The following is a 171713-nucleotide window of genomic DNA, read 5'->3' as shown; positions in this document are numbered from 1 at the left end:
TAGCCCTTCGGGGCGAAGCTCTTGATCGAAGCCCCGGTAAACGGCGGCCGTAACTATAACGGTCCTAAGGTAGCGAAATTCCTTGTCGGGTAAGTTCCGACCTGCACGAATGGCGTAACGATGGCCCCACTGTCTCCATCCGGGACTCAGTGAAATTGAAATCGCAGTGAAGATGCTGTGTACCCGCGGCAAGACGGAAAGACCCCGTGAACCTTTACTACAGCTTCGCACTGGACCTCGAGCATGCTTGTGCAGGATAGGTGGGAGGCTTTGAAGCGAGCGCGCTAGCTCTCGTGGAGCCATCCTTGAGATACCACCCTTGCATGTTTGGGGTTCTAACCTGGGCCCGTCATCCGGGTCGGGGACCGTGCGTGGTAGGTAGTTTGACTGGGGCGGTCTCCTCCCAAAGAGTAACGGAGGAGCGCGAAGGTACCCTCAGCGCGGTCGGAAATCGCGCAGTGCGTGTAAAGGCAGAAGGGTGCTTGACTGCGAGACCTACAAGTCGAGCAGGGGCGAAAGCCGGCCTTAGTGATCCGGTGGTTCTGTATGGAAGGACCATCGCTCAACGGATAAAAGGTACTCCGGGGATAACAGGCTGATTCCTCCCAAGAGTCCACATCGACGGAGGAGTTTGGCACCTCGATGTCGGCTCATCACATCCTGGGGCTGTAGCAGGTCCCAAGGGTACGGCTGTTCGCCGTTTAAAGTGGTACGCGAGCTGGGTTTAGAACGTCGTGAGACAGTTCGGTCCCTATCTGCCGTGGGCGTCGGAGACTTGAGAGGCTCTACTCCTAGTACGAGAGGACCGGAGTGGACATACCGCTGGTGTTCCGGTTGTCACGCCAGTGGCACAGCCGGGTAGCTACGTATGGAAGGGATAACCGCTGAAAGCATCTAAGCGGGAAGCCCGCCTCAAGATCAGGTCTCCCTGGACCCTCGAGGTCCCTAAAGGGCCGTCCAAGACGAGGACGTTGATAGGCGGGGTGTGGAAGTGCAGCAATGCATTAAGCTAACCCGTACTAATGGCCCGTGAGGCTTGGCCATATAACACCCAAGCGGATTGAGCACCGACATGCCGTAAGCGCGTGACGGCAACTTCCCAAACACCAGTGGCTCCACCAGGCCACAACGTTTTTGCCTGGCGACCATAGCGAGCGGGAACCACCCGAACCCATTCCGAACTCGGCAGTGAAACCGCTCAGCGCCGATGGTAGTGCGACCACGCTGTCGTGCGAGAGTAGGTCATCGCCAGGCTCCTACACCAAAACCCCCGACGTCCCATAGGACGCCGGGGGTTTTTTTTGTCCAACGGTTCGGTATAAGAGGGACCACATTCGACCGTAGAGGCGAGACGCCAAGGCCTTGGAACACCTGGATCAGAACACCGAGACCCGCCTCCTGCGGGCGCTGAGCGACGGACGGTTCGCCTCCGGCACAGTGCTCGGGCAGCATCTCGGTATCGGCCGTGCCGGGGTGGCGCGCGCGGTGTCCCGTCTGCGCCAGGCTGGGGTGCGCATCGACGCCGTACGGGGCCGGGGTTACCGCATCCCCGGCGGCTACGCGGCCCTCGATCCTGCGGCTGTGCGGCGCGCCTGGGAGGCCGTTGGCGCCCCGCCCCCGTCGCGCCTTGAATGCCTCTACCGTCCACCCTCCACCAATGCCGACGCGTTCCGGACGGCGGCGCGCGGCACCGGCGTGGTCTTCGCCGAGGGTCAGGCCGCCGGACGCGGGCGGCTCGGGCGCGCCTGGGCCTCCCCGCTGGGCAATATCTACTTCTCGGTCGTCCATGACTTCGACGCTGTGCCCGAGCCACCCGCCCCCCTGGCGTTGGGGGTCGCCGTGGCTCTCGCCCACGGATTGCGTGGCGTCGGCGTGCCGGCCCGGGTCAAGTGGCCCAACGACCTATTGGTCGCCGGCTGCAAGATCGGCGGCATCCTGACGGAGCTGCGCGGTGACCCGCTCGGCCCGTGCCGCGTGGTGATGGGGGTGGGCCTCAACCGGCAAATGCCCGAGGTCACCGATCCCCGGGGCCTGCCGCCCGGCGCCCTGAGCGAACCGCAGGGGCCGGAGCTCGACCGCTCGTGGTTGGCCGGCGCGGCCGCCGGCTGGGTGGCGCTCGCCGCTCGCAGGTTCGAGGCCCACGGTCTGGCCCCGCTGATCGCTGACTGGCCGGCCCTGGACGCGCTGCACGGCCAGACCGTGGAACTCGAGGCGGCCGGGCGTACCACCCGCGGGATCGCCCGGGGTATCGACGAGCACGGCCGACTGCGCGTCGAGACGGACCAGGGACCGGTCGCGCTCGCCAGCGGCGAGGCCCACCTGCAGCGGAGCGCGCCATGAGGCTCCTGCTCGATCTCGGCAACAGCGCGATCAAGTGGGCTGTTGTCCCGCCGGGGGGCGCGGCCTGGCAGACCGGCCGCCTGGCCTACGCCGACGGCGCCGGACCCGAGGACACGGCAGCGGCTCTGGGCGGGCGGATCCCAAGCACCGTGGCGCCGGCGCGCATCTGCGTGGCGAGCGTCCTCGCCCCGGCCTGGCAGCGGCGCTTCGATACGGCGCTGGAGCGCGCCTGGGGGGGGCCGGTTCAACACCTGGTCGCCAGCGCCGCGGCGGCTGGGGTCACCAACGGCTACGACCAGCCCGAGCAGCTCGGTGTTGACCGATGGGCCGCGCTCATCGGTGCCCGAGCTGTAGCGCCGGAGGGCGCCTGCATCGTTGATGTTGGCACGGCCATCACCGTCGACGGACTGGACGCCGACGGCCGGCACCTCGGCGGTGCCATCTTTCCCGGCGCGCGCCTGCTGCACCAGGCCTTGGCACGCGGCACCGCGCGACTCCCCGACAGCCCAATCGGCGCCGCCGCCCTGCCGGCGCGCTCCACCGAGGAAGGCATCGCCGCAGGCGTCGCCGTCGGCGCCGGAGCAGCGGTGACCGCCCTGGCCGATGCGATCCTCGCCGCCTGCCCCCCGGGCGCGCAGCGCCTGATCACGGGGGGCGGTGGCGGCGAGCTAGCCGCGGGGCTGAGCCCGGCCTGGTGCCACCGTCCCTACTTGGTCCTGGAAGGACTGCTGCACTGGAGTCGACACGAGGCCCGGCGTTGACCCGTTTGCGGCCCTGGCTGGCATCGATCCTCTTGGTCGTGACGCTGCCGGTCCCGGTGGCCGCCCTGGAGCTCGTACCCCGGGGCGAGGGCGACGAGGGCTGTTACGCCACACCGTGGATCGCCGATCGACAGCGGGTGGCGAACCTGGTGGCGAGCCTGCGCCAGCGTGGCCACATTGCCGGGAGCGAAGAGGGAGTTCATGAGGAACTGGTGGCCTACCGGGTGGCCGCACCGGAGCGCCTACGGCTCGACCGCGCTCGGGAGCGCATCGACGCCGCCGAGGCGGCGGGCTTCCGGGCCGCACTGGCGCAGGGCGTGGACGGCCGGCCCACCGTCTCCTACGGCATCCACCGGCAGCGGGCCGACGCCGACTACCACGCCGTGGCCCTGGCCCAGGCCGGTATCGACACCACCGTCGAGCCCGTCTACCGCACGCGCCCCACCGCCCGCGCGGTGATCCGGGCCCCCGCCTCACGGGTGTCTGTCGTCCAGTTCGGCGAGCTATGGCGCCCGGTCCATTGCGATGCGCTTCAATGGTGATTACGATGCAGCGAGTCGGGCTGGCGTAGCTCAGTCGGTAGAGCGGCTGCCTTGTAAGCAGCGGGTCGCAGGTTCGAATCCTGTCGCCAGCTCCAGCGTTGACAGAGCCCGAATCGATCTGCATAATTTCGCATCCTGTATCCGGAGGGGTACCCAAGCGGCCAACGGGGGCAGACTGTAAATCTGCTGGCACAGCCTTCGGAGGTTCGAATCCTCCCCCCTCCACCAGACAAGCAGCGCCGCGCCGGCGGGCGGGGCAGTGGAATACGAACGAACAGGTTTGGGTTCTGCGGGTGTAGTTCAGTGGTAGAACCTCAGCCTTCCAAGCTGATGACGTGGGTTCGATTCCCATCACCCGCTCCAGGCAGCTGGCCGCCGCAAGCGGCACAACCGTTTAGCGGGCCCATATAGCTCAGCAGGTAGAGCACTTCCTTGGTAAGGAAGAGGTCACCGGTTCGAGTCCGGTTATGGGCTCCATTTTCATGGCGCAACGCGCAAACCGCCCTGTCAAAAAATCAGCGAACACGGGGAGAAGCCGTCCATGTCCAAGGAAAAGTTCGAGCGCAAGAAGCCGCACATCAACGTCGGCACCATCGGTCACGTCGACCATGGCAAGACGACGCTGACTGCGGCCCTGACCAAGGTGCTCGCCGAGGCCCACGGCGGCGACGCCCGTGCGTTCGATCAGATCGACAACGCGCCGGAGGAGCGCGCCCGCGGCATCACGATTGCCACGGCGCACGTGGAGTACGAGTCGGAGTCCCGTCACTACGCCCACGTTGACTGCCCGGGTCACGCCGACTACGTCAAGAACATGATCACCGGCGCGGCGCAGATGGACGGCTCGATCCTGGTGGTCTCCGCCGCCGACGGCCCGATGCCGCAGACCCGCGAGCACATCCTGCTCGCCCGTCAGGTCGGCGTCCCGGCGATCGTGGTCTTCCTGAACAAGGCCGACATGGTCGACGACGCCGAGCTGCTCGAGCTCGTCGAGATGGAGGTCCGGGAGCTGCTCAGCGACTACGACTTCGACGGCGACAACATCCCGGTGGTCACCGGCTCGGCGCTCAAGGCGCTCGAGGGCGACGACTCGGAGATGGGGCGTCCGGCGATCATCAAGCTCGTCGAGGCGATGGACGCGCACATCCCGCAGCCGGAGCGTCCGGTGGATGGCGACTTCCTCATGCCCATTGAGGACGTCTTCTCCATCTCCGGCCGCGGCACGGTGGTGACCGGTCGTGTCGAGCGCGGTGTCATCAAGGTCGGTGAAGAGGTCGAGATCGTCGGCATCACCGACACGCGCAAGACGACCTGCACCGGCGTCGAGATGTTCCGCAAGCTGCTCGACCAGGGTGAGGCCGGTGATAACATCGGCGCGCTGCTGCGTGGCATCAAGCGCGACGACGTCGAGCGCGGCCAGGTGCTGTGCAAGCCGAAGTCGATCACGCCGCACACGCACTTCGAGGCCGAGGTCTACGTCCTGAGCAAGGACGAGGGTGGCCGGCACACGCCGTTCTTCAACGGCTACCGTCCGCAGTTCTACTTCCGGACGACGGACGTCACGGGTACGGTGACGCTGCCGGAGGGCACCGAGATGGTGATGCCGGGCGACAACGTCAAGATGACGGTTCAGCTGATCGCCCCGATCGCCATGGAGGACGGCCTGCGCTTCGCGATTCGCGAGGGTGGCCGCACCGTCGGCGCCGGCGTCGTCTCCAAGATCCTCGACTGATCTTGCCAAGCCGGGGGTGTGGATGATATAACTCCGCACCCTCAGGTCATCAAACACTAGGCCAGTAGCTCAATTGGCAGAGCAGCGGTCTCCAAAACCGCAGGTTGGGGGTTCGAGTCCCTCCTGGCCTGCCAACTTCACGACGCGGTCCGGCGGGCATGGCTCGCCGGACCGCTTCGGTAGCAGGGTCCATGAAGTCAAAGGCAGAGACTGCGAAATCCCCGCTTGACGTCGTTAAGTGGGTCGTAGCCATCGCCCTCGCGCTCGGGGCCGTGGCCGGGTTCTACGTCTTCGGTGACGAGCCGCTCCTCTACCGCGTTGCCGGTCTGTTGGCCGTTGTCGGCGTCGCCGTCGCCGTCCTCGCTACCACTGCACAGGGGCGCAGCGTCTGGTCGTTCGCCCAGGGCGCCAAGCAGGAGGTGCGCAAGGTCGTCTGGCCCACCCGGCAGGAGACCCTGCAAACGACGCTGATTGTTGCCGCGGTGGTGATTATTGTGGCCATCTTCCTCTGGCTGATGGACCTGCTGCTGCTTTGGCTGGTCGGCATGATCACCGGCCACGGAGGCTGACGCATGGCACTGCGCTGGTACGTAATCCACGCCTATTCGGGCTTCGAGAAGCAGGTTCAGCGTTCCCTTCAGGAGCGCATCCGGCGCGCTGGCATGGAAGACAAGTTCGGCGAGATCCTCGTGCCCACCGAGGAGGTCGTCGAGATGCGCGAGGGGCAGAAGCGCAAGAGCGAGCGCAAGTTCTTCCCCGGCTACGTCCTCGTGCAGATGGAGCTCGACGACGATACCTGGCACCTGGTCAAAGAGGTCCCGCGGGTGATGGGGTTCATCGGTGGTCGTCCGGACCGCCCGGCTCCCATCTCGGATCGCGAGGCCGAGCAGATCCTCAGCCGGGTCCGCGAGGGCGCCGAGAAGCCGCGGCCCAAGGTCCTGTTTGAGGTCGGTGAGATCGTGCGGGTCACCGACGGCCCGTTTACCGACTTCAACGGCGCGGTGGAAGAGGTCAACTACGAGAAGAGCCGTCTGCGCGTGGCAGTGCTCATCTTCGGCCGCTCCACGCCCGTCGAGCTCGAGTTCAGCCAGGTCGAAAAAACGTAACCGCGGCGCGCCGTCCGGCGCGTCTCACCCCACGGGGAGCCCTCATCCGGCGTTCGCACCCGTGACAGGAGCACGTAAGCATGGCGAAGAAGATCGAAGCCTACATCAAGCTGCAGGTCCCCGCCGGGCAGGCCAACCCGAGCCCGCCGGTGGGTCCCGCCCTCGGTCAGCACGGCCTGAACATCATGGAGTTCTGTAAGGCGTTCAACGCCCAGACCCAGGAGATGGAAGGGGGGCTGCCGATCCCGGTGGTGATCACGGTCTACTCCGACCGCAGCTTCACCTTTGTGACCAAGACCCCGCCGGCCCCGGTCCTTCTGCTCAAGGCTATCGGCGCCAAGGGCGGCTCCGGCACGCCGAACACCAAGAAGGTCGGCACCGTCCAGCGCGACCAGCTCGAGGAAATCGCCCGGACCAAGTGGCCGGACTTGAACGCCTCCGATATGGACGCGGCGGTGCGCTCCATCGCCGGTACCGCGCGGAGCATGGGCATCGACGTGGAGGGGGTCTAAGCCATGGCCAAGCTGACCAAGCGGCAGAAGCAGATTCGCGAGCGCGTGGACGGCAACCACGCCTACCCGGTGGATGAGGCCCTGGCCCTGGTGAAGGAGCTGGCCACGGCGCGTTTCCCGGAGAGCATCGACGTGGCGGTCAACCTCGGCGTCGACCCGCGGAAGTCGGATCAGATCGTCCGCGGCTCCACCGTCCTGCCCAACGGCACCGGCAAGTCCATGCGCGTCGCCGTGTTCGCCCAGGGCGAGAACGCCGACGCCGCACAGGCCGAGGGTGCCGATGCCGTCGGCATGGACGACCTGGCCGAGCGCATGCAGGGCGGCGAGCTGGACTACGACGTGGTCATCGCCTCCCCCGACGCCATGGGTGTGGTCGGCAAGCTCGGCCCGGTCCTCGGCCCGCGTGGCCTGATGCCGAACCCGAAGACGGGTACCGTCTCCGCCGACGTGGCCGGTGCCGTGCGCAACGCCAAGGCCGGTCAGGTGCGCTACCGCACCGACCGTGGCGGCGTCATCCACTCCGCCATTGGCCGCGCCAACTTCGACGAGCAGGCGCTGCGCGAGAACCTCGACGCGCTGCTCGCCGACCTGAACAAGCTCAAGCCGAGCACCTCCAAGGGGGTCTACATCAAGGGCATCACCGTGTCCTCGACGATGGGCGCGGGTGTCCGCGTCGACAGGGCCACCCTCGGGGTGTAAAGCGGAATCTCGGCGGGCCGCGTAGCGGCCCGCCGGACCTGGCCGGCACGGACGCCGGCCCGGCTGTCTGATAGCGACAGCCGTCCGAGACCGCCGGTGCCCCTCGGGGCTTAAAGGGGACACCCGCCTGCGTAGACGGTGGCGCAAGCGAGGAGCCTGCACTTCGCCACCGTGAAGCCGACTCGAGAGAGTCGATTCGCGTACCCCGCAACCCGGGGTTCGCACCATCGGCTCCCGGGAGGCGACTTCCGAGGAGATCAACCTTCCCAGGAGACAGACGATGGGACTGAGTCTGGAGCAGAAAAAGGCGATGGTGCAGGAGGTGGCTGCGGTGGCCCAAGAGGCCCTGACCGCGGTCTCCGCCGAGTACCGGGGCCTGACTGCCGGGGAGATGGACCAGCTGCGCGCCCAGGCGCGTGAGCAGGGCGTCTACCTCCGTGTGGTCAAGAATACCCTGGCCCGGCGGGCAGTTGCCGGCACCGAGTTCGAATGCATGACCGAAGGCTTCTACGGGCCGCTCCTGCTGGCGTTCTCGCAGGACGACCCGGGTGCGGCGGCGCGCCTGGTGCGCGACTTCCGCAAGAAGAACGAGAGCTTGGTCGTGCGCAACGTGGCGTTCGGCGGCACGCTTTACGGCCCCGAGCACCTCGACCGGTTGGCCAGCCTGCCGACCCGCGACGAGGCCCTGTCGAAGCTCATGGCGACCATGCGTGCCCCGGTCCAGAAGCTCGCCACCACCACCAACGAGGTGCCGGGCAAGCTGGTTCGGACCCTGGCTGCCGTGCGCGACGCCAAAGAGGCCGCCTGACCTCGCCATACGCCACCGGACCCGCGCGGGTCCACTCGCTGATTATTGAATAGGAGAGACACAGATGGCCGCTTCGAAAGACGAGATCCTTGAGTCCATTGCCAACATGAGCGTCATGGAGGTCGTGGAGCTCATCGAGGCGATGGAAGAGAAGTTCGGTGTCACCGCGGCTGCCGCCGTGGCTGCGGCGCCGGCTGCCGGCGGCGGCGGCGGCGACGAGGGCGGCGCCGCCGAGGAGCAGACCGAGTTCGACGTGATCCTCAGCTCCCACGGCGACAACAAGGTCGGCGTCATCAAGGCCGTGCGCGGCGTGACCGGCCTGGGCCTGAAGGAGGCGAAGGAGGTCGTCGAGGGCTGCCCGGCGCCGATCAAGGAAGGCGCCTCGAAGGAAGAGGCCGACGACATCAAGGCCAAGCTGGAAGAGGCGGGGGCGAGCGTCGAGCTCAAGTGAGCTGGACCGAGCAACCGTCCAAGCGGATGTAAGCGCGGGCTGGCGGCCAAGAGGCCGCCGGCCTTCGCCTGTTGATACTGCACCACCGAATGACGCGGAGACCGCGCGGGTCGCCTGACAAGGCAACGTTACGCCCGGTGCGGTCCCTTTGGCAACGCTGTCCGCGGGAATCCGCGGTCTGGTTCGAGAAGCTGCTCAAGCGCTGAGGAAGCCCGATGGCCTATTCGTTCACCGAGAAGAAGCGCATCCGCAAGGACTTCGGGAAGCTCCCGAACATCCTCGATGTCCCCTACCTGCTGGCGACCCAGGTCGACTCGTACCGGCAATTCCTGCAGGACGAGGTCAGCGAAGACGCGCGCGACACCGAGGTAGGCCTCGAGGGCGCGTTCCGGTCGGTCTTCCCGATCCAGAGCCACTCCGGGAATGCCGAGCTGCAGTACGTCTCGTACCGCATCGGTGATCCGCCGTTCGAGGTCAAGGAGTGCCAGAGCCGGGGCCTGACCTACGCCGCGCCGCTGCGCATGCTGGTGCGCCTGGCGCTGTACGACAAGGAAGGCGGCGGCGTGAAGGACATCAAGGAGCAGGAGGTCTACATGGGGGAGATGCCCCTGATGACCTCCACCGGGACCTTCGTGGTCAACGGTACCGAGCGCGTGATCGTCAACCAGCTGCACCGCTCGCCGGGTGTCTTCTTCGACCACGACAAGGGCAAGAGCCACTCCTCCGGCAAGCTGCTCTTCTCGGCGCGGGTGATCCCGTACCGCGGCTCCTGGCTCGACTTCGAGTTCGATCCCAAGGACACCATCTACGTGCGCATCGACCGGCGCCGCAAGCTGCCGGCGACGATCCTGCTGCGCGCCCTCGGTTATACCCCCGAGGAGATCCTCTACGCCTTCTTCGACACCGACCGCTTCCACCTAGGCAGCGGCAACAAGGTCGTGCTCGACCTGGTGCCCGAGCGCCTGCGCGGCGAGACCGCCAGCTTCGACATCGTCGCCGGCGGCGAGACCATCGTCGAGGCCGGGCGCCGGGTCACCGCGCGCCACGTCAAGCAGCTGCAGAAGTCGGGCGTCGAGCAGCTCGAGGTGCCCGAGGACTACCTCACCGGCAAGATCATCGCCCACGACGTGATCGACCCGGCTACCGGCGAGATCCTGGCCGAGGCCAACACCACGCTGACACCGGAGATCACCCAGTCGCTGTTCGACGCCGGCATCCGCGAGATCGAAACCCTGTTCGTCAACGATCTCGACCGCGGCCCGTACATGTCCACCACCCTGGCCGCCGACGCCACGCGCAGCCAGATGGAGGCGCTGGTCGAAATCTACCGCATGATGCGTCCCGGCGAGCCGCCGACCAAGGACGCCGCGGAGAACCTCTTCCACACCCTGTTCTTCACCAGCGACCGCTACGACCTGTCGCCGGTGGGGCGGATGAAGTTCAACCTGCGGGTTGGCCGCGACGAGGTGCGGGGTCCGGGCATCCTCTATGACGGCAAGTACTTCGCCGGCCTGGGCAACGCCGACAAAGAGGCGGACGATCTCATCGAGCAGTACGGTGAGAGCTCCGACATCCTCGACGTGCTCCGCGAGCTCATCGACATCCGCAACGGCAACGGCCAGGTGGACGACATCGACCACCTCGGCAACCGTCGCGTGCGTTCGGTGGGCGAGATGGCCGAGAACGTCTTCCGCGTCGGCCTGGTCCGGGTCGAGCGCGCGGTCAAGGAGCGCCTGTCGCTGGCCGAGAGCGAGGGGCTGATGCCCCAGGAGCTGATCAACGCCAAGCCGGTGGCCGCAGCCATCAAGGAGTTCTTCGGCTCCTCGCAGCTGTCGCAGTTCATGGACCAGAACAACCCGCTCTCCGAGGTCACCCACAAGCGGCGGATCTCGGCGCTGGGTCCGGGCGGCCTGACCCGCGAGCGGGCCGGCTTCGAGGTCCGCGACGTGCACCCGACCCACTACGGCCGGGTCTGCCCGATCGAGACGCCGGAGGGGCCGAATATCGGCCTGATCAACTCCCTGGCCGTCTACGCCCGGGCCAACCGCTACGGCTTTCTGGAGACCGCCTACCGCAAGGTGGTCGACGGCCAGGTCACCGACCAGGTCGAGTACCTGTCGGCGATCGAGGAGTCGCGTTATGTCATCGCTCAGGCCAACGCCCGGGTCGATGAGAGCGGCTACCTGGCCGACGACCTGATCTCCTGCCGGCACCAGAACGAGTTCACTATGGCGACGGCGGACCGCGTCCAGTACATGGACGTCTCGCCGCGGCAGATCGTCTCGGTGGCCGCCTCGCTGGTGCCGTTCCTCGAGCACGACGACGCCAACCGCGCCCTGATGGGGGCGAACATGCAGCGCCAGGCGGTGCCGACGCTGCGCGCCGACAAGCCCCTGGTGGGCACCGGCATGGAGCGCACCGTGGCCCGCGACTCCGGCGTCATCGTCACCGCCGAGCGTGGCGGCGTGGTCGAGCAAGTCGACTCGGGCCGGATCGTCGTGCGGGTGGATGATGAAGAGACCACCCCGGGCGAGCCGGGCGTCGACATCTACAGCCTGACCAAGTACACCCGCTCCAACCAGAACACCTGCTTCAGCCAGAAGCCGCTGGTGCATGTCGGGGACCGCGTGGCCCGGGGCGACGCCCTGGCCGACGGGCCGTCGACGGACATGGGCGAGCTGGCCCTGGGCCAGAACATGCTGGTCGCTTTCATGCCGTGGAACGGCTACAACTTCGAGGACTCGATCCTCATCTCCGAGAAGCTGGTCAAGGAGGATCGCTACACCTCCGTCCACATCGAGGAGCTGACCTGCGTCGCCCGGGACACCAAGCTCGGCAGCGAGGAGATCACCTCGGACATCCCCAACGTCTCCGAGTCGGCGCTCTCCCGCCTCGACGAGTCGGGCATCGTCTACATCGGTGCCGAGGTCAAGGCCGGTGACATCCTCGTCGGCAAGGTCACGCCCAAGGGCGAGACCCAGCTCACGCCGGAGGAGAAGCTGCTGCGGGCGATCTTCGGCGAGAAGGCGTCCGACGTGAAGGACACCTCGCTGCGGGTGCCCACCGGCATGGACGGTACCGTCATCGACGTCCAGGTCTTCACCCGCGACGGCGTCGAGAAGGACGAGCGGGCCCGCGCCATCGAGCGCGAGGAGATCGCCCGGGTGCGCAAGGACCTGGACGACGAGGCACGCATCTTCGAGGACGACGCCTACGCCCGCCTCGAGAAGCTGCTCGTCGGCAAGGTCGCCGAGGGTGGTCCCAAGGGGCTCGGCAGCGGTGCCGAGGTCACCGAGGCGTACCTGCAGGACCTGCCGCGGGAGCGCTGGTTCGAGATCCGCATGCGCGACGAGGCGGTCAACCAGCAGCTCGAGGCGGTGCGCCACCAGCTCGAGACCCAGCGGGACCGCTTCGAGCGGCGCTTCCAGGAGAAGAAGGAGAAGATCACCGCCGGTGACGACCTCTCCCCGGGCGTGCTCAAGACCGTCAAGGTCCACCTGGCCGTCAAGCGCCGCCTGCAGCCGGGCGACAAGTTCGCCGGCCGCCACGGCAACAAGGGCGTGATCTCCATGATCGTCCCCGAGGAGGACATGCCCTACATGGACGACGGCACTCCGGTGGAGGTGGTTCTCTCGCCGCTCGGCGTGCCGTCGCGGATGAACGTCGGCCAGGTGCTCGAGACGCACCTCGGCTGGGCGGCGCGTGGGCTGGGCCACCAGATCGGGCAGATGCTTGAGCAGCAGGCCGACGCCGAAGCCCTGCGCGGCTATCTCTCCGAGATCTACGACGCCTCGGGGCGCAAGGAGGAGCTCGAGACCCTCAGCGAGGAGGAACTCCAGGAGCTCTGCCACAATCTCAAAGGTGGGGTGCCTGCGGCGACGCCGGTCTTCGACGGCGCCAACGAGGGCGAGATCAAGCGCTGGCTGAAACTCGCCGGGCTGCCCGAGTCGGGGCAGACCACGCTCTACGACGGGCGGACCGGCGACGCCTTCGACCGGCCGATCACGGTGGGCTATATGTACATGCTCAAGCTCAACCACCTGGTCGACGACAAGGTCCACGCCCGCGCCACCGGCCCGTACTCGCTGGTGACCCAGCAGCCGCTGGGCGGCAAGGCGCAGTTCGGTGGTCAGCGCTTCGGCGAGATGGAGGTCTGGGCGCTGGAGGCGTACGGTGCGGCGTACACGCTGCAGGAGATGCTCACCGTCAAGTCCGACGACGTCAGCGGCCGGACCAAGATGTACAAGAACATCGTCGACGGGGACCACCGCATGGAGGCCGGTATGCCGGAGTCGTTCAACGTCCTGGTCAAGGAGATCCGTTCCCTGGGCATCAACATCGAACTGGAGAGGGACGACTGACAGCGGCGCTCAGCGGCGGGTGCGCGGCGGCCGCGGTGACCTTTGGGGGCCGTGGCCGGGCGCCGCCTGAGCGCTGGCGTACAGGTTCAGATGCCCGGGGCCGATGCCCCGGGGTCCGAGCCGCCGGGCTAGCGGCGGCGACTTGAGATCAACGCGCGAGCGGGCAGCAGACATGAGAGATCTTCTCAACCTTTTCAAGCAGCCGGGTGCTCAGCTGGAGGACTTCGATGCGATTCGGATCGGGCTGGCATCGCCCGAGATGATCCGCTCCTGGTCCTACGGCGAGGTCAAGAAGCCGGAGACCATCAACTACCGCACCTTCAAGCCGGAGCGTGACGGGCTCTTCTGCGCCAAGATCTTCGGCCCGGTGAAGGACTACGAGTGCCTGTGCGGCAAGTACAAGCGCCTCAAGCACCGCGGCGTGGTCTGTGAGAAGTGCGGCGTCGAGGTGACCGTCGCCAAGGTACGGCGCGAGCGCATGGGCCATATCGACCTGGCCAGCCCCGTGGCGCACATCTGGTTCCTCAAGAGCCTGCCGTCGCGCATCGGCCTGCTGCTGGACATGACCCTACGCGACGTCGAGCGGGTGCTCTACTTCGAGGCGTACATCGTCATCGAGCCCGGCATGACGCCGCTCGAGCAGGGGCAGCTGCTCACCGACGAGCAGTACCTGGAGGCGGTCGAGGAGCACGGCGACGAGTTCGACGCCCGCATGGGCGCCGAGGCGGTGCTCGAGATCCTCAAGGGCATGGACCTGGAGGCCGAGGCTCGGCGTCTGCGCGACGACATCGAGGCCACCGGCTCTGAGTCCAAGATCAAGCGCCTGTCCAAGCGGCTCAAGCTCCTCGAGGCCTTCCTTGAGTCGGGGAACAAGCCCGAGTGGCTGATCATGACCGTCCTGCCCGTGCTGCCGCCGGACCTGCGGCCGCTGGTGCCCCTCGACGGCGGCCGGTTCGCCACGTCGGACCTCAACGACCTCTACCGGCGGGTGATCAACCGCAACAACCGCCTCAAGCGGCTGCTCGAACTGGCCGCGCCGGACATCATCGTGCGCAACGAGAAGCGCATGCTCCAGGAGTCCGTCGACGCCCTGCTCGACAACGGTCGCCGCGGCCGGGCGATCACGGGCACCAACAAGCGCCCGCTCAAGTCCCTGGCCGACATGATCAAGGGCAAGCAGGGTCGCTTCCGCCAGAACCTGCTGGGCAAGCGTGTCGACTACTCCGGCCGCTCGGTCATCGTCGTCGGCCCTACCCTGCGCCTGCACCAGTGTGGTCTGCCCAAGCGCATGGCCCTGGAGCTGTTCAAGCCGTTCATCTTCTCCAAGCTGCAGCGCCGCGGCCTGGCCACCACCATCAAGGCGGCCAAGAAGATGGTCGAGCGCGAGACCGGCGAGGTCTGGGACATCCTCGACGAGGTCATCCGCGAGCACCCGGTGCTGCTCAACCGCGCGCCGACGCTCCACCGCCTGGGTATCCAGGCCTTCGAGCCGGTGCTCATCGAGGGCAAGGCCATCCAGCTCCACCCGCTGGTGTGCACCGCCTACAACGCCGACTTCGACGGCGACCAGATGGCGGTCCACGTGCCGCTGTCGCTCGAGGCGCAGCTCGAGTCCCGGGCGATGATGATGTCCACCAACAACATCCTCTCGCCGGCCTCGGGCGAGCCGATCATCGTCCCCTCCCAGGACGTGGTGCTCGGCATCTATTACATGACCCGCGAGCGCGTAAACGCCCGCGGCGAAGGCATGCGCCTGGCCGGCGTCGAAGAGGTTCACCGCGCCTACCAGACCGGCGCCGCGGAACTCGGCGCGCGGGTCGAGGTGCGCATCCGCGAGCGGGTCTTCGACGACAGCGGTGAGATGGTCGAGCGCGTTCAGCGCCGGCAGACCACCATCGGCCGGGCCCTGCTGTTCGACATCGTGCCGGACGGTCTGCCCTTCGAGGCCGTCGACCGTGAGCTCGACAAGAAAGGCGTCTCGGGGCTGGTGAACGCCTGCTACCGCCGCGTCGGCCTGAAGGGCACGGTGGTCTTCGCTGACCAGCTGATGTACACCGGCTTCTTCTATTCCACCAAGGCCGGCGTCTCCATCGGTGTCGACGACATGGAGGTGCCCACCGACAAGGAAGAGGCCCTGCGCTCGGCCGAGGAAGAGGTCCGCGAGATCGAGGACCAGTACGCCTCGGGCCTGGTCACCAGCGGCGAGCGTTACAACAAGGTCGTCGACATCTGGGCGCACACCAACGACCAGGTGGCTGGCGCCATGATGGAGAAGATGGGCAAGGAGACGGTCGTCGATGCCGAGGGCAACGAGACCGAGCAGAAGTCGCTCAACTCCATCTTCATCATGGCCGACTCCGGCGCCCGTGGTTCGGCGGCGCAGATCCGTCAGCTCGCCGGCATGCGCGGCCTGATGGCCAAGCCGGACGGCTCGATCATCGAGACGCCGATCACCGCCAACTTCCGCGAGGGCCTCAACGTCCTGCAGTACTTCATCTCCACCCACGGCGCCCGTAAGGGTCTGGCCGACACGGCGCTAAAGACCGCCAACTCCGGCTACCTGACCCGCCGCTTGGTGGACGTCTCCCAGGACCTGGTGGTCACCGAGGAAGACTGCGGCACCACCGATGGGTTGGTGCAGACCCCGATCATTGAGGGCGGCGACGTGGTCGAGACCCTCGCTGAGCGGGTGCTGGGCCGCGTGGTGGCCGAGGACGTGGCCGTACCGGGGAGCACCGACATCGCCGTCGAGGCCGGGACGCTGCTCGACGAGGACTGGGTCGAGCGCCTCGAGCGCATGGGCGTCGACGAGATCAAGGTCCGCTCCGCGGTCACCTGTGAGACCCGTCACGGCGTCTGCGCCAAGTGCTACGGCCGCGACCTGGCCCGTGGCCACGGCGTGAACATCGGCGAGGCCGTCGGCGTCATCGCCGCGCAGTCCATCGGCGAGCCGGGTACGCAGCTGACCATGCGGACCTTCCACATTGGCGGCGCCGCCTCGCGGGCGGCCGCGGTCTCCCAGGTGGAGGTGCGCAACACCGGTAAGGCGCGACTGCACAACATCAAGACCGTGCAGCACCACTCCGGCAGCTACGTGGCCGTGTCGCGCTCCGGCGAGCTCACCGTCATGGACGAGTACGGCCGCGAGCGGGAGCGCTACAAGATCCCCTACGGCGCCGTGCTCAGCGTCGGCGACGAGGACCCGGTGGAGGCCGGGCAGGTGGTGGCCAACTGGGACCCCCATACCCACCCGATCGTCACCGAGGTGGACGGCTACGTGCGCTTCCACGACTTCGTCGAGGGCGTCACGGTCCAGCGCGAGGTCGACGAGGTCACCGGCCTGTCGAGCCTGGTGGTCACCGACCCGAAGAGCCGGGGCACCGGCGAGCACAAGCGTCAGGTCACCAACGCCAACGGCAAGGTCACCGAGGAGCGGGTCGCCTACAAGGACCTGCGGCCGATGATCAAGCTGGTCGACGGTGACGGCAACGACCTGAACATCGCCGGTACGCAGATCCCGGCCCACTACTACCTGCCGGCCGGGGCCATCGTCTCGCTCGAGGACAACGCCGAGGTGCGCGTGGGTGACGCCCTGGCGCGTATCCCGCAAGAGGCGTCCAAGACGCGTGACATCACCGGTGGTCTGCCGCGGGTGGCCGACCTGTTCGAGGCGCGTAAGCCGAAGGAGCCGGCGATCCTCGCCGAGGCCTCCGGCACCGTCGGCTTCGGCAAGGAGACCAAGGGCAAGCAGCGGCTGATCATCACCAAGGCCGACGGCGAGACCCACGAGGAGCTCATCCCGAAGTGGCGGAACGTCACCGTCTTTGAGGGCGAGCACGTGGAGAAGGGCGAGACCATCGCCGATGGCGAGCCCAACCCCCACGACATCCTGCGGCTGCTCGGCGTGACCAAGCTCGCCGAGTACATCGTCCAGGAGATCCAGGACGTCTTCCGCCTCCAGGGTGTGGGCATCAACGACAAGCACATCGAGGTGATCGTCCGGCAGATGCTGCGCAAGACCATCGTCTCCGATCCGGGCGACTCGCTGCACCTCAAGGGCGAGCAGGTGGATCGGGCGAAGCTGCTCGAAGAGAACGAGCAACTCCAGGCGCAGGACAAGCAGCCGGCGCAGTGGGAGCCGTCGCTGCTGGGCATCACCAAGGCGTCGCTGTCCACCGAGTCGTTCATCTCGGCAGCCTCCTTCCAGGAGACCACCCGGGTGCTGACCGAGGCGGCGACTCGCGGTATCCGCGACGACCTGCGTGGCCTCAAGGAGAACGTCATCGTCGGCCGGCTCATCCCGGCGGGCACCGGCTTCGCCTACCACGCAGCCCGTCGCCAGGAGGCACCCGCGCCGGCGGCGACGCCGGAGCAGCAGGCCGAGGAGGTCTTCGCCTCCCTCGGCCAAGGCGAGGGCGAGGGCCCCAGCCCGTCCGATGAGGCGAGCGGGCCCGAGGTCGAGTAGCCGCGAAATCAAGTAACGCAAGCCGTGCGCCCCGGGGTGGTCCCGGGGCGTGTCATTGACAAGGGCGCGGGATCACCCTAGAATGCCGCGTCTTCGACAGGCCGGCCATCCGGCCTGTCGTTTTTGGGTCGGTACGGAGCGCAAAACCCTATGGCGACAGTGAACCAGTTGGTGCGCAAAGGTCGCACCAAGCGCACCGCGAAGAGCAGTGTGCCGGCGCTGGAGGCGTGCCCTCAGAAGCGCGGCGTATGCACTCGCGTCTACACCACCACGCCGAAGAAGCCGAACTCCGCTCTGCGTAAGGTGGCGCGTGTGCGTCTGACCAACAGTTACGAGGTGGCCTCCTACATCGGTGGTGAGGGACACAACCTCCAGGAGCACTCGGTCGTCCTCATTCGTGGCGGGCGTGTCAAGGACCTGCCTGGTGTGCGCTACCACGTCGTCCGCGGTGCTGCGGATACGGCGGGTGTCGACAAGCGCCGGCAGGGTCGTTCCAAGTACGGCGCCAAGCGCCCGAAGAAGAAGTAACGGGACTCAGTCATGCCTAGGAGACGAGAAGTACCCAAGCGCAAGGTCCTACCCGATCCCAAGTACGGGAGTGAGGTCCTGACCAAGTTCGTCAACATGGTCATGAGCGACGGCAAGCGCTCGGTGGCCGAGCGGATCCTGTACGGCGCCCTGGAGCGCATCGGGTCCAAGCACGACGATCCGATCGAGGTCATGGAGACCGCGCTCGAGAACGTCAAGCCGCGGGTCGAGGTCAAGTCCCGGCGCGTGGGCGGCGCCACCTACCAGGTTCCGGTCGAGGTCCGCCCGGAGCGGCGCCAGACCCTCGCCATGCGCTGGCTGCTCGAGGCGGCCCGCAAGCGCGGCGAGAAGACCATGGCCGCGCGCATGGCCAACGAGATGCTAGAGGCGGCGGAGAGTCGCGGGACGGCGGTCAAGAAGCGTGAAGACACGCACCGCATGGCCGAGGCCAACAAGGCCTTCTCGCACTACCGCTGGTAAACGCAGAAACACGCTTCAAGACGGGGTATTCCACCGTGGCACGCAAGACACCCATCGAGCGCTATCGGAACATCGGCATCGCCGCACATATCGATGCCGGCAAGACCACCACCACCGAGCGCATCCTGTTTTACACCGGTGTCTCGCACAAGATGGGTGAGACCCATGATGGTGCGGCGACCATGGACTGGATGTCCCAGGAGCAGGAGCGTGGCATCACCATCACGTCCGCCGCGACCACGTGCTTCTGGCGCGGTATGGACCAGCAGTACCCCGAGACCCGGATCAACATCATCGACACGCCGGGTCACGTGGACTTCACCATCGAGGTGGAGCGTTCGCTGCGGGTGCTCGACGGCGCGGTGGCCGTGTTCTGTGCCGTCGGTGGCGTCGAGCCCCAATCCGAGACGGTCTGGCGGCAGGCGAACAAGTACGGCGTGCCGCGGATCGCGTTCGTCAACAAGATGGACCGGGCGGGCGCGGACTTCTCCCGTGTGGTCGGCCAGATCCGCGATCGGCTTGGCTCCCAGGCGGTGCCGATCCAGCTGCCCATCGGCGCCGAAGACAACTTCCAGGGCGTCATCGACCTGCTGCGCATGTCCGCCATCTACTGGGACCGCGACGAGCAGGGCATGACCTACTCCGAGACGGAGATCCCGGAGGAGCTCAAGGCCGACGCCGAGGCCGCCCGCGAGGAGATGGTCGAGGCTGCCGCCGAGGCGGACGAAGAGCTCATGGACAAGTACCTCAACGAGGGTGAGCTCTCCCACGACGACATCAAGCGCGGTCTGCGTCAGCGCACCCTGAACACCGAGATCGTGCTGTGCATGTGCGGCTCGGCGTTCAAGAACAAGGGCGTGCAGACGCTGCTCGATGCCGTCATCGAGTTCCTGCCGGCGCCCAACGAGGTCCCGGCCATCGAGGGTCTGCTCGACGACGAAGAGACCGTGGTCACCCGCGAGTCCACCGACGATCAGCCCTTCGCGGCGCTGGCGTTCAAGATCGCCAACGACCCGTACGTCGGCAACCTGACGTTCTTCCGCGTCTACTCCGGCGTGCTCAGCTCCGGCGACGCCGTGTTCAACCCGGTCAAGGGGAAGAAGGAGCGCATCGGCCGTCTGTTGCAGATGCACTCCAACCAGCGTGAGGAGATCAAAGAGGTCCGCGCCGGCGACATCGCCGCAGCCGTTGGCCTCAAGGATGTCACCACCGGCGACACCCTGTGCGACCCGAGCAACAAGGTCACCCTCGAGCGCATGGAGTTCCCCGAGCCGGTGATCGCGGTCGCCGTCGAGCCGAAGACGCGCAGTGACCAGGAGAAGATGGGTCAGGCCCTCGGGCGGTTGGCGCAGGAGGACCCGTCCTTCCGCGTGCGCACCGACGAGGAGTCCGGGCAGACCATCATCTCCGGCATGGGCGAGCTGCACCTGGACATCATCGTCGATCGCCTCAAGCGGGAGTTCAAGGTCGAGGCCAACGTGGGTGCGCCCCAGGTGGCCTACCGGGAGACCATCCGCAAGCAGATCGAGCAGGAAGGCAAGTTCGTGCGTCAGTCCGGCGGCCGCGGGCAGTACGGCCACGTACATATCCGCATGAAGCCGCAGGAGCGGGGCGAAGGCTACAGCTTCGAGAGCAAGATCGTCGGCGGTGTCGTGCCCAAGGAGTACATCCCGTCGGTGGACCACGGCTGCCGCGAGGTCATGGAGGAGGGCGTCCTCGCCGGTTACCCGGTGGTCGACGTGGGCGTCGAGCTCTACGACGGCTCCTACCACGACGTCGACTCCTCGGAGATGGCGTTCAAGATCGCCGGCTCCATGGCCTTCCGTGAGGGCTTCATGAAGGCCGATCCGGTGCTCCTGGAGCCGGTCATGAAGGTCGAAGTGGTCACGCCCGAGGAGTACATGGGCGACGTGGTTGGCGACCTGAACCGTCGGCGTGGCACTGTGCAGAAGATGGAAGACATCCCCAACGGCAAGCAGATCCGTGCTCAGGTGCCGCTGAAGGAGATGTTCGGGTACGCGACGGACCTGCGCTCCAACACCCAGGGGCGAGCCTCCTACGTGATGGAGTTCGAGGAGTATCACGAGGCGCCGGCGAGCATCGCCGATGAAGTGATCAAGAAGGCGTCGTAAACGTACGTCGCCGTTCAGTTTCAGACGAGAGACCGTACAAGATAAACGAGGTGTGGCGTGTCCAAGGAAAAGTTTGAGCGTAAGAAGCCGCACATCAACGTCGGCACCATCGGTCACGTGGACCATGGCAAGACGACGCTGACTGCGGCCCTGACCAAGGTCCTGGCCGAGGCCCACGGCGGCGACGCCCGTGCGTTCGATCAGATCGACAACGCGCCGGAGGAGCGCGCCCGCGGCATCACGATTGCCACGGCGCACGTGGAGTACGAGTCGGAGTCCCGTCACTACGCCCACGTCGACTGCCCGGGTCACGCCGACTACGTCAAGAACATGATCACCGGCGCGGCGCAGATGGACGGCTCGATCCTGGTGGTCTCCGCCGCCGACGGCCCGATGCCGCAGACCCGCGAGCACATCCTGCTCGCCCGTCAGGTCGGCGTGCCGGCGATCGTGGTCTTCCTGAACAAGGCCGACATGGTCGACGACGCCGAGCTGCTCGAGCTCGTCGAGATGGAGGTCCGGGAGCTGCTCAGCGACTACGACTTCGACGGCGACAACATCCCGGTGGTCACCGGCTCGGCGCTCAAGGCGCTCGAGGGCGACGACTCGGAGATGGGGCGTCCGGCGATCATCAAGCTCGTCGAGGCGATGGACGCGCACATCCCGCAGCCGGAGCGTCCGGTGGACGGCGACTTCCTCATGCCCATTGAGGACGTCTTCTCCATCTCCGGCCGCGGCACGGTGGTGACCGGTCGTGTCGAGCGCGGTGTCATCAAGGTCGGCGAAGAGGTCGAGATCGTCGGCATCACCGACACGCGCAAGACGACCTGCACCGGCGTCGAGATGTTCCGCAAGCTGCTCGACCAGGGTGAGGCCGGTGATAACATCGGCGCGCTGCTGCGTGGCATCAAGCGCGACGACGTCGAGCGCGGCCAGGTGCTGTGCAAGCCGAAGTCGATCACGCCGCACACGCACTTCGAGGCCGAGGTCTACGTCCTGAGCAAGGACGAGGGTGGCCGGCACACGCCGTTCTTCAACGGCTACCGTCCGCAGTTCTACTTCCGGACGACGGACGTCACGGGTACGGTGACGCTGCCGGAGGGCACCGAGATGGTGATGCCGGGCGACAACGTCAAGATGACGGTTCAGCTGATCGCCCCGATCGCCATGGAGGACGGCCTGCGCTTCGCGATTCGCGAGGGTGGCCGCACCGTCGGCGCCGGCGTCGTCTCCAAGATCATCGAGTAAACAGCCATGGCGACCGCAGCGGCAACACAAAACCAGCGTATCCGGATCCGGCTGAAGGCGTTCGATCATCGACTGATCGATCAGTCCGCCCGGGAAATCGTGGATACCGCGAAGCGGACCGGGGCCCACGTCTGTGGCCCCATCCCGCTTCCGGTGAAGAAAGAGCGGTTCACCGTGCTGACCTCCCCGCACGTCAACAAGGACGCACGGGACCAGTACGAGATCCGCACCCACAAGCGGCTGATGGACATCATCGACCCGACGGACAAGACGGTCGACGCGCTGATGAAGCTCGACCTGGCCGCCGGTGTCGACGTCCAGATCAAGCTCTACTGACACGTCGAGCCGCCGTATCGACATCGACCGGCGGTGACCGGCGCTCCGGCCGGCAAACGGCAGGCCGCCCCACGGGGCTGCGCGCCGTGCGCCCGCCGGAGTCTATTCGTTCCCGGTGAGCCAGATCCGGGCAGAGAGATTTTGAGGAGACGCGGACGATGGCAATTGGAATCGTCGGTCGCAAGCGCGGCATGACGCGTGTTTTTACCGAAGAAGGGGGCTCGATCCCGGTGACCGTCGTCGAGGCGGACCCGAATCGCGTCACCCAGGTGAAGACCGAGGAGAGTGACGGCTACCGCGCCGTGCAGGTGACCGCCGGCCGGCGCAAGCCGCAGCGCGTGCGCAAGCCTGAGGCCGGGCACTTCGCCCGGGCCGGGGTCGAGGCCGGCCGCGGCGTGTGGGAGTTCCGTCTGGACAAGGGCCAGCGGGCCAGTGACGAGGAGATGCCGGAGACCGGCGGCTCCATCGACGTGGGCGGCTTCGAGGCCGGCCAGAAGGTCGACGTCACCGGCACCACCAAGGGCCGGGGCTTTGCCGGTACGGTGCGCCGGCACAACTTCCGGGCGCAGCGCAACACCCACGGCAACTCGAAGTCCCACCGGGTCCCGGGCTCCATCGGTCAGTGCCAGAGCCCCGGGCGCGTTTTCAAGGGCAAGAAGATGGCCGGGCAGATGGGCAATCGACGCGCCACCATCCAGAACCTGGAGGTCGTGCGTGTGGATAGCGAGCGCAACCTGCTGCTCATCCGGGGCGCAGTCCCTGGGGCCGTCGGCAGCGACCTGATCGTCCGTCCGGCGAGCAAGGCGTAAGAGGTGACAGGGGGAGCCATGGAGCTCAAGCTCAGTAACGAAAAGGGCGAAGCGGCAGGCCAGCTCGAGGTCTCGGACCAGGCCTTCGACGCGCCGTTCCGCGAATCGCTCGTCCACCAGGTGGTCACTGCCCACCTCGCCGGGGCGCGTGCCGGGACCAAGGCACAGAAGACCCGCAGCGAGGTGGCCGGCGGCGGCAAGAAGCCCTGGCGTCAAAAGGGCACGGGCAACGCCCGGGCCGGCACCATCCGCAGCCCGCTGTGGCGCGGTGGTGGCCAGACCTTCGCGGCCAAGCCGCGGGACTTCTCCCAGAAGGTCAACCGCAAGATGTATCGCGGCGCCTTGCGCTCGATCCTGTCCGAGCTGGCCCGCCAGGACCGCCTGGTGGTCGTCAAGCAGTTGACGGTCGACGCGCCCAAGACCCGCGAGCTCAAGGCGCGCCTGGAGGGGCTCGGCGTGCGCGAGGGCCTGATCGTGGTTGACGAGATCGACGCCAACCTCGAGCTGGCGGCCCGCAACCTGCCGCGTCTGGGCGTGGTCGACGCCGCCGGCGTCGATCCGGCGAGCCTGGTCGGCGCCGAGCGGGTGGTGATCACCGAGTCCGCCATCCGCCGTGTCGAGGAGTGGCTGTCATGAACCAGGAACGACTCTACACCGTGCTTCGTGGCCCGCACATCTCCGAGAAGAGCACGGTCATTGCCGACGGTGCTGGCCAGGTGGTCTTCCAGGTGGCGCCCGACGCCAACAAGAAGGAGATCAAGGCCGCCGTCGAAAAGCTGTTCGATGTGCAGGTCACCGGCGTGCGGACCGTTAACGCCAAAGGCAAGCGCAAGCGCTTCGGCATGATTCGCGGCCGGCGCCGGGATTGGAAGAAGGCATACGTCACCCTGGCCGAGGGGCAGGACATCGACTTCCTCGGCGGGGAGTAAGGAGAGCCAGTCATGGCACTAGTCAAGAGCAAGCCGACGTCTCCGGGCCGGCGTTTCGTCGTCAAGACGAAGGACGCCCGGCTGCACCAGGGTGGCCCCTACGAGCCGCTGGTGGTGCAGAAGAGCAAGACCGGCGGGCGCAACAGCAACGGTCGGATCACCACCCGTCATCGCGGGGGGGGCCACAAGCAGCGTTACCGCCAGATCGACTTCAAGCGGAACAAGACCGGTGTCCCGGGCAAGGTCGAGCGACTCGAATACGACCCGAATCGTTCGGCGAATATCGCTCTGGTCCTTTATCAAGACGGCGAGAGAAGGTATATTATCGCGCCTCGTGGCGTTGAACCCGGCTCGCCGATCCAGAGCGGGCGCGACGCCGCCATCAAGCCGGGCAACGCCCTGCCGCTGCGTAACATCCCGGTCGGTACGCAGGTGCACTGCGTCGAGCTCAAGCCCGGCAAGGGTGCGCAGCTCGCTCGCTCCGCCGGAGCCGGTGTGCAGGTCGTCGCCCGCGAGAGTGGCATGGCGACGCTGCGCCTTCGCTCCGGCGAGATGCGCCGTGTGCCCGCCGACTGCATGGCGACCGTAGGCGAAGTCGGCAACGCCGAGCACAGTCTGCGCAACCTCGGCAAGGCCGGGGCCAAGCGCCACCTGGGCGTGCGACCGACGGTCCGTGGTGTCGCCATGAACCCGGTTGATCACCCGCACGGCGGCGGCGAGGGCCGCACCGCAGGCGGGCGTCACCCGGTCTCGCCGTGGGGTATGCCCACCAAGGGGCATAAGACCCGCAAGAACAAGCGTACCGATAAGTACATCGTGCGCCGACGGAAGCGTTGAGGGGTAAAGAATCGTGCCACGCTCGACCAAAAAAGGGCCGTTCATCGACCACCACCTGCTGAAAAAGGTGGAAGAGGCGAATGCCAACAACAGCAAGCGGCCGATCAAGACCTGGTCGCGCCGCTCGGTGGTGATGCCGGACATGGTCGGGCTCACCATCGCGATCCACAACGGGCGCCAGCATGTTCCCGTGCTGATCAACGAGAACATGGTTGGTCACAAGCTGGGCGAGTTTGCGGTGACGCGAAGCTTCCGCGGCCACGCCGCGGACAAGAAGTCGAAGAGATAACGGGAGCACGCCATGGAGACTCAAGCAAAACTGCGTTTCTCGCGTGTCTCGCCGCAGAAGGCCCGGCTTGTCGCCGATCAGATTCGCGGTCTGCCGGTGGACGACGCGCTGCGGACGCTCGAGTACAGCCCGCGCAAGGCCGCGGAGATCGTCCGCAAGGTGCTCGAGTCGGCGGTTGCCAACGCCGAGCATAACGATGGTGCCGATGTCGACGAACTGCGCGTCGCGCGCATCTTCGTCGACGAGGGCCCGACGATGAAGCGAATTCAGCCGCGCGCCAAGGGGCGCGCCAACCGAATCCTCAAGCGGACCAGCCACATTACCGTGGCGGTCGCCGAGGACTGAAGCGGATCAAGCGAGAGAGGCCGGCATGGGAAATAAGACCCATCCCACAGGGTTTAGGCTGGGCGTCACTGAAGACTGGCGTTCCATGTGGTACGCCGATAGCTCGAACTTCGGCAAGTACCTCAACACCGACCTGGAGGTGCGGGAGTTCATTCGTGAGCGCCTGAAGAACGCCTCCGTGAGTCGCATCCAGATCGAGCGCCCGGCGAAGAACGCCCTGGTCACGATCCACACCGCCCGCCCGGGCATCGTGATCGGCAAGAAGGGTGAAGACATCGATCGGCTTCGCGGTGAGGTGGCGGCCCGGATGGGGGTGCCGGTACACATCAACATCGAGGAGATCCGCAAGCCGGAGGCCGACAGCAAGCTCGTGGCGGAAAGCATTGCCGGGCAGCTGGAGCGGCGTGTGATGTTCCGGCGGGCCCTGAAGCGGGCCGTCGGCAACGCCCAGCGCGTCGGTGCCCAGGGGATCAAGGTGCAGGTCTCGGGCCGGCTTAACGGCTCGGAGATCGCCCGGACCGAGTGGTATCGCGAGGGCCGCGTGCCGCTGCACACCCTGCGTGCGGACATCGACTACGGCTTCGCCGAGGCGAAGACCACGTACGGTGTGATCGGTGTGAAGGTCTGGATCTTCAAGGGCGAGATCATCGACACCGAAAACGAAGGGGCCCCCGCCGAGCGCGTCAAGCGCGCCGCGGCTGCCCAGGGCTGAGCGGACGGGAGCGCGTAAGCGATGTTACAGCCGAAACGGACCAAGTACCGCAAGAAGCAAAAGGGCCGCTGCTCGGGCCTCGCGACCCGCGGTGATCGCGTGAGCTTCGGCGAGTTCGGCCTCAAGGCAACCACCCGCGGGCCGATCACCTCGCGGCAGATCGAGGCGGCGCGGCGTGCCATCAACCGCTACATCCGCCGGGGCGGCAAGATCTGGATCCGGGTCTTCCCGGATAAGCCGGTCACCGAGAAGCCGCTCGAGGTCCGGATGGGTAAGGGCAAGGGCAACGTGGACCACTGGTGTGAGCCGATCGCGCCCGGGCGCGTCCTCTACGAGCTGGAAGGTGTGTCCGAGGAAGTCGCCCGCGAGGCCTTCCGGCGCGCGGCGGCCAAGCTGCCGGTGAAGACCACCTTCGTGAACCGGACGGTGATGTGATGAAGGCGAGCGAGCTGCGCGAAAAGAAGACCGAAGAACTCGAGAACGAGCTGCTCGAGCGCCGCAAGGAACAGTTCAATCTGCGGATGCAGAAGGCCAGCGGTCAGCTGGCCCGGACCGATCAGCTCGGCAAGGTGCGCCGCGATGTCGCGCGCATCAAGACCGTGCTCAACGAGCGTAAGCGTGCGGAGCGGCAGGCATGAGCGAAGAGAAGAACACCCGCACCGTCAACGGGCGCGTGGTCAGCAGCAAGATGGACAAGACCCTCACCGTGCTGGTCGAGCGCCGCGTGAAGCACCCGCTGTACGGCAAGTTCATCCGGCGGTCGACCAAGCTCCACGCCCACGACGAGGGTAACGAAGGGCGCGAGGGCGACTGGGTCTCCATCCAGGAGTGCCGTCCGCTGTCGAAGAACAAGACCTGGCGGCTGGTGAAGGTGCTGGAGCGGGCCGCGAGCTAAGCACGCGGAAGTGCCCCGCAAGGGGGCGAGCAAGAACAAGAGCGGGTGAAGCGTCATGATCCAGATGGAAAGCCTCCTCAAAGCGGCCGACAACAGCGGCGCCCGGCAGGTGCAGTGCATCAAGGTGCTGGGCGGCTCCAAGCGCCGCTATGCGGGGATTGGTGATATCGTCAAGGTCAGCGTCAAGGACGCGATCCCGCGGGGGCGCGTCAAGAAGGGCGAGGTCTACAACGCTGTAGTCGTCCGCAGCAAGCGGGGCGTGCGCCGGGCCGACGGGTCGCAGATCCGTTTCGACGGGAACGCGGCGGTGCTGCTGAACAACAACCTGCAGCCGATCGGCACGCGTGTCTTTGGCCCCGTGACCCGTGAGCTGCGCAACGAGCGCTTCATGCGGATCATTTCCCTGGCGCCCGAAGTACTGTAGGCGAGGTCATCATGCGCAAGATTCGTACGGGCGACGAGGTTATCGTCATCGCCGGAAAGGACAAGGGGCGTCGTGGCCGGGTCTCCCGGGTCATCCCCGAGAAGGACCGTGTGATCGTGGACAACGTGAACATGGTCAAGCGGCATACGCGCGGGAACCCGATGCAGGGCACCACCGGCGGGATTATCGAGAAAGAGGCACCGATCCACATCTCGAATGTGGCGATCTACAACCCCGAGACGGAGAAAGCCGACCGCGTCGGCGTCCGCCAGGAGGGGGATCGTAAGGTGCGTTATTTCAAGTCGAACCAGCAGCTGATTGACGCCTGAGGGGGCTGGAATGGCGACGTTGCGAAAGGTTTATCGGGAAGAGGTCACCCCGGCCCTCAAAGAGCGCTTCGGGTACCAGAACGTCATGCAGGTGCCCCAGCTGCAGAAGATCGTCATCAACATGGGTCTGGGTGAGGCCACCAAGGACAAGAAGATCCTGGAGGCCGCGCAGGAGGATCTGGCCAAGATCGCCGGGCAGAAGCCAGTGGTGACCCGCGCTCGCAAGTCGGTGGCCGGGTTCAAGATCCGTGAGGGCTGGCCAATCGGCTGCAAGGTGACGCTGCGCCGCGATCGGATGTACGAGTTCCTCGAGCGCTTCATCCACGTGGCCTCCCCGCGGGTCCGCGACTTCCGTGGGTTCTCGCCGCGGTCGTTCGACGGGCGGGGCAACTACAACCTCGGTATCCGGGAGCAACTGATCTTCCCGGAGATCGACTACGACGAAATCGATCGGGTGCGCGGCATGGACATCACCGTGTCCACCACCGCTCGCACCGACGCGGAAGGGAAGGCCCTGCTCGAAGGGTTCGGCTTTCCCTTCCGGACCTGACGTCCAGAGGAGCAGCGCAGATGGCCAAGAACTCCATGGTTGAGCGCGACCGAAAGCGCCGCAAGCTGGCCCAGAAGTACTCCGCCAAGCGCGAGCGGCTCAAGGCGATTATCGAAAGCCCTGAGTCGAGCGTCGAGGAGCGCTTCGAAGCGCAGCTCAAGCTACAGCAGATCCCGCGCAACGCCAGCCCCGTGCGCCAGCGCAACCGCTGCGCCAAGTCGGGCCGGCCGCGGGGGTACTATCGCAAGTTCGGGCTGGCCCGTAATGAGCTGCGTCGGGCGGCCATGAACGGCGAGATCCCGGGCCTGACCCTCTCGAGCTGGTAAGGGGATAGACGATGAGCATGACCGATCCCATTGCCGACATGCTGACCCGGGTACGGAACGCGCACCACGCCGAGAAGGCGGACGTGCGTATGCCGTCCTCGAAGCTCAAGCGGGCGATTGCCGCCGTCCTCCAGGAGGAGGGCTACATCGAGGGTTACCGCGAGGTCGGGGAAGAGAAGAAGCCGGTCCTGGAGGTCACGCTCCGGTACCACGAGGGTCAGCCGGCAATCCGCGAAATCCAGCGTTACAGCCGGCCGGGTCTGCGGGTTTACCGCGGTCGTGACGAGCTGCCGCGCGTGCGCAACGGGCTGGGCACCGCCATCATCTCCACGTCCAAGGGCGTGATGAGCGATGGCCAGGCCCGCGCGCAGGGGCACGGTGGCGAGGTACTCTGCTGGGTCTTCTAGACAGGACGGGCAATCATGTCGAGAGTCGCAAAGGCACCCGTGGAGGTCCCCTCCGGCGTTGAGGTGACGCTCCAGGGCAACGACATTCAGGTCAAGGGCCCCAAGGGCCAGATGGCGTGGAGCTGCCACCGCCTGGTTTCGCTGAACCAGGAAGAAGGCACGCTCACCTTCGAGCCCCGGCAGCAGAGCACCCGTGCGGTGGCGCTGACCGGTACCACGCGGGCCTTGGTGCAGAACATGGTCACCGGCGTCAGCGAGGGCTTCGAGCGCCGCCTCGAGCTCAAGGGCGTCGGCTACCGCGCGCAGGTCCAGGGCAGCACCCTGAACCTGACGCTCGGTTTCTCGCACCCGGTGCACTACGAGATCCCGGAGGGCGTCACGATCGAGTGCCCCTCGCAGACGGAGGTCGTGGTCAAGGGCGCCGACAAGCAGCAGGTTGGCCAGGTGGCCGCCCAGATTCGCGGGTACCGTCCGCCGGAGCCCTACAAGGGCAAGGGCGTGCGCTACGCCGACGAGCGGGTGGTCCTCAAAGAAGCCAAGAAGAAGTAGGCGGTGGGGACGAAGATGGACAAGAAGACAGCACGCATGCGGCGCGCGCGCAAGAGCCGCGGGCGCATCCGCGACGTCGGTGCCTACCGGCTCTCGGTCCACCGCACGCCGCGCCACATCTACGCACAGGTGCAGCAGCCGGACGGCGCCACCACGCTGGCCGCGGCCTCGACGGTGGAGCCCGCCCTGCGTCAGCGCAGCGAGGGGACCGGCAACGTCAGCGCCGCCCAAGAGGTCGGCCGGCTGATCGCCGAGCGCGCCAAGGCGGCCGGTATCGAGCAGGTGGCATTCGACCGTGGCGGCTACCAGTATCACGGCCGTGTGCAGGCGTTGGCCGAGGCCGCGCGCGAAGCCGGACTGAAGTTCTAGGTTAGGGGCTAAGAAGCTATGGCGAACGGTGAACAAACCGGCGCGGACGGGCTCCGCGAGAAGCTGATCACGATCAACCGCGTGGCCAAGGTGGTCCAGGGTGGCCGCCAGTTCGGCTTCACCGCGCTGACCGTGGTCGGCGACGGCGAGGGGCGAGTCGGGTTCGGTTACGGCAAGGCCCGCGAGGTACCCGCAGCGATCCAGAAGGCGATGGAGCGGGCGCGCGGCGGGATGCGCACCGTGCCGCTGGATGGCCCGACTCTGCGCTACCCGGTGACCCATTTCCACGGGTCGAGCAAGGTCTTCATGAAGCCGGCCTCGCCGGGTACCGGCATCATCGCCGGCGGCGCCATGCGCGCGGTCTTCGAGGTGCTCGGCGTGCAGGACGTGCTGGCCAAGTCGGTGGGCTCGCGCAACCCGATCAACGTGGTGCGCGCGACGGTCGACGGGCTGGCCTCGATGGACTCCCCGGAGGCCGTTGCGGCCCGGCGGGGCAAGAGTGTCGAAGAGATTACGGGCTGATCATGGCTAATCAGAAGAAGCTCCAGGTAACGCTGCGGCGCAGCGTCCACGGCCGGCTGCAGAAGCACCGTCAGTGTGTGCGCGGGCTGGGCCTGCGCCGGATGCACCAGACCGTCCTGGTCGACGACACCCCGGAGAATCGCGGGATGATCCGGAAGGTGTCTTATATGCTGGAAGTTCAGGAGGCGTAAATGCGGCTCAATCAACTGTCGCCGAGCGCGGGTAGCCGGCCGGACGCCAAGCGCGCCGGGCGCGGTGCGGGCAGCGGCCTGGGCAAGACCGCCGGGCGCGGCCACAAGGGGCAGCACAGCCGTTCCGGCGGCTTCCATAAGGTCGGCTTCGAAGGCGGCCAGATGCCGTTGCAGCGCCGGGTGCCGAAGTACGGCTTCAGCTCCCAGAAGGGGCTGCGCACCGCGGAGGTCCGCCTCCATGAGATCGCCCGCGTCGACGGCGACACGGTGGACTTGGCGGCCCTTCACAAGGCTGGTGTTGTGCGCAAGAACATGCGCTACGTGAAGGTCATTGCCTCGGGGACCATCGATCGCGCCGTGAGCGTGCGCGGGGTCAAGGTGACCCAGGGCGCCCGCAAGGCGATCGAGGCGGCCGGCGGCCAAGTCGTCGAGGAGGGTTAAGTTGGGACGTCCAGGTGGTGCTGCAGGAGCCCTCGGTGGGATGGGACGTCTCACCGAGGTTCGCCAGCGTCTGCTCTTCGTACTGCTCGCGCTGATCATCTATCGGATCGGTACCCACATCACCATCCCGGGTATCGACCCCGCTGCGCTCGAGCAGATGGTCGACCAGCAACGCGGCACCATCCTGGAGATGTTCAACATGTTCGCCGGCGGGGCGCTGGAGCGGCTGTCCATCTTCGCCCTCGGCGTCATGCCCTACATCTCGGCGGCGATCATCATGCAGCTGCTTACGGCGGTGGTGCCGTCGCTCGAGCGGCTCAAGAAGGAGGGCGAGGCCGGCCGGCGCAAGATCACGCAGTACACGCGTTACGGCACCCTCGGCCTGGCCACCTTCCAGGGTATCGGCATCAGCATCGCGTTGCAGGGGCAGGGCGTGGCCGCCATGCCCGGGCCGGCGTTCGTGTTCATCTCCACGGTGACGCTGGCCACCGGCGTGATCTTCCTGATGTGGCTCGGTGAGCAGATCACCGAGCGAGGCATCGGCAACGGCATCTCGATCATTATCTTCGCCGGCATCGTCGCCGGGCTGCCGGGCGCCCTCGGCGGCACGCTGGAGCTGCAGCGTACCGGTGAGCTGGGCACCGCGACGATCCTGCTGCTGCTCATGATGGCCGCGGCGGTCACCGCCTTCATCGTCTTCGTCGAGCGGGGACAGCGGCGGATCACCGTGCAGTACGCCAAGCGCCAGCAGGGGCGCAAGATGTATGCGGCGCAGCAGAGCCACCTGCCGCTGAAGCTCAACATGGCCGGCGTGATCCCGCCGATCTTCGCCTCCAGCATCATCCTCTTCCCGGCGACGGTCGGGCAGTGGTTCGGCGATGCCGAGGGGCTGGGCTTCATCGGCGACATCGCCGCGACGCTGTCGCCGGGCCAGCCGGTCTACGTGGCCCTGTATGCCGCGGCGATCATCTTCTTCTGCTTCTTCTACACGGCGCTGGTGTTCAACTCGCGGGACACCGCCGACAACCTGAAGAAGTCCGGGGCGTTCATCCCGGGGATCCGTCCCGGTGAGCAGACGTCCCGCTACATCGATCAGGTGCAGAGCCGGCTGACGTTCGTCGGCGCGCTGTACATCACGGCCGTCTGTCTGATGCCGGAGTTCCTGATCCTGTACTGGAACGTGCCGTTCTACTTCGGCGGCACCTCGCTGTTGATCAGCGTCATTGTGGTCATGGACTTCATGGCGCAGCTGCAGTCGCACTTGGTCTCGCACCAGTACGAGCCGCTGATGAAGAAGGCCAATCTCAAGGGGCACACCCGGCCTGGCGGCGGGATGCTGCGCTGAATCGATAAAACTGGCTGCGGGGTGGCACCCAGGCGCGTGGACTGGTATCCTTTCGCGCCTTTGGGTCGCCCGTGAGCGGCCGCGCTCGGATTATTGGAGAGACGACGATGAAAGTCAGGGCATCGGTCAAGCGGGTTTGCCGCAACTGCAAAATCGTGAAGCGGCGCGGGACCGTGCGGGTGATCTGCACGGAGGCCCGGCACAAACAGCGCCAGGGCTGATCTCGGGCCGGATAGCACCGGCGGATCGACCCGGCACCCAACAAGCGCGAATCACGGGAGAGTTGGCCCCATGGCCCGAATCGCAGGAATCAACATACCGACACACAAGCATGCGTGGGTCGCGCTGACCTCGATCTACGGGATCGGCCGCACGCGTGCACTGAGCATCTGCAACGCGGCCGGCGTGCCGCACGACCGACGCGTCCGCGACCTCAACGACGCCGAGGTCGAGGCGCTGCGGCAGGAAGTTGGCAACTACGTCATCGAGGGCGACCTGCGTCGCTCGGTCGCGATGGACATCAAGCGCCTGATGGACCTCGGCTGCTACCGAGGCATGCGGCATCGCCGCGGCCTGCCGGTACGCGGGCAACAGACGCAGACCAACGCGCGTACGCGCAAGGGTCCGCGTCGGGGCCCCGCCAGCCGCTGATCGGGTAGGCAACATTCAACGCGTGGGCCGGATCGGCACCGCGTTCGGAGCGAACACGGGAACAGAGACCTATGGCGAAGGCATCCAGCCGCGGTGGCGGCAAGAAGAAAGTCAAGCGCACAGTCAGTGATGGTGTCGCGCACATCAACGCGACCTTCAACAACACGCTGATCACCATCACCGACCGGCAGGGCAACGCGTTGTCCTGGGCGAGCGCCGGCGGCAGCGGCTTCAAGGGGTCGCGCAAGAGCACGCCCTTCGCTGCCCAGGTGGCGTCGGAGACCGCCGCGCGCGCTGCGCAGGATTACGGTCTCAAGAACGTCGAGGTGCGCGTCAAGGGCCCCGGCCCCGGGCGTGAGTCCGCCGTGCGTGCGCTCAACGCGGTCGGGTACCGGATCACCAACATTTCCGACGTCTCGCCCATCCCGCACAACGGTTGCCGGCCGCCCAAGAAGCGGCGGGTCTGAGGAGGAAGCGCTCGCCATGGCGAAGTATATTGGTCCCAAGTGCAAACTGGCGCGCCGCGAGAAAACCGACCTGTTCCTGAAGAGCGGCGTCCGGTCGATCGACACCAAGTGCAAGCTCGAGCAGCCCCCGGGGCAGCACGGGCAGCGCCGCGGCGGCCGCATGTCCGACTACGGCCTGCAGCTGCGCGAGAAGCAGAAGGTGCGCCGCATGTACGGCATCATGGAGCGGCAGTTCCGTAATTACTACAAGGAAGCCGCCCGCCGTAAGGCCGCCACCGGCACCGCGCTGCTGCAGCTGCTCGAGAGCCGCCTGGATAACGTCTGCTACCGGATGGGCTTTGGCAGCACCCGCGCCGAGGCACGGCAGCTGGTCAATCACCGCGGCGTCCTGGTCAACGGCCGGGTGGTGAACATCCCGTCGTACCAGGTGCAGCCGGGCGACACCGTCTCCGTCAAGGAGAAGGCCAAGAGCCAGCTGCGCATCCAGGCCGCCCTGGAGCTGGCGCAGCAGAACGGCTGGGCCTCCTGGGTCGATGTCGACGCCACCAAGATGGAAGGCGTCTTCAAGCAGGCCCCGGACCGCGCCGATCTGTCGCAAGAAATCAACGAATCGCTGATCGTCGAGCTGTACTCGAAGTAACAGCCGCAACTGCAAGGTGTCGTCCATGAAGGGGTACCTGAAGGACTTTCTCAAGCCGCGCTCGGTCGAGATCGAGCCGCTCTCGGACAACCGCGCCAAGGTGGTCCTGGAGCCGCTGGAGCGGGGCTTTGGCCACACGCTGGGCAACGCCCTGCGGCGGCTGCTGCTCTCGTCCATGCCCGGGACTGCGGTCACCGAGGTGGAGATCGAGGGCGTACAGCACGAGTACACGGCGGTGGAGGGCATCCACGAGGACACTGTGGACATCCTCCTCAACCTCAAGGACCTCGCCGTGCGCCTCAACGAGCGTGACTCGGTGACGCTCAGCGTCGAGAAGCAGGGGCCGGGTTCGGTGACGGCGGCGGACATCGCCACCGATCACGACGTGGAGATCCAGAATCCGGATCTGCACATCGCCACGATCACCCACGAGCAGCCGTTCAAGGCGTCGCTGAAGATCGAGCGCGGCCGCGGCTACCTGCCGGTCACCGCGCGCGAGGAGGAAGACACCCGCACCATCGGTCACCTGGCCCTGGATGCGAGCTTCAGCCCGGTCCGCCGCGTCTCCTACGCGGTCGAGAGCGCCCGTGTCGAGCAGCGCACTGACCTGGACAAGCTCGTCCTGGACGTCGAGACCAACGGCGTGGTGACGCCCGAGGAGGCGGTGAAATTCGCGGCCAGCCTGCTGCGTGACCAGCTGTCGGTGTTCGTCGACCTCGAGGGTGGGCTGCTGGAGGGCGGCGACGAGCAGGAAGAGCCGGAGATCGACCCGGTGCTGCTGCGTCCCATCGACGACCTCGAGCTCACGGTCCGTTCGGCCAACTGCCTCAAGGCTGAGAGCATCCACTTCGTGGGTGATCTGGTTCAGCGCACTGAGGTCGAGCTGCTCAAGACGCCGAACCTCGGCAAGAAGTCGCTCAACGAGATCAAGGACACCCTGGCCGAGCACGGGCTGTCGCTGGGCATGCAACTCGATAACTGGCCGCCGCCGTCCCTCGGGGACCGCGCCCGTATCGCCGGCTAAACTGTCAAAGGATCCACGTCATGCGCCATCGTAAAGCCGGACGTCACCTCAATCGTGACAACGCACACCGCAAGGCGATGTTCAAGAACCTCGCCGCTGCGCTCTTCCGTGAGGAAGAGATCCGCACGACCGTGCCCAAGGCGAAGGAGCTGCGCCGCGTGGCGGAGCCGCTGATCACCCTCGCCAAGGAGGACACCACGGCCAACCGCCGCCTGGCGTTCGCACGCCTGCGCGATAAGGAGATGGTGACCAAGCTCTTCGAGGAGCTCGGTCCGCACTTCAAGGAGCGCCCCGGCGGCTACATGCGCATCCTGCGCTGTGGCTTCCGCAAGGGCGACGGCGCCCCCATGGCCCTCGTCCAGCTCGTCGACCGGGAGGAGGCGATCGCCGCCCGGCGCGAGACGGAAGAGGACGCCGAGGAAACGGCCGAGGCGTAACGCCTTGCGCACCGGGGTGAACCAGCGCGCTCACCCCGGTGCCGTCTTCCTCTATACCGACTACACCCGCCTAGGCCCGTACGTCGGGCACCTCCACGCGCGGCTGCTCCAGGCCGTCGATCCTGCCCCCACCGTCATCGATCTGATGCACGACGCCCCGGCGTTCCGGGCCGACTGCGCCGCGTACCTGCTCGCCGCCAACCTGCCGTACCTGCCCGCTGATGCCGTCGTGCTCGCCGTGGTGGACCCGGGGGTGGGCACGGAGCGGCCGGGGCTGATACTACGCGCCCAAGAGCGGTGGCTGATCGGGCCGGACAACGGCCTGCTCGCCGTCGCGGCCCAGGACGGGGCCGACGTCGAGGCCTACCGCCTGCCCCCGGCGCCGCCGGGCATCCCGGCGACCTTCCACGGCCGCGACGTGTTCGCCGACGCCGCTGCGCAGGTCGCGGCCACCGGGCGGCCGCCGTCCGGCGCCGAGCGGGTCGACCACTGGGTGGGGCAGAAGTGGCTGCGGGACTGGGATGCGCTGATCTACACCGACGGCTTCGGTAACCTGATCAGTGGACGGCGGGGGGCGAGCGCGCCGAGTCACGCGGATGTGCTCATCGGTGGCGAAGCCCTGGGGCAGGCCGAGAAATTCGCCGACGTCCCCGAGGGTACCGCCTTCTGGTACGTGAACGCCCTGGGGCTGGTCGAGGTGGCGGTCAACAGCGGGTCGGCGGCCGCGCGGCTGGGCGCGGCGCCCGGGACGCCGTTGCGTTGGCGGCCGCGTGGCGAGCCTCTGCTACAATCGGCGCCCCGGCCCGGGTCGTGAATCGGGCCCCGGCGGGCATCACAACGGACGAGGAGAGAGCCATGAAAGCACCCGTGCGAGTCGCTGTCACCGGGGCGGCCGGCCAGATCGGCTACAGCCTGCTGTTCCGCATCGCCGCCGGCGAGATGCTGGGCAAGGATCAACCGGTGACCCTGCAACTGCTCGAGATCCCGCAGGCCCAGGAGGCGCTGCAGGGAACGGTGATGGAGCTTGAGGACTGCGCCTTCCCGCTGGTCGACGGCATCATCGCCACGGACAGCGCCGAAGAGGCCTTCCGAGACGCCGACTACGTTCTGCTCGTCGGCGCCAAGCCCCGTGGCCCGGGCATGGAGCGCAAGGACCTGCTCGAGGCCAATGCGGCGATCTTCTCGGCCCAGGGCCAGGCGCTCAACGCCGTGGCCAAGCGCGACGTCAAGGTCCTGGCGGTGGGCAACCCGGCCAACACCAACGCCCTGATCACCCAGCGCAACGCGCCGGATCTGGACCCGCGGAACTTCACCGCCATGACCCGGCTCGACCACAACCGCGCCCTGGCGCAGCTCTCCAACAAGGTCGGCTGCCACTCCACCGAGATCCGCGGCCTGGCCGTGTGGGGCAACCACTCCGCCACCCAGTACCCGGACATCAGCCACTGCACCATCCAGGGCCGCCCGGCCGCCGACCAGGTCGAGCACGCCTGGGTGAAGGACACCTTCATCCCCACCGTGCAGCAGCGCGGCGCGGCCATCATCAAGGCCCGCGGCGCCTCCAGCGCGGCGTCGGCGGCCAGTGCCGCCATCGACCACATGCGCGACTGGGCCCTGGGCACCCCCGAGGGCGAGTGGACCAGCATGGCCGTGCCGTCGGACGGCAGCTACGGCATCGAGGCGGGGCTGATCTACTCCTTCCCGGTGACCTGCCGGGGCGGTGACTACAAGATCGTGTCGGGGCTGTCGGTGGACGACTTCAGCCGCGCACGCATGGACCAAACCGCCGCCGAGCTCGCCGAAGAGCGTGACGCGGTGGCGCATCTGCTGCCCTGAGCGGCAGCGGCGGACAACGCCCGGGGAGGGCCCGCATGGAACAGAACCAGGAGTCCTGGCAGGTCGCCGTGATGCCCGGCGATGGCATCGGCCCGGAGGTCATGGCCGCCACCCGCCACGCCCTGGAGGCCCTCCCCGGGCCCGCCCTGGTGCTGACCGAGCTGGGCTGGCCCGCCCACGCCTGGCACCGCGACCACGGCGAGATGATGCCCGCCGACTGGCGCGGGCAGCTCGCCGGCTACGACGCACTGCTCCTCGGCGCCCTGGGTGACCCCGGGCCCAGCCACGACGCCCAGCGCTACTGCCTTCCCGACGGCGTCTCGCTGGCGCCGCTGCTGCAGCTGCGCAAGGGGCTCGACCTGTGGGCCTGCGAGCGCCCGGCGGTGCCCTTGGCCGGCGCCCCCATGCCCCTGTCGGACCCGCGGGCGCTGCACACCGACCTGCTCGTCATCCGCGAGAACAGCGAGGGCGAGTACGTCGACCAGGGCGGCCGCCTGGCCGCCGGCACCCCGCGCGAGACCGCCACCCAGCTGGAGGTCTTCACCCGCGCCGGTACCGAGCGGATCATCCGCCACGCCTTCGAGCGCGCCGCGCGGCGGGCCGAGGAGCGCCGCCAGGGGCTGCGCGCCCCGCGCTACGCCGCCGCAGACGGCGCTGCCGACGCCGCGGTGTGCGTGGTCACCAAGCGCAACGCCGTGCAGTACGCCGGTGAGCTGTGGAGCGAGGTGTTCGCCGAGGTGGCCGCCGAGTACCCCGGCATCGCCACCCACCACGAGCTCATCGACGCGTGCTGCATGAAGTTCGTCAGCCAGCCGTGGCAGTTCGACGTGGTGGTGGCCAGCAACCTCCACGGCGACATTCTCACTGATTTGGCCGCGGTGCTCGCCGGCGGCATGGGCGTCGCCCCCTCGGCCAACCTCAACCCCGCCGACCGCAGCGTACCGCCGCTGTTCGAACCCACCCACGGCAGCGCCCCGGATATCGCCGGCGCCGATCGCGCCCACCCAGCAGCCATGCTGCTCACCGCCGCCGCCATGCTCGAGTGGATGGGCGAGGTGGACCCGGTGGCCGCCCGCTCGGCGGTGCAGCTCCAGCGCGCCGTGGCCGAGGACATCGCCGAGCACGGTATGGGCGGGCGCGGCTGCGCCGAGGTCGGCCGCGCCGTGGCGCAACGCATCCGGACGGCCGGCGCGCCGTCCGCGTAGACGGAGGCAGAACCCATGCGACTGCACTTCTACGGTGCCACCCGCCAGGTCACCGGCTCCTGCATGCTCCTCGAGGCCGGCGGGCGTCGGGTGCTCATCGACTGCGGCCTGATCCAGGGCGGTGGCAAGCAGGAGGCCCGCAACCGCGAGCCGTTCCCCTTCGACCCGACCACCCTCGACGCCGTGGTGCTCACCCACGCCCATCTGGATCACAGCGGCCGCCTGCCGCTGCTGGTGCGTTCCGGCTACGACGGCCCCATCCACACCCACACCGCCGGTGCCGCCCTGGTCGACATCCTGCTGCGCGATGCCGCCTTCCTCGCCGAGCGTGACGCGGCCATCGAGAACAAGAAGCGCCGCCGCCGTCACGACGAGCCCGTCGAGCCCACCTACACCGTCGCCGACGCCGAGCAGACCATCGAGGCCCTGGTCGGCCACGCCTACGACGAACCGTGGCAGCCGGTCCCCGGCGTCACCGTGCGCCTGCGCGACGCCGGCCACATCCTCGGCTCGGCCATCGTCGAGATGTGGATCGAGGCCGACGGCGAGCGCCGCAAGGTGGTCTTCTCCGGCGACCTGGGCCACGCCGGGGCGCCGATCCTGCGCAACCCCACCGAGGTGGGCGAGGCCGATCTGCTGGTCATGGAGAGCACCTACGGCGACCGCGACCACCGCTCCTGGGAGGAGACCTGGGAGGAACTCGGCGAGATCATCCGTAACGCCCGGGCCTCCCACGGCAACATCCTGGTGCCCGCCTTCGCCGTCGGCCGTACCCAGGAGCTGCTCTACATCCTTGCCCGCCACTACGAGGCCTGGGAGCTCGGCGACTGGAGCGTGTTCCTCGACAGCCCCATGGCCATCGAGGCGACCAAGGTCTACGCCCGCTTCCCCGAGCTCTACGACGCCGAGACCGCCGCCTTCTACGCCGAGCCGGACCACCACCGCTTCCAGCTGCCCAACCTGCGCCTCACCCCCCAGGCCGAAGACTCCATGGCCATCAACCGCGTGCAGTCCGGGGCGCTGATCATCGCCGGCTCGGGGATGTGCAACGGTGGGCGCATCCGCCACCATTTCAAGCACAACCTGTGGCGGCGCAACTGCAACGTCATCATGGTCGGCTTCCAGGCCCAGGGCACCCCGGGGCGCGCCCTGGTCGACGGCGCCAGCGAACTCAACCTGTGGGGCGAGTCGGTGCGGGTCGGCGCCAAGGTGCACACCGTCGGCGGGCTCTCCGCCCACGCCGGGCGCTCGGAGCTTATCGCCTGGGCCGAGCACTTCGCCACGGCCCCCCGGGTGGCCCTGGTCCACGGCGAGGCCGGGGCCATGGACAGCCTCGCCGAGGCGCTGCGCGGGCGCGGTCTCGAGGTCGAGACCCCGGAGGAGGGCGCGAGTATCGACCTGCGCCAGCTGCCCGCCCGCAGCGCAGAGCCGCCCGAAGCAAGCTAGTTTAGTCCAGAGAGGGCCGCCGCGCGGCGGCCCAGCAGTCAACGGCCAAGGCAACCGGCCGAGCGGAGGACCTGCACCATGAGCGACGCGCACAAGACCGGAGCCATCTCCCCCCTGCTCAAGCAGTCCAGCGACGTCGTCGCCGAACGCGGCGAAGGCGCCTACATCATCGGCACCGACGGGCGCCGCTATCTGGACTTCACCTCGGGCATCGGCGTCACCGCCACCGGGCACTGCCACCCCAAGGTGGTCGAGGCCGCCCAGCGCCAGGCCGCCACCCTGGTCCACGGCCAGTACGCCATCGTTCGCCATCCGCCCATGCTCCGCCTCGCCGAGCGCCTCGGTGAGATCATGCCCGGAGCCATCGACCGCATCTTCTTCTCCAACGCCGGCACCGAGGCGTGCGAGGGCGCCCTGCGCCTGGCCCGCCAGGCCACCGGCCGGCCCAACATCATCGTCTTCCAGGGGGGCTTCCATGGCCGTACCATGGGCTCGCTGTCGATGACCTCCTCCAGCGTCGGCCTGCGCGCCGGCGTGCAGCCGATGATGGGCGGCACGGTGTTCGCGCCGTTCCCCAATGCCCGGCGGTACGGCTGGGAGGACGAAGAGACCGCCGAGTTCTGCCTGCGCGAGCTCGACCACATCCTCGCCACGCAGTCGATGCCGGCCGAGTCGGCGGCGTTCTTCGTCGAGCCGATCCAGGGCGAGGCCGGCTACATCCCCGCCGGGCGGACCTTCATGCAGGGCCTGTGCGAGCGGGCCGACCGCCACGGCATGCTGCTCATCGCCGACGAGGTGCAGAGCGGCTACGGGCGCAGCGGCGCCTTCTGGGCGCACAGCCACTTCGACGTGCAGCCGGACATGGTGGTCACCGCCAAGGGGCTGGCCAGCGGCTTCCCGCTCTCGGCGGTGGCAGCGCCGCAGGCGATCATGGAGCGCGGTTGGCCCGCCTCCCAGGGGGGCACCTACGGCGGCAACGCGGTCGCCTGTGCCGCCGCGCTGGCGTCGCTGGAGGTCATCGAAGAGGAAGGCCTGGTGGAGAACGCCCGCGAGCAGGGCGCACACCTGCGCAGCCGGCTCGACGCCCTGTGTGCCGAGGAGCCGGCCATCGCCCACGTCCAGGGCATGGGCCTGATGCACGGCACCGAGTTGGTGGACGAGCAGGGCCGCCCGGACGGCGATCGCGCCGCGCGGGTGCTCAAGGCCATGGAAGAGCGCGATGTGCTGATGATTCGCTGCGGGCCGCAGGGACAGATCGTGCGCTGGCTGCCGCCGCTGATCATCCGCCGCGAGGAGGTCGATCGCGCGGTGGATGCCTTTGCCGAGGCGTTGCGCGCCACGGCCTGAGCCGGCGGCCCGGCGCTACCGGAACCGATTCTTGGAGGTGAGCGGAGTCATGGATCTTTCTTCGATCCGCAACGCGTACCGACGCTACGCGCGGTACTACGACGGCTTCTTCGGGCGCATCTTCGCCCCGGGGCGCAAGTTCACGATGCAGTATCTCAACGCCGAGCCCGACCGGCGCATCCTCGAGGTGGGGGTGGGTACCGGGATCGCGCTGCCGGAGTACCGGCGGGATGTCTCCATCGTCGGGGTGGATGTCAGTCCGGACATGCTCGACATCGCCCACCGTCGGGTGGCGGAGCAGGGGCTGGATCACGTGGAGTCGCTCCACGAGATGGATGCCGAGGCGCTGGATTTCCCGGACGATTCGTTCGATGTGGTGGTAGCGATGTACGTCGCCTCGGTGGTCCCCAATCCGGATCGTCTGGTGGATGAGTGCCGCCGGGTCTGCCGGCCGGGGGGCGAGATCTTCATCATCAACCACTTCGCCTCGCGGCATCCGGTGCTTCGCGGGTTTGAGAAGACGATCCGGCCCCTGTCGAAGTTGCTCGGTTTCCGGACGGATATGGAGTTGGATGATTTGCCGGAGCGTCCGGGGTTTGAGTGCCTGGGGGTGCATCCGGCGTATTTCTTTGGGTATTGGAAGTTGGTCCATTACCGCAATGGTTCGTCAGCGGAGTCGGCGCCGGTGGAGGAGCCGGAGGAGGAGCTGGCGACGGCCAGCTAGCCGGCTGGCCGCGATCCGGGGCAGGGTCGCGTGGTTGTTCCCCGACCGCGGCCTGAGATCGCGCCCCGCCTTCGGCGGGGTCCCCTGCGCGCCTCGCTCCGGCGAGGCCGCTCGCAATGCGCGGCTTCGCCGCGCTGACGCTCGCTGATCCCTCGCCGGACCTGCGGTGCTCAGCGCGCTCTAAAGGCCGCCACCGCGGCTCCGACACCCGACCCTATCCACCAGCGGGGAACGCCAGCCCACGCGGTTGTGACGAGGACTTCGAGCCCGCTTGCACGCGACGGCTGTTGCGGCCACGCTGAGCACCATGACGAGAGACCGCGTTGAGGCCATCCAGCAGACTGTCGAGCCCGTCCTCAAGGCCTTCCCGGACGTGCAGGCCGCCTTTCTGTTCGGATCCCACGTCACGGGGCGCGCGCGCGCCGACAGTGATGTCGATCTAGGTCTCGTCGGGCCGCCCGAGCGCCTTGCAGCGCAGCGTCTCGACCTGCTGGCGGAGCTGACCCGAGCCGGGCTGGAGCGCATCGATCTGGTGCTCCTGGATAGCGCGGATCCGGCCCTCCAGTTCGAAGCCATCCGCCACAATTGCCTGATCTATGCGCGGCCCGATTTTCAGCGCGGTACCTACTTCTCCCGCGTGGTCCGGGAGTACTGGGACTGGGAACCTTATCTGCAGGTCCAGCGGGCCGCCTTGAAACGGAGGCTTCAGCGTGGTGCCAGCATCACCTAGGCGACCTGCGAGCCCTCCAGGCGGTTTTTGCCGAGTTTCTCTGACCCACGATTGCTCGCCTGCGGGCGGATCAGGGGGGCGGGTGGCCGTTCCCCGACGGCGGCCTTTAGAGCGCGCTGAGCACCGCAGGTCCGGCGAGGGTTCAGCGCGAACCTTTGCCGGTTCGCGCTGATCAGCGAGCGTCAGCGCGGCGAAGCCGCCCCAACACCTCCCCCATCCGCACCGGCCGCCCCGCCACCAAACCATCCGCCCAACGGACCACCCCCGCCGGCAACACCACCACCACCGTCGACCCCAGATTGAAACGCCCCAACTCCTCACCACGGCCCAGGAACACCCCCTCACCAGGGCCGAAATCCCGACTCAGCCCCGGCGCCTCCCCCACCGGACCGCCCCAGACCGTCTCAATACTCCCCACATTCACCGCACCCACCGGGACCACCGCCACCAGCCCCACCACCGTCTCCCACAACGTCACATGCCGCTCATTGCGCAAGAACAACCCACGGATCGCCCGCACCGCCGACGGCGCCACCGTCAGCAAACGGCCCGGCACATGCCGCTCCGCCTGCAGACGCCCCGCCACCGGCGCATGGAACCGGTGATAATCCCGCGGCGACAGATAGATCGTCACAAACGCCCCATCGCGGAACGGGGCCGGATCCAGCCCATGGAGCAACCCCCTCAGCGAATACTCGATCCCCTTGGCCTGGATCAGCCGCTCACCGTGCAGATGGCCCACCGCGCTCACCGTCCCGTCGCAGGGACTGATCAGCGCCTGCGGATCCTCCGGCAGGGGCCGCGCCCCCGGGCGCAGCGCCCGGGTGAACAGAGCATAAAAGGTGGGGTAGGCGGTCGGGTCGGAATGCTCCGCCTCGCTCAGATCCAGGCCGTAGCGCCGGACCAGGAAACGGTTCAGACGGTTCTTCAGCCAAGGCCGCGGCGAGCGGGCCACATGCCAGGTCAGCCGCGAGAGCAGGCGGGTGGGCAGCAGCCAATGGACGGCGGCGCGCAGCCGGTCCGCGGTACTGGCTGCGGATTCGGTATTCATTCGCGCACCCGCTCCCGGACCCGCTCGAGCAGGTTGCGCAGGAAGCCGCCGCGCTCGCGCTCCATCAGCCGGAACAGATCGCGGGCGATCAGCTCCGGGTGGTGGGGCGGCATCAGCAGGGCGATCATCTTGCCGTGGGGGTTGATCACCAGCAGCGCCCCCTCCGGCTGGATGTGGAAACCGTCCTCCACATTGCCGCCATTGGGCTCCACGTAGCGCACCCCGACGCTGCCGGCCAGCTCGCGCACCCGCTCCACCGGCCCGCTGGCTCCCTGGAAAGCGGCCGGGTAGCGGCCCACGTAGTCCGCCAGCTCCTCGGGGCCGTCGTCGGGACTGACGCTGACCAGCGCCACCTGCAGCCGAGTGCTCATGCGCGTCTGCCCCAGCTGTTCGCGGGCGCTGTGCAGCAGCGCCAGGTTCTCCCAGGTGGTGGGACACTCGGTGTGGCCGAAGGTCAGCACCGTCCACTTGCCGTGGAGCTCGGTGGGCGTAAAGCGTTTGCCGTCCTGATCCTGGAGCGCAAAATCGGCAATGGGCCGGCCATCCTCCAGGTAGGTCCCCTGGATATCCGGTATCCCCGGATCCGGGCGCAGGGCCGTGACGGCGAGGCCGACCCCGATCACCGCCGCCAGCACCGAAGCGATGGCCAGCAGGGCCCCGAACAGGGGGCGGGTGGTTCGTTGCGGACGGTTGGCCGGCATGGGCGCTCCAGAGTCCAACGTAACAATCCGGCCCAGCGTACTGCGGTACGTGCATCGATCGCTGGGCAGTGGCACCGTAACCGGCCATCATAACCGAAGCGAAATCGCCAAGGGAGGAGCACACACCGTGGAGCCCATCGACCACGCCCCCGAAGACCTCGAGACCCTGCGCGACATCGTCCGCTACGCCGCCAGCCGCTTCAACGAGGCCGGCCTGGTCTACGGCCACGGCACCGACAACGCCATCGACGAGGCCGCCGCTCTGGCCCTGCACGCCCTGCACCTGCCGGCGGATCTGCCCGACCTCTACTGGGGCGCGCGGCTGACCCGGAGTGAGCGCGAGGCGGTCATGGCCCGGGTGCGCCGGCGCATCGAAGAGCGCCTGCCGTTGCCCTACATCACCCACGAGACCTTCTTCGCCGGGCTGCCGTTCTACATCGACCAGCGCGTGCTGGTCCCCCGCTCGCCGGTGGCCGAGCTCATCGAGCGCGGCTTCCAGCCCTGGGTGGACCCCGACGCCGTGGAGCGGGTCCTGGAGATCGGCACCGGCTCCGGGTGCATCGCCGTCGCCTGCGCCTACGCCTTCCCGGGAGCCGCCGTCGACGCCACCGACATCGACGACGACGCCCTCGAGGTGGCCGCGGTCAACGTCCACCGCCACGACCTGGAGGAGCGCATCGCCCTGATCCGCGCCGACGTCTACGAGGGGCTGCCGCAGCGGCGCTACCAGATCATCGTCACCAACCCGCCCTACGTGGATGCCGCGGCCATGGCCGCGCTGCCCCCGGAGTATCGCCACGAGCCGCGCCACGCCCTGGCGGCCGGCGAGGACGGCCTGGATGTGGTGCGCCGCATCCTGCGCGGCGCCCCCGAGCGGCTCACCGACGACGGCCTGTTGGTGGTCGAGGTGGGCGACTCCGAGGACGCCGTGGCGGAGGCCTTCGGCCACCTGCCGCTGACCTGGGTGGAGCTCGAGCGCGGCGGCTTCGGCGTCTTCCTCATCACCGCCGAGCAGCTGCGCGAGGCGCAGGCCGCGGGTGCGCTATAGTCGAAGACGGATGACATCGGCAAAGGAGCCCGGCACGGGCGGAGGCGAAGGGATGGACGGCAGACGGGCGTTTCAATGGCTGATCCCGGCGGTGCTATTGGCGCTGAGCGTGGCTAGCTGCGCCACCAACCCGGTCACCGGCGAGCGGGAACTGCGGCTGATCTCCGAGGGCGAGGAGGTCGCCATGGGCGAGCAGCACTACGAGCCCACCCTGCAGAGCATGGGCGGACGCTACAACGCCGACCCGGACCTGGTCGCCTACGTCGATGAGGTCGGCCAGCGGGTGGCCGCCGAGAGCCACCGCCCGGGGCTGCCCTACGAGTTCGTGGTGCTCAACGACGGCACCCCCAACGCCTGGGCCCTGCCCGGCGGTAAGATCGCCATCAACCGTGGCCTGCTCACCGAGATGGAGAATGAGGCCGAGCTGGCCGCGGTGCTTGGCCACGAGATCGTCCACTCCGCCGCCCGCCACGGCGCCCAGCGCGTCGAGCGCGGGATGATGATGCAGGCCGGGGTGGCCACCGTCGGCCTGGCCACCCAGGACCACCAGCTCTCCGGACTGCTGGTGGCCGGGGCCAGCGTCGGTGTGGGCTTGATCAGTCAGCGCTACTCGCGGCAGGCGGAGCTAGAGGCGGACGACTACGGCACCCGCTACATGGCCCAGGCCGGCTACGACCCCGAGGCCGCCGTCACCCTGCAGGAGAAGTTCGTGCGCCTGGCCGGGGGCGGGGAGTCGAGCTGGCTCGAGGGGCTGTTCGCCAGCCACCCGCCGTCCCGGGAGCGCGTGCGCGCCAACCGCGAGACCGCCCAGACCCTGCGCGAGGAGCTCGGCGGCGAAGACTGGACCCTGGGCGAGGAACGCTACGCCCGGCACATGCGGGTCCTGGAGGAGAACCGGGAGGCCTACGCCCAGCTGGATGAGGCGCAGCAGGCGCTACGCGCCAAGGAGCCCGAGCGGGCCCTGGAGCTGGCCGACGCGGCCATCGACGCCTATCCCGAGGAGGCCGCCTTCCACGCCGTCCGCGGCCAGGCCCTGGCCCGCATGGGCGAGGAGGCATCGGCCATCGCCGCCCTGGATGCCGCCATTGAGCGCAACGACGGCTACTTCAGCTACCACCTCGACCGCGGCCTGCTGCACCGGGCCCGCGGCGACGACGAGCGCGCCCGCACGGACCTGGAGCGCTCGGCCAGCCTGCTGCCCACCGCGCCCGCCCACCTGGCCCTGGGCCAGCTGGCCGAGGCCGACGGCGCCCGGGCGGACGCCATCGGCCACTACGAGAAGGCGGCCAGTGCGGAAGGCTTCTTCGGGGAGCGGGCGCGGGAGGCGCTCAGCCGTCTGCAGGACGGCTGAGCGCCTCCCACGCCGGGGGACGGGTTCAGATCTCGAACTCGTCGATGCCGCCGCGGACGTCGTTGAGCAGGAAGAGGATGTTCTCCTTGATCTCGTCCTGGGCGTCGCGGTACGCGGCCATCGACTTGGCATCGTCGTCGCTGGCGGCCTGGGCCGGGTCCGCGGTGGGCCAGTGGCGGTGCTCCACCCCGTCGGGCAGCGCCGGGCAGGCCTCCCGCGCCTCCTCGGTGAGGGTGACCACCATGTCCACCTGCTCGAGCAGCGCCGGATCCAGCGCCTTCGGCGCCTTCGACGAGATATCGGTCCAGTCCTCGCTCATCACCTTGGCCGCCCGCGCGTCGAGCTCCTGCGCCGGGGCGATCCCCGCCGAGCAGGGCTCGATGAGGTGGCCGGCGAGGTTCTCGGCGAAGCCCTCGGCCATCTGCGAGCGGCAGGCGTTGCCGTTGGACAGGAAGAGTACACGGGTCTTGTTGCTCATTGCCTTGATCCAGCCGGTTGCAAACGTGTGTCGCGCAGTCTACCCGGCCAGCGGTGCCCGGGTCAGCCTCGGATCCCCGGCTATCGATGACAGATATGCACACCATAAGGCCCTCTGCCCGTCGTCAGCCGCCGCTGAACTCCCCAACGCAAGGTTGCTCCTGATATGCTCCGGACCCTATGAAACTGTATTCCGCGAAGAGCACGTTCCAGCACGATGAAGCGCCCGCCGTGGGGGTCCTGGTCGCCAACCTGGGCACCCCGGATGAGCCGACGGAACCGGCCCTGCGCCGCTATCTGCGCCAGTTCCTCTCGGATCCGCGGGTCATCGAGATCCCCCGCTGGCGCTGGTGGCCGATCCTCTACGGGATCGTGCTGCGTACCCGGCCCAAGAAGTCCGCGGCCGCGTACAGTGAGGTCTGGGAGCAGGACGGCTCGCCGCTGCTGAGCATCGGCCAGCGCCAGGCGGCGGGCATCCGTCAGCGCCTGCAGGCGCTGAACGACCGCGGCCCCTTCGCCGTGGAGCTGGGCATGCGCTACGGCAACCCCTCCATCCCGGCGGCCCTGCGCCGGCTGCGCGAGTCCGGGGCGCGGCGGATCCTGGTCCTGCCGCTCTACCCGCAGTACTCCGCCTCCACCACCGGCTCCACCTTCGACGCCGTGGCGCGCGAGCTGATGGGCTGGCGCTGGGTGCCGGAGCTGCGCATGGTGGGTCAATACCACGACGAGCCGGTCTACATCCAGGCGCTGGCCCGCTCCATCCGCGAGCACTGGGAGCACGAAGGCCGTGGCGAGCGGCTGCTCTTCTCCTACCACGGCGTACCGGAGCGCTACCTGCTCGATGGCGACCCGTACCACTGCCAGTGCCTGAAGACCTCGCGCCTGGTGGCCGAGGAGCTGGGCCTGGAGCCCGGCACCTGGGACGTCACCTTCCAGTCGCGCTTCGGTAACGAGGAGTGGCTCAAGCCGTACACCGACGAGACGGTCACCCGCCTGGCCCAGGAAGGCGTCAAGCACCTGGACGTGGTCTGCCCCGGTTTCTCGGCGGACTGCCTGGAGACCCTCGAGGAGATCGCCGGCGAGAATCGCGAGTACTTCGAGGAGAGCGGTGGTGAGCGCCTGCGCTACATCCCGGCGCTCAACGACCGCCCCGACCACCTGGAGGCGCTGACCGCGCTGGTCCTCCAGCACGGCCAGGGGTGGCGTGAGGTGGACGGCGGTCGCGACCCGGAGGCCGAGCAGCGCCGCCGCGCCGAGACCGCCGAGCGCGCCCGGGCGCAGGGCGCCGAGCGCTAGCCCCATGGCCCCGCGGGCGGCGCCAGACCGCGGTCTCCGCCCCGGCCCGGCGGTATGGCTCGGGCGCTTCCTGCGGGCAGCGGCGGTCCTGCTGCTGCTGTGGCTGATCCTCGCCGAGGGCGCCTTCGGCGGTGTCCTCGGCGCGGCTACGGTGCTCGCCGCCGCCGGGGTGGGCGTCTACTTCGCCGGCCGCCGCATCCACCCCTGGTACCCCCTGCCGGCGCTGCGCTTCGCCGGCTTCTTCCTGGTCCGCTCGCTGATCGGTGCCGTGGACGTCGGCTACCGCGCCGTCCACCCGCGCATGCCCATCCACTGCCACTGGCTGCGTTACGCCGTCAGCCTGCCCGGCGGTGAGCCCCGGGTCGCCCTGGTGGCGGCGGTGAGCCTGCTGCCCGGCACCTTGGCCGCGGATCTGCGCGGCGATATCCTCGTCGTCCACGCCATCACCCCGCAGGCCGAGGACGAGGTGGCGGCGCTGGAGCGCCGCGTCGCCGCGGTCTACGGTCTCAGTGGGACCGCCTCCGGTGCCGCCGCATGAGGTAAGCGCCGTGCAGATGCTCGACCTGGGCCTCGCCGTCTTCCTGCTGCTCAATCTCCTCGCCGGGCTGTGGCGCGTTCACCGCGGCCCCACGGCCGCCGATCGTATGCTCGCCGCGCTGCTGTTCGGCACCACCACCGTGGCCGTGCTGCTGCTTCTCGCCGAGGCCATGGCGCTGCCGGCGCTGCGTGACGTGGCGCTGCTCTTTGTGGTCCTGGCCGCGGTGATCGCCGTGGCCTTCACCCGGGTCCCCCGGCGCTTCCGGGCCGGGGAGGATTGATGGACGTGCTCGATGCCCTCAGCGCCGCGCTGCTGGTGCTCGGCGGGGTCTTCTTCCTCACCGGCACCGTGGGGCTGCTGCGTTTCCCCGGGGCCTTCGCCCGGCTCCACGCCCTGACCAAGGCCGATAACCTGGGCCTGGGCTGCGTGGTGCTGGCCCTGATGCTGCAGGCCGAGTCGCTGTGGGTGGCGGCCAAGCTGCTGCTGATCTGGCTGCTGGCGCTGGTCGCCGCCACCGTCTCGGCGCACCTGATCGCCCGCTTCTCGCTGCGCGCCCAGGGCGGGGTGCGGAGGACGCCGCCGTGATCGACTGGGCCTTCGACCTGCTGCTCGCCGGTGGCCTGCTCGGGCTGGCCTGGCAGATCGTCGCCACCCGCATGCTGTTCCGCAGCGTGGTGCTGTTCATCGTCTTCGGCCTGCTCATGGCGGTGACCTGGGCACGCCTGGCGGCGCCGGACCTGGCCCTGGCCGAGGCGGCCATCGGCGCCGGGATCACCGGCGCACTGCTGCTCTCCGCCTACCGCGCCCTGCTGCCGCCGGATAGCCGCGACGACGGCAGCGACTCGCCCCCGCCGCCGGTGCCGCCGTGGGCGGCGGTGACCGTGGCCGTCCTGGCCGGGGCGCTGATCGCCGGCATCGGCTGGGCGGTGGTGGGCCTCGAGCCGCCGGAGCAGACCGCCGGCCGCCTCGCCCTGGCGCGCCTGGAGGAGAGCGGGGTGGATAACCCGGTCACCGCCGTGCTGCTGAACTTCCGCAGCATCGACACCCTGGCCGAGGTGGTGGTGCTCTTCGTCGCCTTCCTCGCCGCCCGGGTGGTGGCCCAGGACCTGGTCCACGCCGGCCCCGGCGACTGGCTGCGCGCCAGTTACCGCGAGCCGCTGCTCGTCCAGCCGCTCATCGCCTTCGTCGGGCCGATGACGGTGCTCGCCGCCGGCTACCTGCTCTGGGCCGGCGCGGATCAGCCCGGTGGTGCCTTCCAGGCCGGTGCCGTGCTCGCCGCCCTCGGGGTGCTGCTGCGCCTGACCGGACGGCTGCGTCCCACGGAGGAGACCAGCTTCGCTGAACGCCTGGCCCTGGTCGGCGGGCTGGTCCTGTTCACCGCCATCGGCCTGGCCGGTGCCGGGGTGGCCTCGGCGGTGCTCGACTATCCCGAGGCGTGGACCTACGAGCTCATCCTGATCATCGAGACGGCGCTGATGCTCGCCATCGCCCTGCCGCTGGTCCTGCTGTTCAGCGGCTCCGGCGGGCTGCGCGGGGAGGTGCGGTGACCCAGGCCGCCTTCTACTGCCTGATCGCCGGTGCCCTGGCGGGGATCGGCATCTACGGGCTGATCACCCGGCGCCACCTGTTGCGCCGCATCCTGGCGGTGAACGTCCTCGGCAACTCCGTCTTCCTGCTGCTGGTGGCCCTGGCCCGGCGCGATCCCGACTACGTCGATCCGGTGCCCCACGCCATGGTGCTCACCGGTATCGTCATCGCCGTCAGCGCCACCGCCTTCGCCCTGGTGCTGGCGCGCCGCTACTACGCCGAGACCGGCCTCAACCACCTGCCCGAGGACGAGGACTAGACCGTGGCCGGGGTGTCGCTGCCGCTGGCTTTCTTCCTGCCGCTGCTCACCGCGCTGGTGGTCTTCCTGGTGCGCGCCCGGCGGGCGCCGTGGCTGCCCCTGCTCGGCGCCCTGGCCACCGTGGCGACGGTGGCCGACGTGGTTCGTCAGGTGGCCGAGCACGGCCCGCAGAGCCACCACCTGGGTGGTTGGGAGCCGCCGCTGGGCGTGGAGCTCTACGCCGACGGCCTCTCGGCCCTGATGCTCGGCATGACCGCCGTGGTGGGGCTGGCGGTGACCCTCTACGCCGGCCCCTACCTGCGCGGCAAGGGCTACAACACCGAGCTGTTCTGGCCGCTGTGGCTGGTGCAGTGGGCCACCCTCAACGGCACCTTCCTCTCGGCGGACCTGTTCAACCTCTACGTCATGCTGGAGCTGCTCACCCTCACGGCGGCTCCGCTGGCGGCCATGGCCGGCGACCGGCCCTCGCTGGGCGCGGCCATGCGCTACCTGCTGCTGGCCCTGCTCGGTTCCCTGGCCTACCTGCTGGGGGTGGCGCTGCTCTACGGCGGCACCGGCACCCTGCACCTGCGCGAGGTCGGCGAGCTGGTCGGCGCCGATGGCTACACCGCCGTGGCGGCGGCGCTGATCACCGCCGGACTGTTCGCCAAGGCGGCGGTCTTTCCGCTGCACATCTGGCTGATGCCGGCGCACAGTAACGCCCCGGCGCCGGCCAGCGCGGCGCTCTCGGCGCTGGTTGCCAAGGCCGGCATCTACCTGGTGCTGCGCCTGTGGCTGTGGGTCTTCCCGGTGCTGCTGAGCACCTACATGGGTTGGCTGATCGGCGCCCTGGGGGCGCTGGCGGTGCTCTACGGCTCGCTGCAGGCCCTGCGCCAGCCCCGGCTCAAGCAGGTCATCGCCTACTCGACCATCGCCCAGCTCGGCTACCTGCTGCTGCTCCTGCCGCTGGTGGTGGTCCCCGCCGCCGCGGTGCAGGCCTGGCAGGGGGTGGCCTACCACGCCCTGGCCCACGGCTTCGCCAAGTCCGCCGCCTTCCTGGCCGCCGGCAACATGCTCTACAGCCTCGGTCACGACCGGCTCGAGGGGCTGCGCGGGCTCACGCCGTACCTGTCGATCACCGTGCTGACCCTGGGGCTGGCCTTCGCCAGCCTCATGGCCTTGCCGCCCAGCGGCGGCTTCCTGGCCAAGTGGCTGCTGCTCAGCGGCGCCATCAGCGGCGGGCAGTGGCTGTGGGCGGTGGTGATCATCCTCGGTAGCGTGCTCGCCGCCGCCTACGCCTTCCGCGTGCTGGCGCTGGCCCACGCCGCGCCGCCGGCCGGGTACACCGAGGTGCGCCCGGCGCAGCGGGTGCCGCGGATCATGGAGTGGGTGCCGCTGCTGCTGGTGCTGGTGGTCTACGCCCTGGGGATCAGCGCCATGCCGGCGCTGGGGCTGCTCGAGCAGGGCGCACCGGAGGGGCTGGAATGATCGATACACTCCACGCGCTGCTGCCGCTGTGGGCGCTGCTGGCCTCGCTGCTCACCGCGGTGATCATCTTCGCCCTGCGCGACGAGCGCCGCCGCCAGCGCACCTTCTGGAACCTCTTCGGTGCCAGCGTCAAGCTGATCCTGGTGGCCCTGCTGGTCCACGGCTTCGTCCAGGGGCAGAGCTACGTGGTGGCCTGGGAGATCCTCCCCGGCGTGACCTTCCGCCTGGCGGCGGATCCGCTGGCGTTGCTCTTCGCCATGCTCTCGGCGGTGCTGTGGCTGGTGACCACCGTCTACGCCGTCGCCTACCTGGAGAACTCGGCGCAGCGGGCGCGCTTCTTCGGCTTCTTCTCGCTGTGCGTGGCCGCCACCTTCGGCATCGCCCTGGCCGGCAACCTGTTCACCTTCCTGCTCTTCTACGAGGCGCTGACCCTGGCCACCTACCCGCTGGTGGTCCACCGCGGTCACCCGGCGGCGCTGAGCGCCGGGCGCACCTACCTGGCCTACACCCTCGGCGGCGGCATGGCGCTGCTCGCCGGCACCGTGGCGCTCTACGCCGCGGTGGGCGATCAGCCCTTCACCCCGGGCGGGGTGGCGGCGGTGGCCGAGTGGGCAGGGCAGGCGCCGGGGGCCGCCACCGCGGTGCTGGGGCTGCTGCTCGCCGGGGTGGCGGTCAAGGCGGCGCTCTTCCCGCTGCAGGCGTGGCTGCCCATCGCCATGGTGGCGCCGGCGCCGGTCAGTGCGCTGCTCCACGCCGTGGCCGTGGTCAAGGCCGGCGCCTTCGGCGTGGTGCGCATCGTCCAGGACGTCTTCGGCCACACCGTGGCCACCGATCTCCACGTCACCCCGGTGCTGGCCGTGCTGGCGGCGGTGACCATCCTCTACGGCTCGGTGCGCGCCCTGGCCCAGGTGGAGATCAAGCGTCGCCTGGCCTTCTCCACGGTCAGTCAGGTCTCGTTCATCACCCTGGGCGTGGCCATGGGCGGGCCGCTGGCGCTCATTGGCGGGCTGGTGCACCTGGTCCACCAGGGGCTGATGAAGATCACCCTGTTCTTCTGCGCCGGCAACTACGCCGAGACCCTGGACATCCACCGCATCGGGTCGCTCAACGGCGTCGGCCGGCGCATGCCGCTGACCTCCATCGCCTTTACCATCGGCGCCCTGGGGATGATCGGCTTCCCGCCCATCGCCGGGTTCATCAGCAAGTGGCACCTGGGGCTGGGTGCGCTGGCCCAGGAGCTCTACTGGGTGCTGGCGGTGCTGGTGGCCAGCACCCTGCTCAACGCCGCCTACTTCCTGCCGGTGCTCCGGCGCATCTGGCTGCTGCCGGAACCGGCCGGCGGCCCCGGCGGGGTGGGGACGAGCAGTAGCGCCGAGACCCACCGCTGGCTGCTCTATCCGGCGCTGTTCACCGCCGCGGCGGCGCTGCTCGCCGGCGTCCTGGCGGCGGCGGAGTTCTCGCCGCTGAGCTGGGCTGTGCGCATCGTCGAACAGGAGTACCTGCCGTGAGCATCGATCCGGCCGTCGGCCTGCTCGTGCCCGTGCTGATGCCGCTGCTGGCGGTGGCGCTGCTCGGTGGCCGTGCCCGTGCCCTGGGGGCCGGGCTGCTGGTGGTCGCGCCGCTGACGGCGCTGGCCGCCCTGGCCCTGGGCGGCGAGGTGCTGCACCTGCCGTGGCTGCTGCTCGATACCCGCCTGGCGGCGGATCCCATCGGCCAGGCGGTGCTGCTGTTCGCCGCCCCGGTGGCGGCGGCGGCCCTGCTCTTCGCGGTGGCCGGACAGCGGCACACCGGAGCCACGCCGGGGCTGCTCACCGCCCTGGCGGCCACCGTCGCCGCGCTGATGGGGGTGCTGCTCGCCGCCGATCTGGCCACCTTCTACTTCGCCTACGCCGCCATGACCCTGGCCGCCTACCCGCTGGTGGTCCACTTCCGCACCCCGGAGGCCTTCCGCGCCGGGCGGGTCTACCTGGGCATGGCGGTGCTGGCCGAGGCCGCGGTCCTGGCCGCCGTGCTGCTGATTGCCGCCGAGGGCGGCAACGCCGCGCTCACCGAGGTGCCGGCGCTGGTCGCCGAGCACGCATACCGCGGCGTGCTGGTGGCGCTGATCGGGGTGGGCTTTGCGGTGAAGGCCGGCGTCGTGCCCCTGCACGCCTGGCTGGCGCTGGCCCACCCGGCGGCGCCGGTCCCGGCCAGTGCGCTGCTCTCGGCCCTGCTGGTCAAGGCCGCCCTGGTGGCCTGGTGGCGCCTGCTGCCCATCGGCGAGGTGGCCCTGCCGGCGGCCGGCGGGCTGCTGGTGGCGGCGGGGCTGGCCAGCAGCCTCTACGCCAGCGTGGTGGGCGTGACCCAGCGCCGGGCCAAGACGGTGCTGGCCTACTCCACGGTGAGCCAGATGGGGCTGATGACCGCCTTCACCGGCACCGCACTGCTCCAGCCGGCGCTGGCCGGGGTGGCCCTCACCGGCGTGGCGCTGTTCGCCCTGCACCACGGCCTGGCCAAGGGGGCGCTGTTCCTCGGTTGTGGGCTCCACGGCCGCCACCGCGGCGCGTACCTGCTGCTGCCGGCGCTGGCCCTGGTGGGGGTGCCGGCCACCAGCGGCGCCCTGGCCAAGGCCGCCGGCAAGCAGCTCAGCACCGAGGCCGTGGGGGCGCCGGCGGAGCCGCTGCTGCTGCTCGCCTCGGCGCTGACCGCGGTGCTCATGGTCCGTTTCCTGCTGCTGGCCTGGCGCGGCGACGGGGCGCGGGATCCGCTGGCCCAGCGCGGGGCGGTGCTCGCCCTGGTGGCGCTGTCGCTGAGCCTGCCGTGGCTGCTGGCCGCCGGGGTGGCCCCGGACTGGGTGGGCTACGCCTGGCGGCCGGCGGTGCTGCTCGACGCGCTCCTGCCGGCGCTCGCCGGCGGGGCAGTGGCGGCGGTGCTCTTCGGCCTGGCCGGCGCCGAGCGCCTGCCGCGGATCCCGGAGGGCGACTGGATCAAGCCGGCCCTGCTTGCCGGCGTGCGCCTGGGCCGCACCAGCCGCCGCGCCTGGCGCCGGCTGCCGGCGCGCCCGCCGGCGCCTTCGCTGGCGGTGGTCGCCCGCCTCGGCGCAGCGGTGGAGGGGCGGCTCATCGCCCTGGCCATGGCCGGGGCGCTGTTCCTGCTGCTGGTGCTGGGCATCGCCCTGCTGGGCGTGCTGGCGGGGGGCTAGAAGCGCAGCCCCACGCCGGCGTTGAGCATGAACGCCCGCGGCACGGAGTCCACCGTCTCCGTGCTCATGGCCGCATCCAGGCTCAGGACGCGGAAGAGCGTCACACCGCCGGTCAGGTAGCCGAGCTCCGAGCCGGTCAGGTTCTGCCGATAGCCCAGTCGCCATCCGGGCAGGGCGGCGTGGGGCGAACGGTAAGCGGCGCCCACGGTCAACCACTGGTAGGCGTCTTCGGAGCCGGCGGCAAAGGGCCCGTCGGCGGGGTTGAGATCCAGCGAGCCGCCCAGCAGCCAGCGTCCGTCGTCGGTGTGGACCGCTCCTTCGACGCTGAGCTGGCGCTCCATGCGGTAGGACTCATCCCGGTCGATTTCGCCGCGCTCGGCGGCGGCGTCGAAGGTGTCGTCGTCCTCCACCGCCGGGTAGTCGAAGGTGGGCTCGATCAGGTTGGCCACGCTGGCCCCGGCCCGGTACCGGTCGCTGACCCACATCACCCCCAGATCCACCCCGAGATCCGAGTCGGTCTCGGCGTTCTCGCGGAATTCGTCGCTGAGCTGGCTGCCCGGGTCGTCATCGAAGCCCACCGCCATCCGCGAGAGCTCCACCTGGTGGTGCTTGAGCTGCGCCCCCGCGAAGAGCAATCCCTGCCGGTTCTCGTAGACGGCGGAGCCGTAGCCGAGGGTGAACGTCCGGGTGACGGCGCTGCGGACGTAACCGCCGAAGCCGTCGAGGGTGTCCAAAGCGTCCCCGGCGTCATCCTGGTCGTCGATACTCAGGTCGAGGTCTTCCCCCCGGAGCACCGAGATGTGCCCGCGCAGGCTGTAGTCCAGATCGATGAGCAGCGAGCCGCGCAGGGCGTCCTGGGTGGTCTCGAAGGGGAAGGGCACGAACTGCCCGGTGACCCCGGCGGTCAGGTAGCCGTCCTCACCGATGCGGTCGAGGATTTCATTCACATTGGCCTGGAATGACTCAATCTCGTCCTCGGCGTTGTCGGGATCGACGTCCCCCGACTCCACCTCCTCGAGCAGCCGCTCCAGGTCTTCGAGCTCCTCCCCGAGCGCCTCGAAGTCGTCGCTGAAGTCGGCGACATCGCCCAGCTCGTAGGAGAGGCCGAGGGCGAAGACGCCCATGCGCACGCCCCGGTCGCTGGCGGCGATGGGGCCGGCGGGGTTCTGCTTGCTGCCCTGGGTGTCGGCAAAGCGAGTGGCATCGCCAAAGCCCAGCGCCGAGCCGGCAGGGTGGTGGTTGGCGGCCGCGGTCAGCGGCAGCAGGGTGGCGAGGGCCGCAGCGGTCAAGGGGGTCCAGCGCATGGTCGGTACCTGTGTCGATCAGGGGTCTACCGACTTTAGCGGCAGGAGTCGCGGGGCCTTGAGTGGGGCTTCAGCCGACGTTGACGGCGCGGACCGGAAAACGGGTGGGCTGTTCCACCGCCGCCTGCACCTCGCCGTCGGCGGGGAAGGCCACCAGGTGCTCGGTGTCCATGGTCAGGCCCACGTCGTCGCCCACGTCGTAGTCGCTGTGGCTCGGCGCCAGGGCAAGGAGCTCGACGCCGTCCGGGGTGCGTAGGGTGTAGAGGGTCTCGGCGCCCTTGAACGCCTTCTTGACGACCCGGCCGTAGAGCCCCGAGGGGGCCTCGCCCATGCGCACGTCGTCCGGGCGCAGGAGCACGTCCACCCGGGTCCCGGCCGGCCACGGAAAGCCGTGGCTGCCGCGCAGGGTACCCAGACTGGTCTGGATGCGCTCGCCGTCGATCAGGGTGCCGGAGATCATGCTGCCTTGGCCGATGAACTCCGCAGCGAAGCGGTCCGCCGGCTCATGGTAGAGGTTGAAGGGGGTGTCCCACTGCACGATGCGGCCGTCGCGCATCAGGCCGATCTCATCCGCCATGGCGAAGGCCTCGTGCTGGTCGTGGGTGACCAGGATGGCGGTGATCTGCTGATCGCGGAAGATGTCGTGGAACTCGCGGCTGAGCCGCTCGCGCAGCTCCACATCCAGGTTGGAGAAGGGCTCATCGAGCAGCACCAGCTGCGGCTGCGGGGCCACCGCCCGGGCCAGGGAGACCCGCTGCTGCTGCCCGCCGGAGAGCTCGTGGGGAAACCGCTCCCCGTAGCCCTGCAGGTCCACCAGCTCCAGCAGCTCGTCGGCGCGCCGACGCCGATCGCGGCGGCTGAGCTTACGCAGGCCGAAGGTGATGTTGTCGTAGATGTTCAGGTGCGGGAAGAGGGCGTAGTCCTGGAAGACCATCCCCATGCGCCGTTTCTCGGGTGGCATCACGTAGCCCGGCACCGAGAGGGGCTCGCCGCGCACGCGGATCTCGCCGTTGCACAGCGGCTCGAAGCCGGCGATGGCCCGCAGCGTGGTGGTCTTGCCGCAGCCACTGGGGCCGAGCAGGCAGGCGATCTGCCCGGGCATGACGCGCAGGCTAAGCTGATAGACCGCGGTGGTGCCGCCGTAGCAGCAGTGGACGTTACTGAGCTCGAGCAGGGGTGATGCCGTGTAGTCCACCATGAGCGCTCCCGCGCGATGTGGCAATGTTGAAGCCAGCATGCACGATTTGCGAATAATTCTCAATGCGCAGTCGGCCCGAACGCGCGTGGGCCCTCGTCGCAGCCTGCCCCGGGCCGCCGCGCAGTCACCCCCGCAGGCGGGAGCGCGCCCAGCGCAGCTGGCGGCGCATCAGCCGCGCAAAGCGCCACGCCCGCGCCTGGGCCAGCAGATGGGCCGCGGCCACCGGCACGAAGAGGGCGGCCAGAACCCACTCGGGCACCCCCAACCAGGTGCCCACCACCCCGATACTCCCCAGCGCCAACGAGGCCAGGACCAGCACCGTGACGGTCTGGCCCGGCGTGAAGCCGGCGCGGTAGAAGATGTGGTGCAGGTGCTCACGGTCCGGGTGGAACGGGTGGCGGCCGCGGAGGATGCGCCGCCCCATCAGGGTCAGGGTGTCGAGCACCGGCAGGGCGAGGATCCAGGCGATGGCCACCGGCGGCAGCAGGGCGTGGTCGCCCTGGGCGGCCTCTACGGCGAACCAGGCCAGGGCAAAGCCGAGCATCATGCTCCCTGAATCCCCCAGGAAGCAGGCCGCCTTGCGCCGCCAGGGGTTGCGCATGTTGAAGATCAGGAAGGCGCAGACGGAGGCGAGGAACAGCCCGGCCAGCACCAGCCAGCTGGCGCCGCCGTTGACCGCACCGGCCAGCACCAGCCAGCCCAGGGCGGCGGCCACGGTGCCGGCGGCCAGGCCGTCGACGCCGTCGAACATGTTCACGGCGTTGATCAGGCCGACCACACAGAAGACCGTAAAGGGCACGGCCAGGGCGCCCAACTCCAATGCCACGTGGGGACCGAGCAGCTGCCCGAGGTCCTCCACCACCAGGCCGGACCACACGGTCATGAGCAGTGCGGCGACCACCTGGGCGCCGAACTTGATCCAGGCGTCGATATCGATCAGATCATCGACCACCCCCACGATGAGCAGCACCGCCATGCCGGCGAACAGGCCCTGGTAATCGCGCAGCCCGAAGTCCGCCGGCAGGCTCGCGGCGACGAACCCGAGCAGGATGCAGACCCCGCCAATCAATGGCACCACGCGCCCGTGGCGCTTGCGCCCACAGGGCCGGTCCACCAGCCCGGCCTTCAGGGCCGGCCGGCGCAGGACCAGCAACAACACGGCGGTCAGCGCAAAGGCGAAGAGGATCTGTAGGACGACTTGCGTCACGACGCGGCGCTCCGTTGCCAGCGCGGGGGATTAGGACAGAAGGTCGGAACTTTAACACAGGGCTCAGGCGTCAGTGCCCTCGAACTGCATCTGGTAAAGCCCCGCGTAACGCCCGTTCTGGGCCAGCAGCTCCTTGTGGGTGCCGCGTTCCACCACCTGTCCGTCTTCCAGGAAGAGGATCTGATCGGCGTTCTCCACCGTCGAGAGCCGGTGGGCGATGACGAAGGCCGTGCGCCCCTGCATCAGTCGTTCGAAAGCGGCGTGGATGTAACGCTCCGACTCGGTATCCAGCGAGGCGGTGGCCTCGTCGAGCAGGAGGATCGGGGCGTCCTTGAGCACCGCGCGGGCGATGGCGATGCGCTGGCGCTGGCCGCCGGAAAGCAGCGTGCCGTCCTCGCCCACCTCGGTGTCGAAGCCGTTGGGCAGGGCCTCGATGAAATCCCGGGCGTAGGCGATCTCCGCGGCGCGCTCGATCTCCGCCCGGGAGACCTCGCCCTGGGCCCCGTAGGCGATGTTCTCCGCCACCGTGGTGTTGAAGAGCATGATGTCCTGGCTGACCGGCGCAAACTGGCGCCGCAAGTCCGCCAGCGGGTATTCCTCCACCGGGACACCGTCGAGGAGGATTGTCCCCTCGGTGGCGTCGTAGAAGCGCGGCAGGAGGCTGATCAAGGTGCTCTTCCCGCTCCCGGACGGCCCGGTCAGGGCGATCATGGCCCCCGGCTCGGCCGTCAAGTCGATGCCGCGGAGCACCGGGTGCTCACCGTCGTAGGAGAAGTGGACGTTGCGCAGCTCGACCCGCCCGGCGGCGCGCTGGAGGGCGCGCGTCCCCGTGTCGATCTCTTCCGGGGCGTCGACGGTGGTGAAGATGCTGCTCGCGGCGGTCAGGCCTTTCTGCATCTGGGCGTTGAGCTTGACCAGGTTCTTCGTCGGCTTGCTGAGCAGGGTCAGCGCACCGACAAAAGAGGCGAGCGTCCCGACGGTCAGCGTCTCAACGACGGCATCGACGGTGGCGATGCTGATGGTCACGGCCAGGGCGATACCGACGACCAGGCGGATCAAGGGGACGCTGGCGTACTTGGTCAGCGAGAACTTCATGAACTGCCGACGGTTGCGTTCGGCGACCTTCTCGAATCGCTGCTGGGCCTGCTCGGCCTGGCCGAAGAGCTTGATCTCCTGATGCGCGTGGACGGTGTCCTCGGCCACGTTGCCGACCCCGCCGACAGCCTGGTGCACGCGGCTGCTGATCTTGCGAAAGCGCTTGTTGATGTAGGCCATGATCCCGGCGATGACGGGCAGGACCGCGCCTACGATCAGCACCAGCCAAGGGGAGAGGTAGATCATGTAGCCGAAGATCAGGATCACCGTGACTGCATCCTTGAAGATCGTCAGTACGGCGTTGGTCGTCGTCTTCGCGGTTTGCTCCGCCTCGTAGGTCAGCCGCGAGATCATCTGCCCGGAGGAGATGTGGTCGTAGACGTGCCGGGGCATGTTCAGCAGCCGGTCGTGGACGTCGAGCCGGAGCCGCTTGACCACCTGGCGACTGATCCAGGTCACCCAGTAGTGGGACAGGAAGTAGGCGACCCCCTGCACGGCCAGCAGCCCCAAGAGCAGCCAGGCAAAACTGCGTATGGTCGCGACATCCCGCTCCACCAGGCCGTCGTCCAGCAGGGGCTTGATGGTGGCGATCACACCCAGCTGGGTGCCGGCGAAGACCAGCATCGCGGCAATGGCCAACAGCCCCGCGGGCCAGTGGGGCAGCGCGTAGTGGACAAAGAGCCGCCGAAACGCCCACCAAGAGGGCGTTGGCTCGGCCTTTTTCTTCTTCGCCCCCTTCCCGGCAGGGCTTGTGCGGGAGGGGTCGGCTTCAGCGGCGGTGCTCACGGGGCGCCTCGCAGTGTCACTGGCGGAATGGGGGGCAGCAGCGCCCCATGGTAAGACAGTTCGCCGCGTTGGCGACAAACTCGCCTCTTCGTCAGCGCCTAGAAACGGGCGTGGAGGCCCACGCCCCAGTCGTCGTCCTCGAACCGGTGCGGGGTCAGGTGGACGTGGTCGCTCTCGAAAGGATCCAGGGCCACGGTGAGTCGCCCGATGCCGTAGCCGACCAATGAACCCGTAACGATATCCGAGGTCCAGTGCCCGTCATCGTGCACGCGGGAGAGCGAGACTGCGGTGGCCAGCCCGTAGGCGCCCCACTGGACCGGCGCGTGCGGATAGCGGGAGGCCAGTACGGTCATCACCGCCCAGGTCCCCGAGGCGTGCCCCGAGAAATACGACTGCCCGCCGCGGTTGCCGAAGTTGAAGGCGTCGTCGGGGCTGTTGCGTGGCCGTTCGCGCCCGACATTCCGCGTGGTATCGGTGATGACCTGCGTGATCAGCAGGGACTGGAAAGAGAGGTGCAGGGTCTCGCGGAAGTAGCGATCCCGGGCCAGGAAGCTGTAGGCGTAGCCGCCGACGAAACCGGCCAGGGCGACTTTCGGGCGCCCGACCTCGTAGAGGATATCGGTGAGTTCGTCGCTATCGCGCCCGCGCAGGTCGTCCTGCATGGTGTCGCGGATCTGCTGATCGAGGGCGAAGGCGGCGGCGATGGAGCCCACCGCGATGGCGTTGCGCCGCAGCCCCTCCGGATCCGTGCGCACCAGCTCGCCGGCGGCGCGGGCCGGGATGCGCAGGAAGTTGCCCCAGTACGTGTACTCGCCGGGGGCGGATTCCGCCTGGCCCGGGGTGTCGCCGGATGCCGCGTGTGTAGGGGCGGGAGCGCCGCTCAACCCGACGAGCACAGCGATGCCGAGCGATCCTGCGAGAAGGCGTCGGTAGGTGTGCTGCATCCTGGATATCCCGGGGTGGCGTCAGTGGACAAAACGTGCGGGATTGTAGCGATTTCCCGCAGGTGGCGCGAGAGAAGCGGAACCCATAGAATCGCACGCATGAACCAGTCGACAGTCAGTGCAGTCGCGCCCCCCGAGGTTCTTCCCCCCGTCCCGCTTGCGCTGCAGGAGCAGATCGAAGGGTTGGCCGGGCAGGCCCGGAAGCCGGTGCTTGAGCTGGAGCAGGATGGCCGGAAGCTGGTCGTCAAGTTCCCGGACGACAAGGGGCGGAGCTGGATCAAGTCCCAGGCCATGCGCATGAGCGCCTCGACGATGGCCGGTGAACGGCTGCCGCTGGAGCCGTTTCAAATGGCCGCGCCTGGACCGCGGGTCCTGTTCGAGGCCGGCCGGCTCGACGCGCTGCGCCGTGCCGGGGCGCCCGTGCCGCGGCTGGTGGGGGTGAAGGCCAACCGGTATCTGGTGATGGAGGCCGCGGGCACACCGCTCGAGCGGCAGCTGCGGCGGGCGACCGAGCCGCGGGCCGCCTGCGGCGATCAGGTGGTGGCGGCCGCCGAGCTGCTTGGTTCGCTCCACGCCCAGGGGCACTGGCACGGCGCCCCCCGCATCCGAAACGTGCTGGTCGATGAGGCCGGGGCCATCCACCTGATCGACTTCGAAGAAGACCTCCGGGCCGTGCCTGCGGAGGTATGTGCCGCCAACGACATCGTCAAGTTTCTCTCCTCACTGGTGATCCTGCGGGGCAAGAAGCACCCGCCCCAGGTGTCGCTGGCCGAAGAGGCATTGGTGGCCTATCTGCAGACCGCCGGTGGCGCGCAAGCGCGCGGATGCCTGGAGCGCTACCAGTCGCGATCCCGGCGCATACAGGGAGTGATGGCTGGGGTGGCCCGCTGGGTGGGCGGGGACGCCCGGCGCATCGCGGCCCTCGGGCAGGCCCTCCGGGGTGGGCTGGAGCGGACCGCCGACTAGCGGGCGGGGTCGCGGAGCAGGGCCTCCACCACGTCGATTGCCCCGAAAGTCCGCTGCACGTCCTTGCCCAGGCGCCGCCGCACCGGGCCCAGCCAGCGCTTGATGCGGGCTGCCCGCCGCTGGTAGGCGGCCAGCGGGCCCAACGGGCCGTCGCCCATCAGGGCAAGATAGGCGCGGGCGGCCCGCTCGGTCAGTTCCGGGCGGTGGGGGCCGTCGTCCCGCGGCACCACCAGCGAGGAGAGGAACTGCAGCAGATCGTAGGCGTGGCGCGCCTCCGGCTCGAGGATGGAGAGATCCTCCTCGAAGTCGATGAAGGCCACGCTCCCGTCGTCCCGGACCATGATGTTGCGTAACTGCGGTGCTCCGTGCCAGCCGCCGGTGCAGTGGAGCTGGGCCAGGGCCCGTGCCGCAGCCAGCACCCGGGCATCGACCTCGGCAGGCGGCAGGTTGAGGTCCCGTGTCCAATTCTCCAGGCGCTGTCCGGCGTGCTCCATGATCAGATAGCCGTCGCCGAGGCCCACCAACCGCGGCACGGGAGCCCCGGCTTCAGCCAGCGCGTGCAGGCGCTGTGCCTCGAAGGCGGTACGCTCCGCCGGGGGCTTGAGACGAAACGGCGCAACGGGCAACGGGTGGCGCACCATCGGGGCGGCGGTGGTGCGCATCAACCAGGCGTGCAGCCAGCCGCGCCCCTTCTGATCGGGGAATTTGACGACGACCTGACGCCCCTGATGGCTTAGCAGGAAGACGTTCTTGCGCGCCTGGTCGCGGGCCACCAGGACCTCGCGGTGGAGGGCCTCCGGCACGGAGGGCGTCGGGGTGGCAGCAGCCGGGTCGCGGGGGGTGTCCATCACAGCGGGTTCTATTCCTGAGCAGGGTGTCGGCGTAGGATACGCGCCAGCCCCAGACAATTGCATCGATCATGAAACGCATACGTAAACTTTGGCACGCCACCGTGGACCTGCTTGAGGGGGCATTCCTCAACGGCTGGCAGGCGTTTTTCCAGACGGTGGGCTACTACCGGCTGATCCCGATCGAGCCGGGCGTCCTCTACCGCACCACCGAGATGCCGCCCCAGCGCCTGGTGGCGCTGTGCCGGGCGCAGGGCGTGCGTACCGTGATCGACCTGCGCCGCAAGGCCCATCGGGCCGAGGCCGAGGCGGCAGCGCTCGAGCCGGCCGGGATCCGCCACGTGCATCTCCCCTCGGCGCAGGTGCCCGATGCATCCACGGTGGCGGCGTTCCTCGAGCTGATGGACGACCCCGCCAACGGGCCCGTGGTGATCCACTGCGTCCACGGTGTCGGCCGCACGGGCGCATTGATGGCGGTCTACCTCATGGAGTACCGCGGCCTGGACAACGAATCGGCCCGGCGGGCGGCCAAGCGCATCGGTGGTTTCCAGAGTTTCGGGCGCGGACGGCCGAAAGGCGAGTTCGTGCTGCACTACGCACCCCGCCCGAGGAGCGCGTAACCCGGCGCCTGGGGGGGGGCGCTAGCGGGTCTCGAGGACGCGTTCCCGCCATCGCCGGGCGGTCGCCGCCAGTCGATCACCCGCGCGGGCGCCGCGGCCACGGGCGGTCCGCTCCTCGACCCGCCGGGCCACGGCCAGGGCGTGACTGCGCGTCGGCCGGCCGGTGACGGCCCCGTAGGCCTGCCAGAAGGCGAGAAAGGCCTCCGGGTCGGGTGGCGGCTGGTCCTGCTTGGCGCACTCGGCGCTCCAGCGTGAGAAGAGCTGCCCCAGGCGCTGGCGTGCGAGCCACTCGGGGATCCATCCGACCTGATAGAGCGAGTCGAGATCCAGCAGCCCCAGCGCCTCCGGGATCGGGTCGGGAATGAAGACATTGGCCGGGCTCGGGTCCACGTATTGCATCCCGTGGGTGTGCAGCCGTCCCCAGGTGGTGCCCAGGGCAGCGAGCAGGGACGGCTCCAGGGGGCGGCCATCGCGCAGCCACTGCCGGGCGGTGGTGTGCGCCACCTCCGCGGTGACCAGCACCGACTCGCGTCCGTGCTCGGCGATGAGCAGCGGGTGGGGCGTCTCGATCCCGAGGCCGTCGAGTCGCTGCCAAAGGGCGAGGTTGCGCACCGGGTTGCGCACAAGCCGCTTGAGCCGCTCCTTGGGTTGGGTGGCGCAGTAGTGCTTGAGGTAAACCACCCGCCCGTCTTCGCGCGGATACCGGTAGACGCGGGACTTGCGTCGGGCGACGAGCTCGGCGCCGTCGGGGGCGGTGCCGGCCATCAGCAGCCGCTCCGCTGCGGTGCGAAGCTCCTCCGCGGGGGTCTCCTCCAGGGTGTGGCAACGCATGCTGGCTCCGCTTCGTCCGCGCCGACGGCCCAGTCTAGCGGTTGTTCCCGGCCGGATCACGCGGCTCGGGCGGCCTTCGCTCAACATGCAGGAGAGTGGTACGGTACCGTCGCTTGATCACGAAGCGGCCCATCGAAGCCCCGTCATGTCCGATATCACGGCCCTGAACCTCCCGGCCCGCCTGCGCCGTTCCCGGCGGGCCCTGGCCAGCAGCGCACTGCGCCCGATCTGCCGGGCCTCCACCCGCCTCGCTGCTCGACGCCTGGGGCTGCGCAAGCCGGACGCCAGTCTCCTTCCCGCCAAGAAGCGCAGTATTCGGGTGCCGCTGGCGAGCATCGCACACTACTACGCGGATGTGCCGAGCTACATCCTCGGTGGCTACCAGCTCATTGCCGGACCCTGGGACCGTCTGGTCTATCCGCTGGCGACGGACCCCACCTGGCGCGAGGCTTGCCGGCACAGCCGGACCATCTACCAGATCTTCGAGCAGGGGCTGCCCATCGAGCAGACCGACGAGTACCGCAAGCTCTATCGAAAGATGGTTCAGGGGAAGTCGGTTCGCAAAGGGATCAAGCGGGAGCAGGAGCTCCAGGCTTACTTCCAGCGGATGTTCGATGCCTACGAGAACATGCGCGCCAATGGCTTCCTCGGCCAGCAGGAGCTCGGCGGAGAGCCGAAGGACGACGTCCGCGTGGCCATCGATCGCCACGGACGGCTGGTGCGTCTGGGCAACGGCCGCCACCGTTTCGCCATGGCGCAGATCCTGGCGGTGCCCACGGTGGTCGTGCACGTCCGCCATGTGCACAGCCGCTGGGTGGAGGGGTGCATGCGCGCGTACCAGGAGCCGGATCCGGGCGAGGCGGTGCGACGGGGGCTGGCGGCCTACACCCTGGGCGTGGCGGGCGATGCCGCCTAACTCGAAAAGCCGAGCGTGATAAAGTACGGGCCTTCGTTCCACGTTGCTAGGTTCGACGTCCGTGCAGTACCTCCAAGCCCGTATTCAGTCCGAAACCCACCAGGACCCGGCTATTGCCCATGCGCAGGGCGAAGACGGTGCCCTGTGGCTGACCGACAGCCGCGTGCTGACCCCGGCAGAGCTGGCGGAGTGGCTGCCGCGCTGGGAGGCCGAGTTGCCCGTACGCGGCGAGTTGTTGGCTTCTCGGCGGCGCCACGATGTCTATCGTCTGGATACGGAGGAGTTTGGTCCGCTGGTGCTCAAGTACACCAACCCCGGCAAGACCAAGCGACGTTCGGCGGTGGCGGCCTGGCTAACCGGGCGACGCCTTGACCGGGCGCTGCCGGGTGTCGTTGCTCAGCCGCTCGGCGCAGTGGATCGCTACCAAGGGGATGCTGTCGTCGCCGCCTGCCTCATCTGCCGCTACGTCGACGCCCAGCCGCTGCCGGAACCGGACGAGGGTGCGGAGCTGGGCGAGCTGGCGGATCGGGTGGGGCGCTTCCAGGCCCGGCTCCACGCCAGCGGCGTCTATCTACAGGATTGCCGAATGGGGAATATGCTGGCCGTTGCCAGCGTTGCGGAAGGGGGGGAGGAGGGCGCCGAGACAGAGGGGCTGACCATCGTCGACCTGGAGGCGCTGGCCGAGGGGCGGCCGAGCTGCTTCAACGCCGCCCGTCTGCTCCTCAAGCTGCGACTTTCGCACGAGGACTTCGCCCGCGTCTGGGCAGCCTACGTGGAGAAGCGGGGTGCGGACCTGGGTCATGCGGAGCGGTTCGTGCTGTGGTGGATTTATTTGCCGTTGCGTCGGGTGCGCCATAAGGGGCTGCGGTTTTATCGTGGCTGCCTGCGGCCAATGTTCGGGCTCTCGAGGCATGGCACGGGATCTAGAACCAGCGCCTAGCGCGCTATGCACGATCCATCGTCCAAATCAAAATCGTATTCGCATAATACCCGGTGTTCTCGTGCTCGTACCGTCTCTAGCCTGTTTGGCGATACCAGGCTGTTAAGAGCAAATCGTCTTTTGAATCGTTTCCCGGTGAAAGGCTAGGGTCTTCTCGTCCCAGTCAATCCGAGCAACTGGAACGCCGAGTTGTTCAACCGCTTTTGTAAAAGCATTTGTCGCAATAATTCGTTCCTCGCTCATCTTGACGATTTCGTGATAACTTTTTTCTGCGTGGCAGCGCGCCACTTTGCCGCCTCTCCTAGAGCGAAATAGTGCCCGTTCGGCTGTTTTTTCAGGCGGAACAATTAGTTCAATAATTGCGCGTCGCTGCAGCAGCTTGTGCACCCAGGTGCGATTTTCCTGGATCGCTCCGTATAGATCATGCATAAACCAGTAGAAGAAGCCTTCGTCTACGATGGTACAGCTGTCTTTCTTCTCAAGCGCCTCGTCTAAACAAATTTTCTTGATCGCCTCCTTAATGTAAAGCGGGTGAAAATTCTGGTTCGCTATACGCTGTGCGTGTCTGTTTAAAAGCCGCGCCCGCTCCTCGCTAATTTCCTTGATCGGGGCGCCTCGAACAGGCTCCTTTTTAAATTTCCAATGTCGTTCTCTGAGTGTTTGGGCCATAAACGTAGATTTTCCGCAGCCGGTTGGTCCTAGAATGTCAACAATCCGCCTCCCAGGCAGATGCCGGCTCCGGAATACTCGAGGGACGCGGTCTGTCTCTATTCCAAGAGTCTTTATGTACACTTATGCCTTTAATCCTTTGGTGGGCTGTTCTGGTGTATAAAATGAGCCCCTTTATTGTTTTCTTTATTTTTTTCGTAGCTCCGGCAGCCAGCGCGCAGTGTGAGCGAACGCCAACAATGTCGCAATAAATACTAATGTAAAACGTCCTTGTGCGGCGCTGATCCAAGTGGTGAATAGCTGTGTTGTCAACCAAGCTGCCGTAGCGCTGAAGGCAAACAGGGCGACATGAGGATCAAGTCGATGAATCATTCGGGCCCTAATGCTGCTTCCTAGGATATAGACGAAGCCGCCGAAATAAAGGGCGGCGCCGATCAGACCAAAAGCAACCGTTACATCAAGATACCAGTTGTGAAAATCAGTACGTCCGTACTCGCGTACCCATTTATGACTAGTGCCTCCTCCCCATCCGACCAATGGTCGTTCCGCGATCGCATCAGCAGCCAAGCTTACCAGGTTGAGGCGCTGGACTACGCTCCCGGCTCGAATGGCGTCATGCTCCTGTGCCGCTTCGAAAGGCTCGTGGAGATAGTCCGGATTTTGTGCTAACGCTTTTCCTGCCTCCATCGTATTGTGCAGTCGCTCACTACTAGTGCCGATGGTGATCCAGAGCGCGATTCCGATAGCAATGATGGTTGCGCCCCCTGTGGCCGTTAATGCCCAGCGGGTCCCCCGGTTAATGATGCCGAGGTGGCGGAGCCCCTTACTGACCATTGCCGCAGCAAGCAACCCATAAGCCACAAATGCTGCGATTTGGGCACCACGCGTCTCGATGGTCAAGGTAAGCGACAAGAATCCAACGGCCATTGTCAGGGAAGCGATGAAAAGGCCAGCACGCCACCACACATGGGTGCATCGTACGACAAAGCCAGTGCCGATTGTAATAAGAGCCAGGCTGAGAACTAGATAAATAAATGGGGTGCGGTTGGTGCTCCCTTCGTACAGCTCTCGACGCGCGTTGCTCCAGTCCCAGTTGCGGAACATTTCAATAAACGCGTCCCAATGAGTCGACGTAATAAGCCAAGCTATTGCACCGAGTAACGTCGCCGACAGAAACCACACTAGACGTTGTTCGTCCCCACGGAGCCATATCGCCGCGAAAGCGACCAGGAGCGGAGAGGTGCGGATCATTTGTGAGGTCTTGGGTGGCGAGTCCACCATATCGATGCCCAACTCCACCACAGCCACCCAGTGGCGTATCGTAGCGAAGAGCACGAAGGCGACGCCGACCCAAAACAGAGCGCTGCGCTTCATGCTTGGCCACAGGTCCACGGCGGCTATCAAGAAAGCAACCACCACCAATGCCAGGCCAAGACGGTATAAATCGCCGATCCACAGCCCTGTGAAGGCTATGAGGAGCAAGGCAAGGAAGCCAATGCGATCAGCGATCGCGAGTCGGACATTTGCCCAAGGCTCAAAGGGGGGAAGGATAGATCGCCAGTACGCTTTGTGTGTGTTAAACAAACCGATGCCCTTTTGCGACTATGTTCTTAACTGGTAGTAAGGCCCGGTGAAGCCAGTAGACGGCGTCGAACCGGTTTAATTCCGCTACTAAAATGTAGTCATAGAGCCCGGCAGCTGCGGCATCACGTGCGCGTTTTAGGCCCTTTTTGTTGCCAAGTCGACGCAGAAGTCGCTTCTGCTGGCGATCGTGAAGTGCTTGCGCATACGAAGCAGCAGTGGTCGCCACTGGGTGAGGTTGGCGCAGGTTATCCGGGTTCGCGGTCACCTGGTTAACCGCGTCACGGTGATAGCGCATTTTGACAGAAGGGGACCACGCGCCGCCGGTTCCGACGAGCATGCAGCGGAGCCAGGTGTCAACGTCGCCACCCTGGCGAGCCGTTTTTTCTGGGAAGCCTCCAGCGGCTAAAAGCGTGCTCCGGCGAGCTGCGGTCGCAGAGGTTTGAAAGCAGCCACCACGGTTCAAGTAGCTATCGATGAAATTATTTAAGCTTATCCAGCGTTGGTCACCGCTGCGGTTCAGCCGCGTAAAGCGGTGGTCGTGTTGCGTTTCTGGATCGATGATCCTATAACCGGTCCCGATTATGTCAGCTTCTGGGAATCGTCGCCTTAAGGCGTCCAGTTCGGTTAAATAGCCTTTCTCCCAGGTGTCGTCCGCGTCCAAAAACGCGATCCATTCTGATCTTGCATTCGCGATCGCCAGGTTACGAGCGGCGTATCCACCCGGGCCAGGTTGGTCACGGCTAAAAATCCGGATTGGTAAGTTATGCTGATAATCCTCGAGTACAGTGAGACTTGAGTCGGTAGAAGCGTCGTTGACCGCGATGACTTCCAAGTCCTGGCGCTGTTGCTGGAGGATCGAGTCGAGGCAACGCGCCAAATGAGGAGCCTTGTTATAGACCGGAACGACGACGGTGTAACTAATATCCCGGTGGTGTCTAATCATCTACGGCCTCAGAGGGACACGTTGCAAAACGTAATAAGCGTGGGGGTTTCGCCTAGCAAGCCGATCAACAACGTGGCGCCATTCTCGCCAAGCCTCGACAGCCGTAACCCCTCGTCCCCGCGCATAGGCGTGAACAAAACGCTTGATGAGCTCGCGTTCCGGGGTGTCCCCAAGCAACTGGGGTGATCGAAGCAAATGCCAGTGTGCCATTTTGAGTAATCGACGCGCGCGCACAGTGTCTGGTAACCATGGAAGTTTGTAAATGTTATCGATATCGAGAGCGGTGAGGGCGCCACCGGTGTCGTAGAGAAAGTTGCCCCGTATGGGGTCCATATGAAGGTAGTTGTGGCGTAAAAGAAGGCCCCACAGGAACCCCATCTCTTCTGCAAGGTGCATATGGTAAGTATCAGGGAGGCCCTTGCGCCCCCACTCTCTAAGTGTTGCTCCTGGCGCGCACTCCATGATGTAAGCGCCATATCTACGGGAATCTAGATGGACCTGTATTGCGGCGACGGGTCGCGGTACACGAATGCCTTTCGCGCGCAGGGCCAGAGCCGTTTGTAATAGTGATTTGGGGGGGCGCAGGAGTGCTTTCAGCCGATCCTTGATGGTGTGCGCGTAATAGAATTTGATAATAAGGGGCGGTTTCTCGGCACACGACCAGCGATAGACCAGGGCTTTGCTGGACTTAATAAGTTCAAGAGTAGAGTGGTCGCGGATGGGGTGGACGTTTGCCTCGAGCGCCGAGGCGATGTCCCGGACCGTTCGCTCGTAACCGGGGAGGATAATGGTCGACGGGGTATGCTTAGGCAACGGTGAACCTGAGGGCACATAGGTGGTAAGGGTATCAGGACCGGACAGCCAGGGAAACGCCATGCCGTGCACCTGCAGCTCTAGAGCAAGTCGCGGCGAGCCATACTCGGTTCGCGGGACGCGAACGGTGCCTTGGTCCGGTTGTCACGCCCGCCCCAGCCGACCCAGGCGTAATAGCCTGTTCGCGAGACCCTAAGCACAACGGCTGGGTTGACACGCTACCGCCAGGGCGCTCAGGCCGCATCGCGGCCCGCCTGGCGATGCTGGTCTGATTGTGACCGCCTATCAAATCACGGGACCGGGGTGGGGGCAAGCCGTACGCCGTCCTGGCCGCCCCGGATTTGTGCCGAAGTGTCTTCAAAAGGGGAGTGGGTTTCGTTGACGTACCATTCGCAGGGGGGCGTATGCTCTGGGCATATGCCGATGACCCGGAGGTGTCGTGGAAGAAAAGCGCACGGTCCGGATCTTCCGTAACGGGCGGAATCAGGCCGTCAGGATCCCTCGCGGCTTCGAGCTGGATAGTGATGAGGCTGTGCTTCGCCGCGAAGGAGATTGCCTGATCCTGGAGCCTGTCCGCCGAAAAGGTTTGATCGCCACCCTGGACGGCCTCGAGGACCTCGATGAGTCTTTCCCGGATGTGGATGCCGAGCTGCCTCCCAACGACCCGGTCGAGCTCTAAGGATGGTGCCGAGCTACCTGCTCGATACCAACATGGTCTCGGCGCTGATTACGCGACCGCGCGGTGCCGTGGCCAACCGGGTTCGGGGCGTTGGTGAGGTGCAGTCTGTACCAGCCTCATTGTGGCCGGAGAGCTGCGCTACGGTGCCGCTAAGGAAGGCGCGGCGAGGCTAAGCCAGCAGATGGGAGCGGTTCTGCGCGCCCTTACGATCCTTTCCCTGGAAAGGCCGATCGAAGCCGAGTATGCAGCGATACGGTGCGACGTGGAGCGTGCCGGCACGCCTACTGGCGCCAATGATCTATGGATCGCAGCGCATGCTCGCGCGCAGGATTTAGTGGTGGTTACCGCCAATAAACCGGAGTTCGACCGGGTTCCTGGGCTGGTCGTTGAGGACTGGTCGATCCCGTAAGGTGGCTCGTTGGCGCCTCCCTGTTCGCGTCCGGCCGGGTTGCCCCCGTGCCCAAGGGGATCTGACCATGCCTTGGAGGACTACCTGCGCGGCTTGGGCGAGAGCGAGTCCGTCGCCACCACATCGCGCAGCGCTTTGCCCCGCTTTAGGGGTATCGGCGGCCCGATTGGCTGGAATAGTCCCGCCCATTCGTCACCACCGCCTCGCCTCGGGAAAACCTTTAAAAACAGTCACCTAAACACACAGCCAAGCGCTCTGCGGCAAGCAGGTGTGACAAGAGGCAAGGCTCCTAATGCCACCGTCTGGGAGCCGCTACTGAGAATGTTCAGCGTCTTCCTCTGCACTGCCGGAACAGCAGACGACGCTCAAGCACCCCAAGACCCGGCGCGAGATCCCCTTATCCCCCACGCCCGCCGAGGAACTCCGGCAGCATGTCGTGGCCAAGGAGCCCGAAGACCATGTCTTTACCCGCGCCGATGGGCGGCCGATCAAGGTGCTTACTGGCCAACGCCTGGGGGGTATCGGCAAAGTTGCCAGATTCGGTTATGTACGACAAAATGTACATGTGGAGTCTATTGTACAGGAGCCGCCCATGGACGCGATCAGCTACACAGCAGCACGCCGCCAGCTCGCGAGTACCATGGACAAAGTCTGCGAGGACCACGCACCGATTATCATCACCCGGAACAAGGCGCAGTCCGTGGTCATGATCTCCCTTGAGGACTACGAGGCGCTGCAAGAGACTGCTTACCTGCTCCGCTCCCCGAAGAATGCTCGGCGTCTGCTGGAGTCCGTCGCCGATTTGGAACGGGGTGGTGGCCAGGAGAGGGACCTTATGGAATGAGGCTGATCTTCTCCGAGAACGCCTGGGAAGACTACCTCTATTGGCAAAAGAACGATAAGGCGACCCTGCGGCGGATCAACAAGCTGATCCGGGAGACCCAGCGCGCGCCCTTTGAGGGCCTCGGCAAGCCCGAGCCACTCAAGCACGGCCTTGCCGGCTACTGGTCTCGCCGGATCGATGAGGAGTACCGGATGGTGTACAAAGTCGGGGACGACGGGCTCTTGATCGCGCAGCTCCGCTATCACTATTGATGTCCAAGCCCGCTCCGGCTCGTTGCGGCCTGCGGTGCCCATCCGGCGCCGACAGGGGCCGGCCCTCTTGGCGTCGAGCCGCCATTATGCGCCCGTAGTGGCGAGCAGACGGTTCATCGAACCCGAGAACGCGCTGCGCAAAGGCCGTGTGGATAAAGGTCTCAAAGCGTGCGCGAAGGTCTTCGCGACGCTGTCCCTCGGGCATGGCGTGAAGGCCGTACTCGATCTCGGCGATGGTGATCGTGCTTACGTATAATGATTTGCCATCGGTGCTATTCAGCCACTCGATCACTGCCGATTCTGGATGCGGGCGCATCACCTCGGAGACGACATTGGTGTCGAGCACGATCGTCATTCTGGCGTAATCGGATCGTGTGGGTCATGGCGCGGGAGTTCAAGCTCAACGCCGTGCGTGGGGCCGAACGTGGTCCGGGCGAGATCGCCCAAGCGCTCCGGACCCGAGACGGCCGACTGCAGGATGCGCCGCACCTCCTCCTCCATGGATACGCCGTGCCGATCGGCCCGGGCGCGCAGTCGCCGGAGTGTCTCCTCATCCAGGCGGCGGACGCTGATGCTGCTCATGGGCTGGTTCCCCGTGGCCTCCTGACTGCTAGCACATGATAGCAGATCGGACGGGCATCAACTCATAACGTTCGGCCGCCTCAAGTTCGCTCGATAAGGGCCGGCCGATGTCCCATTACGCCTTCAGGTGCTCGCCGAACGCCCAGCTCCCGAAGAGTGCGCCGCACGCCCTCCTTGACGGAGACCTGCGGCCGGTAGCCGGTATCGCGCGCCAGGTCGGAGATATCCGAGTGGGTCTCGGGCACGCCGCCGGGCTGCCGATCCCGGTCATGATGGCCTCCTCGTCGGGATAGCGCTGTCTGAACAGCTTGTGCTCATTGTCGTCGAGTTCCCGGTAATGGTGACCCAGGCGTTCCTTGAGCTGCTCCTGGCGGATGGGCAGCACGCGGGCATTTTCGTCGACGCGTGCTGCCTCCTGCCCGGCGAAGAAGCCGATGGCCTCGCGGGGGTAGTCGACGATGAGGTTCTTGAAGTCCTGGTCGTGGTCGGGTGTCGGCTGACTCATCGAGCGTCTGATTGTGCTGTGGGTATCGAGCGGGCGATGCGACTAAACCAGCCGGATCGGTCCCGGATACTGTGCGACTTGATGGTCACGGGTCAGCAACGTGTAGCCCTCGACCTGGGCCTGGGCAACGAGCATCCGATCAAACGGGTCTTTGTGCACGTCCGGGAGGTTGCCCACGGCGAGCGTGTGAGGGCCGCGGATGGCCAGCTCCTCATAGCCATGTTCCATGAGCTCGCGCCTGAGCACCGACGGTTCCACTCGGAAGTCGTCACGGCCCAGTCCGCGCTTGATGGTGATCTCCCATAGGCTTGCAGCGCTGTAGGCGAGCTGATGCTCCGGATCCAGGAGGAGTTCCCTGGCTTCCTGGGAGAGCCGGGGGGAATCTGCGGCGGCCCAAAGCAGGATGTGGGTATCAAGGAGCAGGTGCATCGGAATCCGTTCCATGGAGGGCGGGGTCGTCTCCGTGGAAGGCGTCGATGATGGCTTGATCGCCCATCCGATCGAAGTCGTCCGGCACCTCGATCTGCCCCTTCAGGAAGCCGATGCGCTGACGGGTTCCAGGCTGTGGTGCCTCCACACGGGACAGGCGAGCGACCGGTTGGCCGGCTCGGGCGATGATGACCGACTCGCCCTGACTAACCCGGTCCAGGATACGGGACAAGTGTGTCTTGGCCTCGTGGATGTTGATGGTCTCAATCATGTGGGCAAGCGCATGGTGACGCGGCGGGCTTAGTCTAGAAGACTAGACTAAGCAGCACTCGCCTCAGGGCGCAACCTCGAAGGTCGCGGTGTCCATTCGGTTGTTGCGGGCGGAGACGGTCGATGAGGCCTTCACCGACGACTCGCTCCCTGGTTGAAAGGGCGTATGGCGCAGCCCTTTCCCCTCTGACGTGGGCTAAAACGCCCGCCCATCATCATCCCCACCGTCAGTAGGGCGGTCCACGTGCGCGCCGCGAGTTGTTCGGCTTGGTGTAGAGATCGACCCCGATCTCCTTGGCCGCGTAGGCGTAGGGATCGTAGGCGGTAGCCGTCCTGCGGGCAGATACTAAGGCGCCCCGGCAGCTTAACGTCGGCTCCGACAACACCGCCGCCTCAAAACCGCGCTGCCACCAACCCCATGTACTCATAAAGCGCCCGCTCGGTCATGCGCAGCGCCTTCGCCGAGGGCACCCAATAGCTCGACTCGTCGCGGGCTTCGACGCCGGTCTTGTGGCGGGTTGGTGCCGGGATGGGTTCCAGCCCGGCGGCCTCAAAGTGCCGCAAAGTGCCGCACGGCGCGTGGCATGTCCCTATGTGTCAGCCTCGTGCCCGACAGTGCCAAGCGTTTTTCTTGTATAACGTAGAGGCGCTGAGCGGAGGATGACCCGATGACCGATCAGAGCGAGGAAGTCCAGCCGGAGCCGACCCTCGAGCGGCGAACCCGGCGGCGGTTCAGCAGCGCCGAGAAGCAGCGGCTTCTCGAGGAGCATGACGCCCTCCCGAAGGGGGAGAAGACCGCCTGGCTCCGGCAGCAGGGGCTCTATGCGAGCCAGCTGGCCAACTGGCGCAAGACCCTGACGGAGCAAGGGACACAGGGCCTGGAGCCCAGCTCCGGTGGCCGCAAGGCCAAGGATGATCGTGACCGGCGCATCGAGCAACTCGAGAAGGAGAAGGCGCGGCTCGAAAAGCGTGCCAAGGTCGCTGAAGACCTTGTCGAGCTGCAAAAAAAACTAGCTACCCTGTCCGAGGACCTCAACGGGAGCTCGCAATGAGCTGCCTGGTGGAGCGCCCCACGCATGTCCCCCGCAGCCGGGCCTGTGACGCCCTCGGGCTCTCCCGCACGGGGACCTATCCCCGTCGACGGCGGTCACGGGCCCAGGCGGCCACAGAGGGACGCAAGCAACCGCGCCAGCTCTCGGAGGCGGAGGCCGAGCACGTCCTCGAGACGGTGAACAGCACCGCGTACGCGGACGAAACGGTACGGGTCATCCATGCCCGGGAGCTGAATCAGGGGCGACCGATGCCCTCGGTATCCACGATCTACCGGATCTTGCGGCGGCGGGAGCAGACCCAGGAGCGGCGCAACCAGCGACCGCCACAGCGGCATGTGAAGCCGCAGATCGTGGTCCGTGGCCCCAACGAGGGCTGGTCCTGGGATATCAGTAAGTTGCCCACGGTCCGGAAGGGGGTCTACCTCAACCTCTACGAGGTCCTGGACCTGTTCTCCCGCTACCCGGTGGCGTGGATGATCTCGCGCAAGGAGAACGCCGCCCTAGCGCAGCACCTCTTCCGCGAGGCCCTGGAGCGCTATGCCATCCGGCCCGGCGAGCTCACCGTCCACCAGGACCGCGGAGCCCCGATGATCCCGACTTCCACAGCAGAGCCCCGGCACACCCCCAGTCAGTGGAAGATAACGTGCTGATCCTCCTGTCTTCCCGCGGCGCGTAGCGCGGACCCCTTGTTGTGACACGCCACGATCGCTATGCCCCTTGAAAATAGAACAAGGGGGTTATACGGTCGTGGCATGTATGTACGCGTCGTCCGATCCGGTCCCCGCCGCTACGTCCGCCTCGTCGAGGGCTACCGCGACGACAACGGACGGGTGAAGCAACGCACCGTCGCGAACCTCGGGCGGGCCGACCAACTCAGCGATGACGAGGTGGACGGCCTCATCGAGGGCCTGCAACGCGCTGTTGGGCGGTCTGAGCCCCGGAGAGCGGAACCGGAGTTTCAGCGTGCTCGCGCCTTCGGAGACCTTTGGACGCTCCATCAGCTCTGGCAGGAACTCGGCCTGGATGACGCCCTTCGCAAGGCGCTGCGCTCGTCGCGGCGCGAGTTCGACGCGGAGGCGCTGATCCGCGCCATGGTCTTCAACCGGCTGGCTGCACCGCGGAGCAAGCGCGGCGTGCTCGACTGGCTTCAGGAGGATGTCAGCCTCCCGGGTGTGGATTCTGAGCAACTGCACCACGAGCAGCTGCTGCGCGCCATGGACGCGCTGATGAACCACCCCGAGCGGGTCGAGCAGGCCATTGCCGGGCAGCTCAAGCCCCTGCTCGATCAGGAGCTCAGCGTCGTGTTCTGGGACATCACCACGGTGCGCATCCACGGTGTGGAGGAGGTCGCGGACGATCTGCGCCAGCGCGGCAAGAGCAAGGACACAGGCGGCGTTGCCCGCCAATTCGCCCTCGGGGTCGTGCAGACCTCCGATGGCCTGCCGATCGCCCACGAGGTCTTCGAGGGCAATGTCGCGGAGACGCGCACCCTGGCACCCATGCTCCAGCGCCTGCTCAGCCGCTACCCGATCAGGCGTGTGGCCGTGGTCGCGGATCGGGGGCTGCTCAGCCTCGACAATGTCGACACGCTGGAGGCGCTCAGCGCGCAGCACGACCTGGCTATCGATTACATCCTGGCGGTGCCCGGACGCCGGTATGCGGAGTTCACCGGCTTGATGAGCGAGCTGCAGCCGCAGCTCGAGAAGCAGGCGGCAGAGCATGAGGGCGAAGCCGTCACCGAGACCACTTGGCAGGGGCGCCGGCTGATTGTGGCGCACAACCCGCAACGGGCTGCCGAACAGCAGGCCTCGCGCCGGCACAAGATCCACCGGCTAGAGCAGATCGGCGAGGCCCTGGCCCAGCGACTCGACAACCAGGATGCGGGAAAGCCCGGCCGCGGGCGGCGCTCGACTGATCGCAGCGCCCATCGGCGCTTCCATCAGCACGTCCTGCGCAGCAGCCTCTCGAGCATCGTCAAGGCCGACCTCGGCGCCGAGCAATTCCGCTATGACATCGACGAAGAGGCGTGGGCGGCCGCCGAGCGGCTCGACGGCAAGCTGCTGCTGGTCACGAGCCTCCACGAGTACTCGCCGAGCGAGATCGCCGACCGCTATCGGGCCCTTGCGGACATTGAGCGCGGCTTCCGCGTGCTCAAGAGCGACATCCAAATCGCGCCGGTCTACCACCGGCTGCCGGAGCGCGTCCGTGCCCACGCGCTCATCTGCTTCCTGGCCCTGGTTCTGCATCGCATCCTGCGCCGGCGTCTCAAGGCGGCTGGTAGCGGTTACTCACCGGAGAACGCGTTACGGGCGCTGCGCCGTATACAGCGCCACAAAGTTCACCTCGCCGGGCAGGACTACGAGCGGGTGACCAAGCCGACACCGGAGCAACTCCAGCTCTTCGACGAGCTAGGTGTAGAGGTGCCTCAGCACCCGGCTTGAAGGCCTGTTGTGACATTTTCGGGGGTCGCGCCGTCGGCGACTCAACAACTTAGGCGCATAGCTGTGGAACTCGGGGATGATCGCCCAGAGCTATCGGGAGTTCCTCGACAGCCACGGCGTCCGGCGCAGCTATTCCCGGCCGAGGGTGAGCAACGACAACCCCTTCAGTGAGGCGCATTTCAAGACGATCAAGTACAGCCCGGGGTATCCCGGCCGGTTCCAGGGCATCGACCACGCTCGCGAGTGGATGAGCGCGTTCATGGAAAGCTACAAGCACCGCCCGCATGAGGGTCTCGCCTACTACACCCCGGCCGAGGTCTTCGAGGGCCGCGTCGAGGCCGTCCGCGCACAGCGCCAGGCCGCCCTCGACGCCTACTTCGCCGAGCACCCTCACCGGTATCCCAAGGGACGTCCGATCGCGCGCACGCCTCCACAGGAGGTCGCCATTAACCCCGAGGACGGCGTGGCCCAGAGCGCCGAAGCCTTCCTGACGGCCAGCGCAGAGGAGCTATCGACCCCGAGGACGAAGAGCGACATTCATCAAGAAAACGTGCACTCACTGTCGGATCGGGGTTGAAACATTCCGACGCCCTGGGAAGGGTTGGCGAGTGCAGTGCTGTGGTTGTGGGCGTGGCTGCAACACACTCCCCAACCGTAGCCGACTCACTCATCGGAACCGGTCTGTTACGAGGTGTTCCGCAATGGTCACGGTGGCTACGGTAATCTATCAGAAGCGCGAGTTGTGAGCTCGACGTGTGTTTACTCCTTTTCTGTGTGATCTGGTGTTCAACGTGCGAGCCGTGGATCAATCCTCTGTGAAAAACGATATGCTGCTTCCGCCAAAGGCAGGGGAAGAAGGCTTCGAGCAAAGGGATACCAAACCGCCAAATGCTGCCATAAGGGTAAACCCAGCATGCGGCAGCCACGCCAACCAATTTGCCCCTGGACAAAACACTCACGGGGAGGCTGGCGCCGAATATTGTCTTGGGAAAATCGGTAGTAGACGACGGGGTCGGGAAGGTTTTCAAATCTTAGCCCGTTGTGCAAAGCACGGAACCAGAGCTCGTAGTCTTGGCCTCTGGGTAAGCTTGGGTTGTAGTTGCCTACCTCTAAAATTCTTCTCCGGCGAAAAGTAACGCTAGGGTGAATGACTGGGCAGGCCCAGATTGTTTTAGAAATCTTGTCATGCTTTGTTGGCATGACCCTGGTTTTTCCAATATTTCCATCGTAATCAATTTCTACAGCGCCTCCTCCGAGAATGTCAATGCCTGGGTTTTTAATCAGGTGTTGGTTTTGGCGTTCCAGTCGGTCCGTGAAGGCAATATCGTCAGCGTCAATTCTTGCAACCCATTCACAGCGCGCATGCTTGAGGCCTTCGGCTAAAGCAGCGCCCAGCCCCTCGTTTTTTTCTTTCAGGACTCGGCGAAGTGGAAGTTGTTTCTGTTTTTCTTCGATGACCTCTCTCTGCGCTTGTGTCAGGGCGCCTGATTCAACTAATATGACCTCGTCAGGCGGCAAGGTCTGGTGCTCAAGGCTTTCGAGGCTCTTATGTAAAAGTTCTGGGGAGTCGCCGGAATAAGTGGCGAGTAATATAGAAACGTCTGTTTGCATAGGGCGTAGAAGTCCATGGCGCGCAGATTGAAATCGCCAATCAATTTGCTAAATGGGGGCGCATCATTTTAGCAATGTTTTCGTGCTCGCGCAGGCATGCGATAAAATCTCAACCGGGTAGCGACGTACACATCAGGTACGGGATGTCAAGCGTATTCCTCTGTCAGGTTTTCGGGGCAAGTGCTTCTCACATCGACGCAGTAAAGGCGCCGGAGGCCTTCGTGGACCGAGTCGAAGAAAATCGCTTGACCATCGGGCGCAAAGCGAGGGTGCAGATCGCACCGCTGAGGTCCAGCGTACCGGAAGCCGTGGAAAAAGCTGCCAACGTGCTCGACGCGACCGGTTTCGAGGTCCAAGAGGCGTAGGTGCTGTAGACGGCCCTTATCCGGGTAGGTGTCGGTGACAACCCAACGACCGTGCACGGAGGGGTGGCCATCGCCGTGCTCGTCTAGTTTACGCTCCGCAAGAGGTTGCAGGTGGCCGGATCGGTCCAACCAGTAGTAACCGTCTTTCCCGTCCTGGCCCCGCAAGTACCCGATGAGCCAGTCCGTGTCGTACCAGGCAAGGTGGCTTACCATGCCAGTATCTAAGAGCTGGTCTAGCGAGCCGGTTGTAAGATCCAAAAGCCACAGGCTGTCGTGCCGCCGCCCCTGTTCGAAGACGCGATAGAGAAACACGCAGTGCTTGCCCGTAGGGTCCAGCATTGGATGGTTGACCTTACGCTGATCGCCCTTACGGCCGGACTTATCCGAAAGCGTAGCTAATGAGACAGCAAGGCTTGGGGCGCTGCCGTCGACGGGGACAACCCACAGGCCGTCCTCGTGATCCGAGGGCATTGGTGGCGCCGCACCAACCGCGCGAGCGAAGTAGCCGTAATCGGGCCGCAGCTGCGCGAGCCGCTCGAAGTTGATGGAAACCGCAAGCCCCGATTGGGCGGAAGCGTCGTAGACGGCGTGGGAGAGGTCACGGAGCCAGCTTCCCTCACTGTCACGCAGCCGCGCGACATAGCGTTGCTCGTTGCTGTCAAAGTCGTTGTAGAGAAAGGTGTGCGTATCGAGCCACTGCAGCCGCGCCCCTTGCTGCCAGTTGAACGCGCGGGTTGGCCAGCGGCCTAAGGGGGTTCCGTTCGGGTCCGCCAGCACGATGTCGATAGAGGAGGCACACTCGGGGGGACGGGCGGTATCAGCGTTGGTCTCGTGCCAAAGCAGGCGATGGTCATCCGGTGACGCCGGACTATGATCGTAATAGCCGAAGAAGGAAGCGGTATCAGGACTTCCCAGAGAGCGGATGGGGTAGTGGCACGAGCGCCGGAAGTTAGGTCGGTTCAGCAGGTACGACCACCGCTGCCAAGCAGCCTTCGCGACAGACTTCGTCCTCGGAGCACCAGTGAGGAGACGGGCGACACGACGCTCTAACGTGTTGAACTTCGTCATGAGCAGCGCCCTTGCTGAATCAGGTCCTCGTAGAGAGCCATGTATTGCTTTGCCATCGCCCTCGCGGAAAAGTGTCGCTCTGCAGCCTGCCGAGCCGCGTACCGTCGTGCGGGAAGGTTACAATCCGAGGCGGCGGCATGCAGGGCTTCTGCCCAAGCCTTCGTGCTGTGCTCCGGGACCAAGCGCACCGCTTCTCCGGCATGCTCCGCGAGCTCTCGATGGGCCGGTATGTCGCTCAATAGTGCTGGAAGGCCGCAAGAGAGCGCCTCCAGGGCGGCATTGGGCAGACCCTCGCTGCGGGATGTGCTCACGAACCAGGACGCTTGATGGTAGTAGGGCAGGGGATCGTCGACGGCGCCATTCAAGCTCACTCCTGGGTGATTGGCCTCGGACGCGAGTTGGTTGCTGAGCGGCCCATCCCCAAGCATGGAGAGGCCGGGGGTCGATGGCCCGGGAACATCTCGTGGGAACGCGTGCCCGAAGGCGTCTATCATTAGATTCGGCTCTTTGCGCGGGATGAGTGATCCCACCCAAAGAAAGTCCGTGCGCTCGGTCGGCAAGTCGTCGCTAGGTCGAAAGTAGTCAGTATCTACTCCGTTCCGAATGGCTTCAGCTGATATGCCGTATTGTCGGGAGTATGTACGGGCAAGCTCCGAGGAGCACGCGACAGGCTGCTGTACCCGGCGCAGAGCACGCAAGTGCCAGAAGGCAAGCACTCGGCCAAGGAGAGTCCCGAAGCGGGACGGGTAATCGTGAAACGGGTCATTACGCAAGGTGGCTAGGTGCCGCCACTGCCCTGTGAGACGAGAGACCCAGCTATCCGGGCGTGCGCCGCTCGTATGGACGATCTTGGGATCAATCCTTTTAAGAATCCGATCAAGATCCCGCGCGCCGCGTCCGACGGCTGATAGCCGACCGAGATCGAGCGAGTGAACCTCTACATCAGAGGGAAGCTCGGAGCGCACGGAGCGATTGCCGCGCTCAGGTGATAAAACAACGAGACGAGGCATGAAGCGGTCACGGTCGAGGTTCTTTAGCAAGTGAAGTAACTGGGTAGTCGGGCCGGATGGTGGAAGGCTAGATACTACGTATGCGATCGTTTTCATGTCTTGGTTGAGTCAGCCTGGAAAATTTAGCATCTACCACATGAAAGCGCAGTGCTAGTCTTGGATCGTTAGGTTATGTTGTATCCAGAACCGAGGGTAACTCGTCTGAGGCACCGGATTACCCAGCGCCCGAAAATATGATAGTTTATGCGACGAATCTAAATATCATGATCATGGTGCCGAAGGTGTATCAGTGGCTGGAGCTTCGGTGATTGTATGCATTCCTTTCAAGTATTGATAGAGTCCACCAGAGGAAGAAAAGATCAAATGAGATGCGGCCAAACAGCATGTGGTTTTTGTATTGTAAAACAAAGAAAGATAATGCAAATAGAAAGAGCAATATGCTTTTACCAGTATAAACAAACCAAGCAATGACAAAGAAAGCCAATGCTGTGCCCGTTATTCCGTATACGTGCAGAAAACGGACGAAGCCTGCGTCGCTAGAGAAAGTTTTGTCGGGTCCGTACTCTTGGGCGTTTCCAAAAAGCCACTGTCCTGGTCTATCTAGCGGAGGCGTGCTGTAACTTCCTAATAATGATTGCTGCGAGGCCCTTGGGTCTCCATGTAAAACCTGTGAATCGTAAAAACCAAGTCCAGCAAAAACGCGAAGTAGACCCTGTTGAAGCCTCTGGAAGAGCAGGTTGTCAGGGTCTATAAAATATGCGAAGCATGTAAATGCCATGACGACCAAAAGTCCAACAGCCCATTTGGTGAAGGGTACAAGCCGCAGGCCTCCTGAGTACGTCCAATATAGAAATCCAATGGTAAAAGGGGCAAGGCCCGCCAAAGCGCTTAAAGGATAAAGAGGTAAAGTCAACAGGGCTGCCAGTGCGTATCTCGGGTTGTCTAATCGGCTCGACAGATAAAAATAATAAAGAGAAATGAAGCCAAGAATCTGCCCGCCTGCACTAGTACCTGGCGAAAGACCGCGACCACGCTCTATATTAAAAGCGCCGGTGGCTAAAAAGCTTGCAGCCCACCACTCATTGAATGATGGTATGACGACCTGAAGAAAAAGTATTAACGGATGCAGGGAAAGGACGGCTGCAAGTGTCTTGTGCGCAGCGTTTATGGATATATCAGGATTGTTTCGCAAAAGCGCCCACGTTATAATAAAAACCGAAGCATACGAAAGCAAAACCCGTGGTTGCTTTAGCAGTATATGAGAATCTACGGTTGGCTCTTGTGCGATTGATATAATGTATGTGTAAGCTGAAAAAGCCAATAGAAGAGCAAAGCCAGACAGAAAATGAAGTGGTAACCTCTGGCTGTGATACAGAAAAAAAAGAGACAGAAAGGCTAAAGGTATGGTTAGGTCATAAAGATCAACGCGTAAACGGAAAACCAATAAAAAAAACAGTAGGAACAACCCACCTAGAAAAAAAAGGCTCCCGTTCCCGGATGTTTTGCCGCGGTGGGTTGGCGGTTGGTAAGCTGGACTTCTTAAGCGTGTCATGCAGTAAAAAAATAAACTGGAGGGAGGCTCAATATTCAAAACCGCAACGCTTACCCTGAGTGGGATAGATGTTGCGGGAATTAATGATTAGGAGGCGCAGTACTCGTGGTTTGCGTGACTTAGAGGATAAGGAGACAAAAAATGTTCAGGGTGAGCCAGGATTTTTAGCGTTCCGGCGCGGTTTTGGATGCGGCACCGAATAGGTCGAGATATTCGCGCGCGATCTTTGGCGCGGCAAACTCCTGAGCGCGCTCTTGGCGCTCCGTTGGAGTCGCTCTTGGGTCCGTCAACGCCTCAGCGATGGAGTGGGCTAACGCGTCCGGGTCGTCTGGATCGGCAAGATGGCCCAGCTCGCCGTCTCGCAGTATTGAACGGTTGGCCCCGGGGCAATCGGTGGCGACCACCGGCACCCCTGTCCCTAAGGCTTCAAGCAGCACGTTGGGGAAGCCCTCCCAGCGGGACGACAAAACGAAAAGGGATGCGTGTTGAACGATATCGGTCGGGCGTGCAACGAACCCCACGAGATGCACACGGTGAGCGATGCCCAGCTTCTCGCTTTGTGCCTCCAGGGAGGGACGTAGCTCTCCTTCCCCTAGAATGACAAGGTGTACGGAAGTGTCGCTCAGCCGAGCGAAGGCCGTGAGAAGCGTGTCGAAGCCTTTTTGATAAGTCAGACTGCCGACCGCACAAATGAACCGGGGGTTTGGCCGGGGCAAAAAGTCAAGCGCCGCCGTCGTGCGCTCGATCGCTTGAAAGTCCAGGGCGGGGTTGCCGATGGTGGCGATGCTGTCGCGCACTGGGACGTTGGCGTCAAGGATGTTCGAATGAAGCTCCGGCGAAAGCGCGATGACGTGATCGGCTTGGGGGTACGTTAAGCGCATGAGGGCGCGTCTGACGCTCTCCTCCTTGCGTACGACGTTGGCTTCGCGGACGAGGAGTCGGCATGGTCGCCCGGCCAACCGCCACGCGAGGATTGTGACGACGTTGCAGTAGGTGAGTGTCGAGCACAGAGCCTGAGGTCGCACGGTCTGGAGGTAGCGAGTGAGCGCTGGTAGGGCATACCGCATGCGGCTGGCCCCCAGGTTGACGATCTCCACCTCAGGCCGTACTTCGGACCAGAACTCCCCGCCATCGCGGATGACCACCAAGTGGATCGGGTGCGCAGTCATATCGACGAGCGTGTTTGCCAATGTGACAAAGACGCGCTGCGCGCCGCCGCCAATCACGCTGGGGACGAAAAAGGCGATTGGGGGAATCTGCGATTCGCTTTTCATGGTGGAGGCCAACTGGTGCTCCCTAGTTCTGGAAAAGTAGGTGGTGACGCTGATCAGACCCAATGGAGTCAAACGCCCCCCGTGAGATAACGCTATACGCTGTTGATCGTCGCGTTGCGCGCTGCAGTTCACCTAAGAGGTCCGGCGATGAGTGGGCTCAGCGGCGCGATGGGTGGCCATCCGTACCAGGAGTAGCCGTTAGGGCACGCTCAGCCCGTGCCGTCCACGTGTATGTTTCTTCCAACTCCCGGCGCGCCCTCTTCCCCAGGTGCTTGCGTAAATCCGGATCGTCACGAAGGCTTTCAAGCGCGGTCGCCCAGTCATCAACCTGGTCGGGGGAGCAAAGCAGGGCGTTCCGTCCGTGTACCGCGACCTCGCGCAAGACCGGCACATCGGAACAAAGAATCGCGCGCCCGGCGGCCATGTACTCAAAAGCTTTTAAAGGCGAGGTCCAACGCCCGATGTCGGTGTTGCCCCCTTGGGTACTTACGTGCTTCTGGTTCGGCAGCAGTAAGACATCCATCGCGAGGAGGTAGCGAGGCACTTCGCTGGGGGGCTGGCGCCCATGGCACCGAAGGTTAGACGGTCGGTGTTCACTTCCGAGCCAAGCGGATAGGTCCTCTGCGGTGCCGCCAATGACGTGGAAGTCCGCCCAAGGGCATTGGCGCGCCAGGGGCAGGACGACCTCCATGCCTTTTCCGGGGTATAGGTTGCCGGCATAGCCCACCTGTAACCGCTTCTCATCGGAAGCGAGCGGTATAGGTTCCATCGAGTCATCCAAGGGATCCGCGCCGTCGGGGGCAACAGTGATCCGGCCCTTCAGTTCGGGCCAGTGGTGCTCGTAGTGCTCTTTTAACGCATGAGTGATAACAGCCAGGCCCCGGAAGTGCCGGCTGCGGATCAAGCGCCGGAAGAGTGCCCGTTGAAGACGCCCCGAGTCGTTGATCGGGAAGTGCGATTCATACAGTACGGGCAGGCCCAGCTGAGCCGCAAAGAAGCAGGCTGCGGTGTTGCGGCCGTACGCGAGCTCCGCGCCCCACCGTTTCGCCGCTCGGGCGGCACGCAAGCCATACCAATACCCTCGGCCCTTGATCGAAGGCCAGTGCTCGCGGTGTATCGTGAAGTTGTCTTCGACGCCATAGAAAACGTGAGGGCAGGTAGCGGCCTGCGCGCGCAGAGTGTCCAGCCTATCCGGCGCAATGAGCCGTACGTCATGGCCGAGCCGTGCGATGGCCTGGCACATCTTCATGACGTGGATGCTGTTTGCTGAGTCGGAGGGGATGGTGGAGCTGGAGAGGTAGGCGATGCGCATCTCAAAATGCCCTGAACCCAGACATCTTAGCGGTTAAATTGTCAACGCCCAGGCTCTCGCCGGCGGGATTGAGGCAGACCCGGCCAACGCCGTCATCGGGGATGTAGAAGTCCCGGTCGGTGTTGTGCATCGTCACGAGACTGGCCTGGTGGCCGTTCCGGACGAGGTAGTTGGCTAGGCCAACAGTGACGCACTCGGCTCCACCGCCGGTGAGGGAGCCGATGAAGAATAGAACCTTCATTGAACTCGTTCCCGGATGTGCTGGCCAAGCTCCGTTTCGAGTTTTTCTATCTCTTCTGAGGAGAGCGTTTGTCGATACTTTGAAATGTTTAAAGTTGACATCTCGGTCGAGTATGAACTTGGAACATCTGCTTCAATCCCAGAAAAAACGCACAAGCTTGATTTGGCGTCATGATGATCTAAAACAAAATCTTCAAAGCGCACAATGTGCAAATCCGGGTGCTCGATCTCAATTCGCTGTTGCATGGCACGATACCATTTGACGAACTCATCGACGTTACGCGCACGCTTAAAAGTTTTCAACTCGGCAAACTGATCGCGTGGGTCTCTTGTTACCAGGACGACCTTTCTGTGTGAGAAAAAGTCGGTAGACGCCACCGGGTTCCAGCCAGAGCCGGACTGGTTGAGAAGGGTGAAACTGGCCGAGGTGCCTGAAGGCATCACGAAGAGGCGGTCGTGCATACGCTGCGTAAGTTGAACGAACTCCTTTTCAGGGACCGGGAGCCAGGTGTTCTCAGGGGGTGACCTGTATCTGAGAAATCGGGCCAACACCCAATTGACGGTGCGCCTCAGCCGCGTCTCTTCCGCTTTTCTCCATTCTAGCTGTAACGGGAATTCAGCGGCAGTGGCATCGTGCACAAGCTGCCTAACCTCCTCTAGGAAGCGCGGCAGGAGTACGCCATATCCCTTTCCATATCGAGTCCGAGTCCCTGTGCGTGTCAGTTGTTCCGTAACGGAGAGAAAAGCCCTGACGGCATGGTCTGCTATAGCGTGATGGAACGATTCACCTATTGCAGAGCGCAGACACATCAGGCCATAAGGTATCTGCGGGAGGAGGTATTCGTGCCCGGCGAGTGGATCGTACCCGTCCCCTCGGTTGGCTAGATAGTCATAGACCGCGCCTGATCCAGAGTACGTTGTACCAAGGACGATGATTTTGGGAGTGCTGGGTGATTCTGAAGTCATAGAAAGTTGTTCAAATAATCGGCGATCATACGATTCGCATGCGCAGAGTGGTGCGATCTTATGTACAGCTCGTCAATATTCGGATAGTCGGCAAAGATATTAGCTTCATCCAAGAAGGTTATGCCCGGGAAGTGGTCCGCGGCCTTAGACAGTACCGAGGCCCAGGGCAGTTCGTGTGACGGTCGTTCCTTCAGGTACTCAAGGCTTCGGTTGTGGTGCTGGAGCAGAAAAATCGGCCGGAACCCATGTTTGTCGGCCAAGGCCTGATAGTAACCCATCATCCCAAAAAATAAACACTCGTGGCTCCGCCAGAAGCTAATCTCGTACTCAAAGGTCTTGTAAGGGGCGGGTAAAGAAGTGACCCCAAAGCGAGCGCCGATCTTTTTTGGTAATTGGTGCGTGTAGTAGTTAACTCGACTCCTTCGCCAAAAGCTATAGTGCTCGTCGTTCCCGCGAAAGAAGTCAGCATATTTTTCCAGCCTCAAGAGATCGTGCTTGTCGTTGAGCGGGTAATCAACGGTCTGCAGTGATCCATCCTGTTCGGAAAGCCGGAACCGTGGCTTGATCGCGAAGAGGTTACCGGGCTCTAGGTAGTGTCGGTACACGGACACACAGCGCGCCATGGTGATGGAGGTGACGGCAAGGACGACCGTGTCGGCCGGATCGTTACGGTAGTCTCGCCGCAGCCGGAGGAGGGCTTGGTCAAGCCCGTAGTTGCCAACGCCGTAGTTGGAGACACGGGTGCCCCTCCGGTCGCCTAGGAACCAAGGGAAGGTCTCATGATCATGAACGTCCCGGCACATGCAGTAGCCGTCGCCGTAGCAGCTGACATCTGGTTTTTCGGTCGGGTGGCGACAACTGCGGGAGCCCGTCTCGTCCGTGGAGAAGACGGCCAGTCCGGGGGCGTCTTTCTTGGTGCCGGCCGATCGATCAGATTGATCGACCTTCGTGACATTGGGCTGATTACACCAGCCCAGTTCTTGATCCCAGGACTGGAAGCGATCAAGGGCAGCCCTTCCAACCTCAGGAAACTCCCGCACCTGTGCGGGGACTAGCAGCTTGCGGATCTGGGCGGTACGCGCAGAAGGACTAGAGTGCGTGTTCTTGCGGTATGCAGTCCCAGAAAAGTAGGTCTTTTTATCGGCTGACTTCAGCGGTGTTCGCCAGTCTCCATAGAGTGCTTCCAGAAAGTCATCTGTAGGGCTAGGTGCGGGGAAGGTGTGCCCACGAAAGGTCACAGGCTCATGTTGTTCAAAGAAGCGGGCGGGCACTTCAGTCATCAACCGGATGCGTCCGTTGCCATCTTCGGCTAGGTACCGGCCGAGGATCTCGTACTCGGTTCCCCAGCCGGAGGCGACGATTTTAAAATTCTCATGCGACGAATCGGATGAGGTGATGGTGAATCCGGCCTCGAGGAGTGCTTTAAGAAGTGCGCCCTCTTTCGGTTGCGCTTCCTCGGTAAGCACCGTCACCTCAACGTCCCAATCCCATGGAATGAAGTCGCCATCTCGATAAGCGCCGAGGAGCGTTCCCCCGCTGAGAAACCAACGATCAAGGTGCTCACTGAGGACCTCACGGAGCGCAATGAGTCCCTCCATCTGCAAAGAGAGCTCGTCGGGAGAGCGGGTACGCAATTTGTTCTCGGTGTCGGCTTGACTCATCGCGTGTCCTTTGATTGTTGGTTGAGCACGTTATCCCGCACTCCAGAACCCGGTCGCTGCGGCGAGATCGGCCTCGCAGTCCACTTCCGCCCAGCCGTTGTCGATGAAGGCGGCGCGCGCTTCCCAGCCCATGTCGATGAGGTGCTGGATGAAGCTGGTCATGTACATGTTGTCGTAATCCTTGCCGTCGTAGGTGGCGTGCCGGTCCATGGCGCGCCAGACTTCGGGCAGCCGTCGCACATGGTCGGCGCGGACCTTGATGAGGCCGGTGTACTGGCCCTGGATGTCCGCGTAGCCCTCCGGCTTCTTGCCCAACTCCACGACCCGGTCGCCATCGGTGAGCTTCAGGGTCTCGGCGTCGGCCAGCGGGTCGTCCATGCGCGCCGCCCAGTAGCGCCGCCACTCGCGGTCCACCGCCAGTCCGATCGGGGCGTCCACCGCTTGCAGCGCCGCCAGGACCCGAGGCTCGTAGACGATGTCGCCGTAGCTAATAATCAGGTCGCTCTCCCCAGTCATCACCGACTCGGCAGCAAAGAGCGTGCCGACCATGTTGGTTTCGGCATAACGCTCGTTAATGTGGCGGGTGAACCCGGGTCGCTCCAGCTGATCGGCGCGGTAGCCAGCGACCACGTGGATGTCATCGACCCCGGCGGCGCGCAGCACATCAAGTTGGTGGTCGAGCAGGGATTTGCCCGCCAACTCAACGAGGCACTTCGGCTTGTCGTCGGTCAGGGGCCGCAGGCGGGTACCTTGTCCAGCGGCCAGGATGATCGCTTTCATGAGGTCTCTCCGTGGGAAAGGTCCAAAGGTAGGCCTTCCAGGTGGTTTCGAATTAGCTTTCGGTTAGACTCAGCGACGGGCGCGTCGCGCTCCGGGTGCCACATGATCCCGAGCCACGGCCACTCCCGGTGGCGCAGCGCTTCCACTGCGCCGTCCTCGGACCAGGCCATGGCCTCAAGGTCGTCACCGAGGTCGGCGTCGAGCATGCCCTGGTCGTGGTAGCTGTTCACCACTCGGCGGTCTGCCCCTGCCAGCGGGCCGCTGACCCGGTGGCGCACCGCGACATGCCTGGCGACCGCCCGCAGGGCGCCACCCTGGTAGTGGTTCATCATCTGCATGCCGCGACAGATCCCAACTACGGGCAGCCTAAAAGCGGCCGCGTGATCAAGCAGGGCCATCTCTAAGTGATCGCGCTCGGGGGCCTCGCCAATGTTGTTCCCGCCGCTAAGGACCACGGCCTCGGGCTCAACGGCCTCAAAGTAGGCAGCACGATCGGTGATGTGGCTGGCCATGGGAACCGGCAGAAACCCCAAATCCCAGAGCAGCGTCGCCAAACGCACGTCGAGGGTGTCGCGCACCTCGTCACGCCCGGGCACGGCATCGCAGCGCTGGCTGACGGCAACCCTGCGCCTCATCGGACCACCCGCAGGATGCCGTTGGCCGGGGCAAGCTCGACAACTCGCGCTTGGGCCAATTCACGGTAGCGTTGCTCGCCAATGCCGATGGCGGCCGGTAGACCGAATTCCGCAGCGCGGATGGCCATGTGCGAGTTGGCGCCGCCGTAGAGGGTCACCAGCCCGGTGATCCCCTGGCCGAAGAGCCAATCGTAGCCGGGATCGGCCTGAGGGATGAGGACGATCCGCCCGGACACGTCTAGGTCCGCATCGGCCGGTTGATCGCCGAGGTCCAGGCAGTCCGCCGTGATGCAGCCGGAGCCGATGAAGTTGGGTCGGTCGGCACCAATGACGAAGGCATCCAGGTCCGCCTGGCCGGTGATCAGCGGCGGTAGCTCGCAGGCCCCTGCCACCCGCCGGGCCTCGGCCTCCTCATCGGCGCGCATCCTCAGATGACGGGCGATCGCCTCATCAGAACGCGCCGCGGAGCGCAGGGCGAGTAGCTCGTCCAGCGGCAGGTGCGCGACCTGGGCGCGCTCCAGACCGTACTGTGCTCCCGCCTCAGCCAGTGCCTCCAGCGCCGCGGACAGGTTGCGGCTGAAGATGAACTTGGCGTATTCCCGCCCCTCGATGGCCTGACGCAGGAAGGTCTCGACCCGCTCCGGGTCGGCCGGCAGGCCGAGCTCGGCCAGTGCCGAGAAGAAGGCTGCGCGCTCGGCTTGCCAGGGCCCAGGGTTTTCTTCCTCCATGGCAGCCTCCCGGGCGTGCTCCACCAGCGGCCGGAGGAAGCGCTCTGGATCGGCGTCGTAACGGGGCGAGGTGATGTCATAGGTGCCCGGGCGCAGGTGGCCGTAACGAGCGATAAAGGCGTGCTCGCTCATCTCCCCGGTGGCGGTGGCCCGTGCGTCCGCCGTGAGCCGGTGGCTCACCGTTCGGACCGTGGAGAGAAAGCTCTCCCGGGCGGTTGCGCTGATCATCCCGCACGCCTCGGCTTCGCGCAGCAGTGTTACGGCGACGAAACCGCTGCGAGCCAGATGGGAGAACGGCAGTGTCCCAAGCCGCCGGCAGTCGTCCAGTAGGATCCGTGCGCGCTCCAGTGGTGCCAGCCGGGTATCGCCCTCGATCGCCTGGAAGCGTTGGCGCAGGGTCTCGATCTGCGCCAGATCGTCCTCGCAGCGGTGGAAGGCGCCGGCGGTGATCCGGCGTAGCCCCTCGCGCAGGGCGCGGACCTCGTCGGTACTGAAGCCGCCGTCCTCCTGCAGGCGCCGCTCCCAGCCCTCGAAGCCGGGGGCCAGGCAGGTGGGCACCACCTCGAACTCCACCTTGTCGTGGAGCTCCGGGCGCTGGCGCAGCCACTCCAGGTAGAAGCTCAGCAGCCGGCCGGCCAAATCGTCGGGGAGTTCCGCCGGCAGGAACGAGGCAAAGCTGGCACGCACATCCACATACGGGTGGCCAGCGAACTCCACAAGCAGTGGAGCCGGGCGCACGTCGCGGTAACCGTACTCGGCGCGCTGGATGGCCCAGGTCTCGTCCATGATCAGGTGACGGTAGAGACTGGCGGCCAGGGCGCCCGGAGCGGTGCCGATGATCTCCGCCGGATTCCAGTCGGGCATCACGCCATAGAGCGGCGCCGGATCCCCGGGCAGGTGGGGTGGGGCCGGGGTTAGCGTCTCCCATCGGGCGTGGGCGGCAGCCATGGCGGCGTCGAAGGCACTATCGTCCAGGTCGCTACCCTTGCGATCTACCGCGATGGGTCGGACCTGGAGGATGTGCACCGAGCCGGCGGGGTCGAGCGCGAATTCCACGTCCAGGGCGTCGTAACCGAGGAGGGCCTCGATCTCGTGCAGTGCGGCCACCAGCGGCCCCAGCCGTGGCTCCGGCAGCGTTTCGGGTTCCGCGCCACGGCGCAGCAGCAGCGTGCGGTGGTCACCGCTAGCCCCGCTGGTGATGGCTTCGGTGTCGCCGGCGGTCTCGTAGTTGACCACATACCACGGTGCCCCGTGCTCCAGGGTACGGGTAAAGGCGACGCCGCTCATGGCCACGTCGGTGACCATGGGCTGGATGAGCACCTGGTCGTCGTCATCCGCCGTCCCATAGGAAGCAATGACTTGCTCGACGGCCTCTTCAAGGCCATTCCGAGGATCGACGTTGAGCAGGCTGTCGTAGCCGCCAGCGTTCGAATGGTGGAAGGAGTCCTCGCTACGGGCGCTGGAGCGGACAACCAGCCGCTCTCCGGTGAAGCGCTGGCGCACCTGGTCCATCACCGCCGCGCGATCGGCTTGCCACTCGGCGACGGTGCATACGACTTGGTCCTGAATGACCGCGTGGCGGACCATGCCGCGCAGCCGGCCCAATGTCTCGGCCTTGGTACCGAGAATGAAGTGGGCGATGTCCCGTGGTTCGTTGAACTCGGCCCAGTCTCCAGCGACATCGACGCCGGCGACCGAAAGGCCGGCCGCACGCAGGTATTCGATGTATTCGGAGAGGTGGCGCTGGCGCAGGCTCTCGGGGCCGTCCGCGCGCAGGCGCTCCAGCCACTCCAGGGCGCGCGGGGAGAAGCGCACCAGGCCAATGAACTCGCCGTCGGCCCAGTCCACCGGCAGGTCGGCGCCGAGGCGCTCGATGCGCTCGCCGTTGACCATCACCTTCTCGCAGCGGGCCAGGTCCGCAGCCTCGCGCCCGGCGTAGCGGTGGTCCCAGGCGCTGTCCCAGGCCACTGCCACATCGGCCTCGCAGCGCGCCAGCGCCGTGGGCACTGTCTGACGGAAGAGGATGTCGCTGTAGCAGACCAGCAGGGGGGAGTTCGTACCAAAAGGCGCCGCCAGGAGTGAAGCGCCACTCCCCGTGTGCTCCCAATCCCGGTTTTCCACCACCGCCAAATCGGGATAACGCTCTCGAATTGCGTCTGCTTGGTACCCAGCGACGAAGGTAGTGCACTCGAGCGAGCAGCCGGACGCGTCCAGCAGCCACTGCAGGACCGAAGTGCCGGAGCGCGGCTCGCGCAGAGCGGCTGGAAGGTCCCCACGGTGGGGGGCGCCGGCGCCGAGGATTATAAGCGTACTATAGTCAGTTAGCTGTGGAACCATCGGGGCCGCTCGCAAAAAACGATCGGAAAAACAGAGGCAACATCGTGCATTATCTGTTAGTGATTCTTCAAATGTTTTTGTCGGCTTTTCTCAAGCGAGACAATACCTGTTGAGCTGCACTATTAGCGATGGCCTCAATATCTTGTGTGCCATCAATCTTAATAACGGTAGTCCGTGTGTTATTTTTAAGATAACGAGTTAACGTGTTGATATTTTTCTTATACGCATTTGCAAGATCGATAAATGTTGATTCGTCTAACGCTGAGTGCTTGTCCCCAGGGCGTTCTCTTTGTAGAACCCGGCTGCGCATTAAATCTGGCGGGAGGTCAATTACCAATATAGCATCGGGAAAAAAGTCGGCATGCAATAATCGATGGATGCCTCCCCGCCAACCACGACCATCAACAGGTGGAAGAAAAAGCGGCAAAATTGACGTTCTGGGCGTGTCTTCTAGAACTATTCTCCCGCTGTGCGTCCTGCGCGACAATGCGCGCAATGCAAAGTTATAAGCATGCCTAAAACGATAAACACGCCTGGATATTGAATAAAACCAAAAAACTATAGCTACATAGAGAGTAACTGGTTTGGTGATCCGCGTTGCGGAGCTACGTAAAAGGCGGTAGACATTAACGTTGGCCGCTCTTGTGCATGTAAGCGAATCAACAGTTTTTCCTTTGTAAGGGCTCGAGCTATCGACAAAATAGCCATTCTGCTCAAACTTTTTCTTTAAAAGATCAATTAACATGGTTTTTCCGCTGCCAGAAAAACCGACTACATCAACAGTTACAGGTTTTTGTTCAATTTTAGGCCACCCATAAGTCAAACCGAAAGTATGCTTTTTAATAGAGTAATTCCTTATAAACAGAACTGTAAGCTTTGTGCATTGCTGCCAAGCTAAAGTGCTCTTCCACAAGTTTGCGGTTTAGTTGGCCCAACTCCTGTAGCCCATTATTTTTTTGTTGCTTCAGCTCGTTCAGTTCGCGTATTTTTTGTTTCCAGAGAGAGAGGTCGCATTCAGCAACAATGGGTCCGTCTCCCTTAGAGCTTAGCTCTAAATGAGGGGGGATACGTGATAGCACTACGGGCAATCCAATAGCCATAGCTTCAAGCACCGCAACAGGCAAGCCTTCGTAAAAAGAAGAAGAGGCAAATATATCGTTCTGTGACAATGCGAGGAGTGCTTCGTCGCGCTCAAGCACACCTACGTGCCTCACGTTCTTTGTGTCGAGAGACTCGATTTTGTTTTTGTCTTCATCGGAAAGCGGGCCAATTACACTAAGATGCATTTCTTTTGGCAGTTCGCTAGCTAACTTCAGTAGGTGTGGCAGGTTTTTCTGCCCATTGTTCTTCGCGATTGTCGCCACTTTTATACGATAATCGTTCGGCTTTGATGTGCCTTCCCTGCGGTTGAGAGTAGAGTCAATGCGATCTATATCAACCCCGTTCGGTATGAATGTTGTTTTTTGTTTAAAAAGATGTCGATAAGGATATGCTTCATAAGCCGCGCGCCCGCAGAATACGGATTTGCTACTATGCAGGATGGATAGATTTGTGAGGCATTTCTTCCGAGCACTAAATTTGTTATAGGAGTTATGGATTGTATACACTAAAGGGATATTGTGGTGTCTTTTTTTAATAAAATGTGCGATTTTTTTTGTCGCTTTTGGGTCATGATTATGAATTATGATATTGGATGAAGGGGTGTGTGCATCGATTATATTTTCAAGTGCTTCAAAGAGTTTTTTATCGTTTCCTTTGCATTCAAATATCCGGAATTTCTCGTTGCTCTTAAACCGCTTTTCTTCTTTGCATGTATTAATAGCAATGTAGTAGTGCTGTTCTCTCGGGAAGTGTGATTTTCTATAGATGTAATGTTCATTAAGGGGTGAGCTTGTATACGCTGCGCTGTGTGAACAATAGACAATAACATTGCTGCACATTTTATTGGGCCACCTAAGTAATAGATCTTGCAAACCGCTAACAATCGAATAACATGAGGTCTAAAAAGGGTTGTTAGTAGTATCATTAACGGGACTGCGTCATTCCTTGGAGTCTGGACTCCCACCGCCAAGCGTCCCTCACAATGGTTTCTAGTGATTCGTAACGGGGTCGCCAGCCAAGGGTCTCCCGTAGAGCCGATCCGTCGGCCACGAGCTGCGATGGATCACCCGGGCGCCGGGGGCCAACATCCACTGGCAAAGGATGTCCAGTTACCGCGCGTGCTACTTCGATAACCTCTCGTACAGAATAACCCCGACCATACCCACAATTGAAAGTGCGTGATTCGCCTCCCGCCTCTAGGTGCGCCAGTGCTATCACGTGGGCCTCCACCAAATCCTCCACATGGATGTAGTCGCGGATACAGGTGCCGTCCGGAGTTGGGTAGTCGTCGCCATACAGGGTGAAACCGGCCGAACGCCCCGAGACCACCTGCAGCAGTCGCGGGATCAGGTGCGTCTCTGGCTCATGGCACTCCCCCAGCCGCCCCTTGGGATCAGCGCCCGCAGCATTGAAGTAGCGCAGGCTCACAAAGCGCAGTGACGTCCCCACGGAAACATCGGCCAGCATGCGCTCACACACCATCTTGCTTACCCCGTAGGGATTGATGGGCGCCGGCGCCACTGACTCCGGGATCGGCGACTCGGACGGCGCCCCGTACACCGCTGCCGATGAGGAGAAGATCAATCGCGTCGTCCCCAGCTCCAGGCAGGCGCGCAGCAGATTGAGAGTACCGCCGACATTGTTCTCGTGGTATTCCAGCGGCCGTTCCTCCGACTCCCCCACTAGACTGCTGGCTGCGAAATGCACCACCGCCGAGAAGCGGTAGCGCTGAAACAGGGTCGACAACGCGTCCCGGTCCTGCAGATCGCCAACCTCCAGGCACTCCTCCGGGACCGCCCAGCGATGGCCGGTGGAGAGATTGTCCAGGGCCACCACCTCGTACCCATCCGCCAGCAGGCGGCGCACCATGTGGCTGCCGATATACCCGGCACCACCGGTCACCAGAATCGTCATTCAGTCCTCCATAGTTACAATATGTGTCAAAATTGGGACTGATCGCATCTCAGCCCACGGTATTCACGACGCGGCCAAGCTGACCACCCCAGCGCGTGAGTGGGTCCGCTGAGGGGCGCAACGGCTTGCTGAAGGCATCGTTCTGCGGTCGTGGTGGCTGTGAGACGGGCATCTGGCAATAGGAAGCTACCGCCGGGGCTCATCCAGCGGCCGCTTCGACTCCATTGAACGTACGTGATGGGATGGCCTCCTCCCGCCCCTCTCTCCGACCATTAGAGTAACGGAGAGGGCCCACGACGGATGGTGATGGAGGAAGTCATGCCGCAGCAGATTGTCGCCGTTGACTTGGCAAAGAACGTCTTCGAGGTTGCCGTCGCGGACGGGCTGGGGACGAAGCCGCAGCACCGTCGCCTGAGCCGTGGGCAGTTCGAGCGTTTCATCGGGGAGCAGCCGCCAAGTGTCTTCGTCCTCGAGGGCTGCGGTATGGCGCACCACTGGGGCCGGAGACTCGGTGCTCAGGGACACGAGGTCCGGCTACTCCCTGCTCAGTACGTTGCCAGCTATCGGCGGCGAAACAAGACGGACCGCGCGGATACGCTTGCACTGCTTGAGGCGCACCGCGCCCCGGACATTCACGCAATCCGGGTCAAGAGCGCGGAGCAGCAAGCCGTGCAGCAACTCCACCGCGTCCGCGAGCAGTTGATCCGAAATCGCACGGCGTGGATCAACCAGGCACGGGGGCTGCTGCGCGAGCACGGGGTGACCCTACCCCAAGGCGCCCACGCGGCACGGCGTCGAACCCCCGGGGTGCTTGAGGATGCAGAGCAACCCGTGCCGGACAAGATCCGCCAGATACTGCACAACCTTATTGAAAACATTCAGCGCATGGATGACCAAGTCGCCGACATCGACGCGCAGCTGCAGGCCACTCAGCGCGAGGATCAGGATGCGGCCCGCATCAGTCAACTTCCGGGTATCGGGGCGATCACGAGCACCGCGCTGGTCAGCGCGGTCGGCGACCTGCGCCAGTTCATTAGTGCCCGGCAGTTCCCGGGTTGGCTCGGGCTCACTCCGAAGGAATACAGCAGCGGTTCGCGCAGGTGCCTGGGTGGAATCACCCGCAGCGGCGACCCGTACGTACGGAAACAGCTGATTCATGGGGCTCGATCAGCGCTGTACCGAATGCGCCGACGAGCCGCACAGCAAGCGGAACTCACGCCATTGGAGGCGTGGGCGATGAACACCGAGGCGCGGATCGGTCGCAACAAGGCGACGATTGCGCTGGCCAACAAGCTGGCCCGGCGCGCTTACGCCCTGTGTCGGGATCAAGGCACGTATGCGCCGTTCGATCACCCGGCACCGGCTCACGCCGCCTGACGGAGGGCGGTCGGCCAGCATTGCCGAGCAACCCCGCCGATGGCGGTTGCGGGCGATGAGCCCGAATCATGGCAAAACAGGTCGGACCGGCACCGGTGAAAGCCGATACCGGACAAGCGCCCGAGCAGAGGCCGTGTAAGTGATGGGCAGCCGGTGCGCGGATTCCATGAGGGCCAGGAGCGCAGTGACGCTCCACGAGAAAGCCGGATATACGACTGCAACCGCACCGTGTTTGCCAGATCCCTGGGGCGGCTCATCGACCCTTGCGGGAGGAGGCCATATACGTCCGGTGAACCCCGTGTATCGGGCGTGACGCCCGCCGGTTAGCTTGGCCCCGTGTTTTGATCCGCGAGCACGGAGGTGGCGATGGCCGGCGGGACTCAACAGCGCAAGCGTGCCTTCTGGCGCGAGGTGGTTCAGGGCTGGGCGGCGTCTGGTCTGAGCAAGGCGGAGTACGCCCGCCAGAATGGTCTTACCCAGCGAACGTGGACACGGTGTTAGCTATTAAGCCGGGCCTCGTAGTCGTCCGGGGATAGGTACCCGAGCGTGCTATGAAGACGCCGGCGATTGTAGTAGCCCTCAATGTATTCGAAGACGGCCTCACGCATCGATGGTCTTGCCCACCAACCGTGGACACCTCAATAGCTACCATTCGACGAGGTGATCCATGACGAGGCAAGCTACTCAGATGAGCAAGTCCAAGACGAAATCCAAGCGCACACGCTACAGCCAGGCCTATCGAGACGAGGCGCTGGCGTTGGCCGAGCGCGTCGGGGTCAGTGAGGCGGCGCAGCAACTCGGGCTCCAGCCGGCGCAGATCTACCAGTGGCGCACCAAGGCCCGGAACGAAGCGGACCGCTCGCAGCGAGAGCGGGAGTTGGCCGAGGAGAATGCCCGGCTCAAACGTCAGCTCTCGGAAGCGAATGAGGAGCTGTCGATCACAAAAAAGGCCGCGGCGTACTTCGCGAAAAACCAAAAGTGAAGTACGCGTTCATCGATCAGCAGCGTCACGAGCACCGAGTCCAGGCGATGTGCCGCGTCCTTGGCGTCGCTCGCAGCGGCTTCTACGCATGGTGCCGGAACAAGGCGGCCCGCGCCGCACGGGAAGAACGCCAGCAGGCCTTTGATGGACAGGTGCAAGAGGCCTTCGAAGACTCCAGGCAACGCTCTGGGGCGCCTCGACTGACGCGAGAGCTGGACGGGCAAGGCGTGTCGGTCAATCGCAAAACCGTGGCCCGGAGCATGCGCCGTCAGGGCCTCCGGGCACGCACGTCACGCCGGTTTAAGGTGACGACGAACTCGGCTCACAGCCTGCCGGTCGCCCCCAATCACTTGGCCCAGTGCTTTGAAGCGGGGCAGCGGAACCAGAAGTGGACTGGCGACATCACGTATTTTGCGACCGGCGAAGGGTGGCTCTATCTCGCGGTCGTCCTGGATCTTTGTGGCCGCAAAGTGATCGGTTGGGCCATGCGCGATCAGATGAGCGCTGAACTGGCCTGTGAGGCGCTTCTGATGGCCCTGGAACGGCGAGGCTACCCCACGGGGGTCATCGTCCATACGGATCGCGGCAGCCAGTACTGCTCCCGTGCGTACCGCAGGCTCATCAGCGACTACGGGCTGATCAGCAGCATGAGCGCGAAGGGCAGCTGCTACGACAATGCCTGCAACGAGAGCTTTTTCCGTTCCCTGAAAGTCGAGGCCCTGCATGGCGAGAAATTCCCCACGCGGGCATCGATGCGTGAGGCCGTCTTCGAATACATTGAGGGCTACTACAATCGCCGGCGTCTTCATAGCACGCTCGGGTACCTATCCCCGGACGACTACGAGGCCCGGCTTAATAGCTAACACCGTGTCCACGTTCGCTGGGTAAGACCAGGACAGTGGCAGCGCCTCGGAGAGGGCACCCCGCAGGGCGGGGTGGTCTCGCCGCTGCTGGCCAATGTCTTCCTCCATGAGGTACTGGACGAGTGGTTCGAGACGCAGGCCAAGCCGCGGCTCCGCGGTCCGGCCCAGCTGGTCCGGTATGCCGACGACGCCGTGTTGCTCTTCAAGCTCCGGGATGACGCCGAGCGGGTCCTCAAGGTGCTCCCGAGGCGGTTCGAGAAGTATGGGCTGGAGCTGCATCCGGAGAAGACCCGGTTGATCGGCTTCCAGCGCCCACCTCGGAACGTCAAGCGCCCCTGGCCTAAGCCGGAGACCTTCGACCTGCTCGGTTTCACCCTCTACTGGGGGCGATCCCGGCGCGGCAAGTGGGTCGTCAAGGCCAAGACGGCCAAGGACCGCTTGAGCCGGAGCCTGCGCAACATCCACCGCTGGTGCCGGCAGAACCGCCACCGGCCCGTGGAAGAGCAGTGGGAAGTGCTCTGCCGTAAAATGAAGGGGCACTATGCGTACTACGGCGTCACGGGCAACTACGACGCTTTGGATGCGTTCTCCCAGGGTGTCCGGCGACGCTGGCGCTTTTGGCTAGCCCGGCGCTCTCAGAAAGGCCAGATGCCGTGGTGGCGCTTCTCTCACCTCCTTCACCGGCTCCCTCTGCCACAGCCGCGGATCATGAAGCCTTATGCACGCCCTGCCATCTAGCGAAACCATCACTCGCGGAGCCGCTTGCTGGAAATCGGCACGAGCGGTTCTCATCGGGGGGCCGGCTGGGCGACCAGCCGGTCTACCCAACATGAAGAGAGCGAGAGGGACAATTCATGTCCTTTATCATCAACAACCTGCCGAGTCCCGAGGCCCAGCCTCAGCTTCACCCAAGAGGTGCAGCTGAGGTGCCAGGCAGGCGCTTTATATCTTGTTGATACAAAGGGACATATTGGTTTCAGGCTGTTCCAACGATGAATAATCCGGGTGGGCATCCTTCTGCTCCTGCTGTCGTGGCCCTGAAATCTACGTTAACCCATGCAAGGGTTGTATGGCTCCAGGTTGACAGACAGGGGGTCAGATGGGTGAGCTTGTCGCAGGCCAAGTTGCTGTTCACCGGACAAATTCGAATATTGATTTTCGGTCAGGCCTCGGCACCGTTCGTCAGCTACTAGCTCAAACCGGCTACTGCCTGGGTAGAACCTTGCTCAACTGGTGAACCGCGCGTTCTGGGCGCACTGAATGATCCGAAACCAGTTGTCAACCGTGATATGCGTACGCCCTAAGGTGTAAAACGGCGGATTTTATCCGTCTGTAGATGGGAATGGCTACCCGCGTTAAAAGAGGGAGGGGGGGCTTAGCTTTCGGGTTCAAGCACCTATTCGCTGCCTCAACATCACTATTAACGTATTCGGCCACATTTTGTTCGCATAAACCGTCAACAACATCGTGATTCGTCAAGTCGACGCTCATTGCAGACTGTAATGCCACGAGGTAGAAATTTTTTTGGGCTTTTTTTTTGTTTCTGTCGGATGAAACACATCCATCAAATACTTTTTTTTCGTATAATACTTTTTGTACATTCATTATTGGCGCAAGTTTGCTAATTCGTAGCCAAAGATCGGCATCTTGCGCATACGTGAACTCAGGTCTATAGCCCCCTGCTCTGTGGTATAAGTCAGCTCTTATCAAAGCAGAACCATGGGAGCCGGGTTTTGGTCTTTGGTAGGCAAAAGGGTTTCGAGTTTGCTTTTTGGTAGGTTTGCGTGTTTTTTTTGTGTCTTGTTTTAAACTCCTAACGTTAATCCAGGACCCTACTACCGAGCACCCTTCTCTTTCGGCCAAGTCATATTGCATTGCCAACCGATCCGGATAAGAAAAATCTCCTGCACCGTGCAAGGCAAAGAAATCACCTTGTCCATAACGCTCGATTGCCTGAATCAGTGAAACCGTGAATCCTTCGTTTTTTTTTCTCCAAACAAGCATTTCGAGGTTGTTACCTGCAGCTTTCTCTTTTGCTGACTCTAGCATCTCACCTGTGCCGTCCACTGAACCGTCATCTACCGCAATGATTCGATAGTTGGCGAAATTTTGAAAAATTATTGAACACATAGACTCAAAAACATGATCGCACCTATTATGCCAAATAGTAAAAACGTCTACGTGACTATGTGGACTAGGCCTAAACATTAAGCTCTCTTCCTGTTGTTGTTAAGATTTCAAAGTACATTAGTGTTTTCACGGCTATTCGCATTAAGTCGATTCAGGACAAAAATATTTTTTATGAATTTCGACATCTCTTTGGTACATGGCTTCAAACAGGCGACATTCACTTTCGCCAAAAAAAGACAAATAATGCGGGGGATATGTTAACCGGCTTAGATCTTCAATTGTTGCTTTGGTACAATCGATAACTTCTGAAGCGTAATTTGTTTTCTTTTGAATGCCAGAATGAAGGTTAGTCGCACCGCCTAACGAAATGTCAAAACCTTCGTTTTTGAGGTATGCTTCTATGTCTTCTATGTCTTCTAATGTTCCAATTTTATTAAAAAAATCTTCACCGTAATAATCAACCCAAAAATATTGTGGCAAAAAATGGAAGTTCAGCCGGTACTTTGGGACTTTTGATAAAAAAGACAGAAAATCTAAAAAAGTAATGCTACCCGTTTCTTTTTCTGCCTCTGCAGCAACCTCTTCACTATATTTAGGGTTTTTCTGATGTTTTTTTACAAGTTTATCATAAAAGCCGCTTACAAGCCTTTTTTTGGGGTCTCTTAAAACGATTAGTTTCTGGGTGGCATCTTCCATAATTTCATTAAAAGAACTTACCCTAGGAGACATGCTAGGTTGTTTTCTTAAAAAACTAGAAGGCGTTTCATGCATTGGGTCAAAACCTGATGACGGAGCATGATTGACCAGAAAAATTGATGTTAGCCATGTGTTAGCGTTTTTCGGTATAGGAAGAAGTGCGACATTTTTTTGAGAAGATTTTAGCCACCGATCATATTGAGGGTTGTGGCGACGTAAAATTTTGTGCTTTAAGCTGTGACTCAGAGGGCGTTTTATTACCATTAAAAACTCCTTAACAACAGGTTTTAAATAGTCGGTTCTGAATAACCGGTTCCCCGAGCGGATTTGTGACGCGGCACCCGCCTGGGAGAGCACGCTCGTCACTACTCGGGTGCTGGTGTTCCCATCGCAACATCCTCCTTCACTCCGGGTATGAGTGTTGTGTTTTAAAGTTGATTCTACGACTGTTATCTATTCAGGCTTGATGGGGCCTCTAAAAACTACTAAATGCCAGCAAGCAGGCGCCGCAACTCACTCTGTTCCACAAGAAGCGCCAACTTGCTGAGAGCAGGTTTCTAGAGGCCCCTGGTGGCGGGCAAGATCAATCCGCGAAAGGACCTTTTTTCATCATGCAGATACGATACTTCCTTCTTGCGTCACGAACCTGACTTCAGCTTCCATCTGATGCCCTGATTCAGCATAAACTGCTTCACGCACCTCACGGATAAGACGAAGCATGTCGGCCGCTCGGGCCGAGCCCTCGTTAACAAAAAAATTGGCATGTTGTGTCGAGACCACCGCATCGCCGATGCGATAACCCTTGAAGCCCATCCGTTCAATCACTGCACCTGGCGGACCGAACTCGGCATACATGGCCGGGTTGCTTTTGAAGACCGATCCACAGTTGGGTTTCTTGCGTGGAAATTTACAGTTGCGGTCATGCAAAAGTGCTGACATTTGTCGCCGTACGACACGTTTCTCTTCTATCTGTAAAAAGCGCAGACGTGCTTTAGAAATCACCAAATCTTGTTCCTGGAAAACTGAACGACGATAGGCAAAGCCACATTCCTTCTGGCTCAACGTCAGTGCCACTCCGTCTTTGTTAACTGCTGTTACTGCCAGCACAGCAGTGCCGATGTTATTGCCCTGACTACCACCGTTCATGCAGATCAAGCCACCCAGTGTTCCAGGTATCCCGCAGATGTGCTCGGCACCGGTCAGACCTGCTTGCATAACTCGGCGCGCGAAACACGGCACCCAGATACCAGCATCAGCGACAAGTTCATCACCATCAACTTGAACGTTGGCCAGCCTCGATCCAATCCGGATGCATATAGCTCGCAAACCTTCGTCAGCAAAGAGCAGGTTTGAAGTCTCACCGATCACTACATTTGCCAACCCCTCGCGAGAAATGAAGGCACGTAGCGCACTGAGCTCCTCCAGCGAGCCAGGTTCAACGACAAGGTCAGCTATTCCACCGATTTTCCAACGACTGAACTGCGCCAAACTGACATTCCTATGCACCCCGCCAGGACAGAGACGCGAGAGGCTCGAGATCAATTCTTCCACCAGCACTCCACACCCAATGCTGCTAGTTTTTCAGCAAAACGGTCATAACCCCGGAGAAGTTGCCACGCATCGTGGATCACGGTCTCGCCTTCTGCCGTCAGGCCGCACAGTACTTGTGCGGCACCTGCACGTAAGTCAAGTGCCCGTACTTCAGCCCCGTGCAGCCCGCCGCCATTACCATAGATCAGCAACATATCGCCATGTAATTGGTGGCAAAGACCCATACGAGCCAGTTCTTCCGCATAGGCATAGCGCCCTGGAAAACGTAAATCGATGATGCGCGACTCACCCTTAGCATGGGCTGCCCATGCCGCAAGGATCGGTTGCACATCAGAATTGATCCCGGGGTGCGGTCCGGTGCTGATTTCCAGCGGGTAGCATGGGCCTCCCCGCACAATGACCGATCCGGCACCTTGATAGATCTTCGCGCCCGCGGATTTCAAATGAGCAAGTACTACTTCCATGTCTGAAATCGGAAAACCCTCAATCTCCACATCGCCGCCAGAAATCGCAGCCCCAACCAGCCAAGTTATAGCCTCCATATTGTCTGCGATAACCGTATGCTCTGCACCGCCGAGGCCCTCTACACCCGTCACTTCGATGTGCTCCTGGCCAAAAACGCGAATGTGTGCGCCCATTTTGCGCAGTAGTTCGATCAGGTCGAGGATCTCTGGTCGGATATGTGGATTCCAGATGCGAGTGACACCACGGGCCAAGGTGCCACACAGAATTGCGTTCTCGGTCGCTCCTGTTGAGCGAATACGTAAGTGGATATCCATGCCTGTTAAGCCTTGAGGGGCCTCGGCGCAAAGTGTATCGTCTTCTTCCCAGACAGTAGCCCCCAGACTCTCGAGTACACTAACATGCAGGTCGTACTTCCGCTCACCCAGCTTACAACCCCCTGGCAAGGGAACCGCGCCAGCCCCGGTACGTGCGACTAATGCACCCAGGATCAACAGCGTGTTTCGAATCGATCGGCCTGTCCATTCTAACCGTGATGTTGAAGGCGTTAATTGGCTCAAGATGATGCAGTCTTGTTTTCGTAATGCCGCACGTTTGCCCAAGCGCTCCAGCATCTCGACGTGAATCTTCGCATCTAGCAGGCTGGCGGGGAAATTATTAAGAATCACTGGTTCATCAGTGAGCAAGCTGGCAGCTAAATGACGCAAGGCGGCGTTCTTGGCTCCCGATAGCCGCACCGTACCACTCAAACGTGCAGGTAGAATTTTGAGATAACCGCCGTTGTTCTCTTTTGGAACACTCGCCGTAAAGGGATCCACATTCAAAACATAAGTCCTCTTGGGCCCGGATAATTCACGACAGGCGGCAAATAGGTTGGCGTAGCGTCGGCTCTGGCTCGTGTAGTCTCCAACTCCATGATTATCCAAGGTATCCGGCGCTACGCCAATCTATCTCCCTGCCTGTCGTGAATTATCCGGGTTGCGGTGTCCTCATTCGGGGCTGTCTAGAAGCAGACCTTTGTATCGGTTTTTGGGGCGTGCCAGTGAGGTGTCGGTGGTCGTGCCACCAGCCGTGGACGCTTCATTGACTAATGTGCTCGGCTCTGACTGATGAGTGTTGGAGGGCGTTTAGGACAACCCGCTCGCCATCTCCTTGAACCGCTCACTCTGCCCCTGCAGCTCCTCAAATTGCCCGGCCGCCGTGATCTGCCCTTTCTGCAGCAGCACCACCTGGTCGCACTCGCGCACGGTGGAGAGGCGGTGGGCGATGAGGATCACCGTTTTCTGGTGGTGCAGGGCCTCGATGGCCTCCATGACCGCCTGCTCGGTGACGGTATCCAGGGCGCTGGTGGCCTCGTCGAAGACGAGGATATCCGGCTCGTGGTAGAGAGCGCGGGCGATGCCGATGCGCTGGCGCTGACCGCCGGACAGGCGCACACCGCGCTCGCCGACCACCGTGGCGTACTGCTGCGGCAGCTCGTCCATGATGAACGCGTGGACCTGTGCCATGCGCGCGCAGCGGGCCACCTGCTCGTGGTCAATCTGCTCGGGTGGTACGCCCAGGGCGATGTTCTCCGCCACCGAGGAGTCCGTGAGGAAGATATCCTGCGGCACGTAGCCCAGCGCCTGCTGGTAGGCGCGCAGGTTGGCGTCGGTCACCGGCTCGCCGTCCACGGTGATCGCCCCGGCGGTGGGGCGGAGCAGGCCGAGGAGCACATCCACCAGCGTGGTCTTGCCGGCGCCGGTGCTGCCCACCAGCCCCACCGAGGTGCCCACCGGGATGTCCAGGTCAATCCCCTGCAGCGCCGGCTGCGCGGCGTTGGGGTAGGTGTAGGTGACGTCCTCCAGCCGGATCGCCTGCTGCGGGCGCAGCGGCTGCGGGGCGCGCTTGCGGATCTCGGCGAGCTGCTGGCGGTGGAGCAGATCGTTGTAGAGGTTCTCCACCGCGGGGGCGGCGAAGCGCAGCTTGCTCACGCCCTGATAGACCTTCTGCGCCGCGGGCAGCATGCGTTGGCCGGCGAAGGCGTAGAGGCCGAGGATCGGCAGCACTTCGCCGAGCGCCCCGCTGGTCGCCCCGCCGTGGGTGGCCATCAGCACCAGGGTCAGGGCGATCATGCCGCCAATGGCCACCGCCTGGATGAGGAACTGCGGCACCTGCGAGAGCACGTTGCTGGTCGCCTGGTGCTTGGCAAAGCGCGCCGAGGGGCCGCGGAAGCGCTGCAGGTAGCTGTGCTCGCGGCCGAGCAGCTTGATGTCCTTGATCCCGCCGAGGGCCTCGCCGGCGGCCTCGAAGCGCTCTTTGTTGGCGCGCACCCGGTCGCGCCCGATGCGATCGAGGAAGCCGCGGATGGTGACATAGATCAGCGCGTAGGTGCCGCCGAGGGCCCCCGCCACGGCCAGGGCCAGCACCGGATCGATAACCACCAGCAGGGTGATCAGCGCCAGCACCACGATCAGGTGCGAGACGGCCTCCAGCGCCGGCTTGATCGCCTGGCCGACCACCTGCTGCGCCTCGGAGAGGATGGTCTTCGACATGTCCCCGCTGTGGTGGTCGAGGAAGTAGGCGTAGGGCTGGCGCAGGTAGGTCTCGAGCAGGCGCTGCGCGAAGCTGTGCACGCGCATCAGCGCCCAGCGGTTCATGGCGTAGATGGTCAGCGCGCGAAACAGCGCCGAGAAGACGATCAGCGCGAAGGCGGCCGCGCCGAGGGCCATCAGGAAGGTGTCCACCGACTCGAAGCCCAGGCCGTCGTAGAGGCTGGCGAGGACGGCGTTGGTCTCCACCACCTCGGGGTTGCCGAGGACGCTGAGAAACGGCATCACCGAGGCGACGCCGATGGTCTCGAGCAGCGCCATGAGGATGACCATGACCAGGACCAGGGCGCCGCGGCGCTTCTCCTGGGGGCTGAGTAGGTAGAGGATCTTCTGGAGCAAAGCGGTCTCGTTGGGCGGTTCGTGTGGGTGGGTGTGCGGGTTCGTCAGGACTGGCCCGGGTTGCGCGTGGGGGCGTCGTCCGCGGCCGGTGTCTTGTCGGCGGCCTCCACCTCGGCGCGCAGCTGCTCGATCTCCTGCATCAGCCGTTCGTGCTCGGCGCGCTTGCGCTGCAGGTGGCGGTAGGCCAGCTGCGCCTTCTCGCTCACCCCGGCGGGGGTGAGCCTGTACAGGTAGCGGCGCTTGTTCGGGGAGTGGGAGAAGTTCTGCGCCTTCACCCAGCCGCGCTCGATCACCGAGCGTACGGCGTAGTTCGTCTTGCCGACGGACAGCCCGAGCTCGCCGGCGATCTGCCGCTGGCTGAGATGCGGGTTGTCATCGAGCAGGCGCAGCACCTGCAGGTGGAGTTCTTCGGTGTCCATTCGGGGGCGCTTGATCAGGGCCGCGGCGCGGCCGGGGTAGGGCGTTCGAGCACGCTACCGCCGGGACGGTGACGCCTGGGCAGGCCCGTCCGGCAGGGGTGTTCAGGTTGTGAGCGGTAATGTAACCACAGGTGTTACGTGGGGGCAACCAACAGGCGGTAGAGCGGTCCAGCGGGGGAGTTTGGGTGCGCGGGGTGGCTGAGGCAATAACGGTAACGGAAGAGACAGCCGGGCGGCCTGAGTCAGTCCCATAAGGTGCTGTCTATGCGGCCCGTTGCGGCGCCGTGATGAATATTCCCGAGCGAGTCGCTTATGGGCTCTGAACGTCAATCGTCGAAGAGGTCGTCGACCCGATTGGCCGTGATGATGCGACGAAGCCACCGCTCGAGCTCCTCGGGGGTTCCTTGCTCCACGCGCTGGCGGTGGGCCTCCTTGGTTGCTTGGCCGAACTTCAGCTCGATCTGCTGGAGCAACGCTCGGGTCTCGGCCTCTTGCAGGCCTTCTTGCCGGCCCTCTTGCCAGCCCTGTTGTCTTCCGCGCTGGATCCACTCCTCGGCGACGGTCATGGTCAGCTCCTCCGCTTGCTCAATCGGCCGTGTCTGCTCCAGAGCATAGCGCACATCGGCCTCGGCGATGGAGCCGTAGGTCCGGGCGATATAGACCAGCAGCGGCTTCTCGAGCGGGTGGCCGGGCGGCAGGTCCCGGAGCAGGTGCACCAGGTCCTCGCGGCTGAGCTCCTGTACGCAGGACCAGGCCAGGGCGCGTAGCACGGCCCGCACGGCCGGGTCCTGGGAGTAGGAGGCGTCCGGTTCATCCGGCCGGAGGTGGCGGACCTGGTAGCCGAAGTGGCGCTGGAGCTCGAGGAGCTCCTCGTCGGCATCGATGCACTCGATCAGCGACAGCTTCTCGCGCAGGACGACGGCGGCCCGCTCCGGGGCCTCCAACAGCGCCTTGACCAGCGCATCGTGGGGGTTCGCTGGGTGATCTGCGGTTTCCATACCGAGCATCGCCTATCGCTAGGGTTAGCTGGCGCCAGCCATGCTCAAGGACTGCGTCACGAGGGCTGCGCCGGGCGCTCCGCCAGCTCTGCCTCTGCCTCCTCGACCTCGGCGCGCAACTGCTCAATCTCGGCCATCAGGCGCTCGTGCTCGGCGCGCTTGCGCTGCAGGTGCTCATAGGCGAGGCGGGTCCTCTCCTGGAGGCCGCTCGGGGTGAGCTTGTAGGCGTAGCCCATCTTGTGCCCCGAGCGGCGGAAGTTCTCGAGCTTGACCCAGCCGCGCTCGATCACGGAGCGCGGGGCGGTGTCTGCTCCATTCCTTCACTTTAACAGTTCCGGGGAACCCTGGCCGCGCGGGGCCGTGACGGTCGGGTAGCGTTATCCGATCAGATCGGGCGAGGGAGACAACTGCCGGGCGTAGGCCGAAAAGCCTTGGGCATCGTGAGACGGATTGGGCTATATTATGACTATCTAGATGGTCATGAGGGCATAAGAGTGTCCTCGTCGCGGCGCTAACCCGAGAGCCGCGTACTGCGGACACGCATGGCCTCGGCCAGGAGAGGCTGCGGTAATCGGTCACCCTTGGTCCAGCAATGCTGCCATGCTGCGCGCGGCAGCGCTTGCCGGCGCACGGGAACGCCCGCGGTACGGAGGTCGACCAGATCCACAGGGCGCCCGAGGCATTGGCCCAGGTCATGGATCAATGCGCGACGTTTCTCGGCGGGAAGGGGGCCCGCACACAGCACGCCCACGTCGAGGTCACTCTCGGGGGTGGCGGTCCCGTTGACCATGGACCCGAACGCCAGTCCCACGAGGATATCCTCGTCCTCGGCGAGCCGCTGGCTGACCGAATGCAACTGCGGATGCTGCGGGGTCTGCTCCATTCCTTCACTTTAAGGTGTGCTACGTGGACCTGGAGCGCCGGCAGCTGCGGGTTCGCGAGGCCCGGGTCGATGGGCGGCAGACGACCCTCAAGTACCGCAAGACCCGGCGGGATATCCCCTTGTCGCCGGGGTTGGCGGCGGAGCTGGATCGGCACATTCGGGGTCGGCAGGACGATGACTACGTCTTTACGCGCTCGGACGGGCGGCCGCTTCACCCGAGTTGGGTGGCCGAGCAGGTCTGGAAGCCCACCCTCAAGGCCCTCGGTCTGGCCCCCCCGGCGGGGCTACCAGACCCGCCATACGGCCGCCGTGCTCCACCTGGCTGCCGGCGAGAATCCGTTATTCGTCTCCCGGCTGCTTGGCCACTCCTCGACGAAGATGCTCTTCGAGCGTTACGCCCCCTTCGTGGCGAATGCCCTGGGCGACGACGGTTCCGCGTTCGAGGCGATGATGGCGAGCCAATAGTGCGGCGTCAGCTCACCTGCTCGCCGGAGTCGGCCTGAGCGATGCGTATGCCCTGCTCCCGTGCGATGGCGGCGACGGCTTTCAGGGGCTGTGCCGGATCCTGAACGACCAGGTCCACGGGCCGGTCGAGGGCCTCCTCCAGGGCAGGTCGAAGATCGCGAGCTACGGCGGCCCGCCGTGTGGCATCTGCGCCCTCGAGCTCCAGGTAGAGGTCCACATCGCCGCCCCGCGCCTCCTCATTAAGGCAGGAGCCGAAGACGCGTAGGCGCCATATGAGGTCGGCCGGCAGGTGGCTGTGGCAAACAGAGCGGATCGTGGCCTGCTCGGCGGGCGTTAGTCGCACCACGTTACTCCATGCTTTTCCTGAGCGTACTGGGTACACCGCCGTGCAACGCTCAGCAAGGGGGGTGTAAGCTGCCAAGCGGCGTTCAGGTTTGCCGCCTTCTCACTATGAGCGTCTGGGTACTCGTGGGCGAACTGATTGCGGACCTCCTGGATCTGTCGCCACTACGCGGCGTCCAGGATGCCACGGCGTTCCATCAACGCGATCCGCTCGCGGGTGGTCAGCTCTTGCCCGGGGGTCTCGTCCTCATCCGCCCTCGCCAAGCTGCGGAAAGTTGTGCGCCCGAGCATGTCCTGGAGGTCAGCGAAGCGCGTACGGAATGCGTCTAGGCCCATCGCCACCTCCACGGGCAGCATGTCCGGATCGAACTGCTCGGGGTCAAGCGGGAAGTGCGGGCGTAGCACCTCGATGGCCTGCTCGAGGCGGTATGCAAGGCGTTGGGTAGCCCGCAGCTGATGGGCTAAAGCCGTGGTGTTGTTGGCCATTCCAGCCTCATCTGATTGTGCAGCTTGCGGCCCGCGATCCCATCGACGATTCGCGGTCGGGGCGCTCCGGCACGCTACCGCCAGGGCGGTGACGCCTGGGCAGGCCCGTCCGGCAGGTGTGTTCAGGTTGTGAGCACAGGATTCCACCACAGGGGGAGGCCGCGGGCAAGGCCGCTACGGTGCCGGGCCGCTCGGCGGGGCCGGGGGCTAGTCGGCCTCGTCCACCGCCTCGTCGCCGGCCGGCTCGGCGGCCTCCACCTCCGCGCACAGCGCCTCGATCCGGCTCAGGACGCCCAGTCCTCCACTTTGAAGCCTCCGACGACTCATTTCCTGCCGGAAATTGAGTCGCGGAATCCGATCACTCACGCAGTTGCCGTGGCCGTGGGCCACAGGCTGGAGAGCGTCACCGGGCTTCGCGGTGTGGCAGCGGGCTTCGGCCGCTGCGCACCCGCCTGACTCTCGCGAGTCGGGCGGTGAATGCTGACAATGCCTCTTGCGGCGATGTTGTAGGCCGCATTGAGATCGGCGTTATAGCGCTTGCCGCTCGGGAAAGTGCAAAGACGGGCATTGGCTTGATCCCGCAGCACCTTGCCGGAGCCATCGAACGCCTGCGAAGAAGTCCCGCGCGGGTAGACCGTCCGTGTTCGCAGCCCGGCCTCAGTCGCCTTGGCCTCGATACGATCGACGAGCAGCCGGTGGAACCAGCGGTGGAAGCGCTGGCGCAGGGGGCTGCGCCGCCGACCGGCTCGGGGTCGCCAGCCCTTGAGGTGCTCAACGATGATGGCCTGGGCGCCATGCGCCAATGCCTCGTTGACGATCCGGCGGCTGATCTGGTGAGCGGCATTGTCGAACAACCCACGCAACCGGCGGTGATCCCGGGCGCAGAAGCCCGGTGGCAGCCGGCAGCCGTGGCGCGTGTGCTGTCGGGCCGCCTTCTGGATGCGGGCGATCAGCCGTGCCTCACGGTCTTTGTCGCAACGCCCGAGAAAGCCTCGGGCGTGCACAGTGCCGGTGGCATCGACAACCGCCCAGGTAGCGGCGGTGTTGATCCCGACATCGACCGACAGCACACGATCGACATCGGCATTGCGTGGCAGGGTGATGGGGCGCTCAACGGGCACGGACAGCGTGTAGCGCCCGCGCTTGGCCACAAGCTGAGGGGCACGCTGCTTGCCCGTGCCGAGATAGCGATGCGCACCGGTCAGCCGAAAGTGCATCCACACCCAGTCGCCTCGGTGAAAGACCTTGATCGCTGCCTCGGTGTAGCGTTCATTGAAGCGGATGCATTGGCCCTGATAGAGCGCTGGGAATGTATTCGTGGCACAAACAAGCCGTGGCGGTTGTGCATGTTGGTGCCTGCGATCACCGCAGCGCCAGGTGTCGAATCGGGTATGGAAGGAGCGCACCTGTCCGGCGGCATCCATGATCGCAACGCGGCGCAGGTAGCTCGGGAACTTGTAATAGCGGCGCGCGAAATAGGGGTAGCGTACCTGCGGGCGCTTGCTGGTGGGATGGATCAACCGCTCGACCTCCTTGACGATGGCGTTGCCCTCGAAGCGACCAAGTGCAGGCCAATGCGTCATCATCATCGTCATGAGATCACGCACAAGATTGCGATACACCGCCAGTGTCGCATCGAGGGCTTCACGCTGCTCGGGTCGATGAACCTTGACGCCGAGCTTGTCGGAGCGGATGAGTTTCACGGCGAAATTGTTTCAGATCAGGAATTAAAGTGCAATCGAACACAACGCTGAGAACCCGCATTTGTTGATGTGATCGGCAATTGGGGCTGCAGCACTCACTGAGTGCAACGGCGAGGCCGATCACGCGCATCTGAGCATCTCGCGCAGTGGTTCTGGAAGCCCTATTTCTGGTCGCGCGCCTATGCGGTCACAACGACCGGCGGGGCCAACCTCTACACCGTGAAGCACTAGGTCCTCAGCCAAGAAAGCCCGCCTTGACCGACGACTCATTCCCTGACGGGAATTGAGTCGCGGAATGCGGCGGGCACTTGTTCAAGAGGGTGAACTGTTCCGCGTAGTGGTGGCATATGACGGGGCTATCGGGATAAACCACGATGATTTCCTGTTTCAGCCTTTCCAGGCTCTGCAGGACCTGCGCTTTCCGGGTGCTTCTTTCTGCGCCCTTGAGCTGTTCCGCGAAGGTCACGAACGACATGCAGAGCAGATCTTCCCTGGGCAGGGCGTTGACCCGCTCAGCCACGGCGGGAGGGCGGTTCTTGATCAGGTAGATCAAGATGTTCGTGTCCAGGAGGTAAGTCACAGCGACTCCCGGTCCTGGGGTGGTTGCGGCTGGTCCCGCTCCTCTTCCAAGGCCGCAATGAACTCGTCGTCAAACCCCTCCAGGGCCGCCAGCAGTGAATCGCCGCGCCTCTCGGGCAACGGATGCAACACCAGATCGCCGCGTTCATTGCGCTCGATCAAAACGCGGTCGCTATCCAGGCGGTATGCGGCGGGGATACGCACCGCCTGGCTGTTTCCGTTCTGGAATACGCGGGTAATGTGTTCGCTCATGGTTCCCCCCTGGCCGGATACGCTCGGGCGGCCTAGTACACACGCTCATGTACATCCAAAGAATGGCGGGGGGTCCGGTTGATGTCCAGTACCCGATTCGCACAGGCCCTGGACCAGGGCGCCGATCTCAGCGAGCCGAGCCAGACCCAACTCAACGATATTGCGCGCCTTCTCAACCAGCGGCCGCGCAAGGCACTGGACTGGCGAGCCGCTGGCTGACCGAGTGCAACTGCGGATGCTGCGGGGTCTGCTCCATTCCTTCACTTTAACAGTTCCCGGCAGCCCTGACCGCGCGGCACCGCGACCGCCTGTTTGGGGGCCATCCGCCGCCACCGCGCTCATATGCGATCCGCGAAGCAAGTGCTCCCGTCAGCCAGTGGTGGACGTAGACCGCCCGTTCGGGCGTACGATTGATCATCGTCTCCAGGGAAGGAGAGGTGAAGGTCATGGCGAGTTTCTGTGTCCGCCCCAATGGGGTGCTGCAGTACGATCTGTGTCTGTACGGAAGGCGCTTCCGCGAGACCTCCGGGCTGCGCGATACGCCCGAGAATCGCCGGCGGATCCGGCGTGATCTGCGGCGGATCAACGCCGAGATCGAGATGGGGACGTTCGATTATGCGGCCTGGTTCCCCAACAGCCGCAAGCTGGCCGAGGCGCAGCGCTGGCTGCGCGAGCAGGGCTCGCGAGCGCCGGATCAGCGCTTCGGCCCCTACGCGTGGCAGTGGTATCAGCTCCACCTCGGGGACTGGAAGGAGAGCTACGCGCGGCGGGTGTGCGGTGTTCTGGAGGGCTATCTGATTCCGCACTTCGGCGAGTGGCCGTTGGATCAGATCACCGAGCGCGCGGTCCGCGCCTTTCGGCACGAACTCCTGGAGCTCACCAACGCCCGCGGCGAGCGTCGGCTGAGCAACGCCCGTATCAACTTCATCCTCACGCCCCTCGCCGGCGTGATGCGCTTCGCCGAAAGCGAACTCGGGATCGAGCACCCCATGCGCCAAATCCGGCCCCTGCGCGACGATCGCGACGATCCCATGCCGCTGACCGCGGAGCAGGTCCACGCCTTCCTCGCCGCCGTCGATCCGGATTACTACCTCTACTTTAAGCTGCGTTTCTATACCGGGTTGCGCAGCTGCGAGGTCGACGGCCTGAAGGTGTGCTACGTGGACCTGGAGCGCCGGCAGCTGCGGGTTCGCGAGGCCCGGGTCGATGGGCGGCAGACGACCCTCAAGCACCGCAAGACCCGGCGGGATATCCCCTTGTCGCCGGGGTTGGCGGCGGAGCTGGATCGGCACATTCGGGGTCGGCAGGGTGACGACTACGTCTTTACGCGCTCGGACGGGCGGCCGCTTCACCCGAGCTGGGTGGCCGAGCAGGTCTGGAAGCCTACCCTCAAGGCCCTCGGTCTGGCCCCGCGACGGGTCTACCAGACCCGCCATACGGCCGCCGTGCTCCACCTGGCTGCCGGCGAGAATCCGTTATTCGTCTCCCGGCTGCTTGGCCACTCCTCGACGAAGATGCTCTTCGAGCGCTACGCCCCCTTCGTGGCGAATGCCCTGGGCGACGACGGTTCCGCGTTCGAGGCGATGATGGCGAGCCAATAGTGCGGCAATCCTGCCTCGGCGCGCAGCACCTGCAGGCGGAGTGCTGCGGGGTTCATGGGGGTTCGCTTGTTCAGGCGACAAGGGAGCGATAGCTGCGCTCGATCTGGATCCAGAACGCGAGGAGCTTCTCCACATCTTGCAGGAAGCGGTTCAGGACCGCGGCCCGGATCTCGGGCTGATCCGGGTACTCGTGGGCGATCGCGTTCCGGGTCTCGCGCAGTTCGCGCCATGTTTCGGCAGAGGGGATGACGCCGATGCGCTCAAGCTGCTGGAGCTTCTGCGCGAAGGGGGTTTCCGGCGGCAGCGGCTCCTCGGCGAGCTCCAGGATGCCGGGTAAGGCTTGCTGGCCGATGGTGTCCTGGAGCTTGGTGAAGCGGTAGGCCATCTGGTCCAGTAAGCGCAGTCTGCCTCGGTCGAGGTGCGCGACGTATGGGGCGTCGTAGCGGTGATCGCCGTGCTCCGCCAGGTCCTCGTGCAAGATCTCGGCGTGCCAGGTGCAGGCATCGACCGCTTCCTGAAGTTTGGCCCGGTTGCCGCTGCTCATAGCTCGACGCCTTCCTGCCTGGCCACCTGGTCGATCGGCCTCGCGCTGTGCAAGGGGCTCTGAACGACCACGTCGATCTTCTCATCCTCCAGGGCTGGATCGGCATGGAGTGCCTGGAGGAAGGACAGCCGCGCCGCGACGAGGCGCTCAGGATCCGCCTCGGAGGTCTCGACGTGGAGGTCGAAATCGCCGCCTCGGGCCTGATCGTCGAGGCGGGAGCCGAACAGCTTGACCCGCGCGCCAGGGCCAAAGGCCCGTCGTGCTGCTTGCTGAATGACCTCCCGCTGGCGTTGCGTAAGGCGCATAAGCGATCTTCTCAGGTGGCCAGGGAGCGATCGCTGCGCTCGATCTGAGTCCAGAGCGACCACGTCGAGGTCACTCTCGGGGGTGGCGGTCCCGTTGACCGTGGACCCGAACGCTCGCTCCACGAGGATACCCTCGTCATCCGTTGGTAAGCTAGAGATGCTATCACTGCTTGCCTCCATGCCAGACGTCGGCCGTGACGATGACTTCCAGCGCGCCGATGATCAGGAGGGCGCGCCGCGTGTTTTTGATTGACACCAACGTCATCAGCGAGGCCAGAAAAGGCGGGCGCGCCAACTCCGGTGTACGGCAGTTTTTTGAGCGCTCAGCGGCCGACGGTCATGGCCTGTTTCTGTCCGTCGTCACGGTTAGTGAGCTGCGGCGGGGCGTCCGCGGGGGCGGCGGTATGCCAACAACGGTTCGGTTCAGGCGCTGACGGTGGATGGGGGTACGGTCTCGGCCAATCCATCCCCGGTGCGGCCCGGGTGGCCATGAGCGGCACGCCGGTGGAGAACCGCCTGGGGTGATGGGGGGCCCCAAGCACCGTGGTCGGTCCGCACACGCCCGGCCATCGCGGGTGCCGGCGAGTGGGTCGGCCCGTTGACGGCCGCCGCCGTTTCCGGTTCCCGTACCGGATCACCTTGGGGCAGGATCAGCGAGCGAGCCGAGCATGGATTACCACCACCTCGACACCCTGCGCCGTCACCACCCGGCCTGGCGGCTGCTCGCTGCCGATAGCGCGCCGCTGGTGCTCGGCTTCCTGCATCGTGCCTTCGTCGAGCCCAATTGCCGGGCGCGCGCCCAGGGGGAGCTGACCAACGCCCTGGAGGACTACCTGCACGGCCTGCGCGAGGAGTTGGGCGAGGCGGTCTATCCACGCTCGGCGGCGGAGTATCTCAATGACTGGGCGGCGGACGAACGGGGCTGGCTGCGCAAGTTCTACCCGCCGAATACCGACGAGCCGCACTTCGATCTGACCCCGGCGACGGAGACGGCGCTCGGCTGGCTCGACGAGCTCCAGGAGCGGCAGTTCGTGGGGGCGGAGTCGCGGCTGATGACGGTCTTCGATCTGCTCCGTCAGGTGGTCCAGGGGGCGGAGACCGACCCCGAGGCGCGGATCGAGGCCCTGGAGCGCCGGCGTGCCGAGATCGACGCCGAGATTGCCGCCATCCGCGATGGGCAGCTGGCGCTGCTGGACGAGACGCAGATCAAGGAGCGCTTCTACCAGGTGGAGCGCACGGCCCGCGGGCTGCTCTCCGACTTCCGGCAGGTGGAGCAGAACTTCCGTGAACTCGACCGCCAGGTGCGCGAGCGCATCACCACCTGGGGCGGCAGCAAGGGGGCGCTGCTCGGTGAGGTCTTCGGGGAGGCCGACGCCATCGCCGACTCGGACCAGGGCAAGAGCTTCCGGGCCTTCTGGGGGTTTCTCATGTCGCCGGCGCGTCAGGAGGAGCTCACCGATCTGCTCGAGCGCGTCCTGGAACTCGAACCGGTCCAGACCCTGGGGCCGGACCGCCGGCTGGCGCGCATCCACCACGACTGGTTGGATGCCGGCGAGGAGACCCAGCGCACCGTCTCGCGGCTGTCGGCGCAGCTGCGCAAGTTCCTCGATGACCAGGCCTGGCTGGAGAACCGCCGCATCATGGACCTGATCCAGGGGGTGGAGCAGCACGCCCTGGCCGTGCGCGATCACCCGCCTGGAGGATCGGATCGCCCAGCTCGACCGGACCTACGGCGAGCAGCAGGGCCAGCGCGACGAGCTCAAGCAGGCCATCGCCGACAATGGCGGGGATCGCCTGGAGCGGCTCAAGGCGGAGATCGCCCGCAAGAGCGAGGAGAAGGAGCGGCGCAGCGCCAGTGCCCGCACCTACAACGAGCTGGCCCGCGCCCTGGGGCTGCCGCTGGCTGAGTCGGCGGAGGTCTTCCGCGCCAACCAGCAGGCAGCGGCCGGCGAGCGCGAGGCCGCCGAAGAGGCGCTGACCCGGCTCCAGAACCAGCAAACCGAGGCGCAGGTGAGCATGCGCGACCTGCGTGCCGAGCACGCCGGCCTGGAAGAGGAGCTGGAGTCGCTGCGTCAGCGCCGCTCCAACATCCCGGCGCGCATGCTGGAGCTGCGCCAGCGCCTGTGCCAGGAGCTGAGCCTCGATGAGGAGGCCGTCCCCTTCGCCGGTGAGCTCCTCCAGGTCCATGAGCAGGAGACGGACTGGGAGGGGGCCATCGAGCGGCTGCTCCACAACTTCGGCCTCTCGCTCCTGGTCCCGGAGGCGCACTACCGCGCCGTGGCCGGCTGGGTGGATCGCAGCCACCTGCGTGGCCGGCTGGTCTACTACCGGGTGCGCGAGCCGCGCAGCAGTGAGCCGCCCGCGCTGCACCCCGAGTCCCTGGTGCGTAAGATCGCCATCCGTCCCGACTCGGCGTTCTACGCCTGGCTGGAGCAGGAGCTGGGTCGGCGCTTCGACTACGCCTGCACCCGGGATCTGGAGACCTTCCGGCGCGAGGATCGCGCCATCACCCCGGCCGGGCAGATCAAGGCGGGCGGGGATCGCCACGAGAAGGACGACCGCCACCGCATCGACGACCGCTCCCGCTTCGTCCTCGGCTGGTCCAACGAGGCGAAGATCGCCGCCCTCCAGGAGGACGACCTGCCCCGCTTCGAGGCCCGGTTCAAGGAGCTGCTCAACGAGAACACCATCCGCGAGATCGCCAACTTCAACGCCCAGCTCAACAAAGAGCGCGCGCAGATCCGCGAGCGCATCGCAACCATCAACGCCTCGCTGTTCGATATCGACTACAACTCGGGGCGCTACATCGAGCTGGTCGCCGACACCACCACCGACCCCGAGGTCCGCGACTTCCGCGAGCAGCTCCGGGCCTGCACCGAGGATACGGTGACCGGCTCCGAGGACGCCCAGTACAACGAGCGCAAGTTCCTCCAGGTCAGGGCGATCATCGAGCGCTTCGTCGCCAGTGTCGGCTTCGTCCACGGCGAAGGCGGGTGCTTCTCGCTGCTGCGCCATCTGAGCATCGAGGCGTACCACGCCGAAAAGGCCATCCGGCGCGCGGCAACCAGCGGATGAGCTGGACGACCCCCGCCGATCTGCGCCAGCAGGTGCAGAAGCGCTGGGATCGGGGCGAACTGCTCGCTGCGCGGGTGACCGGTGCCGCGCTCTTCCCGCTGAGCCTGCGGCTCCGCCGTCCGGGCTCCCGCGAACTGGCCGAGGACTTCGAGGGCGTTCGGCAGTGGGTGCAGCGCCTCGCCGCCGCCGACCGGGCGCAGCGCGGTTACGGTTTCGAGATCCAGTGGCGCACCGTCCGTCACCGCGTCCACGGCCGCAATGAGCTACCGGCCGGCGCCGTTGTACCGACCGAGGCCGACGCCCTGCGCCTGATCGGCCGCCGCCAGGAGGCAGAGCGTTTCGACGCCCTCTGCCGACAGGGCCTGGCGGCGTTCCCGGAGCTGGCCGACTGGCTGGCCCGCCGGCCGCTGACCGTGCTGGAGCACGCCGAGGCGTGGGATCGGATCCTCGCGGTGCTGCGCTACTTCCGGGACCATCCGCGCCCCGGCGTCTACCTCCGCCAGCTCGATATCCCGGGAGTGGATACGAAGTTCATCGAGGCCCGGCGCAAGCTGCTCATGGAGCTGCTCGATGCAGTCCTGCCGGCCGAGGCCATCCAGGCCGAGGCCACCGGCGCCCGGCGTTTCGCCGAACGCTACGGGTTGTGCCAGGAGCCGCCGCTGGTGCGCTTTCGGGTGCTCGATCCGGCGTGCGCCATCGCCGGGCTCACCGATTTGACCATCCCCGCCGAGCAGTTCCAGGCACTGGCGCCGGCGGTGGAGACGGTCTTCATCACCGAGAACAAGACCAACGGCCTCGCCTTCCCGGCGCACCCCCGCGCGCTGGTGGTGTTCGGTCTCGGCTACGGCCTCGAGCGCCTGGCCGAGGTGCCCTGGCTGCACCGCGTGCGTGTCGCCTACTGGGGGGATATCGACACCCACGGCTTCGCCATCCTCAACCGGCTGCGTCGGGCGCTGCCGCAGGCCGAGTCGCTCCTCATGGACCGGGCCACGCTGGAAGCGCACCGCCCCCTGTGGACCGCGGAGCCGAGCGAGCACCGCTTCCTCGGCGATCTGGCGCGTCTGACCGAAGCCGAGGCTGCGCTGTTCGAGGATCTGCGCCAGGATCGCATCGGCGAGCGCGTCCGCCTTGAGCAGGAGCGCATCGGTTTTCGCTGGGTCGTGGAGCGTACGCAGGGGCTGTGATGGCCGGAGGCCGGGTCAGCGCAGCCCTTCGAGCATCTGCACCTGCATCAGCTCCCCCAGTCGGTTGAGGCGTTCCACCGGGATCCCTTCCAGCTGAACGTCCAGATCTTGGAGGACCTGGATCAGTTGTCCATCCAGGCTGTTCTGTAGCACCAGGGTCATGCCCTGGTCGCCCAGGTGCATCTGTACGCCGTCGGTGGTGGTGAAGCGGAACGACTCGGCCAGTTGCCGGGCGGCCTGGTGGGCGCCGGCCCGGTCGCCGAGTGGCACGGCCACGGGATCGATCTGGGCGTGGCCCAGCGTTTCGCCGTTGACCGCCACCGCCTGCTCGAAGCCGAAGCGCACGAGGACACCGTCGGCGCTGGTCCAGCCGCCGCGCCACTGGGCCAGCTCGGCGGACGGCACTTGGGCCAGGTCGTCCCAGGGGGAGGCCGGCGTCTCCTCGGCGGCGGCGTGGCCGATGGCACCGATCAGCAGTGCCAGGCCCGCAGCCCAGGGGGCCCGGTGGGGGAGGGCGGTCGGCGCGGCCATGATCACCAGTCCCCCGGTCGGCGCAGGTTGCGCGTAAAGTCGCTCAGCCCCTGGTGCTCGCGGGCGTGCTCGAACGGCGGGCGGGTCTGTACGGCCCAGGCCCGGTCGGGGTTGAAGGTGAGCTGCGCCAGGTCGTGGCGGTCGCGGATGACCAGCAGCGGGCCGCGGCGCAGCTGCTTGAAGGTCTCGGCGTTGTAGGCCCGCAGCCCCATGGCCGGGTCGCCGACGAGGACCTGGCCGTCGCGGATGCCCTTGATCACCACGAAGTGCAGGTAGCCGCCGGTGTCGATCAGCACGATGCTCGGGATGCGCAGCGCCGCTACCTGCTCGAGGGTGAGGTTGAAGCCGTCGGCGCGGTAGCCCAGCTCGGCCAGGTAGCGCTGCATGTCGAGCATGGAGAAGCCATCGGTGCGCACCCGCTGCTGATCCGCGGCAGCGAACATGCCGGCGAAGACCTCGGGCTCGCCCACCGAGTGGTCGTAGTGGTAGCTGAGCAGGGTGGCCACCGCCGCCGAGCCGCAGCTGTAGTCCAGGGCCTGGCGTTCGACGCCCCGGAAGCGGACCGACTGCAGGCTCTCGACGACCACGTGGTGTCCGCCGCCGAGGTGCGGGATGGGTAGCCCGGCGGCCTGGGCCGGTGCCGGGGTGGCCAGGGCCAGGCAGGCCAGGGCGCCGAGCGTGGCCAGTGGCGTGGCGTGGCGGTTCATGGGGTTACCGTCACGTTGATGTTGGTGGCTTCCTGGATGATCACGTGGTGGCCCGAGTTCTGGATGACCGTGGTCAGCCCGTGATTGTCGCGCAGGGCGCCATCGTGGATGACGTTCATGCCGCTGGGGCTCGACTCCACGACGTTGCCGAGGACCGTGCCCTGTTCCGAGATGGTGCTGGTCTGGTAGCGGAAGGTGTCCGCCAGACCGCGTTGCTCGTCCAGCGCCTCGGCCGCCACCGGGGCACCGAGTTGCTGTTCGAAGAGCTGCTGTCCGTGGTGAAGCGCTTCAGCGGCCGCGAGTCCGGGCAGAGTCGCGAGGGCGGCGCCCAAGGCCAGGATCGGTGTGCGACCCGTGGTCCAATCAAACAGCCGTTGCCGGATGCCATTCATGAGGATGCTCCCGATGCGGTCCGCCCGGCGCTGCCGGGCGGGCCTGTCCTTGCCGATACTTCCCTGCCGGAGGGCCGGGGCGGCCGTGGCCGCCCCCAGTTCCGGGTGGTTACCGCTGACCGACTACTGGGCCGGGTTGATGCGCACGTTGCCCTGCATGGTCACGTTCTGCTGGATCAGGCTGCCGACGCCACCGTTCTGCGAGACCTGGGTGATGCCCGCGTTGCCGGAGATCGAGCCTTCCGCCATGCGGTTATTGACGTGCAGCCAGGCGTCGTCGTCGCCGCCGATGCGCAGGGTGTTGCCACTCACTGTGCCTTCAAGCTCGGAGCTGGCGACCGTCATCTCCATGTCGAGGTAGTGATTGAAGGCGTCGCTGATCTCGTTCTGCGAGTCCTTCATCGTGTTGTGGGAGTCCATGGTGTTGTAGGAATCAGCGATGCTGTTGTCGGAGTTGTCGCTCTCGTCGGTGTTGTACGAGTCGGCGGTGCTGTTATCCGAGTGGTCGCTGTTGTCCTTGTTGAACGAGTCGTTGTTGCTGCTATCCGAGTTGTGGGAATCCGCAACGCTGGTGCTGCGATCGGAGTTGTCGTTCTGGGAGTCCGTCAGGCTCCGGTCGGAGTTGTCGCTGCGGTCCGAGTTGTCGTTGTGGGAGTCCGCCACGTTGGTGCTGCGATCGGAGTTGTCGTCCTTGTTGTAGCTCATCTCCGAGCTGTAGTTCTTCTCGCTGTTGTGCGAGTCGGCCACGCTCGAGCTGCGATCGGAGTTGTCGCTGCGGTCCGAGTTGTCGTTGTGGGAGTCCGCCACGTTGGTGCTGCGATCGGAGTTGTCGTCCTTGTTGTAACTCATCTCCGAGCTGTAGTTCTTCTCGCTGTTGCTGTTGTGCGAGTCGGCCACGTTGGTGCTGTTGTCGGAGTTGTCATCTTTGGCATAGCTCATCTCGGAACTGCTGGTGCTGTTCTGAGAGTCCGTCAGGTTGGTGCTGTTGTCCGAGTTGTCATCCTTGTTGTAGGACATCTCCTGACTGCTGGACTTCGTCGTGTTCTGGGAGTCGGTCAGACTGTTGTCCGAGTTGTCGTCCCAGTTCTTGGACGTGGACGAGTTCTGGGAATCCGTCACGTTGGTGCTGTTGTCGGAGTTGTCATCCTTGGCGTAGCTCATCTCGGAACTGCTGGTGCTGTTCTGAGAGTCCGTCAGGTTGGTGCTGTTATCGGAGTTATCGTCCTTGTTGTAGGCCGACTCCGAGCTGTAGTTCTTCTCCGTGTTGTACGAGCCGTCCTGGGCGCTGTTGTTCACGTTGGCCGTCGAGCCTTCGCTGGCGGCGGCGCTGCCGTCGTCGGCGTTGGCGTTCACCGAGGCGGACAGGGTGTTCTCTTCGCCTTCGGCGATGTTCTGCGGGTTCGCCCAGGCGGTACCGCTTACAGCCATGGCCAGGACCAGGGTGCTGGCGAGCGTCGTTTGCTTGATCATGTCGTTCCCTCTTCTCGGTCGTAGTGGTTAACGCGGGGCCCGGCCGTCAGCGGCCGGGCCTCCGCGGGGGCGCCGCCTGGGGGGACGAGCAGCGCCGCAGCCTTATTAGTGCAATTGCCGGGCCAACCGGGCCTGTGAGCCGTAACATGCGGAGTGGCCGGGGTTTTTGGGGCGGTCCACGGTGGGGCCTTGCGCCGCAGCGAGCGGTCGAGTGCTGCGCCGGCGTAACGCCCTGCGGGCCCGGCGGGGTGCCGGGCCCGCAGGGCGGCGTTCTGCGCCTGCCGCGGCCGGTGTTGCCGCGCCCTTACACCGGTTGCCCGGGTGGGGCAGGGAGCGGCTGGTACCCTGTATCAGGGCCGGTCGAGGCCGGTCCGACGTGCACCAACCGGGAGGGATCGCTGCGCATGCCGGAACTCATCGTCGACGCGGTCGAGCTGCTGGGCTGGTTGGGGATCTTTGCGGTGATGATCGTGCTCGCCCCCGAGGCGGTCATGCCCTTCCTCGGCTACGCCGTCTACCAGGCCGAGCTCAACCCGGTGACCGTGTTGGCTGCCGCCAGCCTGGGGGCCACCCTGGGGTCAACGCTGATCTACCTGGTGGTGCGGGCGGTCGGCGATGCGCGGGCCCGCCGGTGGGTCCGCCGGGGCAGCCGCTGGTACCTGATCCAAGAGCGCGATCTGGAGGTGACCCATCGGGTCTTCCGCCGGCACGGGGCGTGGATCGTGCTCTTCGGGCGCTTTGTACCCACCGTGCGCAGCCTGGTCTCCATCCCGGCCGGGCTGTTGCCGATGCGGCTGGTTCCGTTCCTGCTGCTGACCCTGCTCGGCACCACATTGTGGAACGGCGTCCTCCTCGCCGCCGGGTACGCCACCGGCTCCAACTGGGCCCGTGTGGAGGCCTACCTGGGCACCTACGGCACCGTGGTGACGCTGTTGCTTCTGGTCGCCGTTGCCGGGTTGTTGCTGTACCGGCTGCGCAACCTCGTGCTGCGCCACCGGCGTGCCGGTTGACCGGTGGCGGGCGGATGGGTACAAGTTAGGCGCCGGCCCCGGTAGCTCAGCCGGATAGAGCAATCGCCTCCTAAGCGATAGGTCGCAGGTTCGAATCCTGCCCGGGGCGCCATCTTCGACGACTTCCGCGCAGCGTCCGTCACGCGGCCAGCTGGCGGCGCGCCTCCTCCAGGTCGTAAGCGTTCTGCAGGCGCAGCCAGTAGCCTTCGCTCGTGCCGAAGTAACGGGATAGCCGCAGGTCAGTATCTGCGGTGACGCCACACGCGCGCATGACCCTGTGCGAAGATGGCCGGTTGTATGAGTCGCAGGAGTGGGTCATGACGGACGGCTTCGCGGCGGGAGAGCGCTGGCAGTTCTGGATCGATCGGGGCGGTACCTTCACCGACGTCATCGCCCGCGCCCCCGACGGGCGCCTGATCGCCCGCAAGTTCCTCTCCGAGAACCCGGAGCAGTACACCGACGCCGCCCTCCACGGCATCCGCACCATCCTCGGTGTGGGGGCCGACGCCCCGATCCCGGCCGAGCGGATCGAGGCGGTGCGCATGGGGACCACGGTGGCGACCAACGCGCTGCTCGAGCGCCGCGGCGAGCCCACGGTCCTCGCCATCACCGAGGGCTTGGCCGATCAGCTGCGCATCGGCTACCAGCACCGCCCCGATATCTTTGACCGGCGCGTGCGCCTGCCGCAGATGCTCTATTCCGAGGTCATCGAGATCCCCGAGCGGCTCGGCGCCGACGGCTCGGTGGTCCGCACGCTGGATGCCGACGCCGTGCGCGCCCGGCTCGAGCACACCTACGCCGCCGGCTACCGGGCGCTGGCGGTGGTGCTCATGCACGCCTGGCGCGACGCCGCCCACGAGCAGGTGGTGGCCCGCATCGCCCGCGAGGTGGGCTTCACCCAGGTGACGACCAGTGCCGAGGCCGCCGCCGTGATGAAGATCGTCGGCCGGGGGGATACTGCCGTGGTCGACGCCTACCTGTCGCCGGTGCTGCGGCGGTACGTCGAGCGCCTGGCCGCCGAGCTCGGCGATGTGCCGCTGCTGTTCATGCAGTCCAACGGCGGGCTGACCAGCGCCGCGCAGTTCCAGGGCAAGGACGCCATCCTCTCCGGCCCCGCCGGCGGGATCGTCGGCGCCGTGCGCACCGCGGCCATGGCGGGCATCGACCGGCTGATCAGCTTCGACATGGGCGGGACCTCCACCGACGTGGCCCACTACGACGGCGAGTTCGAGCGCACCTTCGAGGCGGAGATCGCCGGCTGCCGCATCCGCGCGCCGATGATGCAGATCCACACCGTCGCTGCCGGGGGCGGCTCGATCTGCCACTTCGACGGCATGAAGTACCGGGTCGGGCCCGACTCCGCCGGCGCCGATCCGGGGCCGGCGGCCTACCGCCGCGGCGGGCCGCTGACCGTCACCGACTGCAATGTCCTGCTCGGGCTGATCCGCCCGGAGTTCTTCCCGCGCCTCTTCGGCCCCGGTGCCGATCAGCCCCTGGACGCCGAGGGGGTGCACGAGCGCTTCGCCGAGCTGGCCGAGCGCATCCACGCCGAGACCGGGGATGCCCGGGAGCCGGTGGCGGTGGCCGCCGGCTTTCGGCGTATCGCCGTGGAGAACATGGCCCAGGCGATCAAGCGTATCTCGGTGCAGCGCGGCTACGACGTCACCCGCTACGCCCTCAACTGCTTCGGTGGCGCCGGGGGGCAGCACGCCTGTGCCGTGGCCGATGTGCTGGGCATCCGCACGGTGTTCGTCCACCCGCTGGCGGGGGTGCTCTCGGCCTACGGCATGGGGCTGGCGGACATCACCGCCATCAGTCAGCGCACCGTGGAGGCGCCCCTGGAGCCGGCCAGCGCCCCGCAGCTGGCCGACGTGATCGACGAGCTCGCCGCCGAGGCCCGCGCCGGGCTGGCGACCCAGGGGCTGGCGGGCGAGGCGGCGACGCTGCGCGTGCGGGCCCACGTCCGCTACGCCGGCACCGATACCGCGCTCGAGGTCCCCGGCAGCGACGACGTCGCCGAGGTCGACGCGGCCTTTGCCCGGCTGCACCGCCAGCGCTTCGGCTTCACCCTCGATGACCGCCCGCGGGTCCTCGAGGCGCTCAGCGTCGAGGCGATTCACCACGCCGCGGCGGAGGAAGCGGGCGAGGGCGAGGCGCCGGCGCCGAAGGCCCCGCCGCAGCCGCTGGCCCGGGTCACGGCCTGGGATGGCCAGCGAATGGCGGAGCAGCCGGTCTACGCCCGCGCCGATCTGCTCCCGGGCACCCGGCTGAGCGGGCCGGCGATCCTCCAGGAGGAGAACGCCACCACGGTGATCGACGCCGGCTGGGAGGCGGAGGTGACCGGCGGCGATCAGCTGATCCTGCGCCGGTCGGTGACCGCCGAGGCGGGGCAGCCGGTGCAGACACCGCAGGTGGATACCCGGCGCCCCGACCCGGTGCTGCTGGAGGTGTTCAACAACCTGTTCCGCTCGATTGCCGAGCAGATGGGCACGACCCTGGCCGGGACGGCGCAGTCGGTGAACATCAAGGAGCGGCTCGACTTCTCCTGTGCGCTCTTCGACGCCGACGGCAACCTGGTGGCCAACGCGCCGCACATCCCGGTCCACCTCGGCTCGATGTCGGAGGCGGTGCGCACCATCCTCCATCGCCGCGGCGAGACCCTGCGCCCCGGCGACGTCTTCCTGCTCAACGATCCCTACAATGGCGGCACGCACCTGCCCGATCTCACCGCGGTGACGCCGGTCTTCTCCGCGGACGGGCAGGAGCTGCTCTTCTTCTGCGCCAGCCGTGGCCACCACGCCGATGTCGGTGGCCGTACCCCGGGATCGATGCCGGCGGACTCCACCCGGGTGACCGAGGAGGGGGTGCTCATCAACGACCTCCAGGTCGTCGCCGAGGGGCGTTTCCTCGAGGAGGCGTTCACCACCGTGATGAGCGGTGGCCCGTATCCGGCGCGCAACGTGGCGCAGAACATCGCCGATCTCAAGGCGCAGATCGCCGCCAACGAGAAGGGCGTCGCCGAGCTGCGGCGCATGGTGGCGCAGTTCGGCCTGGCGGTGGTGCAGGCCTACATGGGCTTCGTCCAGGAGAACGCCGCCGAGCACGTGCGCCGGGTCATCGATCGCCTCGCCGACGGCGAGTTCACCGGTGATCTGGATAACGGCGCGCGGATCCGGGTCTCGGTCCGCGTCGATCACGCCGCGCGCCGGGCGCGGATCGACTTCAGCGGCACCTCCGAGCAGCTGGCGGAGAGCAACTTCAACGCCCCGCTGGCGATCACCCGGGCGGCCACGCTGTACGTCTTCCGCACCCTGGTCGAGGACGATATCCCGCTCAACGAAGGCTGCCTGGAGCCGCTGGAGATCGTCGTGCCGGAGGGTTCGATGCTCAACCCGCGCTACCCGGCCGCCGTGGTCGCCGGCAATGTGGAGACCTCCCAGGCGGTGACCGACGCCCTCTACGGGGCGCTGCAGGCGATGGCTGCCAGCCAGGGCACCATGAACAACCTGACCTTCGGCAACCAGCGCTACCAGTACTACGAGACCCTCTGCGGCGGCGCCGGCGCCGGGCCGGACTTCGCCGGCAGCTCTGCGGTCCACACCCACATGACCAACTCGCGCCTAACCGATCCGGAGGTGCTGGAGTGGCGCTATCCGGTGCGCGTCGAGCGCTTCGCCATCCGTCGGGGCAGCGGCGGGGGCGGGGCGTGCCCGGGCGGCGACGGGGTCATCCGGCGCCTGCGCTTCCTGGAGCCGATGACCGCGGTGACGCTGATGAACCGCCGCCGCGTACCGCCCTTCGGGCTGGCCGGCGGCGCGGATGCGGCGTGCGGGCGCAACGCCATCGAGCGCCGGGACGGCACCGTCGAAGAGCTGCCGGGCACCGCCACCCGGGATCTCGAGGCGGGGGATCAGATCCTCATCGAGACCCCGGGCGGGGGCGGTTACGGGGCCGGCTGAGCCCGGCCCCGACGGCTCAGAAGCGAATCGGCAGGCGCAGGGTCACCTGCACGTCCGGGGCCTCCGCGGTGACCCCGACGCCCACCGACAGCCCCAGGCTGGTCCGCGGTCCGAGCCGGTGCGAGGCGCCGATCAGCAGCGAGCCCACCTGAAAACGGCCGAACTCGGCATCCACCCGGGGGGCGCCGTCGGTGCGCGTGCGCAGTACCGCGGTGTGGTCGTAACCGAGGCTGAGCGAGGTACGGTCGTTGAGGGCCAGCCCCATGCCGAAGCTCACCCCGATGGCGCTGCCCGGCTCGATGCGCACGCGCATCGGGCCATCGGACCCCTCCAGGGTCACGGTGCGCGGGATGTTGTAGAGGTAGCTCAGGCTGCCGTAGAGCACCGCCGGCTCCGAGGGGTAGACCCAGTTGAGGCTGGGCTGGACGGCGTAGAAGCCGCTGCCGGTGGGCTGTTCGCTGTAGATGGAGATGTTGCGTGCATCGCTGTTGCCGTCGTCGAGGGGGATCTCGTCGGTCTCGACCTCAAACGGATCCCGCCCGGTGCGGCTCTTCACGCGCAGGCCGCCGGTGAAGATGGCGCCGTCGCCGCGGCCGCTGCTCAGCTGGTAGCGCAACGAGGCCTCGACATCCCCCAGGCCGTAGCCGTCGGAGTCTCTGATGCCGGCGAAGTCCGAACTCTGCAGGATCTCGCGCTCGCGCACCTGCTCCTCGCGGTAGACGTAGGGGATGCGTGTCTCCACCTCCAGCCGGTCGGTGAGCCCGTAGCGCAGCCCCAGCGCGGCGGTGAGGCTCTCGCGCTGGGTCTGGCGCACCGAGATCAGCCCCACGGCGATGGCCGGCAGAATGGTGACCCCGTCGATGGCCACCCGCGTTGACGTGGACTGGGAGTAGCTCAGCGACGGCTCGGCGGTGAACGAGCCCTGGGGCGAGAGGATGGTGCGCTGCTGCAGTCCGCCGGCGGTCTCCTGGGGCGGAGGCGGGGCGCCCACCGCGTCGGGTTCGTTGGCGCTGGCCAGCAGCGGCGTGGCGGCGAGGAGCACGGCCAGGGGGAGGCCGGACCACCGTTGCATCCGGCGCCGCAGCGGGGGGCGGGCGCGAGGCCCGTGCCCCCGGCTCACGGCCTCAGCCCCAGGCGGTGCATGATGCGATAGAGCGTCACCCGCGAGATGTCCAGCTCGCGGGCGGCCCGGGAGACGTTGCGCTCGCAGCGCGCCAGGGCGCCAAGGATGGCCGCCCGCTCGGCCCGGGCCCGGGCGTCGTCCAGGGTCTCGGCCTGGCGGACGGTGCCCAGCCGGGCCTCCAGCCCCAGATCGCCGGGGCTGAGCAGCGCGCGCTGGCCCATGGCCACGGCGCGTTGGATGCGGTTGATCAGTTCGCGCACGTTCCCCGGCCAGCTGTGGCGGCGCAGTGCCCCCAGGGCCTGGCTGGTGAAGCCGCGCACCGGGCTGAGGTAGGCGCTGCGGAAGCGCTCGAGGAAGACGTGGGCCAGGCGCTCGATGTCGTTGCCCCGCTCGCGCAGGGGCGGGAGCTCGATGTGCAACACATTGAGTCGGTAGTAGAGGTCCTCGCGGAAATGCCCGCTCTCGACGGCGGCCGCCAGGTCCACGTGGGTGGCCGCGATGACGCGGACATCCACGGGGATGCGCTCGGTGCCGCCGACCCGCGTCACCGCCCGGTCCTCGAGGACGCGCAGCAGGTTGACCTGGTGCTCCAGGGTCAGTTCGCCGACCTCATCGAGGAGGATGGTGCCGCCCTGGGCCCGCTCCAGGTGTCCGCAGCGGCGCTGCTGGGCGCCGGTGAAGGCGCCGCGCTCGTGGCCGAAGAGTTCCGTCTGCACCAGGTTGGCGGGGATGGCGCCGCAGTTGACGGCCACGAAGGGGCCGTCGCGCCGGGGTGAGGCGTGGTGGATTGCCTGGGCGGCCAGCTCTTTGCCCGAACCGCTCTCACCGTGGATGAGCACTGTGGCCGGGCAGCGCGCCACCTTCGCCAGGTCGCGGCGCAGGGCCTGGATCCCCGGGCTGTCGCCGAGGATGCCGCCGGTGTCGGCGGTGAGTTCGGCCTGCCGCGACCGGGTGTGCCGGCGCAACTGCGCCATGCCGGCGGCGTGGCCGAGGGAGACCGCCAGCCGCTCAGGGTCCGCCGGCAGGGTGTGGAAGTCGTAGAAGGCGCTGGCCAACAGGGCCTCTACGGCGTCCTGGTTGTGCCCGTCGGGCGGGTCGCACAGGGCGAGCCACTCCACGCCGGCCCCGCCGGCGAGAAAGCGCTGGCAGGCCTCGACGTTCTCCGCCGTCACCCGCACCAGCCCCACCGGCGGGTGCTCGCCGGTGAGCAGGCGCTCGATGGCCGACCAGTCCTCGACGGGGGTCAGGTCCCAGCCCGGTGGGGCTGCGCTCGGTTGCAGGGCTGGGGTGGTCTTGCCGGGGTGAACGCTGAGGGCGCTGCGCAGTCCCGCAACGGCACGGACGAGGGTCGGGGCTCCCATGCGATTGTCTCTCCTGGCAGGTGGTACGGAATGGACACACGGCTGAGCAGGTTCCGTGCCGTTTTGCCAGGGCATTGATTGGAATCGCGTTTTTCGGGGCAGGCGAGGGTCGGGGTGTTGCGTTGTCAAAACTGCCGACAGCCGCAGGGGTCGGGCAGCTGTGGCCGCGGCGTAGGAGGGCGGCATCAGGGGGTGTGTCTGTGGTGGCGACGCCTGCGCCGAAAGCAGATCAGATCAGGCGAGCGGCTGACAGTAGCCCAGAGGCTACAGAGATGATCACGACGCCGGCCCAGGGGGCGAGCAGGAAGGCGACAGCGACCCCAATCGGAATGACAGTGGCGAGGATGATAAGAACGATCGAGTACGCCATCCAGTGGAGGCGACGGTTATCGTTTGAATCGTCGTCGGCCTGCCGCTGCTCGAGGTTGATGGACTTCTCCTTGAGCTCAAGCCGCTTTTGCTCAAGTTCAAGCCGCCTATCCTGGGCGTCTAGCTGGCGTCGGCTCTCCTCGTGCCGGGACGCTTGCTCCGCTTTGACCATGTCGATGACTTCACGTCCGAGTCCGCTCTGGTACGTGTCAAGTCGTCTGAGGTCCTCGGCGGATGGGAGGGGCGAAACCGATACGGAGAGATCCGGCGAATCAGCGTCCGAACTCGCCAGCTCTCCGCGTCGGGCAGGTTCGGCATCGGGATCGTGACGTGACTCGCCATCCTCGGAGTCACGACTCATGGCCGAACTCTTTTTCCTTCTCCGCGACCTTGCGGCGCATAGCCTTCGCAACGCGCTCGGTGCCGCCACGTAGTACTTTCCGGTCCGCGGCGAAGCCGTCCCGTGCCCGCGTCACCTTTTCAACTTGGGCTACTGGGCGCGAGAGCGTTGTCCTCGCTTTGACCTGCTTGCGCTTCCTTGGGCGCAGGGAGATCGCTCGCGCGCCGCTGGAGAGCGACTTCTTGGAGCGGTTGGCGACACGAAACATAGCTGGGCCTCATCGGGAAAACGGTCCATCTATCCGTACGGTCAGGCTAGCACACCAGTGAGCTCGTTGAGTTCCAGCAGTTCGTCAATGCGGAGCCGGGACCTGGGGACAGTCGTGAGAAACCAGGACGTCCAGAGTTGTCTGGTCGCACCGGGTCGAGACGGTCTGACCTGCTGGTCCGTGGCGATCCGTGTCGGCGCGTCGGGTCTTCGCAGGCCCCAGCTGTCGCACTCATCATGCGACGCTCAGCGCCCTGCGAGAATCCTGCGAAACGTGACGCCACTTATCTCCACCCGGCGCCACTAGATGCGCCGTAACTATCTGAGGATAAATGGTGTACGTTGGTGATAGGTGGTGGAGCCGAGGGGAGTCGAACCCCTGACCTCGACAATGCGAATGTCGCGCTCTCCCAACTGAGCTACGGCCCCATCGATCAGTTGCGCACTCTACCACAAGCCGACGCCCTGCAAAACCCCGGCCGCCCCTTGCAACTGGCCGGCAGCGCTTGGAAACTCCTCTCCATGGATACCCTGACCCTGCCCCGGCCCGACGACTGGCACCTGCACCTGCGCGACGGTGCCCTCATGCAGGCCGTGGCCCCCCAGGCCGCGGCGGTCTTCTCGCGGGCGATCATCATGCCCAACCTGCAGCCGCCGGTGACCACGGTGGAGCAGGCGGCGGCCTACCGCCAGCGCATCCTCGGCGCGCTGCCGGCGGGCTCGACCTTCGAGCCGCTGATGACGCTCTACCTCACCGACAAGACCTCGCCCGAGGAGATCGTCCGTGCGGCGGCCAGCGGTTTCGTGCACGCCGTCAAGCTCTACCCGGCGGGGGCCACCACGCACTCGGATGCCGGCGTCACCGATCTGCTGCTCTGCTACGATGCCCTCGCCGCCATGGAGGAGCAGGGCCTGCCGCTGCTGATCCACGGCGAGCGCACGGGCCCGGAGCTGGATATCTTCGAGCGCGAGACGGCCTTCATCGACGATGTGCTCCAGCCGCTGCTCGACCGGCACCCGCGGCTGAAGGTGGTGCTCGAGCACGTCACCACCGCCGTCGGCGCCGAGCTGGTGACCGGCGACGACCCGCGTCTGGCCGGGACCTTCACACCGCAGCACCTGCTCTACAACCGCAACGATCTGCTCGTCGGCGGGCTCAAACCGCACTACTACTGCATGCCGATCCTCAAGCGCGAGGCCGACCGCGAGGCGCTGCTCGAGGCCGCCACCTCCGGCCACCCGCGGGTCTTCCTGGGCACCGACTCCGCCCCGCACCCCCGGGGGGCCAAGGAGTCGGCGTGTGGCTGTGCCGGCTGCTATACGGCGCCCATCGCGCTATCGCTCTACGCCGAGGCCTTCGAGGCGGCCGGTGCGCTGGAGCGGCTGGCCGATTTCGCCGGGCGCAACGGCCCGGCCTTCTACGGCCTGCCGGTCAACCCGGAGACGGTTACCCTGGAGCGGGCCCCGCTGGAGGTGCCGGCCAGCTACCCCGGCGGCGATGAGCCGGTGGTGCCCCTGCGCGCCGGCGAGAGCCTGGCCTGGCGGTTGCACCAACCCTAGGGTGGGTGGGATGAGCGCGCCGGAGTGGCGTTTTACGATGCCCGCCAGGCGGTGGCCGGAAGCGGGCCCCGCCGCGGATCTGCCGCAGAGGATGGAGACGCAATGAGCGACGAATCGGTTCAGCAGACCATTGCCCGCCAGGTGTCGGAGAACCCGATCCTGCTGTACATGAAGGGCAGCCCGGAGCAGCCCATGTGCGGCTTCTCGCAGCGGGCGGCCCAGGCCCTGGCCGGCTGCGGGCGGGAGTTCGCCTACGTGGATGTGCTCCAGGATGAGCGCATCCGTCAGGGGATCAAGGACTACGGCGACTGGCCGACCATCCCGCAGCTCTACATCGACGGCGAGCTGGTCGGCGGCTGCGATATCATCATGGAGATGTTCGACTCCGGCGAGCTGCAGCAGCTGGTCGACGCCGCCGGGGCGGGCGCCAGCGGCTGAGGGCCGGGCGGCTTGCTCGCGCTCACGGGGCGCCGTAGCATGCGGCACCCGAATCCAGTTACGGCAGCCCCATGACCGAGCAGAACCCCGCGCAGTCGTCCGCCGCGGACGAGCGTATTCAGAGCACCGAGATCCCCCCCCTGCGCACCCGTTTTCGGGCCTTCCTGCCGGTGGTGGTGGATGTGGAGACGGGCGGGCTGCAGGCCGAGACCGATGCCCTGCTGCAGATCGCGGCGGTGATCCTGCGCGCCGAGGAGGGCACCGGCCGGCTCTATCCGGCGGAGACGCACACCTGTCATGTCCAGCCTTTCGAGGGGGCACGCATCGACCCCAAGGCGCTGGAGCTCAACGGCATCGACCCCGAGCACCCACTGCGCATGGCGGTGCCCGAGCGCGACGCCCTGGGCAAGATGTTCAACCCGGTCCGGCAGGAGTTGCGTAACACCGGCTGCAATCGGGCGGTGCTGGTCGGCCACAACGCCTTCTTCGATCTGGCCTTCCTCAACGCCGCGGTGACGCGGACCGGCTTCAAGCGCAATCCCTTCCACCCCTTCTCCAGTTTCGACACCGCCACCCTGGGCGGGCTGGCTTACGGGCAGACGGTGCTGGCCAAGGCGGTGAAGGCCGCCGGCATCGAGTGGGACGCCAAGGAGGCCCACTCGGCGATCTACGACGCCGAGAAGACCGCCGAGCTCTTCTGCGCCATCGTCAACTGCTGGGACGCGCACTGCGGCCGTCCGTCCAGCTTCTAGCCGCCGGGATTCCAAGGGGTTGCGGTGCTTGCGCCGGGTCCCGTCGGCGGTTAGGTTAGACGTTTTTTCCCGGCTTCTAGAGCCGGTTCCATGCGGGTATGAAACGGTCCATGCAAGCCCTGATCCCCACCTACAACCGCCTGCCCGTCGCCTTCACCCGGGGTGAGGGGGCGTGGCTGTACGACGAGCAGGGTCACGCCTATCTCGACGGCGTGGCCGGTATCGCCGTGTGCGGGCTGGGCCACAGCCATCCGGCCATCGCCCGGGTGGTGGCCGAGCAGGCGCAGACCCTGGTGCACACCTCCAACCTCTACCGGGTGCCGCTGCAGGAACGCCTGGCCGAGCGCCTGTGCGCCGCCGCCGGGATGGGCGCGGCGTTTTTCTGCAACTCCGGGGCCGAGGCCAACGAGGCGGCCATCAAACTGGCCCGCCGGTATGCGGCCGGCCGCGGCATCACGGCGCCGCAGATCGTGGTGGCCGACGGCGCCTTCCACGGCCGGACCCTGGGGGCGCTGGCGGCCACCGGGAACCCGCAGGCCCACGAGGGGTTCGCGCCGCTGCCCGAGGGCTTCCTGCGTGTGCCCTACGGGGATGCCGACGCGGTGGCGGCCGTCGACGATCCGGCGGTCTGCGCCGTGCTGGTCGAGCCGATCCAGGGCGAGGGCGGGGTGCAGATCCCGCCGGCGGACTACCTGGCGCGGCTGCGCCGGCTCTGCGACGAGCGCGGCTGGCTGCTGATGCTCGACGAGGTGCAGACCGGCATGGGGCGGACCGGCACGCTGTTCGCCTTCGAGCAGGCCGGCATCCGCCCGGACGTCCTGGTGCTGGCCAAGGCCCTGGGCAACGGTCTGCCCATCGGCGCCTGCCTGGCCGCCGCCGAGCACGCCGAGATCCTTGGCCCCGGCAGCCACGGCACGACCTACGGCGGCAATCCGCTGGCCGCCCGGGCGGCGCTGGCGGTGCTCGACACCCTCGAGGGCGAGGACCTGCCGGCGGCCGCCGCCCGAGCCGGCGAGGCGCTGCGTGCCCGCCTGGCCGAGGGGCTGGCCGGTGTCGACGGGGTGCGGGAGATCCGCGGCCGCGGGCTGATGGTCGGCGTCGAGCTCGCCGTGGAGGCCAGCGCCCTGCCGCGCCAGGCCCTGGAGGCCGGACTGCTGATCAACGTGACCGCCGGCCGCGTGGTCCGGCTGGTCCCGCCGCTGACCCTGGACGATGATGAGATCCGCCAGCTCGCCGACGGCGTCGTCGACCTAGTGCGCCGCCACCTGGCCGGCGCCTGACCTGAACCGAACCAAGGAGGGCGTCCTGGATGCGCCACTTCCTCACCCTGCGTGACTGCTCCGTCGACGAGATCCACCAGCTGCTGCGCCGGGCCACGGAGCTGCGCGACATGCACCGTGCCGGGCATCTGCACCAGCCCCTGCAGGGCCGGGTGCTGGGGATGGTCTTCGAGAAATCCTCCACCCGCACCCGGGTCTCCTTCGAGGCCGGCATGGCGCAGCTCGGGGGCCACGCCCTGTTCCTCTCGCCGCGGGATACCCAGCTTGGGCGCGGCGAGCCGGTGGAGGACACCGCCCGGGTGGTCTCGCGCATGGTCGATGCGGTGATGATCCGCACCTTCGGCCACGATATGCTGGAGCGCTTCGCCGGCCACTCGGCGGCGCCGGTGATCAACGGCCTCTCGGACCTGTGCCACCCGTGCCAGCTGCTGGCCGATCTGCAGACCTTCACCGAGCACCGCGGGCCGATCACCGACCGGCGCGTGGCGTGGATCGGCGACGGCAACAACATGTGCCATAGCTGGATCGAGGCCGCTGGCCTGCTCGGCTTCGACCTGCACATCGCCGCGCCGCCGGGGTACCGCCCGGAGGCGGACATCCTGGCGCTGGGCGGTGACCGCGTCCAGGTCTTCGACGACGCCTACGCCGCCGCCGAGGGCGCCGACCTGGTCACCACCGACGTCTGGGCGAGCATGGGCCAGGAGAGCGAGCAGGCGGCCCGCGAGGAGGCCTTCCGCGGCTTCTGCGTGACCGAGTCGCTGATGGAGTGTGCCGGCGAGCAGGCGCTGTTCATGCACTGCCTGCCGGCCCACCGGGGCGAGGAGGTGGAGGCCGCGGTGCTCGAAGGACCGCAGAGCGTCGTCTGGGACGAGGCGGAGAATCGCCTGCACGCCCAGAAGGCGCTGCTTGAATTCCTGATGCTGGGATACTGACCCCTGAACCTGAATACCGAGGAGCTCCCCATGTCGGACGTCAAGAAGGTCGTACTCGCCTACTCCGGCGGTCTCGACACCTCCGTGATCCTCAAGTGGCTCGAGGAGACCTACGGCTGCGAGGTGGTGACATTCACCGCCGATCTGGGCCAGGGCGAGGAGCTGGAGCCCGCCCGGCGCAAGGCGGAGGCGTTCGGGATCCGCGAGATCTACGTCGATGATCTGCGCGAGGAGTTCGCCCGCGACTTCGTCTTCCCGATGTTCCGCGCCAACGCCGTCTACGAGGGCGAGTACCTGCTCGGCACCTCCATCGCCCGGCCGCTGATCGCCAAGCGGCAGGTGGAGATCGCCCGCGAGACCGGCGCCGACGCCGTCGCCCACGGCGCCACCGGCAAGGGCAATGATCAGGTCCGCTTCGAGCTCGGCTACTACGGCCTCGAGCCGGGGATCAAGGTCATCGCCCCGTGGCGGGAGTGGGACCTCAACTCCCGCGAGCGGCTCCTGCAGTACGCCGAGCGCCACGGCATCGACATCGAGGGCAAGCGCGAGGAGGGCGGCGCGCCGTACTCCATGGACGCCAACCTGCTGCACATCTCCTACGAGGGCGGGGTCCTGGAGGACACCTGGACCGAGGCCGAGGAGGCGATGTGGCTGTGGACCAACGCGCCGGAGGCGGCGCCGGACGAGCCGCAGTACATCGACATCGCCTTCGCCGGTGGCGATCCGGTGGCCATCGACGGCGAGCGGCTCTCGCCGGCGGCGCTGCTCGGCCGGCTCAACGACCTGGGGGCGCGCCACGGCATCGGCCGGATCGACATCGTCGAGAACCGCTACGTGGGCATGAAGTCCCGCGGCTGCTACGAGACCCCCGGCGGCACCATCCTGCTGCGCGCCCACCGTGCCATGGAGTCGATCACCCTGGATCGCGATGCGGCGCACCTGAAGGACGAGCTGATGCCGCGCTACGCCGAGCTGGTCTACAACGGCTACTGGTTCGCCCCGGAGCGCGAGGCGCTGCAGGCGATGATCGACCAGACCCAGCAGGACGTCGAGGGCACCGTGCGCCTGAAGCTCTACAAGGGCAACGTCATCGTCGTCGGCCGCCAGTCGCCGAAGAGCCTCTTCGACGCCTCGGTGGCCACCTTCGAGGACGACGCCGGCGCCTACGACCAGAAGGACGCCGAGGGCTTCATCCGCCTCAACGCCCTGCGGCTGCGCCTCGGCGCCAAGCGCCGCGGCTGACCCCGGCGCGGAGGCACCGCTGCCGGCGCCCCGTCGGTAGCGGTGCCGGTGGGCTGCGCCCCCTCATGGCGCCGTGGCCGGTGCCCCCACCTCTTAGGTCCGTTCCGGGTCTTTCTCCGGGAAGGCGCACAGATCAGCGATCACGCACGCCCCGCAGCGCGGGCGGCGGGCGGTGCAGGTGTAGCGCCCGTGCAGGATCAGCCAGTGGTGGGCGTGGAGTCGGAACGGCTCCGGCGTCACCGCCTCCAGCCCCGCCTCCACCTCGCGGACGTTCTTCCCCGGGGCCAGCCCGGTGCGGTTGGCGACGCGGAAGATGTGCGTATCCACGGCGATGGTCGGCTCGCCGAAGGCGACGTTGAGGATGACGTTGGCCGTCTTGCGCCCGACCCCGGGCAGGGCCTCCAGGGCCGGGCGGTCGCGGGGCACCTGGCCGTCGTGGTGCTCGATGAGCTGCTGGCTGGCGGCGATGATGTTGCGCGCCTTGTTGTTGTAGAGCCCGATGTGCTGGATGTACGGCTTGAGGCCGGCCTCGCCGAGGGCGAGCATCGCCTCGGGGGTGTTGGCCACCGGGAAGAGCTGCCGGGTGGCGCGGTTGACGCTCTCATCGGTGCTCTGCGCCGAGAGCGAGACCGCCACCAGCAGCTCGTAGGGGGTCTCGTAGAGGAGCTCGGTCTCCGGCTCGGGCAGCGCCTCTCTCAGCCGCCGGTAGAGCTCGTGGCGCTGCTCAGCGTCCATGGCGGTCGTCGATGCGGTTCTTGATCGCCAGCAGCAGGGCCAGGCCGATGAACGCCCCCGGCGGCAGGATGGCCAGCAGGAAGACGTCGCCGTCGACCAGCTCGAGCGTCCAGTTCGCGGCGATCGGACCGAAGAGCTGTTCGGCGCCGTCGAGCAGGGTGCCGCGGCCGATGAGCTCGCGCAGGGCGCCGAGGACGATGAGCACGGCGGCGAAGCCGGTGCCGGTGGCGATGCCGTCCAGCGCCGCCGGGCCCACCGGCTGGCGCGAGGCGAACGCCTCGGCCCGGGCGAGGATGGCGCAGTTGGTGACGATCAGGGGCAGGAACAGGCCCAGGGTGCGGTAGAGGTCGTGGAGCCACGCCGCCACCACCAGCTCGACGATGGTGACGAAGGCGGCGATGACCAGGATAAAGACCGGGATGCGCACGTCCTGGGGGACGAGGTTGCGGATCAGCGAGACCACCACGCTGGAGGCGGTGACCACCAGCAGGGTGGCGATGCCCAGGCCGAGCCCGGCCACGGCGGTGGTGGTTACCGCCAGCAGTGGGCAAAGGCCGAGCAGCTGGACCAGGGCGGCGTTGTTGCCCCACAGGCCGTCGCGGAAGATGCTGCGTGGGGTGGGGGTCTCGCTCATCCGGTGGGGCCCTCGTCACTGTGGCCGTCGGCCTCGGGGTCGACGGCGGTGCCGTCCTCGGCCTGGTCGACACCGCGGTAGGCCTCCGGCTCGGCGGTGTAGTCGATCAGCACCTCGCGCACGGCGTCGACCACCGCCCGGGCGGTGATGGTCGCCCCGGTGATGCCGTCGAACTGCCCGCCGTCCTGGCGCACGCGCCAGTCGTCCTCCGGCGGGTCGCCCAGGGTCCGGTCGTCGAAGCCGTACATCCAGTCGCTGCGTGCGGTCTCGATGGCGTCGCCCAGCCCCGGCGTCTCGCGGTGGGCCACGGTGCGCACGCCCAGGACCCGGCCGTCGGCGTCGAGGCCGACGAGCAGGCGGATGGTGCCGGCGTAGCCCTCCGGGGTCTCCACCTCCACCGCCGCGCCCAGGTACTCGTCGCCGGCGTAGGCCGGGTAGATGCGCAACGGGGTGTCGTGATCCAGTGGGGTGGGGCGCTGGTAGACCTGGTCCTCGGGGGCGTTGTCGTGGCCCTCGGGCAGGACGGCGGCCAGACGATCAAGGACCACCTGCCGTTCGGCGGTGGCGATCCGCTCCCGGGTCTGCTCGTGGACCAGGGCCACGGCGGCCAGCCCGACGCCCACGAACAGGGCGAGGATGCCCCCGGCGCGCAGGCTCACCGGTAGGGTCATGCGGCCTCCCCGGCGCTGCGGCGTACCACGTAGTCGAGCAGCGGCGCGGTGGCGTTGAGCATCAGCACGGCGAAGGCGAAGCCGTCCGGGTGGCCGCCGAGTTCGCGGATGACCAGCGCCACCACGCCGATCAGTGCGGCGTAGATCAGCCGCGCCGTGGGCTCCCGCGGGGCGCTGACCGGGTCCGTGGCGATGAAGAAGGCCACCAGCAGGGTTGCCCCGGAGAGCAGGTGAAAGAGGACCGGGGCGCCGTCACCGAGCTGCAGCAGCGCCGCGGTGGCGGCGGTGCCGACCAGCACCCCGACCGGCAGGCGCCAGTCGACGATGCGCAGGGCCAGCAGGCCGGCGCCGCCGAGCAGCAAGGCGGCGCCGAGCCACAGCCAGGCGCCGGCGGCCTGGGTCTGCCCCCACAGGCCGCCATCGCCGGGCAGGGCGGCGAAGCCCTCGGTGGCCAGCCGGTCCAGCGGCGTGGCGTGGGTCATGGCGTCGGCAATGGGCGGCAGGGCGCCGGTGAGGAAGTAGTGCAGGGCCTCGGTGGCGGGTACCGCGGCCCCCACGCCGGTCTCCGGGGCCGGCCACAGGCTCACCGCCTGGGGGAAGGCGAGGACCACCGCCAGGTAGCCGACCATGGCCGGATTGAAGATGTTCTGCCCCAGCCCGCCGTAGACCTGCTTGCCCAGCAGCACGGCCAGGGCGCCGGCCAGGGCGGGGATCCAGAAGGGCAGCAGGGGCGGCAGGGCGATGCCGATGATCAGGGCCGCCAGGGGCGTGCTGCCGTCGGTCAGGGCCGGGGCCACCGGGCGGCCGCGCAGGCGCAGCGCCGCGGCCTCGGCGGCGACGCCGGCGGTCAGCGCGGCAGTGATGTTCAGGAGCACGCCGACGCCGAAGAGCCACACCAGCACGCCCGCCCCCGGCAGGAGGGCGAGCAGGACCCATCCCATGATCCTGGGCGTTGTGGGTGCCGCCAAGCTCAACCCTCCGTGGTCTCGCTCGGGCGGTTCTGTTCGGCCTGGGCGGCCATGGCCTCGCGCTTGCGCCGGCGTGCCTCTTCCTTCTCGCGCTGGCGGCGCGCCTCGCGGGCCTGCCGGGCCTCGTGGCGTTGCCGGGCCCGCTCGGCCTGCTCGCGCTCACGCAGGCGGGCGCGGGCGGCGTCCCGGGCGTGGCCGGTGATGCCGGCCAGGGGAATGGAGCTGGGGCAGACCAGTTCGCAGCTCGAGCAGCCGGTGCAGCGCATCGGGTCGAGGTCGATGTGCTCGGCGGCCTCGCCGACATCGACGCCGGCGCGGATGCGCCGGGCCATCTCGAACGGCTGCAGGCCCTCGGGGCAGACCTCGGCGCAGCGCCCGCAGCTGATGCACGGCTGCTCGAACAGCGGCGCCTCGTCGGCGGACTCGACCACGATCCCGTTCATGCCGTGGGTCAGCGGCACCTGCCGGTCGGTGACCGGGGTGCCCATGATGCCGCCGCCGACGATGGTCCGGCAGCCGGGCGTGCCGGCCTGGCCGATCAGGGCGTTCAGCGGGGTGCCGACCCGCACCCAGTAGTTGCCCGGCTCGGCGATACCGCCGCCGGTGACCGTGACCAGCCGCTCCACCGACGGCTCGCCGTAATGGACGGCGCGGTGGATGGCGTCGAGGGTGGAGACGTTCTGGCAGACCACCCCCACCGCCGGTGGCCGGGCACCGGCGGGGACCGTGCGCCCGGTGGTCGGGTAGACGATGTGCCGCTCGTTGCCCGCGGGATAGTCGCCGCCGACGCGCACCACCTGGATGTCGGCCTCGCTGGCCTCGATGGCGGCCTCGGCCGCTGCCGCGGCCTCGGGGGCGGAGTTCTTGACCGCCACCAGGATGCGCTCGGCGCCGCAGGCCCGGGCGGCGATGCGCGCGCCGTCGATGATGGCCGCGGCGCGCATGCGCAGCAGGGTCTCGTCACAGGTGAGGTAGGTGTCGCACTCGACGCCGTTGACCACCAGGGTGTCGACGCCGCTGCGGGCGCCGTCGGCGAGCTTCAGCGCCGAGGGGAAGGCGGCGCCGCCCATGCCGCGTACGCCGGCCTCGCCGATGCGCCGCAGCAGGGCCTCGGGGTCGGCCTGCAGGGGCGCCTCGATGGGCGGCATGGGGGTCTCGCGGCAGTCGGCGCCGTCACTCTCGACGATCAGGCACGGCGCGGTGCCGCCGGCCGGGTGGACGATGGGCCGGCGCTCGATGGCGCTGACCACCCCGGAGGTGGGGGCGTGCAGGGGGACCCCGTTGCGCCCTTCGGTGATCCGCGTGCCGCGCCGGACGTGTTCGCCTACGGCCACGGTGGCCGGGGCCTCGGCCCCGGTGTGATCGAGCAGCGGCAGCACCAGCTGCGCCGGCAGCGCCAGGCTGCGCAGCGGGCCGTTGCGGGAGTAGTCCTTGGCGTCCGCCACCGCCACGCCGCGCCGCCGGGGCTGCACCTGCTGGTGGCGCAGCGGTCCGGGCCGCTGTTCCGGCCGGGCGGTGGTCGACTGCGGCGTCGGCAGCGGGCGGATGCGGGCGTTCAGCGGCGGCTCCACCGGCTGCATGGTGATGCAGTCCATGGGGCAGGCGTCGACGCACAGGCGGCAGCCGGTGCACTCGTCGGCGAGCACGGTGTGCACCTGGCGCTGGGCGCCGACGATGGCATCCACCGGGCAGGCCGGCAGGCAGCGCGTGCAGCCGATGCACTGGCTCTCGTCGATGAACGCCACGGCCGGCCCGGTGCTGTCATCGGCCACCGGCTCCGGATCCACCTGGAGCAGGTCGGCGATGGCCCGGGCGGTGGCGTTGCCGCCGGGGGTGCAGAGGTTGGTGGCGGCCTCGCCGGCAGCCACGGCCTCGGCGTACGGCCGGCAGCCCGGGTACCCGCACTGGCCGCACTGGGTCTGGGGCAGCAGCTCGTCGATGTGCCCGACCACCGGATCGCGCTGCGCGGCCAGACGGCGCCCGGCGGCGCCGAGACCGACACCGCAGAGACCGGCGATGGCTGTGAGGGTCAGGACCGCGCTGAACATACGATACAGGGTAACATGATCGGTGGTGGCCTCACGTCGTCGGACCCGGCACCAGATCCAGCCGGGTCATGCGCAGGGACTCGTCCCGCGGGCGCTGCTGCTCCCGCTCCTGGGCCGCCTCCAGGACCTCCGGGGCGGCGTAGATGGTAGCCTCGGCGCGCAGCGCCAGGGCGATGGCGTCGCTGGAGCGGCTGTCGATGTAGCGCACCTCGCCACCGTCCTCGGGTGCCAGGGCCAGGGCGGCGACGTAGGCGCCGTCGACGATGGCGTCGATGTAGACGGCCTGCAGGGTGTAGCCGGTGGCGCGCAGCACGTTGCCGAACAGGTCGTGGGTCATCGGCCGCGGCGGCTCGACGCCGTGCAGGGCGTCGTGGATGGCCTGCGCCTCGCTGGGGCCGATGAAGATCGGCACCATCTGCTCGCTGTCCGGTTCGCCGAGGAGGATCACCGGCGCCGGGGCGCCGCCCTCTTCCAGGGTCAGGGTGGTGACCTCGACTTCCACCATGTCCTCGCGGTCGGTGGCCAACTCCCGCTCGCCGGCCTGGGCCAGGCCGGCGAAGCCCATGAAGCCCATGGAGAGGATCCCGGCGCTGACCAGGGCGATGGGCGCACCGCGGAAGGCGCGGGGCACCTCGGCGCTCTCCAACCGCTCGCGCAGGGCGGCGAAGATCACCAGCACCAGGCCGAAGCCGGCGGCCGCCGCGGCGCCGTAGACCGCCGAGGCGATCAGGTCATGGTCGCCGCGCAGGTTGAGCAGGGCGACGCCGAGCACCGCGCAGTTGGTGGTGATCAGCGGCAGGTAGAGGCCGAGCACCTGCTGGAGCATGGGGCTGGTGAAGCGCACCGCCATCTCGGTCAGCTGCACGGCGATGGCGATGATCAGGATGAACGTGGGCGTGCGCAGGTACTCGGCGTCCAGCGGCACCAGGATGTAGGTGAAGGCCAGATAGCTCAGCACCGAGGCCAGGGTGAGGACGAAGGCGGTGGCGGCCGCCATGCCCGCCGCCGTCTCGACCTTGCGCGAGACTCCCAGAAACGGGCACAACCCGAGGAACTGGGTGAGGACGAAGTTGTTGACCAGCACGGCCGCGACGGCCAATAACAGGAGATCCATCGCCATCCCCGTGTTGGAAATCGGTGGCTTGATCCGTTACGAACAGGGTGAACTTAACACCCTAGCCTTGTTGTCCACTACTTGATGAACAACCCACAGGTAGAAAGCCTTATGACGGTAGCACACGCGATGCAGCATCGACGCGCGCCGCGGATGGTGGTGGCGGCGCTGGCGACCGCTCTGATCGGCCTGGTGGCCACCCCGGCGCTGGCCGACGACCTGGAGCACCTCCAGCCGGATGAGCGCAACACGGTGGAGATCTTCCAGCGCTACGGCCCCTCGGTGGTGGCCATCGAGGTCGAGGTCCGCGGCGAGCGGGTCGACCCCTTCGACCGCATCCCCGAAGGGATGCTCCCGCGGGAATTCCGCGAGTTCTTCGAGCGCCGGCAGCAGCCCCGCGAGGACTCGCCCCGCCGCCAGGGCGCCGGGAGTGGCTTTCTGGTCGATGATGCGGGGCATATCGTCACCAACTACCACGTCATCCGCAACGCCCTGGAGGAGGAGAGCGTGGATCTGCGCGAGGGCGCTTCCCTGAAGCTCAGCTTCGCCGAGCACGAAGCGGTGCCGGCCCGAGTGGTGGGCGCCAACGCGCTCTACGACCTGGCCCTGCTCAAGCCCGAGGATCCGGACAGCATCCCGGACGGCGCCGAGCCGCTGCCGCTGGCCGACTCGGATCAGACCCTGGTGGGCCAGAAGACCATCGCCATCGGCAACCCCTTCGGGCTGAGCTCTACGGTGACCACGGGGATTGTCTCCGGTGTCGGCCGGGATCTGCCGGGGATCGGGCAGATCGAGATCCCCATGATCCAGACCGATGCGGCGATCAATCCGGGCAACTCCGGCGGGCCGCTGCTCAACTCCGCCGGAGAGGTGATCGGTGTGAACACCGCCATCGTGCCGGGCGGCGGCGGGCTGACCGGCCGGGGCGGCTCGGTGGGCGTGGGCTTTGCCGTGCCCAGCAATCTGCTCCAGGAGAGCCTGGACGAGATGGAGGAGGGCGGTCTGACGGATCTGACCTCCCGGGCCCGTCTGGGGGTGATGGTGGCCGGTCTGCAGGGCTATCCGGAGGGGGTCCGCGAGCGGCTGAATCTCCCGGAGCGCGGGGTGATGGTGGTGGATGTCGAGTCGGGCAGTCCGGCCGAGGAGGCGGGGCTGCAGGGGGCGTCGTTCGAGGTGAGTGTCGAAGGGCGTGCCATGCCGGCCGACGGGGATGTCATCACCCACGTGAACGGTGAGGCGGTGTCGGAGCCGCGGGAGTTGCAGCGGTTGGTCTTCGCCCGTCGGGCGGGGGATGCGGTGACGCTGACGGTCCTGCGCGACGGTGAGGAGCGGAAGTTCGAGGTGGAGCTCCGTGAGGTGCCGCGGGAGCAGCAGCGGCGCCGGTAGATCGGGGCCGCGGTTCCGGGGCGCAGTTCCGGGGCGCAGTTCCGGGGCCGTGTAGGCCGTCGTGGGGCGGGGACCGGGTGCCCTTTTGAGCGTGCCGAGCAGCGCAGCCCTGGCGGGGGTTCAGCGCGAACCTTCACCGGTTCGCGCTGAACAGCGAGGTCTTGTCCGAGCGGCGCGCCAGCGCCGCGAGTTGAGCGAGCGGCCCCGCCAGGGTGAGCAGCACAGGGGACCCCGCCGCCAGGCGGGGCGCGCTCAGCGGCACCCGGTCCCCGCCCCACGACGGCCCATGCGGTAGCTACGGCCCGCCCTGATTACTTCACCCGCATTCCCGGCTCCGCCCCCTCGTCGGGGCCGACCACCCACAGATCCTCACCGCCGGGACCAGCGCAGAGGACCATCCCCTCCGACGTCCCGAAACGCATCTTGCGCGGCTTCAGGTTGGCCACACAGACCACCCGCTTGCCGACCAACTGCTCCGGGCTGTAGGCCTGGCGCACACCGGCGAAGACCTGGCGCGTCTCACCGCCGAGATCCAGCTCCAGGCGCAGCAGCTTGTCCGCGCCCTCCACCGCCTCGGCCACCCTCACCTCGGCGACGCGCAGGTCGAGCTTGGCGAAATCGTCGATGGTGATCGGCTCATCGATCGGATCCTCGGCCAGGCGGCCGCTCGGCCCTTGCGCCGGCTCACTGGATTCGGATTGCGCCAGCGTCTCCTTCGATGCGTCCACGACGGCCTCCACTTGTTGCGGGTCGATCCGCGTCTTCAGCGGTTTGAACTTGTTGATCCCGTGATCGAGCAGCGGCGCCTGCACATCTGCCCAGGCGAGTGGCCCGATGGCCAGGAACGCCTCGGCGTCTTCTGCCAGCCGCGGCATGATCGGCTTGATGTAGATGATCAGCACCCGGAACAGGTTCAGCCCCATGGTGCAGATCTCCTGCACCGCCCGCGCCTGCTCGGGGTCCTTGATCCGCTCCCACGGCTTCTCGGCGTCGATGTACTGATTCGCCTGGTCGGCCAGGTGCATGATCTCGCGCACCGCCCGGGCGTACTCGCGCTGCTCGTAGAGCTCGGCGATGCGCTCGGCGCTGGCGGTGAACGTCCGGAACAGCTCCGGGGCGCTGAGCCGGGGTGCCAGGCGGCCGTCGAAGCGCTTGGTGATGAACCCGGCGCAGCGGCTGGCGATGTTCACCAGCTTGCCCACCACGTCGGAGTTGACCCGCTGGACGAAGTCGTCGAAGGAGAGGTCGATGTCCTCCACCGAGTCCGAGAGCTTGGCCGCCGTGTAGTAGCGCAGGTACTCCGGATCCAGGTGATCGAGATAGCTGCGCGCGGTGATGAACGTTCCCCGGGACTTGGACATCTTCTGCCCGTTGACGGTCAGAAAGCCGTGGCAGTAGACCGCCGTCGGGGTGCGGTAGCCGGCGCCGTGGAGCATCGCCGGCCAGAACAGCGTGTGGAAGTAGGCGATGTCCTTGCCGATGAAGTGGTAGAGCTCGGTCTCCTCGGCGCGCCCGGCATCCCAGAAGGCGTCGAAGTCGATGCCCCGCTCCTCGGCCAGGCGGCGGAAGCTGGCCATGTAGCCGATGGGCGCATCCAGCCAGACATAGAAGTACTTGTCCTCGGTGCCCGGGATGCGGAAGCCGAAGTAGGGCGCGTCGCGGGAGATGTCCCAGTCGCGCAGCCCGGCCTCGAACCACTCGTTGAGCTTGTTGATGATCTCCGGCTGCAGGTGCTCGGCGCTGGCCCACTGACGCAGCAGTGCCTCGAAGTCCTGCAGCCGGAAGAAGAAGTGTTCGCTCTCCCGCACCTCCGGGCGCTCGCCGGAGATCACCGAGACCGGATCCTGGAGCTCCGCCGGGGTGTAGGTGGCGCCGCACGCCTCGCAGGAGTCGCCGTACTGATCGGGGGCCGCGCAGCGCGGGCAGGTGCCCTTGATGTAGCGATCGGGGAGGAACATGCCCTCGCCGGGGTCGTAGAGCTGCTCGATGGTGTGTCGCTCGATGTGGCCGCCGGCCTCCAGGCGCTGGTAGATCAGCTCGGCGAAGTGGCGGTTCTCCGCCGAGTGGGTGGAGTGGTAGCGGTCGAAGCCGATGAGAAAATCGGCGAAGTCGGCCTGGTGGCTGGCGGCCATCTCCTCGATGAGCTGCTCCGGGTCGACGCCGCGCTCGCGCGCCTTCAGCATGATCGGCGTACCGTGGGCGTCATCGGCACAGACGTAGTAGCATTCGTTGCCGCGCAGCCGCTGGAAGCGTGCCCAGATATCGGTCTGGATGTATTCGACCAGGTGGCCCAGGTGGATCGGGCCGTTGGCGTAGGGCAGGGCGCTGGTGACGAGGATGCGGCGTGCCATATCTCCGGATTCGGTTTGCTGTGCGGGAAACCGCGCATTATGCCAGATCCCGCAAGATCAATAGGAGGCAGTATGCAACGTTACGGTGGGTGGATGGCGGCGGCCGCCGGCCTGGGGGGCGCGCTGGCCAGTGGCGCGGCGGTGAGCGGGCCGCTGCCCGGCGACGCCTACGAGATCACCGAGGCCGAGCTGATCGACCGGCGCAGCGGCACCGTGGACTTCTGGCACCAGGAGGTGGATCGCAGCGAAGGCGACCGTGTCGGCACCTTCGGTGCCCTGACCACCCGCGGTACCGGTGACTGGCAGACCACCGTGGGGCTGGGTACCCAAGGCACCGAGGGGGCCGATGCCAACGCCTTCCTCGACGTCGAAGGCCTGTGGCTGTGGCGCGACCGGCACCGCGACGGTTACGGACTCGGCCTGGCCGCGGGCCTGGACTACGACATCAGCGATGACCGCCGCCGCGACCACTTCCTGCTGGTGCCGCTGACCGTGGACTGGGGCCAGCGCACCACGGTCCACGCCAACCTCGGCGTGAGCCACAACCGCCAGGACGACGACACCGACGGCATCTGGGGGCTGGGCCTGGACTGGCGCTTCACCGAGCGCTGGGACGTGATCCTGCAGGCCACCGGGGATACCGACAGCGATGAGGATGCCCGGGGCGCCTTCGGCCTGCGCCGCAGCATGCTCGACGACCTGGTCCAGCTGGATCTGGCCTACGGCCGGGTGATGTCCTCCGGGGAGGACGACGAGTTCTACCTGGGGGTCTCCTTCGACGCCGTGCGCTTTTAACCGGCCGATGCGGGGAGGGAGGTCAGACTGGACCATCCCCCGGACGATCCGGCACTCCCCGCGAAGCGCGAAACGCACGCCATAGCCTGAAAGGCTTGGCGGGAGTCGTTCATATCGGCAGGTCGATCCAGCCGAGCAGGATGGCCGCCGCCAGCGCCCAGACGTAGAAGGAAAACACCTTCAGCTGGGCGCGGTAGAGGAAGTAGATCACCAGCTTCAGCGAGACGATGCCCACCCCGGCGGCGACGACAAAGCCGGTGATCAGGGCGGCGACGCTGACGCTCTCCAGGCCGCCGAGCTGGTAGACCTCGATGGCCTGGAGCAGCGTGGCCGCGCAGATGGTGGGGATGGCCAGGAAGAAGCTGTACTCCGCCGCCCAGCGCCGCTTGAGCCCGGCGAACAGGCCGAAGACGATGGTCATGGCGCTGCGCGAGAGCCCGGGCATCAGCGCGAAACCCTGGGCGACGCCGATGAGCGTCGCCGTGCCCACCCCGGTCTGGCGCAACCCCCGGCGCCGGGGCGGGAGCTTGTCCGTCCAGAAGAGCAGGGCGCCGGTGAGGATCAGGGTGAAGGCGATCATCCACGGGTTGGCGAAGACCTGCTCGAAGGTCGCCTTGAGCGTCAGGCCCACCACGCCGGTGAACAGCACCGAGAGCATCCCCAGCAGGAACAGCCGGGCGTAGAGCGGTGGCCCCTGAAAGCGTCCGGCGCGGGCCCAGCCGTAGGCATCGCGCAGGCTGTAGCGGGTGAAGCGCAGCAGGCTCGGGGCGAAGACCACCACGATGGAGACCAGGGTCCCGACGTGGACCACCAGGTTGAACAGGATCATCTCGGCGCTCTCCGGCGCCGGCATTGGGTGATCGCGGCCGATCAGCCAGTGCTCGAGCAGCACCATGTGGGCCGTGGAGCTCACCGGCAGGAACATGAAGATCCCCTGCACAACCCCCAGCAGTACGGCGATCCAAAGGGCCATCGGGTGCGTTCCTCGCGTCGTCAAAGACAGCCGGAGTTCATACGCGAGGGGGGCGAATGGGTCAACCATGGTGCGCTGCAAAAATTGACGCAAGCGCCGACCATCGCTATTTTGAGGCCGGTTTCAGCGGACCGAGTGAATGGATGGCCCCCGCGGCCGCCCCAACGCACCGAATGGACAGCCAAGTACCGAGTACCAGCGCCGCAGCCCCGGCGACCATGGCCGGCGCGCTGCGGCACGACCGCCTTGTGGTGGCTCGCTCGGCCCGGGTCTGACCCGACCCGGCCCTGCCTGGAGCCTGCCACCACGGTCGGCTGCAATCAGGCAGGGTCGGGGGCTCGCGAGATCTAGGGCCTCCCCCCTGATTCATCCACCCGGCGCGCCGGCACGCGCTGCCGCGTGCCCTCTGCACGCGCAACAGGAAGGAGCCCCATCATGGCTTACGAAGAGCTGCTCGAAGAGATCCGACAGCTCCTCGATGGGAGGCGCTGGAAGGACGTCCGCGCTCGCATCGAGGAGCTGCCGGAGCAGGACATTGCGGAACTGATCCTGAGCCTGGAGAAATCCCGGCGCATCTTCCTGTTTAAGCTGCTGCCACGGCCCCGGGCCTCGGAGGTGTTCTCCTACCTCTCCGGGGACAACCAGGATGCCCTGCTCCAGGACATGACCGACCATGAGACGCGGGAGATCGTCGCCGCGCTCACCCCGGACGACCGCACCGCCCTGTTCCAGGAGCTGCCCGCCGAGGCCACCCAGCGGCTGCTGGAGCTGCTGCCCCCGGGGGCACAGCGCGAGGCCCGCGAGCTGCTCGGCTACCCGGCGGAGAGCGTTGGCCGGCTGATGACGCCGGACTACATCGCCGTGCGCGCCGACTGGACCGTGGAGCGCAGCCTGCAGCACATCCGCGGCCAGCGCGAGAAGGCCGAGACGGTGAACGTCATCTACGTCACCGACCGCGAGGGCCGGTTGCTCGACGCCCTGACCATCCGCCGGTTCATCGTCGCCGCGCCGGAGACCGTGGTCGAGGAGCTGATGGACTACCACTTCATCAGCGTCTCGGCCTTCGAGGATCGCGAGAAGGCGGTGGAGACGGTGCAGCGCTACGACCTGACGGCGCTGCCGGTGGTCGATACCGAGGGGGTGCTGCTCGGCACCGTGACCCCGGACGACGTCATGGACGTGGCCGAGGCCGAGGCCACCGAGGACTTCCAGAAGGTCGGTGGTGTCGGCGTGCTCAACTTCAGTATGCGCGACGCCAGCATGAACCTGCTCTACCAGCGCCGTGTCGGCTGGCTGGTGCTGCTGGTGTTCATCAACATGTTCGGCGGCGAGATCATCGCCGCCTACGAGGAGACCATCGAGGCGGTCATCGTCCTGGTCACCTTCCTGCCCCTGGTGGTGGATACTGGCGGTAACGCCGGCACCCAGTCGGCGACCCTGATGGTGCGCGCGCTCGCCACCGGTGACGTCAAGGCCAAGGACTGGTTGCGCCTGTGGGGCAAGGAGGCCGGTGTGGCCATCGCCCTGGGTGTCACCGTGGGTGTCGCCGTCTGGGCGCTGGGGCTCTACCGCGGCGGTCTGGACATCGCCTGGGTGGTCTCCCTGGCCATGGTGGCCGTGGTCTTCATGGGCAGCATGATCGGGATGCTCCTGCCCTTCGGTCTGGCCCGGCTGAACCTCGACCCGGCCACGGCCAGCGCGCCGCTGATCACGTCCATCGCCGATATCGGCGGCATCCTGATCTACTTTGCCATCGCCACCGCGATGCTCGGGCACATGCTCTAGCGCCCTGTGCCGGCCCGGGTGCGCGTCCGCTGCGGCGGGCGCGTACCCTGGTCATCGGGCGCGCTGCCCCCTAGAATCCTGACCAGATCGCAGTCACCAGAAGGCGCCGCATGACCATCAAATCCGACCGGTGGATCCGGCACATGGCGCAAGAGCACGGGATGATCGAACCCTTCGAGCCGGGGCAGGTGCGCGATACCCCCGAGGGGCAACGGGTCATCTCCTACGGCACCTCCAGCTACGGTTACGACGTCCGTTGCGGGAAGGACTTCAAGATCTTCACCGATATCAACTCCGCGGTGGTGGATCCGAAGAACTTCGATGCGGCGAGCTTCGTCGATGTCCACGGCGACGTCTGCATCATCCCGCCCAACTCCTTCGCCCTGGCCTACACCCTGGAGTACTTCCGCATCCCGCGGAACGTGCTGACCATCTGTCTGGGCAAGTCGACCTACGCCCGCTGCGGGATCATCGTCAACGTCACGCCGTTGGAGCCGGAGTGGGAGGGGCGGGTGACCCTGGAGTTCTCCAACACCACCCCCCTGCCGGCGAAGATCCACGCCAACGAGGGCGTCGCGCAGATGCTCTTCTTCGAGTCGGACGAGCCGTGCGAGGTCTCCTACGCCGACCGGGGTGGCAAGTACATGGGCCAGGACGGGGTGACGCTGCCGCGCTCGTGACCCCGAGGCCTAGTCGTCCTGGATCGGCCCGCTGACCTCGGTCAGCTCCATGACGAAGGTGCGCCCGCTGTCGGCGTGCTCGATCTTCACCGGCAGGTTGTGGAGTCGCCGGTAGACCCAGGCGTTGGACTCGCGGGAGCTGTCGCCGTCGCGCACGCGCTGGATGCGTTCGGCCCGGTACGAGCCGGCGGCCACCGAGACCCGCTCGCGGCCCTTGCGCTCGAAGCTGTAGTCGGAGATCTCTTCGTCATCGGCGATGCGGTAGGTCAGCACCCGATCGAAGGTCGCCGAGAGGTCGCGCATGATCAGCAGCTGCGGCAGCAGGCGGTCCACGGCGCCTTCCTCGAGGTCGATGGCGGTTCCGTCCGCGAAGGTCACCTTGCCGGCGTCGTGGTCGAAGGTGATCGCCTCGTGACGCTCGTCCCGGCCCTCGCGCTTGTGCACGAACCGATCCGGGCGCAGCGTGCCGTCTGCGAGGACCTGCCCCTCGCTGATATCGGTCAGATCGGTGCCGAGCACCGCCCGCGCCAGCCCCCGGGGGCGGACGAACATCTCGTAGCGGTAGCGGTCGTCGCCCAGGTACTCCAGCTCCAGCCGGCTGGTGCCCAGGGTCAGACGGCCGTACTTCACCTCATACTCCGCCCGGAACTCGGGGATTCGCTCGGCCTCGGCTGCTGCGGCGGGCGCTGCCAGGGAGGTGGTGGCGGTCAGTAGGCCCAGGATGAGCCATGCGGCCGCGCGCTGGACGCTGAAGGTACGTTTGGATGGGGCCCTCATACTGACTCCTTTCCGGGCGGGCGGCGTTGTAGGTTATCCGTTAGGCAGTGATGGGCCGTCGAGGTTCGCCGCGCAGTGCCAGCCCCACCGGTCGAGGCGTTGCTGGCCGTCTGGGGGCGCCCCGTGGGTCGAGCGAAGACGCGCCCCCCGCGGGCGTGCCCGGCGCGGTCGGGCCGCCTGGGGGGTATGCCCCGTGGGTCGAGCGAAGGACGCGCCCCTGCGGGGTCCCCTGTGCTGCTCACCCCGACGGGGCCGCTCGCTTAACTCGCGGCGCTGCGCGCCGCTCGGACAAAACCTCGCTGATCAGCGCGAACCAGCAAAGGTTCGCGCTGAACCCCCGTCGGGGCTGCGCTGCTCGGCGCGTCCTAAAGGCTCGACCCACGGGGCACACCCCCCAGGCGGCCAGCAGCCCAGAGGCGCGTCTTCGCTCGTGCCCCCCTAGACGGCCAGCAACGCCTCGACCTAAAGCCGATCGACCGCCGTCTCCGCATCCACCCGCACCGGCGCCTCCAGCACCTGCCCGTCCAGGGCGACCCCCGACTCCGTCAGCGCCAACCGCCCGGACACGAACCACCGCACCGCCAACGGATAGACGCGGTGCTCCTGCACCTGCACCCGCTGCGCCAGCGCCTCCGGCGAATCCCCCGGGTGGACCGGCACCACCCCCTGGACGATGGCCGGGCCGGCGTCGAGCTCCGGCGTCACGAAATGCACCGTGCAGCCGTGTTCCTCGACCCCCGCCTCCAGGGCCCGCTCATGGGTGTGCAGACCGCGGAAGTCCGGCAGCAGCGACGGGTGGATGTTCAAGAGACGGCCCTGGAAACGCTCCACGAAGACCGGCGTGAGGATGCGCATGAACCCGGCGAGCACCACCAGATCGACCCCGACCGCCTCCAGGTGCTCGGCCAGGGCGCGGTCGAAGGCCTCGCGGTCGGGGTACTGGCGGTGATCGACGACCGCCGTGGGGATGCCCGCGGCCTCGGCGCGCTGCAGGCCGTAGGCATCCGCCCGGTTGCTGAGCACGCAGGCGAAGGTCGCCGGCAGCGCCCCGGCCGCGTGTTGGTCGAGCAGCGCCTGCAGGTTGCTGCCACTGCCCGAGAGCAGGACGGCGATCCGCGGCGACGGGGTCACGGCGCCTCCCCGTTGATGGTCAGCCGCGGGGTGTCGTCCTCGGCGGCGACCACCTCACCCAGTCGCCAGGCGGCCTCACCCTGCTCCTCGAGCACCTCGAGGGCGCGCTCGGCATCCTCGGCGGCAACGCAGGCGACGAAGCCGACGCCGCAGTTGAAGGTGCGCAGCATCTCGCCGCGCTCGACGTTACCGGCGCGGGCCAGCCAGTCGAAGACCGCCGGCCACTGCCAGCGCTCCAGGGCGGCCGCGCAGTGCTCGGGCAGCACCCGCGGCAGGTTCTCGGGCAGGCCGCCGCCGGTGACGTGGCAGAAGGCCTTGACCGGCACCTGCTCGGCCAGGCGCAGCGCCGGGGTGACGTAGATGCGCGTCGGTCGCATCAGGTGGTCGGTCAGCGACTCGCCGTCGAGCATCTCGTCCAGCGCGCCGGGGTGGCGCTCGAGGATCTTGCGGATCAGGGAGTAGCCGTTGGAGTGCGGGCCGGAGGCGGGCAGGGCGATGAGCACGTCGCCGGGGGTGACGGTGGTGCCCTCGATCAGCTGCTCGCGCTCGACCACGCCGACGCAGAAGCCGGCCAGGTCGTAGTCGCTGTCGGCGTACATGCCGGGCATCTCGGCGGTCTCACCGCCGAGCAGGGCGGCGCCGGCGTCGCGGCAGCCGGCGGCGATGCCCTGGACCACCGCGGCGGCGGTGTCCACATCCAGGTGGCTGGTGGCGTAGTAATCCAGGAAGAACAGCGGCTCGGCGCCCTGGACCACCACATCGTTGACGCACATGGCCACCAGGTCGGTGCCCACGCCCTGGTGGCGCCCGGTCTCGATGGCCAGGCGCAGCTTGGTGCCGACGCCGTCGGTGCCGGCCACCAAGACCGGACGCCTGTAGCCGTCGGGCAGCTCGACCAGGCCGCCGAAGCCGCCGATGCCGCCGAGCACCTCGGGCCGGCGGGTGGACTCGACGGCGGGGCGGATGCGGCTGACAAGGTCGTTGCCGGCGTCGATATCCACACCGGCGTCGCGATAGGTCAGCGGGTGTTGCTCGTCCAAGGCGATTCTCCTGGGATGTCCAGTGGGGCGGGGCCCGTGGGCCAACGCCGCGTAGTATGACCGCCGGCCCCCGGGGGCGCCAAGCACCTTGCCCACCGCGCGGTCCGCGCGGCCGCCGGCTGGCCCTGCGGTGGCTCAAAGCCGCGGGCGGCTCGTGGTATGTTGGGCGGGTTGTCTGATGACGACCGACACCCACCGACAGCAACCGATACCCCGCCCATGCGCACGGCCGTACCCCTTGCCCCTTCCTTCGCCTCTCGCCGTCCAGCCGGTGTCGTGCTGGCCGCCGTCCTCGCCGCGTGGACCCTGCTCGCTGCGGGCACGGCGGCGGCGAGCGATCTCTTCACCGCCGAGATCCCCGTGGAAGGCCGGCAGGACGCCGAGCGCGAGGCGGCCGTGGAGGCGGGTCTGGAACAGGTCATCGGGCGCATGGTGGGGGTGTACCAGGGTCTGGGGGATCACCCGGCGGCGGAGTTGCTCGAGGACGCCGGGCGCTACCTGGCGAGCTACCGGTACGTGCGGGTGGACGACGAGCTGGCCGTGGAGCTGCGCTTCGAGGGCGATGTGCTGCGCCGCCAACTGGGCGAGCGGGAGGTGGCGGTCTGGGGTGAGCACCGGGCGCCGATCCTGCTCTGGGTGGCGACCGAGATCGACGGCCGGCGGGATCTGCTCGGTTTTGCCGCGTCCGGGACCGAGGGCGAGGTGCTCGAAGCACTCCATCAGGGGGCCGAGCAGCGGGCCCTGCCGCTGATGTACCCGACGCTGGATCTTCGCGACCGGCGGGCGGTGGGGTTCGTGGATATCTGGGGCGGTTTTGATGAGTCCCTGCGCGAGGCCTCGCAGCGCTACGGCAGCACCGCCGTGGCGGCGGTGGGTCTGCGGCAGACCGGTACCGGCGCCTGGCGGGCGCGCTGGACGGTGCTCACCGGCGACGACACCCTGCAGCACCACACCGGCCCGGGCGATCTGGAGCGGGTGGTCCGCGAGGGGCTCGACGAGGTCGGGGGCGCCCTGACCCGGCGCTTCGCCGTGGTCCCCGGTGAGCACGACGGTCAGCAGCTGGAGATCGCCATCACCGGGATCGAGGGCGTCGAGGACTACCTCGGGGCGGTACGCTATCTGGAAGACGTCACCGGGGTCGAGCAGGTGGACGTCCAGCGCATCGCCGGCGATCGGGTCACCCTGCGGCTGATGCTCGAGCGCGCCCCCGAGCGGGTGGCGGCCGATTTGGACGATGCCGACACGCTCTGGCCCGAGGCCCTGCCCGCCACCGAGATGGGGCCCGGTGGCGGGCAGCTCACGCGCAGCTACCGCTGGCAGCGGTAACGGTGCGAACGGCGCCCGGCGTCACCAGTCGTAGGTCAGGTTGACCAGGGTGGTGGCGTCGTAGCGGGAGTCCGCCTCGGTGTTGTTGTCGTAGTCGTAGTTGAACTGCAGGCTGGCGCTGAGGTTCTCCATCAGGGGCATGCGCAGCCCGGTGCGGGTGGTGACGAACCACTCGTCGGCGTCGTCCACCTCGGTGATCAGCTCGTGGCGGTGGAAGAAGCGCAATGCCCCCTCGGCGAAGTACTGCCGGTAGTCCAGCGCCCAGCGCAGGGCCCCCTCGCGGCTGCGGCTGCCGCCGAGCGTCTCCTCGCTGATGTAGGTGGGGCCGGCCTCCGCCGAGAGGCGGGTGCGGTCGTCATCGAAGAACTGGTAACCGGCACCGAGACCGGCGACGTAGCGCTGGCGCAGGTCGGCCTTGCGGTCCTGGCGCCACGAGAGCGTGGAATTGGCGTACCAGGGGCCGTGGAAGAACCAGTCGTAACCGCCGCCGATGCGGGAGTTGTTGACGTCCTCGTCGCCGTCGCCGTCCTTGCCCCGGTTGAGCTCCAGGTTGGCGGTGAAGCGGTGGGCGTTGGTGCGCTCCAGGTAGTCGGCGTTGAGGTTGTAGCGTTCGCTCTCGGTGTTGCCCTGGTTGATGGCGATGCCGAGGCTGGCTGAGGCCTCGCGGTCCTCGGCGGCGGCGCTGCCGCCCGCGACACCCAGCGCCAGCGCGGTGGCCAGGGGGATCGAGCGTCTGTGCATGATGGGGGTTCCCTCGCTCCGTGTTGATGTTCGGCCGGCGACCGGTCCACTCGCGTACCGGCTCCTCATGCGCGCGAGGTTACCAGTCCTGCCGTTTCGGACAAGGCGGCGCTTGACAGGGCGGCGGCGGCGCCCTGGAATGAGCCCACCCGCAATACCCACCGGGGGGATCGGTGCAACTGCCACTGAACATCCGCTGGAACGCCGCCGCCGAGCTCGATCGGTTCGTCCCCGGCGAGAACGACACGGCCCTGCGCCTGGTCACCGACCTGGCCGACGGCCTGCTGGAGGCGCCGGCGCTCTACCTGCACGGCCCCCACGGGGTCGGCAAGAGCCACCTGCTCCAGGGGGCCTGCCGCCGCGTGACCACCGCTGGCGGGGTGGCGGTCTACCTGCCGCTGGATCAGCTGCTCGGCCACGGCGCGGCGGTGCTCGACGGCTGGGAGCAGGCGCAGCTGATCGCCCTCGACGACCTCGATGCGCTGGACGGGCGCGATGAGTGGCAGGGCGCGGTCTTCCACCTCTACAACCGGGTGGTGGAGCGCGGCGGACGGTTGCTCTTCGCCGGGCGTCAGCCGCCGGCGGAGCTGCCGCTGGACCTGCCGGATCTGCGCTCGCGTCTGGGCTGGGGGCCGGTGGTGGCGGTGCGCGAGCCCGATGAAACCACCTGCCTGGCCATCCTCCGCCAGCGCGCCGCGCAGCGCGGGCTCGAGCTGCCCGACGCCACCGCGCGCTACCTGATCCGCCGGCTGCCCCGGGAGCTGCCCGGTCTGCTGGCCTTCTTCGAGACCCTGGACCGCGCCTCGCTGGCCGCCGGGCGGCGGCTTACGGTCCCGTTCGTTCGCGAGATCCTGGCCGAGCGCTCCCGGCCTGACGCAGATACATCAGGGCAGCCGTGAAGTAGACCACCGCCAGGACGATCTCGACGATCCCCAGCCACCGCTCCGGGCCGGGCACCGCGGCGTAGGTGACGCCGTGGATGAAGTAGATCAGCACGAAGATGGCACTCCAGGCCACGGTGTAGCGCCGGCCGTAGAGCACCCCGCGGGCGGTGAGCGCCAGCGGCCCGAGCAGGGTGATCAGCGCGATGGGCATCAGCGCATCCGCCGGCGGGTAGAGCCACAGCAGCCAGCTGAGCATCAGCACCACCAAGCCGACAAACGCGGTGACCGCGATGCCGTGCAGGGTCTTCGCCGAGATCATTCGGACGCCCCGTAGAGCTGGACACTGAGCCGCGCCACCCGCCGCCCCAGGGCGGCGCAGAGGTGGCGCTCCTCCTCGGTGATCGGCCGGTTGCCCGCGGGCCCGGCGGTGTGGCTGGGGCCGTAGGGGGTGCCGCCGCTGGTGGTCTTGGCCAGCGCCGGCTCGGTGTACGGCAGGCCCACCAGGTACATGCCGTGGTGGAGCAGCGGCAGCATCATGCTCAGCAGGGTGGACTCCTGACCGCCGTGGAGCGTGCCGGTGGAGGTGAACACCGCCCCGGGCTTGCCGGCCAGCGTCCCCGAGAGCCAGGCGCTGGTGGTGGTGTCCAGGAAGTACTTCAGCGGCGCGGCCATGTTGCCGAAGCGGGTGGGACTGCCCAGGATCAGGCCGTGGCAGTGCTCGAGCTCCTCGACGATGGCGTAGGGGGCGCCGTCGTCGGGGATCTCCGGGGCGACGCTCTCCCAGTCCGGGGAGACCGCCGGCACCGTGCGCACCACGGCAATGGCGCCGTGAACCGCCTCGACGCCGCGGGCGACGTGGCGGGCCATATCGGCAGTAGCGCCGCTTCGGCTATAGTAGAGCACCAGGATCTTGGCCACCGTAGCACCTCCCTCGATTGCGGTACTCGGCATTCTAACGCCTGCACGGAGAGGCTCCACCGTCAACGTACCCCGCCCTGAAGGGTGGCTACACATGCACTATCAACTACGGAGGCGCGGAACCAAGATGACGGAACTGCGCGGCCGCCTGCGTGCCGCCGGCGACAGGCTTCGGGCGCTGCCCACCCACCCGGGGGTCGGCGAGGCGCGGGGCTTCGGTGAGTATCTGATCCAGCGCATCCAGCAGGACCAGTGCGCCAAGAGCGCCGGCATGCTCGCCTACGTCACCCTGCTGGCGATCGTCCCGCTGATGACCATCGGCTTCTCGGTACTCGCCGCCTTCCCGGTCTTCGAGGGCGTCACCGATCGCCTGCGCGAGGCCATGGTCGACTACCTGGTCCCGGCGGCCAGCGACGCCATCGACGAGCACCTGGAGAACTTCATGGGCCGCGCCGCTGAGCTCACCGCGGTGGGCATCGCCGGTCTGACGGTCACCGCACTGCTGCTGCTCAACACCATCGAGCGGGTGCTCAACGAGATCTGGCGGGTGGAGCGGCCGCGGCCGACCCTGCAGCGGTTCATGGTGTACTGGACGGTGCTGACCATGGGGCCGCTGCTGCTCGGCGTGAGCGTGGCCTCCACCTCGTACATGGGCACGGTGAATCTGGGCCCGCTGGAGCCGCCGTCGGACCTGATCGCGCAGCTGCTCAATCTGGCGCCCTTCGTGGTGCAGGCGATTGTCTTCTCGCTGATCTACAGTCTTGTCCCGCACCGCAGTGTGCCGGTGCTCCACGCCGTCATCGGCGGAGTGGTGGCCTCGGGGCTGTTCGAGCTGGCCAAGGGTGGTTTTGCCGCGTTCATCGCCCGCGCCCCCACCTACGAGGTCGTCTACGGGGCCCTGGCGGCGCTGCCGATCTTCCTGGTCTGGCTGTACATCTCCTGGCTGGTGATCCTCATCGGCGCCGAGGTCACCCAGGCCCTGCGCGGCTACCGCTGGCGCACCGGCGGCGATCTGGCCCGCAACCGCTGGGCACTGGTGCTGGCGGTGCATATCCTGGGGCACCTCTACCAGGCGCAGCGCCGCGGCGCCGGGGTGACCTTCGCCGAGCTGCTCGAGCAGGAGCCGGACGCCGGAGAGCCCGCCCTGGCCGAGGCCCTGGAGACCCTGCGCCGGCACCACGTCATCGAGCGCAGCGCGGACGGGGCGTGGCTGCTGGCGCGGGATACCTCGACCTTCACCCTGGCCGAGCTGCACCGCATGCTCGCCTACCCGCTGCCGCCGGCGGCGGGGCTGGAGACCGGGGCACCCTGGGACCGTCGGCTGGCCGAGCGGCTGCGCCGGGTGGAGGAGCGTTGGGAGCAGAGCTTCGATCTGTCGCTGAGCGACCTGCTCGAGCCGACCGCCGAGGAGGCTGGAGCAGGGCGTTCGGCCCGTGCGGAGGTGGCATGACGACGACGCAAGAGAAGACACGCTGTACGATCAGTGGCCGGGTGCAGGGGGTCTGCTTCCGGGCTGCCACCCAGGAGCAGGCGGTGCGCCTGGGGGTCACCGGCTACGCCCGCAACCTGCGCGACGGTCGGGTGGAGGTGCTCGCCTGCGGCCCGCCGGAGGCGGTGGCGCAGCTGCGCGAGTGGCTCCACGAGGGGCCGCCGGCGGCCACCGTGGAGTCGGTGGCCTGCGAGCCGGCGGACGACCCGGCGCCGGCGGAGTTCAGTGTCGGCTAGCCGGGCCGTGCCGGGCGGCCCCCGCCGCGGCTATCCGCCGATCAGCTCGCGGTACCCCTCGCGGAAGGTCGGGTAGCGGAAGCGGTAGCCGCTGGCCTTGAGCTTGCGGTTCGATCCCCGCTTGCTGCCCACCCCGCGCATGCCGCCGCTGCCCGGCTCGCCGCGCGGTGGCCGCGGGACGCCGAGCAGCTCGGCGATGCCGTCCATCACCTCGCACTGGGTGCTGGGGGCGTCGTCGACCCCGAGGTAGACCCCGCCGGGCACGTCGGCGCGGCCGAGGTGGGCGAGGCTGCCCACCACGTCGGCGCTGTGGATCCGGTTGGTGTACTGCTCGGCCTGGCACGGCTCGCCGGCCTCGACCTTGCGGATCAGGAAGTCCCGCCCGGTGCCGTAGATACCGCCGTAGCGGGCGACCACGCCGGCCCACGGGCCGCCGAGGGCGATGGCCTCGGCCTCGAGCAGCCGCTGCCCGGAGAAGCGTCCGGGCTCGGTGGGGCTGTCCTCGTCGATCCACTCGCCATCCTGCTGGCCGTAGACCGCGGTGCTGGAGACGAAGACTAGCCGCTGCGGCGGGCGCGGATGGCCGCGCAGGAGATCGGCCAGGTTCTGCAGGCCGTCGACGAAGGCGCGGCGGTAGCCGTCGTCGTCGTAGCTGCCCGGGGTGACGATGTAGTAGACGCCGTCCAGATCCTGCGGCACCGCTTCGGCCAGGGCCGCCGGGTCCTCCAGGTCGGCGGCCACCGGGGTGATCCCGGCGGGCAGGCCCTCCGGGCGGCGGCGCAGCCCGAAGACCTCGGCCCCGCCGGCGGCCAGGCGTTCGCCCAGGGCCTGGCCGATGCGCCCGCAGCCGGCGATGAGGATGCGTCCACCCGGCCCAGCCGGGGTTACGTCAGACGGTTCTTCAGCCATGTCACGATCTCCGCTCGGGGGACGTGGGTCGGGTCCGCATCCTGGCGCCCCTTGTATTCGACGCTGCCCTCCTGGATGGCCCGGGGGCTGACCACCACCCGGTGGGGGATGCCGATGAGCTCCATGTCGGCGAACTTCACCCCGGGGCGGGCGTCGCGGTCGTCGTAGAGGACGTCGATGCCGCTGGCGGTCAGGTCCGCATAGAGCGCCTCGGCGGCCTCGGCCACCGCCGGGTCCTCGGCCTTGATCGCCACCAGGGCCACCTGGAACGGCGCGATGGGCGCCGGCCAGCAGATGCCCCGGTCGTCGTGGTTCTGCTCGATGGCCGCGGCCACCACGCGCGAGACGCCGATGCCGTAGCAGCCCATGGTCACCGTGCGCTCCTGGCCCTGCTCGTCGAGGACGCTGGCGCCCATGGCCTCGCTGTAGGTGGTGCCGAGCTGGAAGATGTGGCCGACCTCGATGCCGCGGCGCAGGGTCAGCGTGCCCTCGCCGTCGGGGCTCGGGTCGCCGGCGGTCACCTCGCGCAGGTCGGCGGTCTCCGGCTCGGGCAGGTCGCGGCCCCAGTTGACGCCGGTGAGGTGGTAGCCCTCGCGGTTGGCGCCGCAGGCGAAGTCGGCCAGGTGGGCGGCGGCGTGATCGGCGATCAGCGTCACCCCCGTCAGCCCCACCGGCCCCAGGGAGCCGAAGGGGCAGCCGAGCTGGCGCTCGACGCGCTCGGCCTCGGCGAAGGTCAGCGGCGCCTTCACCGCCGGATGCTTCTCGGCCTTGAGCTCGTTGAGCTCGTGGTCGCCGCGCAGCAGCAGCGCCACCAGGCCGCCGTCGGCCCCCTCGACCAGCAGGGTCTTGAGGTTGCGGGCCTCGGGCAGACCCAGGTAGGCGGCCACCTCGGCGATGGTCCGCTGCCCCGGGGTAGCCACCTCCGCCCGCTCCGCCTGGGGGGCCGGGCGCGGCTCGGTGGGTGCCACCGCCGGGGCCAGCTCGACGTTGGCGGCGTAGCCGCTGGCTTCGCAGACGGCGATGGCGTCCTCGCCGGAGTCGGCCAGGACCATGAACTCGTGGGAGACGCTGCCGCCGATCGCCCCGGTGTCGGCCTCCACCGGGCGGAAGGCCAGGCCGGTGCGCTGGAAGATCCGGCAGTAGGCCTCGTGCATGCGCTGGTACTCGGCGCGCAGGTCGTCGTCGTCGAGGTGGAAGGAGTAGGCGTCCTTCATCAGGAACTCGCGGGCGCGCATGACCCCGAAGCGCGGCCGGATCTCGTCCCGGAACTTGGTCTGGATCTGGTAGTAGTTCACCGGCAGCTGGCGGTAGCTGCGGATCTCCCGGCGGAAGAGGTCGGTGATCACCTCCTCGTGGGTGGGGCCGAAGCAGCCCTCGCGGTCGTGCCGGTCGCGGATGCGCAGCAGCTCCGGGCCGTACTTCTCCCAGCGGCCGGACTCCTGCCAGAGCTCCGCCGGCTGCACCGCCGGCATCAGCACCTCCAGCGCCCCGGCGCGGTTCATCTCCTCGCGCACGATGCGCTCCACCTTCTGCAGCACGCGCAGGCCCAGGGGCAGCCAGGTGTAGAGCCCCGAGGAGAGGCGGCGGATCATGCCGGCGCGCAGCATCAGCTGGTGGCTGACGATCTCGGCGTCGGCCGGGGTCTCACGGGTGGTGGATAGTGGAAAACGGGTGACGCGCATCGATTCGCTCCCTGTCTGGATCCGGTCGTCGGCGACGGCGAGGCCGCGGAACCGGACTAGGGTAGCGCAGCAGCCGTGCGCGGGCGAAGGGCGCGCGGCGCTAGGGCGCGGTCGCCAGGTGCTCGGACACCGCCGCCGCCGGGGCCGGGTAGCCGAAGTGGTAGCCCTGCGCCTCGGTGAAGCCCAGCTGGCGAAGGTGTTCCGCCTCCTGCCGGGTCTCCACCCCCTCGGCGGCCAGCTCCAGGCCGAAGCGTTCGCCCAGGCGGGCGATGCTGGCCACCAGGGCCTGCTGATCCGGGTCCGTGGGCAGGTCGCGGATCAGGGTCTGGTCCACCTTGAGTCGTCCCGCCGGCAGGTCGCGCAGGGAGATCAGCGAGGCGTAGCCGGTGCCGAAGTGGTCGATGGTGACCCCGAGGGTGTGCTCGCGGATATGGGTCAGGCCGTCGTGGCCGGCGCCGCCGGTGTCGAGCAGGTGGCGCTCGGAGAGCTCGATGTCCAGTGTGCCCGGCGGTAGTCCGAGGCGCTCCAGGCGCTTGCTGAGCACCGCCGGCTCCAGGGCCCCGGTGCCCAGGGTGCGCCCCGAGGCGTTGACGCTCACCCGCGGCACGCAGCAGCCCTGGGATTGCCAGTGGGCGAGGTCCGACAACACCTGCTCGACCACCCAGCGGTCCAGCTCACCGAGCAGCCCGGCCTGCTCGGCGGCGTCGATGACCTCGCCGATGGACGGCTGGGAGGTGTCGCCTTCGGGCCAGCGCAGCAGCGCCTCCAGGGCGGTCAGCTCGCCGCTGGCCAGATCGAAGACCGGCTGGTAGTGCACGCACAGGCTGCGCCGCTCTAGGGCCCGGCGCAGGTCGCGGATCAGCGCCACGCGCCGGGCCACCCGGTCGCCCAGGTCCGGCTCCACGATCTGCCCCGGTTGGTGGTCTCCCGCCGTGCGGGTGGCGGCCGAGCGGGCCTGTTCGAGGAGGGTGACGGCGTGGTGGCTGTGCTCGGGGAACAGCGCAATGCCGATACGCGGCTGCAACTGACAGGCGCAGGAGCCGGTCTCCACCGGATGCTCCAGGCTCTGGCAGATGCGCTGGGCCACCTGCAGGGCGCCGCTGCGCGAGCCGGTATCCGGCAGGATGGCGGTGAACTGGCCCCGTTGCAGGTGGCCGAGGAGATCGGCGTGGCGCAGCTGACCGCCGACCCGCTGGGCTGCGGTGTGCAGCACCCGGTCGGCGATCTCCGGGCCGAGCCCGGCTTCGGTCCGGTCGAAGCCGTCGAGCTCGATGACCAGCACCGCCAGCTCGCTGCCCCGCGACTCGGTGCGCTGCATCGCCCAGCGCAGAAGCGCCTCGGTCGACTCTCGGTCGGGGAGGCCGGTGAGCGGCTCGCGGTCGAAGGCGGGGGGCGGTGCCTCGGCCGCCGTCCCGTTGGCGGGATCCCCGGGGTCGAGGAGCAGCAGGACCACATTACGCTCGTAGAGCGGCGCCTCGACCAACTGCGCGCGCGTCTGCAGCAGGCTGCCGTCCTCGCCGCGACGGGTGCTCAGCCGCAGGCTGCCGCGGGGCGTGGCGTGCGGCTGAGTCGGTGCGCCGCTCATCACCGGGCACTGCGCGCGGATGCGCCCCAGCGCCTCGCCGGGCAGGATGCGCTCGGCCGGCTGGCCGAGCACTCGCTCCGGGGGGCGCTGCAGCTGCTCGGCGGCGGCCGGGTTCAACAGCGCGACCTGCCCATCGGCGTCCAGGCCGATAACGGCCTGGGGCGTGTGCTCAAGCAGCGTCGTGGCCAGCTCGGCCCGGTCCAGGTTCCAACGCAGGGTGTGGCAGTGATCCTCGGCCGCGCCGTCGTCGGGGAACTGCAGCTCCAGGAGCCGCAGCGGGTGCACCCCGAGGACCTCGGCCAGCTCGACGATGGTGGCCAGGTTCGGGTAGCCATCCCGCGACCAGCAATCGTAGAGCGACTGCCGGCTCATCCCGGCCCGCCGCGCCACCTCGGCCAGGGAGAGCCCCTGCTCATTGGCGCGCCGACGGATGAAGACCTCGAGCTCCGTGCTCATGGTGCTGACTCCCTGTGCAACAGGCCGGTCCGGGGCTGCGGTGTCCCTCCTGGCCGTCTCCCCCGGCCATGCCCCTATTCCCGAAACCAGTACAACGGAATACCCCCGAGTCGTGGAAGGGCAAGCTGTCCAGATCGGCAGACAACTTCAGCGCCGAACTTCTGTCCACTGTGTCTGACACCTGCGCCCCGTCTTTCGTCCGATCAGCTGGACGAGAACGGTCAGAACCCTTTGGTAGCGTTCTCAATGCCAGCGAATCCCGGGTCGCAAACCGGAGAAATGGCCTGGGGCTGGCCCATCGCAAGTTGCTTTCTTGCATAACGCGCAAAGGATTCGCACAGGGAAAAGAGGAGAAGCAGTCATGCGGAAGTTCGACTGGACCAAGGGTGCGCTGGCGCTGACCGCCGGTTCCGTTCTGGCCATCGGTGGTGGTAAGGCATTGGCGGACTTGCCGGACGGCGCCGAAGACAGTGATTCATTTGACGTCTCGCTGGATGTTTGGCAGCCCATCGATGTTTCGGTGAGCGATGAGGCGGACCTGCCCGACACCATCATCGAAGGCAACACCGTCGATGATGATTACACCTTCACGGTGGGTGGAGAAACCGGTGAACAATATAGCTATACGGTGACCCACTCTGTCGATGAAGAGGGTCTGGATCTCTCGGACGAGGAAATCTCCGGAAGTGGCATCATCGGCGACGATGATATCGAGGAAAATCTTGAGGTCACCGGCGACGATGCTGGTGATTATGAGGTAACCGTCGAGGCAACCGCCAACTACGACGAGCTCTAAAACGGTCTTCTAACTGTGGGCCGGGCCCGTTCGGTTCGGCCCGATGAAGGTGGGGCCCCTGGGGGGTTAGCCGTGAGCGCTAACCGGGGCCCCAATCCGTTAGAAAATCCATTAGAAGGGGGTGCCCATGAGACAAAGAGACAGTTACAGGAGCAGCCGATGGGCGTTGCCGCTGGTTTCTGCTGCTGCGGTGCTGATAGGCACGCCGGCGGTGGCAGATGATACGCCGGATGGTGCTAAAGCCGATGAGAGCTTCACGACCGACGTTACAGTGAGCAATTCGATTGGCGTCACTACCGAAGGCGACATAATCTGGGAGTCCGGCAGTGTCGTCGCCGGACAAGAGCTCCCGATTCCGGACCAGGATGGCGTTAACATCGACGTCGAGGGTGAGGAAGGAGAGGAATTTTACATAAGCCTTGACGGCGACATTCACAACCCTGATGGTCACACCGTTTATCTCGAGCTAGAGAACGGCGACCACGATACGATTATTCCCCTCTCTTCCTCATTCGGTTTTGACGACAACAATAGCTCCAGTGACCCGATCGCCTTAGGGGAAGACGGGGAGAAGCATGAGTGGGTCGAATTTTGTAATCAGTGCGAGGATTATAGTACGGCCCCTGAAAACGCCGGAGTATACAGCAATACATTCACTGTATCGGTTGAGTACGCGGACTAGTCTCCGCCGCGTTGGGATCCCGCCTTCTCCCCAGGGAGGAGGCGGGGAAACCTCGGTTTTAGATTGGAAGCGGATGGGGGGGTGCCCCAAGGGTCATTAGGGCAATGATAGCGGATAGGAGCGAAATCCATGAGGCGGGTGGTTAGGTGTCACTGGGGAGCTGTTGGTTGCGTGGCAACGACTTTGGTATTTGCCGCGACGCAGGCGTCGGCGGCGATTCAGATCGCGCCGCAGCGGCTGTTCTTCGACGATCAGCAGCGCAGCGCGCAGGTCGAGGTGTTTAACCAGAGCGATGAGGTCCAAGAGTACCGGGTTCTGGTGACCGATGTCGAGGCGGATGCCTACGGGCGTTCGGAGCTGATTGATCCCGTGGAGCCTGAAGCCGGGGAGCGGGGCCACCACGGGGCCGACCTGCTGCGCCACCATCCCCGCCAGATGACCCTCCAGCCGGGCGAGAGCCAGACCGTGCGCATCATGTCCCGTGTGCCGGATGAGATCGATCCGGGCGAGTATCGCGCCCGTTTTGCCGTTCGGACCATGCCAACCGCCGACGGACAGGCATTCGCCGAGGAGGAACTCGAGGACGACGAGGTGGCCGTCGATATTCAGGCGCTCTTCGCCATGACGATTCCGGTCGGTATCCTAGTCGGTGATCCGGACGGCGAGCCGGAGATTCGGGGTGCTCGCTTCGAACCAGCGGAAGACGCGGACGGCGAGGACTCAGTGGAGATCACGGTGGCCCGCAACGGTGAGCGGGGGGTTTACGGTTCCCTGGAGGTCTACCGGCCCGGAGAGGATGAGCCGATCCACGAACGCTCTCGGGCGGCTGTCTCCACATCGATGGATGAGCGGATTCTGCCCTTCTCGGTTGAGAATCACGATGTGGCCCCGGGCGATGAGTTGCGGGTGGTGTATCGGGCCTTCGAGGATGACGAGGAGGGCTTTGGCGAGAGCGGTGGTCACGTGAAGGCGGAGCGCACCGTCACCCTCGAGTAAGTCGGTGAGATGGTCTCGCGTGGGTGCGACTGGGCGGTCTGTTGCGGTCGCGGTTTGGCTCCTGGCCGCGGCGGGGGCGTTCTGGTCGCCCAGCGCGCCTGCCCCGCTTTCTGTGGAGAGCCTCCAGGAAGAGGATGATGGCGAGGGGGTGGAGGATATGGTGCTGCGCGTGGAGCTGGAAGGCTACCCCCTCTCCGAGAGCGAGTATATGCTCCAGCGCAAAGGGGAGATCTACTACCCATTGGGCCAGCTCGCCCGCCATCTGGAGCTGGCGGTCGAGGTCGACCCGCTTGAGGGGCAGGTCTCCGGCTGGGTCCTCGATCCGGACCGGACGGTCTCCTTCGATACCGCCAGCGGCATGGGCGAGGTCGGCGACCGCCCGCTGATCCTTGAGGAAGAGGATTGGATCCAAGAGCACGATGACATCTACTTCCGTGAGGATGCCATCCAGGAGTTCCTGCCCGTTGGCTTCGAATATCGCCCGCGCCGCGCTGAGGTCCACATGCGTGCGGACGAGGAATTGCCGATCCTTAGCCGTCTGGAGCGCGAGGCCCGGTGGGCACGACTGACCGATGACGGGGCGGGTATCGGCGGTGAGGAGTGGCTGCCCCGTGAACCGCTGCCGGCCCGTTTCATGACCCGTCCTGCATGGTCCCTGAGCCTCAATCACCAGCAAAGCGGGAACGGTAGCAGCACCAGCGGTAATCTCGCAGGCGCTGGAGATCTCCTCTGGCATGAGGCGGAGTGGCGGTTACAGGCGAATGACACCGACGGAATCCGGCGCTTCGACGGGACCCTCGGGCAGCAGGTCGGCCACCCGGCCCTGGAGCGCTACGAGCTGGGGCGGGTGCGCGCGCCCCGGTACGACCTGATCCGGCGTGGCGGCTCCGGGATGGGGGTGACCCTGACGAACCGACCGGAGGGTATGGCGCGTACCACGTTTACCGATCAGTCCATCGAGGTGGAGGTTCCCGAGGGCTGGGACGTCGAGCTCTATCGCGACGGCGATCTGGTCGACTTTGCACACGATGTGGACACGGATCGCCACGAGTTCGAGGACATTGACGCCCGGCCGGGCACCAACCCTTACACCATTGAGTTCTACGGACCCCACGGCGAGCGCGAGACCATCTCGCGGACGATTGAGATCGGCCCGGGGCTGCTGCCGCCGGGCATGGTGCACTACAGCCTGGATGCCAGCCGAGAGGGGGTCAGTCTCTATGAGCACCAGCCGCGCGATGACCAGGACCGGCGCGCGGCGGCGCGGATGGACGTCGGGGTGACCGAGACCCTGACGGTCGGCGGCGACCTCCACTACATGGAGCCGGATGACGAGGAGGACGAGCTGACGCGCCGAGAGCTGGTCGGGGCGGACGCCTCGTTCAGTGCGTTCGGGGTTTGGGGCCGTCTTCGCGGTGCCTTCGAGAATGACCAAGGCCGGGCTTGGCAGCTCGCGCTGGAGCGCGGTCTGGGCGCGTGGAGCCTGGACTACGAGTACACCCTGGTGGATGGCCTGGAGACCGACGAGCTGCGTAGCCGCGTCAGCGGTGACTTGCGTCACGGCCACGAGTTGCAAGTGCGCGGCTCTTTGGGGCCGCTGCGCACCCGTCTGCGCTACGAGCATCAGGAGTCCGCGGACGGCGAGTCGACTTGGCAACGCCTGCGCACCCGCGAAAACGTGAGCATCGGCGGTCAGCGGCTCCGGCATTCGCTGACCGTGAGCCAGGCGGATGACGGCGACCCTTCCGCGCAGGGCAGCCTGCAGACACGCTGGGGGCGTTATCGGGAGGGGCGGCTGAACCTCGGTGTGAGCTATGGCCTGGCGCCCGAGGCGGAGCTGGATAGCGCCAACGCCGAGTACAGTCAGAGCCTTCATGACAACTGGCGGGGCAGTGCCCAGGTGCGCGGCAGCTTCAATGACCGTCCTCATAACCTCCGTCTGGGCATTTCCCGTACTGCTCGCGAGTACTGGCGCTTCTCGGGGCAAGGTCAGGTGGATACGGGGGGTCGGTGGCAGGTGTCGGTCGGCCTGGATGTGGGAGGGCTGCCCCATCCTGCCGGGGGGTGGTACCCGGATCCCGAGGCCGGGCGCGGCTACGATCACGGGGCGGTGATGGCAAGGGTTCATCAGGATGGCGAGCCCGTGGAGGGGGTCGATGTCTGTGCAGGCCGCAGCTGCGGGGGCACCGATGAGAACGGGGAGGCCTGGGCCGCCCGTCTGGATCCCCACGATCCGGTCAACGTGGAGGTGGATGTGGGGTCGATCGACAATCCCTTCGTCCAACCTGCAACCCGGGGGGTAAGCTTCGAGCCGCGCCCGGGTCGGGTACTCCCCCTGGATTTCGAGCTGCACCTCACGGGCGAGGTGGATGGCGTGGTTCGTCGCCAGCGTGGCACGGCAGAGCCATCGGAGGTCTCCGGTTTCGAGATGGAGGCGGTGGATACCGAAACC

General features: G+C 66.5%; 181 protein-coding genes, 7 tRNA genes, 2 rRNA genes and 6 pseudogenes (2 of these 196 only partly in view). 114 read left to right on the top strand and 82 right to left on the bottom strand.

The features are described 5' to 3' along the window. From HHAL_RS04465 to mntA (HHAL_RS04185), 58 genes are all read left to right on the top strand, one after another. Positions 1-1044: ribosomal RNA gene (locus tag HHAL_RS04465) — 23S ribosomal RNA — on the top strand (it extends 1851 nt beyond the left edge of the window). Between the two features lie 93 nt (positions 1045-1137). Then, positions 1138-1254 (top strand): 5S ribosomal RNA (gene rrf / locus HHAL_RS04460). A gap of 108 nt (positions 1255-1362) precedes the next feature. Continuing rightward, positions 1363-2340, top strand: a complete 978-nt coding sequence (locus tag HHAL_RS04455) for a biotin--[acetyl-CoA-carboxylase] ligase (RefSeq protein WP_011813674.1) — start codon at positions 1363-1365, stop codon at positions 2338-2340. Continuing rightward, entirely contained in the window at positions 2337-3101 is a 765-nt protein-coding gene (locus HHAL_RS04450; protein ID WP_011813673.1) for a pantothenate kinase, read from the top strand. Before HHAL_RS04455 ends, HHAL_RS04450 begins: the two co-directional genes overlap by 4 nt. Beyond that, the gene (locus tag HHAL_RS04445) at positions 3098-3643 is read left to right on the top strand and encodes a hypothetical protein (protein ID WP_011813672.1); all 546 of its coding nucleotides are present in this window, start codon (positions 3098-3100) and stop codon (positions 3641-3643) included. Before HHAL_RS04450 ends, HHAL_RS04445 begins: the two co-directional genes overlap by 4 nt. Positions 3644-3662: 19 nt before the next feature. Continuing rightward, positions 3663-3738 (top strand) — tRNA-Thr (locus tag HHAL_RS04440). A 48-nt stretch (positions 3739-3786) separates the two neighbouring features. After that, positions 3787-3871: transfer RNA gene (locus HHAL_RS04435), tRNA-Tyr, on the top strand. 61 nt (positions 3872-3932) lie between these two features. Beyond that, positions 3933-4006 (top strand) — tRNA-Gly (locus HHAL_RS04430). A 38-nt stretch (positions 4007-4044) separates the two neighbouring features. After that, positions 4045-4120: transfer RNA gene (locus tag HHAL_RS04425), tRNA-Thr, on the top strand. 64 nt (positions 4121-4184) lie between these two features. Then, positions 4185-5375 carry an elongation factor Tu gene (gene tuf / locus HHAL_RS04420; RefSeq protein ID WP_011813671.1) on the top strand — a complete coding sequence of 397 codons (1191 nt, stop codon included), beginning with the start codon at positions 4185-4187 and terminating at the stop codon, positions 5373-5375. A gap of 58 nt (positions 5376-5433) precedes the next feature. Next, positions 5434-5509, top strand: a tRNA-Trp gene (locus HHAL_RS04415). A 57-nt stretch (positions 5510-5566) separates the two neighbouring features. Next, positions 5567-5944, top strand: a complete 378-nt coding sequence (gene secE, locus HHAL_RS04410) for a preprotein translocase subunit SecE (RefSeq protein ID WP_041595397.1) — start codon at positions 5567-5569, stop codon at positions 5942-5944. 3 nt (positions 5945-5947) lie between these two features. Next, positions 5948-6481 carry a transcription termination/antitermination protein NusG gene (nusG, locus tag HHAL_RS04405; RefSeq protein ID WP_011813669.1) on the top strand — a complete coding sequence of 178 codons (534 nt, stop codon included), beginning with the start codon at positions 5948-5950 and terminating at the stop codon, positions 6479-6481. Positions 6482-6561: 80 nt separating this feature from the next. Beyond that, a complete protein-coding gene (gene rplK / locus HHAL_RS04400) occupies positions 6562-6993 on the top strand; it encodes a 50S ribosomal protein L11 (RefSeq protein WP_011813668.1) in 432 nt (143 codons plus the stop codon). A gap of 3 nt (positions 6994-6996) precedes the next feature. Beyond that, complete coding sequence (gene rplA, locus HHAL_RS04395) at positions 6997-7692, top strand: 50S ribosomal protein L1 (RefSeq protein WP_011813667.1); 696 nt, start codon at positions 6997-6999, stop codon at positions 7690-7692. Between the two features lie 280 nt (positions 7693-7972). Next, positions 7973-8500, top strand: coding sequence for a 50S ribosomal protein L10 (gene rplJ / locus HHAL_RS04390; RefSeq protein ID WP_011813666.1), 528 nt, complete (start codon positions 7973-7975; stop codon positions 8498-8500). Between the two features lie 64 nt (positions 8501-8564). Continuing rightward, positions 8565-8951, top strand: a complete 387-nt coding sequence (gene rplL, locus HHAL_RS04385; RefSeq protein WP_011813665.1) for a 50S ribosomal protein L7/L12 — start codon at positions 8565-8567, stop codon at positions 8949-8951. 215 nt (positions 8952-9166) lie between these two features. Further along, positions 9167-13312: a DNA-directed RNA polymerase subunit beta gene (rpoB, locus tag HHAL_RS04380; RefSeq protein WP_011813664.1), complete on the top strand. Its 4146-nt coding sequence runs from the start codon at positions 9167-9169 to the stop codon at positions 13310-13312. Between the two features lie 172 nt (positions 13313-13484). Further along, positions 13485-17777 (top strand): DNA-directed RNA polymerase subunit beta', encoded by a 4293-nt coding sequence (gene rpoC / locus HHAL_RS04375; RefSeq protein ID WP_041595058.1) that lies wholly within the window; start codon positions 13485-13487, stop codon positions 17775-17777. A 150-nt stretch (positions 17778-17927) separates the two neighbouring features. After that, a complete protein-coding gene (gene rpsL / locus HHAL_RS04370; protein WP_011813662.1) occupies positions 17928-18305 on the top strand; it encodes a 30S ribosomal protein S12 in 378 nt (125 codons plus the stop codon). Positions 18306-18317: 12 nt separating this feature from the next. Continuing rightward, positions 18318-18785, top strand: a complete 468-nt coding sequence (gene rpsG, locus HHAL_RS04365; protein ID WP_011813661.1) for a 30S ribosomal protein S7 — start codon at positions 18318-18320, stop codon at positions 18783-18785. 35 nt (positions 18786-18820) lie between these two features. Beyond that, entirely contained in the window at positions 18821-20917 is a 2097-nt protein-coding gene (gene fusA / locus HHAL_RS04360; protein ID WP_011813660.1) for an elongation factor G, read from the top strand. Between the two features lie 57 nt (positions 20918-20974). Further along, positions 20975-22165, top strand: coding sequence for an elongation factor Tu (gene tuf, locus HHAL_RS04355; protein ID WP_011813659.1), 1191 nt, complete (start codon positions 20975-20977; stop codon positions 22163-22165). A gap of 6 nt (positions 22166-22171) precedes the next feature. Beyond that, entirely contained in the window at positions 22172-22501 is a 330-nt protein-coding gene (gene rpsJ / locus HHAL_RS04350; RefSeq protein WP_011813658.1) for a 30S ribosomal protein S10, read from the top strand. A gap of 158 nt (positions 22502-22659) precedes the next feature. Then, positions 22660-23310, top strand: coding sequence for a 50S ribosomal protein L3 (rplC, locus tag HHAL_RS04345; RefSeq protein ID WP_011813657.1), 651 nt, complete (start codon positions 22660-22662; stop codon positions 23308-23310). Between the two features lie 18 nt (positions 23311-23328). Continuing rightward, positions 23329-23946 carry a 50S ribosomal protein L4 gene (rplD, locus tag HHAL_RS04340; protein ID WP_011813656.1) on the top strand — a complete coding sequence of 206 codons (618 nt, stop codon included), beginning with the start codon at positions 23329-23331 and terminating at the stop codon, positions 23944-23946. Beyond that, positions 23943-24239: a 50S ribosomal protein L23 gene (gene rplW / locus HHAL_RS04335; RefSeq protein WP_011813655.1), complete on the top strand. Its 297-nt coding sequence runs from the start codon at positions 23943-23945 to the stop codon at positions 24237-24239. The genes rplD and rplW overlap by 4 nt, the downstream gene beginning before the upstream one ends. Positions 24240-24251: 12 nt before the next feature. Next, the gene (gene rplB / locus HHAL_RS04330) at positions 24252-25076 is read left to right on the top strand and encodes a 50S ribosomal protein L2 (protein WP_011813654.1); all 825 of its coding nucleotides are present in this window, start codon (positions 24252-24254) and stop codon (positions 25074-25076) included. A 13-nt stretch (positions 25077-25089) separates the two neighbouring features. Continuing rightward, positions 25090-25365 (top strand): 30S ribosomal protein S19, encoded by a 276-nt coding sequence (gene rpsS / locus HHAL_RS04325; protein WP_011813653.1) that lies wholly within the window; start codon positions 25090-25092, stop codon positions 25363-25365. A gap of 12 nt (positions 25366-25377) precedes the next feature. Continuing rightward, a complete protein-coding gene (gene rplV / locus HHAL_RS04320) occupies positions 25378-25710 on the top strand; it encodes a 50S ribosomal protein L22 (protein ID WP_011813652.1) in 333 nt (110 codons plus the stop codon). Between the two features lie 25 nt (positions 25711-25735). Beyond that, entirely contained in the window at positions 25736-26422 is a 687-nt protein-coding gene (rpsC, locus tag HHAL_RS04315; protein ID WP_011813651.1) for a 30S ribosomal protein S3, read from the top strand. Between the two features lie 21 nt (positions 26423-26443). After that, positions 26444-26857 carry a 50S ribosomal protein L16 gene (rplP, locus tag HHAL_RS04310; protein ID WP_011813650.1) on the top strand — a complete coding sequence of 138 codons (414 nt, stop codon included), beginning with the start codon at positions 26444-26446 and terminating at the stop codon, positions 26855-26857. Beyond that, positions 26857-27060 carry a 50S ribosomal protein L29 gene (gene rpmC / locus HHAL_RS04305; RefSeq protein ID WP_011813649.1) on the top strand — a complete coding sequence of 68 codons (204 nt, stop codon included), beginning with the start codon at positions 26857-26859 and terminating at the stop codon, positions 27058-27060. The genes rplP and rpmC overlap by 1 nt, the downstream gene beginning before the upstream one ends. Then, positions 27057-27317, top strand: coding sequence for a 30S ribosomal protein S17 (rpsQ, locus tag HHAL_RS04300; RefSeq protein ID WP_011813648.1), 261 nt, complete (start codon positions 27057-27059; stop codon positions 27315-27317). Before rpmC ends, rpsQ begins: the two co-directional genes overlap by 4 nt. A 55-nt stretch (positions 27318-27372) precedes the next feature. Further along, the gene (rplN, locus tag HHAL_RS04295) at positions 27373-27741 is read left to right on the top strand and encodes a 50S ribosomal protein L14 (protein ID WP_011813647.1); all 369 of its coding nucleotides are present in this window, start codon (positions 27373-27375) and stop codon (positions 27739-27741) included. Positions 27742-27752: 11 nt separating this feature from the next. Further along, positions 27753-28070 (top strand): 50S ribosomal protein L24, encoded by a 318-nt coding sequence (gene rplX / locus HHAL_RS04290; protein WP_011813646.1) that lies wholly within the window; start codon positions 27753-27755, stop codon positions 28068-28070. A 10-nt stretch (positions 28071-28080) separates the two neighbouring features. Further along, positions 28081-28620, top strand: coding sequence for a 50S ribosomal protein L5 (gene rplE / locus HHAL_RS04285; protein WP_011813645.1), 540 nt, complete (start codon positions 28081-28083; stop codon positions 28618-28620). A gap of 20 nt (positions 28621-28640) precedes the next feature. Beyond that, positions 28641-28946 (top strand): 30S ribosomal protein S14, encoded by a 306-nt coding sequence (rpsN, locus tag HHAL_RS04280; protein WP_011813644.1) that lies wholly within the window; start codon positions 28641-28643, stop codon positions 28944-28946. A gap of 11 nt (positions 28947-28957) precedes the next feature. Further along, positions 28958-29353 carry a 30S ribosomal protein S8 gene (rpsH, locus tag HHAL_RS04275; protein WP_011813643.1) on the top strand — a complete coding sequence of 132 codons (396 nt, stop codon included), beginning with the start codon at positions 28958-28960 and terminating at the stop codon, positions 29351-29353. Positions 29354-29368: 15 nt separating this feature from the next. Continuing rightward, positions 29369-29902: a 50S ribosomal protein L6 gene (gene rplF, locus HHAL_RS04270; RefSeq protein ID WP_011813642.1), complete on the top strand. Its 534-nt coding sequence runs from the start codon at positions 29369-29371 to the stop codon at positions 29900-29902. 15 nt (positions 29903-29917) lie between these two features. Beyond that, a complete protein-coding gene (gene rplR / locus HHAL_RS04265) occupies positions 29918-30271 on the top strand; it encodes a 50S ribosomal protein L18 (RefSeq protein WP_011813641.1) in 354 nt (117 codons plus the stop codon). Between the two features lie 18 nt (positions 30272-30289). Next, the gene (gene rpsE, locus HHAL_RS04260) at positions 30290-30793 is read left to right on the top strand and encodes a 30S ribosomal protein S5 (RefSeq protein WP_011813640.1); all 504 of its coding nucleotides are present in this window, start codon (positions 30290-30292) and stop codon (positions 30791-30793) included. A gap of 2 nt (positions 30794-30795) precedes the next feature. Next, complete coding sequence (gene rpmD / locus HHAL_RS04255) at positions 30796-30984, top strand: 50S ribosomal protein L30 (protein ID WP_011813639.1); 189 nt, start codon at positions 30796-30798, stop codon at positions 30982-30984. Continuing rightward, on the top strand, positions 30985-31425 hold the full coding sequence (rplO, locus tag HHAL_RS04250) for a 50S ribosomal protein L15 (RefSeq protein ID WP_011813638.1): 441 nt from the start codon (positions 30985-30987) through the stop codon (positions 31423-31425). It begins immediately after the preceding gene. Positions 31426-31465: 40 nt separating this feature from the next. Next, positions 31466-32770, top strand: coding sequence for a preprotein translocase subunit SecY (gene secY, locus HHAL_RS04245; protein WP_011813637.1), 1305 nt, complete (start codon positions 31466-31468; stop codon positions 32768-32770). A gap of 107 nt (positions 32771-32877) precedes the next feature. Further along, positions 32878-32991, top strand: a complete 114-nt coding sequence (gene rpmJ, locus HHAL_RS12960) for a 50S ribosomal protein L36 (RefSeq protein ID WP_011813636.1) — start codon at positions 32878-32880, stop codon at positions 32989-32991. 70 nt (positions 32992-33061) lie between these two features. After that, positions 33062-33421 (top strand): 30S ribosomal protein S13, encoded by a 360-nt coding sequence (gene rpsM / locus HHAL_RS04240; RefSeq protein ID WP_011813635.1) that lies wholly within the window; start codon positions 33062-33064, stop codon positions 33419-33421. A 71-nt stretch (positions 33422-33492) separates the two neighbouring features. Continuing rightward, positions 33493-33888, top strand: a complete 396-nt coding sequence (gene rpsK / locus HHAL_RS04235; RefSeq protein ID WP_011813634.1) for a 30S ribosomal protein S11 — start codon at positions 33493-33495, stop codon at positions 33886-33888. Positions 33889-33904: 16 nt separating this feature from the next. Beyond that, on the top strand, positions 33905-34528 hold the full coding sequence (gene rpsD, locus HHAL_RS04230) for a 30S ribosomal protein S4 (protein ID WP_011813633.1): 624 nt from the start codon (positions 33905-33907) through the stop codon (positions 34526-34528). 25 nt (positions 34529-34553) lie between these two features. Then, positions 34554-35552, top strand: coding sequence for a DNA-directed RNA polymerase subunit alpha (locus HHAL_RS04225; protein ID WP_011813632.1), 999 nt, complete (start codon positions 34554-34556; stop codon positions 35550-35552). A gap of 20 nt (positions 35553-35572) precedes the next feature. Further along, positions 35573-35989, top strand: a complete 417-nt coding sequence (rplQ, locus tag HHAL_RS04220; protein WP_011813631.1) for a 50S ribosomal protein L17 — start codon at positions 35573-35575, stop codon at positions 35987-35989. A gap of 4 nt (positions 35990-35993) precedes the next feature. Beyond that, positions 35994-36803, top strand: a complete 810-nt coding sequence (locus tag HHAL_RS04215) for an SAM hydrolase/SAM-dependent halogenase family protein (protein ID WP_207161207.1) — start codon at positions 35994-35996, stop codon at positions 36801-36803. Positions 36804-36844: 41 nt separating this feature from the next. Beyond that, positions 36845-37825, top strand: coding sequence for a malate dehydrogenase (locus HHAL_RS04210; RefSeq protein WP_011813629.1), 981 nt, complete (start codon positions 36845-36847; stop codon positions 37823-37825). Positions 37826-37860: 35 nt separating this feature from the next. Then, positions 37861-39030, top strand: a complete 1170-nt coding sequence (locus HHAL_RS04205; RefSeq protein WP_011813628.1) for an isocitrate/isopropylmalate dehydrogenase family protein — start codon at positions 37861-37863, stop codon at positions 39028-39030. Between the two features lie 15 nt (positions 39031-39045). After that, on the top strand, positions 39046-40476 hold the full coding sequence (locus tag HHAL_RS04200; RefSeq protein ID WP_011813627.1) for an MBL fold metallo-hydrolase RNA specificity domain-containing protein: 1431 nt from the start codon (positions 39046-39048) through the stop codon (positions 40474-40476). A gap of 78 nt (positions 40477-40554) precedes the next feature. Further along, on the top strand, positions 40555-41823 hold the full coding sequence (locus HHAL_RS04195) for an aspartate aminotransferase family protein (RefSeq protein WP_011813626.1): 1269 nt from the start codon (positions 40555-40557) through the stop codon (positions 41821-41823). A 49-nt stretch (positions 41824-41872) separates the two neighbouring features. Further along, positions 41873-42547, top strand: a complete 675-nt coding sequence (locus HHAL_RS04190) for a class I SAM-dependent methyltransferase (protein ID WP_011813625.1) — start codon at positions 41873-41875, stop codon at positions 42545-42547. A 307-nt stretch (positions 42548-42854) separates the two neighbouring features. Beyond that, positions 42855-43277: a type VII toxin-antitoxin system MntA family adenylyltransferase antitoxin gene (gene mntA / locus HHAL_RS04185; RefSeq protein WP_011813624.1), complete on the top strand. Its 423-nt coding sequence runs from the start codon at positions 42855-42857 to the stop codon at positions 43275-43277. 172 nt (positions 43278-43449) lie between these two features. Here mntA (HHAL_RS04185) and asd read toward each other — a convergent pair whose 3' ends face one another. Next, a complete protein-coding gene (asd, locus tag HHAL_RS04180) occupies positions 43450-44328 on the bottom strand; it encodes an archaetidylserine decarboxylase (protein ID WP_011813623.1) in 879 nt (292 codons plus the stop codon). Next, positions 44325-45029 (bottom strand): SCO family protein, encoded by a 705-nt coding sequence (locus tag HHAL_RS04175; protein ID WP_011813622.1) that lies wholly within the window; start codon positions 45027-45029, stop codon positions 44325-44327. The genes asd and HHAL_RS04175 overlap by 4 nt, the downstream gene beginning before the upstream one ends. A gap of 127 nt (positions 45030-45156) precedes the next feature. On the opposite strand from HHAL_RS04175, the gene prmB reads away from it, so the two are divergent. Next, positions 45157-46077 carry a 50S ribosomal protein L3 N(5)-glutamine methyltransferase gene (gene prmB, locus HHAL_RS04170; RefSeq protein ID WP_011813621.1) on the top strand — a complete coding sequence of 307 codons (921 nt, stop codon included), beginning with the start codon at positions 45157-45159 and terminating at the stop codon, positions 46075-46077. A 52-nt stretch (positions 46078-46129) separates the two neighbouring features. Then, on the top strand, positions 46130-47428 hold the full coding sequence (locus HHAL_RS04165; RefSeq protein WP_011813620.1) for a M48 family metalloprotease: 1299 nt from the start codon (positions 46130-46132) through the stop codon (positions 47426-47428). A gap of 25 nt (positions 47429-47453) precedes the next feature. Here the strand turns inward: HHAL_RS04165 and HHAL_RS04160 are convergent, their stop codons facing one another. Then, positions 47454-47906, bottom strand: coding sequence for an arsenate reductase ArsC (locus HHAL_RS04160; protein WP_011813619.1), 453 nt, complete (start codon positions 47904-47906; stop codon positions 47454-47456). Positions 47907-48085: 179 nt separating this feature from the next. Between HHAL_RS04160 and hemH the strand changes: the two genes are divergently transcribed. The 9 genes from hemH to HHAL_RS04115 are packed head-to-tail and all read left to right on the top strand — an operon-like array spanning position 48086 to position 56233. Further along, positions 48086-49201: a ferrochelatase gene (hemH, locus tag HHAL_RS04155; protein ID WP_011813618.1), complete on the top strand. Its 1116-nt coding sequence runs from the start codon at positions 48086-48088 to the stop codon at positions 49199-49201. Between the two features lie 4 nt (positions 49202-49205). Beyond that, positions 49206-49739: a Na+/H+ antiporter subunit E gene (locus tag HHAL_RS12545; RefSeq protein ID WP_011813617.1), complete on the top strand. Its 534-nt coding sequence runs from the start codon at positions 49206-49208 to the stop codon at positions 49737-49739. A 16-nt stretch (positions 49740-49755) separates the two neighbouring features. Further along, a complete protein-coding gene (locus HHAL_RS04145) occupies positions 49756-50019 on the top strand; it encodes a monovalent cation/H+ antiporter complex subunit F (protein WP_011813616.1) in 264 nt (87 codons plus the stop codon). Then, positions 50019-50324: a cation:proton antiporter gene (locus tag HHAL_RS04140; RefSeq protein ID WP_011813615.1), complete on the top strand. Its 306-nt coding sequence runs from the start codon at positions 50019-50021 to the stop codon at positions 50322-50324. The genes HHAL_RS04145 and HHAL_RS04140 overlap by 1 nt, the downstream gene beginning before the upstream one ends. After that, positions 50321-51286, top strand: a complete 966-nt coding sequence (gene mbhE, locus HHAL_RS04135) for a hydrogen gas-evolving membrane-bound hydrogenase subunit E (protein WP_011813614.1) — start codon at positions 50321-50323, stop codon at positions 51284-51286. Before HHAL_RS04140 ends, mbhE begins: the two co-directional genes overlap by 4 nt. Continuing rightward, positions 51283-51585 (top strand): sodium:proton antiporter, encoded by a 303-nt coding sequence (locus tag HHAL_RS04130; protein WP_011813613.1) that lies wholly within the window; start codon positions 51283-51285, stop codon positions 51583-51585. Before mbhE ends, HHAL_RS04130 begins: the two co-directional genes overlap by 4 nt. 3 nt (positions 51586-51588) lie before the next feature. Next, entirely contained in the window at positions 51589-53052 is a 1464-nt protein-coding gene (locus tag HHAL_RS04125; RefSeq protein WP_011813612.1) for a complex I subunit 5 family protein, read from the top strand. Beyond that, positions 53049-54560 carry a complex I subunit 5 family protein gene (locus HHAL_RS04120; RefSeq protein ID WP_011813611.1) on the top strand — a complete coding sequence of 504 codons (1512 nt, stop codon included), beginning with the start codon at positions 53049-53051 and terminating at the stop codon, positions 54558-54560. Before HHAL_RS04125 ends, HHAL_RS04120 begins: the two co-directional genes overlap by 4 nt. Then, positions 54557-56233: a proton-conducting transporter transmembrane domain-containing protein gene (locus HHAL_RS04115; protein WP_011813610.1), complete on the top strand. Its 1677-nt coding sequence runs from the start codon at positions 54557-54559 to the stop codon at positions 56231-56233. The genes HHAL_RS04120 and HHAL_RS04115 overlap by 4 nt, the downstream gene beginning before the upstream one ends. On the opposite strand, the gene HHAL_RS04110 is transcribed toward HHAL_RS04115, so the two are convergent. The 5 genes from HHAL_RS04110 to HHAL_RS04090 form a co-directional block, all read right to left on the bottom strand. Further along, positions 56230-57537: a conjugal transfer protein TraF gene (locus HHAL_RS04110; RefSeq protein WP_011813609.1), complete on the bottom strand. Its 1308-nt coding sequence runs from the start codon at positions 57535-57537 to the stop codon at positions 56230-56232. The genes HHAL_RS04115 and HHAL_RS04110 overlap by 4 nt on opposite strands. Before the next feature lie 70 nt (positions 57538-57607). Next, positions 57608-58735, bottom strand: coding sequence for an ABC transporter ATP-binding protein (locus HHAL_RS04105; RefSeq protein ID WP_011813608.1), 1128 nt, complete (start codon positions 58733-58735; stop codon positions 57608-57610). A 124-nt stretch (positions 58736-58859) separates the two neighbouring features. Beyond that, positions 58860-59942 carry an MraY family glycosyltransferase gene (locus HHAL_RS04100; protein WP_011813607.1) on the bottom strand — a complete coding sequence of 361 codons (1083 nt, stop codon included), beginning with the start codon at positions 59940-59942 and terminating at the stop codon, positions 58860-58862. A 63-nt stretch (positions 59943-60005) separates the two neighbouring features. Beyond that, a complete protein-coding gene (gene msbA / locus HHAL_RS04095) occupies positions 60006-61823 on the bottom strand; it encodes a lipid A export permease/ATP-binding protein MsbA (RefSeq protein ID WP_011813606.1) in 1818 nt (605 codons plus the stop codon). Between the two features lie 98 nt (positions 61824-61921). Beyond that, a complete protein-coding gene (locus HHAL_RS04090; RefSeq protein ID WP_011813605.1) occupies positions 61922-62767 on the bottom strand; it encodes a phosphatase PAP2 family protein in 846 nt (281 codons plus the stop codon). A 99-nt stretch (positions 62768-62866) separates the two neighbouring features. Between HHAL_RS04090 and HHAL_RS12540 the strand changes: the two genes are divergently transcribed. After that, positions 62867-63733 (top strand): BUD32 family EKC/KEOPS complex subunit, encoded by an 867-nt coding sequence (locus HHAL_RS12540; RefSeq protein WP_011813604.1) that lies wholly within the window; start codon positions 62867-62869, stop codon positions 63731-63733. Here HHAL_RS12540 and HHAL_RS12535 read toward each other — a convergent pair. Further along, positions 63730-64584 (bottom strand): BUD32 family EKC/KEOPS complex subunit, encoded by an 855-nt coding sequence (locus HHAL_RS12535; RefSeq protein WP_187147887.1) that lies wholly within the window; start codon positions 64582-64584, stop codon positions 63730-63732. The genes HHAL_RS12540 and HHAL_RS12535 overlap by 4 nt on opposite strands. Before the next feature lie 68 nt (positions 64585-64652). On the opposite strand from HHAL_RS12535, the gene HHAL_RS12530 reads away from it, so the two are divergent. Then, complete coding sequence (locus tag HHAL_RS12530; RefSeq protein ID WP_011813602.1) at positions 64653-65201, top strand: dual specificity protein phosphatase family protein; 549 nt, start codon at positions 64653-64655, stop codon at positions 65199-65201. Positions 65202-65222: 21 nt separating this feature from the next. Here the strand turns inward: HHAL_RS12530 and HHAL_RS13280 are convergent, their stop codons facing one another. Next, positions 65223-66032, bottom strand: coding sequence for a serine/threonine protein kinase (locus HHAL_RS13280; protein WP_011813601.1), 810 nt, complete (start codon positions 66030-66032; stop codon positions 65223-65225). Positions 66033-66177: 145 nt separating this feature from the next. Here HHAL_RS13280 and HHAL_RS04060 point away from each other — a divergent pair, with 145 nt between their 5' ends. Further along, positions 66178-66948 carry a hypothetical protein gene (locus tag HHAL_RS04060; RefSeq protein WP_041595054.1) on the top strand — a complete coding sequence of 257 codons (771 nt, stop codon included), beginning with the start codon at positions 66178-66180 and terminating at the stop codon, positions 66946-66948. A gap of 61 nt (positions 66949-67009) precedes the next feature. Beyond that, the gene (locus HHAL_RS12525; protein ID WP_011813599.1) at positions 67010-67888 is read left to right on the top strand and encodes a phosphotransferase; all 879 of its coding nucleotides are present in this window, start codon (positions 67010-67012) and stop codon (positions 67886-67888) included. A 102-nt stretch (positions 67889-67990) separates the two neighbouring features. On the opposite strand, the gene HHAL_RS13275 is transcribed toward HHAL_RS12525, so the two are convergent. From HHAL_RS13275 to HHAL_RS13265, 4 genes are all read right to left on the bottom strand, one after another. Then, positions 67991-68557, bottom strand: a complete 567-nt coding sequence (locus tag HHAL_RS13275) for a hypothetical protein (RefSeq protein WP_144446092.1) — start codon at positions 68555-68557, stop codon at positions 67991-67993. A 186-nt stretch (positions 68558-68743) separates the two neighbouring features. Beyond that, positions 68744-70141, bottom strand: coding sequence for an O-antigen ligase family protein (locus HHAL_RS13270; protein WP_011813598.1), 1398 nt, complete (start codon positions 70139-70141; stop codon positions 68744-68746). Next, the gene (locus tag HHAL_RS12955; protein ID WP_011813597.1) at positions 70134-71084 is read right to left on the bottom strand and encodes a glycosyltransferase family 2 protein; all 951 of its coding nucleotides are present in this window, start codon (positions 71082-71084) and stop codon (positions 70134-70136) included. The genes HHAL_RS13270 and HHAL_RS12955 overlap by 8 nt, the downstream gene beginning before the upstream one ends. Further along, positions 71085-71960: an aminoglycoside phosphotransferase/choline kinase family protein gene (locus HHAL_RS13265; RefSeq protein ID WP_011813596.1), complete on the bottom strand. Its 876-nt coding sequence runs from the start codon at positions 71958-71960 to the stop codon at positions 71085-71087. A gap of 376 nt (positions 71961-72336) precedes the next feature. Here HHAL_RS13265 and HHAL_RS04040 point away from each other — a divergent pair, with 376 nt between their 5' ends. The 4 genes from HHAL_RS04040 to HHAL_RS04025 all read left to right on the top strand — a co-directional run bounded on the left by HHAL_RS04040 (position 72337) and on the right by HHAL_RS04025 (position 74080). Then, on the top strand, positions 72337-72576 hold the full coding sequence (locus HHAL_RS04040; protein ID WP_011813595.1) for an antitoxin: 240 nt from the start codon (positions 72337-72339) through the stop codon (positions 72574-72576). Between the two features lie 121 nt (positions 72577-72697). After that, positions 72698-72985, top strand: a complete 288-nt coding sequence (locus HHAL_RS04035; protein ID WP_011813594.1) for a PIN domain-containing protein — start codon at positions 72698-72700, stop codon at positions 72983-72985. A 592-nt stretch (positions 72986-73577) separates the two neighbouring features. Then, positions 73578-73829, top strand: coding sequence for a type II toxin-antitoxin system Phd/YefM family antitoxin (locus tag HHAL_RS04030; RefSeq protein ID WP_011813593.1), 252 nt, complete (start codon positions 73578-73580; stop codon positions 73827-73829). Further along, positions 73826-74080 (top strand): Txe/YoeB family addiction module toxin, encoded by a 255-nt coding sequence (locus HHAL_RS04025; RefSeq protein WP_011813592.1) that lies wholly within the window; start codon positions 73826-73828, stop codon positions 74078-74080. The genes HHAL_RS04030 and HHAL_RS04025 overlap by 4 nt, the downstream gene beginning before the upstream one ends. Here the strand turns inward: HHAL_RS04025 and HHAL_RS13710 are convergent. The 7 genes and pseudogenes from HHAL_RS13710 to HHAL_RS13430 form a co-directional block, all read right to left on the bottom strand. Beyond that, positions 73968-74435, bottom strand: coding sequence for a type II toxin-antitoxin system VapC family toxin (locus HHAL_RS13710; protein WP_011813591.1), 468 nt, complete (start codon positions 74433-74435; stop codon positions 73968-73970). The two genes, HHAL_RS04025 and HHAL_RS13710, sit on opposite strands and share 113 nt — an antisense overlap. Continuing rightward, positions 74432-74662 (bottom strand): FitA-like ribbon-helix-helix domain-containing protein, encoded by a 231-nt coding sequence (locus tag HHAL_RS04020; protein WP_011813590.1) that lies wholly within the window; start codon positions 74660-74662, stop codon positions 74432-74434. The genes HHAL_RS13710 and HHAL_RS04020 overlap by 4 nt, the downstream gene beginning before the upstream one ends. 322 nt (positions 74663-74984) lie before the next feature. Then, positions 74985-75167, bottom strand: a pseudogene (locus tag HHAL_RS12945) (hypothetical protein); the annotation flags it as partial. Between the two features lie 42 nt (positions 75168-75209). Beyond that, the gene (locus HHAL_RS04010) at positions 75210-75596 is read right to left on the bottom strand and encodes a type II toxin-antitoxin system VapC family toxin (RefSeq protein WP_011813588.1); all 387 of its coding nucleotides are present in this window, start codon (positions 75594-75596) and stop codon (positions 75210-75212) included. Continuing rightward, positions 75580-75867: a type II toxin-antitoxin system Phd/YefM family antitoxin gene (locus HHAL_RS04005; RefSeq protein WP_011813587.1), complete on the bottom strand. Its 288-nt coding sequence runs from the start codon at positions 75865-75867 to the stop codon at positions 75580-75582. Before HHAL_RS04005 ends, HHAL_RS04010 begins: the two co-directional genes overlap by 17 nt. 226 nt (positions 75868-76093) lie before the next feature. Beyond that, entirely contained in the window at positions 76094-76294 is a 201-nt protein-coding gene (locus HHAL_RS13255; protein WP_144446091.1) for a hypothetical protein, read from the bottom strand. After that, entirely contained in the window at positions 76260-76430 is a 171-nt protein-coding gene (locus tag HHAL_RS13430; RefSeq protein WP_011813586.1) for a YdcF family protein, read from the bottom strand. Before HHAL_RS13430 ends, HHAL_RS13255 begins: the two co-directional genes overlap by 35 nt. A gap of 104 nt (positions 76431-76534) precedes the next feature. On the opposite strand from HHAL_RS13430, the gene HHAL_RS04000 reads away from it, so the two are divergent. The 4 genes from HHAL_RS04000 (at position 76535) to HHAL_RS03985 (ending at position 79936) form a co-directional block, all read left to right on the top strand. Continuing rightward, positions 76535-76918, top strand: a complete 384-nt coding sequence (locus tag HHAL_RS04000) for a transposase (RefSeq protein ID WP_011813585.1) — start codon at positions 76535-76537, stop codon at positions 76916-76918. Next, a complete protein-coding gene (locus HHAL_RS03995; RefSeq protein ID WP_049751433.1) occupies positions 76915-77568 on the top strand; it encodes a DDE-type integrase/transposase/recombinase in 654 nt (217 codons plus the stop codon). Before HHAL_RS04000 ends, HHAL_RS03995 begins: the two co-directional genes overlap by 4 nt. 102 nt (positions 77569-77670) lie before the next feature. After that, entirely contained in the window at positions 77671-79359 is a 1689-nt protein-coding gene (locus tag HHAL_RS03990; protein WP_011813584.1) for an IS1634 family transposase, read from the top strand. Between the two features lie 76 nt (positions 79360-79435). After that, positions 79436-79936 carry an integrase core domain-containing protein gene (locus tag HHAL_RS03985; RefSeq protein ID WP_049751432.1) on the top strand — a complete coding sequence of 167 codons (501 nt, stop codon included), beginning with the start codon at positions 79436-79438 and terminating at the stop codon, positions 79934-79936. Between the two features lie 209 nt (positions 79937-80145). Here HHAL_RS03985 and HHAL_RS12940 read toward each other — a convergent pair whose 3' ends face one another. From HHAL_RS12940 to HHAL_RS13250, 4 genes are all read right to left on the bottom strand, one after another. Further along, the gene (locus HHAL_RS12940; RefSeq protein ID WP_011813583.1) at positions 80146-80970 is read right to left on the bottom strand and encodes a glycosyltransferase; all 825 of its coding nucleotides are present in this window, start codon (positions 80968-80970) and stop codon (positions 80146-80148) included. A gap of 146 nt (positions 80971-81116) precedes the next feature. Next, complete coding sequence (locus HHAL_RS03980) at positions 81117-82403, bottom strand: TolB family protein (RefSeq protein ID WP_011813582.1); 1287 nt, start codon at positions 82401-82403, stop codon at positions 81117-81119. Continuing rightward, complete coding sequence (locus tag HHAL_RS13705) at positions 82400-83509, bottom strand: glycosyltransferase (RefSeq protein WP_011813581.1); 1110 nt, start codon at positions 83507-83509, stop codon at positions 82400-82402. The genes HHAL_RS03980 and HHAL_RS13705 overlap by 4 nt, the downstream gene beginning before the upstream one ends. 190 nt (positions 83510-83699) lie before the next feature. Then, positions 83700-84605: a hypothetical protein gene (locus HHAL_RS13250; protein ID WP_144446089.1), complete on the bottom strand. Its 906-nt coding sequence runs from the start codon at positions 84603-84605 to the stop codon at positions 83700-83702. 107 nt (positions 84606-84712) lie between these two features. Here HHAL_RS13250 and HHAL_RS13245 point away from each other — a divergent pair, with 107 nt between their 5' ends. Continuing rightward, positions 84713-85024, top strand: a complete 312-nt coding sequence (locus HHAL_RS13245) for a hypothetical protein (protein WP_144446088.1) — start codon at positions 84713-84715, stop codon at positions 85022-85024. Positions 85025-85129: 105 nt separating this feature from the next. Here HHAL_RS13245 and HHAL_RS03975 read toward each other — a convergent pair whose 3' ends face one another. From HHAL_RS03975 to galE, 11 genes are all read right to left on the bottom strand, one after another. Next, entirely contained in the window at positions 85130-86251 is a 1122-nt protein-coding gene (locus HHAL_RS03975; protein WP_242463994.1) for a glycosyltransferase, read from the bottom strand. Between the two features lie 145 nt (positions 86252-86396). Next, positions 86397-87551, bottom strand: a complete 1155-nt coding sequence (locus HHAL_RS03970) for a glycosyltransferase family 4 protein (protein ID WP_011813578.1) — start codon at positions 87549-87551, stop codon at positions 86397-86399. Position 87552: 1 nt separating this feature from the next. Next, the gene (locus tag HHAL_RS03965) at positions 87553-87792 is read right to left on the bottom strand and encodes a hypothetical protein (RefSeq protein WP_011813577.1); all 240 of its coding nucleotides are present in this window, start codon (positions 87790-87792) and stop codon (positions 87553-87555) included. Further along, the gene (locus HHAL_RS12930; RefSeq protein WP_200342959.1) at positions 87789-88430 is read right to left on the bottom strand and encodes a hypothetical protein; all 642 of its coding nucleotides are present in this window, start codon (positions 88428-88430) and stop codon (positions 87789-87791) included. Before HHAL_RS12930 ends, HHAL_RS03965 begins: the two co-directional genes overlap by 4 nt. Positions 88431-88753: 323 nt before the next feature. Continuing rightward, positions 88754-90418, bottom strand: a complete 1665-nt coding sequence (locus HHAL_RS12520; protein ID WP_011813575.1) for a LicD family protein — start codon at positions 90416-90418, stop codon at positions 88754-88756. A gap of 30 nt (positions 90419-90448) precedes the next feature. Next, positions 90449-91198 (bottom strand): phosphocholine cytidylyltransferase family protein, encoded by a 750-nt coding sequence (locus HHAL_RS03955; protein ID WP_011813574.1) that lies wholly within the window; start codon positions 91196-91198, stop codon positions 90449-90451. Continuing rightward, on the bottom strand, positions 91195-91833 hold the full coding sequence (locus HHAL_RS03950; RefSeq protein ID WP_011813573.1) for a gamma-glutamyl-gamma-aminobutyrate hydrolase family protein: 639 nt from the start codon (positions 91831-91833) through the stop codon (positions 91195-91197). The genes HHAL_RS03955 and HHAL_RS03950 overlap by 4 nt, the downstream gene beginning before the upstream one ends. Then, entirely contained in the window at positions 91830-94685 is a 2856-nt protein-coding gene (locus HHAL_RS03945) for a PEP/pyruvate-binding domain-containing protein (protein WP_244857317.1), read from the bottom strand. Before HHAL_RS03945 ends, HHAL_RS03950 begins: the two co-directional genes overlap by 4 nt. A 280-nt stretch (positions 94686-94965) precedes the next feature. After that, a complete protein-coding gene (locus HHAL_RS12925) occupies positions 94966-95721 on the bottom strand; it encodes an AAA family ATPase (protein ID WP_144446087.1) in 756 nt (251 codons plus the stop codon). Positions 95722-95737: 16 nt separating this feature from the next. Then, positions 95738-96838, bottom strand: coding sequence for a glycosyltransferase family 4 protein (locus tag HHAL_RS13555; RefSeq protein ID WP_081432158.1), 1101 nt, complete (start codon positions 96836-96838; stop codon positions 95738-95740). A gap of 85 nt (positions 96839-96923) precedes the next feature. Next, positions 96924-97913: a UDP-glucose 4-epimerase GalE gene (galE, locus tag HHAL_RS03940; RefSeq protein WP_011813570.1), complete on the bottom strand. Its 990-nt coding sequence runs from the start codon at positions 97911-97913 to the stop codon at positions 96924-96926. Between the two features lie 306 nt (positions 97914-98219). Here galE and HHAL_RS03935 point away from each other — a divergent pair, with 306 nt between their 5' ends. Both HHAL_RS03935 and tnpA read left to right on the top strand, forming a co-directional pair. Next, positions 98220-99290: an IS110 family RNA-guided transposase gene (locus HHAL_RS03935; protein WP_187147886.1), complete on the top strand. Its 1071-nt coding sequence runs from the start codon at positions 98220-98222 to the stop codon at positions 99288-99290. A gap of 366 nt (positions 99291-99656) precedes the next feature. After that, positions 99657-99791: an IS66 family insertion sequence element accessory protein TnpA gene (gene tnpA / locus HHAL_RS13700; protein WP_420842054.1), complete on the top strand. Its 135-nt coding sequence runs from the start codon at positions 99657-99659 to the stop codon at positions 99789-99791. Here tnpA and HHAL_RS12915 read toward each other — a convergent pair. Next, a pseudogene (locus HHAL_RS12915) lies at positions 99788-99907 on the bottom strand (IS3 family transposase); the annotation flags it as partial. The gene tnpA and the pseudogene HHAL_RS12915 overlap by 4 nt on opposite strands. A gap of 71 nt (positions 99908-99978) precedes the next feature. Here HHAL_RS12915 and HHAL_RS03920 point away from each other — a divergent pair. Together HHAL_RS03920 and HHAL_RS03915 are read left to right on the top strand one after the other, a co-directional pair. After that, positions 99979-101135, top strand: a protein-coding gene (locus HHAL_RS03920) for an IS3-like element ISHha1 family transposase (protein ID WP_144446162.1) whose coding sequence is annotated in 2 segments (ribosomal slippage) — positions 99979-100231 and positions 100231-101135 — 1158 coding nt in all. Because the reading frame shifts where the segments join, the coding sequence is not laid out codon by codon here. A gap of 54 nt (positions 101136-101189) precedes the next feature. Next, a pseudogene (locus tag HHAL_RS03915) lies at positions 101190-101873 on the top strand (reverse transcriptase domain-containing protein); the annotation flags it as partial. 540 nt (positions 101874-102413) lie between these two features. On the opposite strand, the gene HHAL_RS12910 reads toward HHAL_RS03915, so the two are convergent. From HHAL_RS12910 to mntA (HHAL_RS03885), 9 genes and pseudogenes are all read right to left on the bottom strand, one after another. Continuing rightward, complete coding sequence (locus HHAL_RS12910) at positions 102414-103343, bottom strand: glycosyltransferase family 2 protein (protein WP_011813564.1); 930 nt, start codon at positions 103341-103343, stop codon at positions 102414-102416. Positions 103344-103406: 63 nt separating this feature from the next. After that, a complete protein-coding gene (locus tag HHAL_RS12905; RefSeq protein ID WP_187147885.1) occupies positions 103407-104318 on the bottom strand; it encodes a sulfotransferase family 2 domain-containing protein in 912 nt (303 codons plus the stop codon). Between the two features lie 252 nt (positions 104319-104570). Beyond that, positions 104571-105512 carry a UDP-N-acetylmuramate dehydrogenase gene (gene murB, locus HHAL_RS12515; protein ID WP_011813562.1) on the bottom strand — a complete coding sequence of 314 codons (942 nt, stop codon included), beginning with the start codon at positions 105510-105512 and terminating at the stop codon, positions 104571-104573. Next, positions 105500-106792, bottom strand: coding sequence for a UDP-N-acetylglucosamine 1-carboxyvinyltransferase (locus tag HHAL_RS03910; RefSeq protein WP_011813561.1), 1293 nt, complete (start codon positions 106790-106792; stop codon positions 105500-105502). Before HHAL_RS03910 ends, murB begins: the two co-directional genes overlap by 13 nt. A gap of 309 nt (positions 106793-107101) precedes the next feature. Continuing rightward, entirely contained in the window at positions 107102-108904 is a 1803-nt protein-coding gene (locus HHAL_RS03905; RefSeq protein ID WP_011813560.1) for an ABC transporter ATP-binding protein, read from the bottom strand. A gap of 44 nt (positions 108905-108948) precedes the next feature. After that, entirely contained in the window at positions 108949-109323 is a 375-nt protein-coding gene (locus tag HHAL_RS03900; RefSeq protein ID WP_011813559.1) for a MarR family EPS-associated transcriptional regulator, read from the bottom strand. A gap of 326 nt (positions 109324-109649) precedes the next feature. Next, positions 109650-110321 (bottom strand): RpnC/YadD family protein, encoded by a 672-nt coding sequence (locus HHAL_RS12510; protein WP_144446086.1) that lies wholly within the window; start codon positions 110319-110321, stop codon positions 109650-109652. A gap of 56 nt (positions 110322-110377) precedes the next feature. Further along, positions 110378-110623: pseudogene (locus HHAL_RS03890) on the bottom strand (MarR family EPS-associated transcriptional regulator); the annotation flags it as partial. A gap of 209 nt (positions 110624-110832) precedes the next feature. After that, the gene (mntA, locus tag HHAL_RS03885; protein WP_011813556.1) at positions 110833-111204 is read right to left on the bottom strand and encodes a type VII toxin-antitoxin system MntA family adenylyltransferase antitoxin; all 372 of its coding nucleotides are present in this window, start codon (positions 111202-111204) and stop codon (positions 110833-110835) included. A gap of 309 nt (positions 111205-111513) precedes the next feature. Here mntA (HHAL_RS03885) and HHAL_RS13425 point away from each other — a divergent pair, with 309 nt between their 5' ends. Continuing rightward, positions 111514-111669 (top strand): hypothetical protein, encoded by a 156-nt coding sequence (locus HHAL_RS13425; protein WP_187147884.1) that lies wholly within the window; start codon positions 111514-111516, stop codon positions 111667-111669. A gap of 7 nt (positions 111670-111676) precedes the next feature. On the opposite strand, the gene HHAL_RS03875 is transcribed toward HHAL_RS13425, so the two are convergent. The 3 genes from HHAL_RS03875 to HHAL_RS03865 form a co-directional block, all read right to left on the bottom strand. Then, positions 111677-112012, bottom strand: coding sequence for a nucleotidyltransferase family protein (locus HHAL_RS03875; RefSeq protein ID WP_041595048.1), 336 nt, complete (start codon positions 112010-112012; stop codon positions 111677-111679). 164 nt (positions 112013-112176) lie between these two features. Continuing rightward, on the bottom strand, positions 112177-112497 hold the full coding sequence (locus tag HHAL_RS03870) for a hypothetical protein (RefSeq protein WP_011813554.1): 321 nt from the start codon (positions 112495-112497) through the stop codon (positions 112177-112179). A gap of 362 nt (positions 112498-112859) precedes the next feature. After that, entirely contained in the window at positions 112860-114200 is a 1341-nt protein-coding gene (locus tag HHAL_RS03865) for an IS200/IS605 family accessory protein TnpB-related protein (protein ID WP_041595047.1), read from the bottom strand. Between the two features lie 102 nt (positions 114201-114302). Between HHAL_RS03865 and HHAL_RS13695 the strand changes: the two genes are divergently transcribed. Next, entirely contained in the window at positions 114303-114431 is a 129-nt protein-coding gene (locus HHAL_RS13695) for a transposase (protein WP_144446085.1), read from the top strand. A 4-nt stretch (positions 114432-114435) separates the two neighbouring features. On the opposite strand, the gene HHAL_RS03860 is transcribed toward HHAL_RS13695, so the two are convergent. Then, entirely contained in the window at positions 114436-114780 is a 345-nt protein-coding gene (locus HHAL_RS03860) for a PIN domain-containing protein (RefSeq protein ID WP_011813551.1), read from the bottom strand. After that, positions 114777-115031: an antitoxin gene (locus HHAL_RS03855; protein ID WP_011813550.1), complete on the bottom strand. Its 255-nt coding sequence runs from the start codon at positions 115029-115031 to the stop codon at positions 114777-114779. Before HHAL_RS03855 ends, HHAL_RS03860 begins: the two co-directional genes overlap by 4 nt. Before the next feature lie 81 nt (positions 115032-115112). Between HHAL_RS03855 and HHAL_RS13235 the strand changes: the two genes are divergently transcribed. Together HHAL_RS13235 and HHAL_RS03850 are read left to right on the top strand one after the other, a co-directional pair. Continuing rightward, on the top strand, positions 115113-115250 hold the full coding sequence (locus tag HHAL_RS13235) for a hypothetical protein (protein WP_187147883.1): 138 nt from the start codon (positions 115113-115115) through the stop codon (positions 115248-115250). A gap of 227 nt (positions 115251-115477) precedes the next feature. Then, positions 115478-116632, top strand: coding sequence for an Arm DNA-binding domain-containing protein (locus tag HHAL_RS03850; RefSeq protein ID WP_011813549.1), 1155 nt, complete (start codon positions 115478-115480; stop codon positions 116630-116632). Between the two features lie 70 nt (positions 116633-116702). Here HHAL_RS03850 and HHAL_RS03845 read toward each other — a convergent pair whose 3' ends face one another. The 3 genes and pseudogenes from HHAL_RS03845 to HHAL_RS13690 form a co-directional block, all read right to left on the bottom strand. Further along, positions 116703-117176, bottom strand: a complete 474-nt coding sequence (locus HHAL_RS03845) for a hypothetical protein (protein ID WP_011813548.1) — start codon at positions 117174-117176, stop codon at positions 116703-116705. After that, positions 117173-117481 (bottom strand): nucleotidyltransferase domain-containing protein, encoded by a 309-nt coding sequence (locus tag HHAL_RS13230; RefSeq protein WP_011813547.1) that lies wholly within the window; start codon positions 117479-117481, stop codon positions 117173-117175. Before HHAL_RS13230 ends, HHAL_RS03845 begins: the two co-directional genes overlap by 4 nt. 54 nt (positions 117482-117535) lie before the next feature. Beyond that, positions 117536-117661, bottom strand: a pseudogene (locus tag HHAL_RS13690) (nucleotidyltransferase domain-containing protein); the annotation flags it as partial. Positions 117662-118149: 488 nt separating this feature from the next. Here HHAL_RS13690 and HHAL_RS03835 point away from each other — a divergent pair. The 3 genes from HHAL_RS03835 (at position 118150) to HHAL_RS03825 (ending at position 121740) form a co-directional block, all read left to right on the top strand. Next, positions 118150-119388, top strand: coding sequence for a DUF3375 domain-containing protein (locus HHAL_RS03835; protein ID WP_011813546.1), 1239 nt, complete (start codon positions 118150-118152; stop codon positions 119386-119388). Between the two features lie 103 nt (positions 119389-119491). Further along, a complete protein-coding gene (locus HHAL_RS03830) occupies positions 119492-120556 on the top strand; it encodes a hypothetical protein (RefSeq protein WP_144446083.1) in 1065 nt (354 codons plus the stop codon). Next, positions 120553-121740: a Wadjet anti-phage system protein JetD domain-containing protein gene (locus HHAL_RS03825; RefSeq protein ID WP_011813544.1), complete on the top strand. Its 1188-nt coding sequence runs from the start codon at positions 120553-120555 to the stop codon at positions 121738-121740. The genes HHAL_RS03830 and HHAL_RS03825 overlap by 4 nt, the downstream gene beginning before the upstream one ends. A 15-nt stretch (positions 121741-121755) precedes the next feature. Here HHAL_RS03825 and HHAL_RS03820 read toward each other — a convergent pair whose 3' ends face one another. The 4 genes from HHAL_RS03820 to HHAL_RS03805 form a co-directional block, all read right to left on the bottom strand. After that, positions 121756-122271 carry a hypothetical protein gene (locus tag HHAL_RS03820; protein ID WP_011813543.1) on the bottom strand — a complete coding sequence of 172 codons (516 nt, stop codon included), beginning with the start codon at positions 122269-122271 and terminating at the stop codon, positions 121756-121758. Positions 122272-122273: 2 nt separating this feature from the next. Beyond that, positions 122274-122978 carry a C39 family peptidase gene (locus tag HHAL_RS03815; RefSeq protein ID WP_011813542.1) on the bottom strand — a complete coding sequence of 235 codons (705 nt, stop codon included), beginning with the start codon at positions 122976-122978 and terminating at the stop codon, positions 122274-122276. Further along, the gene (locus HHAL_RS03810) at positions 122975-123370 is read right to left on the bottom strand and encodes a hypothetical protein (RefSeq protein ID WP_011813541.1); all 396 of its coding nucleotides are present in this window, start codon (positions 123368-123370) and stop codon (positions 122975-122977) included. The genes HHAL_RS03815 and HHAL_RS03810 overlap by 4 nt, the downstream gene beginning before the upstream one ends. Positions 123371-123493: 123 nt before the next feature. After that, on the bottom strand, positions 123494-124840 hold the full coding sequence (locus HHAL_RS03805; RefSeq protein ID WP_049751426.1) for a hypothetical protein: 1347 nt from the start codon (positions 124838-124840) through the stop codon (positions 123494-123496). Positions 124841-125244: 404 nt separating this feature from the next. Here HHAL_RS03805 and HHAL_RS03800 point away from each other — a divergent pair, with 404 nt between their 5' ends. After that, positions 125245-125850, top strand: a complete 606-nt coding sequence (locus HHAL_RS03800; RefSeq protein ID WP_011813540.1) for a DedA family protein — start codon at positions 125245-125247, stop codon at positions 125848-125850. Positions 125851-125885: 35 nt separating this feature from the next. Continuing rightward, a tRNA-Arg gene (locus HHAL_RS03795) sits at positions 125886-125962 on the top strand. A 27-nt stretch (positions 125963-125989) separates the two neighbouring features. Here the strand turns inward: HHAL_RS03795 and HHAL_RS03790 are convergent. Then, on the bottom strand, positions 125990-126121 hold the full coding sequence (locus HHAL_RS03790) for a HigA family addiction module antitoxin (protein WP_420842053.1): 132 nt from the start codon (positions 126119-126121) through the stop codon (positions 125990-125992). Between the two features lie 46 nt (positions 126122-126167). On the opposite strand from HHAL_RS03790, the gene HHAL_RS03785 reads away from it, so the two are divergent. Further along, on the top strand, positions 126168-129809 hold the full coding sequence (locus tag HHAL_RS03785; RefSeq protein ID WP_011813539.1) for a hydantoinase B/oxoprolinase family protein: 3642 nt from the start codon (positions 126168-126170) through the stop codon (positions 129807-129809). 16 nt (positions 129810-129825) lie between these two features. On the opposite strand, the gene HHAL_RS03780 is transcribed toward HHAL_RS03785, so the two are convergent. The 5 genes from HHAL_RS03780 to HHAL_RS03760 form a co-directional block, all read right to left on the bottom strand. Beyond that, positions 129826-130881, bottom strand: coding sequence for a hypothetical protein (locus HHAL_RS03780; protein ID WP_041595046.1), 1056 nt, complete (start codon positions 130879-130881; stop codon positions 129826-129828). Positions 130882-130925: 44 nt separating this feature from the next. Beyond that, positions 130926-132293, bottom strand: a complete 1368-nt coding sequence (locus HHAL_RS03775) for a sigma-54 dependent transcriptional regulator (protein WP_011813537.1) — start codon at positions 132291-132293, stop codon at positions 130926-130928. Positions 132294-132522: 229 nt separating this feature from the next. Next, positions 132523-133023 (bottom strand): DUF2335 domain-containing protein, encoded by a 501-nt coding sequence (locus HHAL_RS12895; RefSeq protein ID WP_011813536.1) that lies wholly within the window; start codon positions 133021-133023, stop codon positions 132523-132525. Further along, positions 133013-133270, bottom strand: a complete 258-nt coding sequence (locus tag HHAL_RS03765) for a hypothetical protein (RefSeq protein ID WP_041595044.1) — start codon at positions 133268-133270, stop codon at positions 133013-133015. Before HHAL_RS03765 ends, HHAL_RS12895 begins: the two co-directional genes overlap by 11 nt. A 352-nt stretch (positions 133271-133622) precedes the next feature. Beyond that, positions 133623-133698, bottom strand: a tRNA-Ala gene (locus tag HHAL_RS03760). A 93-nt stretch (positions 133699-133791) separates the two neighbouring features. Here HHAL_RS03760 and pyrC point away from each other — a divergent pair. The 6 genes from pyrC to HHAL_RS03730 all read left to right on the top strand — a co-directional run bounded on the left by pyrC (position 133792) and on the right by HHAL_RS03730 (position 139473). Further along, complete coding sequence (pyrC, locus tag HHAL_RS03755) at positions 133792-134829, top strand: dihydroorotase (protein WP_011813535.1); 1038 nt, start codon at positions 133792-133794, stop codon at positions 134827-134829. Positions 134830-134931: 102 nt separating this feature from the next. Continuing rightward, complete coding sequence (gene grxD, locus HHAL_RS03750; protein WP_011813534.1) at positions 134932-135267, top strand: Grx4 family monothiol glutaredoxin; 336 nt, start codon at positions 134932-134934, stop codon at positions 135265-135267. A 71-nt stretch (positions 135268-135338) separates the two neighbouring features. Beyond that, positions 135339-136019: a ribonuclease T gene (gene rnt / locus HHAL_RS03745; RefSeq protein WP_011813533.1), complete on the top strand. Its 681-nt coding sequence runs from the start codon at positions 135339-135341 to the stop codon at positions 136017-136019. Positions 136020-136129: 110 nt separating this feature from the next. Further along, positions 136130-137299, top strand: a complete 1170-nt coding sequence (locus HHAL_RS03740; RefSeq protein WP_011813532.1) for an aspartate aminotransferase family protein — start codon at positions 136130-136132, stop codon at positions 137297-137299. A 29-nt stretch (positions 137300-137328) separates the two neighbouring features. Next, the gene (gene argF / locus HHAL_RS03735) at positions 137329-138231 is read left to right on the top strand and encodes an ornithine carbamoyltransferase (RefSeq protein WP_011813531.1); all 903 of its coding nucleotides are present in this window, start codon (positions 137329-137331) and stop codon (positions 138229-138231) included. 30 nt (positions 138232-138261) lie between these two features. Beyond that, a complete protein-coding gene (locus HHAL_RS03730; RefSeq protein ID WP_011813530.1) occupies positions 138262-139473 on the top strand; it encodes an argininosuccinate synthase in 1212 nt (403 codons plus the stop codon). A 93-nt stretch (positions 139474-139566) separates the two neighbouring features. Here HHAL_RS03730 and nth read toward each other — a convergent pair whose 3' ends face one another. The 7 genes and pseudogenes from nth to rsxA form a co-directional block, all read right to left on the bottom strand. Continuing rightward, positions 139567-140208, bottom strand: coding sequence for an endonuclease III (gene nth, locus HHAL_RS03725; protein ID WP_011813529.1), 642 nt, complete (start codon positions 140206-140208; stop codon positions 139567-139569). Next, on the bottom strand, positions 140198-140842 hold the full coding sequence (locus HHAL_RS03720) for an electron transport complex subunit E (protein WP_011813528.1): 645 nt from the start codon (positions 140840-140842) through the stop codon (positions 140198-140200). The genes nth and HHAL_RS03720 overlap by 11 nt, the downstream gene beginning before the upstream one ends. Next, positions 140839-141513, bottom strand: a complete 675-nt coding sequence (locus tag HHAL_RS03715) for an RnfABCDGE type electron transport complex subunit G (RefSeq protein WP_011813527.1) — start codon at positions 141511-141513, stop codon at positions 140839-140841. The genes HHAL_RS03720 and HHAL_RS03715 overlap by 4 nt, the downstream gene beginning before the upstream one ends. Further along, positions 141510-142481, bottom strand: coding sequence for an RnfABCDGE type electron transport complex subunit D (locus tag HHAL_RS03710; protein WP_187147881.1), 972 nt, complete (start codon positions 142479-142481; stop codon positions 141510-141512). The genes HHAL_RS03715 and HHAL_RS03710 overlap by 4 nt, the downstream gene beginning before the upstream one ends. 2 nt (positions 142482-142483) lie before the next feature. Beyond that, positions 142484-144529: an electron transport complex subunit RsxC gene (gene rsxC / locus HHAL_RS03705; protein ID WP_011813525.1), complete on the bottom strand. Its 2046-nt coding sequence runs from the start codon at positions 144527-144529 to the stop codon at positions 142484-142486. Positions 144530-144560: 31 nt separating this feature from the next. Beyond that, a complete protein-coding gene (locus HHAL_RS13550; RefSeq protein ID WP_276569370.1) occupies positions 144561-145034 on the bottom strand; it encodes a bifunctional nuclease family protein in 474 nt (157 codons plus the stop codon). Positions 145035-145073: 39 nt separating this feature from the next. After that, positions 145074-145643 (bottom strand): annotated as a pseudogene (rsxA, locus tag HHAL_RS13545) (electron transport complex subunit RsxA); the annotation flags it as partial. Positions 145644-145754: 111 nt separating this feature from the next. Here rsxA and HHAL_RS03695 point away from each other — a divergent pair. After that, a complete protein-coding gene (locus HHAL_RS03695; RefSeq protein WP_011813523.1) occupies positions 145755-147029 on the top strand; it encodes a S1C family serine protease in 1275 nt (424 codons plus the stop codon). A 311-nt stretch (positions 147030-147340) separates the two neighbouring features. Here HHAL_RS03695 and metG read toward each other — a convergent pair whose 3' ends face one another. Beyond that, positions 147341-149428, bottom strand: a complete 2088-nt coding sequence (gene metG, locus HHAL_RS03690) for a methionine--tRNA ligase (protein WP_280512993.1) — start codon at positions 149426-149428, stop codon at positions 147341-147343. Between the two features lie 24 nt (positions 149429-149452). Here metG and HHAL_RS03685 point away from each other — a divergent pair, with 24 nt between their 5' ends. Then, positions 149453-150175: a hypothetical protein gene (locus tag HHAL_RS03685; protein WP_041595042.1), complete on the top strand. Its 723-nt coding sequence runs from the start codon at positions 149453-149455 to the stop codon at positions 150173-150175. 109 nt (positions 150176-150284) lie between these two features. On the opposite strand, the gene HHAL_RS03680 is transcribed toward HHAL_RS03685, so the two are convergent. Further along, complete coding sequence (locus tag HHAL_RS03680; protein ID WP_011813520.1) at positions 150285-151148, bottom strand: undecaprenyl-diphosphate phosphatase; 864 nt, start codon at positions 151146-151148, stop codon at positions 150285-150287. Between the two features lie 435 nt (positions 151149-151583). On the opposite strand from HHAL_RS03680, the gene mgtE reads away from it, so the two are divergent. Next, positions 151584-152933, top strand: a complete 1350-nt coding sequence (gene mgtE, locus HHAL_RS03675) for a magnesium transporter (RefSeq protein ID WP_011813519.1) — start codon at positions 151584-151586, stop codon at positions 152931-152933. 110 nt (positions 152934-153043) lie between these two features. Beyond that, positions 153044-153613, top strand: coding sequence for a dCTP deaminase (gene dcd / locus HHAL_RS03670; protein WP_011813518.1), 570 nt, complete (start codon positions 153044-153046; stop codon positions 153611-153613). 9 nt (positions 153614-153622) lie between these two features. Here dcd and HHAL_RS03665 read toward each other — a convergent pair whose 3' ends face one another. The 3 genes from HHAL_RS03665 to purM all read right to left on the bottom strand — a co-directional run bounded on the left by HHAL_RS03665 (position 153623) and on the right by purM (position 156561). Continuing rightward, complete coding sequence (locus HHAL_RS03665; protein WP_011813517.1) at positions 153623-154390, bottom strand: DUF3108 domain-containing protein; 768 nt, start codon at positions 154388-154390, stop codon at positions 153623-153625. A 462-nt stretch (positions 154391-154852) separates the two neighbouring features. Next, on the bottom strand, positions 154853-155521 hold the full coding sequence (purN, locus tag HHAL_RS03660; protein ID WP_011813516.1) for a phosphoribosylglycinamide formyltransferase: 669 nt from the start codon (positions 155519-155521) through the stop codon (positions 154853-154855). Continuing rightward, positions 155518-156561 (bottom strand): phosphoribosylformylglycinamidine cyclo-ligase, encoded by a 1044-nt coding sequence (purM, locus tag HHAL_RS03655; protein ID WP_011813515.1) that lies wholly within the window; start codon positions 156559-156561, stop codon positions 155518-155520. The genes purN and purM overlap by 4 nt, the downstream gene beginning before the upstream one ends. 219 nt (positions 156562-156780) lie before the next feature. On the opposite strand from purM, the gene HHAL_RS03650 reads away from it, so the two are divergent. Further along, on the top strand, positions 156781-157887 hold the full coding sequence (locus tag HHAL_RS03650) for a DUF2066 domain-containing protein (RefSeq protein ID WP_187147880.1): 1107 nt from the start codon (positions 156781-156783) through the stop codon (positions 157885-157887). 21 nt (positions 157888-157908) lie between these two features. Here HHAL_RS03650 and HHAL_RS03645 read toward each other — a convergent pair whose 3' ends face one another. Next, positions 157909-158628 carry a DUF481 domain-containing protein gene (locus HHAL_RS03645; RefSeq protein ID WP_011813513.1) on the bottom strand — a complete coding sequence of 240 codons (720 nt, stop codon included), beginning with the start codon at positions 158626-158628 and terminating at the stop codon, positions 157909-157911. Between the two features lie 173 nt (positions 158629-158801). On the opposite strand from HHAL_RS03645, the gene hda reads away from it, so the two are divergent. Further along, entirely contained in the window at positions 158802-159527 is a 726-nt protein-coding gene (gene hda / locus HHAL_RS03640; protein ID WP_011813512.1) for a DnaA regulatory inactivator Hda, read from the top strand. Here the strand turns inward: hda and HHAL_RS03635 are convergent. After that, a complete protein-coding gene (locus HHAL_RS03635) occupies positions 159454-159831 on the bottom strand; it encodes a DUF2069 domain-containing protein (protein ID WP_011813511.1) in 378 nt (125 codons plus the stop codon). The genes hda and HHAL_RS03635 overlap by 74 nt on opposite strands. After that, positions 159828-160430 carry an NAD(P)H:quinone oxidoreductase gene (gene wrbA, locus HHAL_RS03630; RefSeq protein WP_041595040.1) on the bottom strand — a complete coding sequence of 201 codons (603 nt, stop codon included), beginning with the start codon at positions 160428-160430 and terminating at the stop codon, positions 159828-159830. The genes HHAL_RS03635 and wrbA overlap by 4 nt, the downstream gene beginning before the upstream one ends. A gap of 127 nt (positions 160431-160557) precedes the next feature. Between wrbA and HHAL_RS12505 the strand changes: the two genes are divergently transcribed. Next, on the top strand, positions 160558-161880 hold the full coding sequence (locus HHAL_RS12505; RefSeq protein ID WP_049751422.1) for a virulence factor BrkB family protein: 1323 nt from the start codon (positions 160558-160560) through the stop codon (positions 161878-161880). After that, positions 161877-162155, top strand: coding sequence for an acylphosphatase (gene yccX / locus HHAL_RS03620; RefSeq protein WP_011813508.1), 279 nt, complete (start codon positions 161877-161879; stop codon positions 162153-162155). The genes HHAL_RS12505 and yccX overlap by 4 nt, the downstream gene beginning before the upstream one ends. A 30-nt stretch (positions 162156-162185) precedes the next feature. On the opposite strand, the gene HHAL_RS03615 is transcribed toward yccX, so the two are convergent. The 3 genes from HHAL_RS03615 to HHAL_RS03605 form a co-directional block, all read right to left on the bottom strand. Then, positions 162186-163064: an SDR family oxidoreductase gene (locus HHAL_RS03615; RefSeq protein ID WP_011813507.1), complete on the bottom strand. Its 879-nt coding sequence runs from the start codon at positions 163062-163064 to the stop codon at positions 162186-162188. Then, positions 163040-164746, bottom strand: coding sequence for a proline--tRNA ligase (locus HHAL_RS03610; RefSeq protein ID WP_011813506.1), 1707 nt, complete (start codon positions 164744-164746; stop codon positions 163040-163042). The genes HHAL_RS03615 and HHAL_RS03610 overlap by 25 nt, the downstream gene beginning before the upstream one ends. Before the next feature lie 100 nt (positions 164747-164846). Then, positions 164847-166787 carry an EAL domain-containing protein gene (locus HHAL_RS03605; protein ID WP_011813505.1) on the bottom strand — a complete coding sequence of 647 codons (1941 nt, stop codon included), beginning with the start codon at positions 166785-166787 and terminating at the stop codon, positions 164847-164849. A 361-nt stretch (positions 166788-167148) separates the two neighbouring features. Between HHAL_RS03605 and HHAL_RS03600 the strand changes: the two genes are divergently transcribed. The 4 genes from HHAL_RS03600 to HHAL_RS03585 all read left to right on the top strand — a co-directional run. Beyond that, positions 167149-167583 carry a hypothetical protein gene (locus tag HHAL_RS03600; RefSeq protein WP_011813504.1) on the top strand — a complete coding sequence of 145 codons (435 nt, stop codon included), beginning with the start codon at positions 167149-167151 and terminating at the stop codon, positions 167581-167583. A gap of 127 nt (positions 167584-167710) precedes the next feature. Next, positions 167711-168265 carry a hypothetical protein gene (locus tag HHAL_RS03595; protein ID WP_144446082.1) on the top strand — a complete coding sequence of 185 codons (555 nt, stop codon included), beginning with the start codon at positions 167711-167713 and terminating at the stop codon, positions 168263-168265. A 171-nt stretch (positions 168266-168436) separates the two neighbouring features. Continuing rightward, a complete protein-coding gene (locus tag HHAL_RS03590; RefSeq protein ID WP_144446081.1) occupies positions 168437-169261 on the top strand; it encodes a fimbrial biogenesis chaperone in 825 nt (274 codons plus the stop codon). A gap of 112 nt (positions 169262-169373) precedes the next feature. Beyond that, on the top strand, positions 169374-171713 hold the 5' portion of the coding sequence (locus HHAL_RS03585; protein WP_041595037.1) for a fimbria/pilus outer membrane usher protein. It continues 486 nt past the right edge of the window; the window shows 2340 of its 2826 coding nt (coding positions 1-2340); it begins with the start codon at positions 169374-169376; its stop codon lies beyond the right edge, outside the window.

The sequence above is a fragment of the Halorhodospira halophila SL1 genome, assembly GCF_000015585.1.
Taxonomy (GTDB): Bacteria; Pseudomonadota; Gammaproteobacteria; order Nitrococcales; family Halorhodospiraceae; genus Halorhodospira; species Halorhodospira halophila.
The sequence above is the reverse complement of the archived record's forward strand: the minus strand, read 5'-3'. Positions and strand labels throughout refer to the sequence as shown.

What these genes read in the sequence shown, in the direction of transcription:
- rpsE (WP_011813640.1), top strand. Translation starts at nt 30,290, where the DNA reads ATGGCGAACGGTGAACAAACCGGCGCGGACGGGCTCCGCGAGAAGCTG.
- HHAL_RS04120 (WP_011813611.1), top strand. Translation starts at nt 53,049, where the DNA reads ATGATCGATACACTCCACGCGCTGCTGCCGCTGTGGGCGCTGCTGGCC.
- HHAL_RS03845 (WP_011813548.1), bottom strand. Translation starts at nt 117,176, where the DNA reads ATGAGCAGCGGCAACCGGGCCAAACTTCAGGAAGCGGTCGATGCCTGC.
- HHAL_RS03790 (WP_420842053.1), bottom strand. Translation starts at nt 126,121, where the DNA reads ATGCGCGCGTGTGGCGTCACCGCAGATACTGACCTGCGGCTATCCCGT.
- HHAL_RS04450 (WP_011813673.1), top strand. Translation starts at nt 2,337, where the DNA reads ATGAGGCTCCTGCTCGATCTCGGCAACAGCGCGATCAAGTGGGCTGTT.
- rnt (WP_011813533.1), top strand. Translation starts at nt 135,339, where the DNA reads ATGACCGAGCAGAACCCCGCGCAGTCGTCCGCCGCGGACGAGCGTATT.
- HHAL_RS03780 (WP_041595046.1), bottom strand. Translation starts at nt 130,881, where the DNA reads ATGCAACGGTGGTCCGGCCTCCCCCTGGCCGTGCTCCTCGCCGCCACG.
- HHAL_RS03730 (WP_011813530.1), top strand. Translation starts at nt 138,262, where the DNA reads ATGTCGGACGTCAAGAAGGTCGTACTCGCCTACTCCGGCGGTCTCGAC.
- HHAL_RS12910 (WP_011813564.1), bottom strand. Translation starts at nt 103,343, where the DNA reads ATGTTTAGGCCTAGTCCACATAGTCACGTAGACGTTTTTACTATTTGG.
- rplP (WP_011813650.1), top strand. Translation starts at nt 26,444, where the DNA reads ATGTTACAGCCGAAACGGACCAAGTACCGCAAGAAGCAAAAGGGCCGC.
- HHAL_RS12520 (WP_011813575.1), bottom strand. Translation starts at nt 90,418, where the DNA reads ATGAGTCAAGCCGACACCGAGAACAAATTGCGTACCCGCTCTCCCGAC.
- HHAL_RS03855 (WP_011813550.1), bottom strand. Translation starts at nt 115,031, where the DNA reads ATGAGCGAACACATTACCCGCGTATTCCAGAACGGAAACAGCCAGGCG.
- rpsK (WP_011813634.1), top strand. Translation starts at nt 33,493, where the DNA reads ATGGCGAAGGCATCCAGCCGCGGTGGCGGCAAGAAGAAAGTCAAGCGC.
- rplQ (WP_011813631.1), top strand. Translation starts at nt 35,573, where the DNA reads ATGCGCCATCGTAAAGCCGGACGTCACCTCAATCGTGACAACGCACAC.
- rplO (WP_011813638.1), top strand. Translation starts at nt 30,985, where the DNA reads ATGCGGCTCAATCAACTGTCGCCGAGCGCGGGTAGCCGGCCGGACGCC.
- HHAL_RS13280 (WP_011813601.1), bottom strand. Translation starts at nt 66,032, where the DNA reads ATGCGTTGCCACACCCTGGAGGAGACCCCCGCGGAGGAGCTTCGCACC.
- HHAL_RS04225 (WP_011813632.1), top strand. Translation starts at nt 34,554, where the DNA reads ATGAAGGGGTACCTGAAGGACTTTCTCAAGCCGCGCTCGGTCGAGATC.
- HHAL_RS13705 (WP_011813581.1), bottom strand. Translation starts at nt 83,509, where the DNA reads ATGAAAACGATCGCATACGTAGTATCTAGCCTTCCACCATCCGGCCCG.
- rpsQ (WP_011813648.1), top strand. Translation starts at nt 27,057, where the DNA reads ATGAGCGAAGAGAAGAACACCCGCACCGTCAACGGGCGCGTGGTCAGC.
- HHAL_RS04110 (WP_011813609.1), bottom strand. Translation starts at nt 57,537, where the DNA reads ATGCGCTGGACCCCCTTGACCGCTGCGGCCCTCGCCACCCTGCTGCCG.
- rplV (WP_011813652.1), top strand. Translation starts at nt 25,378, where the DNA reads ATGGAGACTCAAGCAAAACTGCGTTTCTCGCGTGTCTCGCCGCAGAAG.
- HHAL_RS03765 (WP_041595044.1), bottom strand. Translation starts at nt 133,270, where the DNA reads ATGTTTCGTGTCGCCAACCGCTCCAAGAAGTCGCTCTCCAGCGGCGCG.
- HHAL_RS12540 (WP_011813604.1), top strand. Translation starts at nt 62,867, where the DNA reads ATGAACCAGTCGACAGTCAGTGCAGTCGCGCCCCCCGAGGTTCTTCCC.
- HHAL_RS03695 (WP_011813523.1), top strand. Translation starts at nt 145,755, where the DNA reads ATGACGGTAGCACACGCGATGCAGCATCGACGCGCGCCGCGGATGGTG.
- HHAL_RS13245 (WP_144446088.1), top strand. Translation starts at nt 84,713, where the DNA reads ATGTGTAAGCTGAAAAAGCCAATAGAAGAGCAAAGCCAGACAGAAAAT.
- hemH (WP_011813618.1), top strand. Translation starts at nt 48,086, where the DNA reads ATGAAACTGTATTCCGCGAAGAGCACGTTCCAGCACGATGAAGCGCCC.
- HHAL_RS03595 (WP_144446082.1), top strand. Translation starts at nt 167,711, where the DNA reads ATGAGACAAAGAGACAGTTACAGGAGCAGCCGATGGGCGTTGCCGCTG.
- rpmJ (WP_011813636.1), top strand. Translation starts at nt 32,878, where the DNA reads ATGAAAGTCAGGGCATCGGTCAAGCGGGTTTGCCGCAACTGCAAAATC.
- HHAL_RS03650 (WP_187147880.1), top strand. Translation starts at nt 156,781, where the DNA reads ATGCGCACGGCCGTACCCCTTGCCCCTTCCTTCGCCTCTCGCCGTCCA.
- HHAL_RS04160 (WP_011813619.1), bottom strand. Translation starts at nt 47,906, where the DNA reads ATGAGCAACAAGACCCGTGTACTCTTCCTGTCCAACGGCAACGCCTGC.
- rpsM (WP_011813635.1), top strand. Translation starts at nt 33,062, where the DNA reads ATGGCCCGAATCGCAGGAATCAACATACCGACACACAAGCATGCGTGG.
- HHAL_RS03715 (WP_011813527.1), bottom strand. Translation starts at nt 141,513, where the DNA reads ATGACCCTACCGGTGAGCCTGCGCGCCGGGGGCATCCTCGCCCTGTTC.
- rpsJ (WP_011813658.1), top strand. Translation starts at nt 22,172, where the DNA reads ATGGCGACCGCAGCGGCAACACAAAACCAGCGTATCCGGATCCGGCTG.
- rpoB (WP_011813664.1), top strand. Translation starts at nt 9,167, where the DNA reads ATGGCCTATTCGTTCACCGAGAAGAAGCGCATCCGCAAGGACTTCGGG.
- rplW (WP_011813655.1), top strand. Translation starts at nt 23,943, where the DNA reads ATGAACCAGGAACGACTCTACACCGTGCTTCGTGGCCCGCACATCTCC.
- HHAL_RS13235 (WP_187147883.1), top strand. Translation starts at nt 115,113, where the DNA reads ATGTCCAGTACCCGATTCGCACAGGCCCTGGACCAGGGCGCCGATCTC.
- HHAL_RS03835 (WP_011813546.1), top strand. Translation starts at nt 118,150, where the DNA reads ATGGATTACCACCACCTCGACACCCTGCGCCGTCACCACCCGGCCTGG.
- HHAL_RS03600 (WP_011813504.1), top strand. Translation starts at nt 167,149, where the DNA reads ATGCGGAAGTTCGACTGGACCAAGGGTGCGCTGGCGCTGACCGCCGGT.
- rsxC (WP_011813525.1), bottom strand. Translation starts at nt 144,529, where the DNA reads ATGTTCAGCGCGGTCCTGACCCTCACAGCCATCGCCGGTCTCTGCGGT.
- HHAL_RS03970 (WP_011813578.1), bottom strand. Translation starts at nt 87,551, where the DNA reads ATGCGCATCGCCTACCTCTCCAGCTCCACCATCCCCTCCGACTCAGCA.
- rplF (WP_011813642.1), top strand. Translation starts at nt 29,369, where the DNA reads ATGTCGAGAGTCGCAAAGGCACCCGTGGAGGTCCCCTCCGGCGTTGAG.
- HHAL_RS13710 (WP_011813591.1), bottom strand. Translation starts at nt 74,435, where the DNA reads ATGACGATCGTGCTCGACACCAATGTCGTCTCCGAGGTGATGCGCCCG.
- galE (WP_011813570.1), bottom strand. Translation starts at nt 97,913, where the DNA reads ATGACGATTCTGGTGACCGGTGGTGCCGGGTATATCGGCAGCCACATG.
- argF (WP_011813531.1), top strand. Translation starts at nt 137,329, where the DNA reads ATGCGCCACTTCCTCACCCTGCGTGACTGCTCCGTCGACGAGATCCAC.
- HHAL_RS03955 (WP_011813574.1), bottom strand. Translation starts at nt 91,198, where the DNA reads ATGAAAGCGATCATCCTGGCCGCTGGACAAGGTACCCGCCTGCGGCCC.
- HHAL_RS04205 (WP_011813628.1), top strand. Translation starts at nt 37,861, where the DNA reads ATGGAACAGAACCAGGAGTCCTGGCAGGTCGCCGTGATGCCCGGCGAT.
- HHAL_RS04010 (WP_011813588.1), bottom strand. Translation starts at nt 75,596, where the DNA reads ATGCACCTGCTCCTTGATACCCACATCCTGCTTTGGGCCGCCGCAGAT.
- HHAL_RS04005 (WP_011813587.1), bottom strand. Translation starts at nt 75,867, where the DNA reads ATGATTGAGACCATCAACATCCACGAGGCCAAGACACACTTGTCCCGT.
- HHAL_RS13230 (WP_011813547.1), bottom strand. Translation starts at nt 117,481, where the DNA reads ATGCGCCTTACGCAACGCCAGCGGGAGGTCATTCAGCAAGCAGCACGA.
- HHAL_RS12510 (WP_144446086.1), bottom strand. Translation starts at nt 110,321, where the DNA reads ATGGAAACCGCAGATCACCCAGCGAACCCCCACGATGCGCTGGTCAAG.
- HHAL_RS03605 (WP_011813505.1), bottom strand. Translation starts at nt 166,787, where the DNA reads ATGAGCACGGAGCTCGAGGTCTTCATCCGTCGGCGCGCCAATGAGCAG.
- secY (WP_011813637.1), top strand. Translation starts at nt 31,466, where the DNA reads ATGGGACGTCTCACCGAGGTTCGCCAGCGTCTGCTCTTCGTACTGCTC.
- HHAL_RS03680 (WP_011813520.1), bottom strand. Translation starts at nt 151,148, where the DNA reads ATGGCCCTTTGGATCGCCGTACTGCTGGGGGTTGTGCAGGGGATCTTC.
- HHAL_RS03810 (WP_011813541.1), bottom strand. Translation starts at nt 123,370, where the DNA reads ATGAATGGCATCCGGCAACGGCTGTTTGATTGGACCACGGGTCGCACA.
- HHAL_RS03800 (WP_011813540.1), top strand. Translation starts at nt 125,245, where the DNA reads ATGCCGGAACTCATCGTCGACGCGGTCGAGCTGCTGGGCTGGTTGGGG.
- HHAL_RS04190 (WP_011813625.1), top strand. Translation starts at nt 41,873, where the DNA reads ATGGATCTTTCTTCGATCCGCAACGCGTACCGACGCTACGCGCGGTAC.
- grxD (WP_011813534.1), top strand. Translation starts at nt 134,932, where the DNA reads ATGAGCGACGAATCGGTTCAGCAGACCATTGCCCGCCAGGTGTCGGAG.
- HHAL_RS12530 (WP_011813602.1), top strand. Translation starts at nt 64,653, where the DNA reads ATGAAACGCATACGTAAACTTTGGCACGCCACCGTGGACCTGCTTGAG.
- rplJ (WP_011813666.1), top strand. Translation starts at nt 7,973, where the DNA reads ATGGGACTGAGTCTGGAGCAGAAAAAGGCGATGGTGCAGGAGGTGGCT.
- rpsN (WP_011813644.1), top strand. Translation starts at nt 28,641, where the DNA reads ATGGCCAAGAACTCCATGGTTGAGCGCGACCGAAAGCGCCGCAAGCTG.
- rplB (WP_011813654.1), top strand. Translation starts at nt 24,252, where the DNA reads ATGGCACTAGTCAAGAGCAAGCCGACGTCTCCGGGCCGGCGTTTCGTC.
- HHAL_RS03785 (WP_011813539.1), top strand. Translation starts at nt 126,168, where the DNA reads ATGACGGACGGCTTCGCGGCGGGAGAGCGCTGGCAGTTCTGGATCGAT.
- HHAL_RS04000 (WP_011813585.1), top strand. Translation starts at nt 76,535, where the DNA reads ATGACCGATCAGAGCGAGGAAGTCCAGCCGGAGCCGACCCTCGAGCGG.
- HHAL_RS03985 (WP_049751432.1), top strand. Translation starts at nt 79,436, where the DNA reads ATGATCGCCCAGAGCTATCGGGAGTTCCTCGACAGCCACGGCGTCCGG.
- HHAL_RS03870 (WP_011813554.1), bottom strand. Translation starts at nt 112,497, where the DNA reads ATGGCCAACAACACCACGGCTTTAGCCCATCAGCTGCGGGCTACCCAA.
- HHAL_RS04060 (WP_041595054.1), top strand. Translation starts at nt 66,178, where the DNA reads ATGTCCGATATCACGGCCCTGAACCTCCCGGCCCGCCTGCGCCGTTCC.
- rpsD (WP_011813633.1), top strand. Translation starts at nt 33,905, where the DNA reads ATGGCGAAGTATATTGGTCCCAAGTGCAAACTGGCGCGCCGCGAGAAA.
- HHAL_RS03740 (WP_011813532.1), top strand. Translation starts at nt 136,130, where the DNA reads ATGCAAGCCCTGATCCCCACCTACAACCGCCTGCCCGTCGCCTTCACC.
- HHAL_RS03645 (WP_011813513.1), bottom strand. Translation starts at nt 158,628, where the DNA reads ATGCACAGACGCTCGATCCCCCTGGCCACCGCGCTGGCGCTGGGTGTC.
- HHAL_RS03685 (WP_041595042.1), top strand. Translation starts at nt 149,453, where the DNA reads ATGCAACGTTACGGTGGGTGGATGGCGGCGGCCGCCGGCCTGGGGGGC.
- rpsG (WP_011813661.1), top strand. Translation starts at nt 18,318, where the DNA reads ATGCCTAGGAGACGAGAAGTACCCAAGCGCAAGGTCCTACCCGATCCC.
- tuf (WP_011813671.1), top strand. Translation starts at nt 4,185, where the DNA reads ATGTCCAAGGAAAAGTTCGAGCGCAAGAAGCCGCACATCAACGTCGGC.
- HHAL_RS04105 (WP_011813608.1), bottom strand. Translation starts at nt 58,735, where the DNA reads ATGGTGGACTACACGGCATCACCCCTGCTCGAGCTCAGTAACGTCCAC.
- rplX (WP_011813646.1), top strand. Translation starts at nt 27,753, where the DNA reads ATGCGCAAGATTCGTACGGGCGACGAGGTTATCGTCATCGCCGGAAAG.
- HHAL_RS04145 (WP_011813616.1), top strand. Translation starts at nt 49,756, where the DNA reads ATGCTCGACCTGGGCCTCGCCGTCTTCCTGCTGCTCAATCTCCTCGCC.
- mntA (WP_011813556.1), bottom strand. Translation starts at nt 111,204, where the DNA reads ATGGAGCAGACCCCGCAGCATCCGCAGTTGCATTCGGTCAGCCAGCGG.
- HHAL_RS12545 (WP_011813617.1), top strand. Translation starts at nt 49,206, where the DNA reads ATGGCCCCGCGGGCGGCGCCAGACCGCGGTCTCCGCCCCGGCCCGGCG.
- HHAL_RS12940 (WP_011813583.1), bottom strand. Translation starts at nt 80,970, where the DNA reads ATGCAAACAGACGTTTCTATATTACTCGCCACTTATTCCGGCGACTCC.
- HHAL_RS03815 (WP_011813542.1), bottom strand. Translation starts at nt 122,978, where the DNA reads ATGAACCGCCACGCCACGCCACTGGCCACGCTCGGCGCCCTGGCCTGC.
- dcd (WP_011813518.1), top strand. Translation starts at nt 153,044, where the DNA reads ATGACCATCAAATCCGACCGGTGGATCCGGCACATGGCGCAAGAGCAC.
- HHAL_RS04025 (WP_011813592.1), top strand. Translation starts at nt 73,826, where the DNA reads ATGAGGCTGATCTTCTCCGAGAACGCCTGGGAAGACTACCTCTATTGG.
- HHAL_RS13550 (WP_276569370.1), bottom strand. Translation starts at nt 145,034, where the DNA reads ATGGTGGAAGTCGAGGTCACCACCCTGACCCTGGAAGAGGGCGGCGCC.
- rpsC (WP_011813651.1), top strand. Translation starts at nt 25,736, where the DNA reads ATGGGAAATAAGACCCATCCCACAGGGTTTAGGCTGGGCGTCACTGAA.
- rplK (WP_011813668.1), top strand. Translation starts at nt 6,562, where the DNA reads ATGGCGAAGAAGATCGAAGCCTACATCAAGCTGCAGGTCCCCGCCGGG.
- HHAL_RS03615 (WP_011813507.1), bottom strand. Translation starts at nt 163,064, where the DNA reads ATGGCTGAAGAACCGTCTGACGTAACCCCGGCTGGGCCGGGTGGACGC.
- HHAL_RS03635 (WP_011813511.1), bottom strand. Translation starts at nt 159,831, where the DNA reads ATGATCTCGGCGAAGACCCTGCACGGCATCGCGGTCACCGCGTTTGTC.
- rplR (WP_011813641.1), top strand. Translation starts at nt 29,918, where the DNA reads ATGGACAAGAAGACAGCACGCATGCGGCGCGCGCGCAAGAGCCGCGGG.
- HHAL_RS03775 (WP_011813537.1), bottom strand. Translation starts at nt 132,293, where the DNA reads ATGGGAGCCCCGACCCTCGTCCGTGCCGTTGCGGGACTGCGCAGCGCC.
- HHAL_RS03825 (WP_011813544.1), top strand. Translation starts at nt 120,553, where the DNA reads ATGAGCTGGACGACCCCCGCCGATCTGCGCCAGCAGGTGCAGAAGCGC.
- rplE (WP_011813645.1), top strand. Translation starts at nt 28,081, where the DNA reads ATGGCGACGTTGCGAAAGGTTTATCGGGAAGAGGTCACCCCGGCCCTC.
- rpsL (WP_011813662.1), top strand. Translation starts at nt 17,928, where the DNA reads ATGGCGACAGTGAACCAGTTGGTGCGCAAAGGTCGCACCAAGCGCACC.
- secE (WP_041595397.1), top strand. Translation starts at nt 5,567, where the DNA reads ATGAAGTCAAAGGCAGAGACTGCGAAATCCCCGCTTGACGTCGTTAAG.
- HHAL_RS04090 (WP_011813605.1), bottom strand. Translation starts at nt 62,767, where the DNA reads ATGCAGCACACCTACCGACGCCTTCTCGCAGGATCGCTCGGCATCGCT.
- HHAL_RS03820 (WP_011813543.1), bottom strand. Translation starts at nt 122,271, where the DNA reads ATGGCCGCGCCGACCGCCCTCCCCCACCGGGCCCCCTGGGCTGCGGGC.
- rpoC (WP_041595058.1), top strand. Translation starts at nt 13,485, where the DNA reads ATGAGAGATCTTCTCAACCTTTTCAAGCAGCCGGGTGCTCAGCTGGAG.
- HHAL_RS04140 (WP_011813615.1), top strand. Translation starts at nt 50,019, where the DNA reads ATGGACGTGCTCGATGCCCTCAGCGCCGCGCTGCTGGTGCTCGGCGGG.
- nth (WP_011813529.1), bottom strand. Translation starts at nt 140,208, where the DNA reads ATGGACGCTGAGCAGCGCCACGAGCTCTACCGGCGGCTGAGAGAGGCG.
- HHAL_RS04200 (WP_011813627.1), top strand. Translation starts at nt 39,046, where the DNA reads ATGCGACTGCACTTCTACGGTGCCACCCGCCAGGTCACCGGCTCCTGC.
- HHAL_RS03950 (WP_011813573.1), bottom strand. Translation starts at nt 91,833, where the DNA reads ATGAGGCGCAGGGTTGCCGTCAGCCAGCGCTGCGATGCCGTGCCCGGG.
- HHAL_RS03805 (WP_049751426.1), bottom strand. Translation starts at nt 124,840, where the DNA reads ATGATCAAGCAAACGACGCTCGCCAGCACCCTGGTCCTGGCCATGGCT.
- HHAL_RS12955 (WP_011813597.1), bottom strand. Translation starts at nt 71,084, where the DNA reads ATGATTAGACACCACCGGGATATTAGTTACACCGTCGTCGTTCCGGTC.
- yccX (WP_011813508.1), top strand. Translation starts at nt 161,877, where the DNA reads ATGACGACGACGCAAGAGAAGACACGCTGTACGATCAGTGGCCGGGTG.
- HHAL_RS03610 (WP_011813506.1), bottom strand. Translation starts at nt 164,746, where the DNA reads ATGCGCGTCACCCGTTTTCCACTATCCACCACCCGTGAGACCCCGGCC.
- mgtE (WP_011813519.1), top strand. Translation starts at nt 151,584, where the DNA reads ATGGCTTACGAAGAGCTGCTCGAAGAGATCCGACAGCTCCTCGATGGG.
- HHAL_RS03665 (WP_011813517.1), bottom strand. Translation starts at nt 154,390, where the DNA reads ATGAGGGCCCCATCCAAACGTACCTTCAGCGTCCAGCGCGCGGCCGCA.
- HHAL_RS04195 (WP_011813626.1), top strand. Translation starts at nt 40,555, where the DNA reads ATGAGCGACGCGCACAAGACCGGAGCCATCTCCCCCCTGCTCAAGCAG.
- pyrC (WP_011813535.1), top strand. Translation starts at nt 133,792, where the DNA reads ATGGATACCCTGACCCTGCCCCGGCCCGACGACTGGCACCTGCACCTG.
- rplD (WP_011813656.1), top strand. Translation starts at nt 23,329, where the DNA reads ATGGAGCTCAAGCTCAGTAACGAAAAGGGCGAAGCGGCAGGCCAGCTC.
- tnpA (WP_420842054.1), top strand. Translation starts at nt 99,657, where the DNA reads ATGGCCGGCGGGACTCAACAGCGCAAGCGTGCCTTCTGGCGCGAGGTG.
- HHAL_RS04030 (WP_011813593.1), top strand. Translation starts at nt 73,578, where the DNA reads ATGGACGCGATCAGCTACACAGCAGCACGCCGCCAGCTCGCGAGTACC.
- HHAL_RS04210 (WP_011813629.1), top strand. Translation starts at nt 36,845, where the DNA reads ATGAAAGCACCCGTGCGAGTCGCTGTCACCGGGGCGGCCGGCCAGATC.
- nusG (WP_011813669.1), top strand. Translation starts at nt 5,948, where the DNA reads ATGGCACTGCGCTGGTACGTAATCCACGCCTATTCGGGCTTCGAGAAG.
- HHAL_RS13255 (WP_144446091.1), bottom strand. Translation starts at nt 76,294, where the DNA reads ATGAGTACATGGGGTTGGTGGCAGCGCGGTTTTGAGGCGGCGGTGTTG.
- HHAL_RS13265 (WP_011813596.1), bottom strand. Translation starts at nt 71,960, where the DNA reads ATGGCGTTTCCCTGGCTGTCCGGTCCTGATACCCTTACCACCTATGTG.
- HHAL_RS03965 (WP_011813577.1), bottom strand. Translation starts at nt 87,792, where the DNA reads ATGAAGGTTCTATTCTTCATCGGCTCCCTCACCGGCGGTGGAGCCGAG.
- rplL (WP_011813665.1), top strand. Translation starts at nt 8,565, where the DNA reads ATGGCCGCTTCGAAAGACGAGATCCTTGAGTCCATTGCCAACATGAGC.
- HHAL_RS03720 (WP_011813528.1), bottom strand. Translation starts at nt 140,842, where the DNA reads ATGAGCGAGACCCCCACCCCACGCAGCATCTTCCGCGACGGCCTGTGG.
- rplN (WP_011813647.1), top strand. Translation starts at nt 27,373, where the DNA reads ATGATCCAGATGGAAAGCCTCCTCAAAGCGGCCGACAACAGCGGCGCC.
- HHAL_RS03995 (WP_049751433.1), top strand. Translation starts at nt 76,915, where the DNA reads ATGAGCTGCCTGGTGGAGCGCCCCACGCATGTCCCCCGCAGCCGGGCC.
- HHAL_RS04020 (WP_011813590.1), bottom strand. Translation starts at nt 74,662, where the DNA reads ATGAGCAGCATCAGCGTCCGCCGCCTGGATGAGGAGACACTCCGGCGA.
- rpmC (WP_011813649.1), top strand. Translation starts at nt 26,857, where the DNA reads ATGAAGGCGAGCGAGCTGCGCGAAAAGAAGACCGAAGAACTCGAGAAC.
- rpmD (WP_011813639.1), top strand. Translation starts at nt 30,796, where the DNA reads ATGGCTAATCAGAAGAAGCTCCAGGTAACGCTGCGGCGCAGCGTCCAC.
- rplC (WP_011813657.1), top strand. Translation starts at nt 22,660, where the DNA reads ATGGCAATTGGAATCGTCGGTCGCAAGCGCGGCATGACGCGTGTTTTT.
- HHAL_RS04165 (WP_011813620.1), top strand. Translation starts at nt 46,130, where the DNA reads ATGGACGGCAGACGGGCGTTTCAATGGCTGATCCCGGCGGTGCTATTG.
- HHAL_RS03900 (WP_011813559.1), bottom strand. Translation starts at nt 109,323, where the DNA reads ATGGACACCGAAGAACTCCACCTGCAGGTGCTGCGCCTGCTCGATGAC.
- HHAL_RS03980 (WP_011813582.1), bottom strand. Translation starts at nt 82,403, where the DNA reads ATGACGAAGTTCAACACGTTAGAGCGTCGTGTCGCCCGTCTCCTCACT.
- mntA (WP_011813624.1), top strand. Translation starts at nt 42,855, where the DNA reads ATGACGAGAGACCGCGTTGAGGCCATCCAGCAGACTGTCGAGCCCGTC.
- HHAL_RS12895 (WP_011813536.1), bottom strand. Translation starts at nt 133,023, where the DNA reads ATGAGTCGTGACTCCGAGGATGGCGAGTCACGTCACGATCCCGATGCC.
- rpsH (WP_011813643.1), top strand. Translation starts at nt 28,958, where the DNA reads ATGAGCATGACCGATCCCATTGCCGACATGCTGACCCGGGTACGGAAC.
- HHAL_RS03850 (WP_011813549.1), top strand. Translation starts at nt 115,478, where the DNA reads ATGGCGAGTTTCTGTGTCCGCCCCAATGGGGTGCTGCAGTACGATCTG.
- HHAL_RS13555 (WP_081432158.1), bottom strand. Translation starts at nt 96,838, where the DNA reads ATGTGCAGCAATGTTATTGTCTATTGTTCACACAGCGCAGCGTATACA.
- HHAL_RS03990 (WP_011813584.1), top strand. Translation starts at nt 77,671, where the DNA reads ATGTATGTACGCGTCGTCCGATCCGGTCCCCGCCGCTACGTCCGCCTC.
- HHAL_RS12505 (WP_049751422.1), top strand. Translation starts at nt 160,558, where the DNA reads ATGACGGAACTGCGCGGCCGCCTGCGTGCCGCCGGCGACAGGCTTCGG.
- HHAL_RS03935 (WP_187147886.1), top strand. Translation starts at nt 98,220, where the DNA reads ATGGAGGAAGTCATGCCGCAGCAGATTGTCGCCGTTGACTTGGCAAAG.
- HHAL_RS04175 (WP_011813622.1), bottom strand. Translation starts at nt 45,029, where the DNA reads ATGCCGGCCAACCGTCCGCAACGAACCACCCGCCCCCTGTTCGGGGCC.
- asd (WP_011813623.1), bottom strand. Translation starts at nt 44,328, where the DNA reads ATGAATACCGAATCCGCAGCCAGTACCGCGGACCGGCTGCGCGCCGCC.
- HHAL_RS13275 (WP_144446092.1), bottom strand. Translation starts at nt 68,557, where the DNA reads ATGGCCCAAACACTCAGAGAACGACATTGGAAATTTAAAAAGGAGCCT.
- rplA (WP_011813667.1), top strand. Translation starts at nt 6,997, where the DNA reads ATGGCCAAGCTGACCAAGCGGCAGAAGCAGATTCGCGAGCGCGTGGAC.